Below are 227,159 nucleotides of genomic sequence, written 5' to 3'. Positions count from 1 at the left end.
ACGGTCGCGGCCGGTGGCCACCTCGCGCAGCCGGATGGTCTCGAAGTCCGTCCGCTGGAGCCGTATCGAGGACAGGGAGGCCACGTAGCCGCCGCCCGGCGAGACGATCGGCTCCTCCAGGCTGCCGAAGAAGGCGAAGCGCCGCGTGGCCGGATCGCGCACGTACGACCCCGTCCGCCCCTTGCGATGGTCGTGGTAGGAGGAGACCCACACGGGATCGGCGGGGTTCTCGTGAACGGTGATGCCGGTGTCCGGGAGCTCGAGCTCCGACACCGAGGTGGGCGGCATCGGCCCGGACCTCGGCGCCGGCGGGAGCCCGGCGGACGTGACGGGAGGGGGTGACGGCCGGGTGAGCAGCACCGCGGCCGTGACAGCGACCGCGACCGCAACTGCGACCGCCACCGTGACCACCGCTGTGACGGGCGGCCGTCCCGGACGGAGGGAGGGCGGCGCCGCCGACTGCCGCCCTTCCGCCAGCAGCCGCCGCTCAGGCACGCGGTGCCCGAGCAGCGTGAGCAGCGCCTGCGTGGCCGTCGGCCGCTCGCCGGGGTCCTTGGCCAGGCATCGCACCGCCAGCTCGCGCAGCGCGCCCTCAAGCTCTCCCAGAGCGGGCTCGGCCCGTGTGATGCGGTGGATGAGCGCCGGCAGCGGGCCCGTGCCGAAGGGCGGGCGTCCCGTCGCGGTGGCCACCATGGTCGAGGCCCAGGCGAACATGTCGGCCGGCGCTCCCGCGGCACCCCCGCCGAACTGCTCCGGAGCCATGTACGGAGGCGTGCCCTCGATGACGTCGCCGTCGTGCTCCAGCTCCTCCACGGCGCGGGAGATGCCGAAGTCGATCACCCGAGGGCCGTCCCTGCTGAGCAGCACGTTGCCGGGCTTGAAGTCGCGGTGCACGACGCCGGCCTGGTGGATGGCGGCCAGCGCGGTCAGCGTCCCGATGGCGAGCCTGCGCAGCTCCGCCCCGCGCAACGGGCCGCGTTCCTGGATCACCTGGGCCAGCGAGGGCCCGTCGACGAACTCGCTGACCACGTACGGCAGGCCACCGCTCTCGCCGCCGGCCAGCACCTGAGCCGTGCAGAACGCCTTGACCCGGCGCGCGTACCCCGCCTCCTGCCGGAAACGATCGAGCGCGCCGGGATCGTCGAGCCCCGGCCCGAGCAGCTTGACCGCGACCCGCCTTCCCTCGGGCGACTCGCCGAGGTAGACCACGCCCTGGCCGCCCTCCCCCAGCCGGCCCACGATGCGGTGACCGCCTACTTCGCGGGGGTCGCCCGCGACCAGCGCCTTCATCGACCGGGGAAGCGGGCGAACCGGAGGAGGCCGCTCCCGGGCTCGACGTCGGCCAGCACGCGCTGGGTCGTGCCGAGGAGGTCCACGACCTTGACGGTGGCGGCCCCCTTCTTGCCCGGCTCCTGGATCAGGAGGTGCTTGTCGGTGAACCAGCCGAGCAGGCTCGATTCCTCGGCCTTGACGGGCACCGTCGCCTGGCGCGCGCCCGTCGCGGAGTTCCACACGCAGATCTCCTTCTCGCTGGGGCAGAAGGTGACGAAGCTCTTGCCGGACGGGGAGAACCAGTCGCGGTCGCGGGGCGCGCCCACCCAGTGCAACGTCTTGGTGACCTGGCCTGACATGTCAAAGTATTCGATGCCGTGACGCTTGCCGTCGCCGTATCCCCTGGCGATCGAGCCGTCCGGCGTGAAGGTGAAGCTGAACGCCGCGTCGTCGAAGTACTCGGTCTCGACGTGCACCGCCTTCCTCGTGGCCAGGTCGACGACCACGAAACCCACGACCCTGCGCGGCTCGCCGGCGTCGATGACCGACATGAGCACCCGGGCGCCGTCTCTGGACCACACGGGAGTCATGGTCTGCAGCGGTTTCTTGACTGTGGTGACGACGAACGACTCACCTGTGGACAACCTGGTCAGCTTGACGTGGTCCATCTCGGAGTTCTGGAACTTCAGAAAGGGGTTGAGCGCCACCCAGTCGCCGCCGGGCGCTAGGGCTGGCTCCTCGGCCGTCCCCACCGCCTTGAAGGCGCCCCCACGCTCCCTGACGTAGGCCGTGAACTTCCCCTTGGCCTCCAGGTAGGACGCGGCGCGCACCGGATCGCTGGGATGCTCGTGCAGGGTGGCTCCGATGGTCGGCAGCTCGGTGTCGGTCGCCGCCTTCTTCTCGACCTCCTCCAGCGGGGCGACCGTGGCCGACGCGCTGACCGTGGGCTGCGCGGCGGGCCCGCCGGGTGAGCTGGTGGCGGCCACGCCCCGCACGGGCGTGCCGGTGTCCACCAGGGCGTAGACGCCGATCCCCGAGACCAGCGCCCCGGCGGCGAACGCGGCCACCAGCGCGAGCACGCGCGGGCGCGCCTTGGGTGGCTCCGCGACGCCGGCCGCCTCGACCTGTCCGGTGAGGAACGACGTCTGCCCGACCAGGCGCAGCAGCGCCTCGCTGGCCGTGGGCCGGGCCGCCGGTTCCTTGGCCAGGCACGCGGCGATCAGCCCGTGCAGCTCGCCGAGGTCGGGCAGATCAGGCTCGCCGCCGGTGATGCGGTCGACGGTCGCCGCCATCGAACCGCCCTCGAACGGCGACGCCCCCGTGACGGCGAACACCATGGTCGCCGCCCAGGAGAACACGTCGGCGGGCGGACCGCCCTCGGCACCGCGCAGCCGCTCGGGAGCGGTGTAGGCGGGAACCCCGACCGTGCGGGTGGCGGTCGCCGCCTCCGCCAGGGCGCGCTCGAGGCCCAGATTGATCACCCGTGGCCCGTCGGGGCCGAGCCGCACGTTGGCCGGGCTGATGTCCCCGTGGACGAACCCCTCCTGGTGGATCGCGACCAGCGCGGTGATCGTGCCGGCCGCCAGCCGGTGCAGCGCCACGCCGTCGAGCCCGCCGCCGGCCTCCTGCAGCGCCGGGCCGTCGACGAACTCGCTGACGACGTACGCCCGGTCATCGAGCACTCCCGTCGACAGGACCTGCGCGGTGCTGACCGCGGCGACCCCGCGCAGGGGCTCCATCGCGTGCAGGAAGGGGGTGGGATCCAGCTCCGCCGGCAGCAGCCGGATGAGCACGGCCTCGCCGGTGGGCGCGCGCCCGGCGTAGACGCCGGAGCCCAGCCGTCCGGTCACCCGGTGACCGGCCACCTCGGTGGGGTCGCCGTCGCGTAAACCCGAGATCTCTGGCATGCCGCAGTCAGCCTCCTGACACGTCCGCTCCCCGATCTTCATTATGGTCACCGAGGGCGCGGAACGAACGCTTCCTAGACTGGAAGGATGCCTGAAGGAGATGCCGTCCATCGTACGGCCGGCCGCCTGCGAGGCGCCCTGGACGGGCACGTGCTCACCAGGTCGGACTTCCGCGTGCCCAGGCACGCCACCGCCGACCTGACCGGGCGCGCCGTCGTCACCACGGTGTCGCGGGGCAAGCACCTGCTCACCCGCGTGGAGGGCGACCTGACCGTGCACACCCACCTGAGGATGGACGGGAGCTGGGTGGTGACACCGGCGGGGCGGCGCACCCCGCCCGGCGACCTGGTCAGGCTGGTTCTGGCCAACGAGCGCTGGCAGGCTGTGGGGCTCAGGCTCGGCATGGTGGATCTCGTCAGGACGGATGAGGAGGCACGTCTGGTCGGGCACCTCGGCCCGGACCTGCTGGGGCCCGACTGGGATCCGGATGAGGCCGCACGGAGACTGCGAGCGGAGCCCGGCAGACCCATCGGGGAGGCGCTGCTCGATCAGCGCAACCTGGCCGGGATAGGCACGATCTATCGAGCCGAGACCCTGTTCCTGCGCGGGATCTGGCCGTGGCGAACGGTCGGGGAGGTCGAGGATCTGGAAGGGCTCGTGTCACTGGCGCAGCGGATCATGGCCGCCAACGCGCATCATCGATCTCCTGCGGGCACGGTGACCACAGGCGACCGCCGCCCGGCGAACCGGACATGGGTCTACGGCAGGGCGGGGAGGCCCTGTCGCCGATGCGGCACCCGCATCAGCCGCGGGGAAATGGGGACAGGCCCACAGGAACGGCTGATCCTGTGGTGTGCCGGCTGCCAACCGCGTTAGGCGGCCACCATGTCCTTGACTTCGGGGAACACGGACTCGGGGATCGATCCGGGGACCGACTCCGACAGGGGCAGACGCTCGTGCTCGGGCACGTCGGCAAGCACGGGGGCAGCCTGGAGCTCCGCCAGCGCGAACTGATCGGAAACTTCACGCAACACCTGCGAAAGGGGCACGCCGAGTGCGCCGCAAATGGATGCGAGCAGCTCGGACGAGGCCTCCTTCTGCCCGCGCTCCACCTCGGACAAGTAGCCGAGCGAAACACGTGCGAGGGTGGACACCTCGCGCAGCGTGCGTCCCTGCCGCACCCGCAACCGCCTCAGCACGTCGCCGAGCAGCTGACGCAGCAGAATCATCTGTCGCTCCCTCCCCGGCGCGGATGTCTTCACCACGCCCCGCGCGATCGGTTCGTGCCGAACATTGGTCTTCTTCGCTTCGTACATACTCCTCGCCGTCATCACTGGGCGCGGCCGGCCAGGGACCGCCGCTCGTGGCGCGTCGCTCGACTCATCGGGCCCGCCTGCCGGGCGCTCGGTGCTTGCAGTTGGCTCACGGACCTCACTCACAGCTCCACCGTACCCGTATCCACCGACACAGCGTCAGACCGTGCGTCGGATGTTCGCTCGGGACGTAACACAGTAATCACCCGGAATGTTCCCCTATGTTCGCCTTCAGCACACCTGCCAGGAGATCAACCGCCTCGTCCACCGTCTCTACCCTGATACGTTCGCGCGACCCCCGCAGGGTCAACGTCCGGGCCGAAATCTGCCCGCCGGGCCCGCACACGGCCACGTGGACGGTGCCGACGGGCCGCCCGTCCTGGGGCTCGGGCCCCGCCACCCCGGTCACCGCCACCCCGTACGTGGCCCCGCACACCCTCGCGACCCCCGCCGCCATAGCCGCTGCCACCTCCGGATGCACGGCCCCCTCACGGCGCAGCAGATCGCCGGGCACGCCCAGCAACTCCCGCTTGAGATCGGTGGCGTAGGAGATCACCCCGCCCACGAACGCCTCTGAGGCGCCCGAGACGGCCGTGATGGTGGCCCCGATGAGCCCGCCGGTCAGCGACTCGGCCACGGCGACCGTGGCATTCTGGGCCACCAGCAATCTCAGGACCTCGGCCGCGTCCGCCATCGGTCGATCACTCCCCGCGCGCTCGCTCGGCCACCGTGCGCAGCCGGATCGCCCTGACGACATAGTCGACGCCCGTGCCCACCGTGACGACCACCGCCGCCCCCATCACCACCCATCGGACGGGATCGGGCACGAACGGCAGCAGATAGAGCACGATGGCGGCGATCTGCAGCACGGTCTTGACCTTGCCACCGTAGCTGGCCGGGATGACGGCGTGCCGCAGCAGCACGAACCTGAGCGCCGTGATGCCCAGCTCCCTGCCGAGGATCACGACCGTGACCCACCACGGCAGCTCGCCGAGGATCGACAGGCACACCAGGGCCGCGCCGGTGAGCGCCTTGTCGGCGATCGGGTCGGCGATCTTGCCGAAGTCGGTGATGAGACCGTAGCGCCGGGCCAGCTCGCCGTCGAGATGGTCGGTGATCGAAGCGACCGCGAAGACCGCCAGCGCGGCGATCCGCCAGCCCGTGCCCGGCAGGAACAGGCAGACGACGAAGAAGGGGACGAGCACCAACCGGAGGACCGTGAGGACGTTGGCGATGTTCCACGGGCTTACCACGCGGCGCTCGTCCCTTTTCATGGACTGGCCTTGATGCGCGCGATCAGATCGACCCCCTCGGCGTCGACCACGACCGCGCGCACGATCTCTCCCCGGACCAGGCCGATGCCCTGCACCGTGACCGAGCCGTCGACCTCGGGGCCCTGGTGGGCGGCCCGGCCCTCGTAGCCGCCGTCGCCGAGGTCGTCGTCGATCAGCACGTCGACCTCGGTGCCGATGCGCTCCTCGGCGCGTTGCGCGGTCAGCTCCTCGGCCAGCTCGGTGAGCGCCCGCACGCGCTCGTCGACGACCTCCTGGGGAAGCTTGCCCGGCAGCTCGGCCGCCTCGGTGCCGTCTTCGTCGGAATAGCCGAACACGCCGATCACGTCGAGCCTGGCGGCCTCCAGGAAGGCGACCAGCTCGCCGAACTCCTCCTCGGTCTCGCCGGGGAAGCCCACGATGAAGTTGGAGCGCACACCCGCCTCAGGGGCGCGCTCACGGATGGTCTCCAGCAGCCCGAGGAAGCGCTGGGGATCGCCGAAGCGGCGCATGCGGCGCAGGACGGAGCCGCTGGCGTGCTGGAAGGACAGGTCGAAGTAGGCGGCGACGCCGTCGGTGCCGGTGATCACGTCGATCAGGCCGGGACGGAGCTCCGCCGGCTGGAGATAGCTGACCCGCACCCGCTCGACGCCCTCGACGGCCGCGAGCTCGGGCAGCAGCTTCTCCAGCGCCCGCAGGTCGCCCAGATCCTTGCCGTAGGACGTGGAGTTCTCGCTGACCAGGACGAGCTCGCGCACGCCCCGGTGGGCCAGCCAGTCGGCCTCGGCCAGCAGGTCCTCCGGCTTGCGCGAGACGTAGGAGCCGCGGAAGGCGGGGATGGCGCAGAACGTGCAGTGCCGGTCACAACCGGAGGCCAGCTTGAGCGAGCCGACAGGGCTCTCGTCGAGCCGCTTGCGCAGCACGCGCGGGCCGCTCGCGGGCGCCAGGCCCGCGGGCAGGTCGCCGTGGCCGGGGATGTTGGCCCTGGGCGCGCTGGCACGGTCCACCGGCGAGATGGGTAGCAGGGTGCGGCGGTCGCGTGGTGTGTGCGGCTTGAGCGACCGGCCGGCGACCACGTCGTCGAGGCGGTCGCCGATCTCGGCGTAGTCGTCGAAAGAGATCACCGCGCTGGCCTCGGGCAGCGCGTCGGCCAGCTCGCCTCCGTAGCGCTCGGCCATGCAGCCCGCCGCCACCACCTTCGCACCGGAGTCGGCGGCGGCCAGCAGCGTGTCGATGGAGTCTTTCTTGGCCGACTCGATGAAGCCACAGGTGTTGACGACGACGACGTCGGGGTCGTCGTCGCCCAGCTGCCAACCGGCAGCCTCGAGTCGCGCGGCCAGCTCCTCGGAGTCGACCTCGTTGCGCGCGCAGCCCAGAGTGATCAGCGATGCGGTTCGGCGGGATGACATGGTGAACACTACGGTATCGGGAGTTGGCCACCACCCGATGCACTGGCTCCCCCAGGTGACTCACGCGTGACTATCGCGCCTGGGTTTTCGGCGGGCCGAACGAACGCCGCACCGTCTCCCCCGTGTCGCCGAGCCCTGTCACTTTCTTGCCGTTGACCTGCACCGACACGGCCCCCGCGTCGGCGATCAGCACGTTCACCTTGCCCTCGGACCGCCAGGTCGACGTCTTTCCTGCTTTCAGCGTCCCCGCGAACAGCTTGCGGCCCTCGGCGTCGCGCACGTTCACGTACGACGACCGAATGGCTTTGATCCGGAGCGTCACCATGCCCTTCTTGGCGGCCCTGACGCGCGGCGTCTCGGTGATGGGCGTGTTGGGCGGAACGCTGGGCTTGGCCGACGCCGCGCGCACGTCGGCCGTGCGCACCTGGTCGCTCGCGTCCCCCAGCACCCGCATCAGGCCGAACACCATCACGATCGCCAGCGCCACCCCCAGCGCCGCCGTCCAGTTGGGCCCCCGCCGCTCCGGCAGGTTGATCTTGCGGTCGGCCTGGAACACGGCCGACGCGGCCACCGGCTCGGGCGCGCCGCCGTGCTGCTGGTCGAAGAGGTGGACGGTGGACTCGGGGTCGAGCCCGACCGCCTGGGCCACGGCCCTGATGTGCCCCCTGGCGTAGAAGTCACCGCCGCATTGGCCGTAGTCATCCTGCTCCATGCGATGGATGATCGTCTCGCGAATATTGGTGGCCGCGCTGACCTGCGCGACCGTCAACCCAGCTGACTGCCTTGCGGCCGTCAGCACGGCCCCGATGCTCTGATCCTGCACAGCGAACGCCTCCCCATGGCGCCTGGACTAACCACCACGACGTTGCGTAGTGGTTCATATTCAACCAGTTACCGCTGGGCATGCACGCATTGGGGTCATTCGCCACGCAGGTCGGCCAGCAATCCCGGCAGATCATCCGGTTTCACCAGCACTTCCCGCGCCTTGGATCCTTCGCTCGGGCCGACCACGTTGCGGCTCTCGAGCAGGTCCATCAGCCGCCCGGCCTTGGCGAACCCGACGCGCAGCTTGCGCTGCAACATCGAGGTGGAGCCGAACTGGGTGGTGACGATCAGCTCGGCGGCCTGGATCAGCAGGTCGAGGTCGTCGCCGATGTCCTCGTCGATCTCCCGCTTGACCGGCGCCGCGGCGACGTCCTCGCGGTATTCGGCCTGCATCTGCGCCTTGCAGTACGCGACGACCTCGGCGATCTCCTTCTCCGAGACGAACGCGTTCTGGATGCGGATCGGCTTGCTCGCGCCCATCGGCAGGAACAGCGCGTCACCCTGGCCGACCAGCTTGTCGGCGCCGGGCTGGTCGAGGATGACCCGCGAGTCGGTGAGGCTCGACACCGCGAACGCCAGCCTGGACGGCACGTTCGCCTTGATGAGGCCGGTGACCACGTCGACCGACGGCCGCTGCGTGGCGATCACCAGGTGGATGCCCGCCGCGCGGGCGAGCTGGGTGATGCGCACGATCGAGTCCTCGACGTCGCGCGGGGCCACCATCATCAGGTCGGCCAGCTCGTCCACGATCACCAGCAGGTACGGGTAGGGCTGGTAGACCCGCTCGCTCCCCGGAGGCGGCTGCAACTTGCCCGCCCGCACGGCCTTGTTGAACTCGTCGACGTGCCGGAACCCCGACGCGGCCAGGTCGTCGTAGCGCCGGTCCATCTCGCCGACCACCCATTCGAGGGCTTCGGCGGCCTTCTTCGGGTTGGTGATGATCGGCGTGATGAGGTGGGGGATGCCCTCGTAGACGCTCAGCTCGACCCGCTTGGGGTCGACCAGCACCATGCGCACCTCGTCGGGCGTGGCCCGCATCAGGACGCTGGTGATCAGCCCGTTGACGCAGACCGACTTGCCGGCGCCGGTCGCGCCCGCGATGAGCAGGTGGGGCATCTTGGCGAGGTTGGCGACGATGGTACGGCCCTCGACGTCTTTGCCCAGGCCGACGATCATCGGGTGGTGGTCGGCCTGCGCCACCTGCGAGCGCAGCACGTCGCCCAGCGCCACCAGGTCCTTGTCGGCGTTCGGGATCTCCACCCCGATCGCCGACTTGCCGGGGATAGGGGACAAAATCCTGACATCTGCAGATTTAACGGCGTACGCGATGTTCTTGGTGAGCGCCGTGACCTTCTCCACCTTGACCGCGGGCCCCAGCTCGATCTCGTAGCGGGTCACGGTCGGCCCCCGGGTGAACCCGATGACCTGCGCGTCGATGCCGAACTGCTCCAGCACGCTGGTCAACGCGTTGACCACGGTCGTGTTGGCCTTGGTCTGCGGTTTCGGCGCCGTGCCCGGCTTGAGGTGCTGCAGGTCGGGCAGGCTGTAAGGACCCGCCTGCGGCGACAGCACGAGCTGCTCCACCTTGCGCGGCGCCGGCGTCGGCTCGGGAGGCTCCGGCTTGCGTTCCAGGTCGGGCGCGGGCGCCGGCTCCTCATCCGTCAGGCCCGGCACGATCTCCGGGGAGTGGTCGGTGTGCTTGTCCTTCTCGGCCAGCACGGGCGTGTCGTACGGCTTGACGAGGTCGCCCTCGCCGTCCTCCGCCTTCTTGGGCTTGGACCGCTTCCTGGCGGGCGTCCTGGACGTGGAACCCTTGGGCTCGGCGTCGGCCTGCCGCTCGAACAGCAGGTGTTTGAGCTCGGCCAGCCGCTCGGGAACGCGGTGCACGGGGGTGGCGGTGATCACCAGCACGCCGAACCCCGACAGGATCAGCAGCAGCGGGATCGTGATCCACGGCGGCAGGATGCTCATCGGCGGCGCCGCCACGATGAACCCGACCATGCCCCCGGCCTGCGACACCTTGTCCATGCCCTGGCCCTCGCCCGCCGGATAGGGGGTGCCGTTGGCCACGTGGATGACGCCGAGCACGCCGATCAGGAGGGCGGCCCACCCGATCACCATGCGCCCGGTGTCGGCGTTCTGGTCGGGATGGCGCAGGTAGCGCCAGGCCAGCAGGCCGAGCAGCAGCGGCAGCGCCCAGGCCAGCGAGCCGAACACGCCGCGCGCGGCCGCGTTCACCACGCCGGAGACCGCGCCGTCGGAGTTGCGCCACGTCATGGCCGCGACCACGATGGCGGCCGCGAGCACCGCCAGCCCCACCCCGTCGCGCCGGTGCGCCGGATCGAGCTCGCGGGCGTTCTTGCCCAGCGCGCGGGCGGTGCTGCCGATGCCGTTGGCGACCAGCATCCACAACCCGACGATCAGCTTGCCGATCATCGTGAAGACCCAGCTGATCGGGTCCTGGTGGGTCGCGGAAGGCTTGCGGCCGGTGGCGGATCCCTTAGCCCTGGACCGTCCCGCCGACGAGCCCCCGCGCTTGGCGGAGGTCGAGCGAGACGAGGTCGACCGCTTCGCCGGCCCCTTCGATGCGCTTTTCGGCGTACGGGTGGCCATGATGCCAAAGGTACGTCGGAGACACCGCGGAACGCGCGGAGACGCGCCGGTGTCGTGACATTCCGGCACCTCAAAGCCGGCAGAGTCGTTCCCTCGCATGGGGATCATCGACAACCGGAGGTGGCGACGCCTCCGGTCTGCCACTCTGTGAGTGACCAAGGTGCCACATCGAGTGATGTTCTAGGACGCAGAGTGGACACGACCCGGGTGTCGAGCACGGCCTTCGACGGCACGCCCCATGCTCCGGCCCACGCGCGCAAGTTCGTCCGTCAGGTCCTGGGCGAGTGGCAGCTGAGCCACCTCGCCGAGGACGCCGTGCTGCTGACCAGCGAGCTCGTCACCAACGCCGTCGTGCACGCGGGCACCGGGATCGAGCTGACGTGCCGTCTCGACGCGGACACCGGCCCGGCGAAGCTGGAGATCGAAGTCGACGACCATCTGCCCGAGCGGACGATCGACGAGGCCGGCGTCATGCCCGCAGTGACCCTCACGGACGAGGTGCGGCCGTCCGGCCGTGGCCTCGCGCTCGCGGGCATGCTGGCCGACGCCTGGGGCGTCACGTACACGAGGACCGCCAAGCGCGTCTGGGTGCGCCTCGAGCTCGCGGACGGCGGCGACGGGCAGGAGACCGGGACCGGCCCGCCGGTCCCTGCCCCCGCCGCCGTCGACACCCTGCACGTCGGCGTGGTGGTCACCGACGGCGACGGGCTGGTGCGGTCGTGGAACTCCGAGGCCCGGCAGCTGCTCGGCTGGCGTCCCGAGCAGGCGGTCGGCCGCCCGCTGGCCGATCTGGTGGCCTGGCGCGGCCACGGCCCGTACGCGCTGTCGCTGACCGACACGCTCGGCCTGGGCCGCTGGCGGGGCGAGGCGCGCATGCGGCACGCCGACGGCAGGCTGGTGCCCGTCTACGTCTCCCACCTGCGCACCGACGGGCGTGCGCGGGATCGCCGGTCGATCTGGATGGTGGTGGCGGGCGACCACCGCTACGTCCTGACGCCGCCGCCCGCGCCGCGCAGGGAGGCGGGCCGGCGTATCAAGGACCTCCTCGACCAGGACATGCCGTTCCCGGAGCTGCTCGACACGATCGCCGGGATCGTGCAGATGTCCAGCGGCGGCGACGCCGCGTACGTGTTGCTTCCCACGGAGGGCGGCAGCAGGTTCGGCGTGGCGGCGGGCGCGGGCGCGACGGCGGGGCTGGTGGGGGTGCTGGCCACCGGCGTGTTCGGCGCCGAGCGCAAGACGCCCACGATGATCGAGGACCTGCTGGCCGGTGACGTCGAGCTGGCCGACCAGCTGCGCGCCCGCTCGCTGGCGTGCGCGCCGCTGCTCCTCGCCGGCGAGGTGACCGGCTACCTCGCCGTGACGGCGCAGCAGCCCGGCCACTTCGACCAGGAGCTCACGGTGAGCCTGCAGCACATCGCCGACCAGGTCGCGATGCAGGTGCAGCGCGCGCGGCTGGCCGAGCAGGACCGCGCGCACCGGGGCCGGCTGTCATTCCTGGCCGAGGCGGGCGAGCTGCTGGCGGGCGTGCACGACGAGGAGCTCATCGCGGCGCTGACCGCGCAGCTCGTCGTCCCCAAGATCGCGACCTGGGCGGCCGTCTACCTGACCGACCTCGCGGGCATGACCAGGCTCGCCCACGTCTGGCACAGCGAGGAACACCACAACGCCGACCTGCGCAAGTCGTTGCCCGCCATCCCCCGCACCGCGCTCGACGAGGTGAGCTGGCCCGCCGGTCCTGAGGCGGTGCTGGCGTTCCCGCTGCTCACCCAGGGCAGGTCGCACGGCGCGCTGGTGATCGGCCGCGCGGAGCCGACGCTGCCGCTGGAGGTGGCCGACCTGCTGGCCGACCTGTGCCGCCTGGTGGCCCTCAACCTGCACACCGCGATGCTCTACGCCCGGCAGGCCACCACGTCGCGGGTGCTGCAGCGCAGCCTGCTGCCGATGCGCGTGGCGCCCATGCCCGGCCTGGAGAGCGCCGTCGTCTACGAGCCCGCCGAAGAGGGCGCGGACGTCGGCGGCGACTTCTACGACCTGTTCACGGTGGGCGACCACTGGTGCTTCGCGCTGGGCGACGTGTGCGGCAGCGGCCCGGAGGCGGCCGCGGTGACCGGTCTGGCCCGCCACGCCGTACGCCTGCTGGCCAAGGAGCACTACACGGTGGCCGACATCTTCGACCGGCTCAACCAGGCGCTGCTGGAGGAGGACGACGAGGGCAGGTTCCTCAGCCTGCTGTGCGGCGAGCTGACCCCGCTCCCGCAGGGCGGCGCGTTGTGCACGATCGCCTCGGCGGGGCATCCGCCGCCGCTGGTGCTGCGCGCGGACGGCGCGGTCGAGACGGTGGCGACCCCCCAGCTGCTGCTGGGCATCGAGGCCGGCGCCAGGTTCTACGTCGAGACGTTCGAGCTGGCGCCCGAGGAGGTGCTCCTGTGCGTGACCGACGGCGTGACCGAGCGGCGCGACGGCTCCCGGCTGCTGGACGACGGCAACGGGCTGGGCGCGCTGCTCGCGCAGTGCCGGGGGTTGAGCGCCCACGCGGTGGCCGAACGGGTGCGGCACGTGGTCGAGACGTTCGCCTCCGAGCCGTCGCAGGACGACGTGGCCCTGCTGGTGATCAGGGCCGGTGAGCAGGGCCGCCGCCGCCCCGCGCCCGGTCAGTCGAACCGGTAGGTGGTGGACGACGTGCGGATCTCGTCCGGCCGCAGCACGGTGGAGGGGAAGCGCGGCTGGTTGGGCGAGTCGGGGAAGTGCTGGGTCTCCAGGCACAACCCGGCGAACGGCCCGTACGGCGTCTCCACGCCGTCCAGCATGCTGCCGCTGTAGAACTGCACGCCGGGCTCCGTGGTGGTGACCTCCATGGTGAGCCCGCCGGCGGTCACCCTGATGTCGCCGTCGAGCACGAAGCAGTGGTCGTACGCGCCGTCGTAGCGCTCCCCCACGGCGTGCGGCTCGCTGAAGTCGAACGGCGTGCCCTTGACCGGCGCGAGCTCCCCCGTGGGGATCTTGCCCTCGTCGACCGGCAGGTAGTGCTCCGCCTCCATCTGGATGACGTGGTCGAGCACGTCGCCGCTGCCCTTGAGGTTGAAGTAGGAGTGATTGGTCAGGTTGACCACGGTCGGCGCGTCGGTCTTCATGGAGTAGTCGATCCGGATCGCGTCGTCGGCCAGCGTGTACGTGACCGTGGCGGTCAGCGTGCCCGGGTAGCCCTGGTCACCGTCGGGGCTCGTCAGCGCGAGCATCACCGACGAGTCGGTGCGGCCGGCGACGGTCCACACCCTGCGGTCGAAGCCGTCGGTGCCGCCGTGCAGGCTGTGGGCGCCGTTGTTGATCGGCAGGTGATGGTCGACGCCGTCCAGGGTGAAGCGTCCGTTCGCGATGCGGTTGCCGTAGCGGCCGACGACGGCGCCGAAGTAGCGGCTGCGGGTGAGGTAGTCGTCCAGCGTGTCCAGCCCGAGCACGACGTTCACCCCGGACACCTCCAGGGAACGCAGGATGGCGCCGTAGGTGAGCACCTCGGCGCGCAACCGCCCCGATGACAGCTCCACGCGCTCGACCTGCTCGCCTGACGGCAGCGTTCCGAAAACCATTTTCACTGGGCCCTTCCCGTGGACTCGCGGACGATGAGGGCGGTGTCGAGGGTCACGGTCGCGCCCTCGCCCCCCGATTGGAGCAGCAGATCGACTGCCATCCTCCCGGCCGCCGCCGCCGGCATGGCCACCGTGGTCAGCTTGGGCCTGTTGAGCCGGCCGGGAAGGATGTCGTCGAACCCGATCACACTTACCTGGTCTGGTACCCCTATCTCCATCGCCGACAGTCCCTCGATGAGGCCAAGCGCGACGAGATCGTTGTAGGCCAGCACCGCGGTCGCCCCGCAGGCGGCCACGTCGGCGGCCACGGCCAGGCCGCCGGCCTCCGTCGGCTGGTTGGGGCCGAAGAAGATCAGGTCCAGGCCTGGCGCCTCGGCGGCCACGCCCTGCATCTCGTTGCTGGTCCACGAGCCGATCGGGCCGGACACGAGGGCGATCCTGCGGTGGCCGAGCCCGGTGAGGTGCTCCAGCGCGTGCTTGGCGCCCTGGGCGACGTTCATGAGCACGGCGGTCATGCCCTTGATGCGCCGGTTCACCACCACGAACGGCACGTCCTCGGCCAGGCGCTCGATCATCCGGTTCGACAGCCGGGGGCTGCACAGCAGGACACCGTCCACCTGCTTGGTGAACGTCCTGATCAGTTCCTCCTCGACCCGCGGGTCCTCGTCGGTGTCGGCCACGAACACGTGGTAGTCACGCCCCCTGGCCTGCGCCTGGGCGGCCTTGATGAGCGGGGGGAAGAACGGGTTGGCGATGTCGGCGACAATGAGGCCCATGTTGAACGTGCGGCCGGTGGTCAGCGCCCTTGCCGCGCGGTTGGGCCGGTAGCCGAGGTCGTCGGCGACGGCCAGCACGCGGCTCCGGGTGGCGGGGTTGACCAGGTGGGGTGCGGAGAACGTGCGCGACACGGTGGACACGTGGACGCCGCACGCGCGGGCCACGTCCTTGATCGTCGCCGCCATCGCCGTCCTCCCTTGCAAACGGTTGCCAGACTAAACCTTGACCTTCGCGCCAGTAGCCGTCAAGGTTCTTGCAACCGGTTGCTGAGGCTGAGCGGGATTCACCAGGTGCCGCCGAGTTCGTTGAGCGTGAACACGCCGCCGGCCCGGTCATGCAGCGGCTGCGACAGGTCGGGCTCGCCCTGCTCGGCGACGAGCGCGTCGGCCTGGGCCTCGGAGTCGTCGTGGGAGACGTACCCGATGGCCTTGGCCTCCTCCAGCGACCACCAGCGGCGGGTGTTGTCGGAGACGCCCCAGACCACGTGGTAGCCGGGCGCGGTGAGCCCGGCCTCGACCAGGCGGGTCAGGTCGTCGGGCGAGATCCAGGTGGCCAGCCCGCGCGTGTCGGCCGATGCCTCGTTGCAGGTGCCGAGCCTGATCACGGTCACGTTCATGCCGAACCGGTCGTGGTAGAGGCTTCCCAGCGCCTCCATGACGACCTTGCTCACGCCGTAATAGGTGTCGGGCCGGGGGAAGGCGTAGTCGGGCAGGTCGGCGCCGCCGGCCGGCCTGGTGTGGTATCCCGCCGCGTGGTGGCTGCCCATGAGCACGAGGTGCTCGACGCCCTCGTTGCGCGCCGCCTCCATCAGCACGTGCATGCCCTCGATGTTGGCCCGCACGATGTCGGTCCAGGGCCGCTCCCTGCTCTGGCCCCCCATGTGGAGCACCGCGTCCACACCCTTCACGGCCTCGGCCATGGCGGCCGGGTCGGCGAGATCGGCCGCCACCCACTCCTCTCCCGGCCCCGGCTCGACGGGATGCAGGTCGGAGAGCCGCAGCGTGCGTCCCTCGCGGGCGAGTCGCGGGCGGAGCAGCGTGCCGACTTTTCCCGCGGCTCCTGTCATCAGAATGCGCATGTCCCTTGGTGTACACGATTCTGGCAGAAATTCACATCCTTGAATATTGACCGTGAACGGGATGAGTGATTACGGTCACAGGCACATATCCATGTGCACGACTCATGTCCACGTATGTGAACGGGAGGCGGTCTGATGTCACGACGTCTGCTCGGGACCGCGATCATCGCGTCCCTGGCCGTAACGCTGACAGGCTGCGGCTCCGGGGGATCAAGCTCAGAAGACAACACCTTGGAAATCTGGATCAGGCAAGCGGCTGATTCCGACTCTGCCAAGACCGCACAGAAGCTCGCCGACGCATTTACCAAGGCCAGCGGCACGCCCACGAAAGTCGTCGCGATATTCGACGACTTCGAGACCAAGCTGAACCAGCAGGCGGCGCAGAAGCAGCTTCCCGACATCGTCATCAACGACACCGCCCAGATCGGCACCATGCAGTCGCAGGGCTGGCTCCAGGAGGTCGACAAAGCCTCACTCGCCGGCGGCGACCAGGTGTCGGAGCTGGCGTGGAAGGCCGCCACGGCCAGCGACGGCAAGACCTACGCGGCCCCGTTCTCCGGCCAGGCGTTCGCGCTGTTCATCCGCAAGGACTGGCGCGAGAAGGTCGGCATGGAGCCGCCCGAGACGTGGGAGGACCTCGCCGAGCTCGCCACCGCCTTCACCGAGAAGGACCCCGACGGCAACGGCAAGAAGGACACCAGCGGCTTTGTCATCCCCGCCGGCACCAAGCGCGGCTACGCCTCGTGGTACGCCTCCTCGCTGATCTACGCCAACGGCGGCGACTTCGTCAAGGCCAACGGCCCTGGCACGTTCACCGCCACGATGAACGACCCCAAGACCGTCGAAGCCGTCCAGTACCTGCAGGACCAGTTCTGCACGACCAAGACCGTCAACCCCGGCGCGGTCAGCAACGACACGACCGTCACGCACGAGGTCTTCGAGAAGGGACAGGGCGGCATCTACCTGACCGGCCCTTACGTGCTGGCCAGGTTCGTCGAGAGCATCGGCACCGACAAGATCGAGGTCGTCCCGGTGCCCAAGGGCCCGTCCGGCGGCCCCGGCACGCTCGGCGAGGGCGAGAACGTCTACCTCATGGCCGGTTCCGAGAACCAGGAGGCGCAGAAGAAGTTCGCCGAGTTCGCCATCTCCGCCGAAGGCCAGCGGATCGGCATGAACAAGGACGCCAACGGCGCCATCGTCCGGCTGCCCGTCAACACCCAGGTCGACATGGCCGCCGAGCGGCAGGACCCGCGGTGGAAGGTGTTCCAGGAGTCGTACGAGCACGCCGTCTACGCCCCGCCGGTGACCAACTGGGCCCCGATCCGCCAGGACTCCGCCGACTCCATCAACGCCGTCTGGGCCGACTGCGGCGCCGACGTCAAAGCCAAGATGGAGGAGCTGAACACCAAGCTCACCCAGGAACTGCAGAGCCAGAAAGCGTCATGACCTCCACACTCACGCCGGCGCGGAGCTCGGCGGCGCCACCGCACCGCCGCACCAGGGCGGTGCGGTGGCGGGGGCCGGTGATCGCGTGGTTGTTCCTGGCGCCCGCTCTGGTGCTCTTCCTGTACTTCAAGTTCATCCCGATGTTCGTGGGCCTGTGGAAGAGCCTGTTCAAGGTCCAGACGTTCCTCGGTGACGAATGGGTCGGCCTGCAGAACTACCAGACGATCATCTCCGACGACGAGTTCGCCTCGGCCATCTGGCACAGCATCGTGCTGGCGCTCGGCACCACGGTCGGCTCGATCGTGCTGGGGCTCGGTCTCGCGCTGCTCATCGAAGGGCCGGCGCGATACCTCTGGTTCGTCAGGACGGCCGCGTTCCTGCCGGTCGTCACCACGATGGCGGCCGTGGCCGAGGTCTGGCGGATCATGTTCCACCCGGCCGACAGCGGCATGCTCAACATCATCATCGGCTGGGCGGGGGTCGATCCGCAGCCCTGGCTGGCCAGCGAGGACTCCTCGCTCTGGTCGATCATGATCATGAGCATCTGGCGGGGCACGCCGTACGACATGATGATCTTCCTGGCCGGGCTGGTCGGCGTGGACCGCACGCTCTACGAGGCGGCGGCGGTCGACGGGGCCTCCACCTGGCACCGGCTGCGGCACATCACGCTGCCGGCGCTGCGTCCGGTGTTCTGGATCCTCTTCACGCTGGCGGCCATCCGCGGGCTGCGGGTGTTCGTCGAGGTGTACGTGCTCACCAACGGCGGCCCGAACGGCTCCTCCGAGGTGCTCATGACCCTGATCTACAAGCTCGGCTTCCAGAAGAACGAGTTGGGCGTCGCCTCGGCGGGCGGGATCGTGTTGTTCGTCGCCACGCTGGCGCTCACGGTGGTCGTGCAGATGTTGCGCAGGAGGCAGACGACATGAGGTTCGACAGCGCTCTGGGCCTGGAGTCGCGCAAGGGCCCCCTGGCCATCGCCGGAAAAACTCTGATTTATGGCCTTATGGTGGTGGTTTTCACCGGGCCACTGGTCGCGCTGCTGATGAGCTCCTTCAGCAAGACCCTCGACCCGACGTCCTTCTCCCTGTGGCCCGACGAGTTCACCCTGGAGAACTTCGTCCAGGCCGGGGAGAAGAACGTCTATCTCTACCTGCTCAACTCGTTCGTGGTCGTGGGCTTCGGGCTGTTGTTGCAGATGCTGGTCAGCGTCTTCGCCGCCTACGCCCTGGCGCGCAAGAAGTTTCGCGGCATGACGTTCGTGATGCTGCTCATGCTCGCCACGATGATGCTCCCCGAGGAGATCATCGCGATCCCCCTCTCGCTCGTCCTGGCCGACATGCCACTGCTGAACCTCAACCTCATCGGCACCTACGCGGGCATGATCCTGCCCGTCGGCGCCTGGGGCTTCTCCATTCTCGTGATGACGGAGTTCATGAAGGAGGTGCCGGTCGAGCTGGAGGAGGCCGCGCGCATCGACGGCGCGGGCGAGTTGCGCATCTTCGCCACGATCATCGTGCCGCTGTGCCGCCCCGCCCTGGGCGTGATCGGCGTCTTCGGCTTCACCATGATCTGGGACCAGTATCTGCTGCCGCTGATCGTCGCACCGGCGTCCGACATGTGGACACTGCCCATCGCGCTGCGCTCGCTCCGCTCCGACGAGGAGGTGGGGATCGGCGTGCTGCTCGCCGCCTCCCTGCTGGCGCTGCTCCCGTCGATCATCGCGTTCCTGGCTTTCCAGCGGCAGTTCATGCGTGGCCTGACCAGCGGCGCGGTCAAGGGTTAGGCGTCCACATACATGGACGGTATCCCATATCCTGGATGTTTCAAGCCGCCGAAGGATACGAGATGGGATGAGTATGGAGCCCCAGCTGGTCAAGTCCGCCGAGCGGACGGTACGCATCCTCGAAGCCCTGGCCGACTCGCACCACAGCATGACATTGTCGGAGCTCCAGCAGCGCACCGGATTCCCCCGCAGCAGCCTCCACGCCCTCATGCGGACGCTGGTCGAGCTCAACTGGGTGGAGACCGACTCCGCCAGGTCGGCCTTCGGGATCGGGCCGCACGCGCTCCTGACCGGCACCGCGTACCTCGACAAGGACCCCGCGCTGCCCTACGCGCAGGAGACGCTGGAGGACCTCCGGGACGAGATCGGGCAGACCGTGCACTTCGCCCGGCGGGACGGCGCGCACGTGCTCTACCTGGCGACCAGGGAGTCACGCGACGCCGATCACGTGATCCCCCGCGTGGGGCGGCGGCTGCCCGCGCACGTCACGGCGCTCGGACAGGTGCTGATCGCCCAGCTCACCGACGACGAGGTCATGACACTCCTGCCGAAGCCGCTGGTGGGGCTGACCCACCAGACGATCACCGACATGACCAAACTGACCGGCGAACTCGACCAGGTTCGCACGCGGGGCTGGTCGTACGAACGCGAGCAGGGCACGCCCGGCGTGGCCTGCGTGGCCGTCGCGGTCGACTACCGCATCCCGGCCACCGACGCGATCAGCTGCTCCATGCCCGCCGAACTCGGACCCGCCGACGTCGACCAGATCATCGACGCGGTGATCAAACACACCCGCAAGCTGGCTGCCACCCTTCGCAGGGAGGGCATCCGCTAGAAAGGACCGTTGATGCGGCTAGATGGTGTTCTCTTCTTCCCGGTGACTCCCTTCGGCGCCGACGGCGACCTCGCCGAGCCCGCGCTGGCCCGGCACGTCGCCGCCGGGGTCGCGGCCGGGGCGGGAGGAGTGTTCACCGCGTGCGGCACCGGCGAGTTCAGCGCGCTCGACCTCGACGAGTACACCAGGGTCATGGCCGTTTCCGTCAGGGCCGCCGAGGGGCGCGTGCCCGTCTTCGGCGGCGCCGGCGGCCCCCTGCCCGCCGCCAAGGCCATCGCCAGGGCTGCGGCCGCCCAGGGCGCCGACGGGCTGCTGCTCATGCCTCCCTACCTGGTCACCGGTCCCGCGGGCGGCCTGGTCCGGTACGCCCGCGAGGTCGCCGAGGCCGGCGACCTCCCCGTGATCATCTACCAGCGCGGCACCGCCCGCTTCACCCCCGAGGCCGTCGCCGAACTGGCCCAGGTGCCCCACGTCATCGGTTTCAAGGACGGGCTAGGCGACTTCGACCTGCTCCAGCGGATCATCCTGACCGTGCGGAAATCGACCGACAAGCCCTTCACGTTCTTCAACGGGCTGCCGACCGCCGAGCTGACCGTGCCCGCCTATCGAGGGCTCGGGGTGAACCTGTACTCGAGCGCCGTGTTCGCCTTCGCGCCCGAGATCTCGCTGGCCTTCTACAAGGCGGTGACGGGCGGGGACGAGGTGCTGGTGCAGCGGCTGCTCACCCACTTCTACCTGCCGCTGGTCGAGCTGCGCGACCTCGTGCCCGGCTATGCGGTCTCGCTGGTCAAGGCGGGTGTGCGGATCCGGGGCCTGGAGGCCGGAGGCGTACGGCCGCCGCTGGTGGATCCCTCGCCCGAGCATGTGGCGACGCTGGAGCGCCTCATCACGACCGGCCTGCACATCGCCGGCGCCTGACCACCCGCGTCCCCCTGCCTCTGGGGGCGTCTTCGCGCTCGACACTTGCCCGCTCGACCTCTCACGCCCCGCATGCCCGCCACAACCAGCACACGCCCGCCCGACCCGAAACGCCCCAACCAGCACGCGCCAGCCCGACTCGAACCGCCACAGGCCCGCGCACGCCCGCCCCATCGGAATCCGCGATCCGAATCGCCACGCCCGCGCATACCCGCACCACCGAACCGCCACGCCCGCGTATACCCGCACCACCGAACCGGAGCCGAGCCCGCACCCGATCGGAGCCCGCACCCGATCCCTCGCGCACTCAACCCGAGCCCGCACCCGATCCCTCGCACACTCAACCCGAGCCCGCACCCGATCCCTCGCGCACTCAACCCGAGCCCGCACCCGATCCCTCGGGCACCCGGTCCCTCGCGCACCCCACCTCCAGCCGCCGCCCGCCGTCCACGAGGCCGAAGTGCCGGCCGAGCAGGTAGGGCGCGGCGAGGTCAACGGCCCTCGCACCGACGTCATCGCGTTGCCCTTCGAGGGCTTGCCGAGCCCGAAAGCCGGCCGAGGGCAGGGGCTCCCCGGCGTGAGGCGGTCCCGCGACGACCAGCGGCCGCCCCACGTCCTGGGTCACCTCCGAGGACTCACCCCTGCAACCGACCGTCCACCCGGCGTGAAATGGACAGCGGGTTGGCGTCCTTGAGCTCGTCCGGCAGCAGCGCCTCCGGCCAGTCCTGGTACGCCGTGGGCGCCAGCCACCGATCGATGGCCGTGGCGCCGACGGACGTGAACGCCGACGTCGACGCGGGCCACGGACCACCGTGATGCATCGCCCAGCACACGGCCACCCCGGTCGGCCACCCGTTCCAGATGAGCCGGCCCGCCTTCTTGCCGAGCACCTCGGCGACGTCACCCGCCTCGGCGGGATCGGTGCTGTGAACGGTCGCGGTCAGCGACCCTTCGAGCCGCTCGATCACCGGCGGCAGATCGGAGACGTCCCGGTAGGTCACCACGATCGCCGCCGGCCCGAAGCACTCCTCGGCGATGTGCGGGAGCTTCTGCGCGAACGTGTCGAGATCGGTGGTGAACACCTTGGGCGTGACCGCCCAATGCCCCTCACCGGGCTTGCCCTCGGCCAGCAGCCGCAGCTCGCCCAGCCGCTCGGCCCCGCCGAGATAGCCGTCCCTGATGCGCTCGGCCAGCATGGTCCCGCCGCTGGTCCCCTCAACGGCCTCCACGAGGGCCTGCCGCAGCTCGTCGTCGTCCGGCACGAACATGAGCCCGGGATTCGTACAGAACTGTCCGACGCCCAGCGTCAGCGACCCGGCGAATCCCGTGGCCACCTCCTTGGCGGGCGCCGACGGCAGCACGACCACGGGATTGACGCTTCCCAGCTCGCCGTAGAACGGGATCGGCACCTCCCGCTCGTCGATCAGTTTCTGGATCGCCTTGCCCCCGGCCACCGACCCGGTGAATCCGGCCGCGACCACCTCGGGGTGCTTGACCAGGTCGACGCCCGCCTGCATGCCCTGCACCAGCCCCAGCAGGTCGGGGTTCGGCAGCGCCTCGCGGACGATCTTCGCGACCCTCTCGGAGGTGTTCGGGTGCCCGGGGTGCGCCTTGACGACCACCGGACATCCGGCGGCCAGGGCGGACGCGGTGTCGCCCCCGGCCACCGAGAACGCGAACGGGAAGTTGCTGGCCGAGAAGACGGCGACGACGCCCTGCAGCGCGTGCTTCATCCGGCGTACGTCGGGCCTCGGCGGCGTCAGGGAGCCATCGGCGTGGTCGATGACGGCCTCCAGGTAGCCGCCGTCTCTGATCACCTGGGCGAACAGCCGGAACTGCCCGGCCGCACGTGCCACCTCACCGCGCAGCCGTACCTCTCCGAGTGCGGTCTCCTGGTCGGCGAGTTGCCACAGCTCGTCCACGTGCGCGGTGAGCGCGTCGGAGACGGCCTCGAGCGCGCGCGCCCGCTCCTCCGCGGAGGCGGCCCGCCAGGCGGCGCCGGCGGCGGCCGCGGCGGAGACGGCCACGTCGACCCCGGCGCTGTCGGTCTCGGGCAGTGCGGTACCCACGGTCTCGCCTGTCCTGGGGTCGTGTCCGTAGATCATCGAATGGCCCTTCGGAGTCTTGACACTTCTTCAGCCTGATTCTTACAGTTGCGGCGACTTGTCCACAAATCTGGCTATTGTTCACATATATGGACGGCGGTCGTAATGATCATTAGGCAGATCCGCATAACGCCTGTCGCCTTCCGGGATCCGCCCCTTCTGAACGCCGCTGGAGTCCACGAGCCGTGGGCCCTCCGTACCATTGTCGAGGTCGTCACCGACGAAGGTCTGACCGGGTTGGGAGAGACCTATGGGGACTCCGGCCACCTCGGCAAGGTGCGCGAGTGCGCGCAGGCCCTGGTCGGCCTCGACGTGCACGACACCAACACGATGTACGCCCGGATCAGCGCGATCACCGGCGACGTCGTCAGCGACATGCACGGCCTGACCGGTGTCGCCACGAAGGAGAAGAGCATCGACCGGGTCTTCTCTCCCTTCGAAGTGGCCTGCCTGGACATCCGCGGCAAGGCCGCCGGCGTGCCGGTTGTGGATCTGCTCGGCGGCAGGGTCAGAGACGCCGTCCCCTACAGCGCGTACCTCTTCTACAAGTGGGCGAGCCACCCGGACGAGGAGCCGGACCGCTTCGGGGCGGCCCTGGACGAAGCGGGTGTCGTCGAGCAGGCCAGGCTGCTCATCAAGGAGTACGGCTTCGCGTCCATCAAGCTCAAAGGGGGTGTCTACCCCCCGGACCAGGAGATCGCCGCCATCCGCGCCCTGCATGAGGCGTTCCCCGGGGTGCCGTTGCGCCTGGACCCCAACGCCGCCTGGACGGTGGAGACCTCGATCCGCGTGGGGCGGGAACTCGAAGGCACCCTCCAGTACCTCGAAGACCCCACTCCCGGCATTCCCGGCATGGCCGAGGTGGCCGCCGCCGTCCCCATGCCGCTCGCCACGAACATGTGCGTGGTGACCCCCGAACACCTCCCGCCCGCCATCGCCTCCCACGCGATCGGCGTGCTCCTGCTCGACCACCACTACTGGGGCGGCCTGGTCCGTTCCTCGCACATCGCCTCCCTCTGCGACACGTTCGGACTGGAACTGTCCATGCACTCCAACTCCCACCTCGGGATCAGCCTGGCCGCCATGACCCATCTGGCCGCCGCCACCCCGAACCTCACCTTCGCCTGCGACACCCACACCCCCTGGCAGAACGGCCAGGACGTGGTCGCACCAGGCGCCCTGCGCTTCACCGCCGGAGCCGTCCCCGTGCCCGCGGGCCCGGGCCTGGGCGTCGAGCTGGACCGCGACGCCCTGGCCCTCATGAGCGAGCAGTACGAGAAATGCGGGATCCGCGCCCGCGACGACACGACATACATGCGGCGCTTCGAGCCCGCCTTCAACGCGAGGAGGCCCCGATGGTGAACGTGGCCTACGTCTACCCGTGGGACGTCGTCGGCGACCCCTCCGCCCCCGAACGCCTCGCCGGCCTGGGCGTGGAGGCAGTCGCGCTGGCGGCCAGCTACCACTCCACCAGGGCCGCGACGCCGTACCACCCCGCACACCGCGTCCTGGACGTGCCCCACTCCGCCTTCTATCTCCCGGTACGCCCGTCATCGTGGTCCCGTCTCGTTCCCGCCTCTCCCACCTGGACTCCCGAGGACGCCTACCTCCGGGCGCGGGACGCCCTGAAGGCAGCCGGCCTGCAGGTGCACGCCTGGACCGTGCTGACTCACAACTCCCACCTGGGAACTGCCCATCCGGACCTGACCGTCCGTAACGCCTTCGGCGACCCCTTCCCGTACGCCCTGTGCCCCGCACACGAGGACGTCATCGAATACTGCGAGCGCCTGGTCCAGGAGATCCTCACCGTGGGCGAGCCCGACGGGCTGATCCTGGAAGCCTGCGGCCCGATGGGCTTCGGCCACCAGAGCGTCCACGAGAAGACATCCGGCGCCGACTGGACCCCCGCGGACATCGACCTGCTGTCACTCTGCTTCTGCACCGCCTGCGCCGACCGCTATCCCCCGAACGCCCGGGACCGGGTCCGCGCCGCCATCGACCGCACCCTTCCTGCCGAGACCTCGCACAGGACCATCGACGAGGCCCTGGACCGGCTGGCCGACGAGGTGCGCGCCGTCCGGACCGAGCTGTCCGCCTCCCTGCGCGAACGGCTCATCACCGTCGCGAGGAGCGCCTCCCCCGCTGTCACCATCACCCTGCACGCCAACCCGGACCCCTGGGCCGCCGGCGCCTTCGCCCCCCTTCCCTCAGGCGAGCCGGGAGCGGACGTGCTGGTGGCCAACTGCTGGGGCGACCCTGCCACGGACGCCGCCCGGCTCACCCGCCTCACGGAGCTGTGTGGCCCCGGTCAGCGGGTGGGCGCCTACGTCCTCGCCCTCCCACCCCGCCCAGGCGACGCGGAGGCACTGGCCGACCAGCTCAGCGCGTACGCCAAGGCAGGAGCGTCCGAGTTTCACCTCTACCACGCCGGTCTGGCCTCTCCGCAACGCCTGAAAGCCATGAGAGAAGCCCTGCGTCTCCATCGCTAGTGCGCTCGCTCGCGGGTGGCGTCCCGCAGAGCGAGGTGGTTTCTCACCTGCCCGGCCATGTCCGGCAGGTAGGCGACGCCATGCAACGTTCTCACCTGCCCAGCTATGTCCGGCAGGTAGGTGACGCACCACGTGATCGTCGATCCACCACTCGTCAGGGACATCACCCGGTGTCCCTGACCTGCTGGACGCGGGCTTCCGCGACGCCCACACGGCTTCCGCCACCCTCCACCCACGGCCCTCCGCAACGCGCAGACGTCCCCCGGCCCCGCTGCACAGCCTTTGCGACTCACTGGACATCAAGGCATTTCACGCGCCGCCCGGCCATGCTCGCCCTCCCCGACCACGCCGCCTGCCCCCTGACTCCACAGCGTTCCGGCGGAGGTTCGCGCCTGCGCCACAACGCCCTGCCGGGTCGCCACCAGCGTACGAGCCGGACCAGGGGAGGGTCCGAGCGCCGCCGCCCGGCGGCAGATAGGTTTCCCTCTATGACTGATGTTCGAGTCGTGTTTCGGAAGTACGGCGGAGCATTGCACTGGAACCACCCGGGCCGCGTGCTCGGGGAGGACGAGCACGGGGTCTGGGTGGAGGTGCCCGGCGGCACGGTCGCCCGCAAGGGCGTAGGGCCACCCGTCACGTGGGAGTCCACCGCGATCATGCTGTTTCCCCGAAACGACTGGTGGACGGCGTCGTTCAACAGCCCTCCCCACAGAAGCGAAATCTATGTCGATGTCACCACCATCCCGGAGTGGAGGGACGGTGAGGTGACCATGCTGGATCTTGACCTGGACGTGATCCGTCTGCGTGACGGCCGGCTCATCCTCGATGACGAGGATGAGTTCGCCGAGCACCAGATGCTCCTGAACTATCCACCTGAGTTGATCTCGCAAGCGGAGGCAACCGCGCTCTGGCTCCTCGATGCGGTACGCGAGAGAAAGGGCCCGTTCGGTGGCGCACACATGCAATGGCTGACCATAAGCTGATCTCAGCGAAATAGAAGAAACCGACGTCGGCGCATATCGTCGCTTGACCGTAAATCTCTGAAATTCCCTGCTGCTCACTTCGCGAGCGGGCACGCCCAGTATATAGGGCGCGCCGCCTCTCGACCACTTCCCGGCCGACCTGAGATCAGCTTTCACCGAACGACAGCAAGACCTGGCGACAAGTAAGTTTCGGTCAGAGATTCGTCTCGTGGTCCAATGATACCGCGGACTTCGAGGTCCGGCGGCTGGGGTGAGCGGGTGAGACTGCCATGATCCGCCGCCGGCACATCGTCATGCCCGGGCACGTCAGGATGGGGCAGGTCACGTGGCGGTGCTGCTGCCCGACTCATCAACTTTCTACGCTTTCTATCACCGCTTTGTCCCGGCATCGGGGACAAAGACCTTTTCGGCACCGATCCGCCGCATGCGTTCGGTGCCCCATTCTCCCAACTGGCTCAGAGCCGCATTGAGCGAAACGCCGTGCTCCGTCAGGGAGTACTCGACCTTCGGTGGCACCTCTCGGTGAACCTCACGATGCACGAGCCCGTCTTCTTCCATCTCCCGCAGATGTTGGATCAACATTTTCTCGCTGACGCCCGGCAGGCCACGCCGAAGCTCAGCGAACCTGCGAGTTCCGTAGTGGTGCAACTCCCAGAGGATCAACGACTTCCACTTGCCGGCGACGACGTCCATAGCCGCGTCGATGCCGCAGAAGTAGGGACCACGTCGTGCTGCCCTTGCCACCCGCCCCTCCCATACGTACTTACCCACGAGTGAGTACCTGACTAAATAGTCCGTACTGGTCAAACCTACCGGCAGCCGAGAGGATTCAGCCGAACGACGAACGAACACGAGGGAACCCAGTAATGACAACGAACAGCAGCGTCCAGGTAAGTGTTCTCGGCCTGGGAGCGATGGGCAGCGTCCTCGCGGGCGCCCTGGTGAAGGCTGGATACGCGACAACCGTCTGGAACCGTTCACCGAAGAAGGCGGACGACCTCGTCGCACAGGGCGCGGAGGCCGCCTCGACGGCCGGCGACGCCGTCCGGGCCAGCCGGTTGGTGATCGTATGCCTGCTCGACCACGCGTCGGTCCATGAGGTGCTCGATCCCCTCTCCCATGACTTGGCCGGACGAACGTTGATCAACGTAACCACGACGTCACCGGCTCAGTCGCGGGAACTGGCCGCCTGGGCAGCCCATGCCGGGATCGCGTATCTGGACGGCGGCATCATGGCCGTACCGCACATGATCGGCCAGCCTGGGTCATCCATCCTCTACAGCGGATCGGCCGATGTCTTCCATCAGCACAAGCCGCTGCTCGACCTGTGGGGAAGCAGCACCTATCTCGGTGCGGATGCTGGGCTGGCATCGCTGTACGACCTTGCTCTACTCGCGGGGATGTACGTCATGTTCGCCGGATTCATGCACGGCGCCGCCATGGTCGCGCCGGCCGGCGTGACGGCGGGCGAGTTCGCTGCTCTGGCCACACCTTGGCTGACCGCCATGACCGGCGGCTTCCAGGAATTCGCCGCCGTCATCGACGGCGGGGACTACGCCGTCGAAGGGCAACAGAGCCTCCACTTCTCCAACCTCGATGACCTCCTGGCCGCCAGCTCCGACCAGGGCATCAGCACCGATGTCGTCGCCATGGTCCAGCGGCTCATCCAACGGCAGATCGACGCCGGCCACGGGGAGGAAGGCTTCGCCCGGATCATCGAAAGCATCAAGCAACCGGGCTGATGGCCTGCGCGGACGGACGTGGCGTCATGGTCGTCTGATGGGCCGGATCGTTGAGCTGGCGCTGCCGCAACACCACCACCAGCACCTACGTCACGGCTCCATCACCTGCATCGCTGGGCGTACGAAATGGACGACGTGAATCAGCCCGCCGCGGAAACCAGCCCACTCTCATATGCGGCGATGACGAGCTGCGCCCGGTCACGCGCCTCCAACTTGGCCAGCAGCCGCGTGATGTGGGTCTTCACCGTGGCCAGACTCACCTGAAGATGCTCCGCGATCTCACCGTTGGACAGCCCACGGGCAATCAGCGTCAGCACATCCCTTTCCCGCTCGGTAACCCCGTCCAGCCCTCTCACCCGTGGCGTCACCGGGGTGCGTGTGAACTCTTCGATCAACCTTCGCGTCACCGTCGGCGCCAGAAGTGCCTCCCCGCTCGCGACCACTCTGATGGCGGCGAGCAGATCCGCAGGTGGCGTGTCCTTGAGAAGGAACCCACTCGCTCCAGCCCTAAGCGCGTCGTAAACGTATGCGTCAAGATCGAACATCGTCACCACAAGCACCCGGGAAACATCCTTGATCCTGCGGGTGGCCTCAATGCCGTCCATCTCCGGCATCCGGACGTCCATCAACACGACATCGGGCCGCTGCTCCAAGGCCACGGTGACCGCTTCGGCGCCCGTCGCCGCCTCCCCGACCACACCAAGGTCCGGCTCGGAGTCGACCAGCACCCTGAAACTTCCTCTGAGCAACGCCTGATCGTCGGCCACGACCACCCGGATCACGACGCCTCCTGATAGGGCAGCCGAGCGAACACCCGAAACCCGCTTCCAGGCCTGCTCCCCGCCTCGAACGTGCCGCCGTACATCATGACCCGCTCCCGCATCCCGATCAGGCCGTGCCCGGTGCCGGCGGAAGGCAACGTGCGTCTGCCCGGTCCGTCATCCATCACTTCAATCCGTACGTCCTTGCCGTCGGCCACGACGGAGACCCGGCACCGGGCAGGCGCCGCGTGCTTGGCAACGTTGGTCAGCGCCTCCTGCACGATCCGGTAGACCGACAACCCCACCCCCTCAGGCAGCCGGCCCTGTGGGTCATGAGCATCACCACCAGACACCGGCCCAGCACGACCGTCACCACCGGCGCGAACCTGCAACTCCACGTCAACCCCGGCCAGCCGCGCCTGCGCCGCGAGCTCCTCGAGCCCTTCGATGCCCGGGGCGGGCACGAGGTCAGGCACGTCGGTGGACCTCAGCATGCCGAGCAGGTGCCGCATCTCGACCAGGGCGCTGCGGCTGGCTGTCTCGATCACCCGCAGAGCGTCGTGCGCTTCCTCCGGCCTGGTCGACATCACATGATTGGCCACGCCCGCCTTCACGGCGATCAGCCCCACGCTGTGTGTGACCACGTCATGCAGCTCGCGAGCGATGCGCAGCCGTTCATCGGTCACCGCTTGCGACGCCAGCCGCTCGGCCTCGCGCGCCGCATAATGCCTGCGCTCGTGCACGGCACGGCCGATCGTCCATGAGCCGCCCAGGGCCGCGATCCCCATGAGCGGCTTGTCGAAATGGACCAGCCAGTCGGGAGCACTCTCCTGTGGCGCACCTGCCAGGGTCAACCCGAGCAACGTGACCAGACTTAAGCCGCCGATGGCGGACGAAGGGACCAGAGGGCCGGCCCTGTCGGACAGCGCGACAATATAGAGGGCGTACGCAGGTGCGAGGTAGGCGAACCCGATGGCATCGGTCATGACGGCGAAGACGGCCAGCACCGACGTCAGGCAGAACACAGGCAGCGGCCACAGTCTGCGCACCGACAGCAGCAGCCCGAGGCCGAAGGGCAGAGCGAACCTCAGCCATGGTGGCAGCGCCGTGGCGTTGACCGCCATCGTGAAGGCCACGAACCCGAAGCACAGCCCCACCGCCAGATCGAGCATGATCAGCTGGATGCGGCTCAAGCGCCGGGCGAAGAAGGGGTGCCTGTCGTCCACGCGTTGAACCGTAGCGGCTGAAGCGGCTGGCGCACGTCAGCCCAGGGTTTGACCTTCAGATTCGAACCGTGGTCCGACGCGCCGCCGACCCTCCGCACCGCATCCTTTACGGCGTGATCGAACTCCACCGCCTCACGAAACGGTACGGCGACACATGCGCGGTAGACGACCTGTCCTTCAAGGTCGGCCCCGGCCACGTGACCGGATTTCTGGGCCCTAACGGCGCCGGCAAGTCCACCACCCTGCGCCTGATCCTCGGCATCGACGCGGCCACTTCCGGGCACGCGCTCATCAACGGCCGGCCTTACCCATCGTTCAGCAGGCCGATGCACGAAGTGGGCGCGCTCTTGGATGCGAGCGCCGTCCACGGCGGACGCAGCGCCTACAACCACCTGCTCAGCCTCGCTCGCACCAACGACATCGGCCCAGCCCGGGTGACCGAGGTGCTGGAGCAGGTTGGCCTGGCGGACGTCAGCCGCAAACGGGTAGGCGGCTTCTCGCTCGGCATGAAACAACGGCTCGGCATCGCGGCCGCCCTGCTCGGCGACCCCGACGTGTTGATGTTCGACGAGCCTGTCAACGGACTCGATCCCGATGGCGTGCGATGGATCCGCGGTCTCATGCGCTCGCTGGCCGCTGAGGGCAGGACGATCCTCCTGTCCAGCCATCTCATGAGCGAGATGGCCCTCACCGCCGAGCACATCGTCATCATCGGCCGCGGCAAGCTGGTCGCCGAGGCGACGGTCGCGGATCTTACGGCGGCCTACCCATCGCTCGAAGACGCCTACATGGCGCTGACCGCCTCCAGCGTGCAGTTCGGAGCCGCCCGATGATCAGCCGGCGCAGGCCACCAGCCGAAGCCCTTCGAGCACCGAGCACCCCACGTGTCCGTCACCAGCGTCCCCGTACTCGGACGACTTCGTTCGTGGGCGTTCTCTCGTCGGAGTGGATCAAGCTCCGCTCTGTTCGCTCGACCCACCTCATCCTCGCCCTCGGCGTCAGCGCCGTTCTGCTGGGCTACGCGCTGGCCATGATGGCTGCCGGCATGTACGACGACGCCCCACCCGAACAACGATTGAGCGCTCGCATCGCGGACCTCGAGGAAGTGGTCGTGATCGTGCCCCAGCTCTGCATGGGCATCCTGGGCACGCTGGCCATCACGTCCGAATACGCGACCGGCATGATCAGAACGAGCCTGACCATCGTCCCGCGCCGGTGGCCGATGCTCGCCGCCAAGTCCACGGTCGTGGGGGCACTGGGCCTGATCACCGGTGCGACAGCGGTCTTCGGCACCTATGCCGTCACCCGATGGGTCCTCGGTGACCGGTTCTCGGGCGCATACTCCGGCGCGTTCGCGGACCGGCTTCCGCTCCTGATCGCCATCAGCGTCTCGGTGCCGGTGTTCGCACTACTCGGCCTCGGCCTCGGCGCGCTCCTGCGCTCGAGCGCCGGTGCCATCGCCATCATCGTCGGTCTCGTCTACGTCATCCCCATGATCATCGGCAACATCCCCGAGCCTTGGAGCGAACGCCTCGGATCCGTGATGATCGGAGCGCTTCCCCGCGAGATCACCGGCGACACGATCACAACCTCGGTCTACGGCTCGCTCTTGCCTCCCGCGGTGGCCGCCGCCGTGCTGGTCGCCTACGCAGCCCTCCCCCTGCTGGCCGCAGCCTGGCTGATGCGCAGGAGGAACGCCTGAGATGTGGGCGCCGATACTCACAAAGCATCCTGGCATGTCGACGCCGACCCATACGAAAGCCCTTGACCCGCAGGTCAAAAGACCGCTGCGGGCATGCGATCGTCCGGCGATGCGCAAGACCGGAACGCCTGCCATACCATCAGGCGTTCCGGCTGCCATGCCGTCAGTGAGCTCAGACCTCGAGCACCACGGGGATGATCATCGGACGGCGGCGGTAGGTGTCGCTCACCCAGCGACCCACCGTGCGGCGGACCACCCGGCGAATCTCCTGCATGTCGACCACCCCCTCCGCGGCCTTCTCCTCGAGGGCCCGTTCGATCTGCGGAATGAACTCGTCGAACTGCATAGGGTCGATGCCCGAGCCTCGAGCGTGAATCTCGGGACCCGCGGTGAGCTTGCCGGTGTTGGAGTCGACAACGACAACCACGGAGATGAATCCCTCGTCTCCGAGGATCCTGCGGTCCTTCAGCGAAGTGTCGGTGATCTCACCGACCGACGAACCGTCAACGTAGACATATCCGGCGTGCACCGCACCGGCGATCTTTGCGCGGCCGTCGATCAGGTCGACCACGACGCCGTCTTCGGCGATCACGATGTGATCGTCCGGCACGCCCGTGAGGGCGGCCAGCTTGGCGTGGGCTCGCAAATGCCGCCACTCGCCGTGCACGGGCATGAAGTTCGACGGGCGTGTCAGGTTGAGCACGTAGAGGAGCTCGCCGGCGGCCGCGTGACCGGAGACGTGCACCTTGGCGTTGCCCTTGTGCACGACCCGTGCGCCCCACCGGGTGAGACCGTTGATCACCTTGTTGACCGCGGTCTCGTTACCGGGCACCAGCGACGAAGCCAGGAGCACGGTGTCGCCCTCGGCGATGCGGATCGGATGGTCACGGTTGGCCATCCTCGACAACGCCGCCATCGGCTCGCCCTGGGAGCCGGTGCAGACCAGCACCACATCCTGTGGCGGCCACTCCTCGATGTCGCGCGAGTCGACGATCAGCTCCGGCGGCACCTTGAGATAGCCGAGGTCGCGGGCCACCCCCATGTTGCGCACCATCGATCGTCCGACCAGGGCGACCTTGCGACCGTGCCGCGCGGCGGCGTCCATGACCTGCTGGATGCGGTGGACGTGCGAGGCGAAGCTCGCCACGATGACCCGCTGCTCGGAGGTGCGGATCACCTCGTCGATGACCGGCGCGATCTCCCGCTCGCTGGTGACGAACCCAGGCACCTCGGCATTGGTCGAGTCGGACATCAGCAGGTCGACGCCCTCGGTGCCAAGCCTGGCGAAGCCTCCGAGATCGGTGAGGCGGCCGTCGCTCGGCAGCTGGTCCATCCGGAAGTCGCCGGTGTGCAGCACGATGCCGGCGGGCGTCCTGATAGCCACGGCCAGCGCGTCGGGGATCGAGTGGTTGACCGCGAGAAACTCGCAGTCGAAGGGTCCGAAGACGTGCCGTTCGCCTTCGACGACCTCGCGTTTGGTCGGCTGGATCCGGTGCTCGGTGAGCTTGGCCTCGATCAGGGCAAGCGTGAGCTTGGATCCGATGAGCGGAATATCGCGCCGCTCGCGCAGCAGATAGGGCACAGCTCCGATGTGGTCTTCGTGAGCGTGCGTCAGTACGACGGCTTCGACATCGTCGAGCCGGTCTCTGATGTATTCGAAGTCGGGCAGAATGAGGTCGACACCCGGCTGGTCAGGCTCGGGGAACAACACCCCACAGTCGACGATCAGCAGACGGCCGTCGTATTCGAAGACGGCCATGTTTCTGCCGATCTCGCCCAGCCCGCCGAGCGCGACGATGCGCAAGCCGCCGTGAGGCAGCGCCGGTGGGGGGCCAAGCTCAGGATGCGGATGGCTCATGCCCGGCCCCCACGGTCAGATCGTGTTCTCAAAACTCCCGGTTCCTCCCCGTTCCTATGTGTCTGTCAACTTCACCCCGCCGGCTACCAGGCAAGCACGCAGCTCGGCGATTTGCTTCTCTGTCGCGTCCACGAGCGGCAGCCGTACCGGCCCTACCGGCACGCCCACCATGCTCAGTGCCGCCTTTGCCATGATCGCGCCGCCCGCACGCAGCATGATCCCGTCCACGACGGGAGCCACCTGACTGTGCAGGGCAAGCGCTTGAGCGACCTCGCCGCTCTTGTGCAGGTGGATCATTCGCGCCAACTCGGCGCCGACCACATGCCCGACGACGCTGACGAACCCGGTCGCCCCGAGCGAGAGCCAGGCCAGGTTGAGCAGATCGTCTCCCGAATAGAAGACAAGATCGGTAGCGATCATCACCTGACTGGCAGCGAACAGATCGCCCTTGGCGTCCTTGACGGCCACAATCCGTTCGTGTTGCGCCAACCTGATCAGAGTCTCAGTTTTGATCGGCACTCCGCTACGCCCCGGGATGTCATAGAGCATCACGGGAAGGTCGGTCGCGTCGGCGACAGCGGTGAAGTGCCGATACAAACCCTCTTGCGGAGGCTTGTTGTAGTAAGGCGTCACCACCAGGAGGCCGTGTGCGCCGGCACGCGCCGCCTGCTTGGCGAGCTCGACACTATGGCGGGTGTCGTTGGAGCCCGCTCCCGCCACCACGGCCGCGCGGTCACCGACCGCGTCGAGGACGGCACTGACGATGCGCTGTTTCTCCTCGTCGGAAGTGGTGGGCGACTCACCAGTCGTCCCGTTGACGATCAAGCCGTCATTTCGCTGCTCGTCTACCAGATAGGTAGCAAGACGTCGCACAGCCACATAATCGACCTCACCGTCAGAAGTGAACGGCGTGACCATCGCGGTCAGCATCCGGCCGAAGGGCGCATCGGTGGTTCCAGTTGGCGATGCCATAGTGCGAACGCTACCTGGATTCAGAAATCCATTGGACGTCGCCACCCCGCTTTGCCTGCCTGGAGCCGCCTTTTGCCCCCTTTCGACAGCAGTCGTGGGCCGCTCACCCAACGATAGGTCCTTCGGCTGAGTCCTCCAGCCACACCGCCGTTGCGACCCGCCATTACGCGCGGACATCGTCGCAGGCCCACGGCCTCCGCCCAGGAACACTCTCGCTGCCGCTCACCCCGGCTCCCGGGACCACCGCGGCCCACGACATCCCCTTGGCCGATCGCTCACCCCTCCAACGCCGGACCACGCGATTCCCTGGCCCCGGCCCGCTCCCACGGCTCTCCCCCGAGCATGGCGCTCCCGGTCAGGAACAGGAAGCCTCCGCGGATCCGGACCTCTTCTTTCGCTATCGCCGTCATCCCCGTCAGCGCATGCGCCACCGTCATCCCTGCCGCCCGCACGCGCCGCCTCATGCCCGTCCTCAAGCGCCGCCCGCATGCCTCTCCCCGCAGGCGCCGCCCCAGCGCCGTGCCATCCCCGTCCTGCAAGCGCCACCCTCATGTCCCCCTCCACTAGCGCCACCGCCACCCTCATGACCTCCGCGGGCACCACCCTCCCGGTTTCCGCAACCGCCGCCATCCCCATCCCCGCAAGTGCCGCCCTCATGCCCTCCCCACAGGCGCTACGCCATCCCCGCCAACGCGGCCGCGTTCGTGGCAGTTCTGGCTGGCCAGTGTGTTACTCGATGCCGGGAGTGAGACTGATGCGGCCCGGTGTTGGCCTCCGCCGCTGCTGGGGCATTTGGCCGTACAAGCGGTGTGCCGTACTGTCCGAACTGCGCGGATGTAGGCATGCGCGACGCGCCCGGGCAGTCGAAGCGACGTCCCTGGCCGCAGCGCCGCCCCGCCAGAATGCCGCAGGCGGACGCGACCGGTCCGCTCGATCCACAGAGCCGCTGGAGCGGCAGGTATGGGCATGGAAGAGGTCGCCGATATGTGCTCGGGGGTACACACATCGACGACCTCTATCGGAGAATCGGCGTCCCTTACATCCGCGTTACAGGGTTTCTCCGATAATTTTCCGCCATCGCAAAGTTGGGGCTCCAGCAGTCATCGATGACGGTCGGTTACCTGCCGAATACGGCAACATAGGGCAACGCCTCACACGAACCCCCAGGGATGGACTAGTGGCCACCTCAGATCCGGTCTACCTGCGTGTCGTCGAAGACATCCGGCGACAGATCACCGACGGCGCCCTTCCCCCCGGCGCGCCCATTCCATCGCGGGCGCAGCTGACCCGTAAATATCAGGTCGGCGAGACCGCCGCCCGTCACGCCCTTCGCGTACTAGCGGGTGAAGGCCTCATCATCGGCCGCGTGGGATCGGGCCATTACGTCAGGGAACGCCCCGACCTCACCGCGTTGCATCGATGGCGGTTCTTGGATCACCCTGCCCCGTTCGCGGCAGACCTGCAGTCTCAGGGCAGGCGCGTGACATGGGACTGGCACAGCGAACCAGCCGAAGCGGGCCCTGACATCGCCAGGCGGCTGCGCCTCAGCGAGTCGACCACGCTGAGCAAGACGCGTTACGTCTATCGCGGCGACGGCAAGCCGCTGCAGCTCGCCACCTCGTACGAGCCGATGGAGTTCGCCGCCCATTCGGAGGAGGAACGGCGCGGCCTGGTGGCGAGGATGTACGCCCACGGCATCAAGATCACCGAGGTGGTCGAGAGCGTGCACACCCGCGTTCCCCGCCCCGCGGAGAGCGACGCGCTCGACCTGGCGGCGGGCGTTCACGTGCTGCACATCGAGCGCACTCACTGGGCCGGCGATCGTCCCGTTGAGACCAGCGACATCGTCATCCCGGGCGACCGCTTCCGGATCACGTACAGCATGCCCGTCTAGGCAGGCTCTGGCTCCGGGCGAGCGCCTCCTCGCCCGGAGCCCGCTCTTCCGCCACGACCACACTTCGCAGGACGCGATTCCGCGCATCTCCTGGACGCTCTCCGCGCACGATGCGTGTCGACAGGCGGCACCGGGTCACGCACCGCGGATCCCGGGGCAGGCACGTGCGCGGACAGCGGACAGGCGCCGTGAGCCGGAAGCAGGCGTCACCGGCCCTCGGCACCGTTCTGGGTCACCTTTTACGACCTCGCCCCGCCGAGCCTCCGGCGGGTCCGACGGTGTGCACGCCGTCAGCCCACAAGCGCGACGCCTTCCCCGCCAGGGTGGCAGAACGTGGCAGGACGTTCTGCGGCTGCTCAAGGACCGCCGGAGAAGCCGCCGACGGCGCTGGTCCGGACGAAGCCGGTGGCAATCCCCTCCCCAACGGCTGCGCACCGTGTTATCTCGATATTTCACCTACGGGGCCACGTCTGGGATGCGCGGCAAACACGCAGGTCAGAGATTGTCGGTACGCGTTGATAGAACGGTCGCGGAGGTTGCCGATGCGAGTCAAGGATCTACCGAAAAGCGACCGGCCCCGCGAGCGGCTCATGGCCAGCGGTGCCGCCGCTCTCGCCGACCGGGAGTTGCTGGCCGTGCTGCTCGGCTCGGGGTTTCGCGGGTCGAGCGCTCTCGATCTGGCCAGCGAGGTGATCCAGCGCTGCGGGGATCTGGAGACGCTCAGCCGATCCGGGCCGCACCGGCTGCTCACCGTGCCCGGCATCGGCCCGGCCAAGGCCGCGCGGGTGAGCGCGGCCTTCCATCTCGTACGGCGGGCGGACGCCTGGCCGGAGCGGGAGCGGATCAACAACACGTCCGACCTGGCACACGCGTGCGCCCCTCTGCTGCGAGATCGTACTCAGGAGCGGCTGGTCCTGGTCGTGTGCGACATCCGTGGCCGGGTGCTCAGGCGCGTTGTGCTCTCCGAGGGCGGGGCCGACCATACGACGGTGCCGATCCGGGAGGTGATCACCGAAGTGCTCACCGCGGGCGGCGCGATGTTCGGCCTGGCACACAACCATCCGGGCGGTTCCCTGGAGCCGAGTGTGGCCGACCTGGAAGCCACCACCCAACTCCTCGCGGCCGCCGAGACCGTCGGGGTGCGCCTCCTCGACCACGTGATCATCGTCGATGAGGCCTGGCGACGTATCCCGACATAAACCCAATCCGCCGCCGACTCTCGCCCAGCCAACAGCAAAAACCATGATCTCCTGCATAGCGACGAACTGCAGTTTTCCAAGGGACCACCATGAGAACCTAATGCCGCGGGAGGCCGTTATGGACGTCAGTCGGCCATCACCCGCCATGGCGTGGCTCTGTGCCTCCGGAGGGCACGTCGCCACGTCCGTGGTTTCGCGCCGGTCCCGGGCGAAGTCCGATCGTCTACGTCGTGCGATTGGGCAGGCGCGTCGCCGGGGACCGGCGCGGAACACCTTCCGCACAAGCCCGTTCGATTTGGTGCCTCGCCTTTCAACGCCATGGCTCTGCTCGATCTGGTTGGACGGGCAGCGGTCACGACAGCCGCAAACCGTCAGCCGGTGGGCGGAGGCTGCTGTGGCCTTGCTTTCCCTTCCGTGGGTGGCCGCTGCTCGACGTTGTACCAACGACGGCGGAGAGACGCGACGGCGCCGGTGCTCCACCAGCTTCCGGCACGTCATCCAGCGGATCGTCCGCCGCCGGCCGGGGCCAGCGTCGCTAGATACCCTCGGAAACCACGGTCACATCCCCACCCCGGAACACCTCCACGAGTGTATGACGGCACCAGTCGCTCGCCCTCTCCACACTGTCGTCCCCCCGCGCGATCGCGCTGTCCACGGCGACCTCTCCCAGTACGTAACGCAAATAATCGCCCAATATCATCAGCAGGGCGATCTCAACGTCGGCGTAGTCGAGCAGGCGCAGCCCCTCCGCGAGGAGCGGCAACTGCTGCACGGCCAGCGGCCGCCATCCGGGCGGCATGGAAACCGCTGCTCGAACGACTCGAACCACGCCGCCAGCGCGTCGCCTGTCGGCGAGGACCGGCCTTTCGAGAAGTCGTACACGAGGAATAGCCCGTCCGGAGCCAGGACGCGGACCACCTCGGCAAGGGCGGAGGTGAGGTCGGTGTAGTTCAGCGAACCAGCGGCGGCGACGAGGTCGAACGACGCCGCGGCGAACGGCAGCCGCTCCGCTGTGCCGATGACGAATCGAGCGGAGGGCGCGACGGATCGCCGGTGGACAAGCATCGCCGGGACCGGCTCCAAGCCGACGACACGATGGGCCAAAGGCGCGAGCGCCGCAGTGGACACGCCGCATCCGACATTTAGCGCGCGCCCCACGGGACGCTCAAGGTGCACCGACGCGAGCATCCGCTGATGCACCGGAGGTCGGTCGAAGGCATAGCTCGCCGCCAGCGTAGACGCTGGTCATGGATGCTCCGAGATCGGTCCGGCCACGCAAGCGATAACGCCTGGTGAAGCGCAGGCCGACCACGGGGCGGATGCTGGTCGATGGCCGGCAGACGCCACTTGTCCTGGTCTACCTTCGCAAGGGCGACCCCTCACACGGGGCTGGCTTCGGGGTGTCGACCACGGCGTGGCGGTATGTGCAGGAGACAGTGGCGTCGGCGCGTTCGCCCAAGCTGATGGCGGCGTTACCCCAGCAGCGCTGCGCGGCGGGACTCGACCTGAGCGCCGCCCGTATCCGGGCATCCTGCGCCCTCTGAAGGAAGCGGGGATCAGCACTCTCGCTGACCATGCCTGTCAGGGGACGCCTCCTCCCACTACAAGGGCCACGACGAGCTCGTGTCCGAGAAGCAGGTCGATCGGTCGAACGCCAGACTCCGCGGGCCCGGTGAACGCGCGACCGCCCAGCTCAAGGGGCGAAGGACTTTCCAGAGGCTACGCTGCAGCCCCAGCAGGCCGGTCATTTTTGCGAGGCCACCGTCGTCACCGGTCGGAGGCTGCTCCGTACCGGGTTGCGGTCCTGAGTTGTCGACGCGAACCAGCTTTTTCGGTAGATCGAACAGAGAGTTCCACACATCGTGCACTCGAGAGTTCGGTCTGGTGGTGAACTCCTCGACCTTGACGTTGACTCCCACTCTGGTGATTTTCCGAATGAAGGACAGGCCGCCCGCCATGCACAATTCGTAGACCACCGGCATGCATTCACACGTGCAGTCCCTGACCCGCACCCGCGATCGCGGGACCTCTGGGTCCCATGTGATGGCTCCGCGTACGTCGGCGCCCGGTCGAACGTGCCGGCCATGCAGGTCTCCCTCTTCCCATCGCATGCCGCTCACTATAACGGTCGACGTATCTATTGGTCTAGTTAACGTATCCATAGGCTCGCAAGACGTCTGTTTTGAGCGCGCATGTACGGTTTCGTCTATAATCCGAACGTGCTAGATCGCGAAGGGCCCGTGCCCGTCTACAGGCAGGTCGCCGACCTGGTCCGCGATCAGATCGAACGCGGCGAGCTCCAAGCAGGCGATCCGGTGCCGAGCGAGGCCACGCTCGAAAAGGAATATGACATCGCACGGACGACCGCCCGGCGGGTGGCCCGCGAACTGCGCGAGCAAGGCCTGGCGTACACCGTGCAGGGCGAGGGCACGTTCGTCGGCCAGCCTGGTGCGCCACGATCGCCCAAAACGATACCGCTCTATCAAAAAATCGCCGGAGAAGTCGCGGAAAATATCCGGAATGGCGACATCCCGCCGAACAGGGCCATCCCCGGCGAAAAGGTGATGATGCGACAGTACGGCGTCGCCAAAGTCACCGTACGCCAGGCGGTCGCCTATCTCCGAGAGCAGGGATGGGTCTTCACCGTCCCTTATCGGGGCACATATGTGAACAGCCCAGAGAAATGGCCCGTAAATCGGGATTCTTAGTCCGTGAGCGGCCCCGCCAGACCCCCTCCCGCGGCGGCTACGAACGCCGGCCGAGACGGAACCACACGCAGACGATCGTCGTGGCGTCGTCCACCTCATGACCCACGCCCGCCCAGTAGCGGCGGTGCGTCTGCCGCCAGTCGTCGACCGACTGGTACCCCTCCCCCTCGGCCACCGCGAACTCCCAGGTGACCGAGGCGAACGGCGTCAGCTCCACCCGCGTGATCTCGACCTCCCCGACCCTGCCGCCGGTGTCGTCGACCAGGACCAGGCGCTCTCCGACCCGTTCGACTTCCTCACCCTCGGCTTCGTAGTCGAGGGTGAGCACGCCCGCCGTGGCGATTTTCTTTCCCGACAGGACGAGGTCGGTGAGCAGGGTGCGCACCCTGCCGGGGGTCCCCAGTTCCAGCACCCGGAGCCCGTCCATACGCGGCCACATGGCGCCATGTCAGAAGACCGGGATGATCTCCTCGGGATCGATGAAGTCCACCGGCACCCCTTCCAGGTCAAGCTCGGGAATGGCGGGGAAGGCGATCCCCCAGCGCTCCACGATCGCCCGGACCCTGGCCATGGCCACGCGCCAGTTCTCCGCCTGCTCCTCGTACGACAGGACGCCGAGCCCGGCCTCCCTGGCGTGGTCCATGAGGACGCGGTGGTTGGCCAGGAAGTACGGCGGAAGTTCCCAGAAGCCCTCAGGAGGCTCCCAGAGGATCATGCTGAGGAAGACGAAGCCCGCCCTGAGCTGGCGCGTGATCAGCGACTTGGTGTCCTCGGTGAGCCCGGGCCACTCGTTCTCCAGGATGGTCATGCAAATCTGTAGATGTCGGGATTCGTCCCTGCCGATGCGCTGGAACATCTCGCCGAAGACCGGGTGCTGCGTCCCCGAGGCCATGCCCCTGAAGAGCGTGGAGGCGGCCATCTCGCCCATCATGAAGCTGGTGAACAACACCGGGAGCGAGTATTTGCCCACGGCCGAGTTGTAGCCGTTCCAGTAGCGGCCGCCGTTGTGGTAGAGCCAGCCGATGTTGTTGTGGGCGGCTGATTCGAGGTCGTCGGAGGGCGTCCAGTCGAGCGGTCCGCCCGGCCAGAGCCTTGCGATGGCGCGCTGGCAGCACTCCTCGTGGTTCATCTCGTCACGGGTGATCGAGAAGAAGCACTTCCTGACCGGATCCTCCTCGTGTTTCTCGAACGCCTGGATCGTGGCGCGGGCGAACACCGCCGGCCCCGAGGCGTCGAAGTTCGCCAGGACCGCGAACCAGTACATGATGCCCAGGCGCTGCTCGCGGGTGAAGTCGTCCGGCCGGAGACCGTCCCAGGGCAGGTCGGCCGGGTTCCAGACCATGCGCTTGGACTTCTCGTAGATGGCCGCGAGTTTCTCGGTCTCGACGCGCCATTCCATGGGATAGATGTTGGGCTGCGGGATCTGCGGTGCAGGCCAGAAACCGCCCTCTGGAATCGTGAGGTCCGCCATGTGTGACACCTCCTCCCCCATCCTGCGTGTCGGCGTCACGTCTTTCAAGTACGGGCGCGCTGGGTGACGGCCACGCAGACCAGGACGGCCAGCGCCGCGACGACCGTGACCGGGCCGAACCGTTCGCCCATCAGGAACCACGCCCAGACCAGGGTCAGGAGGGGCTGGGTGAGCTGGGTCTGGCCCGCCCTGGCGATGCCGCCCTTGGCCAGGCCCGCGTACCAGGGGAAGAAGCCCAGGAACATCGAGACCAGAGCCACGTAGGCGAAACCGGCCACCGACTGCGGGGCCGGCGCCATGGGGGTGGTCAGTGCCAGTGCCGCCGTGATGGGGGCCGTCAGGGGCAGGGACAGGACCAGCGCGTGGGAGATGACCTGCCAGCCGGGGGTCCCCCTGGACAGCCGGCCGCCCTCCGTGTAGCCGACCGCCGCCGACAGCAGCGCGCCGACCAGGAGCAGGTCGGGCCAGGTCGGCCTGCCCTGGTGCTGGGTGAGGGTGAAGGCGGTGATGGCGGCGGCGCCGGCCGTACAGGCGGCCCAGAAGAGCGGGCGGGGGCGCTCGCCGGCCGACACGACGGCGCAGGCGGCGGTGGCGGCGGGGAGGAGGCCGGTCACCACCGCGGCGTGAGCCGTGCTCGCGCCCAGGTCCAGGGCCAGGCCGCTGAAGGCGGGGAAGCCGAAGACCACGCCCAGGGAGATCAGGGCGTAGGGGCGCCACTGGTCGCGCGGCGGGAGCAGCGGGCGGCCCGCCGCCTTCAGGCAGACCAGGGCCACCACGCCCGCCACGGCGGCCCTGCCCAGCGCGACCAGCCACGGGTCGAAGCCCCGCAGCGCGAAGACGGTGGCCGGAAAGGAGCCGGAGAACGCCAGGACGCCGAGGAATGCCAGGGCGGTGCCGCGACGTCGCCGGCCGCGGTCGGAGGCGGGGACCGCTACTCCACCGGTGACAGTAGCGCTATTCTCCATTCTCATGGACAACGATAGCAGTATCGCCAAGATCGCCGCGATACTGCGTGGCGAGGCCGCCAGGCTCGGCCCTGGCGCGCGGCTGCCGTCCAGCCGGGAGATCATGCGCAGGCACAACGTCAGCCCCGTCACGGTGTCGCGGGCCATCGGGCAGCTGGCCGCCGAAGGGCGGGTGGTGACGAGACCCGGCAGCGGGGCGTTCGTGGCGCACCCGGCGCCCAGGGGCGAGGACCCGGCGGATTTCTCGTGGCAGACCGTCGCCCTGGGCGACCGGGTGGTCGACGAAGGGCCCGTCGCGGAGCTGCTGGGCGTGGCCGCCGAAGGCGTCGTACCGCTCACCGGCGGCTACCTGCGTCCGGGACTGCGGCCCGACAGGCAGTTGGCGGCCGCCGCGGCGCGGGCCGTGCGGCGGCCCGGCGCCTGGGCCATGCCGCCGCTGCCCGGCCTGCCCGAACTGCGCAGGTGGTTCGCGGCGCAGGCCGGAGGCGACGTGACCGCCGCCGACGCGCTCGTCGTGAGCGGCGGGCAGGCGGCGCTCACGCACGCGTTCCGCGCGCTCGCCGCCCCCGGCACGCCGGTGCTGGTCGAGACGCCCACCTACCCGGGCGCGCTGGTGGCGGCCAGGGCCGCGGGGCTGCGGCCCACGGCGGTGCCCACGGACCGCGACGGCGTACAGCCCGATCTGCTGGCCGAGGCGTTCGCCGTCACCGGCGCGCGGGTCTTCCTCTGCCAGCCCACCCTGCACAACCCGACGGGCGCGACCTTGCCGGCCGGCCGCCGGGCGCAGGTGATGGACGTGGCCAGGGCGGCGGGCGCGTTCGTCATCGAGGACGACTTCGCCCGCTACCTGACCGGCCAGGCGCCCCCGTCGCTGGCGTCCATGGACCGGCACGGCACCGTCGTCCACGTGGGCTCGCTGACGAAGATCCTGTCGCCGAGCATGCGGGTGGCGGCCGTCATCGCCAGAGGGCCTGCCGCGCACCGGTTGCGGGCCAGCCAGCTCGTCGAATCGTTCTTCGTGGCACGGCCGCTGCAGGAGACGGCGCTGGAGTTCGTGGAGTCGCCCGCGTGGCGACGGCATCTGGCCGCCGTGCACGCGGAGATCGGGGTCCGGCGCGACGCGCTGGCCGCCGCGCTCGCCGCGCGGATGCCGCGGGCCGAGCCGCACCTGCTGCCCGCCGGCGGGATGCACCTGTGGGTGCGGCTGCCGGCCGAGGTCGACGAGAACGCGCTGGTGGAGGCCGCCAGGCGGAACGGCGTTCTGGTGAGCCCCGGCCGGATCTACTACCCGTCCGAGCCGCCGGGTCCGCGGATCCGGGTGACCCACATGGCCGCCGCGCACCTGGCGGAGCTGCACGAAGGGGTACGCCGGCTCGCCCAGGCGCTGGACACGGTCACCGGAGAGCGCGCCTGAAAGTGATCCACGCCCGTTAGAGTGACCGGCATGCCGTGCCCTGCGGAGCTCGTACGCGACTTCGTGAACACCTACGACGTCGAGGCGCAGGCGGACGAGCTGTCCTCCCCCGCCGAACTGGCGCTGTGGCTGCGCGAGCGCGGCCTGTCCGGGCCGCGCGACCGGGCCACCGACGACGACCTCCACACCGCGACCGCCCTGCGCGAGAACCTCAGGGCGGCGCTCAGACGCGAGGCCGCCGAGCTGCCCGCGTTGCCGTTCACGATCAGGGCGAGGCAGGGCGAGCGTCCCGAGCCTGCCGCTGCCGGCGGCGGCGTGCGGGGCGGGCTGGCGGCGATCGCCGTGGCGGCCGTGACCGCGTCCTGGGACCGGCTCAAGGTGTGCGCGGAGGACACCTGCCAGTGGGCGTTCATCGACGCGTCGAAGAACCGATCGCGCTCGTGGTGTTCCATGAGGGTATGCGGTAACCGCACCAAGACCCGGGCTTACCGGGCGAGGAAGAAGGGTTCGCGTCATCTCCAAGGGTCAAACACCGATACGGTGTAAGTCGTGCCTTGTGGCATGAACGGCAGTCGAAGGAGCGGGCCGAGATGGCAGACGTAGGCGTCCGGGCGGCCCGGCGCGAGGATGTGCTCCAGGTGGCGAATACGCAGATCCGCGCCTGGCGCTACGGCTATCGGGATTTCCTCCCCGAGGGCCCACTCGAGCAGATGACCGGCGCGGCTGCGGAGAAGATGTGGTTGCGCCAGTGGGACGAGGCGATCGTCGCCCCGCCCACCCCCATGCATCGGGTGCTGGTGGCCGTGGAGACCATCCTCGACACCGAGGGCTTCCCCGCGCTCGGCAAGGGAGGCAGCGCCGCGCTGACCACTCCCCGCGGCGGCGAGCGCGTGGTGGGGCTGGCCTCCCATGCCCCCGCCGAAGACCCCGACCTCGACCCCAGCGTGGTGGCCGAGATGCTGACGCTGCTGGTCGATCCCGATTTCGTCCGGCGGGGCCACGGCAGCCGCCTGCTCAACGCCACCGTCGACCACCTGCGCGAAGACGGCTTCCAGCAGATCGTCACCTGGGCTTTCGCCGACAACTACGCGGTGCTCGGCTTCCTCGAGTCGGCCGGCTGGGGCGAGGACACCGCCGAACGCGTTCTCGACATGGGCCGCCCGATCAGGATGGTCCGGCTCACCACCGACATCAGCTAGAGGGTCGACGACATGGCAACCTCCGGTCAGTGGATCGCGGGCGCCCGCCCGCGCACGCTCCCCAACGCCGTCGTGCCGGTCATGGTGGGCACCGGCGTGGCCATCGGCGAGGGCGGCTTCGTGTGGTGGCGAGCGATCCTGGCGCTGCTCGTGGCGCTCTCGCTGCAGATCGGCGTCAACTACGCCAACGACTACAGCGACGGCGTCCGCGGCACCGACGACCATCGGGTCGGCCCGATGCGGCTGGTGGGCTCGCGGGCGGCCACGCCGCGGCAGGTGCTGACCGCCGCGCTGGGCAGTTTCGCCGTGGCGGCGGTGCTGGGGCTCGTCCTGGTCATCGTCACGCGGGCGTGGTGGATCCTGCTGGTGGGGGCGGCGTGCATCGCGGCCGGCTGGTTCTACACCGGGGGCAAGCGCCCGTACGGCTACCGTGGGCTGGGCGAGGTCGCCGTGTTCGTGTTCTTCGGGGTGGTGCCCGTGGTCGGCACGGCCTTCGTGCAGACCGGGTCGCTCAGCTGGGCGGCGCTCGTCGCGTCGGTCCCCGTGGGGCTGCTGTCGTGCTCGATGCTCGTGGTCAACAACCTGCGCGACGTCGGCACGGACGGCCAGGCGGGCAAGCGCACGCTCGCCGTGCTGCTGGGCGCCGAGCGCACCCGCGCACTCTACGTCGCCTGCCAGGTGGTGCCGTTCCTGGTGGCGCTGGCCATGATCCCGATCACTCCGTGGGCCGCGCTCGCACTGCTCGCCGCGCCGCTGGCGGTCTCGCCGATCAGAGCGGTGCTGGGCAAGGCGGTCGGTCCCGCGCTGATCGCGGTGCTGCAGCAGACGGGGAAACTGCAGATGGCGTACGGGCTGCTCTTCGCGGTGGGGCTGGCGTTCGTCTTCTGAGGTGGCCGGGCATCTTCTAGGGTGGACAGGTGAAGGACTTCATCGCCGGCCTGCCCAAGTGCGAGCTCCACCTGCACATCGAGGGCACCCTCGAGCCCGAGCTCAAGTTCGAGCTGGCCAGGCGCAACGGCCTGCGGCTGCCCTACGCGGGCGTCGAGCAGATGCGGGCCGCCTACACCTTCGACAGCCTGCCGTCCTTCCTGCGGATCTACTACGAGGGCATGCGGGTGCTGCGCACCGAGCCCGACTTCTACGACCTGGCCATGGCCTACCTCCGCAAGGCCGCCGAACAGAACGTCCGCTACGCCGAGATCTTCTTCGACCCGCAGGCCCACACCTCGCGCGGGGTGCCGTTCGACGTGGTGATCCGAGGGCTGCGGCGGGCGCTGATGGACGCGGAGGCGCGGCTCGGGGTGCGGGCGCAGCTCATCATGTGCTTCCTGCGCGACTTCCAGGCCGAATACGCGATGGCCACGCTGCTGGAGTCGTTGCCGTACAAGGAGTGGATCGCCGGCGTCGGGCTCGACTCCGATGAGCGGGGCAACCCGCCGGTCAAGTTCGCGGCGGTCTATGAGCGGGCCCGGCAGGAGGGTTATCTCCTGACGATGCACTGCGACGTCGACCAGGACGACGCGGTCGAGCACATCCGCCAGGCGGTCGAGGACATCGGCGTCAACCGGATCGACCACGGCGTCAACATCCTGGAGGACCAGCGGCTGGTGGAGGTGGTCCTGGAGCGCGGCATGGGGCTGACCTGCTGCCCGATCTCCAACGGCTACGTCACCGACTCGATGAAGGCCGAGGGCATCCGCACGCTGATGGATCTGGGCGTGCGGGTGACGATCAACTCCGACGACCCTGCCTATTTCGGGGCCTACGTGGGGGAGAACCTGGAGGCCCTGCAGGGCGCGCTCCAGCTCACCAGGGACGAGCTGGCCCGGCTCGAACGCGACGCTTTCGAGATCGCCTGGCTGCCGCGGCACGTCAAGGACGCCTATCTCGCCGAGGTGGACGCCTACCTCGCGCGGGGTTGACGTGTCCAGCGTTATCACAGTTAGATAACCACGGGCATTCGGCGAAATAAAAGAGGCATGCTCTTGCTGGAGGGACGATGCCCGATTTCGCGATGCTCTCGGACGCGCCGGTGGATTGGCGAGGAGATCTGCTCCAGTTTCGGCGCTACGTTAATCCGCTCGTTTCGGTCATCACCCATCCCCGCACGCAGACGCCTCTGACCATCGGCGTTTTCGGCGCGTGGGGAAGCGGGAAGTCCACCCTGCTCCACATGGTCGACGAGCGGCTGCTCGATCAGCACGGCGACGCTTTCGTCCGGGTGCATTTCAACCCGTGGGTGCACCGCCGAGAGCCCGAGATGTTACTTCCGCTGCTGAACGCCCTGCACGACACGCTCAACGCCGACCCCGGCCGCCGTTTCGCCGGCGCCGTACGGCGGCTCGGCGCGATCATGCTGAACCTCGCCGCCGACGAGGTGTTGAAGAGAGTCAACCTGGGCTCCGTGAGCGTGGAGAAGATCGGCAGGCTGGCCCAGCAGTACGCCGAGCTCCGCGGCCAGGTCGACAGCCAGACCGGCCGGCTGCGCGGGCTGCTGCAGCAGGAGGCCGACCGCCTGGCCGCCACGGGCAGGAAGATCATCTTTTTCGTGGACGACCTCGACAGGTGCGAGCCCGACCAGATCATCGACGTGCTCGAATCGATCAAGTTGTTCCTCGACCTCAGGAACGTCTTCGTGGTGATCGCGCTCGCCAAGGACGTGGTCGACCGCGGGGTGTCGGTGAAATATCAGCCGTTCGGCTTCTCCGACCACGCCACCATCGCCGACGACTACCTCGACAAGATGATCCAGCTCCCGCTGCACCTCTACCCGCTCGGCCCGGCGGAGGTGGGGGCCTTCATCCGCGATTCGCTCCCCGGCGAGATGGCCGCCAGGCATGTGGAGACACTGGAACGGATCGTCGCCCCGAACCCGCGCAAGATCAAGCGGGTGCTCAACCTGCTGCGCGTGACCGAGGCCGTCATCGACAACACCCCCGGCCTCGCCGGCCTGCACACCGACCTGGTGGTGCGGCTGGTGGTGCTGCGGGTGCAGAGCCCGGAGCTGTTCGCGGACGTGGTGCGACAGCCGGCCCTGCTGGTCGCGCTCGAACTCGCCTACCAGGACAAACTGGTCACCGACGTGCTCCAGGGCTTCCAGGCGCGCTTCGGCGCCCAGGCCGACGAGCTGCAGCGCCTCACCCAGGCCCACCACGACACGAACGCCCTCCTGGCGCCGTTGTTCGCCGGCTCCGCGTTCGAGGCGTCCTCCGGCGATCTGCCCGCCTACCTGACCATGATCGGCGGATGAGATGCCCCCCGCCACCGCCCGTTACGAGCTCTACGGCCTGCGGTCCGGCAACCCGTACACCTGCCGGCCGCTGAACGCCGTCGCCGACGACGCCGACCGCGCACGCCTGCTGGAGCTGGCCGGCTTCGTGCGGCTCGCGGCGATCAAGGAGGCCGTCGAGACGGCCGTCAGCGGGAATCGCCCGGTGTTCTTCCTCATCAACGGCGTGAGCAAGAGCGGCAGGACGTCCCTGGCCAACCACGTGATGAGCCTCTACAGGGACGCCGCCGGGCTCGGCGAGAGCTTCGCCACCCACTGCGCGGAGCCCGAGGAGATGACCCAGGACCCCTATCCGGTGATGTGCTCGACGCTGCTCTCCCTGCGCAACAAGATGAACGAGCAGGCGATCGCCATCCCCGAGGTGCTGCGCGAGCGCTTCACCGAGCTGGGCAGGCGGGCGCACACCGACCAGATGAACGCGTACGACCTGCAGGAGATCGCCGGGCTCACGGGCTCGACCTACGCCGCGGCCAAGGGAGGCTTCGGCATCAGGTACGAGAGCGTCCCGACGAAGAAGCTGATCACCCTGGCCACCCAGGTGTTCGCGAACACCCGTACCGTCGTCGTGTTCACGGTCGACGACTACGACCACGCCAACACCTTCCGGCTGACCAGGGCGGAACGCGAGCGGCTGGCGCCCCGCGTGCGCGTCGTGGACCTGGCCGCCCTGACCGGGGAGCAGGTGGCCCACCTGGCGCGCGACCGCTGGACGGGCCGGCCGCCCTCCCCCTTCCACGAGGAAGGCGTGAAGAGCGCCTTCAGCGGGCGCCCGTACACCGTCGGCCGGGCCATGCAACATCTGGAGCTGCTGCTGGAGTTCCGGCTGCGCGAGTACGACAAGGACGACCCCTGGCCCACGGACGACCTGCACATGCCCGAGAGCTGGCTGGTGAACCGCATGTACCAGCGCGAGAGATGGAACGGGCTTGGAGGCATCGATGGCTGACTACCCCGCGCGCAACCCCTTCCCCGCCCGTGGCACGTCCAGCGCCGAGGAGACGTCCCTGCCGGGCTTCCTGAGCGACTGGGCGCGCACCACGCCCACCGCGCTCCTGCCGGGCGTGCGCGACGTCGTGCGCCAGGCCCGGGCCTACCTGGCGGCGTTCGACGGCGACGGCGGCCTGTCCTGCCTGTACGGCGCCCACGGGATCGGCAAGACGCACGCCGCGCGGTCCATGATGGCGGTCGTCAACGAGGAGTCTCCCGACGCCGTTCAGCTCTACCTGAGATTCCAGGACGACGACTTCGTCGCCGCGTACCGGCGCATGGTCTCCCAGCTTCCGCTGAGCCTGCTGGCGGAGCTGAGCCTGAGCTACCTCGACACGCTCGCGGACGACCTGTCCGGGCGCGCGGTGGGGCCGGCCGCCGGGGAGCCGCGGCAGCCCGGCCCGTTCGGTCCAGATCCGGTGGAGTCCGGTGAGGTGCTGGAGGAGCAGGCCAAGGAGATCGCCGCGGTGGCCGGCGACTGGCCGCAGTTCCAGCGGGCGCTGTCGTACCTGACGCGGCCCGGGTTCGCCGAGGACGCCTATGACTGGTTGTGCGGGCGGCCGATCAGCCCGGAGTCCTCCAGGGCGCTCGGGGTCAGCGCCCAGATCGACGATCCCCTCACCTGCCGTTACGGCCTGCAACTGCTGACCAGGCTGGTGACCAGGGGCGGGCGGCCGTTCGTGATGGTGCTCGACCAGTGCGAGAAGTTCCTGCTCGACGACGGCGACCCGGTGCCGGGGAACATCGGGATCCTGCACGGTCTGGTCGAGGCCGTCCCCCGGGCCCGCGGGATGCTCGTCCTCGTGGCGAGCGGGGCGGGCTGGGAGTGCCTGCCGCAGGATCTCCGCCAGCGGCTGGGCGCCGGCGCCTGCCACATGCTGCCGCTCACTCCCGGCGAGGCGACGCTGGTGCTGGCCACGTACATCAACGCCGCCCGGCAGTCGGACGGTGACGACATCTGGCCGTTCACCGAGGCGGGCGTGCTGGAGTTGCTGCGGCACAGCGGCGGCAACCTCCGCCTGCTGCTCCAGCTGGCCTGGGCCGGCTTCGACGCCGCGGCTCCCGGGGGGCTCATCGACGCCGGGCTGGTCGCGGCCGCCGCCGCCCGGCACGGGCGCGCGCCCGGTTTCGCCGCCCTGGTGATGCTTGTCGAGGGGGAGCTGCGCGCCTGCGGGATCGCCGCCGAGCGGGTCGAGGAGAACGGCACCGTGACGTCGTTCGAGCTGCCCGGCGGGTCCGCGCCGAGAGCAGTGATCAGGTTGTCCGAGGCCGTGTTCTTCGACGACGAGGCGGCCATCGCCGACGAGCTGCTCACCAGGCGCTCCGGCGCTCCGGCGGCGTTCACCGCGCTCCTGGTCTCGGGGTACGTCAGCCCCACCGTGCTCACCGTGCTGCGCGAGGCGATGCACGTGGTCCTGGTCGCCGACGGCTCCCCCGGCTTCGTGCGTGCGCTCGACGAGCTCGTCAAGCGGCTCGCCGCCATCCCGGCCGGCTCCGGCGAGCCGCTCCCGCGGGACGAGGCTCTGCGGGAGTTGCGGACGCGGATGGACGAGCTGGTCGCGGCGCGCCAGGGCGAGGTGCTGGCACTGCAGCGCAGGCTCGACGAGGTGGCCGAGCGGCTGGAGCGCGAGCGGCAGCGGCGCCCCGACTGGCCGGCCCGCCGGGCGGAGCTGGTGGAACGCATCACCGAGGCCAGGGACGCGCGGGCCGCGGCCGACTGGCTGGAGTTCAGCAGGGCCGCCACGGCCGCCGTGCGCGGGCGGACGAGACTGCTCTCCCTGCTGGCCCTGGCCGTCGTCGCGGCGGCCGCCCTGTTCGCCGCGGCGCCCGCGGCCGGCGTGCTCCCCTTGCGGTGGGCGCTGATCGCCGGCGGCGTCGCCGCGCTCGTCGCCGCGGCCCTGCTCTGGAGGTCGCCGGCGGCGTCGAACGTCCGTCACGCGGTGGCGGGCGCGGAGTCCAGGCGCGACCTCGACCGCCTGGCCCGCGAGGCGGGCACGCGCGCCGCAGACCCGGTCGGACGTTACGCCCACGCGCTCCGCGAGGACCCCGACGACGGTTATCAGCGGCTGGTGGAGGCCATGCTGGCCGAACCGCTCGCGATCGTCAGGCAGGCCATCGGGCGCCGGCTGGCCGTTTCTGAGCGCTCGCCCACCCAGTGCGTGCCGGACGTGCTGCGTGGGCTGCGCGAAGGGTGTCCGGAGATGCTGCTCCTGCTGGCACGCAGGCAGCGGCACGCCGAGTCGGAGCTGTTGCCGCGCGTTCTCCGCGATCTGCCTCCCGAACTGCGCGTCCTCGTGGCTCTGGCCAATGCGGGCACGCCGACGCCCGCCGACAGCACGATGCCCTGGCAGCCGGCCGAGCTCGCGCTCGAGGCGCTCGGCGTACGCGGGCTGCTGCACCCGCTCGCCCTGGCCTTCCGCGACGGCGACGCGCGGACCATGCCGATCGAGATCCCGCCGAGCGCCCTCAGGGCCACCGCCCACCTGCTGTCGCCGCTGGAGCCCGGCGGACTCGGCACGTACGACTGGCTGCCGCTCATCGCGGAAATCGATGAGCTCTTCCTGTTTTTTGAGGAGTTGCTCTATTACCAAGAAGAAAAGCGCTTAAATCGCCATAAATCTTGACGCGCCGTCCGAGTCATGAGACATAAGGACCGGGGTCCAACGCAGCACTCCGCCATGAGCCACGGCCAGTTGGGGCGCGAGAGCGAAGAGGTATCCGTTGTCAGGAAACCCTGCATCGAGACCGCTGCTCACCCTGGGGTTCCCGCAATTCCTCGACGTCGAGGCACTGCTGGCGACCGGGTGGAAACCGCTCGCCTTTCAGCAGTTCATCGTGAAAATCCACAGCCGCTGCGACCTGTCCTGCCGCCACTGCTACGTGTACGAGATGGCCGACCAGAGCTGGCGCGACCAGCCGCGCAGGATGTCCGACGCCATCGCCGACCGTACGGTCGAACGGATCGCCGAGCACGCCACCCGCCACGACCTGCCGGAGATCGACGTCATCCTGCACGGCGGCGAACCGCTGCTCGCCGGCCCCGCGCTCATCACCCGGCTGGTCGAGGGCGTGCGCGGCGCGGTCGACACGGGCACCAGGGTCAACGTCAGCGTCCAGACCAACGGGGTGCGGCTCGACGAGCCGTACCTGCGGCTGTTCGAGTCGCTGGAGGTGCGTGTCGGGGTGAGCCTGGACGGCGACGCCGAGGGACAGGACCGCCACCGCCGCTTCGCCGACGGCCGCGGCAGCCATGCCCAGGTCAGCGAGTCGTTGTGGCGGCTGACCGCCGGACCCTACCACCATCTGTTCAGCGGCATCCTGTGCACGATCGACGTGCGCAACGATCCGTTGCGCACGTACGAGGCGCTGCTGGAGTACGACCCGCCGGCCATCGACTTCCTGCTGCCGCACGGCAACTGGGCCGCGCCGCCGCCCTTCCGCGAGCCCGGCTCGCCGGCCACGCCGTACGCCGACTGGCTGATCCCCGTCTTCGACCGCTGGTACGAGAGCCCGGTCCTGCACACCGAGGTCCGGCTCTTCCGGGAGATCATGCGCCTGGTCATGGGCGGCTCCTCCCGGGCGGAACGGGTCGGGCTGTCGCCCGTCCGCATGGTCGTGATCGAGACCAACGGCGGCATCGAGCAGTCCGACATCCTGAAGAGCGCCTATCACGGCGCGACCGAGACCCGGCTCCACGTGCTCAGCGACTCTCTCGACAGGGCGTTACGGCACCCCGCGATCGTCGCCAGGCAGATCGGCGAGCAGGCGCTCTCCGCCACGTGCCACCGCTGTGATCTCATGTCCGTCTGCGGGGGCGGCCACTACGCCCACCGCTACCACCCGGTCACCGGCTTCGCCGAGCCGTCCGTCTACTGTCCCGACCTGTACCGGCTGATCGCGCACATCGCGACGCGCTGCGAGCGTGATGTGGCCCGGCTCCGGGGAGCCGGATGAGCGCCGTCCACCACGTGTCCGGCGCAGCGTTCGCCGCGCTGGCCGCGGGTGAGGGAGGCGCGCGGGCCGTGGGCGAGCTGTGCGCCGCCCAGGCGAGCAAACACCGGCTCCTCGTACGCCTGCTCGTGGCAGAGGCACGCCAGGCGGGACACCCGCACGCGGCCCTCGTGTCGCGCGCCTACGAGACCCTGTCCGAGGTGGAGACCGCCTTCCCTGAGGAGGTGGGCCGCTGCCTGCGCCACCCGGCGGTGGGCGCCTGGGCGCTGCGCACCTGCCGGGAGTCGCCCGCCGGCGGCGGCGACCCTGGGCGGCTCGCGGCGGTCGCGCTGGCCGCGGCGATCCGCACCCGCAGCGCCTGCCGCCTGGAGGTGCCGGTGCGCGGCGGCGAGCTCATGCTGCCCTCGCTCGGGCTGCTGGCCCTGCCCGGCGACCTGCCTGAGGTGGTCCAGGCGACCGTCGAACCCGCGCAGGACGGGGCGGAGCTGCACGTCGGCGGTCACGCGTACCGGGTGAGCCTGTCGGACGACGGGCCAGGCTGGCAGCTCCTGCATCACCTCCGCGTCTCACCGGACGTGCGCATGACCATCGACGACCTCGACCCCTACCGCTGGCCGGACGACGACGTCGGCGACCGCCTGACCGGCGAGCGGCGGCAACGATGGGCGGCCGCCCTGCGCGAGGCCTGGCAGGTGCTGCTGACCCGCCACCCGGAGGTGGCCGGGGAGCTCGCGACGGCGGTCTCGGTGCTCACGCCCGTCGTCACCACGTCGCTCGAACAGCACAGCGCCTCCGCGCGGGACACGTTCGGCACGATCGCGCTGTCCGACCCGATCGACGGGATGGGCATGGCCCTCACCCTGACGCACGAGCTCCAGCACGCCAAGCTGAACGCCCTGAGCGAGGTGGTGGAGCTGGTCGCCCCCGACGACGGCCGCCGCTTCTACGCGCCGTGGCGTCCCGACCCGCGCCCGGCCTTCGGACTGCTGCACGGCGCGTACGCGCACGCGGGCGTCGCGAGATTCTGGCGGCGGCACACCGGCGACCCGGAGCACGCCCAGCGGGCGCAGGTGGAGTTCGCCCGCTGGCGCGAGGCCGCGTACCAGGTCACCGGCACCCTGCTCGGCAGCGGCGCGCTGACGGAGGCCGGCACCCACCTGGTCGCCACGCTGCGCGACACGCTCGCCCGCTGGCTGGCCGAGCCGGTCACGCCAGCCGCGGCCGTCCAGGCCCGGCTGCGGTCCGACGAGCACAGAGCGGCCTGGGCCGACACCCCCACGTGACCCGGGCCGGCATCAGATGGGCGGCGGGTCGAAGTCGCAGTTGAGCCGCTCGCCTGCGAGAACGGCGAGAGTCTCCGGGTGGTCACGCCCCATGACCGCGCCCAGCCGCTGCATGGTCTCCGTCAGCAGCCGCTCCGACTCTCCCTTCATCCCCGTCGCCTGCAGGTCCTGGGCCAGGTTAGCGGCGCAGACCAGGCTGAGGTAGTGGTCCGGGTTGAAGCGGGCCTGGATCAGCCGGTGGTTCTCCTCGCCCAGCAGGCGGGCCTGCTCGTGCAGCCCCAGCGCGGCCAGATCGTTCTGCAGGTTGATGGCGCACGTCACGGAATAGTCGTGATCCCGGCCGATCCGCTCAGAGAGAGCGGCCAAGGCCCGTTCGTCGAGCTCCCGCGCCGCGGCGGCCTCCCCGTCCAGGCGCATGAGCAGCGCCAGATTGACCTGGGCCGCATGGGTGAACGGGTGATCGTCCCCGAACACCCCCGGGTAGTACGGAAGCGCGCGCTGCGCCATCTCCCTCGCCTCTCCGCGCTCACCGGCCGCCCGCAGCGCGTTGGACAGGGCGATGGCCGCCGCCATCGTGTCGGCGTTGCCGTCTCCGTACAGCCGGACCAGGCGCGTGTGGGTGTCGCGCATCAGTTCCAGGGCCTCGGTCAGCCGCCCGCTCCTGCGCAGCGAGATGGCGAAGTCCTTCGCCGCCCGCAGGGTGATGGGATGGTCGTCTCCCAGATGCGACACCCCGTACGTGTACGCTTCCTCGGCCATGTCGGTCGCGATCTGGAATTTGCCGCTGAGCCGCACGGCCCGGCTCAGATTGGTCCACGTCAGGAGCAGAACGCGCCGGCCGACACCCTCCGTGACGCTTCTGTGGAGGTAGACCTCCTGGAAGATCTGCTGCGCCTCGGTGTAGTCGCTGGTGAGGGCGAAGTCGAGAGCGAGGTTGTTGCGAGCTCGGAGGGTGTTGTTGTCGGTCTCGCCGTGCACCCCCCGGTAGCCCTCGTAGACCTCCCCGTCGAGCTCCCTGGCGCGAAGGAAGTTGCCGCGGCCACGCAGCGCCCCGGCGTAGCTGTTCATGCCCCACAACGTTTCCGGGTGCTCGGGACCGAGAGCGTCGATCATCTGGTCGACGGTCTCCTCCATGAGCCGGTCAGCGCTGCCGTACATGGTCAGGGCCAGCTGAACGAGACCGAGGTGAATGCGGGCCACCAGCACGTCGGAGTGCCGTTCGCCGCTCGCCTCCGCCCATCGCTTGATGTACTGGTTCAGCAGCGCCTGCGCCTGCCGGTAACTGCCGCGCACGTACAGGTAACGTACGAGGTTCAGGGCGAACCTGCGCGAGACCGGCGCCCTGCAGTCGATCAGGCCCGACGGCTCCAGATGGGCGGCGAGCTCGTCGAACTGGGCCCACTTGGCCGTGTCGTCGGGGTCGCTGGGCGCGCTGCCCGCCAGGAGAAGGTGCACTTCGTGGCGGAGCTCCGTGCGGTCCTTCTCACTGGTCTCGTCGCGTAGCAGCGCCTGGTTGAGCCGGTGCACCTGCAGCGTGCGCGCGGACGGCTCGACCTTGACCAGCGCCAGGCGTTCCAGGTTGCTCAGGGCGTTGGTCAGTTCGATCGGGTCGGACAGGATGGGCATGAGACGAGGGCCGACCGCTCGGTTGCCGCGGCGGAAGACGTCCCTCGGGATGGGCTCGGGGCCGAAGAACGCGCAACAGCGCAGCACCTCGACCGCGGCGGGCACTCGATCTTCCAGCTGGGCGACGGAAAGTTGCCACGCGGCGGTCATGGACTGCGGATAGGTCGGAGCCTTCTCCAGGCTGAGCAGCCGGCCGGTCTGCTCGTCCAGCAGCGAGACGTATTCCTCGACCGACATCAAGGTCCTGGCCAGCAGGGCGCTGGCCTGCTCCAGCGCGAGCGGCAGGTCCCCGAGCTTGTCGGCCAGGAGGTCCGCCTCCGGCTGAGCGATGGCATCGCCGAGACGCCTCGCGAGGAAGGCGATGCTCTCCTCGCGCCTGAAGACGTCGACCTCGATGGTGGGCTCATGGTCACTCCACCGTGAGTTCCGCGACGTGATGAGGACGTGCCCGGGGCCCCGGGGAATGAAGTCCTTGATGTATTCCGGCTCTTCGGCGTTGTCGAAGATCAGGAGCCAACGCCTGTAAGGTACCCCGCTCTCCAGCGTGCGTAGCACAGACTGCGTGGCCTGCTCCACCCCGGTGCTGGTCGCCGACGGCAATCCCAGGGCCTGGGCCATTCCCGCCAGCACCGACGGAACGAGCAACGGCTGGTCGGCGGAGACCCACCAGACCAGGTCGTAGTGGTCGCGATATTGCCACGCGTACTCGATCGCCAGCTGGGTCTTGCCGACGCCTCCGAGACCCTGCAGTGCCTGGGGCTGGGCCACGACCGCGGTCACGGTGTTGATGCTCTTCCTGAGGGCCGTCAGCAGGTCCGCGCGGCCGGTGAAGTTGGGATTGCGCTTCGGGACTCTTTCCCAGATCTTCTGTGCAGGCGCCATGGGCTGCGAATGCTCTGCCATGTCGATCCTCCGCTTCACGCCCGAAGAGCCGGTAACCGTAGGCTCATCCTAGAGGTTGATAAGTGGAGTCGCTTATCACAGAATCATAATAAGGAACTTGTCTGAACGTGCTGCGAGACCGGCCGGGCGGGCGCCTGATAAGTGCTCGCAAGTTGTTTGATATTCGGGTGGCCAAAATGGACGGAGTGCGTATGCGTGACGGACAGTACACATCCCGCAGCCTGATCGACGTGTCCGACATCCCGCTGAGCAGCCTGGGCGAGATGGAGAGCGCCGCACTCCGGGCAGCGGTGATCTCCTGCCTGAACGACGACAAGGAGCAACTGGCGAGGTTCGACAGTTCCATCTGAAACATTTCTTCGCTCCTGCCGCAGCCGAACACGAGGGCCCGCGCTTCTCGCGACGGAGGACGGGTGAATCATTGCGGACAGGTGCGCGCGGCCACCACGTGCGCGAAGATGTATTCCGTCTTTCGCCACGGAGGAATGTGCGGTGAAACGCGGCTGCGGATGGGATCGACATGGTTATTGCCGGCACAGACTCACAGCTGACGCCCTACCAGGGCTTACGTGCCTTCCGCGCCGAGGATCATCACCGGTTCTTCGGGCGTGACGCGGAATCCCATCAGATGTGCGACCTCTGGCGGACCCAGCGGCTGAGCGTCCTCTACGGCTCGTCGGGGATCGGGAAGACCTCGCTGATCCTGGCGGGAGTGATGCCTCTCCTCAGCCCGAACAGGATCGACGTCCTCCCCCTCGGGCGGGTGTCCTACGGATCCTCTTTTCCGCGGGCCGCGTTGCCTGCCCATAATCCGTACGTCCTCGCCCTGTTGTTGTCCTGGTCCCCGCTGGCTCCCCCCACCCGGCTCGCCGGCATGACGATCTCGGCGTTCCTGCGCAACCGGCCCGTCAAGCGGGACGCGTACGGAGATCCGACGCTCACCCTGATGGCCATCGACCAGCTCGAAGAGCTCTTCTCCGGCGGCCGGCGACATCAGCGCTACCGTGACTGGTTCTTCGGCCAGCTCGCGGAGGCGCTGCGCCAGGATCCGCGCCTCCGCCTGCTGCTGTCGATCCGCGCGGATCGGCTGGCGGACCTGCGGAAGTACGAGCCGGAGCTGACCCGGGCCGCCCCGGCCGCGGACGGCTCCGCCCCGGAACGTCTCGCTCTCGAGGCGTTGAGCTTCGGCTCCGCGCTGGAGGCGGCGCGCCGGCCGGTCCAGGGCACGGGACGCGCGTTCTCGGAAGGCGCGGCCGAACGGCTGGTACGCGACCTCGTCACGGTCAGGACCCGCTCCAGCAGCCGCCCGCAGCCAGAGGGTGCCGACCCGGCCCAGCTCCAGGTGGTCTGCGAGGCGCTGTGGAACACGCTGCCCGCGCAGACCACCGAGATCTCGAAGAGCGACGTGTTCGGACACGTCGAGAGGACCCTGTCGCGGCACTACGCGGGAGAGCTCCGGAAGATCGCCTCCGAGCGGTTCAGCGGCGATGACCCTCGGCTGAGGACATGGTTGCGGCTGACCTTCCTCGATCCGGCGGGAGGCGGCAGAACGGTCAGGCAGAGCTCGATCAGGACAGCGGGGATCGGCAGGACCGTGATCGCTCTGCTGGTGAAGCGGCGCATCCTCCAGGCGGACCAGGACATGGGCGAACGGCTGTACCGGCTCGCGTACGACCGCATGCTCCAGCCCGTCGAGCAGGACGACCTGACACCGCACCTTCACGTGGCGCAGCCGGGACCCGCGGAGCTCCTCTGCGAGGCGGAGAGCGCGGTGCGCGAGGGCGATCTCCTGCTGGCGGCCGGACTCTGCGAGGAGGCGCTGGCCGGGTCCGTCGACGGCGACCTCCGGCTGCGGGCCAGGGCCGAGTCGCTGCTCGGCAACATCGCGCACGAGCGGGGGGATCTCGATGGCGCGATCCTCCACTACGGCAATGCCGCCAAGAGCCTCGAGACCGCCGGAGCGGTGACCGCTGTCGGGCCGTTTCTCACCGCCATCGGGCGGCTCCGGCTGGCTCAGGGGTCACCCGAGATCGCTGTGCGCGAGTTGCACGCGGCGGTGGTCCGGGTGCCCGGGGATCTCACGATCCAGACGGAGCTGGCGTGGGCGCTGTGGCATGGCGGCCATCCGGGCGCGGCCGTGAGCGTGCTCGACAGCGTTCTCGACAGGGAGGGCAACAACACCGACGCGCTGCTCAGCCGCGGGCAGATCCTGGCCGGCATGGGACGTCCTCATGCCGCGCTGCAGGACCTCGAACGGGCGAGGCCGCTGCGATGGCCGTTCGCCAAGGTCGCGCACGCGCTCGCGCTCGCCCAGACCGACAGCATCAAAGAGGCCCAGCAGGAGATGGTCGAAGCTCTGGCGGAAGGGGACATGGAGCACGGGCCGCTGCTGTTGTACGCGGCGAGAGTCGAACAACTCGCGGGCGAGAGCTCCTCGGCGGTCGACCTGGCTCAACGGGCGATCTCCGCGAAGGCCCCCGCTCTTCCCCACCACATGGCCAAGGACGCCAGGCGGCTGGTCGATGCCGCTTTCTGATCCGAGCCGTCAGACGTGCTGCTGCGCGGGAGGCGGTATGAGGCTTCTCCGGAAACCCCTCATGGCCGTGCCGGCCACGGCCACACATGTCATCGCGACGAGCAGGACGATCGAGCCGCCCGACACATCGCACCATGTCACCAGGAGGCCTCCCAGAGGCGCGGAAAGACAGACGGCGCCGTGGGACGACAGCCGAGCGGCCCCGACCACGCGGGCCAGCATGTCAGGGGCGACGCATTCCACCTCCATGGTCTTGATGGACACGTTGCTCAATGCGCCGACGAAGCCGGTGATGAACAGGGCCATGGCGAAGAAGGCCGGCCGGGCATGGAGCAGAAACGCTCCTACGGCGGCGGTGGACAGTGCCATGACCCAGACCCACATGTGAATGAGGAGCATGAACCGTCTCGGCTTGATGTAGGCGGCCGAAAGCCCTCCGAGGGTTCCCCCCACCCCGGCCAGCCCGAGCACGATCCCGACCGTCAGCGGCGTCAGGTCGCCCGAGCCGGCGACGAAGAGCATGATCAGGGCGTTGACCATCAGGTTGGTGATGGTGATCAACACGACCGACGCACGGAGGAACGGCTGGCTCGCCAGGATGCGAAACCCCTCCAGCAGGCTGCGGCGCAGCGGTAGGGGCGCGGGGCCGTTGCGGGGTTGGGTGCGCAGCCCGAGCGACAAAACATAGGTAAGAGTGAAAAGTACAGCATTCACTACGAAAGGGACAAAAAACCCCAATCCGAACAACAAGCCCCCGAGCGGCCTGCCCGCGAGTGACGCCAGATGGTTGGTGCTCTCGGTCTTGGCCACCGCACCACGCAGTTTGTCCGGTCGTACGAGCGACGGCATCAGCGAGGTGCCCGCCAGCGAATGGAGGACCCACATCCCGCCTTCCAGCAGCGCGGCCAGCACGATGTGCCCCAGGGACGGGCCGCCGACGGAGAGTGCCACGCCTACGCTGACCACGGTGAGCGCTCGCACGGATTCCGCGAAAAGGAGAACTCTACGGGGTGGTATTCGGTCGACCAGAACCCCGCCCGGAACGTAGAGAATCAAGATCGGTATCGTCAGGACGAACCCCGTCAGCCCGGCTGCGGCCGGCGAGTCCGTCATCGCCAGGGCCAGGAGCGGGTAGACCACACCGAGCATGCGCGTGCCGATCGCGGAGATGACCGAAGCCGCCCAGACGAGCGCGAAGTCCGTCGCCCTCGTCCGGCGCGGAAAGTCGCGCCTCACGGTGAACTTCTCTTCCACGCCCCGCCCCAGCCGTTTCCCTCAGGCGCATGTGTCTTCTGCCATCAATACAGGGAGGCCTTGGCGACAAGCCGCTTCCGACAAATGGACGGGAAGATTTTGGAGAAGATTGGCACCTGCAAACCGCAGGAGTATAGCCGACATGATCTTCACTGCCGACACAACGATCTCCATTTCAGCCAGTCCGAAATACGGGCCCTTTCAGATGACTTGTCCCATTTGTCGCATGAAGTATCACGGATCATCACTGTTGGATAATGTGACCCATGGTGGAGTCACGTGGTGATCAGCGCCTTATGGTGACCAATGACCGGTTGATCGCCGACCTCGCGGCGCTCGGAGTGGAGTACGGGCAGGTCCTGCTCGTACACTCGTCTCTGCGGTCCATCGGCCATGTCGAGGGCGGGGCGGGCGCGGTCGTCTCCGCGCTGCGCGGCGCGCTCGGGCCGGGCGGGACCCTGGTGGTGCCCACCGGCACGTCCGCCAACTCCGACACCTCTGCCTACCATCGCGCCACGATCGCCGGGATGTCACCCGACGAGGTCGCCGCGTACCGCGCGCGCATGCCGCCCTACGACCCGGCGACGACCCCCACCGACGCCATGGGCCGCATCCCCGAGCACGTCCGGACGCTGCGGGAGGCACTGCGCAGCGCCCACCCCCAGACCTCCTTCGCCGCCGTCGGCCCGCAGGCCGGCGAGATCATCGACGGGCACGCCCGCGACTGCCTCCTGGGCGAGCGCTCCCCGCTGGCCAGGCTGTACGACACCGGCGCGACGGTGCTGCTGCTCGGCGTCGGCTACGACAGATGCACGGCCTTCCACCTGGCCGAATACCGCTACACCCGGCGCCCGCCGCGCCGCACCTACCGGGCCGTGGTGGACGACGGCGATGGCCGGACGTGGTACGCGTTCGAGGACGTGGCGCTGGACGACAGCGACTTCGCCGTCGTCGGCGCCGCCTTCGAGCGGACGGGCGTCGTACGCATCGGCCGGGTCGGGCAGGCGCCTGCCCGGCTCTTCTCCCTGCCCGACGCCGTCGGCTACGCCGCCCGCTGGTTCGCCGCCCATCGCCTGCCTTAGAGTGGCCGGCGGCGCATCACCACCCGGGGGGCGATCTCGAGGCCGAGCTCCCGTTCGTGCGCCACCAGCGCGCGCAACTCGGGCCCCCACTCCGGCTCGGGCAGCGCCGTGAACCCGTGCCGGGTGTACCACGGCGCGTTCCACGGCACGTCGCGGTAGGTCGTCAGCGTCACCTCCGGCGCGCCGGAGGCCCGCGCGTGGTCGATCACCGCGGCCATCAGCCGCCCGCCGATGCCCCTGCGCATGCTGCGCGGGTGGACGGCCAGCTGGTCGAGATGCACGTTGCCGTCGACCCGGCCCAGCAGGGCGAACCCCTCGGGCGGCTCGCCCTCCACCAGGACCCTCCCGGGGTCGTCGACCTCTTCGATCACGGTCGTGCCGGGTGGGAAGACGATCCCCACCTCGGCGAAGATCCCGTCGGCCGCCAGCTCGACGTCGGCCAGCCCCGCCAGCTCCCCCGCATCCGCCCATCGCACCATCAGAACCTCCTGAGGGGACCGTCGCCCTCCGGCGATGGGGAATCGGCGGCGGGAGGACCGCCACGGACCGCGTGCAGGGGCAGAACCTCGGACATCGCCGCCACCTCCGGGCAGTCTTGAGCCTGTGTCTTCGGGCATCGGTCAGGGCTTGGCCGTCGCCTCCCGCGCAAGCGGGGCACGAAGCCGCTCCCTTCAGTGCGCGGAGGAGTCACGACGACACGATCTCATGTCTCGGGCGGACCTCGCCCCGGGTATTAATCTTGGTGATCGTAGGCCCGGCTGTGCGGAGCCGGGGCCCTCTCCTCACGACGTGCCCACGACCGCCCGGTGGTGGGCACGTCGTGTGCGCGGCCAAGAGCGGGGTCAGAGGTCGAGCAGCGGCTCGAGTCCCACGGTGAGGCCGGGCAGCTCGCGGACCCTGCGCACCCCGAGCAGCACACCAGGCGTGAACGCCGACCTGCTCATCGTGTCGTGCCGGATGGTCAGGATCTCGCCGTCGCCGCCGAGCAGCACCTCCTGGTGCGCGATCAGCCCCGACAGGCGCACGGCGTGCACGTGGACGCCCTCCACGTCGGCCCCTCGGGCGCCGTCGAGCGCGGTGGTCGTGGCGTCGGGCATCCGGGCCGACCCCGCCTCGGCGCGCGCCTCAGCGACCATCTCAGCCGTACGCCGGGCGGTGCCGGACGGCGCGTCGGCCTTGTTGGGATGGTGCAGTTCGACGATCTCGACGGACTCGAAATAGCGGGCCGCCCGCTGGGCGAAGTGCATCATGAGCACGGCAGCGATGCCGAAGTTGGGGGCGATCAGGCAGTTGGTGCCCGGCGATGCCGCCAGCCATCCGCGTACGGTCTCCAGCCGCCCCTCGTCGAACCCGGTCGTGCCCACCACCGGGTGGACGCCGTGGCCGATGGCCCACTCGAGGTTGCCCATGACCACGTCGGGATGGGTGAAGTCGACGACCACCTCGGCGCCCGCGAGCCCTTCGACGGCGTCGTCCTTGTCGAGCGCGGCCACCAGCTCCATGTCGGTGGCGGCCTCGACCGCTGTGCACACCTCAACGCCCACGCGACCGCGGGCGCCGAGCACTCCTACCTTGATCACACCGACAACCCTACCGTCCTGCCCAGGCGCGTTCCCGGCGTCCCGGCCCGCGCCGCCCGACCGGGTCACGCGCGCAGGCCCCGGCCGGAGGACCGGGGCCTGCGCGGAGCGACGGCAGGTCAGCTGATGGCGTCGGTGAAATCCTTGTCGCCGTACGGGCCGATCACGGCGAGCGTGAGCGGCCGGTTGAGCACGTCGGCGGCCACCTCGGCGATCTCGTCGGGCGTGACGCCCTCGATGCGCGCCAGCACCTCGTCCACGGACATCAGCTCGTCGTAGACCAGCTCGTTCTTGCCGATGCGCGACATGCGCGAGCCGGTGTCCTCAAGCCCGAGCACGAGACCGCCGCGCATCTGGCCCTTGCCGCGCATGATCTCGTCGGCGGTCAAGCCCTCGGCCACCACCCTGGACACCTCGTCGCGGCAGATCTTGAGCACGTCGTCGATCTTCGAGGGCAGGCAGCCCACGTAGATGCCGAACTGGCCGGTGTCGGCGTAGGCCGAGGTGTAGCTGTAGGCGGAGTAGGCCAGGCCGCGCTTCTCCCTGATCTCCTGGAAGAGCCGGGACGACATGCCGCCGCCCAGGGCGGCGTTGAGCACGCCGAGCGCGAACCTTCGGTCGTCGGTGCGGGCCATGCCGGTCGTGCCGAGCACCAGGTTGGCCTGCTCGGTCGGCCGGTCGAGCACCGTGACGCCCGAGCGGGTCTCGGCCCCGGGTCCGCTGGTGCGCGGCGGGGCGAACTCGGCCGGGCCGTCGAGCATGCCCGCCCGCTCGTAGGCCCTGGTGACCAGCTCGACGACCTCTTCGTGGCGTACGTTGCCCGCGACGGACACGACCGTGCGGCGGGGCCGGTAGTAGAGGCGGTAGTACTCGGCGATCCGGTCGCGTCCCAGGGTGTTGATCGACTCGACCGTGCCCAGGATGGGCCGCCCGATCGCCGAATCACCGTAGAGTGCGGCGGCGAACTGCTCGTGCACCACGTCGGACGGGTCGTCGTCGTGCATGGCGATCTCTTCGAGGATCACCCCGCGCTCCGACTCGACGTCCTGCTCGGCCACCAGCGAACTGGTCACCACGTCGGCGAGCACGTCGACCGCGATCGGCAGATCCTCGTCGAGGACGCGCGCGTAGTAGCAGGTGTACTCCTTGGCGGTGAAGGCGTTGATCTCACCGCCGATGCCCTCGATGGAGGCGGAGATCTCCATGGCGTCACGCGTGGGAGTGCCCTTGAACAGCAGGTGTTCGAGGAAATGGGTGGCGCCCATGTGTTCGAGTGCCTCGTCACGCGAGCCGATGCCGACCCACATGCCGACCGCGACGCTGCGCACGGTCGGCATGGTCTCGGTCACCACGCGCAGCCCACCCGGCAGGACGGTGCGCCTCACCACCCCGGCACCGTCTGTGCCGGGGTGCAACGTGGTCGTGCTCACGGAGACTCCTTCGTGAGCACGACGCCGTTGACGATGGTTGCCTGGCTGAGCTCGCTCACGAGTTGCGGTCGTCCCCCTCGGTACGGCTGCTGCGCACGCGGGTGCGGGTGCGGCGGGGCCGCTCGGACCGCTCGTCGGCGGCCGGCGCGGGCTGCTCAGGAGCGGCGTCGCCGCCCTCGGCGGACCCGGAGTCGGCCTTCGCCTCCTTCTCGGCGGCCTCCCGCTCGATGACCTCGACCGGCACCAGGGAGAGCTTGCCCCGGCCGTCGATCTCGGCGATCTCCACCTGGATCTTCTCGCCGACGCTCATCACGTCTTCGACGTTCTCGATGCGCTTGCCGCCGTGCAGCTTGCGGATCTGGGAGACGTGCAGCAGGCCGTCCTTGCCGGGCATCAGCGAGATGAACGCGCCGAAGGCCGCGATCTTGACGACCGTGCCCAGGTAACGCTCGCCCACCTCCGGCATGTGCGGGTTGGCGATGGCGTTGATCGCCGAACGGGCCGCCTCGGCGGACGGGCCGTCGGTGGCGCCGATGTAGATGGTGCCGTCGTCCTCGATGGTGATCTCGGCGCCCGTGTCGTCCTGGATCTGGTTGATCATCTTGCCCTTCGGGCCGATGACCTCGCCGATCTTGTCGACCGGGACCTTGATGGTGATGATGCGCGGCGCGGTCGGGTTCATCTCCGCCGGGGAGTCGATCGCCTCCTGCATCACGTCGAGGATCGCCAGGCGGGCGCCCTTGGCCTGCTTGAGCGCGCCGGCCAGCACCGAGGCGGGGATGCCGTCGAGCTTGGTGTCGAGCTGGAGCGCGGTGATGACGTCCTTGGTGCCGGCGACCTTGAAGTCCATGTCGCCCATGGCGTCTTCCGCGCCGAGGATGTCGGTCAGCGTGACGTAGGCGTCACCCTCGCCGATCAGGCCCATCGCGATGCCCGCGACCATCTCCTTGAGCGGCACGCCGGCGTCGAGCAGCGCCATCGTGGAGGCGCAGACCGAGCCCATCGAGGTGGAGCCGTTGGAGCCGAGCGCCTCGGAGACCTGGCGGATGGCGTACGGGAACTCCTCGCGCGTGGGCAGCACGGGGATCAGCGCCCGCTCGGCGAGCGCGCCGTGGCCGATCTCGCGGCGCTTGGGCGAGCCCACGCGGCCGGTCTCGCCGGTGGAGTAGGGGGGGAAGTTGTAGTTGTGCATGTAGCGCTTGGTCCGCTCGGGGTTGAGCGTGTCGATGACCTGCTCCATGCGCAGCATGTTGAGCGTGGTGATGCCCAGGATCTGCGTCTCGCCGCGCTCGAACAGCGCCGAGCCGTGCACCCGGGGCACCACGTGCACCTCGGCCGACAGGGCGCGGATGTCCTTGGTGCCGCGGCCGTCGATGCGGACGCCCTCCTTGATGACCCGCTCGCGCATGAGCTTCTTCATCACCGAGCGGAACGCGGCGGAGATCTCCTTCTCGCGCCCCTCGAACTCGGGCAGGAGCTTCTCGGCGGCCAGCGCCTTGACCTTGTCGAGCTCGTTCTCGCGCTCCTGCTTGCCGGCGATGGTCAGCGCGGCGGCCAGCTCGGTCTTCACCGCGGCCTCGACCGCGTCGTAGACGTCGTCCTGGTAGTCGAGGAAGACCGGGTATTCGGCCGTCTCCTTGGCCGCGACCCGCGCGATGCGCGACTGCGCCTCGCAGAGCACCTTGATGAACGGCTTGGCGGCGTCGAGGCCCTGGGCGACGGTCTCCTCGGTCGGCGCCACGGCACCCTCGGCGACCAGCTTGAGCGTGTCCTTCGTGGACTCGGCCTCGACCATCATGATCGCGACATCGCCGTCGGCGAGCACGCGGCCCGCCACGACCATGTCGAACGTGGCCCGCTCCAGCTCGTGGTGGGTCGGGAACGCCACCCACTGGCCGTCGATCAGCGCGACGCGCACGCCGCCGATCGGGCCGGAGAACGGCAGGCCGGCGAGCTGGGTGGACAGCGACGCGGCGTTGATCGCCACCACGTCGTAGAGGTGGTCGGGGTTGAGCGCCATCACGGTGGCGACGACCTGGATCTCGTTGCGCAGCCCTTTGACGAAGGACGGGCGCAGCGGCCGGTCGATCAGGCGGCAGGTGAGGATGGCGTCCTCGGAAGGACGGCCCTCACGGCGGAAGAACGAGCCGGGGATGCGGCCCGCGGCGTACATGCGCTCTTCGACGTCGACCGTGAGCGGGAAGAAGTCGAAGTTCTCCTTGGGCGACTTGGACGCGGTGGTGGCCGAGAGCACCATCGTGTCGTTGTCGAGGTAGGCGACGGCGGAACCCGCCGCCTGGCGTGCGATGCGACCGGTCTCGAACCGGATCGTGCGCGTGCCGAACGAACCGTTGTCTATGACGGCTTCAGCTGTGTGGACACCCTCCACGGGGGACCTCCTTGTGGTCGGTCTCCCGCGCCCTTTTCTCACCGGCACCCTCGTTAGGTGCAGCGCCGGTCTTCGATCGAAGCGCCCGGTCTTTCCTACCGGAAGCCACTACCGAGGACCGGCCCGCAGGCGTCGCGGGTCGCATGGTGCTGAGCGGACGCGGGGGCTGTGTGTCTCGGATCTTCAGTTGTACGCCGGGCGCGGGAGGCGTGTGACGCCAGGCGCCCGGACATATGGCTGCGGCCATATGCGAAGGGAGCGGCGCGGACGCCGCTCCCTTTCATGCTATCGGCGCAGGCCGAGCCGCTCGATGAGCGAACGGTAGCGCTGGATGTCGACCTTCTGCAGGTATTTCAGCAGGCGGCGGCGGCGGCCGACGAGCAGCAGCAGGCCACGACGGCTGTGGTGGTCGTGCTTGTGCGTCTTCAGGTGCTCGGTGAGCTCGCTGATGCGCTTGCTCAGCAGGGCGATCTGAACCTCGGGCGACCCGGTGTCGCCCTCGACCGTCGCATATTCACTGATGATGGACTTCTTGGCAGCGGTGTCGAGGGACACGGCTCTCCTTTGAGCTACGGGCACGCACGATTGATGTGAGTGTGCGAACGACCGTGCGTGCCTACAGTCGCCGCGTGAAGGCCTTCATGGGCAGCGCGCAGCACCGCCGCTACAGAGCCGACATGCAAGGTTACCACCTTGTGCAGGGTCGTCGGGACACGCGGCGCGGGACATGCGGAGGCCGGGTCAGAGGTCAGCCGGTGATCCTCCGGGTGGCCTCGACGTCGGCGTGGATCTGGGCGATCAGCGTCTCGATCGACTCGAAGCGGGTGTTGCCACGCAACCGCGCCGCGAACTCGACCGCGACGTGCGCGCCGTACAGCTCCAGGTCGTCGCGGTCGAGCGCGTACGCCTCGACGGTGCGCGGCACGCCCTCGAACGTCGGATTGGTGCCGACCGAGATCGCCGCCGGCCACCGCTCGCCCTCGTAGAGGGCGGGCAGGTTGGCGACGGGCACGCACTCCAGCCAGCCGGCGTAGACCCCGTCGGCCGGGATCGCGGTGTGCGGAGGCGTCTCCACGTTGGCGGTCGGGAAACCGAGTTGCCGCCCCCGCTGGTAGCCCCGCACGACCACGCCCTCCACGCGGTGCGGCCGCCCGAGCCGCTCTCTCGCGCCCTCGACGTCGCCGGTCACGAGCAGTTCGCGGATGGCGGTCGAGGAGACGCCGTCGAGCAGGGGCACGGCCTCCACCTCGAAATCGTATTTATCGCCCATCGTCCGCAATGTCTGAACGTCTCCGCTGGCTTCGTGCCCGAACACGAAGTCCTCCCCCACGACCACGACCGCGGCCCGCAGCCGCTCGGCCGCCACGCTCTGGACGAAGTCGTCGGGGCTGGTCCGCTGCAGCTCGAGGGTGAACTCCACCACGTCGACCTCGTCGATCCCCAGCCCGGCCAGCAGCTCACCCCTGCGCCGCAGGCTGGTGAGCCGGGGCGGGTGCGACCCCGGTCGCACGACCTCCTCGGGATGCGGCTCGAAGGTGACGGCGACGCTCCGCAGCCCTCGCTCGCGGGCGATGGCCACCGCGCGCTCGATCACCCGCCGGTGCCCGCGGTGCACCCCGTCGAACACGCCGATGGTGACGACAAGCCTTCCCGAACCCTGCACGCCAGGCCCCATTCGCTCGTCACGGATCAACCGCACCCAAGCCTGCCATGCGCGTCGCGGTCCTCCGCAACCCAGGGGGTTGGTAACCGCGCCGATCCGTCCCGGCGTCCTTCCTCCGCCAGCGGATAGGATCGGGCCTCGTGCCTCGTTACGCGCTCCTGATCCTGCCTGCCTTCAACCGGGTCTACGCCGAGAGCTCTGTCCGGCTGACCCGCAACGAGCTGGCCGTCTTCGGCGCGCGCGGCCTCGGCGGCCAGGTGTCGGCCGGCGACGAGACCGTCATCGGCGGTGTCCCCTACGTGACGTTCGAGACGGCGGAGCCGCTGGCGGAGCCGCACCTCTCGCTGCTGTCGAACCTCTCCTCCTGCTACGCCCTGTTCGGCGTGGAGGGAGAGTTGCTCAGGCCGCTGACCGCGCGCCCGCTCGATCGGCTCAGCAGCGACCTGATCACCATCCAGAAATACGCCGGCAAGACCAACGAACACTTCACCAAGCTGCTGCTCAACGTCACCGCACTGGCCACCAGCAAGGGGCTGGGCGAGCGGCTGGCGGTGTTCGACCCGATGTGCGGCCGCGGCACGACCCTCAACCAGGCCCTCATGTACGGCTGCGACGCCTACGGCCTCGACGTCGACGGCAAGGACTTCGAGGCCTACGCCGGTTTCATCAAGACCTGGCTGCGCAACAAGCGGCTCAAGCACACCGCGGAGACCGTGCCGGTGCGCCGCGAGCGGGCGCTGGCCGGGCGGCGGCTCAACATCACGTTCGGCCTGTCGAAAGAGGCGTTCAAGGCCGGCGACGTACAGCGCCTGACCGTGGTCAACGCCGACACCCTCAAGAGCCGCGAGTTCTTCAAGCCGCGCTCGTTCGACGTCGTGGCGACCGACGCCCCCTACGGCGTCCAGCACGGCAGCAAGGGCGGCGGCGGGTTGTCGCGCAGCCCCATGGAGCTGCTGAGCAGGGCCGTGCCCGGCTGGGCCGAGCTGCTGCGCCCCGGCGGCGCGATGGGCATCGCCTGGAACACCTACGGTGGCAAGCGCGCCGAGCTGGCCAAGGTCCTCGCCGGCGCCGGCCTGGACGTGATGGACTATCCCGACTTCGAGCACTGGGTCGACCAGGCGATCGTGCGTGACATCATCGTCGCCCGCAAACCCGGCTGACCCCGCTCGCCCCGTGAAGACGGCGAGCCGGCTGACCGGGCTCACCCCGCGAAGACGGCGATTCGGCTGACCGCGCTCATCCCGCGAAGACGGCGATCGGCTTGGCGAGCGCGCCCCGCTCCTCCACGAGCGCGAGCAGCGCGCCGTCCGGCCCGAACACGCCGATAGGGCCCGCGCCGAGCCCCGCGGCGGGCAGCCGGCCGCCGTGCCCGATCACGCGTGCCTCCTCCGCGGTGACGTCCCTGCGCGGGAAGGCTGCCGCGACCGCCGCGCCGATCGGCAGGATCTCGCACTCCTCGGCGAGCTGCTCGACCGTCCTGGCCAGCGACAGGTCGTAGGGGCCCACCCGGGTGCGCCGCAACCGCGTCAGGTGGCCTCCGACGCCGAGCTCCGCCCCGAGGTCGCGGGCCAGCGCGCGGATGTAGGTGCCGCTGGAGCAGGTGACGACCGCGTCGACGTCCACGACCTCCTCGCCTGCTCTGATGTCCAGCACCTCGAACGCGCTCACCGTCACCGGCCTGGCCTGCAGCTCGACCGCCTCGCCCGCGCGCGCCTTCTTGTAGGCCCGCTGCCCGTCCACCTTGATCGCACTGACCTGCGGCGGGATCTGCATGATCGCGCCCGTCAGCGCCGCGACGCCCTTGTGGATCTCGGCCGCGGTGACGCCGGAGGCCGGGACCGCGGCGGTGACCTCGCCCTCGGCGTCGTCGGTGTTGGTGCTCACGCCGAGCCTGATCGTGGCTTCGTAGACCTTCTCCGTCAGCGCCAGATGGCCGAGCAGCCTGGTCGCCTTCTCCACGCCGACCACCAGCACGCCCGTCGCCATCGGGTCGAGCGTGCCCGCGTGCCCCACGCGGCGGGTGCCCGCGACGCGCCGCATCTTTGCCACCACGTCGTGGGAGGTCCAGCCGCCCGCCTTGTCGACGATGATCAGACCGCTCTGGGCCATCAGGCCTTCCTCAGCTCTCGCCGGAACTTCACCATCGTGTCCTCAACGCTGTCCTGGGAGGTGTAGCCGGCCGCGTTGTGGTGACCGCCGCCGCCCAGCGCCGCGCACACGGCGGCCACGTCGACATTGCCCTTGGAGCGGGTGGACACCTGCCAGTAGCCCTGGTCGTCCTCCTTGAGCACCACCGAGACCTCGGCCTCGTCGGTGCGCCGCAGGATGTCGATGACGCCTTCGAGCTCGGAGTAGGGCAGCCCGTACGCGGCCCGGTCGACCTGCGACACGTACGTCCATACGAGCCCGTCCTCCAGCGTCACCCGCTCCAGCGCCCCCGCCAGCACCTTGAGATAGCCGAAGGGGGAACGGTCCCACAGCTCACGGGCGATCTCGTCGGTGCGCAGCCCGGTGGCGACCAGCCTGGCCGCCATGTGGTGCACGGCGGGCGTGGTCGTGGAGTAGCGGAACGATCCGGTGTCGGTCACGAGACCCGCGTACAGGCAGGTGGCGATGTCACGGTCGAGCTGCCCGCCGAGCCGGTAGATCAGCTCCTCGGCCAGCATGGCCGTGGCCGCGGCCGCGGAGTCGATGAGGCTGAGCGTGCCGAACTCGCCCTCGTTGGAGGGGTGGTGGTCGACCACGATGACCTCACGGGCCCTGGCGGTGCTGGCGCCCAGGAGCCCCAGCCGCTGGAACGTCGACGAGTCGAACGTGATCATCAGATCGGGGGATTCGGGGAACTCCTCCGGCGGCACCAGCATCTCCTGCCCCGGCAGGAACCGCAGCAGCCGCGGCACCACGAAATGGTGGTCGCCGAACGACGTCACCACCCGCTTGCCCATCGAACGCAGCGTGAACGCCACGGCCAGCATCGAGCCGAGCGCGTCGCCGTCGGGGGTCACGTGGCAGGCCATCGCCACCTCGTCGGCCTCCCGGATCAGGTGCAGCGCCCGGCTCCACGCGGCCTCGGGGACCGCGCACTCGTCCGGCGGCCGCCCGTTGACCCGGGGCGGCTCCGCCCTGTCGCGTACGTCGGGCGTCACGCCAGGTCGTCCCTGCCAGCAGCACCCCCGTCTTGGCCCTCTTCAGGCTTGCGGTAGGGGTCGGCCTCGCCCGCGTAGGTGGCGCTCTGGGCCTGCCGCGCCACCTCGGCGTCGCGCGCCCTGGCGGCGTTGATGAGATCGTCGAGCTGGCGCGCGCTGTCGGGCAGCGGGTCGTGCTTGAACGTCAGCGTGGGGGTGAAGCGGACGCCGGTCTGGCGTCCCACCTCGGAGCGGATGATGCCCTTGGCGCTCTCGAGGGCCGCGGCGCTGTCGGCCCGCTCGGCCTCCGAGCCGAACACCGTGTAGAACACCGTCGCCTCACGCAGGTCAGCGGTGATGCGCGTGTCGGTCACGGTGACGAAGCCCAGGCGCGGATCCTTGATCCGGCGCTCCAGCATCTCGGCGACGATCTGCTGGATGCGGTCGGCGAGCTTGCGCGCTCGTGCGGCATCCACCATGGTTCGCTCCCCCTCACGCACGACCTGGCCGTGCAGTCGTTCAATCTTCGTCGGTGTAGAGCCGGTGCCGGGCCGACAGCAGCTCGATCTCAGGGCGGAAGGCCACCAACCGCTCGCAGGCGTCCAGCACCTCGTTGCAGTTTCCCGCTGAGGCGGAGACCACCGCGATGCCGATTTCCGCCCTGCGGTGCAGGTCGAGATGGCCTGTCTCAGCCACCGCCACGCCGGGATAACGGCGCTGGACCTCGGCGATCAACGGGCGTACGGCGGAACGCTTCTGCTTCAGCGAGCGCACGTCGCCGAGCAGGATGTCCAGGGTCAAGGCACCCACATACATCGTTGGCAACCACCGCTTGTCCTGGTGGGGTGAACGCACGACCGGCCTGCTGCGGTGGGGACCAGGCCAGGGCGTGCGAGAAGCGCCCGGCGGATGTCCCGCCGGGCGCCCGGCCGTGCGTCACGCGCGCGGCTTCTCCCGCATCTCGAACGTCTCGATCACGTCGTCGACCCGCAGATCGTTGTAGCCGATCCCGATGCCGCACTCGAAGCCCTCACGGACCTCGGTCGCGTCATCCTTGAAGCGACGCAGGGACGAGACGGTCAGGTTGTCGGCGATGACGACGCCATCGCGGATCACCCTGGCCTTGCTGTTGCGGACGATCACGCCGGAGCGGACCAGCGAACCGGCGATGTTGCCGATCTTCGGCACCTTGAAGATCTCGCGGACCTCGGCGGTGCCCAGCTGGGCCTCTTCGAACTCGGGCTTGAGCATGCCCTTGAGCGCCGCTTCGATCTCCTCGATCGCCTGGTAGATGACCGAGTAGTAGCGGATGTCGACGCCCTCGCGCTCGGCCAGGTCGCGCGCCCGGGGCTCGGGGCGGACGTTGAAGCCGATGATGACCGCGTTGTCGTCGGCGACGGCCAGGTTGACGTCGTACTCGGTGATCGCGCCGACCGCGCGGTGCAGGACACGGAGCCTGACCTCGTCGCCGACGTCGATCTTGAGCAGGGCGTCTTCCAGGGCCTCCACCGAACCGGACACGTCGCCCTTGATGATGAGCTTGAGCTCGTCGACGCTGCCCTTCTCGAGGTCCTTGAAGATGTCCTCGAGGCTGCGGCGACGGCTCGACTTCGCCATGTCGGCGCTGCGCTTGCGCGCCGCGCGCTGCTGGGCGATCTGCCGCGCCATCCGGTCGTCGGTGACGACGATGAAGTTGTCACCGGCGCTCGGCACCGCCGTCAGACCCATCACCAGGACCGGACGGGACGGCGTGGCCTCCTCGACCGGCTCACCGGTGTCGTCGAGCAGGGCGCGGACGCGGCCGAAGGCCTCGCCGCACACGATCGAGTCGCCCACCCGCAGCGTGCCGCGCTGGACCAGGACGGTCGCGACGGGGCCACGGCCACGGTCGAGGTGCGCCTCGATCGCGATGCCCTGAGCGTCCATCGACGGGTTGGCCCGCAGGTCGAGCTCGGCGTCCGCGGTCAGCAGGATGGCCTCGAGGAGCTGCTCGATGCCCGTGCCGTTCTTCGCCGAAATGTCGACGAAGAGCGTCGAGCCTCCGTATTCCTCCGCCACCAGGCCGTATTCGGTGAGCTGGGCGCGCACCTTGTTGGGGTCGGCGCCCTCCTTGTCGACCTTGTTGACCGCGACCACGACCGGCACCTCGGCCGCTTGGGCGTGGTTGAGCGCCTCGATCGTCTGCGGCTTCACGCCGTCGTCGGCCGCGACCACCAGCACCGCGATGTCGGTGGACTTGGCGCCTCGGGCACGCATGGCGGTGAACGCCTCGTGACCCGGGGTGTCGATGAAGGTGATCTTGCGGTCTTCACCCTCGTGCTCGGCGGAGACCTGGTAAGCGCCGATGTGCTGGGTGATGCCACCCGCCTCGCGCGCCACCACGTTGGTCTTGCGGATGGCGTCGAGCAGCTTCGTCTTACCGTGGTCGACGTGACCCATGACGGTCACGACCGGCGGGCGCGCGGCCAGGTCGGCCTCATCGCCCTCGTCCTCGCCGAACTCGATGTCGAAGGCCTCGAGAAGCTCGCGGTCCTCCTCCTCCGGGCTGACGACCTGGATGTTGTAGTCGAGCTCGGCGCCGAGCAGCTGCAGCGTCTCCTCGTTGACCGACTGCGTCGCCGTCACCATCTCGCCGAGGTGCAGCATGATCTGCACGAGCGCGGCGGGGTTGGCGCCGATGCGGTCGGCGAAGTCGGACAGCGACGCGCCCCGCGGCAGGCGGATCGTCGCGCCGTTGCCGCGAGCGACCTGCACGCCGCCGATCGCGGGCGCCGACATGTTGTCGAACTCCTGGCGCCTCTGCCGCTTGGACTTGCGGCCACGCGCAGGACGGCCGCCGGGACGCCCGAAGGCTCCCGCGGTGCCGCCGCCACGACCGCGACCGCCGCCACCAGGCCGGCCGCCGAAGCCGCCGGGACCGCCGGTGCCGGTGCGCGGACCGGCACCGCCGCCACCGGGACGGCCGGCGTAGCCGCCGCCACCGCCGCCGGGACGACCGCCGCCGCCACCGCCGGGACGGCCACCGCCGCCCGGACGGCCGCCACCGCCGCCGCCACCGCCGGGACGGCCACCGCCGCCACCACCGGGGCCGGCAGGACGGCCCTGCGGCATCATCATCGGGTTGGGGCGCGGACCCCCAGGACGGGGACCGCCCGCACCGGGACCGGGACGCGGTCCGCCCGCGGGCGGACCGGGACGCGGGCCAGCGGCGCCGGGCCTGCCCTCGCCACCGCCACGGCCCTGCGGCGGACGCGGGATCGCGCCGTCGCGCGGCGGGCCGTCACGGCGCTCGCGCTGGCCGGGGCCGCCGCCGTCGCGGTTGCCTCCCGGACGCGGCGGACGGGACTGGCCCATGCCGCTGGCGTTGGAAGAGAACGGGTTGTTGCCGGGACGCGGACCACGCGGACCGGGCTTGGGACCCGGACCGGGACGCGGGCCGCCGCCGGACTGACCGCCTGGACGCGGCGCCTGCGGGGAGCCGCCACCTCCGGGCCCGGGACGGGGCGCGGGACCGGGCTTGGGACCCGGGCGGGCCGCCGGACCCGGCCGCGGGCCGGGACGGGCGGGCGCGCCGCTCTCGAAACGTGCCTGCGGTGCGCTGGACTCGCCGCGCGCCGCCTCGGGCTGCTGCGGCTGGTGCGGCATGGGCACCGGCGGACGCGGCTGTGCGCCGCCCGCGGGGCCCGGACGCGGACCGGGCTTGGGACCCGGACGCGGTGAGGGGGACGGCGCCTGCGCGCCGTTACCGGCCTGGCCTTCGGCCGGCCGGGGGGCAGCCCTCGGGGGCTGCGGTTTGCTGGACGGCTGACCGCCGCCTCTGGAGGGCCCACCCTTGGATGCGCCCAGAGCTTCGGTGAGCCTGCGGACCACCGGCGCTTCGATGGTCGAGGACGCCGAACGGACGAACTCTCCCATCTCTTGGAGCTTGGCCATGACGACCTTGCTCTCTACGCCGAACTCCTTAGCGAGCTCGTATACCCGGACCTTCGCCACTGCACTCCCTTACTCGGCCCGGGAGGCTGGCTGTGCCGTCCGGACCGTCGCTACCTTGACGTCTTCATCGCCGCGTGCTCATCAGGCGCTCATAGCAATCTGACTCCGCCCATCAACTCGGCGTCCTCCATGACATTTCGTGGTTCTCCTTCCAGGTGCGCCCGCACGCGCGAGACGTCAAGCGGTCCCGGCACGCGGAACGCGCGCGGAAACGCTCGGCGACGCTCGGCAAGCTCCAGACAGCTCACGGACGGATGCAGCGATGCACCACGCCCGGGGAGCCGTCCTCGCAGGTCGGGAACCACGTGGTCCTCGACCCGCACCAGGCGGAGCAGCTCGGACTTAGCCGTGCGAACCCTGCAGCCCACACAGGTGCGCTGTGGGGCGGCCAGGCCACCATATTCCAGCTTACCGTGTCGACGCATCTACGGAACCGGCGGCATCCTCGGCTTGGGTGTCGGGACGGATGTCGATCCGCCATCCTGTCAGTCGCGCGGCAAGCCGGGCATTCTGCCCCTCTTTGCCGATGGCCAGCGAGAGCTGGTAGTCGGGAACGGTCACACGCGCCACACGCCCGTCGAGATCGAGAACTTCAACGTGGGAAACGCGTGCGGGAGACAGGGCATTCCCCACGAATTCGCCCGGATCCTCCGACCAGTCAATGATGTCGATCTTCTCGCCGTGAAGCTCAGTCATCACGTTACGGACCCGTGACCCCATCGGGCCGATGCACGCGCCCTTGGCGTTGACGCCGGGCTTGCGGGACCTGACCGCGATCTTCGTACGGTGGCCTGCCTCGCGCGCCACCGCGGCGATCTCCACGGTGCCGTCGGCGATCTCCGGCACCTCGAGCGCGAACAGCTTCTTCACCAGCCCGGGATGCGTGCGCGACAGGGTGACCGACGGGCCCTTGTGGCCCTTCTTCACCTGCACCACGTAGGCGCGGATGCGCTCGCCGTGCACGTATTCCTCGCCGGGGACCTGCTCGGCGTGGGGCAGCACGGCCTCGATCTTGCCGAGGTCGACCAGCACCACGCGCGGATCCTTGCCCTGCTGGATGACGCCGGAGACCAGCTCGCCCTCGCGGCTGGCGAACTCGCCGAAGTTGATCTCGTCTTCGGCGTCGCGCAGCTGCTGCAGGATGACCTGCTTGGCGGTGGTGGCGGCGATCCTGCTGAAATTGCTGGGCGTGTCGTCATATTCCCTGACGATCTCGCCTTCATCGTCGATCTCGCCGGCCCAGATCGTGACGTGACCGCTCTGCCTGTCGAGCTCGGCACGCGCCTTGGAGGCGGCGCCGTCGGTGCGGAAGTAGGCGATCAGCAGCGCGTCCTCGATCGCCTTGACGACCAGGTCGAAGGAGATGTCCTTCTCCCGTTCGAGGCTGCGCAGGACGCTCATGTCGATGTCCACGACGGCTCCCCCTTAGCCTTCGTCGCCGTCGACGTCGTCGATCCGGCGGAACTCCACTTGTACCCGTCCCCGGGCCAGGTCTTCGTAATCAAGCCGGCGCGCGGCGCCCGCGACGTCGAGGTCGACGCCGCCGGCGTCTGCCGCCAGGATGCGGCCCTCCACCACGGAGCCGTCTCTCATCTCGGCCTTCACCAGCCGCTTGGCGGCGCGCCGCCAGTGACGCGGCTCGGTGAGCGGGCGGTCGACGCCGGGCGAGGAGACCTCGAGCGTGTAGGCGGCCTGGCCCATGGCGTCGATGTCGTCCAGGGCCGCGGAGACCGCCTGGCTCACGTCGGCGACGTCGTCGAGGCTCACCCCGCCGTCGCGGTCGACGATCACGCGCAGCAGCCGTCTCTTGCCGGCCTGCGTGATCGTGACGTCCTCCAGATCGAGGCCCTCCGCGCTGACCACGGGCTCAAGGAGCTTCATCAGGTGGTCGCGGGATGATGCGCTGCCCATATCGACCTCCCCTATTGTCATGTCTCAGCCGGGCGGACCTCGCCCCTGGCTCTCCGCCGCCTGGCCGCTCGGCCAGCGGCGACAGTTGACACCCTATCCGTACGGAGGCACGAAAAGAGCGCCACTCGTCGTGCTCGAATGGCGGAGCGTCGCCTGACAACGATCCCGGGTGCCAGCCCGTACGATGCTACCGACGAGAAAGCCGCCAGGCGGGCTGCCGCCACGGCATCAGCGCGGCACGGCGGTTGAGCGGCGGGCCGATGAGCAGGTTTCTCGTCCGTCCGCTCCGTGAACAGTGGGAGGTCAAAGTCGTGCGCCCGCGTCAGCTCTCCCGGCGTGCCCTGCTGGCGGGCGGAGCGGCCGCTCTCACCGCGTGCAGCGCCTCCGGCCCTTCGCAACCGTCCGCGCCGCCGTCCGACTCGCCGGAGACGGTGCTGGTGAAAGGGCTGATCGCGGAGAAGGAGGGCACGATCGCGCTCTATTCGTCGCTGATCGCCGACGGCGCGCGGAAGCTCGTGCCGTTCCGCGACCGGCATCAGGCGCACGTCGACACGCTGCGCAAGCACGTGCCTCCAGGCTCCGCGGCCCCGAGCGGGTCACCGGCCCAGTCGCCGGCCCAGTCGCCGGGCCAGTCACCGGCCCAGTCACCGGGCGGGTCGCCGTCCGCACGTGCCAGGCCGGAGAAACCCACGCTGTCCCGGCTGCGCTCGCTGGAGCGGAAGGCGGCGGCGCGGCGCGCCCGCCAGCTCGCCGGCCTGTCACCGGGGATGGCCCAGCTGATCGCCAGCATCGGCGCCTGCGAGGCGGCCCACGCCGCCGCCCTGCCGAGGTCGTTGTGAACGCGGGCGACATCGAGAAGCTGCGCAGGGCGCTGACGGCCGAGCACGCCGCGCTGTTCGCGTACGGGCTGCTCGGCGCGCGCACGTCGGGGTCGTTGCGCGACAGGATGACCGCCGCCTTCAAGGCCCACCGGGCGAGCCGCGACCAGTTGCGCGGCTACATCATCTCCCGGGGCGGCAAGCCCGCCGAGCCCGACGCCTCCTACGCGCTGCCGTTCGTCCCGTCCGACGCCGCGCAGGCCGCCAAGCTGGCGGTGCACCTGGAGAGCGGCGTCACGGCCGCCTACCTCGAACTGGCCGCGGCGCAGGACGACGCGCTGCGCCGCTACGCCGCGCTGGCCATGCAGGAGGCCGTGACCCGCTCCTACGCCTTCCGCCCCGCCCAGCCCTCGGCGTTCCCCGGCATGCCGGCGCCGCCGCCGGCGACGCCGTCGCCCTCGTCCTCACCGGTACAGGACGGAGAGTAGGTCGGGTCCGAGTCGCTCGACGGCGGCCGCGTCGAGCTGGTAGTAGACGACCGAGCCGCGCCGGTGGGTGTGGACGAGCTCGGCCTCCCTGAGCCTGCGCAGGTGCCTGGAGACCTGCGGCGCGGTCATGCCGAGCTGGGTGGCCAGCTCGGCGGTGGCGACCGGGTTGCGCAGGATCGCGTAGCAGAGCCGCAGCCTCGTCGGGTCCTGCAGGGCGGCGAGCCGGCGCCTGGCCGTCTCCAGGGTCGGAGCGGGAGAGGTGCCGGCGCTGTACTGGATGACCACGGGATGGCCGGGAAAGTGCTTGATCACGAGGTGCGGCCGCCCGTGGACGGTCGGCACGATCAGGCAGGGACGCCCGGCGTCCACCCGGGCGGTGGCGCTGTAGAGCTTGCCGAACACGATCCGCAACGACCCCGACGCGGTCCTGGTCGCGGTGGCGGTCGGGAGGTCGGCCAGGGCCAGCGGCCCGCGCGTGCGCAGATCACGCGTGCGCAGCGCGCCGTCGTGGTCGATCGCCTGGCGCAGCGACGGCCATTCGGCGTCGAACACCGCGGCGGCGAAGCGGGTGAGGAAGGCGAGCAGCTCTTCACGGAACCCTTCGGGGTCGGCGCGCAGCCTGGCGCCGATCTCCACGCGGCTGGTGGAGATCAGCCGCATCCGGTTCAGTTCCTCGTCGCCGAGCAGCGGCACCAGCTCGGTGTCGTTCTTGCCGATCAGGGCCTGCACGGTCATCGCGGTGAAGTCGCCGATGGGCAGGTCGGCCACCTCCCGCAGCTCGCCGTCCAGGGTGCGCTTGGGCGTGGCGGACAGCGGCAGCAGGTAGCGGGCGCGGAAGGCCCCCCACAGCGGCGCCCAGGCGGCCGCCGCCGCAAGCAGCCCGTCGGGCAGGTCGCGGTGCGCCCTGGCGACCCAGGCGGCGCTGGCGGGATGGTGCCCTGGCTCGTCGAACGCGTGCAGGCAGGCGCACAGCTCGGCCAGTGGCGAGCGCCGCACCACGATGGATTCGGTGGCGGATGAGTCGAGGAACAGCGTGACGGCCACCCTGCACATTACCGCGTACGCGTCAATCTCCTTGCGGGTGACCCGGCGTTTACCCAGGCTGTCGCCTCATGACTGAGGCATTGCATGTGGTCAAGCATCCGACCGCCTTCTACTCGGCGGGCGCCACGACCGTGTTCGCGTCGAAGTTCGACCAGCGGTTCTCGTACTGCCTGTACGTGCCGTCCGCGCACGACCCGGACGGCGCTCCCCTGCCGATGGTGGTCCTGCAGCACGGGACCGGCCGGCGCGGCCCGCAGTATCGCGACAACTTCGCCGGGTGGGCCGAGGAGCACGGCTGCCTGGTGCTCGCCCCGCTCTTCCCCGCCGGCATCGAGGACCCGCACGACCTGCATGCCTTCAAGTTCATCCGGTACGGGGACATCCGCTTCGACCGCGTCCTGCTGGCCATGGTGGACGAGGTCGCCGAGCGCTTCAACGTGGCGGCGGAACGGTTCCTGCTGCATGGATTCTCCGGTGGCGGCCAGTTCGTGCACCGGTTCGGCTACCTGCATCCCGACCGGCTGTCCGGATTGTCCATTGGTGCGCCGGGGCGGATAACGTACATCGACCACACCAGCCCCTGGTGGATCGGGCTGAAGGGGTTCGAGGAGGAGTTCGGCTGCCCGCCCAGGGTGGACGAACTGCGCGACGTGCCGGTGCAGATGGTCGTGGGCAGCGCCGACGTGGAGACCTGGGAGATCAACAACCAGGGCGACAGCAACTGGATGGACGGCGCCGACGCCCACGGCGTCACCCGCGTCGACCGGCTCACGGCCCTGCGCGACAACTTCGAGGCCCACGGCATCAGCGTGCGGTTCGACGTCGTGCCTGGCGTCGGCCACCAGCCGATGCGCGTGCTCGAACCGGTCAAGGACTTCTTCGCCTCGATCCTCACCCCCCGGGAGTCATCATGAAGATCAAGCTGCTGGCCGCCGTCGCGGCGGCCGTGACCCTCAGCGGCTGCGCCGTGGGCGGCGAGAGCGCCGACGCCGGGGCCGCCTATCCGAGCAAGGCCCTGTCGATCATGGCGCCGGGCAGCCCTGGCGGCGGCTGGGACACGCGGGCACGCGGCATCGCCGGCGCGCTCGGCGAGTGCGAGGTGGCCGACGTGGACGCCACGGTGACGAACGTGCCCGGCGCGGGCGGCACCATCGGGCTGGCGCAGTTCGCCAAGCACAAGGGCGACCCGTACCAGCTCATGGTCATGGACAGCGTGACCATGCTGGGCGGCATCGTGAGCAACAAGTCACCGGTGGACCTGTCCGAGCTCACCCCCGTGGCCGGGCTGAGCCGGGGCCCGAGCGCCATCGTGGTGCCGGCGAAGTCGCCGTATAAGGATCTGGAGGCGCTGCTCGACGCGATGGAGGCCAGGCCCCGCAGCGTCAAGTGGACCGGCGGCTCGCTCGGCGGGCCCGGCCAGATGACGGTGGCGGGGCTGGCCAAGCAGCGTGGCGTCGCCGCCAAGGAGATCAACTTCGTGCCCACCGCGGGTGGCGGCGAGTCCATGAACCTGCTGCTCAGCGGGGCGGCGACGGCCGGCATCGACACGGTCGCGGAGCTGGGCGCGCAGATCGAGGCGGGCGAGCTGCGGGCGCTGTCCGTCGATGCCGAGCAGCGGGTCCCCGGCCTCGACGCGCCCACGATGAAGGAGCTCGGCCTAGGCGACGAGGCGGTCTCCACGCTGGCCGGCGTGCTCGCGCCCGCCGGGCTGACCGAGGAGCAGCAGCAGGAGGTGATCGGCCTGCTCGACGAGGTGCGCAAGACCTCGTGCTGGAAGAAGGTGCTGGAGCGCAACAACTGGACCGAGGACTGGAAGCCGGGCGACGAGTTCGGCAAGGTGCTGGCCGAGCAGCGCACGCAGGTCACCTCCATCCTGGGCGAGCTGGGGCTCGGCACGTGACGCAGCGGATCGTCTCCGCCGGCTTCCTGCTCGCGGCCGTGGTCGTGCTGGTCCAGGCCTTCGCGATCCCGCAGGGCGAGGGTTACCAGGCCGTGGGGCCGCGGGCGTTCCCGCTGCTGGTCGGCGGCGGGCTGGCGGTGGTGTCCTTGATCGGGGTCGTCCAGGCGTTCAGGGCCGGCCCGCAGGACGCCGAGGAGGAGACGCACTGGCCGTCGGTGCTCCTGCTGGTGGCGGCGCTGGCGGGCTACGCCCTGGCCCTGGTCCCCGCCGGCTACTGGCAGGCCACGACCGTGTTCTTCGCGGTCGTGGCCAGGGTTCTGGGCAGCAGGAGGCCGCTGCGCGACGTGCTCGTGGGGCTGGTGCTGGCGCTGGCCACGTACTTCCTGTTCGACCGGCTGCTCGGCATCACGCTGCCGCCCGGCTTGGTCAGATTGGCGATCTGAGATGGACGTGCTCGGCAACCTGCTCGACGGGTTCGCTCACGCGCTGAGCCTGCAGAACCTGCTGCTCGCCGTCCTCGGCGTCACCGTCGGCACGCTGGTGGGCGTGCTGCCGGGGCTCGGGCCCGCCACGACCATCGCGCTGCTGCTGCCGCTGACGTTCGTGTTCGACCCGGTCGGGGCGTTCGTGATGTTCGCCGGCATCTACTACGGCGGCATGTACGGCGGCTCGACCACCGCCATCCTCCTCAACATCCCCGGCGAGACGGCCTCCATCCCCACGACGCTGGAGGGCTATCCCATGGCCAGGCGCGGCCGGGCGGGGGCGGCGCTGGCGACGGCGGCCATCGGGTCGTTCGTGGCCGGCACGATCTCCACGGTCGTCATCACCTTCCTGGCTCCCGGCATGTCGAACATCGCCAAGCTCATCCAGCCGGCCGAGTACCTCTCCATTAGAGCCTCCTGAGGGGACCGTCGCCTTCAGGCGATGGGGGAATCGGGAGCGGGTGGGCCACCAAGGCCCGGGCGTTCTGTGGCAGAACCTCGGACACCGTCGCCTCCTGCGGATAGGATGGTGCTTGTGCTTTCGGGCATCGGTCAGGGCTTGGCCGTCGTCTCTCGCGTAAGCGGGGCGAGAAGCCGCTTCCTTCAGGGAGCGGAGGAGTCACCATGGTGCTCGCCTTCGTGACGGTCACCTCGCTGATGGGGACTCGACGGCCCCGAGGCCGCCAACAACGCGGCGTTCTCCGGGGTGCTGGTGCCGCTGCTCACGCTGGGCATCCCGACCTCGGCCACGGCGAGCGTGCTGTTGATCGCGTTCCAGATCTACGACGTGCAGCCGGGGCCGCGGCTCTTCGACCAGCAGCCGGTGCTGGTGTGGACGCTGATCGCGAGCCTCTATCTCGGCAACGTGATGCTGCTCGTGCTCAACCTGCCGCTGATCCGGGTGTGGGTGAAGCTGCTCAGCGTGCCCGCCGCGCTGCTGACGGCGGCCATCCTCACCTTCGCCACGCTGGGGGTCTACTCGATCTCGCAGAGCGTGTTCGAGGTGCTGGTGGCGTACGGGTTCGGGTTGCTGGGGTGGGTGCTGCACCGGGCGCGGTATCCGGTGGCGCCGCTCATCCTGGGGGCGGTGCTGGGGCCGTTGATGGAGGTGCAGTTCAGGAGGGCGCTGGCGTTCAGCGAGGGCGACCCTTCGGTGTTCGTCACGCGGCCGGTGTCGCTGGCGATCCTGCTCGTGGCGGCGGCGTGCCTGATCGGGCCCGCGATCGTACGGCGGCGCGCCAGGGCCTCCGTGCCGTCCGCCTGACGGCGCCATGACGTCGTGCCGCCAGCAGGTCGCGGCGCCCGCCCTCGAGCGGATGGGCGCCGCGGCGGAACCTCAGGAGGAGGCGGCGGCGACGACGCGGTCGGCGGCCTCGGCGAGCGGGATCTCCGACTTCTCGCCGGAGACGCGGTCGCGCAGCTCGACCACGCCCTGCGCCAGGCCGCGCCCGACCACCACGATCGTCGGCAGCCCCAGCAGCTCGGCGTCCTTGAACTTCACTCCCGGCGAGACCTGCGCCCGGTCGTCGACCAGCACCCGCAGGCCGCGCGACTCCAGCTCGGCGGCCAGTGCGAGCGCGGCCTCGACCTGGTTCTCCTTGCCGGTGCCGACGATGTGCACGTCGGCGGGCGCGACCTCGCGCGGCCACACCAGCCCGAGCGAGTCGTGCAGTTGCTCCGCGATGACCGCCACGGCACGCGAGACGCCGACGCCGTAAGAGCCCATCGTGACGCGGACGGGCTTGCCGTCGGGGCCGAGCGCGTCGAGCCCGGCCACGTCGGCGTATTTGCGGCCGAGCTGGAAGATGTGGCCGATCTCGATGCCGTGGTCGATGGACAGCTCGGAGCCGCAGCGGGGGCAGTCGTCGCCGGCGCGCACCTCGGCGGCCTCGATCGTGCCGTCGGGGACGAAGTCGCGCCCCGCGACCACGTCGGCGGCGTGCTTGCCGGGCTCGTTGGCGCCCGTCACCCAGGACGTGCCGGCGGCGACACGCGGGTCGACGAGGTAGCGGATGCCGAGCTCGCGCAGGACCTGCGGGCCGATGTAGCCGCGTACGAGGCCCGGGTGCCTGGCGAAGTCGGCGGCCTCGAAGATGGCGGGCTCGCCGGGCGCCAGGGCGGCCTCCAGGCGCTTGAAGTCGACCTCGCGGTCGCCGGGCACGCCGATGACCAGCGTCTCGGCCTTGTCGGAGCCGGGCGTGGTCACCTTGACGACGACGTTCTTGAGGGTGTCGGCGGCGGTGACGGACAGGCCGTGGTGCTCGTTGACGTAGGAGACCAGCGTCTCGATGGTCGGGGTGTCGGGGGTGTCCATGACCCGGAGCGCGGCGGCGTCGTCGAAGGAGCGGGCGGCGGGCGCGGGCGTGACGACGGCCTCGGCGTTGGCCGCGTAGCCGCAGGCGCGGCAGGCCACGAACGTGTCCTCGCCGGTGGGCGTGGGCGCCAGGAACTCCTCCGAGGCCGAGCCGCCCATCGCGCCCGACTGCGCGAAGACGATCTTGTAGGTGATGCCGAGGCGGTCGAACGTGCGGATGTAGGTCTCGCGGTGCTGCTCGTAGGAGCGCTTGAGACCGTCGTCGTCGAGGTCGAAGGAGTAGGAGTCCTTCATGAGGAACTCGCGGCCGCGCAGGATGCCCGCCCTGGGCCGCGCCTCGTCGCGGTATTTGGTCTGGATCTGGTAGAGGATGACCGGGTAGTCCTTGTAGGAGGAGTATTCGCCCTTGACCATGTCGGTGAAGAGCTCCTCGTGCGTGGGGCCGAGCAGGTAGTCGGCGCCCTTGCGGTCCTGCAGGCGGAAGAGCGTGTCACCGTATTCGGTCCAGCGGCCGGTCGCCTCGTAGTAGTCGCGGGGCAGCAGGGCGGGGAAGAGCACCTCCTGGCCGCCCATCCGGTTCATCTCCTCGCGGACGATCCTGGTGATGTTGTCGAGCACCAGCTTGCCGAGGGGGAGCCAGGAGTAGATGCCGGGCGCCACGCGGCGGACGTAGCCGGCGCGGACGAGGAGCTTGTGGCTCGGCACTTCCGCGTCTGCCGGGTCGTCCCGCAGGGTGCGAAGAAACAACGACGACATGCGCAGCAACACGGCCACTCCTTGCTCGAACCCGGCTCTGAAGGACTACAGGCTATCGACTTCCGGCGGCGCGCCGCGCTAGTTGTCCCCGCGGTCAGACCGGCAGCGGGAGCAGGCCCGCCAGCGAACCGGTCAGGCCGGCCGCGAGCAGGGTCGACAACACCGCCGACATCGCCAGCGCGCGCACCCGTCCCCACGCGTTCCTGCGCAACCCGAGCACCAGCGCCACGGACAGCAGCCCGATCACCGCCGCGGGATACGGCCAGAACGAGCCGTCGCTCTCCACGAGCCCGGGGACCGCCCTGCCGGCCACGTCCGCGATGAGGGCCGCGCCGACCGCGGCCGCCGCGACGTCGCCCCACACGTCGTCCCTGCGGGTGACGTGGGCGGCCAGGCCCAGGCAGACGAGCAGGACGAGCGTCCAGTTGGCCCCCGCGGCCTCGCCGGCGGCGCCCAGGACGTCGTCGCCGAGCAGGGCGCTCGTGCCCATGGCCGAGACCAGCGTGGACAGGCCCGCCAGGAACGTCGTCACCAGCGCCCACCCGAATCCCGAGGCGGTGGCGCCCACCGCCAGGGTGAGGGCGAAGTAGACGTACGGGTCGTAGATCTGGCCCAGCCATCCGGGGGCCTCGCCGGTCACGAGCATGCCCATGGGGCCGACGGCCAGGCCACCGAGGAAGGCCGCCAGCAGGTGGTGTTCGATGTTGCGCTGACGCCGGTCGTATTCGGCGTAGTCGCCGTAGTCGAGTGTGGTTGTGTCCATCTCCATCCCTGGTCATCCCTTTCCCGGCAGATTGCAGGGATGACCAGTGCCAGACTATGAAATCGTACAAAAAGGGCAAAATTGGGTCATTGGTGTACCATCAAGCAATCGCTTGGTTAGGATGCGTCCGTGAGCCTTCCCGATGAGCTGCGTGACGCCGTCCGCGCCTATCTCGCCGGCCGGCCCGGCGCGTCCTGGCAGGAGGCCGCGCGCGACCTCGGCCTCGCCGGGCTGCTCGTTCCCCAGGAGCACGGCGGCGCGGGCTGCGGCCCGGCCGAGATGGCGGCCGTGGCCGGGGAGCTGGGCCGGGTCCTTTCCCCCCACCCGTTCCTGCAGTCGGCGGTGATGGCCGTCGCGGCGGTCGAGGCCTGCGGGGCCGGGGAACTGCTGAGCGCGCTCGCCGACGGCTCGGCGACCGCGACCGTGGTGCTGCCGGGCGACGGCGACCTGCGACTGGAGGGCGACCTGCTCACGGGCGACGTCCCGTACGCGCCGGCGGGCGAGGTGGTGCTCGTCTATGCCGGCGGGCTGCTGGTGGAGGCCGCGCCGACGCGGCGCGAGCCGTACGCGACGATGGACGAGAGCCGCCCGTTGCAGCGGCTCGCCTTCCACCAGGCCCCGGCACGCCGGCTGGGCGACGGCGGGTCGTGGACCCGCGTGCGCGACCTCGGCATCGCGGCCCTGGCCGCCGAGCAGGCGGGCGGGGCGCGGCGCTGCCTGGAGATGGCCGTCGAGCACGCCAGGGCGCGGCGGCAGTTCGGGCGGCCGATCGGGTCCTTCCAGGCGATCAAGCACAAGCTGGCCGATCTGCTCCTGCTGGTGGAGTCGGCTTGCTCGGCGGCGGAGGCCGCGGCCCGCGACGAGGTGTCCGCGGCCATCGCGGGCTCGTACTGCACGGAGGCCTATCTGGCGGCGGCCGGCGAGAACATCCAGGTCCACGGGGGGATCGGGATCACCTGGGAGCACCCGGCGCACCGCTATCTCAAGCGCGCCACCTCGGACGCGCAGCTCTTCGGGCCTCCGCAGGCCCACCGCGCCCGCCTGGCGGCTCGCGTCTTCGCGGGCGCCTAGCCTCCGAGCAGTTCCTCCCACGGATGACGGGTGTTGGTGCGGCGGGTGGTGTCGAGGGCCTCGGACAGCCGCCAGAAACCGGACCGCGCCCGCAGGGTGGCCCGGCCCATCGGGTCGATCGCGCGCAACTCGAACCGCACGCCCATCACGTCGAGCATGGCCGAGCCCGCGCCGCCCGGGCCCGCCTCGGTGACGAGAGAGCCGCCGGAGGCGCGGACATGACCTGAGAGGAGCTCGGCCACCTCCGAGGCGTACGGGCCGTCGCGCCACTCGATGTGCCAGCTGTGGTCGGCTCCGCGCCACCAGGTCAGGTCGCGGCACGACTCGATGAAGTCGACCTCGGTCGCGAGCGCGGCCATCACCCGGCCGAACGCCTCGTAGCCGCGGGCGCTCGTGAGCGAGAGGTCGTCGTCGCCTGCGTCGGGGCCGCTGCCGGGACCGGGGCCGGGGAGCGCGCCGTCCTTGGGCCGCCGCGGCGCGCGCTTTCGCTTCACGGGCATCACTCTGATCGTCACCGCGCCCTTCCCGCAAGTCTTTGCCGCTGATACGCTCTACCAAGCGAGCGCTTGGTCACCAACCTTGCCGGAGGCGCGATGACGTCCCTACGGATCAGCCTGGGATACGAACTGGAGGTCCGCGGTCGCACCCGCGACGTCGAACAACAGGCGTTCAGGAACGTGATCCAGCAGGTCGTGCTGGGCGATCGGCTGGGGTACGACACCGCGTGGTTCGTGGAGCACCACTTCACCAGGGGCTTCTCCCACTCCTCCGCCCCCGACCTGGTCCTCGCCGCCGTCTCCCAGCGCACCGAACGCATCCGACTGGGGCTCGGCGTGGTGCTCCTGCCGTTCCAGTCCCCGATCCGCACGGCCGAGCGCGTCGCCACGCTGGACGTGCTCAGCGGCGGGCGGGTGGAGTTCGGCACGGGACGGGGCGCCTCGCCGCTGGAGTACCAGGCGTTCCAGCGGCCGTTCGAGCAGTCGCGGCGGATCTGGGAGGACTCGCTGGAGGCGACGCTGGCGATCTGGCAGGCCGACGGCGCGCCGGTCAGCAGGTCGAACGACTTCTTCGAGATCCCCGACGTGGCCGTCTACCCCCGGCCGGCTCAGCAGCCGCATCCACCGGTGTGGGTGGCCTCCACGTCGCTGGAGGGTTATCTGGCGGCGGCGCGGAACGGGTACAACCTGCTCGGCATGACCATGCTCAAGGGCATCGACGACGTGGCCGCCGACATCACGAGATATCGCAGTTGCCTGGCCGAGAGCGGCTTCGACCCGGCGAGCCGGCGCGTCGCCCTGATGATCCCCTGGTACGTCGCCCCCACCCGCGAAGAGGCGACCGCCACGGCCGCCGACGCCGTGCTGTGGTACATCCGCCGCCAGGTCAACCTCGTCACCCCGCCCGGCTACTACGACGCCCGCCACGCCACGCACCGCGTGCTGGGCCAGCTGGCGGCCGGGCTGCCCCCGGAGGAGGCGATGGCCACCCTGCGCGAGAACCTGATGGTGGTGGTGGACGACGTGGCGGGCTCGCGCAAGGCCCTGGCCAGGATCGCCGGGGCGGGCGCCACCGACCTCATCATCCAGGCGCAGGTCGGCGGCCTGGCGCACGACCGGGTGTGCGACGCGATGACGCTGTTCATGACCGAGGTGGCGCGGTGACCCGTCCCTGGCTGACCCGTGACGACCTCGGGGCCGCCGGGCACTCCGCCACCGGCCTGCTCCTCGTCTCCCCCGACGCGTCGAGCGTCCTGCCGATGGGGCCGGACGACCGCGCGGCGGCGTCCGCGCTGACCGGCGCGGCGCTGCGCGCGGCGGGGGTGGGCGAGCGCGACCGCGTCGTGGTGGCCCTGGCGGAGCCGGCGGGCGCGCTGTGGAGCGCCGCGGCGGCCGACGTGGCCGCGGCCGCCGCCTGCACCGGGCCGCGCGGCCGGATGCGGCTGCACCACACGCTGTCCGCGCTGAGGGCCACCACGCTGGTCATCACCCCCACGGGGGCGATGGACCTCCTGGCCCGCCTGCACCTGGAGTTCCTGCTGGACCCGCTGGACCTGGGCCTCAGGACCATCGTGCTCACCGGCGAGATCGCCTCGAAGCGCACGATCGGCCATCTGGCGGGCGAGTTCGGGGCACGCGTCACGGAGGTGCTGGCGAGCCCGTTCGGCGGCACGGCCCTGGCCTGGCGCGCGGCCGAGGACGACCCGCTCACGCCGCTCGCCGGCGGCCTGATCGCCCCGGCTCCCCTGACCAAGGACGACCGGTCCGCGCCGCCCGGCCCGCTGGCCGAGCTCGTCCTCACCCCTCGCGGCCACGCGACGTTCGGCGACGCCGTGCTGAGGACCGGGCTGGTGGTCAGGACCGGTCCTCAGCACGGTCCCGGCGTCCCCGCCCCCGCCCATACGGCCGGCGAGCACGTCCTCGTGAGGGGCGTGTGGCTGGCCCTGCCCCGCGTCGAGAAGGCGCTGGTGACGATCGACGGCGTGGCGGGCTGGGAGCTGGCGATCAGCCGCCCGGGGACGCTGGACGCGGCGGCGCTGACGGTGACGTTCACCCGCGAGAGCCTGGTGGGCAACCCCATGTGGCGCTCGCGGATCGAGCAGGCACTCCGGGCGCTGACCCCCGTCTCGATCGCCGTGGAGATCGCCGGGAACGTCTCGGAGGCGCCCTTCCCCGCGACGGTGACCGACCTGCGCGGCCACCACCTCGGCAGGGACCGGGCGCTCATCACCTGAGAGGCGACGGGAGGCGCGAGCCGATGGCACCGATGCCGGACTGGGGGACGCTCCCCCGCATGCTGCGCGACCAGGCCGGGCGCCACCCCGGCGTCACCGTGGTCGCCGGGGGCGGCGCCGGCGTGACGTTGTCCGGGTTGCGGGCCGCGGCGGCCGGGATCGCCCGCGGCCTGATCGCCCTGGGAGTCGGCCCGGGGGACCGGGTGGCGATGTGGGGGGTGAACTCGGCGTCCTGGGTGGCGCACGCCTTCGGGATCTGGGACGCGGGCGCGGTCGTCGTGCCCCTCTCGTCCCGGTACAAGGGCATCGAGGCGGCCCAGCTCATCGAGAAGACGGGCGCGAAGGTCCTGATCACGGGCACGGGCCCGGCGGACGCCCCGCTCGCCGGCCTCCTGCCGCCGCTTCCCGGCCCGCGGGTCGTCAGCGCCGAGGCGGGCGGATTACGGGCGCTGGGCGCGGAGGTCTCCGCCGGGGAGGCCGAGGACCGGGCGCTCGCCGTCCGCCCCGACGACCTGTGCGAGATCATGTCGACCTCGGGCACCACCGGCGCGCCCAAGGGCGTCATGCTCGACCACGCCCAGATCCTGCGCGGCTACTGGGACTGGTCCGAGATCGTCACCCTGGACGAGCACGACCGCTACCCGGTGATCGCCCCGTTCAGCCACGGGTTCGGGCTGAACGCCGGGCTCGTCGCGTGCGTGCTGCGCCGGTCCACGATGGTGCCGGTCCCGCTCTTCACCCCCGACGCCCTGATGTCGCTGATCTCGTCCGAGCGGGCGAGCGTGCTCGCCGGCCCGCCCACGCTGTTCCACCGGCTGCTCGACGAGCTGGACCGGGGTTCGTGGGACGTGTCGTCGCTGCGGGTGGCCATCTGCGGGGCCGCCGCCGTGCCGTCCGCCCTGATCACCAGGATGGTCGAGCGGGTCGGGCTCGAGCGGATGATCAACGCGTACGGGCTGATGGAGGGCACGGTCGTCTCCATGACCAGGGCCGGCGACCCCATCGACGTGATCGCGAACACCACGGGCAGGCCCGTGCCCGGCATCGAGGTCAAGATCGTCGACGATGACGGCGAGGAGGTCGCTCCCGGCGAGCGCGGCGAGATCCTGCAGCGCGGCTACGGCGTGATGCGCGGCTACTGGAACGAGCCCGCCAGGACGGCCGAGGCCGTCGACGCCGGCGGCTGGCTGCGCACCGGCGACGTCGGCGTGCTCGACGAGGCCGGCAACCTGGCCATCGTGGACCGCAAGAAGGAGCTCTACATCGTCAACGGGTTCAACGTCTCCCCTGCCGAGGTCGAGTCGCTGCTGCTGCGCGAGGGCTCGCTGGCGCAGGCCGCGGTCATCGGCGTGCCCGACCCGGTGGCGGGCGAGGCCGGCCTGGCGTACGTGGTCGCGCGGCCGGGCGTGACGCCCGACCCCGAGGCCCTGCTCGCCTGGGCGAGGGACAACATGTCCGGCCACAAGGTGCCCAGACGCGTCATCGTGGTCGACGCCCTGCCCGCCAACGCCAACGGCAAGATCGACAAACAGGCCCTGCGCGACCGGCTGCCGTGAGCCTCAGGGGTCCCCTGGAGGGGACGGGCGGGTTACGGTGGGCTCGGCGCCTGAAAAGAACGGCCTGAGAAACGGCCTGAATATGCGGTCCGGACGAGCGGTCACGCCGGCACTGCCCGGTTGTGCGCCGTTCACCGGCCGCGTTCATCCGGGTCGGCGATCGGGGATACATCGATCACACCGGCCGGTTGTACTTAAGGGGACACATGTCTCGTGCGACCGGGTCTTAGGAGGCAGCGTGACGTTGCACGTGGCGGTCATCGGGTCGGGTCCCGCCGGGATCTACACGGCGGAGGCCCTGGTCAAGCAGTCGTCAGAGCCTGTCCATGTCGACGTGCTCGAACGCCTGCCGACCCCGTACGGGCTGGTCAGGTACGGCGTCGCGCCCGACCACACGTCGATCAAGTCGATCGCCAACTACCTGCGCAGGGTGCTGGAACTCCCGGAGGTGCGCTTCCTCGGCGGCGTCACGCTGGGCGAGCACCTTTCCGTCGAGGACCTGCTCGGCGTCTACGACGCGGTGGTCTACTGCACGGGCGCGATGGTCGACAGGAAGCTCGGCATCCCCGGTGAGGACCTGCCGGGCAGCGTGGCGGCGACCGACTTCGTCAACTGGTACTGCGGCCATCCCGACGTCGACTCCGGCAGGTTCACGCTCGACACCTCCGAGGTCGCGGTGATCGGCGTCGGCAACGTGGCCGTCGACGTCGTCAGGGTGCTGGCCAAGACGTCCGACGAGCTGCGCTCGACCGACGTACCCCATGACGTGCTCGAACGCCTCCAGCACAGCCAGGTCAAGGCCATCCACATGATCGGCCGCCGTGGCCCCGAGCACGCCAAGTTCACCCTGAAGGAGCTGCGCGAGCTCGGCGAGCTGGCCAACGCCGACGTCTGCGTCCGCCCGGAGGAGGCGGTCGTGCTGGGCGGCGACTTCCCGCGCCAGGTCCAGGGCAACATCAAGGTCCTGCAGTCGTGGGCCGGGCGCGAGCCGGTGGGCCGGCCGCGCCGCCTCGACGTGCGCTTCTGGCTGCGGCCCGTGGAGATCCTCGGCACCGAGCGGGTCGAGGGCATCACGCTCGAACGCACCCGGCTGTCGGACGAGGGCCGCGTGGTCGGCACGGGCGAGTTCGAGACGCTGCCCGTCGGCATGGTGCTGCGTTCCGTGGGCTACCAGAGCGTGCCGCTGCCCGGGGTGCCGTTCTCCGAGGCGACCATGACCGTGCCGCACGAGGCCGGCCGGGTGCGCGAGCGCGAATACGTGGCCGGCTGGCTCAAACGCGGGCCCACCGGGGTGATCGGCACCAACAAGTCCGACGCCGCGGAGACCGTGCGCACGCTCCTCGCCGACCTCGCGGGACACGAGCGGGCTCACCGCGGCTCCGTCGACGCGCTGCTGGCCGAGCGCGGGGTGCGGCCGGTGACGTACGAGGAGTGGCTGGCGATCGAGCGGGCCGAGGCCGAGCTGGCCAGGTCGCTCGGCAGGGGCGAGCGCGTCAAGCTCGTGGGCTTGGAGGCCATGCTCCGTGCGTGCCGGCCTTAGGGGTTTCGCGCAGGCGTACACGGTCCAGCTGGCCCGCTATCCCGCCGGCGAGCTGGAGTGGCAGCCCGTCCACACCGTCTACGTCCCCGCCGACCGGTTCACGGCCGGCACGGTCTCGGCGTGGGGCGACCAGGCGGCGTCCCTGGTCGAGGCCCATCTGGCCGGCCCGGGCGAGCTGGCCGAGGTGTTCGGCGTGCCCGGCGGGCTGGCGCCGGCCGTGCACGAGCGGCTGGTGCGCAAGCTGGCGTCCGCGCCCGTCGAGGACGTGCGCGTCGACTTCGAGGACGGCTACGGCGTACGCCCTGACGGGGTCGAGGACGGGCACGTGGAGCAGGCGGCCGAGGCGGTGGCCGCGCTGCACGCCGCCGGGGCGCTGCCGCGGCGGTGGGGGCTGCGGGTGAAGTCGTTCGCCGACGGCGACCCCGAGCGGTCGGCGCGCACGCTCGACGGGTTCGTCACGGGGGTGGTCGCGCGGGCCGGGGAACTGCCCGGCGGGTTCGTGGTGACCTTCCCCAAGGTGCTGATGGAGGCCTACCTCGGGCAGTTCGCCGGGGTGCTGGCGCGGCTGGAGAGCGGGCTCGGGACGCGGCTGCGGTTCGAGATACAGGTGGAGGCGCCGCAGACGCTGCACTTCCTGCGCGGTGACCTGCCCGAGTCGCTGGACGGCCGGCTGGCGGCGGCGCATTTCGGGGTCTTCGACTACACGGCGGCCATCGGGTTGCCGCCGCACGAGCAGCGGCTCGACCATCCGGCCTGCGACCACGCCAGGCACGTGATGCAGACGGCGTTCGCCGGCACGGGGGTGGAGTTGTCCGACGGCTCGCTGGCCGCCTCGCCGGCCTCCGGCGGGAAGGAGGACGTGCACGCGCTGTGGCGCCGGCACGCCGAGCTCGTCAGGCACTCGTTGCGGCACGGCTTCTACCAGGGCTGGGACATGCACCCGTCACACCTGGTGAGCAGGTTCGCCGCCGTCTACGCCTTCCACCTGGCCCGCTACGACTCCTACCGGGAGCGGGTCAGCGCGTGGGAGGAGCAGCGGCAGGCGGGCGGAGGCGTCATGGACGAGCCCGCCACGATCCGCACGCTCGCGGCCGCCCTCCGCCGCGCCGACCTGACCCTTCCGTGAAGGCCGCGGCTCAGTCGCGTTCGACCAGGGCGCGCCACTGGCGTACCAGGCGCCACTCGACCGGGTCCGACCAGCTCGCCCGCACCGCCGATCCGACGTGGAAGGCGCGGATGCCGTAGTCGAGCAGGGAGGGCACGTACGCCGGCCGCAGGCCGCCACCGGCCAGGATGATCGAGCCGTCGCCCGCCCCGGCGCGTGCCTTCAGCACGGGCAGCCCGCTCCCCACGCCCGTGGGAGAGCCCGAGGTGAGCACGGTGGCCAGGTTGGGGAGTAACCGCACGGCCCGCCACGACGCCTGCACGTCGGCGGCGTGGTCGACGGCTCGGTGGAACGTCCAGGGCAGCGGGGAGACGGCGTGGATGAGCGCCTCGGTGGCCGCCAGGTCGACCGCGCCGGCCCCGTCCAGGAAACCGAACACGAACCCCGCCGCCCCCGCCTGCGCCAGTGCTTTGGCGTCGCGGGCCAGCCGGTCGAGCGCGTCGGCGTCGGCGGCGAAGCCGGCGTCGCGCCGGAGCATCACCATCTGGGGGAGGGGGCATTCCGCGGCGATCGCGGCCACGGTCTCCGGGGAGGGGGTCAGCCCGTCGGCCGCCATGTCGGCGACGACCTCAAGCCGGTCGGCTCCGCCCTGTTCGGCGGCCACGGCGTCGCGCACGTTGAGCGCGATCACCTCGAGCAGGGATCCGGTCATGCAGGAGAGGCTATATGGTGCTCTGCACCCTTCTGCCGCCATAGCCCAAAAGGCGGCAGGATGACACCCTCACAGTGCCTCTCCGCCCGCCTGAGAGCCCTCCTGCGGGGCCGCGCACCGGCGGGCTGCGGGTGGGGTCGCGGGCGGGCGGCGTCCGCCGGTCCACGGGGCGTACACGCGGGCCCGGCCCCCGCGCGGGGGCCGGGCCAGGAGTGTCAGGCGCTGATCAGCTCCGCCATCGTCAGGTCACGGAAGGCCGTGGCCGGAAGGTCCAGCGAGGGGCGCTGGAAAAGGGCCCCGGAGGACCGGTGCGGCAGGTCCACCGTACGGACGTGCCGAAACCCCCGGGTGCGGTAGTAGCGCTGCAGGCGCGGATTGCCCTTGGCGCAGTCGAGCCGCAGCCAGGGCAGCCCCGCGGAGCAGGCCGCGGCTCCGGCCCAGTCGAGCAGGGCGTCACCGAGACCGCTGCCCGACCACGGCCGGGCGACGGCGAGCTTGTGGATGTAGAGTGCCGCGCCCGGATCGTCGGCGGGTGTCCAGAATTCCGGGTCGGCGTGGTCGTCGAGGGCTATGGTGGCAACCGGTGGTGCCGCTTCGTCGGGGTCGAGATATCTGAGCTCGTCGTCGAGCAGGAAGAGCACCCGCTCCTCGATGAGCGGTTCGATCCGCTCGGGACCGAAACCCCCGCGGGGCCACTGCCTGAGACCCTGCGTATGGAGCCACTCGGCGGTGTCCGCCAGGAGAGTGAGTACGCCGGGAAGGTCCGCGGGTTCCGCGCGCCGGAGCGCGAGCGGATGAAGCAGCGTGTTCGTGTGCATAATACAACTCCCGTTGCGTCGGGTGCCCGCGCTGGCACAAAGCGTGATGACGCGATGGTGCGCGGTGGCCGAAAAGGGCCTTAACCCGATATATATGGATAAATGGCGATTTGGGGGAGTATGCACGACTCCCCGAGGCCAGCGAGGCGGCTAATTCTCGCTGCGCCCGGCCGGCGGGATCACCCCTTCGAACGAGCTCTTCAGCGGCGATCGAGCTCGTATCTGATCAGATGTTTGTCGGCGGGCAGCACCGACACCGCGACACGCACGGGCATGTCGGCCCCGTCGAAACCAACGCGGACATAGACCATGACTGGCGTGCCGAGTTCGAGCTGGAGGCGCTCGGCTTCCTCCTGGTTGGGCATGCGGGCCCAGATGTCGTCGACGACGCGTATCTGCGCATGCCCCAGCTCTTCCAGCACCCGGTTCGCCCCTCGCGCGATGTCTCCGGGCCTGGCGATCTCGGAGTCGGCGACGAGATCACGTGGAAAGTAGGAATCGTTGGTGTTGTACGGCTGGCCGTCCACGAACCGCAGACGGCGTCTCACCACCGCCAATTCCCCGTCGGCCAACTCCAGCCTGCTGGCGATCTCCTCGACTGGAGACACCGTCAGGACCTCGATGTACTGGCTCGGGGCACGGCCCTCCTGCGCCACGGCGTAGGCGAAGGCTTCCCGAAGTTCCCCACTGGGTTGCGGCTCCAGCTCCCGCTGCGGATAGATCAGCAGCGGTCTGCGGTCCCGGACCACCGTCCCGCGCCGCGGCGTGCGCGTGACCAGCCCTTCGTTGACGAGTTCGCCGAGGGCCAGCCTGACGGTGTTCCTGCTCACCCCATGGTCTTCCATGAGCTGCGCCTCGGTCGGCAGCTGCGCCCCGGGGCCGAGGACACCCGAGTAGATGGCTCGTCTCAACTCCGAAGCCACCTGCTGATACAGCACCGACCTTGCCACTTTCACCCCTTTTGTTCCAACAATTTAGACGATCTGGTTCTAGCAGGCCACAACCCCTTGACCAAACCCCCTCGCCCGGCCCATCATCCATTCGTTGGTACAAATCCATCTATAGGCCGGTGAGGAGGTGAAGGCCAGTGTTGCCGGACCGCACGGATATGCCATACCCGCGCTGGCATGCCTCTCGCGACACAACACGTTTACTGCGTTACGTGTTGTGTCGCCAGGGGTCCACCCACACCTACCAGAGCAATGGCACCTCCGTGCAATCGACGTTGACTGAGCTGACCGTGTGGTGCGAAGACGGAACCTTTGTCTGGAATGAGGAGGGTGGCGCCCCCGTCACGCACCCCGACGATGACCCGATTGACCCAGCTCAAGACATCGCCGCATGTCGCCGGCAGCGCAAACCTTCTCCCTCCCCACCGACTCCGTGTGTGAACTAACGGCCTAGGACTCCATCCCTCGCCGGAGTCCTGGCGCCGTCGCACACGGGGCAGGAAGCGCGTCCTGGCGGGTCCCCCACGCCCGCCAGGACGCGTTTTCCTCCGAGGACCGACCAGTTGCCCGGGAATTCGACCGGCTGCAGCCTCTTCTCCCGTTGCGAGGCTCGCTCCGGTCAGGCGGCGCCCGGGCCAGGCTGGGCGGACACGGCCAGGCGCGGGCAGGCGCGAAGGCAGGCTCACCGGCGGGCAGGATCACGACCCACGACCTCACGGTCGCGCCCGTCACCACGCCAGAACCTCTCACGCCAGCCACCACCGAGCCGTCCGCGTCGACGCCTACCGCATCATCATCAACCCTCGGGGCCGGACCCGTGAGCCGCTTGGGAAAGGCGGGGCTGGTGGGGTTTTCCGGTACCAATCGAATGTGCGACGCAAGATCGACCAGCGCGAGACCTTGCGCCGCGACCGACGATCGTCTAGGGCTCTGGCCGCCAGTCGACCAGGGTCAGGTCCGCGTCGACCCGGGTGTAGGAAGCCGTGACCCGCTCGCCATGCTCCGGCGGCCGCCGGCCGCGCCAGTTCCCGTACACGAAGCAGCCGGGGACCGCCACCAGCCTGACCATCACCACCACGTACGGCTCCCGCAGGCCGGGCACGAAGGGCTGGTGGTTGACGATCCAGCTCTCCACCGTTCCCTCCGGCGCCACCTCCCGCCAGTGCGCGCCCTCCGTACGGCATCGCGCGCAGAACGCCCTGGCCGGGAAGCGGGCCGTGCCGCAGGTGTCGCACACCTGCACCGCGAACTCCCGCCTGCCGACCCGCTCCCACCACTCCCGGGAATCCCGGTCGGGCTCCGGCCGGTACCCCGCCATCACGCCCTCCGCAGGATCAGGGCCGAGGTGGCCGGAAGGACGTAGCCGGGCTGGGCCGTGGACAGCGCCACCTCCGCGCCCGGCACCTGGCGCTCGCCGGCGTCGCCCCTCAGCTGGGAGACCGCCTCGGCGATGTGGTTCATGCCGTGCACGTAGCCCTCGGACAGGAAACCGCCGTGTGTGTTGACCGGAAGCGGGCCGCCGGCCGCGGTGGCGCCCGAGGCGACGTACGGCCCGCCCTCGCCCTTGCCGCAGAAGCCGTAGTCCTCCAGCTGGACGATCACCGAGTACGTGAAGCAGTCGTACAGCTCGGCCACGTCGATGTCGCCGGGCCCGAGACGGGCCTGCGCGTACAGGCGTGGGGCGAGGGCGGCGGCCGCGGTCACCGTGGGGTCGGCGCCGGGGCCCGAAAGGTGGGTGGTGCCGCCGCCCCAGGCCGTAGCGGAGATCAGCACGGGAGGGCGGCGCAGGGCTCGGGCGCGTTCGGCGGTGGTGACGACGACGGCGCAGGCGCCGTCCGTCTCCAGGCAGCAGTCCAGGAGGCGGAACGGCTCGGCGATCCACCGGCTCGCCAGGTAGTCGTCCAGGGTGATGGGGGTGCGCATCAGGGCGCGGGGGTTCCGGGCGGCGTTCGCGCGCTGGATGACGGCCAGCTGCCCGAAGTGCTCGGCTTTTGTCCCATATTTCAACATGTGGGCGCGGGCGTACATGGCGTACTGCTGCGGTGGCGCGACATAGCCGTACGGGGCCTGGTACTGCACCTCCGGGCTCACCGGCACGCCCCGGCCCGTGCCGCCCATACGGAACTCCGAACGGGCGTTGACGGCCCGGTAGCAGACGACCGTCTCGGCCATGCCCGTCGCGACCGCCAGCGCCGCCTGGCCGACGACCGCGTGCGAGACGCTGCCCCCGCCGAACTGGTCCAGGTGCCAGGCCAGGTCCGCCAGTCCGAGGGCGGGGCCGACCAGGGTCGGCGGGGCCGAGTCTCCCACACGGTGCGTGGCCAGGCCGTCCACCTGGTCCACGGGCAGCCCGGCGTCCTCCAGGGCGGCCAGCACGGCACGGCAGGCCAGCGTCAGGGTGCTGACGCCCGAGTTCTTGGTGAAGGGGGTGTAGCCGACCCCGGCGATCGCGGTCAGATCAGAGAAAGCAAGCAAGCGCTTGGGCACATCCGTCACGTTAGACAGGACGTTTCACCCATGTCAACGCACCTCCCGTGGCCCGGCTTGACACTGTTCCCGGGTTCACCCTACCGTCCAAGCAAGCGCTTGGTAATATTAGGCGCACCCGGTGGACGAGGAGGCGGATCATGAGCACACACGCTGCCCGGCTCATCGCGCCGGACGGCTGTCGCGGCCTTCCGACGCCCCATCAGCGCAGAGTCCGCAACGGAGCCGCCATGCCGCCCGGCCCCTCACAAGGCCACCTCGACACCCTCCGCTTCCGCCAGGTGCTCGGCAGGTTCGCGACCGGCGTGGTGGCCATCACGGCGGTCGAGCCGGTCAGCGAGGAGCCCTGTGGCCTGGCGGCCAACTCCTTCACCTCGGTCTCGCTCGATCCGCCCCTCGTGGCGTTCTGCGTCGCGCACACCAGCACGAGCTGGCCCAGGGTGCGCGGCGCCAAGGTCGTCACGGTGAACGTGCTGGCCGAGCACCAGCAGTCCGTGTGCGCCCAGCTGGCGGCCAAGGGCGGCGACAAGTTCGCCGGCCTGACGTGGACCGGCTCCCCCGGCGGCAACCCCGTGCTCGACGGCGCGCTGGCCTGGATCGACTGCGCCGTCGAGACCGAGCACCTGGCGGGCGACCACATGATCGTGGTGGCCCGGGTGCTCCAGCTCGACACCCACGCGGACGGCGGCCCGCTGGTGTTCTTCCGCGGCGGCTACGGCGGCTTCGTTGCGCCTGCCTGACCCGCGGACGCCGGGCGGCTTTCGCGAGCAGGCGCGGGCCTGGCTGGAGGAGGCGCTGAGCGGCGAGTTCGCCCATGTGCGCGGGCTGGGCGGCCCGGGACGCGAGCACGAGAGGCACGAGGAGCGGCTGGCGTGGGAGCGCCACCTCGGCAGGGCCGGCTGGACCTGCCTCGGCTGGCCCCGTCGGTACGGCGGCCGCGCCGCCTCCCTGGAGGACCAGGTGGCCTTCCACGAGGAGTACGCCAGGGCGCGGGCCCCCGCCAGGGTCGGCCACATCGGCGAGGGGCTGATCGGCCCGACCATCCTCGAGTTCGGCACCGGCGAGCAGAAGGAGCGCTTCCTCCCGCCGATCCAGCGCGGTGAGGAGTTGTGGTGCCAGGGCTACTCCGAGCCGGAGGCCGGATCCGACCTGGCCAACGTCCAGACCAGGGCCCGCTTGGAAGGCGGCACGTGGGTGGTCACCGGCCAGAAGGTGTGGACCTCGCTGGCCCACGTGGCCGACTGGTGCTTCGCCCTGTGCCGTACGGAGGAGGGCTCGCGGCGGCATAACGGACTGTCGTACCTGCTCGTCCCCATGGACCAGCCCGGGGTCGTCGTCCGGCCGATCGTCCAGCTGACCGGGACGTCCGAGTTCAACGAGGTGTTCTTCGACGGGGCACGGACGGCGGCGGGCAACGTCCTCGGCGCGCCCGGCGACGGCTGGCGGGTGGCGATGGCCACCCTCGGCTACGAGCGGGGCGCGTCCACGCTCGGGCAGCAGATCGGCTTCCGGCGCGAGCTGGCCGAGGTGATCGCGACGGCCGGGCGGACGGGCGCGGCGGACGATCCCGTGCTGCGCGACCGGCTCGTCAGATCGTGGCTGGAGCTGGAGATCATGCGCCTCAACGCGCTCAGGATGCTCCGCCCCGGCTCCGGCGCCGAGGTGTCGATCGCCAAGCTCTACTGGTCGGAGTGGCACCGCAGGCTGGGCGAGCTGGCGCAGGCCGTACAGGGCAGGGCCGGCCTGGTGGCCGACGGCGGGCTCAACGAGCTGCAGCGCCTCTACCTGTTCAGCCGCGCGGACACGATCTATGCCGGATCCAGCGAGATCCAGCGGAACATCATCGCCGAGCGCACGCTCGGACTCCCCCGCTGATCGGCCCGCTGATCGGCCCGCTGATCGGCCCGCTGATCGGCCCGCTGATCGGCCCGCTGATCGGCCCGCTGATTGGCCCGCTGATTGGACTGCTCATGCCCCAGCCCTACCCCAAGGCGCACGGACTGCTCGACGGCAAGGTGACGCTGGTCACGGCGGCCGCGGGAGCCGGCATCGGATACGCGACGGCCAGGCGCTGCGCCGAGGAGGGCGCGACGGTCGTCGTCTCCGACCGGCACGAGCGCCGCCTGGCCGCCGCCGCCGACGCGCTGACCGACCTCGTCGGCGTCACGCCGCTGGCCGTTCCGTGCGACGTGACCTCCGAGGCGCAGGTGCTGGCGCTGTTCGACGCGGCCGTCGAGGCGCACGGCAGGCTGGACGTGGTCGTGAACAACGCCGGGCTCGGCGGCACGGCCCCGCTCGCGGAGATGACCGACGAGCAGTGGCACACGGTCGTCGACGTCACCCTGACCGGCACCATGCGCTGCACGAGGGCCGCGCTCAGGCAGATGACCGCGCAGGGCTCGGGCGTCATCGTCAACAACGCCTCGGTGCTCGGCTGGCGGGCCCAGCCGGGCCAGGCGCACTACGCGGCGGCCAAGGCCGGCGTGATGGCCCTGACCCGGTGCGTCGCCCTGGAGGCGGCCGAGCACGGGGTACGGGTGAACGCCGTGGCGCCGTCGCTGGCGGTCCACCCGCATCTGGCGAAGGTGACCGGGGAGGAGTTGCTGGCGGAGCTGGCGGCCAAGGAGGCGTTCGGCCGGTCGGCGGAGCCGTGGGAGGTGGCCAACGTGATCGTCTTCCTGGCCAGCGACTACTCGTCGTACATGACGGGCGAGGTGGTCTCGGTCTCCGCACAACACCCGTGACTCTCGTGCGAGGGACGCGACCCTGATGGTCAGGGAAAGATCAGGGTAGGCGGGAGGGGCGTCGCGACCTACTGTCCCCACTATGGGCACACGCTCTTCGTTCCTGCTCGATGTCCTCATGACGGAGTTCGGCGAGTCGATCACGACAGATCCTGCGGCGTTCAGGCGGAAATTTCGGAAGATGGCGGCTTCGCCGTTCGCCTTCTACCGGGGCAGTGCCTGCCTGTTCTACGCCGACATGACCGGCGAGTACGCGGACGGCTCCTTCCTCGACGGGCCGACCAGCAGGGTGTGGATCCACGGCGACCTGCACGCGGAGAACTTCGGCACGTACATGAACGCCTCCGGGGTGCTCGTCTTCAACGTCAACGACTTCGACGAGGCGTACGTGGGCCCCTACGTCTGGGACCTCAAGCGGTTCGCCGCCAGCGTGGCCCTGCTCGGGTACGCCAAGGCGCTGTCCGACGACTCGATCAGCATGCTCGTGACCGACTTCGCCGGGGCGTACCTGGTCGAGCTGACCGCCATCGCGGCGGACGGCGACGACGCGATCGGCTCGCTCACTCTGGACACCACCACCGGCGTGCTGCACCGCGTGCTGCAGACGGCCCGGCTGCGCACGCGGGTGGCGCTGCTGGACGCCGAGACCGTGATCGACGGCTATGACCGGCGCTTCGTGCTCGTGGACGGGCGGGAGCCGGTGGACGCGGCGACCCGGCAGGCCGTGCTGGGCGCGTTCGTCGACTACCTGACCACGCTGCCGGTGCGGGTGGACCCGGTCGAACAGGTGATCAAGGACGTGGCGCTGCGCAAGGGCGTGGGCATCGGGTCGGCGGGGCTGCCGTCGTACAACCTGCTGCTCGAAGGGCGGTCGCAGGCGCTGGAGAACGACGTGATCCTCTACATGAAGCAGGCGGCGGCGCCCGCCGTGGCGCGGCACGTCGCCGACGAGAAGGTGTCGGCGTACTTCAAGCACCAGGGGCACCGTACGGCCGAGTCCCAGCGGGCGTTGCAGGACTACGCCGATCCCTGGCTCGGGTACACCACGCTCAACGGGGTGGGGCAGCTCGTGGCGGAGGTGTCCCCGTACTCGGCGGACCTGGACTGGGACGACGTGAACGAACCGGCCGAGCTGCGCTCGATCGTCCAGGACCTGGGACGGGCGGTGGCGCGCATGCACTCGGTGGCCGACGACGAGTCCAGCCACGACCTCGTCGACTTCTCGACGGAGGAGGCGATCGTGGACGTGATCGGCAGCGACAGGTCCGGATTTATCGGCATGCTGGTGGATTTCGCCCATCGGTACGGGGCCCAGGCCCGCGAGGACCACCAGAAGTTCGTCGACCTGTTCCGCAACGGCCGGCTCCCCGGCGTCTGAAACCGGCAGCTAGCAACCGACCGTTCGGTATGGCATGCTTCCGGAACATGACTCTGTTCTCGGTGGAAGGCAAGACAGTCGTCGTCACGGGCGGATCGCGCGGCATCGGGCGCATGATCGCCGCCGGGTTCGTGGAGGCGGGGGCGTCCGTCTACATATCCGCCCGGAAGACGGCCGAGGTCGAGAAGACGGCGGCCGAGCTGGGCTGCGTCGCGGTGCCGGCCGACCTGTCCACGCCCGAAGGGCTGGAGTCACTGGTGTCGGCGGTGGACGGGCCGCTGCACGTGCTGGTCAACAACGCGGGCGCCACCTGGGGGGCGCCGCTGGAGGAATATCCGGAGCACGCCTTCGACAAGCTCTGGAACATCAACGTCAAGGGGGTCTTCTACCTGACCCAGCGGTTCCTGCCGAGGCTCAGGGAGGCGGCGAGCGCGGACGACCCGGCGCGCGTGATCAACGTGGGCTCGATCGACGGGATCAGGGTGCCGGCGCTGCCGAGCTATGCCTATTCCTCGACGAAGTCGGCCGTACACATGCTCACCCGACACCTGGCCAGGCACCTGGCCGTGGAGCACATCACGGTCAACGCCATCGCACCCGGGCCGTTCGACTCCAAGATGATGGCCTTCGCCCTGAACGACCCCGAGACCCGCGAGAGCATCGCCTCCAGCGTGCCCCTGGGCCGCATCGGGCGCCCCGAGGACATGGCGGGCGCGGCCATCTATCTGTCGTCGCGGGCGGGCGCGTATCTGACGGGAACGGTCATCCCGGTGGACGGCGGGATCTCCTGCTGAAAGAGCCGGGCCAGGCCGGCCCCGTCACTGGGAAGGGTGCGGGGACGGCGGCGAGCACCTTCCCGGCGGGTCCGGCCTGGCCCGGGGCTCGTGGCGCGCGCGTTCTGGCGGATCGCGGCGCCGTGGCTCTGGACTAGTCGAGCACGTCGTCGATGGCCACGTCGCCACCGTGGGTCGCGGTCACGGCGACGCCGTTGACGTTGTTGACCCCGGTCGCGCCGCGACCGCTCACGTTGCTGTTGACGACGTTGCCGAAGTTGTTGCCCGACTGGATGGCGTTGCGGTTGCGGCTTGCGTTGCCGGCGTTGGTGTCGGCGAACGCGGGGGCCGACATGAGGGCCATCCCGGTCGCGGCGGCGACGACGATGCCGGACACGCAGAGCTTCTTCATGTGAGGTCCTTTCACTGTTCGGGTCACTGTTCGGGTTGGTCGGACGTCAGCCGGTCAGTCGAAGATGTAGATCACCGTGATGCCGCCGTTGGTGGCGGTCGGGGCTATGCCGTTGACGTTGTTGACGTTCGTCGAGTGGTCCTGGCCGCGGTTGGTGGCGAAGACGTCGGCGAAGTTGTTGCCGGACTGGGTCGAGTCGCTGTTACGGCTCCAGTTGGCCGCCCAGGAGCGCCCATCCCAGGGCCCGGCCACGTCATCGGCGTGAGCGGGGACGGCGAACAGCAGCCCGCCGGCGACCGCCGACACCGCGGCCGCGGCGCACACCCTTTTGATCACTTCTGCTCCTTCACCGGTATGGAAGTCGCCGGAGGCAGCGGACGCCGTGGGCCCGAAGGCGCACCACCAGCCCCATTGACCTTTGTTGACCTCAGCGGATCAAGGCCAGTGCGAGCATATAACCGTACGTTGCCGATGAGTAGCTCTGAGTGATCAGAACTTTGTTCGGCCATGACGCGGCCACGAGGCGCCGGTGACCCGCGGGGGTCCGGCCCGCTTCGACACCGCCTCACGACCCGTACGCGCTGCGCTGACGCTTCCAACCCGGCGCCCCTCACGGGAGCCGAACCGCCCGAGATCGGGCAGTCACACGACGAGGCACCGCCTGGCCCTGCGCCACGCGCTCGCCCAGCTCACGCCGAAGCAGCGGGCGGTCATCGTGCTGCGCTTCTTCGAGGACCGCACCGAACGCGAGACGGCACAGCTCATGGGCGTCTCCATCGGCACCGTGAAGAGCCAGACCCACTACGCGCTGTCGAAGCTGCGCGCGCTGACCCCCGAGGAGGCGTACCGATGAGCCCTGGCTCCCGCCGGTGAGCTCAGCGGGATCTCGCGGTCAGGTGGCGCCAGGCCGGGGTCTCGCCGCCGCCGTCCACCCGCACCTCGGCGCCGGTCACGTAGCCGGGCGCCGCCAGCCACAGGCACACCTGGGCCACGTCGCCGGGCGCCGCCATCCGGCCCGCCGGGATGGTCGCCCCGATCCGTCCGGCGCCCGTCTCATCGGGCCCCGGCGCGCCGGCGATCAGCGGAACCGTGCCCGCCGGCCCGCCCTCCCGCACCGGGACATGGCCGTCGGTCGCCGGGCCGCCCTGGCGGGGGTCGTAGTGAGGGGTGGCGCCGGTCGTGGCGGCCAGGCCGACGACGATCGTGTTGACCCGTACGCGTGGCGCCCACTCGGCGGCCAGGCAGCGGGCCAGGGCCAGGTGGTGCAGGCCCGCCTTGGCGGCGCCGTACGCGGCGGTGCCGGGCGAGGGGCGGCTGCCGCTGACGCTGCCGATCATCACGATCGCGCCGCACGAGGCGGCGAGCAGCGGGTACGCGCGCTGCGACACGAGCAGCGGGGCCGTCAGGTTGAGCTCGATGACGCGGGCGTGCAGGCGCGGCGAGGTGCCGTCCACCGGCGCGTTCGGCGACCCGCCCGCGTTGTTGACCACCACGTCGAGCCGGTCGAAGCCGGAGACGAGCCGGTCGACGTCCTCGGGGTCGCGCACGTCGGCCTGGACGAACCGGATCTCACGGGGGTGGGTGGGCGTTTCGGCGGGTGGGGTGCGGGCGCAGATGGTGACGGTGGCGCCCGCGTCGTGGAAGGCCCTGGCGATGGCGGCGCCGATGCCCCTGGTGCCGCCCGTCACCAGGACGGTCCTGCCCGTGTGGTCGTAAGTCACGGTCACGGGTGCTACCGTACCAAGCAAGCGTTAGGTGAAAACAGGGAGTCGGGTTGGGGATCACGCTGCGGACCGGGCCGGTCGCCGAGGTCGTCGTGGACGTGCCGCCGGTGAACGCGCTGGCCGTACGGGCCTGGGAGGAACTGGCCGAGGCCGTACGGACGGCCGGCTGCGATCCGGGCACCAGGGTGGTCGTGCTGCGTGCGGAGGGGCGCGGGTTCAACGCCGGAGTCGACATCAAGGAGCTGCGGGACGCCGACGGGCACGCGCGGCTGGTCGCGGTCAACCGGGCGTGTCATGCGGCGTTCGCGGCGGTCTACGCGTGCGCGGTGCCGGTGGTCGCAGCCGTCCACGGGCACTGCCTGGGCGGCGGCGTCGGGCTGGCGGGCAACGCCGACGTGGTGGTGGCGAGCGACGACGCCTACTTCGGCCTGCCCGAGGTCGACCGGGGCGCGCTGGGCGCGGCCACGCACCTCGCCAGGCTCGTGCCGCCGCACCTGATGCGGGCCATGGTCTACACGTGCAGGAACGTCACGGCGGCCGAGCTGCACGCGTTCGGCTCGGTGCTGGAGGTGGTGCCGCGCGACCGGCTGCGCGACGCGGCGGCCCAGGTGGCGGAACAGATCGCCGTGAAGGACCCGTACGTCATCCGCTGCGCCAAGGAGTCGCTCAACGGCATCGACCCGGTGGACGTCAACCGCAGCTACCGCTTCGAGCAGGGCTTCACCTTCGAGCTGAACCTGATGGGCGCGGGCGAGCGGCACAGGGAGCGGTTCGCATGACGAAGGTGATGACGGCCGAGGAGGTCGCCGCTTCGGTGGAGAGCGGCATGACGGTCGGGATCGGCGGCTGGGGTTCGCGCCGCAAGCCGATGGCCCTCGTACGCGCGATCCTCCGCTCCCCCGTCCGCGACCTCACGCTCATCTCGTACGGCGGCCCCGACGTCGGCATGCTCTGCGCGGCGGGGAAGGCGCGCAGGGTCGTGGCCCCGTTCGTCACGCTCGACTCCATCCCGCTGGAGCCGCACTTCCGCCGGGCCAGGCAGACGGGGACGATCGCGTTCACCGAGTACGACGAGGGCATGTTCATGTTCGGGCTGCTGGCGGCGGCGCACCGGCTGCCGTTCCTGCCGACGCGGGCAGGGCTGGGGTCGGACGTGATGCGGGTCAACCTGGAGTTGCGGACGGTCCGGTCACCGTACGCGGACGGGGAGGAACTGGTCGCGGTCCCGGCGCTGACGATGGACGTGGCGCTGGTGCACGTGAACCGGGCGGACGCGCGGGGCAACGCGCAGTACCTGGGTCCGGATCCGTACCTCGACGACCTCTACGCCAAGGCTGCCGCGCGCTGTTACGTCTCGTGCGAGCGGGTGGTGGACGACCTCCTCAAGGAGGGTCCGCTGCAGTCGTTGCTGATCAGCCGGTCGATGGTGACGGGCGTCGTGGTGGCGCCCGGCGGGGCCGGGTTCACCTCGTGCGAGCCCGACTACGGGCGTGACGAGGCGCTCCAGCGGCGCTACGCGGAAACGCCCTGGGAGGAATGGGATGAGCGACCCCATGAGCGGCCCCATGAACGGTAGGGCTGACGTGTGCGTGGTCGCGTGCGCGGAGGCGTTCAGGGGCGACGGGGAGATCCTGGCGGCCGGGATCGGCGGGCCGGTCACGGTGCTGGCGGCGCGGCTGGCGCGGCTGACGTTCGAGCCGGGCCTGCTCACGCACGACGGCACCTGCCTGCTCACCGGCGACGTGCCCGCGCTGGGCGAGGCGCCGGAGGTGGTGGAGGGGTGGCTGCCGTTCCGCGAGCATCTGTGGCTGGTGCTGAACGGCCGCCGCCACGTCATGCTCGGGGCGAGCCAGATCGACCGGTACGGCAACACGAACATCTCCTGCATCGGCGACTGGGCCCGGCCCAAGGCGCAGTTGCTGGGCGTGCGGGGCGCGCCGGGCAATACGCGGTGCGACCCGACGAGCTACTGGATCCCCCGGCACTCCCCCCGCGTGTTCGTGCCCGAGGTGGACATGGTCAGCGGGCTCGGCACGGACCGAGGGGCGTTCGGGCTGCGGCGGGTGGTGACGAACCTGGCCGTCCTGGACTTCGGCGCCCCTGACGGCTCGATGCGGCTGGTGTCCGTGCATCCGGGGGTGAGCGTGGACGAGGTGGTGGCGGCGACCGGGTTCGCACTCGACCTTCCCCGGGACGTGCCGCGAACGCGGGAACCGTCCGAGGAGGAGCTGCTCGTCCTGGACCGGCTCGACCCCGCGCGCTCGCGCGACCGGGAGGTCGCCGCGTGAGGACCGCCCTGACCTCGCTGACCGGCTGCCGGCATCCGATCGTGCAGGCCGGCATGGGGTACGTCGCCGGCGCCCGGCTGGCGGCGGCCACCTCCCGGGCGGGCGGGCTGGGCGTGATCGGGGCGGCGACCATGTCCGTGCCCGAGATGACCGCCGCGATCAGGCGGGTGAAGGAGCGCACGGACGCGCCGTTCGGGGTCAACATCCGCTCCGACGCGGGCGACGCCGCCGAGCGGGTCGGGGTGATGGTCCGCGAGGGCGTGCGGGTGGCGTCGTTCGCCATGGCGCCCAGGCGGGAGCTGATCGCCCGGCTCAAGGACGCGGGCGTGGTGACGATCCCGTCGGTCGGGGCGCTCCGGCACGCGGAGAAGGTGGCCGGGTGGGGCGCCGACGCGGTGATCGTGCAGGGAGGCGAGGGCGGCGGCCACACGGGGCCGCTCGCCACGACGCTGCTGCTGCCCCAGGTCGTGGACGCCGTGGACATCCCGGTGATCGCCGCCGGCGGCTTCTTCGACGGGCGCGGGCTGGTGGCGGCGCTGGCGTACGGCGCCTGCGGGATCGCCATGGGCACCCGGTTCCTGCTGACCAGCGACTCCCCCGTGCCGGACGAGGTCAAGAAGCTCTACCTGGCGGCGCGGGAGACCGTGGTGACCACCAGGGTGGACGGGGTTCCGCACCGGGTGTTGCGGACGCCGTTCGTGACCTCGCTGGAACGGTCGCGGCTGGTGCGGGCGGTGGTGAACGGAGCCAGGTTCCGGCGGTTGTCGGGGCTGTCGTGGGCCGGGCTGATACGCGAAGGGCGGCGGATGCGGCGGGGCAGGGAGCTGACCTGGGCCCAGGTGCTGCAGGCGGCCAACACGCCGGTGCTGCTGCGGGCGGCCATGGTGGACGGGCGGGCGGATCTCGGGGTGATGGCGTCCGGGCAGGTGGTGGGCGTCATCGGGGACCTGCCGTCATGCCGGGAACTGATCGAGCGCGTCATGGCCGAGGCCGAGGCCACTCTGGCCCGCCTGCCGGAGCGCTGAGCCCGTCGGCCGAGACCGCGCCATGGCCGGCCCGGCGACGCGCTGAGCCCGCCCGGGCGGATATCCGGTGCGGCCCTCCGTCCCGGCGAGGTCAGAGGACCGTGATGCCGCGGGCGGCGAGGATGGCGTTGGCCTGCGCCTGGTTGATGACGGCGCCCGCGAACGCCCGGAGCTTGGCGTCGTCGGGCTGACCCAGGTCGGCGCCCCGCAGGTCGGCCTTCGTGAACGTGGTGTCCAGCAGGCGCGTGCCGATGAGGCGGCAGTCGCTGAGCGTGGCCTCGGTGAAGTCGCAGCCCGACAGGTCGGCGTCGTCGAAGCGGACCCCCTCGATGTGCTCGCCGCGCAGCGAGCAGCCCCCGAGGTTGGCCAGCGTCAGGTTGGAGCGGGTGACCGTGAAGCCGGTGCCGCGCGAGGCGGTCAGCGCGGCGCCGATCATGCGGCAGCCGGTGAACGACACGTCGGTGAGCAGCGCGCCGCCGAACTGGGCCGAGGACAGGTCGACGTCGGTGAACGCCACGTCGATGAGGTCGGCGTCGTTGAAGCGGGTGCGCATCCCGCCCCCGCCGGTGAAGACCGCCCCGTCGAGGTCGGCCTTGCGGAAGTCGGTCTGATCCAGCACGCACGACTCGAAGCGGGCCCCGGCCAGGGAGGCGCCCCACAGGTCGGTCTCCGTGAGGTCGCATCCGCGGAAGACGTGGCTCTCTTCGGGATCGAGCCGTTCGGACAGCGCCTTGCGGGAGAGGTCCTCGCCGTCGAAGTTCACGGTCTCAGAGACTACCGGCCAGGATCTCCGCGGCGGCCTGGCCGCAGACCCGGGCGGAGCCGTACGTGGCGATGTGCACGGCTCCGAGGTCCGAGCGGGCGGGCAGGCCCATCTCGACCACCACGGCGTCCTTGCGGGCGCTCAGCAGGTGCCTCAGCGCCTCCTCCTGCCACGGGTGGCGGTGCGCGTCCCGGGCCACCACGACCAGCGGGCGGCCGGCCGCCGCGGCGAGCAGCCGCTCCAGTGCGGGACCGGCCGCCTCTCCCGCGGTCATGCGCGTGACCGCGGTGCCGGGCAGCAGCCCGGCCAGCGGCTCGCCCACGCCCCAGGGGGTGTGCCGGTCGATGGCCAGGTTCATCTCCGGCGCCAGCTCCACCACGTGCGGGGCCGCGGCCAGCGGCAGCTCCGGCTCGGTGGAGCGCCGCACGACCCTGACGGCCCGCCGGGCCGCCACCAGCCCGGCGCCGCCGTCGTTCGCGGCGTGGGCGTGCGCGCCGGATCCCGCGCCGCCCTCGCCCCCGGCCCCCGCCGGGCTGCCCGAGGACGCGGTCCATGCCGCCAGCTCGCGGACCCTGCGAGCGGCGTCGGCCAGCCGGTCCTCGGGCAGCAGTCCCTGGGTCACCGCGGCGGCGATCGCGTCGCGGATCCCCGTGGCGGTGGCCTCGTCGGCGTGCTCGCCGCCGACGCAGATCGCGTCGGCCCCGGCGGCGATGGCCCGGACCGACGCGCCGCCGATCCCGTACGCCGCCGTCACCGCGGCCATCTCGATGGCGTCCGTGATGATCATCCCTTGGAATCCCAGCTCCTCGCGCAGCAGCCCGGTGAGCACCTTGGGGCTGAGCGTGGCGGGCAGTTCGCCGTCGTACGAGGGCACGAGGAGGTGGCCCGTCATGACCGCCCTGACGCCCTCCCTGACGGCGTCGGCGAACGGCAGCAGCGCGTCCTCGACGCCGTCCGCGGCCATCTCGGGCACGCCGTGGTGGGAGTCGACCGTGGTGTCCCCGTGGCCGGGGAAGTGTTTGACGCAGGCGGCCACCCCGGCGGACTGCAGGCCACGGACGAACGCCCTGGCATGCCGGGAGACCAGCGCGGGGTCGGCGCCGAAGGAGCGCAGGCCGATGACCGGGTTGTCCGGGTTGGAGTTCACGTCGGCGGAGGGGGCGAAGTCGATCGAGATGCCCGCGCGGGCCAGGTCGGCGCCGACGTCCGCGGCCAGGGTCTCGGTCATGGCCACGTCGTCGACCACGCCGAGCGCGTACGCTCCGGGGCGGCTGCTGCCGGTGGCCGCCTCCAGCCGGGTGACCTCGCCTGACTCCTCGTCGACGCCGACGAGCACCGAGGGGTTCTCCGCGCGCAGGGCGGCGGTCAGCCGGGCCACCTGGGCAGGATCGGCGATGTTGCGCGAGAACAGCGCAACCCCGGCCAGCCCTTCGCCGAGCCGGCGGCGGAGCCAGTCGGGTGGCTCGTGTCCGGTGAAACCGGGGAACAGGACGGCGTCGGCAAGGCGCAGCAGGTCACCGCTCATGGGCATGACCCGCAATCTAATAGGAAAGTTTCCTATTTGCTAGTGGCATTTTCTGACGTCAGGCCGCCCCCGCGCCGGCGAGCCGTTCGATGACGGTGACATTCGCCTGACCTCCACCCTCGCACATGACCTGCAGGCCGTACGTGCCGCCCGTGCGCTCCAGCTCGTGCAGCAGCCGCACCGCCAGGACCGCGCCGGTCGCCCCGAGCGGATGGCCGAGCGCGATCGCGCCGCCGTTCGGGTTGACCCTGGCGGGGTCGGCGCCGGTTCCCTTCATCCAGGCCAGCACGACGGAGGCGAACGCCTCGTTCACCTCGATCGCCGCGAAGTCGCCGATGGACATGCCGGCCACGCGGAGGGCGTGGGCGGTGGCGGGAATGGGAGCGGAGAGCATCATGATCGGGTCGGCGCCGCGGGCCGACAGGTGGCGTACGCGGGCGCGCGGGGTCAGGCCGTGCTCGCGTACGGCTCTGGGCGAGGCGACGAGCAGGGCGGCGGCGCCGTCGGAGATCTGGGAGGCCAGGGCCGCCGTGAGCCTGCCGCCCTCGGTCAGGGGCTTGAGCCCGGCCATCTTCTCGGGCGAGGTGTCCGCGCGCGGGCCCTCGTCCGCCGTGACGCCCTCGAAGGCGGCGATCTCGCGCCGGAAGCGACCGGCCTCGATGGCGTGCAGGGCCCGCCGGTGCGACGTGTACGCGTACCGCTCCATCTCCTCGCGGGTGATCTCCCAGCGGGCGGCGATCTGCTCGGCTCCGGCGAACTGCGAGACCTCCCGCGTGCCGTACCGCTCGGCCCAGCCCTTGGAGCCCGCGAAGGGGGTCTCGTGCCCGAGCGGTCGGCCCGCGAGCATCGCGGCCGAGATGGGGACCATGCTCATGTTCTGCACGCCGGCGGCCACCACCAGGTCGTTCGTGCCGGAGAGCACGGCCTGTGCGGCGAAGTGCAGCGCCTGCTGGGAGGAGCCGCACTGGCGGTCGATCGTGACGCCCGGCACCTCCTCGGGCAGGCCGGCGGCCAGCCAGCAGGTGCGGGCGACGTCGCCGGCCTGGGGGCCGATGGTGTCGACGCAGCCGAAGATCACGTCGTCGACCGCCGAGGGGTCGGCGCCGGTGCGGCGCATCAGCTCCTTGAGCACGTGGGCGCCGAGGTCGGCGGGGTGCGCTCCGGCCAGTCCGCCGTTCCTGCGCCCGACGGGGGTGCGGACGGCTCCGACGATGTAGGCCTCGCTCATCATCGCATTGTAGCAAGCGCTTGGTCGCACGCGGAATGCCGCATGAACTGGGCACGTTGGGTGAACAAGCGATTGTCTGAGGCTCCATAATGGGAACGTGACCACGCGAAAGAACTCCGGCACCGCGACCACCCCGGCCAAGCGCCAGCGCACGACCTCGTCAGGGTCGGCGTCAGAGCGGCGCGACCACCTCGTCAAGCTCGCCGCGGAGCTCTTCGCGCGCAAGGGCTTCCAGGCCACGACCGTCCGCGAGATCGCCGACGAGGCCGGCATCCTCTCCGGAAGTCTCTACCACCACTTCGACTCCAAGGAGACGATCGTCGACGAGGTGCTCTCCACCTTCCTCGACGACCTCATCGCCCGCTACCGCGCCGCCCTCGAGTCCGGAGGCGACGCGCGCACTGTGCTGTCGGAGATGGTCCGCATCGGCTTCGGCACGCTCGAGCCCCACCGCGCCGCGATCACCGTCATGCAGAACGACTGGAACTATCTGCGCCAGTTCCCCCGGTTCAACTACCTCGTCAAGGCCGAGGACGAGGTCGAGCAGATGTGGGTGGCGCAGATCAAGGCCGGCCAGGCGGCCGGTCTGTTCCGGCCCGACGTCGACCCCAAGCTGACCTACCGTATGATCCGCGACACCATCTGGGTCGCGGTCCGCTGGTTCCGGCCGGGCGGCAGGCTCAACACCAGCGGCCTGGCCGAGCACTACATCACCGTGCTGTTCGACGGGATCGCCACGGGCGAGCGCACCACCCACGGGAAATGAGCCTCGGCAAGGCGGTGCGGCTGGCACTGCAGGAGGTCGCCGAGCCGGCCAAGGCCGAGGCGATGCGCGCGTACATGAAGTCCGCGCTGCCGTTCCTCGGCGTCCAGGCCGTGGCCAGGCGGGCGGCGCTGCGGCGGGTGTTCGCCGGGCACCGGCTGGAGACCGCGCCCGAGTGGCGGCGGGCGGTGCTGGCGTTGTGGCGGGAGGCCGAATACCGCGAGGAGCGCTACGCCGCCGTCGAGCTGTCCGGCCACCACTACTACCGCGAGTTCCAGACCCTCTACACCGTGCCGATGTACGAAGAGATGATCGTCACCGGCGCCTGGTGGGATCTGGTCGACGAGCTGGCCACCCACCGCGTCGGCGGGCTGCTGGCCGCGTTCCCCGACACCATGCGGCCGCTCATGCTGGAGTGGGCGCACGACGCCGACCTGTGGAAGCGCCGCACCGCGATCCTCTGCCAGAACCGCTTCAAGGCGCGCACCGACACGGCCCTGCTCTACGCGTGCATCGAGCCCAGCCTGTCCGACAACGACTTCTTCGCGCGCAAGGCCATCGGATGGGCGTTACGCGAATACGCCAAGACCAGCCCCGCCGAGGTCGTACGCTACGTCAACGCCAAGGGCATCTCGGGTCTGAGCCGCCGCGAGGCGCTGAAGAACCTGCCCGCTAGCCCATGAGCGCCTGGGTGCCGAGGACGGCCAGCAGCGCGAGGCGTTCGGCGTCGTCGGTGCCTGGCTCCGCGGTGTAGACCATGAGGCGCAGGTCGCTGCCCGCCACGCTGAGCACGTCGCAGTCGAGCGTCAAGGCGCCCACCTGCGGATGATCGATCGTCTTGCGCGCCGCCTCGTGCCGGCCGACGATGCCGGAGTCCCACAGCTCGGCGAACCGGTCGCTGCTCGCGCGCAACCGCGCGACGAGGCGGCGCACCTGCTGGTCGGCGGGATAGCGCCCGGCGGTGGCGCGCAGGTCGGCGACCAGCGCGGCCTCGAACGCGCGCCGCGCCTCGGGCGTGTGGCGCACCCGGCCGCCGGGCCCGGCGAAGTTGCGCCACACGCCGTTGCGTTCGTCGCCCCGCCATCCGGACGGATCACCCATCAGCGCCGCGTAGATCGGGTTGGCCAGGAGCAGCGTCCAGGCCGCGTCGTAGACCCCGACGGGCGTGCCGGCCAGCCTGTCGAGCAGCCGCTGCACGCTCGGGGTGATGAACCCGGGCACCATCTCCGGCCCCGGCGGCTCGAGCCCGGCCATCCGGAACAGGTAGGCGCGCTCGTCGGCCGACAATCGCAGCGCCCGCGCCAGCGCCTCGACGACCTGCGCCGATGGGTTGGCGGCCCGGCCCTGTTCGAGGCGGGTGATGTAGTCGGCGGAGATCCCGGCCAGCAGGGCGAGCTCCTCCCGGCGCAGCCCGGCCGCGCGCCGCTGCCCGGAGGCCGGCAGCCCGACGGTCGCGGGCGAGACCCGGTCGCGCCAGCGCCGCACCGCCTGCCCGAACTCCGTCGCCGTCATGCCACCAGTCTGCCCCCAACACCGGGGTGCCCGCCTGGTACTGGCGGTCCCAGGAAGACCGGACGGCTGGCCGCCCGCGCCGCCCCGCCAGAGGCTTGAGGGCATGACGACAACACTGATCACCGGAGCGAACAAGGGGCTGGGCTTCGAGACCGCCCGCCGCCTCATCGAAGCAGGTCACACCGTGTACGTGGGCAGCAGGGACGCCGAACGCGGGCGCCGCGCGGCCGAGCGGCTGGGCGCCCGGTACGTCCAGCTCGACGCCACCGATGACGACTCGGTCGCGGCCGCGGCCAAGACCGTCGAGGCCGGCGGGGGGCTCGACGTATTGGTGAACAACGCAGGCATCGAGGAGCGCACCCGTGACGGCGGCGTCATCGGCCCCGCGGACGTGACCGCCGACATCATGCGCACGACGTTCGAGACCAACGTCGTCGGCCTCGTGCGCGTCACCCGTGCCTTCCTGCCGCTGCTGCGGCGCTCGGCGGCCCCGGTCATCGTCAACGTCAGCAGCGGCCTGGCGTCGCTGACCAGGGTCACCACTCCGGACACGCCGACGCACGCCTACCCGGGGGTCGCCTACCCCGCCTCGAAGTCCGCGGTCAACATGATCACCGTGCAGTACGCGAAGGCGTTCCCCGGCATGCGGATCAACGCGGTGGAGCCCGGCTACACCGCGACGGACCTCAACAGGCACATGGGCACGCAGACCGTGGAGGAGGGGGCCGAGATCATCGTACGGATGGCGCAGGTGGGCCCCGGCGGCCCGACCGGGGGCTACTTCGACGTCTCGGGCACGCTCCCGTGGTAGCTCACCTGGTCCACAGGGCGTCCTGAACGGCCTGCACCAGGGCCATCAGCTCCGGCGTGACATGGTCCTTCGACCAGGCCAGGGCGTAGGTGATGCGCAGGTCGCCCGCGTCGAGCGGCACGAAGCGCACGTCGTCCCGCTTGATGGTCCTGGCCAGGAGCTGCGGGATCGGCAGCAGCCCGGCGCCCGCCGCCACCAGGTCGAGCGCGGAGGCGAAGTCGTCGTCGGCCACCATGCGCGCGCGGCCGGGCAACCCTGACCACGGCCGGCTGAACGGCGTGAGCAGCACCTGGCCGCCCAGCTCCGCCGGGGCGACCCTGGCCGAGGGCGCCAGCCGGTGGCTCACGGGGACGGCCAGGTGGTCGACGGTGACGTGGAACCGGGCGGCCGTGACGAACCGCGCGGGAGCGGGGGTGGCGAGGATCGCCGCGGAGATCTCGCCGCTCGCCAGCGCCTGCGCCGCCGCGCCCCGCCCGGCGGGCCGGAGCTCCACGCCGAGTGACGGGGTGCGGCTCGCGAGCCGCCTGGCGATCCGCGCGGCAAGAGTGCCGACGAGCGGTGGATAAGCGAGGTGAATGGTCGGCCGGGCAAGCCGCGCGGCCTCATCGGTGAACGCCCGGGCCGACTCGATCACCTGCCGCGCGTGCGCGAGCAGCGCCTTGCCCTCCGCCGTGAGCCGCACCTCGCGGGCCGTGCGCTGGAAGAGCTGGATGCCGGTGGCGCGTTCGAGTCGGGTGATGGCCTGGCTCATGGCGGGCTGCGACATCCCCAGGTCGGCGGCGGCCCTGGAGAAGCTGAGCCGTTCCGCCACCCTGGTGAAGCAGTGGATCTCCCTGAGCATAAGCAGCACCAATACATAGTGCATGACTCACGGGGTACTCGGCAGGATCGCAGCGATCTGATCCACGTCCTAGGGAGCCTGCGAGATGTCCCCATTTCCCACGTCCACGGTGCTCGGCTACCCGCGGATCGGCCCGCGCAGAGAGCTGAAGCGGGCGCTGGAGTCCTACTGGGACGGGCGCGCCACCCGCGACGAGCTGGACCGGGCGGGCGCGCGGATCCGCGAGCGGACCTGGCGCAGGCTGGCCGAGCTGGGGCTGGAGGGGCTGCCGAGCAACACCTTCTCGATGTACGACCAGATGCTGGACACGGCCGTGCTGCTGGGCGCGGTGCCGGCGCGCTACCGCGACGCGGACGACCCCTATTTCGCGATGGCCAGAGGCACCGACGAGGTCGCGCCGCTGCGGATGACGAAGTGGTTCGACACGAACTACCACTACATCGTGCCGGAGATCGGCCCCGACACGGTGTTCAAGCTCGACGCGGCCAAGCCGCTGTCCGAGGTGCGGGAGGCGCGGGCGCTCGGGTACGAGACGCGGCCCGTGGTGGTGGGGCCGGTGACGTTCCTGCTGCTGGCCTCGGCCCTCGATCGGCTCGACGAGGTGCTCGGCTGCTACGAGGAGCTGCTGGCCGCGCTCGCCGCGGAGGGCGTCGCATGGGTGCAGCTCGACGAGCCGGCGCTGGTGGCCGACCGGACGCCGGAGGAGCTGGCCGCCGTACGGACCGCGTACGAGCGGCTGGGGGCCGCCGCCGCGCGGCCGGGGTTGTTCGTGGCCACGTACTTCGGCCCGGCGGGAGAGGCGCTGCCGGTGCTGGCCGGCACGCCGGTGGAGGCCATCGGCGTCGACCTGGTCAGGGGCGGCGTGCCGGAGATCGACCTGCCGGGCAAGACCGTGGTCGCGGGCGTCGTGTCCGGGCGCGACGTGTGGCGCACCTCGCCCGAGCGGGCGCTGGCGGCGCTGGCCGCCGTGCGCGCCGGGCGGGTGACGGTGAGCACCTCGTGCTCGCTGCTGCACGTGCCGTACGACGTGGCGGCCGAGCCCGGGCTGGATCCGGCGTTGAAGGAGCGGCTGGCGTTCGCCGAGCAGAAGGTCGCTGAGGTGGTGGCGCTCTCCCGCTCGCCCTTCCACGGCGCCGCCCCCGCCGGGCCTTCCGTGGCGCTGCCCGCGCCCGTGGCGGCGGAGGGGCGCGGCCCGTACGCGGAGCGCGCGGCGGCCCAGGCCGAGCACCTGCGGCTGCCCCCGCTGCCGACCACCACGATCGGGTCGTTCCCGCAGACCGGCGAGCTCCGCGCGGCCAGGGCGGAGGTCGCGGCGGGCACGCTGCCGCAGGAGGACTACGAGCGGCGGGTCGAGGCCGAGATCGAGCGGGTCATCCGGCTGCAGGAGCGGCTCGGCCTCGACGTCCTCGTGCACGGCGAGCCCGAGCGCAACGACATGGTGCAGTATTTCGCCGAGCACCTCGACGGCTTCGCCGTCACCGCCAACGGCTGGGTCCAGTCGTACGGGTCGCGCTGCACCAGGCCGCCCATCCTGCACGGCGACGTCAGCCGTCCTTCGCCGATCACCGTCCGGTGGGCCGCTTACGCGCAGTCGCTCACGGACAAGCCGGTGAAGGGCATGCTCACCGGGCCCGTCACCATCGTGGCCTGGTCGTTCGTCCGCGACGACCTGCCGCTGCGCGACGTGGTGTTCCAGGTTGCCGACGCGGTGCGCGAGGAGGTGAGCGACCTGGAGGCGGCCGGGGTGAAGATCATCCAGGTGGACGAGCCGGCGCTGCGCGAGCTGCTGCCGCTGCGGCGGGCCGCGCAGGCCGACTACCTGGAGTGGGCGGTGGCGGCGTACCGGAGGGCCACGTCGGGGGCGAGCGACCGCACGCAGATCCACACGCACCTGTGCTATTCGGACGCCGATCAGATCCTGGCCGCCATCGACGGCCTGGACGCAGACGTGACCACCATCGAGTCGGCCCGGTCGGGAGGCAGGCTCCTGGGGGCGGTGGAGGCGTTCGGGCGCGGGCTCGGGCCGGGCGTCTACGACATCCACTCGCCGCGCGTGCCGGGCGCGGCGGAGGTCGAGGAGCTGCTGCGCAGGACGCTGGCGGTGCTGCCCGCCGAGCGGGTGTGGGTCAACCCGGACTGCGGGCTGAAGACGCGGACGTACGAGCAGGTGGAGGCGTCGCTGGCGAACGTGGTCGCGGCCGCCCGCGAACTGCGCGCCGAGTTGTGAGGCTCAGGCGTCGACGTCAGGGCCGGGCAGCCCGTCAGAGCGAGCCCGCTCCCCGGATGAACGTTTCAGCGGGTTCGGGCAGGCAGGCGGGCCTGACGGTACCTGCTCGCTTGACTTAGGCTCCGTCACTCGCTGATCTGATCCCAGGAAAGCGCTTTCCTTCAGGATGGGAGCAGACAGTGAGATCCTTACCTCAGGCCACCGGACGAGGCTGGCGGCGCCTGCTCGCCGTCCTGACGGCGGCGTTCCTCGCCCTGGCCGGCGCCGTCATCGCTCAGCCGCCGCCCGCCGTCGCGGCGAGCGTCGACACCAGCGCCTGGTACGTGCTGGTCAACCGGCACAGCGGCAAGGCCCTCGACCTGTACGACTTCGCGACCAACGACGGCGCGCCCATCGTGCAGTGGGCCCGCAACGACGGCAACCAGCAGCAGTGGCAGTTCGTCAGCTCCGGCGACGGCTACTACCGGCTCAAGTCGCGCCACAGCGGCAAGGTGCTGGACGTCTACGAGTGGTCGACCGAGGGCGGCGCGCAGATCGTCCAGTGGGCCGACCTGAACGCCGCCAACCAGCAGTTCCGCCTGGCCGACTCCGACGGCGGCCACGTCCGGCTGATCAACCGCAACAGCGGCAAGGCGCTGGAGGTGTGGGAGTGGGGCACCGGTGACGGCGCCAGGATCTCCCAGTGGGACGACCTCGGCGGCGCCAACCAGCAGTGGCAGCTCGTCAAGATGGGCGGCGGCGGGTCCGGCGACTGCGGCAGCGGGTCGTTCGACGCCGAGGCCGTGCTCAGCAACGGCACCTGGACGGCCAGGAACGGCGGCACCACGCTCTACACCGGCGCCAGCATGATCGAGGCCATGCGCCGCGCCGTCGGCAGCCTCACCTCAGGGCGCACCTCCAAGCAGAAGGTGATCGTCCGCGGCTCCGGCTCCATGAACGCCAACCAGTCGCTCGACCTGCCCAGCTACACCGTCCTGGAGGTGTGCGGCACGATCAACGTGTCCGGCACGATCAGCGCCAACAACGCGGCCGTACGCGCCCAGAACGTCACCGACGTCGAGGTCACCCACCTCAACGTGACCGGCAACCCCTACTTCGGGGTGTTCGTCCGCAACGGCACCAACATCACGCTCGGCCGGCTCGACCTGCGGCTCGGGTCGGCCGGGCTCGGCGTCCGCATCGACAACCACGCCAACAGGAACGTCCGCACCCGCAACGTGCGCATCGACAGCGTGTACGCCTCCGGCGGCAGCAGCCACGGCGTCGAGACGTACGGCGTGGACGGCATCACCATCGGCACCGTCACGGCCAGGAACACCGGCGAGTCCGGCCTGCTGTTCAACGACACGATCAACGCCACGGTCGGCACCGTCGACGCCCAGGGCGCCGGCACCGGCACCGGATACGCGGCCTTCCGCATGGCCAACCGCAACGGCCGCATCGGCAGCGGCTACCCGACCAACGTCCGGGTCGGCACCGTCATCGCCAGGGGCGGCGGACGCGGCGTCTTCTGCGTCTCGGAGAGCGGCGGCGCCGTCATCGACCGCGTGGACATCTCCGGCACCGGCAGCAACTCGATCCTGATCGAGAACTGCTACAACGTCACCATCGCCGCCCAGAGCGGCACCGTGAACGGCTCCGACATCCGCATCGCCGCCCGCAGCGAGTTCCCCGTGACGTCGGACATCACGCTGCAGAACCTGACGCTGACCAACTCCGCCATCAACGAGAACCCGTGCGGGAACAACATCGTCATCCGCAACATCGAGCTGGTGAACTCCCGGATCAACCGCTGCTGACGCGCTCGGGCGGGGCCGCGTACGGACGCGGCCCCGCCCGAGCGCGTCACTGCCGGCGTCACTTGAGCGCCCCCGCGGTCAGGCCGGACTGGATCTGCCGCTGGAAGACCGTGTAGACGACCAGCATGGGCAGGATGGCCAGGGTGAGCGCGGCGAACAGGGCCGCCCAGTCCGCGTCGTATCCGGCGGCGGTGGAGATGTCCGCGATGCCCTGGGTGAGCACCCACTTCTCGCGGTCCTGGAGCAGGATCAGCGGGATCTGGTACTGGTTCCACTGGCCCAGGATGTTGAAGATCGTGATGCTGATGATGCCGGGTTTGGCCATCGGCAACATGATCTGGAAGAAGATCCTGGTGTGCGACGCGCCGTCCACCATCGCGGCCTCCGCGACCGCCGTCGGCAGCGTGCGGAAGAAGGCGGACAGGAAGAAGACGGTGAACGGCATGGAGTAGGCGATGTAGACCAGCACCGCGCCCGCGTACGTGTTCAGGCCGATGAACGGCCCGACCACCGGCACGTTGCCCATGTTCTGCACCACGAAGAACAGCGGGGTCAGCGCCAGGAAGAACGGGAAGGCCAGGCCCGAGACGAACAACATGTAGATCGCCCGGTTGCCGCGGAAGGGATAGCGCGCCAGCACGTACGCCGCCATCGAGCCGACCAGCATCGTGCCGAACGTGCTGAACGACACGACGACGAGGCTGTTGAGCATGTACTGGCCGATGCGCGCCTGCTCCCAGGCCCTGGCGAAGTTGTCCCACTGCAGCGTGGCCGGCAGCGACCAGGCGTCACCGAAGATCTCGTCCTCGCTCTTGACCGAGGCCAGGAAGGTCCAGATGATCGGCACCGTCACGAGGAGGGTCCAGATGCCCAGCGCCGCGTGCGTCAACACGCCCATCGGCCCGAGCCGCCGTCTCCGCTCCACGCGGAGGGCGCTCCTCGAATGCGTCCCTGTGGTCGCCGGAGTCGTCGTTGCCATCTCTCAGTACTCGATTCGTTCGCGCCGCGACAGGCGCAGTGACAGGACCGCGAAACCGACGGTGAAGAAGAACATCACCACGCCGAGGGCGGAGGCGTAGCCGAAGCGGAAGTATTCGAAGGCGTTGCGGTAGATCTCGGCCGCCATGACCGTGGTCGACCAGTCGGGCCCGCCCTGCTGGTCGGTCATCACCCAGACGATCGCGAAGACGTCCATGGCCAGGATCCCCAGATAGACCCAGGCCACCTGGACGGTGTCCCACAACAGCGGGAGCGTGACGCGGAAGAACAGGGTGATCCGGTTGGCGCCGTCGATCTGGGCGGCCTCGAACATGTCCTTGGGGATGCTCGCCAGCCCGGCAGAGAACAGCACGACGTAGAAGCCGACCGCCTGCCACACCAGGACGCCGAGCACCGACCAGAACGCGACGTCAGGGTCGGACAGGAACCCGACCGGGCCGAACTCGAACGCCGTCAGCGGCCATCTGCCGTCGGGCCCGAACACCTGCCCGAGCCCCATCAGCGGCCCGTTCAGCATGCCGCTGCCGTCGGGCCTGAACACCTGCTGGAAGAGCACCGCCACGAGGGTGACGGCCAGGACCTGCGGGAAGAAGAAGACCACCCGGTAGAAGCCCGACCCGCGAATGCCCGACACGCCCTGCTTCCCGCCCACGTTGAGCAGGAAGGCGAAGAACAGCGCGATGACGATCGTGATCACCGGCAGCAACACCAGCAGGGCGACATTGTGGGTGACCGCCTTCCAGAAGACGTTGTCACCCAGCAGCCGCTCGAAGTTGTCGAGCCCGATGAAGTTCGGCGCGGCCGTCACGCCGCGCCAGTCGGTCATCGCGATGTAGAACGCCTGGACGTAGGGCGAGATCACGTAGACCAGGTAGAGAATCACCGGGGCTGCCAGGAACGAGGTGATGAACAGCCCGCGGCGATACCTGTTGAACAGCACCATCAGCGCTTGTACTTCTTGATGGAGGAGTCGTTCTTGATCTCGTCGGCCTTCTTCTGGACGCGCTCGAGGTAGGCCTTCGGGGTCAGGCCGCCGGTCATGAGCTCGCCGGTGGCGGCCTTGGCCTCGTCGTTGAGCGGGCCGTACCACGTCGGCCAGCGGTAGTAGACGGTGTTCTCGCCCGCGTCGGCGACCGCCTTGGAGGCGCTGGTGACGCCCGGCGAGATGTCGCGGCCCTCGCTCGCGCCCTTGACCGTCGTGACCGTGGTGACCAGCTCGCTGAAGTCGCCGGCGGCCTTCTTCGACAACATGGCCCGCAGGTATTCCATGCCGGCCTGCGGGTGGGCGCTCTTGGCCGAGACGATGAAGTTCTCGCCGGGCCGGGTGTCCAGGGTGCCGTACGGCATCGCGTCGGAGCTCGTGACGTCGGGGATGGGGAACATCGCGTACGCGAAGTCCTCAGGTGTGGTGGTCTTCTGCTCGTTCTCCAGCCACGAACCGCAGGGCAGCATGGCCACCTGGTACTTGTTCTGGGCGGTCTGCGTCTGCACGTGGTCGAGGCCCGCCGTGCCCTGCATGAGGTATTTGGCACCCACCTCGGCCCACTTCTCGGCGGCGGTCACCATGGGCTCGGCGGTCCAGGCGCCGTCCTCCAGGTTGTCGATGTTGACCAGCACGTCGTTGCCGCCGATCTTCGCGGCCATGGTGAGCAGCGGCTCGTACAGGTACTGCGGGTGCTTGCCGGCGTAGGTGAAGGGCGCCATCTTGCCCGACTTCTTGATGGTCTCGCACAGATCGAGGAAGGCGTCCCAGGTCTTCGGGACCTCCCAGCCGTTGTCCTCGAAGACCTTCTGCGAATACCAGATGCCGTGGATGTAGTTGACGTAACCGAGCACGCTGAACTTGCCGTCGTAGGTGCCGATGTCGATCACCGACTGGTCCAGCAGGTCGCGCACCTTGACGTTGGGGTCGTCCCACGAGGGCGCGTCGAGCAGCGGCGTCAGGTCCTGGAGCTGGCCGTCCTGGGCCAGGGCGCCGAAGTCCATGGCGTTGGCGCCGGAGTTGTCGATCACCTCGGGAGGGTTCCCACCGGCGAAGCGCGGCTGGAGGACCTTGGTGATCTCCTTGGTGGAGTTGTGCTTGATCTCCACCTTCGCGTACTTGCTCTTGAACAGCGGCTGGTGGATGTCCGTGGCGTAGGCCTGGCCGAAGCCGCCGTCGAAGATCCACACCTCGAGGGGCTTGTCGCCCACGCCGAACGGGTTGGCCGCGCTCGTGGCGGCCGGCGCCGCCGACGAGGGCGCGGGCTGGGCCGCGGGGGTCGCGCACGCGGCGAGCGCGCCCGCCACGGGCACGAGAGCGGCACCGCGAAGAAGCTCACGCCTGGTGATATGGGGGGTGTTGGGCATGGTTACTGCTCCTGACTTGTCATGCTCCGCGCCGGATTCGCCCTGCGTAGCGGCTCTCCAGCGCCTTGTTGTGCTCGTCCCCGCCCGCCACGTTGGCCGACAGGTAGATGGGAGGCGTCTCGCCCATCGCCACGAGCTCGTCCACCGCCTCGGTGACCACCATCTGCGCGAGCAGCGCGGAGGTGATCGTGGACACCGCGCCGTAGCTGCCGCCTCCGGCCAGCTCGAGGAGGGCGTCGCCGTAGGGGGCGCCGTTGTCCAGCACGACGTCGGCCAGGTCGAGCAACTTGCTGCCCGACGGGTGGCGCGAGGTCATCTGGGTGCTGTGCTTGACCGAGGTCAACGCGATCAGGGGATGGCCCTGGTCCTTGACGATCCTCGCCAGCTCGACGACCGTGCCGTTCACGCCCGAGCTGGAGATCAGCACGAACACGTCCTGCGGCGCGACCGGCGCCAGGTCGTAGATCTGCCGCGCGACCGCCGGGTCACGCTCGAGCTCCGGGGTCAGCACGCCGGGCGGCTGCCCGCCGTACAGGACGAGGTCTCTCGGCGTGAGGCGGTTGCTCGGGACGAGACCGCCGGCCCGTCCGGCGATCTCCATGGCGATGGCCTCGGAATGCCCCGAGCCGAAGGCGTTGACCACGCCGTCCGCCCTGAGCGAGGTCACGAGCAGTTCCGCCGCCTTGCGCACCTGCTCGGTCTGGCTCTTCGCGACCTGGCGCGCCAGATCGAGGACCCTGTCTGCGTACGTCATCTAGCCTCTCTCCACCCGATGGCTCTCCACGGCGCTGATCGTTCGCTCGAACGCCTCGTTGGTCCGTTCGTACGTGCTCTGGGCGATCGCCACGTAGACGGCGTCCAGCACGAACAGCTGCGAGTGCACGGCGGCCAGCCCGCCGAGCCGGAACGTCGTCTCCCTGCTGGCGGTGGTCAGCACGAGCTCGGCCAGCTCGGCCAGCGGGGAACGGGCGAAAGAGGTGACGGCGACCGTGAGCGCGCCGTGGCTGCCGGCCTCGGCCAGCGCCTCCATGACCTCGCGGGTGCGGCCCCTGTGGCTGATGCCGACGGCCACGTCGCCGTCCTTGAGCAGCGCCGCCTCCGACAGCGCCACGTGGGCGTCTCCCGCGCTCCAGCAGGGGACGCCGATGCGGCGCAGCCGGCCTTCGAACATGGTGGCGACGTTACCGCTGGTGGAGACGCCGACCAGGAGGACGCGCGGGGCGGCCACGATGGCGGCGGCCACCTGGGCGACCACGTCGAGGTCGAGTTGGGCGGCGGTGTCCTGGATCAGCCGGACGTCGGCGGCGGCCATCACCTCGATGGCCGCGTCGAGCGGGTCGTCGGGGCCGATCTCGTGGCCGACGCCCGCTCCCCAGCCCGCCTGCGCCGCCCGCCCGGTCTCGGTGGCGAGGGCGACGCGCAGCTCGGCGTAGCCGGAGAAGCCGAACGCCCGGCAGAACCTGGTCACGGTGGCGGGCGAGCTGCCGGCGCGCTCGGCCAGCGCGATGATGGTCGAGCGCGCGGCCTCGGCCGGGTCGCCGAGAATCACCTCGCCCACCCTGCGCAGCGCCTCCGGCAAACCGGGTAGCTCTGTTTCGACGCGCCCTAGCGCTCCTGAAGTCACGAATATTCCTTCCGAATACTCGGTCTTCTGGCGAAAATTATTCTTGCTTCCTGCCCACGTCAAGCCCCAGACTCAGTCCGTGATGGAATCGCTAGTCGTCGGTGTCGATGCCGGAGCCACCTCCACGCGAGTCGCCGTTCACCGGCTCGACGGCACGCGGGTGGGCTATGCCCGGGCGGGCGCGGGCAATCCGACCGCCCACGGGCTGGCCAAGGCGGTTTCGGCGATCGAGACCGCGCTCGGGCAGGCGCTCGGGTCCCTCGACGGATCGCGGGTGGTCGCCTCGCTGGCCGGGGTCGCGGGGCACGTCGAGGAGATGGTGCCCGCCCTGGCCAAGGTGTGGGCCGGGCACGGCATCACCGCGGAGCCGCGCTACATGGGTGACGTGACGATCGCCTACGCCGCGGGGTCGCCCGAGCCGGACGGTTCGCTGCTGCTGTCGGGCACGGGCGCGGTCGCGGCCAGGATCGCCGGGTTCGAGCTCGGCGCGGTCGCCGACGGGCTGGGATGGTTGCTGGGCGACGCGGGCTCGGGCTTCTGGATCGGCCGCGAGGCCGCCAAGGCGGTGGTCGACGCCTTCGACCGCGGCCTGCCGGTCGCGGCCCTGGATCGCACGTCGCCGGTCGCGGACCGCGATCCCGCTCCCCGCTCGGGAGCTGATCGCGATTCCGCTCCTGGCACGAAGGCGGACCGCGATCCCGCTCCTGGCGCGGGCGGCGCTGCGGCCGGGAGCGGTCTGCTCGTCGCTCTCGTCGGCGAGCACTTTCTCGGCGAGGAGCGGCCCGCCGCGCCGCGCGCCGTCGCCGACCGCATCGTACGCCTGGCCCAGGCCGACCACATGCGCCTGGCGACGTTGTCGGCGCTGGTCAGCCGGGCCGCGTCGGAAGGCGACCCGCTGGCCGCCGGGATCGTGCGCGAGGCGGCCGGCCACCTGGTCGCCACGCTCAGGAGGGTGCACACGTCGGGGCCCGTGGTGCTCGCCGGCAGCGTGCTGACCAGCCCGGGGCCGGTGCGCCAGGCCGTGACGGAGTTGCTCGCGGGCGAGCAGGTCACGACGGCGGGTGACGCGGCGAGCGCGGCGGCCTGGCTGGCGGCCCGCGACTTCCTCCCGGAGCCCGACGCCAAGGCCCTGCATCCCACCTTCACCACCGTCTGACAGGCCACCCAAGCGTGCCGCATTGGCCTATGTTGCCTACGTGGTGCACTACGAAGGGGACACCCACGTCCACGTCCAGATCGCCGACATCCTCCGCCGTCGGGTCTCGAAGCTCGACTCCGGACACCCGGTGCCGAGCGAGGCCGACATTCAGTACGAGTTCGGGGTCGCCAGAACCACGGCCAGGCGGGCGGTCCACGTACTGCGCGAGGAAGGGCTCATCTACACCGTGCAAGGCGAGGGCACCTTCGTCGGGCCTGCCGGCGTGCCTCGTGCGAAGCCGACGAGGGCCAAGTATGCGATCATCGCCGATGACCTGGCTGCCCGCATCAGACGCGGCGAACTCCGCCCCAACAGGGCGGATCCCCAGCGAGCAGGTGCTGATGCGTCAGTACGGCGTCGCCAAGGTCACGGCGCGGCTGGCCGTCTCACGGCTGCGGGAACAGCGGTGGGTCGTCACGGTGCCGCACCGGGGCACCTACGTGTGCGATCCGACGCGATGGCCCGTCAGCCCTTGACCGCGCCCGCCGTCATGCCGGTGCCGACGCGGCGCTGCAGGAAGAGGAAGAGCAGCAGCGCGGGCAGCGCGAACAGGCTGGCGGCGGCCATGGTAGCGCCCCAGTCGGTGCCGAACACGTCGCGGAACGACGACAACCACACCGGCAGCGTGCGCTTGTCCTGGTCCTTGATGATCAGCACGTTCACGAACGCGAACTCGTTCCAGGCCGTGATGAACCCGAACAGCGAGGTCGCCATCAGCCCCGGCGCCAGCAGCGGGAAGACCACCCGCCGGAAGGCCACCAGCCGGCCGCAGCCGTCCACCTGCGCGGCCTCCTCCAGCTCCGGCGGGATGGCGGCGAGAAACCCGCGCAGCGTCACGATCGTGAACGGCAGCGTGATCATGAAGTAGACGCCGGTCAGCATGGCCAGCGAGTCGAGCAGTTCGGTGTCCCTGGCGATGATGAAGACCGGCACCAGCAGCGCCTCCCACGGCGCCATCTGCGCCGCGAACACCGCCACCACGAACGCGCCCCGCCCCCGCCAGCGCATCCTCGTCATCGCGAACGCCGCCAGCAGCGCCACCACCAGCGCGATCAGCACCGCCGCGACCGTCACCAGCAGGCTGTTGCGCCAGTAGGTCCAGAACCCCGGCGCGCTGACGGCGGTGACGAAGTGGTCGAGCGTCGGATCGACGGGCCAGAACGTCGGCGTGGCCGCCTGGATGTCCCGCGTCGGCTTGAACGCGGTCAGGAACATCCAGTAGACCGGGAAGACCGTCGTCACGAGCACGGCGACCGCCGTCGCGTTGAGCGCGAGCCGTTTCACGAGCGCACCATCCTTCGCAGGTTGCTGACCAGGGCGACGGCGAGGATCACGACCGTGAGCATGGCGACCGCCGAGCCCAGGTCGTAACGGTGCAGCACGCGGGCGATCTTGAACGCGTAGACCGGCAGGGTGGTGGTGGCGCCGTCGGGGCCGCCCTGGCTGAGCACCCAGATCTGCGGGAAACACTTGGCCACCCAGATCACCTCGAGCGAGGTGATCAGGGCGAACAGCTGCCTGAGCATCGGCACGGTGATCTTCCAGAACACCTGCCGGCCGTTGCCGCCGTCGATGCGCGCCGACTCGTACAGCTCGGCGGGGATCGTGGTGAGGCCCGCGTAGAGGGTGAGCGCGGCGAACGGGACCGACTGCCACACGACCAGGAGCACGAGCACGGCGAACGTGGCCGTGCCGTCGGCGAACCAGGTGTAGCCCTGGAAGGAGTCGAGGCCGAGGGTGACCAGCAGCCAGTTGACCACGCCCAGCTCCGACTGGAACAACCACTGGAAGATCGTGGTCGCCGCGATGATCGGGGTGGCCCAGGCCAGGGCGAGGGCGCTCATCAGGGCCAGGCGCAGGCCGCGGCGCAGGCGTACGAGCATGAGGGCGACGCCGGTGGACAGGACCACGATGAGCACCACGTTGATCGCGGTCCACGCGACGGTGCGCCACACCACCTGCCAGAACTCCTCGCCGCCCAGCAGTTCGGCGTAGTTCTCCAGGCCGGCGAGGGTGGCGCCGCCCCTGATCAGTTCGCCCATGCGGAAGTGCTGGAACGAGATCACCGCCGCCTTGAGCATGGGATAGAGCAGGAGGAAGGCCCCGCCTGCCACCGTGGGGGCGATGAGCAGGAAGGGCCAGAACGAGCGGTGTCCAGCCCGCATCAGGATCCGCTGTTCAGCGTCGTGGTGATCGACTCGGAGACCTTCTTCGCCTCCGCCGCCGGGTCGGCGCCGGTGAGCACGGCGGTCATGTACTGCTTGATCACCGAGGTGGCCTCGACGGCGGCCCAGTTGGGGGTGTTCGGGGTGGCCCGCCCGTTGGCCGCGCCGACCGCCATCGCGGCGGTGCCCTCGTCGCCCGACAGCACGCCGGCCAGCGAGGTGCGGTTGGGGACGAAGCTCATCGTCGTGGCCAGCTCTTTCTGGAACTTCTCCCCGGCCAGGGCCTTGACCAGCTCGTACGCCTCGTCCTGGTGTTGCGAGGCCACCGGGATGATCAGGTCGGAGCCGCCCGTGAAGACCGTGCCGGGTTTGTCGGCGGTCTTGCCCGGGATGGGGAAGAAGCCCATCTTGTCCTTCAGCGTGCCGTCCACCTCCAGCACGCGGGCGGCGACGCCGGGGACGGCGATGATCTGCGCGGCCTTGCCCTGCGCGAACACCTCGTGCTGCGGCGGGTTGGCCTCGTCGGCGTCCTTGGGTCCCTTGCCGAGGGCCTGGAGCCGCTGGTAGAAGTCCATGCCGGCCCGGGCCTGCGGGGTGTCGAGGGCGCCCTTCCACCGGCCGCCCTCCTGGACGGCCAGGTCGCCGCCCTCGTCCCAGATGAATCCGGCAAGCGCGTACCAGGTCTGGCCGGTCAGATAGATGCCCTGGTTGCCGCCTTTATTAAGCTTTGTCGTGATATCCAGCCACTCGTCGCGGGTTTTCGGGGGCTCCTTGATGCCAGCCTCGGCGAACAGGTCCTTGTTGTAGACGACCACGCGGTTGGCGGCGTACCAGGGGATCCCGTACTGCTTGCCGTCGATGTTGCCCGGCTGGGCCAGCCCCGGCAGCCAGTCCTCGCCCTTGAGGTCGGCGATCTTCGCGGTGAGGTCCGTGACGCCGCCGCTGGCCGAGTACTGAGCGACCTGGGTGTTGCCCACCTCGATCACGTCGGGCGCGTCGGTGCTGGCCAGGGCCGCGGTGACGCGCTCGCCGATGCCGTCCCAGGCCTGGATCTGGATGTCGAGGTCGACACCCTTGTGCGCGGCCTCGTGCTCGGTCTCGAACTTCTTCAACAGCTCCTGCGTGACGCTGCCGTCCATGATCCAGACGGTCAGCTTGGCGGGGGCGCCGCTCGCCGCCGCCCCGGTCTCCGGCTCCGCGCCGGTGCCGCACGCGCCGAGCGCGAGCACGGCCGCCAGGGCAAGGATGCGGTACTTCATAGTGATCCTTCTGATGCTGGGGGGTGGGCCCGCGCCCGCCCGGGCGGGCGCGGGGCACGATCACACGTTGGGGACGGTGTCCTTGAACGCGGTGCCGGACGAGCGCAGCGAGCCGACCCGGCTCTGCACCTCGGCGGGCGAGAGAACCTCGTTCTTGCTGTGGAAGACGTAGTCGACCTGCTGACGGTACGTACGCGTGCCCGTCGCTCCCTGGAGGTCGATGAACCACTGGTTGAACATGATCCACATCGGGGTCTCGGGGTAGTAGATGTCACCGTGGTCGGCGAAGAGGCGGCCGTCCACGTAATACTTCATCCGGCCGCCGGAGACCTGGATGACGAGGTCGTGCCAGCCGGCGAAGCTCGCGCGCTCCTCCGTGTGGGTGTTCACCGCCTGCCACGGCTCGCCCTGGTAGGTCTCCCAGCTCGTGGCGTAGAGGATGTTGGCCGGCTCGCCCCAGCCGCCGTTCGGCAGGTACTCGAAGTCGAGCTCGCCGTAGTCGGGGTCGAGGTTGAAGCGCAGCGGGGTGATGGTGAAGAACGTCTGCACCACGTGCTCGCCGTCGGGGCCGCTGGTCGGCGCGTCGCTGAAGCGCACGCGGGCGGCGTACGTGCCCTCGTGGAACTTGCGGTTGGCGGTGGACAGCTCGGTCTGCACGGTGCCCGAGGGGGTGCCGTTCGTCGAGGAGTCGAGCGTCAGCAGGCCGCCGGGGAACGAGACCGCGCCGGGCGACCAGGTGGCGCCGGGCACGCCGGGGCCTCCCGAGCTGCCACGGACCGTCCAGCCGCGCTGGGCGAGCCGGGGGTCGTTCGAGCCCGTGTAGGTGAAGTCGTCGAACAGCTCGCCGCCCGGCCCCGGGGACACGGTGGGCGTGACGGTGGGGTCGGGGTCGCTGCCGTTGGGCTTGCCCCAAGAGAGCGTGCCGTTGACGTAGACGGTGACCTTGTCCCAGTTCGAGTAGGCGGTCTGGGGGCCGTAGGAGTAGTCGTCGCTCTGCGTGAACGTCTGCCAGTCGGAGCGGTAGAAGCGCAGCTGCATGTCGCCGGTGGTCCGGCCTGGAGCCAGGCTGCCCGAGGTGAAGCCCACTTCCAGGTACTGGTCGCCGCCCGCCTGGCGGACGAACTGGCCGGTCACCGTCGAACATCCCACGACCGCCCACGAGCAGGCGAAGCGGTAGGTCTCGCCGCCGGTGAGGTAGTAGCGGATCTTGACCTGGTTGAGCGGGATGGTGGTGGTGCCGTCGTTGAAGAGCTGGAGCCAGGGCTCGGCCTGGGCCGTGGTGGCGCCGGGCGCGCTGGTCCGGTATTGGAGGCGGACGGCCTGGTCGGCGTTGGCGGGCGCGACCAGGGAGACGGCGACGAGGAGAGCGGGGATGGCTAAGGAGAGCAGGACTTTACCGAAATTTCGGGACATGACTGGGGTTCTCCTTGAGTGGGCGGTCCCCCGACTGTCGTGCGGTACCGAAGAACAGCGGTGCTGCGGCGCGGTCAGGCGCCGGTACGAGGGCGGCGCCGGTCGGGCGCCGCCGTGGGTGCGGCCGGGTCAGGCGGTACGGCGGATGCGGCCCGCGTACAGCGCCTCCAGGCGGAGGTTGTGCGCGTCGCCCTCGGGGACGTTGGCCGAGAGGTAGACCGGTGGCACTTCACCGGCTTCGAGCAGGTTGCTGACGGTCTGGGCCACGACGAGCTGGGCCAGCAGTGCCGAGGTGATCGTGGAGACCGCGCCGATGGATGCGGGCGCTGTGGAGCCTCCGCCGGACGGGGGCAGGGGAAGGACCGCGTCGCCGTACGGGGCGTGGTTGTCGAGGACGACGTCGGCCAGGTCGGCGAGCCGGCGGCCCGAGGGATGGCGGGACGCGACGGCTTCGCTGTGGGCGCGCGAGGTGATCGCGATCAGGTCGTGACCGCGCTCCTTGACGAGCGTGGCCAGCTCGACGACCACGCCGTTGACGCCCGAGTTGGAGATGATGACGAACAGGTCGTGCTCCTGGACGGGAGCCAGGTCGAGGATGGTGCGGGCGATGGCGGGGTCGCGTTCGAGGTCGTAGCGGTCGAGATCGGCTCTGGGGGCGTCGCCGTACAGGACGATGTCACGCAGCGCGAGCCGGTTGGTGGGCACGAGGCCGCCCGCGCGGCCGGCGATCTCCATGGCGACCGCCTCCGAGTGACCCGACCCGAACGCCTGGATCACGCCTCCCGCGGTCAGCGCCTTGGTGAAGAGGCCGGCCGCCCGCGAGATCTCCGGATCCTTCGGGACCACCTGGACGAGATGCGCGATGTGCTCGGCGAAAGCCTGGGGGGCGACTCGCTGGTTGACCGTCATATGTCCCCTTCTGGTGAGCCTGGTCCTGTCAGGCCCTGTTCTGGTAGTCGGTGTCCGGCCACGGCCCGCACGGTGACGTCGAACGCCTGCTTCGTACGTTCGTACGTGCGCTGGGCGACCGACACGTAGACGACATCAAGGACGAGCAGCTGCGAGTGGATCGCGGCGAACCCCTCGGACCTGTAGCTCGTCGCGCGGCTCGCCGTCGTCAGCACCAGCTCGGCCACCTCGGCCAGCGGCGACCTCGGCTGCGAGGTGACGGCCACCGTGATCGCGCCATGGCTGCCCGACTCCGCGAGCACCTCGATGACCTCGCGCGTCCGGCCGCTGTGGGAGATGCCGATCGCCACGTCGCCCTGGCCGAGCAGCGCCGCGTCCGTCAGCGCGGTGTGGGCGTCGGACCTGCTCCAGGTCGGCACCCGCATGCGCTGCAGCCGGTATTCCATCTCGCTGGCGACGGCCGCGCTGCTCGACACCCCGAACAGCAGCACCCGCCCGGCCCTGGCCACGGCCTGCGCGACCTTCTCCACCACGGCCAGGTCGAGCTGGTCGCCGGTCTCCTGGATCAGGCGGATGTCGTTGCCCGACACGACGCTCAGCACACGGTCGAGACTGTCGTCGGGCAGGATCTCGCGGCCGATGTCGGTCTGCCACGTCTGCTGCGCCACCCGGCCGGTCTCGGTGGCGACGGCCACCCGCAGCTCGGCGTAGCCGGTGAAGCCGAGGGCACGGCAGAATCGGGTGATCGTGGCCGTGGACGTGGCGCTCCGCTCGGCCAGGTCGACGATGGTCAGCCGGGCCGCCTCCGCCGGGGCGGCGAGAATCGCATCGGCCACCTTGCGCAGCGCCTCGGGCATGTCGTGCTGCTCGGCCCTGATGCGGCTCAGTAGTTCCACGCGGTGATAATTATGCTCAGCATCTGGTGCCGTCAAGGTGTTTCGGCAATAATTTTTGACATGCACCTGGTTCTGGGCGTCGACGCCGGCGGCACCTCGTCACGGGCCGCGCTGTTCACGCTGGACGGCACGCTGGTGCGGCGCGGGCAGGCGGGCGGCGCCAATCCGGGGGCGCGCGGCATGGGCACCGCCGCCGCCAACCTGACCGCCGCCGTGCGCGCAACCCTGGCGGACCCCGGACCGGCCCACCGCACGTGCCCGCTCACGGGCGCGGGCACGGGCGAGGGCACGGTCGTGGGCGTGGTCGTGGGCTTGGCCGGCAACCCCGCGCTGTGCGCGACGCTGACCGAGCGCGTCCTCGGCGCCCTTCTGCCCGGGGCGGACTTCACCGGCGACCGGGGCGTACCCGGAGCCACGCCGGTACGCGTGACGGGAGACATCGTGACCGCCTTCGCCGCCGGCACCCCCTCACCGTCGGGCACCGTGCTCATCTCGGGCACGGGGGCGATCGCGGCCAGGATCACCGACCACGCCCCCGCCGGCACCGCCGACGGGTACGGCTGGCTGCTCGGGGACGAGGGCTCGGCCTTCTGGATCGGCCTCGCCGCCGCCCGCGCCACCATCCGCGCCCTCACCGTCCCACGCCCCTCGCCCACGAGGGGTCGGGCCGGGCAGGGGTTGCTGGCGGACCTGGTTCTGGGGCGGCTGCTGCCCGACGGCCCAGGTGGCGATCCGGGGGCGCGGCTGGCGGCGGCGGTCCATGCTCGGCCGCCCCTCGCGCTGGCCGAGTTGGCGCCGCTGGTGAGCGAGGCGGCCATGGGCGGTGATCCGGTGGCGGTGTCCATCGTGGCCGAGGCCGCGTCCAGGCTGGCGAGCACCGCCTCCGGGGTGCACGAACCCGGTCTGCCCCTCGTGCTGGCCGGTGGCGTGCTCACGGCGGAAGGCCCCGTACGCGACGCCGTACGAGGCCTTCTGGAGGGTGCGGTCACGGCGGGAGATCCGGCGGGGGCGGCGGCCTGGCTGGCCGCGCGGCCCCTGCTGGGACCGCAGGAGGCCGAGGCGCGCCATTCCCGTTTCACGCGTCCCGCTTAGGCGCGCCCTGTTTCACGACCCGGTCAGGCGGCGCGGCACCCGGTTCGCGGGTCGGGTCAGGCGGGCTCGGCGGGGTTGCGAGGCAGGCGTTCCCGGGTGACGAGCAGGCGCAGCACGCCGGCCCGCTCCGACTCCGCCTTCCAGACGATCCAGCCGTCGCCGACCTCGGCCTGCCGGCTTACGGGGTCGATCCGGTAACCGACGTTGCCGGGGCCAGGGGTGATGACCTGGAAGACCGTCTTCAGGCCGCGGTCGCGGGCTTCGGCGCGCACCTCCCCGACGGTCTTCTCCGCGGGGTCGTAGCCTTCGAGCATCTCGCCCGCGGCCGTGGCCGGTCCCCAGTTCTGGTACTTGTCCCCCGGCTGCGCCGGCCGGCCGAGCTTGACGACGGCGTCACCGGTGAAGTCGCTCCCCACGGTGACGGTCATCGAGCAGCCGTCCCGGCCGAGCGTGCAGCCCGCGGGCGCGCTGCCAGAACCGATGGGGAACCGGTCGGGGTGGCCGACGGCGGGGCTGCCGTCGCTGCGCACGCCGGTGACCTTGCCCACCTGGGACGGCGACGAGGGCACGAGCTGCAGCCGCACGTTCAGGCCCACCGCCGCGAACCCCTTGGTGTACTCAGCGTACTCGGCGAGCGGGTCCTTGATGGTGGCGACGTACTGCTCGCCGCGCAGCGGCCTGGCGGCGGGTACGGGTTCGGAACAGGCCCCTGGTGGCGTGAGCGTCCGCCGCGTCGCTCGCGACGGTGGAGAGAGCTTCGCCGGTGATCGAGGCGAGGAGCGCCCGGGCCCGCGCGCCGGATGACTGTCCTGCCAGGTCCTCGTCGCTGACCCTGGCGAGCTGCTGCAGATCGTTCATCGAGGTTTCCTTTCGCTGAAGTCCGTACGGGCGGAAGTCACAACGACTCCATGACGACGCGCCCCACGGAGACGCCGGCACCTGCCAGCGCCTTGGACAGGCGCCTGCGCGCCCGGTAGAGCCGGATGCGCGCGGCGTTGCGCGAGCAGCCGAATACCTTGGCGATCTCCCCGTGGTCCAGGCCCTCCCAGGCGACGAGCGAGATCAGCTCGCGGTCGTCGTCGGGCAGTTCGCGCAAGGCCCGCGCGATCGTGCCGAGCTCGACGCCGCTCTCGGGCGAGTGGCCGTAGAGGTCGGCGATCTCGGTGTCGAGCTCCGCGTTCCTGTGCCGGTGCCTGGTCTGGCCGCGGCGGTGGTCGGCCAGCACGTTCCTGGCCACTCCGTACAGCCAGAGCGGGGCCTGCCCGCCGGGCGGCAGGGCGTCGATCCGGCGCCATGCGATGGCGAAGGTCTCGGCGACCACGTCCGCCGCGATTTCAGCTGATTTTTCACCTCACGAGCAGAGCGGCGCTCCCGTAGCTCCCGCCGAACCCCGTCACGAGCGCCACGGATCGTCCGGCCCGCAATTCCCTGACGGCCTGGGCGGCGTTGTTCAGCCCGTGCACGTATCCCTCGGAGAGCAGGCCGCCGTGCGGGTTGACCCAGGCGTGCCGCCGCTCCATCAGGTACGTCCCGAGTTCCTCGCGCGCGGCGAAGCCGAAGTCCTCCAGCTGCCTGGGCACGAGCCACGAGTAGGCGTCGTACAGCAGCGCCACGTCCACGTCCGCGGGCCGCATCCCGGAGGCGTCCCACACCATCGGGGCCACGTACGCGGAGAAGATCGTGCCGGCGTCGGGCGCGCGGTCCATCGACGAGCAGCCCGGCCCTCCCCCTCGCACCGCGGCGTGCACGCGCGGCCCGTCGAGCACGGCGCTTACCAGCAGCGCGCACGCCCCGTCGGTCTCCTGGCAGCAGTCGACCGTGCGCAGCGGGGTGCAGACGTACGGTCTGGCCAGGTAGGCGTCGAGGGTGAGCGGGTCGCGGCGCAGGGCGCGGGGGTTGGCCGCGGCGTTCTGCCTGGACTGGGCGACGACGGCGTGCAGGTGCTCGGCGGCGAGGCCGGTGTCGTGCAGGTAGCGGGTGGCGGCCATGGCGAACAGCGGGATCGGGCCCGCCAGGCCGTACGTGGAGATGCCAGTGGAGATGCCGGTGGGGGCGGTGTTCATGCGCGTGCCGGAACGCCCGTTGAGCGCCCGGTAGATCAGGATGTTGCGGGCGAGGCGGGCCTGGATCAGCATCGCCGCGTCACCCAGGATGGACGCCGCCTGCGTGCCCCCGCCGGCGATGTCGTTGTGCCAGCCGAGCCGCTCGATCCCGAGCGCCCTGGCCACCCGCACGGCCGGCGCCGAGTCGTTCATGTGGTAGCTGAGCACCGCGTCCACCTCGCGCGACGCGATCCCCGCGTCCGCGCAGGCCGCCCGGCACGCCTCGGCCGCGAGATCCTCCTCGGTGCGCCCGGACTCCCTGGTCAGGGCCGTCATGCCGATCCCGGCCACGGCCGCCCGCCCCGCGAACGGCTGCATGTTCCCTCCTCCGGCGTCTCCGGTAGGGCCCGCCATCCGCTCCGGCGAGGCCGGCGGAGCCATACCGTCAGCGCCTCGCCGATCACGCTAACCGGCCGCACCCGCTGAGACAAGCGCTTGCTCAACAGGCCGCATCCCGGGTTTACGGACACCCGTAACGACCGCCTCCTCCGTCCGAAGCCCGTGCCCCCGGACCGGTACGAACCCTGGGATCAGCCGCCTGAGCAGCGGATCACCGCGCATCACCGGAAGATCGGCGGCGGCGGATAACTGTGTATCTTCACGGAAGCTATCGCCGCTTGTAATACCGAGGTTCGATCAACCGATAGCCCATCATCATCACGCCCGAGGTGAGCGATGGATCTACGCTACGTCCGCTACGCCCTGGCGATCGCGCGCGCGGGCTCCCTGCGCCGGGCCGCCACCGCACTGCACATCTCCCAGCCCACGCTGTCCGAGCAGCTCAGGGCGCTGGAGAAGGAGATCGGCGTCGAGCTGTTCAGCCGCTCGCCGAGCGGGGTGCGGCTCACCGAGGCGGGCGAGGCGTTCCTGGCCCAGGCCACCGTCGCGGTCGACGCCTTCGAGCGGGCCGTGACCGCCGCCAGGAGCGAGGGCCACGTCGCGCGCCTGGGCGTGGCCGACGGGCTGACCGACGTGGTGGCCCGCCTGCTGTCCCAGCTGCAGAACGGCAACCTGCGCGTCGCCCCCATGGGGACGGCCGAGCAGATCGTCTCCATCGCCGACGGCGCGCTGCAGGCGGGGCTCGGCTACGCGCCCGGCTCCATGCCGAGAGGCGTGGCCCGGATGCTCGTCCACCGTTTCCCGGTGCGCGCGCTGCTGCCGCGCGCCCATCCCCTGGCCACCGCCGGGGCGCTGTCGCTGGCGGACCTGGCGTCGGAGCCCCTGCTCATGCCGGAGTCCGACGCGGTGGCGGGCGCCCGCCGTTTCCTCGAAGGGTTCGTACGCCACCGCCTGCACCCCCGCCTCGGCCCGTCGGCGGCCACGCACGACCTGGTCATCGACATGGTGGAGTCGGGCGCGGGCTACGCCCTCTGCGTCCACGAAGGCACGAAAATCCCTGACACGCTGGCATTCATCCCTATCAAGGAGGACGTCCCACCCCTGGAAGTCGTCTTCCTCTGGAACCGGCAGGCCGACGTGCAGGAACTGGTCAGCGCGGCCCGCCATCTGGCCCGATCTGGATAGCGGTATTATCTACCGATGCGCATCTCCGAACTGAGCGCCAGTTCCGGCGTGGCCATCCCCACGATCAAGTACTACCTGCGTGAGGGCATGCTCCACCAGGGCCTGCAGACAGCCGCGACGCGGGCCGAATATGACGAGTCGCACCTGCGCCGGCTCCGCCTGATCCGCGCCCTGCTCGACGTGGGCAGGCTCTCCGTGTCCTCCATCAAGAAGGTCGTCGCCGCCGTCGACGACGCGTCGCTGCCCTTTCACGAGATGCTGGGCACCGCCCACTACGCCCTGAGCCCCGGCGCCCAGCCGGAGCCCGGGGAGGACTGGCAGCAGGCCCGCGACGAGGTCGACCACCTCGTCGAGGAGCTCGGCTGGGACGTCACGTCCCACGCCCCCGCCCGCGACGAGCTGGCCCAGACCCTGGTCAGGATGCGCCAGCTCGGCGTGGCCGTGGACCTGGCGCCCTACGTCGAGGCCGCCAGGAAGCTCGTGTCGGAGGTGGAGATGGACAAGATCCCGTTCGACGGCCCGCGCGACGCCGCCGTGGAGGCCCTGGTGCTCGGCACGGTCCTCTACGGCCGGGCGTTCGACGCCCTGCGCAGGATGGCTCAGGAGTCGGAGTCGGCCGCCCGCCTCGGCTCGTAGGCCCGCGCCGGCGACGCGACGGTCCTGAGCGCCGCGAGATACGCGGCGATCGCCGGCCGGGCCTCCGCCCCCCGCCGGACCGCCGCGTAGATGTGCCGCCGGATGTCGTGCCCGGTCGGGGCCACGGTGACGACCCCCGCGGGGATGGGCAGCCGTGCGGCGCGGGGGATGAAGGCGACGCCCATCCCCGCTTCGACCAGGGCCAGGATCGCCGTCCAGTCGCCGGCGCGATGCCGCACCCGCGGGCGGAAGCCGGCGGAGGCGCAGGCGAGGTGCAGCAGGCGGTCGCAGGCGTCGCCTTCGAGGGTGCTGACCCACTCCTCACCTTGGAGCAGCGACAGGGCGGTGGCCGGCGCGCGCGCCGACGGGTGCGCGATCGGCAGGGCGAGGTCGAAGTCGTCGGTGCCCAGCTCGACCCTGGTGTATCTCGCGTCGTCGCCGGAGGGCGCCCCCTCGGCCTCCACCGCGACGACCACGTCGAGATCTCCGCCGGCGAGCTGGTCGAGGCAGCCGGGCACCGCGACCTCGCGGATGTCGACCCGCAGCCGGGGACGGCTGTCGCGGATCAGGAGCGCCGCCGGAATGAGCAGGGACGAGATCGTCGAGGGGAAGGAGCCCACCGTGATCCGCCCCAGCTCGCCGTCCACGGTGGACTGGATCTCTCCCATCGCCCGCTCGAGAAGCGCGAGCATGGCATAGGCGTGGTCGACGAGCACGCGGCCGGCGTCGGTGAGGCGCAGCTTGCGGCCGTCGGCCTCGGCGAGCGGCACCCCCGCCTCGCGGGTCAGCGTCGCCAGTTGTTGCGAGGCGGCCGACGGAGAGATGTGCAGCGTGGCGGCCGCGGCGTGGAGCGTGCCCTGCTCGTGCAGCGCCACGAGCACCTTCAGGCGAGCCGGATCAACCATGCACATCAACTTACCATTACCGGCCGTAATCATTTGATTGTCTTCACGGTTCGCGGACGGCACGATGGGATCCGGGCACAGACACCGAGAAGAGGAAGAGGTGCACGGCTCATGAAGGCCCTCGCCCTGAGCGCGAGCCCCCGCAAGGACGGCAACTCCCGCCTGCTGGCGGAGACCGTTCTCGAGGGTGCGGCGAGCCGCGGGCACGAGGTCGAGCTCGCCGACCTGACCGACGCGGTCGCGGCGCCGCTGCGCGACTGCCGCACGTGCCGGCAGGCTGACGGAGCATGCTCGATCGGGGACGGCTACGAAACACTGCTGCGGCGGCAGGTCCTTCCGGCCGACGCGCTCGTCCTCGCCACCCCGCTCTACTGGTACGGCGTCGCGGGACAGTTGAAGATCTTCATCGATCGCCTCTTCTGCTACATCAAGGCCGGCTACCCCGACAGCGCTGAAGTCACGCGGCGCCTGGTCGGCAAGCGGATGGCCGTCGTGGTGAGCTCCGAGGAGACCTACCCGGGCTCGATGGTCGGCGTCACCGCGCAGATGCAGGAGCTCGCCCGCTATCTCCACCACGACCTGGTCGGCGTCGTGCGCGGCGTCGCCAACTCGCGCGGGGAGGTGGCGCGCGACCCTGCCGATCCGCTGGCCCAGGCGTACGGTCTCGGGACGCGCCTGTTCGAAGGACACGTGAGCGACCACCGCATCGACACCGTGCGCAACGGTGTGGTGTGGCCCTGACCGCACGGGAGTCACGATGCTCATCCGGACGCTCGACGACGTGCTGGGAACCGCGCGGGACGTCGACTGGACCAACGGCACGAGCCGCCGCCTCCTCGTCGCGGCCGACGGACGCGGCTACACGCTCACCGACACCCGCGTGCGTCCGGGCACGACCACCCTCCTCCGCTACGACCGGCATCTCGAAGCCTGCTACTGCGTCGAGGGCGAGGGCCGGGTCGAGACGGCCGGCGGGCTGTTCACCATCGCCCCGGGCACGCTCTACGCACCGGACCCTGGCGAGGAACACCGCCTGACCTCGGCCGGCGGGATGCGGCTCATCTGCGTGTTCACCCCTCCGCTCGAGGGGGACGAGAACCACGATCTCGCGCCGGGACGCCCATCCGGATTCTGACGAACCCCATGCCGGCTAGACCATGCCGTTGGCCCGCAGTGTGCGCACGGCGCCGACCGTGACGTCCCCGCGCCAGTCGAGCGCCCCGGCGGGCGAGATGCGGGCGAAGTCGACGACCCACCCGCCGTCGTCCTGCTGCTCCCCCGCCAGCCGCACGAGATCGGCGGCGATCACCTCGGGCTCGAACAGACCGCGGGCCGGCCTCCCTGGGAGGGGCGCGAAGTCGAGCGGCCGCAGCGCCTCGTCCTCGGTGCCGCCCTCGACCGGCACCCGCCCGTCCGCGGGGATGTGGCCGCCCAGCCGCTTGAGCAGCCCGGCCGCCTCCGGCCGGCTGTCGTGGACGGCGTCGAGGAAGCGCACGGAGAACAGCAGCACGTACGCGTGCGGCATGCCCTCCAGCCGCTGGATCGCGTCGAGGCAGTAGCGGGTGGCCCGCTCCAGCCACGGATGCGCGGCGACGGCCGGGTCGTACGCGGCGACCTGGTGAGCCGCGGCCGCGGTCACGGAGGTGATCTGCAGGGACGAGACGGCCGGGTCGCCGCTCAGCCACCAGGGCGCGCTGGCCTCGGAGACCGTGAGCGGCAACGAGAACGGCAGCCCGCCGTCGGGCAGCGTCACCGAGTCCAGCCAGTCGCACAACGCCGCGGCGTGCGGCGAGGTGCGGGGCGTGACGTGCGGGGCGACGTCCCCGAACACCGCGAAGGCGTGCAGCGCCGCTCCCGGCTGGCTCTCGGGGGTGCGCAGGTCGGGCTCCAGGCCCCAGCCGTAGCCGCCGTCGGGATTGCGGTAGGCGTCGAGGGCGGCCAGCACGGAGGCGGCGTCGCCCTCGCCCGTCAGCAGGTCGTAGCGGCGGCGGTCAAGGACACGCGCGTGCCCGGCCAGGAAGCCGGGGATCGCGGAGAGATTCACGTTCATACGGTCATCGTGCCCGGATCGCCGCCCCTGGTCTTGTAGCTTCCGGACATGTCACTCGCGGATCGTGACGGGCCGTTTGAGCAGCCACAACGCCGCCCGCTGGAGCAGCGTGCGGTGGATCTCGTTGTCGTAGGACCTGGTGTCGTGACCCAGCGCGTCGTAGAGCACCCGGCCACGCCGGACCGGCCGCGCCCAGACGAGCGGCTGGCCGTTCGACGAGGCCAGCGGCCTGACGTCGGGCAGCACGTCGAGGTCGCTGTAGACCTCGTCGACCACGTCGAAGTCGCGCAGGCCCTCGACCACGGGATGCCCGCCGTGCACCCGCACCCCCGTCCACCCCAGCGGCGGATGGTGGGACTTGGGCCAGCTCCAGCAGCCGCCCAGGACCCGCGGCCAGCCCTGCCAGTCGTCGAAGCAGATCGACGCGGTGTGCATGCACAGCAGCCCGCCGCCCCGGTCGAGGTGGTCGAGCAGGGTGGTGCGGGCCTCGGCCGGTAAGGAGAAGGCCCGGGCGGCCCGCTGGCCGGCGAAACGGTCGTGACCCATCTGCCAGCGCAGCGCGTTGACGGTGATGAGCTGGACCTCCGACGGCTCGCTCAGCGCTCCCGCGATGTCCTCGGTGATCTCCGACTCGACCCCGACCTCGGAGAGCACTCCGGCGAGTGCCTCCGACGTGGCGGCGAAGTCGTGGAACAGGCCCCCTGAGAGGATCAGATTTCTCGCCACCCGTCCAGCCCATCATGCTTGCCGCGGCATTACCACCCGTGAACCGTCACGTCCCCGCACCGGCCACCCCCCGGCGCACCTCCCGCCGGGGTGACGGGGCATGATGCCAGCGTGGACTTCGAGGAGCACCGGCCCATGCTGCTCGGGCTGGCCTACCGCCTGCTCGGCAGCATGTGGGACGCCGAGGACGTCGTGCAGGAGGCGTGGCTGCGCTGGCAGGGCACCGGCCACGACGCGATCAGGGAGCCGCGGGCGTTCCTGGTGACCGTGGTCTCGCGGCTGGCCCTCGACCAGCTCCGCTCCGCGCGGGTCAAGCGGGAGGCCTACACCGGGCCGTGGCTGCCCGAGCCGGTGCTGACGTCGGAGGCCGGCCCGCTGGACACCGCCGAGCTGCGCGACACCGTCTCTTTCGCCACCCTGCACATGATGGAGCGGCTCTCGCCGCCGGAGCGGGCGGTGTTCGTGTTGCGGGAGGCGTTCGAGCTGCCGTACGCCGAGATCGCCGAGATCGTCGAATCCTCCGTGGCCAACGCCAGGCAGCTGCACCACCGGGCGTCCACGCGGCTCGCCGAGGGGCGTGACAGGTTCCAGCCGTCGACGGCGGACCACACCGAGTTGCTGGTGAAGTTCATGGAGGCGGCGAAGGGCGGCGACATGGACGCGCTCACCGAGCTGTTGCACGAGGACGTGGTCTCGTGGAACGACGGCGGCGGCAAGGTCAAGGCGGCGCTGCGGCCGGTCGCCGGCCGGCGCAAGGTGCTGGCCTTCCTGTCCGCGCTGGTGCACCGCTACGCGTTCACGGACGTGCGGCTGCTGGACGTCAACGGCAGCCCGGCGTTCTGGACGCGCTCGGAGGAAGGCGACCAGATCGTGCTGGTGAACGTCCACGACGGCCGCATCACGGACATCTACGCCATCCTCAACCCGGACAAGCTTGTACGCGTGCACAAGATGTGACGCCCGGCCTTGCCGGTCCGGGCGCTCCCACGACCTATAGTCACGCCTGTGACTCCTCCGCTTCCTGAAGGGAGCGGCTTCTCGCCCCGCTTGCGCCGGAGACGACGGCCAAGCCCTGACCGATGCCCGAAAGCACAAGCTCGATCCTATCCGGAGGTGGCGACAATGTCCGAGGATCTGCCACTGCACGCTCAGGCCCTGGCGGCCCTCCCGCTCCCGATTCCCCGATCGCCCGAAGGCGACGGTCCCCTTAGGAGGCTCTGATGGATCTCGGCATCTCGGGCAAGGTCGCCCTCGTCACCGGAGGCAGCGCGGGCATCGGGCTCGCCGCGGCCAAGAGCCTCGCGCGCGAGGGCTGCGACGTCTGCGTCAGCGCCCGCAGCCCGGAACGGCTCGCGGACGCGGTGGTGGAGCTGCAGGAATACGGCAAGGTCGTGCACGCCGTGCTGGCCGACGTGGAGGACCCGGCGACCGCCAGGCGGGTGGTCGAGGAGACCCGCGACGTGCTCGGCCCGATCGACATCCTCGTGGCCAACGCGGGCGGTCCGCCGGCCGGCCGGTTCGACGAGGTGGGGCTGGAGGAGTGGGACGTCGCGATCCAGCGCAACCTGCTCGGCACCGTACGCCTGATCCACGCCGTCCTGCCGGAGATGCGCGCCCGCGGCTGGGGCCGGATCGTCACGGTCACCAGCAGGTCGGCCCGGGAGGCGATCGACGGCCTGGCGCTGTCCAACGCCACCCGCTCGGCCGTGGCCGGCGTGGTGCGCACGCTCGCCCGCGAGGTCGGCCGTGACGGCGTGCTGGTCAACAACGTGATGCCGGGCCCGATCGAGACCGAGCGGCTGCGGGAGCTGGCGGGCGGCGAGGAGGCGCTGCGGCAGCGGGGCGAGTCCGTGCCCGTCGGCCGCATCGGGCGCGCCGAGGAGGTCGGCGACGTGGTGGCGTTCCTGGCCGGCGAGCGGGCGTCGTTCGTGAACGGGGTCTCGCTGCTGGTCGACGGCGGGGAGAGCCACGTCATCGCCTGACTGCCGTGGCTGTGGAAGGCCTGCTCGAAGGCCTTACGCGGACCTGGTGGAGCGGGTGCTCAGGCAGCGCTCAGCACATGACATCCTTCCCTTAAGGGACGGAGTGCGATAAGGCAGGGGCGTAACGGCATGGAGAAGCCGGTCATCGTGACGGTGGACGACGACCCGGGCGTCTCGCGGGCAGTCGCCCGTGACCTGAGACGCCGCTATGGCCAGGACTACCGGGTCGTCCGCGCGGAAGCGGCCAGGGACGGCATCGAGGCGGTCAGGGAGATGCGGCTGCGCGGCGTCGAGGTGGCGGCCATCCTGGCCGACTACCGCATGCCGCAGATGAACGGCGTGCAGTTCCTCGAGGCCGCGATGGACCTGTACCCGTACGCGCGCCGGGTGTTGCTGACGGCCTACGCCGACACCGACGCCGCGATCCAGGCGATCAACGTGGTCGACCTCGACCACTACCTGCTCAAGCCGTGGGATCCGCCGGAGGAGAAGTTCTACCCGGTGATCGACGGGCAGCTCGACGCCTGGCTGCGCACCGACAGGGTCGAGCGGTCGGAGCTGCGCGTGGTGGGCGACCGGTGGTCCGCGCCGTCCTACAAGGTGCGCGACTTCCTGGCCCGCAACCACGTGCCGTACCAGTGGATGCTGGCCGAGGACCCGGAGGGCGCGCAGCTGGTGAGCGCGGCCGGCGAGGGCTGCCACCTGCCGCTGGTGGTGACCGCCGACGGCACCACGCTGGAGTCGCCCGACCAGTCCGAGCTGGCCACGGCGGTGGGGCTGTCCACCACTCCGGCCACCGACTTCTACGACCTGATCGTGGTGGGCGGCGGGCCGGCCGGGCTCGGCGCGGCCGTCTACGGCGCGTCGGAGGGGCTCAACACGGTGATGGTCGAGGCGTACTCGTCGGGCGGCCAGGCCGGCCAGAGCTCCCGCATCGAGAACTACCTGGGGTTCCCCGACGGCGTCTCCGGCCAGCAGCTGGCCGACCGGGCGCGCAGGCAGGCGCTCAAGTTCGGGGCGGAGCTGCTGACCGCGCGGAAGGTGACCATGCTGGAGCCGCGCGGGCAGGCGCGGGTGATCGGGTTCAGGGACGGCGGGGAGATCGCGGCCCACGCGGTGATCCTGGCGACCGGCGTCACCTACCGCCGGCTGGAGGCCCCGGGACTCGACGAGTTCGTGAGCCGGGGCGTGTTCTACGGCGCGGCCCTGACCGAGGCCCCGTCGTGCAAGGACACCGAGGTCTACATCGTGGGCGCGGCCAACTCGGCCGGGCAGGCGGCCGTCTACCTGTCGGGATTCGCGAGCAAGGTCCACTTGTTGGTGAGGAGTGATGGTTTGGAGAAGTCCATGTCTCACTACCTCATCGAGCAGATCGCCGCGCTGCCCAACGTCGAGGTGCACCTCCAGACGGAGGTCGTCGGCGGCGGCGGCAGCGACCACCTGGAGCGGCTGAGGTTGTCGTCCAAGGGCGAGGAGCGCGACGTCGACGCCCAGTGGTTGTTCGTGTTCATCGGTGCCGAGCCGTACACGTCCTGGCTCGGGGAGACGATCGAGCGGGACGCGCGGGGATTCGTGCTGACCGGGCCCGACCTGGTGCAGGGGGGACGGCGGCCGCGCAACTGGCCGCTGCGGCGCGAGCCGTACTACCTGGAGACGAACGTGCCAGGGGTGCTGGCCGCGGGCGACGTACGCGCCGAGTCGATCAAGAGAGTGGCCTCCGCCGTCGGGGAGGGCGCGATGGCCGTCGCGCTCGTGCACCGCTACCTGGAGAAGCAATGAGCCGGCAGACGAGCATCGACATCGACGAGATGCGCAAACTCTTCCTGTTCGAGCGGCTGACCGACGAGCAGCTCACCAAGCTCGCCGGCAGCGGCGCGGTACAGACGTACGCGCAGGACGAGGACATCGTGCGGCAGGGCGAGCCGGCGGAGTGCTTCGCGGTGCTGATCGAGGGCGAGGTGCAGATGATCAGCGAGACGGTCAGCGCCGGCACCGTCGCCATGCCCCGCACCTCGCAGCCCGGCGTCTACGGCGGCGCCACCTCGGCCTACCTCGGCGAGCGGGCGCCGCAGACCTACCAGCACACGCTGCGGGCCACGGCCCCGTCGCGGATCTTCATGCTGCCGGCCAAGAAGTTCGCCTACATCGTGGCCGAGTGGTTCCCCATGGCGATGCACCTGCTCGACGGCCTGCTGTCGGGCGGCAGGATGCAGCGGGAGATCATCGACCGGCGGCAGCGGCTCACCGCGCTCGGCACGATCACGGCCGGGCTCACCCATGAGCTGAACAACCCGGCCGCGGCCGCCGTACGCGCGGTCAGCGAGCTGCGCACGCTGCTGCGGACCTCGCGGTTGCAGCTCGCCCAGCTCGCCCAGGACGGCATCGCGCCCGACAAGCTCCGCACGCTGGTCGAGGTCCAGGAGCACTGCACCGAAGCCCTGGGCAGGCAGCAGCGCTCGCCGATGGAGATCTCCGACGCCGAGGACGCGCTCGGCGAGGAGCTGGACGAGGCGGGCGTCGAGGACGCGTGGGACCTGGCGCCGGCGCTGGTCAACGCCGGGTTCTCCGGCGACGACCTGAGGAAGATCCGCGGCAAGGTGGGCGAGGAGCACACCCCGGCCGCGCTGCGCTGGCTGGCCGACGCGATCGAGATCTCGCAGATGCTGAGCGAGGTGACCGAGGCGACCGAGCGCATCACCTCGCTGATCCGCTCGGCCAAGCAGTACTCCCAGATGGACCGGGCCCCGTTCCAGATGGTCGACGTGCACGACCTGCTCGACAGCACGGTCGCGATCTTCCGCGGCAAGATCGCGCCGGGCGTCACGGTGGTCACCGACTACGACCGCACGCTGCCGCTGATCCCCTGCTACGCGGGCGAGCTCAACCAGGTGTGGACCAACCTGATGCACAACGCGCTCGACGCCATGGGCGAGTCGGGCACGCTGACCATCCGCACCGCGCACGACGAGGACGAGGCGATCGTCGAGATCGGCGACACCGGTCCGGGCGTTCCCGAGGCGATCAGGGACCGCATCTTCGAGCCGTTCTTCACCACGAAGACCGTGGGCGAGGGCACCGGGCTGGGTCTCGACATCTCCTACCGGATCGTGGCCGGGCGGCACGGCGGGGAGATCAAGGTGCGCTCGAAGCCGGGTGACACCTGGTTCGAGGTACGGCTGCCGTTGCGCGAGCCCGCGGCGGTCCCCGAGCCATCCGCAAACGCCTGAGGATGCGGCGCACGCGGTAAACCACCGGCAATCTCGACTTGTCATGATGAGTCGTGACCCCGTGTAATGGTTGACCGTAATGCGGCAGCCCTCGGAAGGACCTTTGTTTTGATCATCGACTGGACCCGGCAGGCCCTCCCGGCCATGCTCGACGACCTGAAGGCCGTGGTCGAGCTGGAGACCCACAGCTACGACAAGGCCATGCTGGTCAAGGGTCTGCGCGAGATCAGGGCCAGAGCCGTCGGGCGGCTCGGGACGCCCGACGACGAGATCCTGCACGAGGGCGGGCAGCACGGCGACATCCTGGAGCTCACCTACCAGGGCACCGCCCCGGGCACGGTGCTCATGCTCTGCCACTACGACACCGTCTGGCCGACGGGGACGCTGCGGTCGTGGCCTTTCGCGGTGGTGGACGACAAGGCCACGGGGCCCGGCGTGTTCGACATGAAGACGGGGCTCGTGCAGTCGATCTGGACGCTGCGCGGCCTGCGGGAGCTGGGCCTGCCGCACCCGAGCGTGCGCTACCTGTTCAACGGGGACGAGGAGATCGGCAGCCCGGCCTCGCGCGAGCACATCGAGGCGGCCGGCATCGACGCGCTGGCCACGCTGGTCTTCGAGGCGTCCATGGACGGCGCGCTCAAGACCGCGCGCAAGGGCGTGGGGCTGTTCAACGTGAGCGCCACCGGGGTCGAGGCGCACGCGGGGCTCGACCCGTACGCGGGGGCGAGCGCGATCCACGCGCTGGCCGAGGTCGTCACCACGCTGGCCGCGGCGGGTTCGCCCGAGCGCGGCACCACGGTCAACGTCGGCCTGATCGGCGGCGGCACCGGCCGCAACGTCGCGGCGGGGCGGGCGACCTGCGGCGTGGACGTACGCGTGAGCGATCCCGCGGAGATGGACCGGATCGACGAGGTGTTCCTCCGGCTGAGGGCATCGGACCCGAGGGTGTCGATCTCGTCGACCGGCGAGTGGAACCGGCCGCCCATGACGCCCAACCCGGCCTCCCAGCAGCTGTTCAAGGAGGCGCGGGAGGTGGCGGCCGGCTTCGGATGGCTGCTGGACGAGGCGGCGGTCGGCGGCGCCAGCGACGGCAACTTCGTCTCGGCGCTCGGGCGCCCGGTGCTGGACGGCATGGGGGCGATCGGCGACGGGGCGCACGCGCGGCACGAGCACGTGCTGGTGGAGCACATCCCCGACCGGACGGCGCTGGCGATCGGCCTGGTCAGCGCCCTGGCGTGACCGTGCTGAAAACGTTGTCACGGGCGGGCCTGGCGCTGTCCGCGTCCGGCCCGCTGTGAGGAGACCCGGCGCCCGCTGACCGGAGCCCAAGGGGCCCGGCCTGGACTGGGGCGGGCTCTCGCGTATACGCTCCCAAGCGAGCGCTTGGTTTTCGCTGAGGGGCCGCCGCATGAAGTTCTCGACCTTCCACCTCTTCTACCGCTTCGACGGCCAGAGCTTCAAGGACGTCTACGACTACCACCTGGAGCTCATCGAGCTGGCCGAGGAGCTGGGGTTCGACGGGGTGCGGCTGGCCGAGCACCACTTCCGCGACTACGGCGTCGTCCCGAACCTGTTCGCCATGCTCGCCCACGCCGCCGCCCGCACCACCCGCCTCAGGCTGGGCACCGGCGTCGCGGTGCTGCCCCTGCACGACCCGATCCACGTGGCCGAGGAGGCCGCGCAGGTGGACGTGCTCTCCGGAGGACGGCTGGACCTGGGCATCGGGCGCGGATACCAGAGCGCCGAGTTCGAAGGGTTCGGGATCGACCTGGCCGAGGCCCGCGACCGCTTCAACGAGGCGCTCGAAGTGATCGTCGGCCTCTGGACGCGGGAGGCGTACCGGCACGAGGGGAAGTTCTACCGGACCGGCGCCGAGGTCTCGCTCGTGCCCAGGCCGCTGCAGACGCCCCACCCGCCGCTGCACGTCGCGGCCGTCTCCCCTGAGACCGTCACCATGTACGCGGAGCGCGGGCTGCCCATCCTGGCCGACCCCGCGGCGACGTTCCGCAAGGTCTGCGCGGCGGCAGGCACCTGGCGGGAGACGGCCGCGCGGGCCGGCCATCCGGACGGGGCCGAGCTGGTGGTGGCGCGCAGCGTGTACGTCGCCCCGACCCTGGAACAGGCCCGCGCGGACCAGGAGCGCTTCGAGGCGTCGTTCGACCGGTCGCGCATCTTCAACGAGCGCAGCGCCCCCGTCGACCCGAGGACCGGCCGCGCCGCGCAGGGCTTCGAGTACTACCAGGACCGCTACCTCAAGGGCGGCTCCGTGTCGGCCGGCTTCCGGTGGGAGCAGCTGGAGGTCATCGGGGATCCGGCACGGGTGATCGAGCAGATCGCGCTGCTCAGGGACGCCGGCTTCACGAACCTGCTGTGCGACTTCGGCAGCACCCGGCCGATGCCCCTGGAGGAGATGAAGCGGGTCATGCGCTTCTTCGCCGCCGAAGTGATGCCCGCCTTCCGGAGGTCCTCATGATCCACAGCCTGTCCCTGTCGGACGTCCTCGCCGACCACGCCCGCAGCCGCCCGGGGATCACCGCGGTGGTGGACGGCGCGACGCGGCTGACGTACCCGGAGCTCGACGCCCGCGTGACCCGCCTGGCCGGCGCCCTGGCCGGGCTGGGGGTGGGCGACGGCGACCGGGTGCTCTGGCTGGGCCGCAACTCCTGCGCGGTGCTGGAACTGCTGCTGGCCTGCTCGCGCCTGGGCGCGGTGTGCTGCCCCGCCAACTGGCGGCAGTCGGAGGACGAGCTGCGGTTCGTCCTGGCCGACCTGACCCCGTCGGTCGTCGTCTGGGAGCCGTCGGACACGACGGCCGCGCTGCGCGGCTCAGGCCCGGGGACGTGGGTGCGGGCGGGCGACGAGTACGAGCGGCTGATCGCGGACGCCGGCCCCCGAGAGTTCCCCCAGGTGGCCGACACCGAGCCGGTGCTGGCCCTCTACACCGCCGCGTTCGGCGGCCGGCCGTGCGCCGCCCTGCTCGGCAGCGCCGCGCTCGTCGCCCACGCGACCTCGCTGCTCGTCGTCCGGCAGATGGAGCCGGGCTTCACCTTCCTCAGCAGCGGCCCGCTCTACCACGTGGGCACGATGATGTTCTGCCTGGCGACGTTCCAGATCGGCGGCACGAACGTCTTCACCCCCGCGTTCGACGCCGAGGAGGTGTGCCGGCTGGTCGACGCCGAGCGGGTGACGCAGGCGTTCCTGTTCGGGCCGATGATCGACGCCGTCACGAAGGCGAACGCGGACGGCGCGTACGACCTGTCGTCCCTGCGCTTCGTCGCCCACTCGGCCGAGTGGGACGACATGATCACCGTGGACGGCTCGCCCTGGTGCCGGTCGAAGATGGGCGGGTACGGGCAGACGGAGGTGGGCGGGATGCTCACGTTCCTGGGGCTGGCCGAGGGCGGCGCGGGGTTCGCGGGGCGGCCGAACCCGCTGGTCCAGGTACGGTTGCTGGCGCCGGACGGGGTCGAGGTGCCGGTGGGCGAGGTGGGGGAGATCTGCGCGCGGGGCAAGACCCTCTTTTCCGGATATTTCGCCCGCCCCGACTTAAATGCAGTTAAGTCGGCGTACGGCTGGCACCACACCGGCGACCTGGGCCGCCGCGAACTCGACGGCACCATCACCTTCATCGGGCCCAAGCTGCGCATGATCAAGTCAGGGGCCGAGAACGTCTACCCCGCCGAGGTGGAACGGGCGCTCGCGGCACATCCAGCGGTGGCCGGCGCCGCCGTCATCGGGGTGCCCGACCCCGTCTGGCACCAGGCGGTCAAGGCCGTCGTCGCGCTCCACCCCGGCGGGACGGCGACGGCCGCGGAGCTGATCGAGCACGTCAAGGCGTCGCTGGCGTCGTACAAGAAGCCGCGGGAGGTCGTCTTCGTGGACGAGATCCCGACGCGCGGCCCCGGCCCCGACTACGACGCCCTGGACGCCGCGCACGGCGGCGGAGGTTACCCGGGCGACTGATCATGCAAGTGTACTAGCAATTGATAGTCTACTCTCATATTTATGCGACTTCCCATCGAACGTCACCCCGGACACCCCTTCGACCCGCCCGCCGGTCTGTTCGGCCTGCCGGCGATGAGCCGCCTGGAGTTCGCCGACGGCCACCTGGGCTGGCTGGCCACCACCGACGCCGCGGCCCGCACGGTGCTCGGCGACCCCAGGTTCAGCGCCCGCCAGGAGATCAAGCACGTCGCCACGCACTCCTCACGTCCCGGCGGACCCGGCCAGGCGGCACCGCCGGGCTTCTTCGGCGCCATGGACCCCCCTGAGCACACCCGCTACCGCCGGCTGCTCACCGGCCGGTTCACCGTGCGCGGGATGCGGCTGCTGGAGCCGCGCATCGAGCAGATCGCCGCCGAGCGGCTCGACGCCATGGCCGCCGCCGGGCCGCCCGCCGACCTCGTGACGGCGTACGCGCTGCCGATCCCGTCCATGGTCATCTGCGAGCTGCTCGGGGTCCCGTACGCCGACCACGAGTTCTTCCAGGAACGCAGCTCCCAGCTCGTCATCCCCGGCGGCGACCCCGCGGCGGTCGGCGACCTGACCGCCTACCTGCACGAGCAGGTGCGGTGCAGGCGCAAGGCGCCCGGCGACGACCTGATCAGCGGTCTCACCGCCGACCTGACGGACGAGGAGCTGACCAACGTCGCCCTGCTCCTGCTCGTCGCCGGCCACGAGACCACCGCCAACATGCTGGCCCTCGGCGTGTTCGCGCTCCTGGAGCGGGGCACGCCCCCGGAGTCCGTCTCGGACGACGCCGTCGAGGAACTGCTGCGCTGGTTGTCGATCCTGCACCAGGGCGGGCCGGCCCGTACCGCGCTGGAGGACGTCGAGGTCGCGGGCGAGCTGGTCAGGAAGGGCGAGACCGTCGTCCTCTCCCTGCCCGTCGTCAACCGCGACCCGTCCGTCCACGACGACCCCGAGACGCTCCGGCTCGACCGCGGCGGCGCGCGCCGGCACCTGGCGTTCGGCCACGGCGTGCACCAGTGCCTCGGGCAGCAGCTCGCCAGGATCGAGCTGCGCATCGGCTACCGCGCCCTGTTCGAGCGTTTCCCGGGGCTGCGGCTGGCCGTCCCCGCGGCCGCGGTGCCGCTGAAGCCCGACGCCACCGTGTACGGCGTCACGAGCCTGCCCGTCACCTGGCCACAGGGGTCTGACGAAGGCGTGATCGAGCCCGGAGGCGAGCATGCTCCGGCCGGTCCCGCATGACCGCCGAGTTCCGCGCCCTGATGGGGGTGACGCCCGCGGCGTTCCTCGCGGGCCGCCTCCCGGCCCTCCAGCCGTGTCAGAGAACGGCCAGCGGGGTCAGCGGGCTGCCCGTGCCGCCCTCGATCCTGAGCGGCGCCGCCACGAACACGAACTCCGCGCGCCCGGCCGCGTCCAGCTCCTCGCCCAGCTCCTCCAGCCAGAGCATCTCGATCAGGTGGATGCCGTGCCGGTGGAGGAGGATGAGGTGCAGGTCGTCGGCGAGGCTCTCGCCGGCGCGCCCGCGCGCGTCGAGCCCGCCGATCGCGGCGTTGTCCGCGGCGACCGCCGCGACGTCGTGCGCGGCCAGCCACCGGCCCGCCGCCGCCGACAGTCCCGGCTGGCCCGACCAGTAGTGCTCGCGCGAGCGCTCCCACACCCGGGGCCAGCCCGTACGGATGACCGCGACGTCCCCGGGCCGCGGGGTGGCGATGTCCGCCAGCAGGCCGGCCGAGATCCGGTGATCGGCCGGCAGGTGGTCCAGGCCGAGGCGGCGGGGCACGTCGAACAGCACGCCCCTGGCGACCACCCCGCCCACCCGCTCGATGCCGCACCGGGTCGCGCCGTAGGAGCGCACCCTGGCCGCGGGGTGTCCGTTGTAGAGCTCGTCGCCCGACCACATGTGGCACAGCGCGTCCATGTGGGTGGTGGTGCCGTGGTGGGTCACGAGCAGCGCGTCGTCGGCCACCCGCAGGCCCTCGCCGATCGGCCGCGCCCCCGCCGCGTAGTCGCCGCCGTCCACGGACATGAAGTGCTGCGGCAGCGGGCGGCCGGGCAGGTGCGGGACGGTCGTGGGCGCGGGCGAGGAGGTGGCGCCCCTGATCGGCATGGCCAGGCTCAGCACCTCGCCCGTGGTGGCGCTGCGCAGCGCGTCGAGCACCACGGCGGGGGTGAGGAGGTTGAGAGTGCCACGCTGATCATCTGGGCCGAATCGTCCCCAGTTGTTAGGCTCGTCTACCACTGAGCTCCCTTTCTCCGCGGAGGTCTGATGCACTGCGATCCCCGGTTCTCCGGCGTACGCGAGGTCTTCGAACGGCACTTCTCCGACGGCGAGGAGCTGGGCGGCGCCCTGGCCGTCTACCTGGACGGCGAGCTGGTCGTCGACCTGTGGGGCGGGGTCGCCGACCGGCACACCGGGCGGCCCTGGCAGCAGGACACGCCCGCGTTCGTCTACTCCTGCACGAAGGCGGTCACCGCCGCCGTGCTGCTGCAGCTGGCGGAGCGGGGCCAGGTGGACCTCACCGCGCCGGTCGCCGACGTGTGGCCCGAGTTCGCCGCCGAGGGCAAGGCGGCCATCACCGTCGAGCAGGTGCTGACCCACCAGAGCGGGCTGCCGGTGATCGAGGAGCCGGTGCCGGTGGAGGAGTTCGGGGACCACGCGGCGATCGCGGCCAGGCTCGCCGCCCAGGCGCCCCTCTGGGAGCCGGGGAAGGCGCACGGTTACCACGCGCTGACCTACGGGTTCCTGCTGGGTGAGGTGATCAGGCGGGTGACGGGCAAGAGCGTCGGGGAGCTGGCCGCCGCCGAGATCGCCCGCCCGCTGGGGCTGGAGCTCTGGGTGGGGGCGCCGGACACCGTGATCGCGCGTACGGCCAGGCTCCAGGCCGGCGAACGCGCCCGGCCTCCTGCCCCCACCGAGGCCGAGGCCGCGCCTGAGGTCGGGCGGGCGCGGGACGTGCTGGCCGAGGTGGCCAGGGCGGCCCAGGACCCGCAGAGCCTGATGAACCGGGCCCTCGGCAACCCCGGCATGCACCTGCTCAAGGGCGGCGCGAACCATCCGGTCATCCTGCGCGCCGGATGGCCGGCGGCCGGGGCCGTCGCCACCGCGCGAGGGCTGGCCGGGTTCTACCGGGCGCTGATCGCCGGCGAGCTCCTGTCTTCCGGCGCGCTGCGCGAGGCCGTACGCCCGCGCGTGAGCGGCCCCGACCGGGTGCTGCTGCTTGACACCTCGTTCGGGCTCGGCTTCATGCGGCCGTCGCTGACGTTCTTCGTGCCGTCGGAAACCGCCTTCGGCCACACCGGCATGGGCGGCTTCATCGGTCTGGGCGACCCCGAGCGCGGTCTGGCCGTCGGCTACGTCATGAACAGGATGGCCGCCGCGCTCTCCGGCAACCTGCGCGGCATCCGCCTGGTGGAGGCCGTCTACCGGGCCCTGTGACCGCATCGGGGCTCAGTGCATGGTCACGCCGCCGCTCACCGACAGGATCTGCCCGGTGATGTAGGCGGCGCGGTCGGTGCACAGGTAGGCGACCAGGCCCGCCACGTCGGCGGGCGTGCCGAGGCGGCGCAGCGGGATGCCGCGCGCGATCTTGCCGACGAGCCCTGGCTCGGCCTCCGACACCCTGCGCAGCATGGGTGTGTCGGTGGGTCCGGGGCAGACGACGTTGGAGGTGACCCGGGCTCCGGCGGCCTCGCGGGCGAGCGTCTTGGCCAGCCCGAACAGCCCGGCCTTCGTGGCCGCGTACGCGCCTTCGCCTCCCGAGCCGGCCCTGGCGCCGTCGGAGGAGACGAACACCAGCCGCCCCCGGCCTCGCTCCAGCATGCCGGGCAGCAGGAGCTTGGTGAGCAACATCGGCCCGCGCAGGTTGACCTGCCACATGAGGTCCCAGCTCGCCGGGTCGCTCTCGATGAACGGCCGCACGACCGACACCCCGGCGTTGTGCACCAGGATGTCCACCGGCCCCACGGCGCCGGCGAACGCCTCGACGGACGGGGGCGCGGCCAGGTCGACGGCCAGCGCCCGCGCGCCGGGCAGGCCCGCGGCGACCTTCCCGGCGTTCGGCAGGTCCACGTCGGCGATGACCACGCGGGCGCCGAGCGCGGTCAGGTCGGCGGCGATGGCCGCGCCGATCGCGCCCGCTCCCCCGGTCACGACCGCCACGCGCCCGTCCAGGCGCAGCCCGTCCATCACGCAGGTGTCCGTCTCGTCCATGAGCGGGCCAGGTCCGCGGCGGCGGTGCGGGTGGCGAGCAGGCCGATCGTGTGCTTCAGCACGGCCCGCGCGTAGTCGTCGGGGATGCCCGCCACCGCGTCCTTCACCACCGTCACCCGGTAGCCCAGGTTGACCGCCTCCAGGGCCAGCCCGGGGATGCCCAGGTTGAGCGAGACCCCGGCCGCGACGACGGCGGTGACGCCCATCGAGCGCAGCGTCATGTCGAGCGAGGTGCCGGTGAACGGGGAGAAGCCGTGGTAGCGCCGGCTCTCCAGGTCGCCGCCGTCCCGCAGCTCGGGGATGACCTCGGTGGCGGGCGTGCCGTCCAGCATGTGGCCGGGATCATTGAGCAGCGAGATGATGAACGGGCAGTTGCCCGTGTGGGAGCCGGCCCGGTCGGGGCGGAAGGCGGCCGTGCAGTGGATGACGGGGATCGCGGCGGCCCTGGCCGCGTGGAGGACGCGGGCGGCGTTGGCCACGACGTCGTGCCGGACGCACGCATCCACCAGTTCTGGAAATTTCGTGAGATCGCCGACGACGCCCCGCTGCATCTCCATCACCAGCACGGCTACCCGCTCCACCGGCGACCTCCGCATGCACTTTAGCCGAGCGCTTGCTTGGTAATGTCGATCAGCATAACACCTGCCATCAGGGGCCATCCCCCGATGGACGCTGGGCGAAATTTCTGGACTCGTGACAACCGGAACCCCGGGTGAGACCGTCCAATCGAAGACGGCTGCCTGATGGGGGTTAGGACTTGGTCCCTGGTTACCGTGAAGTACGCCAGCTCGGCGCCGGCCGCACCGGCCGCGTGTTCCTCGCCACCTACCAGCAGACCGGCGCCTACGTCGCGATCAAATACCTGAACGCCACGCTGCGCCGGGACGCCGAGTTCATGGACCGCTACCGGACGGACACCCACGAACTCGTCGAGATCGACGACCCGAACGTGGTCAAGCTCTACGAGTACGTCGAGACGCAGAGCAGGGCCGCCATCGTCATGGAGCTGGTGGACGGCGTCACGCTGCGCGCCCTGCTGGCCGAGCACCACAGGATCAGCGCCGAGGCGGCCCTGGCCGTGGTGAAGAGCACGCTGCTGGCCCTGGCCGCCGCCCACGAGCGGGGCGTGCCGCACCGCGACGTCAAGCCGGACAACATCCTCGTCCAGGCCGACGGCACCACCAAACTGGCGGACTTCGGCGTCGTGGTGCACGCCGAGGAGCCGGGCGTGCCCGCCGGCAGTCCCGAGTACATGGCGCCCGAACTGTGGACCCAGGGCAGGACGGGCCCGCCCGCGGACGTGTACGCGGCCGCGTGCGTCCTGTTCGAGGCGGCCAGGGGGCGGCCCCCCTACCGGGCGTACAAGGAGGGCGGGGACGGCGGGCTCGACGTGCCCGCGCTGCGCGACAAGCACCTGGTGGAGCCGGTGCCCGTGGAGGTCGCCCCCGACACGCTGCGCGACCTGCTCAGGCGAGGGCTCGCCAAGGACCCCGCGCTCCGGTACGCCTCCGCCCGGCAGTTCGCGGCGGAACTGGAGGAGGACGCCGTCGCCGCGTACGGCCCCGACTGGGAGAAGCGCGGGCGCCGCCACCTCGCTGAACTGGCCACGCTGCTCGCCCTCCGCTTCCCGCTGGCCAGGACCGACCCCGCCGCGACGGCCGCCTCCCGCATCCGCGACCGCATGCCGAGGGTGCCCCGGCTGCCTCCGCACCTGTGGGTGGCCGGCGCGACGGTGGTCGCCGTGTCGATCTCGCTCATGATGTCGGGCGGACGGCTGCCCTCCGGACCGGGGGCGATCCTCATGCCGCCGCCCGAGACGCAGAGCGCGCCGGAACCGACCCAGGCCGACGCCGGCACACCCGGCCCGACCAGGACGGCCGCCACACCCCGGCGCACGGCCGCCGAGCCGGCGCGCACGCCTCCCGCGCGCAGCGCCTCACGGTCCCTCCCCGCCGTCCGGCGGCCCTCCGCCCCGGCCCTCACCGTCCAGGCGGTCGGCATCGTGCGGTGGAGCGGCACGGCCGGCGCTATCAGGGTGGCGGCGAACGGCACCGGGCCCGTGCGGCTGCGGATCTCGTACACGCGGAGGGACGGGGACTCCGGCGCGGCCAGGACGGTCCGCCAGGAGCTGCGCACCCTGCGCGGCCGGACCGCCTACGCCAGCGCCGTCACGCACGATCCCGGGGGCGTGGCGTGCGGGCGCCGGGCGTACGTCGGGATCCTCGTCATGACGGAACCGGCGGCGGACAACGGGCCGCAGGTGAGCGAGGTGCTCGTGGACGGCCCCTCCTGCGCCGCCCCGACGCCGACCTCGTCCGGGCCCACCGTCCCGACGCCCACCGATGAGCCGACCGCCTCGGCCCGCACCACCCCCGCCCCCTCCCCGGCCCGCACCACCTCGTCCCCGCCCGCCCGCATCGCGTCGCCGACCTCCACCACCGACGGATCCTCGCGCCTCGCGCCACCACATCCGGTCACGAGCCTCACTCCCGCCCCCGACCACGACGCCGCCACTTCCGCCATGGAGCCCGGCGTGACGCCACCTCCCGCCGCCGGCCCCGACGCGGCATCGTCCACCTCGCCGCCGCTCGCCCAGGAAGATTCCGCGCTGTCGCCGGAGGACCTCACCGCACGCCGCCGTGGCGATCCCGTACGCTTCAGCGACGACCGTCACGGGCCCGGCGGGCGAGGTCTTGTGGGGGTACCAAGCGTGCGCTAGCTTGGCTAGCGATGAGCGGTGACACCTGTGCCCACCGGGCCGCCCACGGCGAACTGGTCATCCAGCGCTGCACCGGCTGCGACCACCGCGGCCACCTCCCGGAACCGGCCTGCCCCAGATGCGGCGGCCGGGCCTTCCGCGCCGAGCCGGTCTCCGGCGAGGGCGTGGTGCACACGTTCACGATCGTGCACCGCTCCTTCGCCCCCGGCTACCAGGGGCGCGAGCCCTACGCCGCGGCCTGGGTGGACCTGCGGGAAGGCCCCAGGGCGTTCGGGCACGTGGTGGGGTGCGCACCGGAAGAGGTACGCGTCGGCATGCCGGTACGCGTGACGTTCATAGACGATCTCCCCCATTGGAGGCCCGCGTGAAGCTGGGCAACGTGCTGATTCCCGTCGCCGACCTGGACGAGGCGATCGCCTTCTACGGGCTGCCGGTGAAGTTCCGCGACGGCGACAGGTTCGCGGCGCTCGACGGGGGCGGGGTCACCGTGGCGCTGGCCGGGCCCGCCGAGCACGTCACCGCCTCGGCCGCGCCGTCGTACAAGGTGGACGACGTGGCGCGGGTCGTGCGGGAGATGGAGGGACGCGGCGCCGAGGTGGTGCGGGCGCCGGAGGACGGGCCGCACGAGAGGCGGGCCGTGCTGCGCGATCCCTCAGGCAACGTCTTCGTGCTCTATTCGCCCCTCTGATGTGGAGGCACCCTCGATGGCACGATCACCCTACGGCAACTACGGCCACGCGGTCCTGACCGCGGGAGCGCTGCGCACGCCCGACACGGTGGCGCTGACGTACTGCGGCGAGCGGAGCTTCACCTACGACGAGCTCAACAGGAGCGTCAACCGCCGCGCGAACGCCCTGATCGCCGCCGGGATCACGCCGGGGCGGCGGGTGGCGGTGCTGCTCAACGAGACGTTGCGGGTGGCCGAGGTCTACCTCGCGCAGGCCAAGATCGGGGCGGTGACGGCGGCGCTGAACCCGTACTGGCCGGTGGAGACGGTGCGGGACGTGGTGGCCGCCTCGGGCTGCACGGCGCTGGTGCACGACGCGACGGTCGAGGGAGCGGTCGAGCAGATCAGGGGCGAGCTGCCGGCGGTGACCGCGTGGATCGACGTACGCGAGCCGGCGGAGGGTTCGGACGCCGAGCCGCCGCTCGGCGGGTTCCACGACGATCCGCTGGCGCTCTACTACACCTCGGGGACGACAGGGCTGCCCAAGGCCGTCGTGCACACGCACGCGTCGTCGCTGGCCACGGCGCGGATCTGGCTGGACGTGCCGCGCGGGCCCGACGCGGTGTTCGGCACGGGCGCGATCATCTGGGGCATCGGCTTCCCCGCCATCGCCGGGCCCGCCCTGTACGCCGGGATGCGGCTGGTGCTGGAGCAGGACTGGGGCCCGGCGAACTTCCTGCGCGCCGTCCCCCGCGAACGGGTCACGCACGTGTCGCAGATCCCCTCGTTCTACGCGGCCCTGCTGGGCTCGCCCGACCACGAGGGCGTGGACCTGTCATCCATCCGGGTGATCATGCTGGGCGGGGAGCCGCTGACCGCGACCATGCTCGACCGGATCAGGGCCAGGCTGCCGCAGGCGGCGGTGTTCTCGTACTACGGCCAGACCGAGGCGCCGTACACGTGCATGGGGCGGGTGGACGACGGCTCGATCCCGCTCGGATCGTCAGGGCGCGCCCGCACGGGCAACGCGGTGCGGATCACGAACCAGCGCGGCCACCGCGTGACCGGCGAGGTCGGCGAGATCAACCTGGCCGGGCCGCACCGGATGGCCGGTTACGACGGCCTGCCGGACCGCACGGCGGAGGTGCTGCGCGGCGAGTGGTACGTCGGGGGCGACCTCGGGACGCTCTCGGCCGACGGCGTGCTGCGCGTGCTCGGCCGGCGGGAGGACGCGATCATCAAGGGTGGCGTCTGGACGCAGCCGGCCGTGATCGAGGAGGCCGTTTCCGCCCTCGACGGCGTGGCCGAGGCGGGCGCGGTGGGCGTGCCGGAGGGCGCGGCGGACCAGCGGGTCCTGCTGGCCGTCGTGCCGCGCGCCGGGCACTCGCTGGACCCCTCCAAGATCGCGCTGTCGCTGGCCGGCACGCTCCCCGCCCACCAGCGCCCCGACCACATCGTGGTGGCCACCGCGCTCCCGCACGCGCAGGACGCCTCCGGCGGCCCCGGCAAGCTGCTGCGCGGGAAGATCCGCGAGCTGTACGGGTGAGCGCGTACGAGCACGAGGTCAAGGCGCTGCTGCGCGAGGCGGGAGTGCCGGTCCCGCGCGGGGTGGTGGTGCGTGACGGCGACTTCGGCCCGGCCGGCGAGCTGGCCGAACCGCTGGTGCTGAAGGCGTTCGGGCCGGGGCTGGTGCACAAGTCCGAGGCCGGGGCCGTGGCGCTGGGCCTGCGGCACGGCGAGCTCGCGGCGTCGGCCGCCGCGATGGCCTCCCGGCTGGACGTCGCCGGGTTCCTCGTGGAGGAGCGGGCGCGGGCCGGGGTCGAGCTCATCGTGGGTCTGGTGCGCGACCCGGGGTTCGGGCCGGTGGTGCTGGCGGGTCTCGGCGGAGTGTGGGCGGAGGCGCTGGGTGACACGGCGCTGCGGCTCTGCCCGATCACGGAGGAGGACGCCCGGAGCATGCTGGCCTCGCTGCGCGGGGCCGCGCTCCTGCGCGGGTGGCGCGGCGGCCCGCCGGTGGACGTGGACGCGCTGGTCAAGCTGCTCGCGACGGTCGCCGGGCCCGGCGGGCTGTGGGAGCGGCTGGAGCTGGGCGAGTTCGAGCTGAACCCGGTCATCGCGGGACCGTCGGGCGTGGTGGCCGTCGACGCCCGCCACCTGCCCGCCGCGGCTCCCGCGCGGGCGGCGGCGGGACCGCCCGCGGACTTCCTGCCGCTCTTCGAGCCCCGGGCGGTGGCGGTCGCCGGCGCGTCCGCGACCCGGCCGAACTTCGGCAACATGTTCCTCGGCTTCTACCGCGAGGCGGGTGTCCCGCTGGTGGCGGTGCACCCCGAGGCGGACGAGGTGTCGGGCGTGCCGGCCGTACGCTCCCCCGCGCTGGCGGAGGTGGACTACGCGCTGGTCGCCGTGCCGGCCGGGCGGTGCGCCGACGTGGTGCGGCAGGCGGCGGGGATCCCGTTCGTGCAGGTGATGAGCGGCGGGTTCGGGGAGGCCGGGCAGCACGGGCTGGAGCGGGAGCTGGTCGCGGCGGCCCGGGCGGCGGGCACGCGGCTGCTGGGGCCCAACTGCATGGGCGTCTACTGCCCGCGGGGCCGGCAGACCTTCGTCGGCGGCGGGCTCGGGCCCGCGGGATCCGTGGCCCTGATCTCGCAGAGCGGCGGCCTGGCGGGCGAGGTGATCAAGGTCGGGGAACGGCGCGGGCTGGCGTTCAGCCGGGTCGCCACGGTCGGCAACGCGGCCGACGTGACCCCGGCCGAGCTGCTGCGCTGGCTCTCCGGCGACGAGGAGACGCGCGCGGTCGGGCTGTACCTGGAGGATCCGCGCGGCGGGCGGGAGCTGTACGAGGCGCTGCGCGCGACGCGCCTGCCCGTGGTGCTGCTCGTCGGCGGGCGCAGCGGGCAGGGTCGGCGCGCGGCGGCCTCCCATACGGGCGGCATGGTGAGCGACCGGCGGATCTGGGAGGCGGTGGCCGAGCAGGCGGGCGTGGCGCTGGTGTCCGGCCAGGACGACCTGATCGGGGTCCTGGCGTATTTCCAGGCGCACGGCTCGCGGGTCACCTCCGGGGACGGCGTGCTGGTGGTGGGGCCGAGCGGGGGCGCGAGCGTGCTGGCCGCCGACGCGTTCGACGGCGCGGGCGTGCGGCTCGACCCGCTGCCTGACGACGCGCTCGACGCGCTGCGCGGGCTCGGGGTGGCCGCGGCGGGCAATCCGCTCGAGGTGCCCGTCGGGCCGCTCGGGCGTGCCGGGCTCGTGCCCGAGGTGATCACCACGATCCTGTCGCGGCGGCCGTACCGGGACGTCGTGGCGCACGTCAACGTGCAGGCCTTCTTCACGTACGGCGACGCGGCGGAACCCCTCTACGCCTACGCCGGGGCGGTCGCGGGAGCCCAGGACTCGCTGCCGGGCACCCGGATCACCCTCGTCACCAGGAACGGCGACTGCGCCCCCGAGGGCGTCGAGGACGAAGTGCGACGGATCGCGGCGGCTGCGGGTGTCCCCGTCTACCGCTCCATGGAGGCGGCCGCGGCGGCCGTCGCCGGAGGAGGACGTCATGAGGTTGCTTGACGGCAGGGTCGCGCTGATCACGGGCGGGGCCCGCGGCATGGGGGCGGCGCACGTGCGGCTCTTCCTGGAGGAGGGCGCGCGGGTGGTGTTCGGCGACGTGCTGGACGACGAGGGCAAGGCGCTGGCGGAGGAGACGGGCGCGGTCTATGTCCGGCACGACGTGACGAGCGCGCGGGAGTGGGAGCGCGCGGTGTCGATGACCACCGATCTGTACGGCAAGCTCGACGTTCTGGTCAACAACGCAGGGATCCTGAAATATCGGCGCATCCACGAGATGTCACCCGAGGACTTCGACCAGGTGATCGGCGTCAACCTCAAGGGGTCCTGGCTCGGGATCAAGTCGGTGATCGACCCCATGAAGGCGGCCGGGCGCGGCGCCATCGTGAACATCTCCTCGATCGAGGGCTTCATCGGCGCCGAGGGGCTGTCGGCGTACTCGGCCTCGAAGTTCGGGCTGCGCGGGATCACCAAGTCGGCGGCGCGGGAGCTGGCCAGATTCAAGATCCGGGTCAACTCGGTGCATCCTGGCGCGATCAACACCGCGATGGCCATGGACCCCGACATGGCGAACGAGGTGGACGCGGACACCTTCGTGAAGTCCATGGTCATCAAGCGGTTCGCCAAGCCGGTCGAGGTGTCGCACGTGGTGGCGTTCCTGGCCTCCGACCGGTCGAGCTACTGCACCGGCAGCGAGTTCACGGTGGACGGAGGGCTGCTGACCGGGGCGGGATACTAAGATCTCACCCCAAGGTAGATCTTTTGGGTTTAAACCACCTGGATCGGACATTTCTGGCAGCATCCTGACCTGCGGTTCTTTCCCAAGAAGAGTCGACTCTCTCTTGGGGCGTGCTTGACCTGGGGTTACCAAACGGTAACCTCGCTCATCGCAGAAGATGACAAGCCGCCGGTTTCATCACACCAGTCACAGGGCGTCCCTTACCCAGATTTGTGTGGACAAACCGGTCTTGCCCGGAAGGTTTCCCCACGCCTCCATGACGCCAGAGATGCAGAAGTTCATCGAGCTGCTCGAGCGCCAGCTCGGCTACTCGGAGAAGGCCGGCGCGTACACCAAGTTCGGCTCCTGGTACGGCAAGAACGTCGAGTTCGACGCCGACTACACCTCCGCCCCATGGTGCGACATGATGCTGTCCTGGGCGGCGCACAAGCTCGGCTACGAGGAGTGGATCGGCCAGTTCGCCTGGACGGTCGCCCACGCCAAGTGGTTCAAGGAGCAGGGCGCGTGGGGGAAGAAGCCCAAGCCCGGCGCGATCGTCTTCTACGACTGGAGCGGATCCAACAAGATCAGCAGGATCGACCACGTCGGCGTCGTGACGCGGGTCGAGGGCGACACGATCCACACGATCGAGGGCAACATCGACGGCGGCGTCGCCAAGCGCAAGGAACGCGACACGAGCAAGGTCGTCGGCTACGGCTACCCGGAGGAGATCAAGGCCCGCCTGGACGAGGAGGCCGCCCAGCAGGCCAAGGAGGCCAGGAAGAAGGCCGAGGAGCGGGCGGAGGAGCCGTCGAGGCCCGGCAACGACGTCGGCCTGCTCGAGCTTCCCGCGGACGAGGCGCTGTCCGGCATGATCCCCCGCGCCAAACGCGACGAGCCCGCCCGCGCCCCTCACTCCGGCGGCCGCGACGCCGACGCACCCGCCTCCGCTCCGTCGAAGAAGGCCGAGCAGGAGGCCACGGTCCACGCCTCCGCGAGCGCCACCGGCAAGGAGCCCGCCAAGAAGGCCAAGCACGCCAAGCCGTCCACCGCCGACACCACGGCCGCGACCGCCGACCCGGTCCCCACCCACATCGACGCCGCGGCCACCGCCCCGATGCCCGCCGTATCGACGCCGACGCTGGTCGGCTCGGCGCTGGTGGCCGCGCTGGCGCTGCTCGCCGTCGCCAAGACCCGCCGGATGCGGGCCGCCGCGTCCGCCGCGTCCGCCGCGTCTTCCGGGGCCGGCACGGGCGCCCGCCCGGCCCGCTCGAACGCCGGCCGCCGCCGCCGCAACGCCGCCCCCGCGCCCCGGCGCCGGCTCGCCACCCGGCCCTTCGACCTCGCCACCGACGCCCCCGAACTCCGCACCACGGACACCGCCGTCCTCCGCTCCCCGCGCCACGCCGCGGCGCTCCGCTCCGCCCGGGACACCTCCGACGCCACCGTGCTCCGCTCCCCCCGGCAGTCCGGCGACACCACCGTGCTCCGATCGCCGGACGCCGCCGAACTCCACCCCTCTCACCGCCGCGCGAGTGCAGGGGACCGCCGCGCGGCGGGCACCGGTCCCTTCGCGCCCGCCTTCGACGACACGGCTCCCGCCGAGACAGGGCCGCTGGAGATCGTCCTCGACACCGGCCCGCTCGATCGCGTCGTGGACACAGGACCGTTCGAACGCATCGTCATCCCCGGCGCGTCGAGCAGCTTCGACGCCTTCGCCCCCACCCGCGCCACCGGCTCGGACGCCTTCGGCCCGCTAATCACCGTCGACCACCCCTCCGGAGCATCCGGCCCGCTCGCCAGCCCCACCGCCGACGGCTGGTTCCCCGGTAGCCGGCCGGACGCTCCTTCCCGAAGCGGCAGGCCGGGCCGCACCTCCGGCGACAGACCGGACCGTGCCTCCGGCGGCGTGCCTGGCCGTGCCTCCGGCGGGGTGCCTGGCCGTGCCTCCGGCGGCCCCTATCGCGGACGGCGGCGGCGGCACGAACGGCTGGCCGAAGAGCCCGCGTTCGCGTCCGACCTGCCGTCGCGCGGCCGCCGCCACCGCCGCGCCCAGCCGGGCTCGCCTGACGCCCGAGGGCCTCGCCCCGGCAACGCGCCGCAACCCGCCGGAGCACCGTACGCCGGCCGCCAGGAGCCAGCACAGCCCGCGGGACGCGCGCAGTCCAGGCGGTCCGGCGAGGGGCGCGGTGCCGAGGGGTTCGTCCAGGACCTCCCGCTGCAGGGCCGCAGGCACCGCAGGACGACCCGCCCCGACGGCGGCCGCCAGCTCGCCGGCGCGGCCACCACCCGGCCAGGAAAGGGACGCCACCGCGCCTGACCGGCATCCCGGCTCGTCCCGAGGGACGCCACCGCGCCTGACCGGCATCCCGGCCGTGCCGGCCGCGACGCCACCGCGCCCGACCGGCGACCCGCCGGCCTCGCCCCACCACGCCCGGCCGGCCCAGAACCCTTGGGCGCGATGCCGAGGGCGTTCGGAGGGGCGCTCTAGCCGAGCCCGTGCTCGGCGGCGAAGGCGGCCAGCCGGGAGACGGCGTCCCGTCCGCGCGTCCACGGCCGTACGATGAGCCGTTCCACGCCCAGCGCCTCCCACGCGGCCACCTCGTCGGGGGAGGCCGGCGCGTGGGCGTGCACCGTCACGGGAACCCCAGGCCCGAGCCGGTCGAGCTGCGGCCTGATCGACTCGATCGTGTGCGGCATGCTGATCCACCCGTCGCAGAGCCGGGCCGCCCTGCGCAGCGCGGCGGGCGACTCCCCGCCCGCCAGCAGGGGCAGCCGCCGCTGCACCGGCTTGGGCTCGAACGCGACCTCGGGGAACGAGTAGAACCTCCCGGAATGGGCCACCACCGGCTCGCTCCAGAGCCGCCTGACCACCTCGATCGCCTCGTCCAGCCGCGCCCCGCGCGTGCCGAACGGGATGCCCGCCGCCTCCCACTCCCCCCGGTACCAGCCCGCGCCGACCCCGCAGATGGCCCGTCCCGACGAGACGACGTCCAGCGTGGCGAACGCGCGGGCCGACACGAAGGGGTGGCGCAGAGCGAGGAGCTGCACCGCTGTGCCGAGCCTGACGCGGGTGGTGAAGGCGGCGAGCCAGCACAGGTACGCCGGCGCGTCGAACAGCGGCGTGCCGGGCTTGATCCCCGGGCCGGTGGCGCCCGGGTACGCGGCGAGCGACAGGTCGGTGGTGAACACCAGGTGCTCGGGCAGCCACACCGACTCGAACCCCAGCTCGTCCGCGGCCACCGCCACGTCCTTCCACGCGGCGGGATGCAGCAGCCCGAGCGGCACGCCGAACTTCACGGATACCGTCCAGGGCCGCCGTTGGCGATGGCGGCGCGCAGGCGTTCGCGGTGAGCGGCCGCGGTGCCGTACGCGGACGAGAGCGACCAGGCCCGCGCGAGCCAGAACCGCAGATCCAGCTCCTCGGTGTACCCGATCGCGCCGTGCACCTGCAGCGCCACCCGCGCCGCGAGGCCGGCGGCCTCCCCCGCGGCGGCCTTGGCGGCGCTGACGTCCCGTCCGGCGCTGGGCAGCGGCCGGCTCCGGGGCCCGCCCACCGACAGGGCCGCCCGGTGTACGAGGGGCGCGGCGAACTCGACGGCCACGGCGACGTCCGCGAGCTGGTGCTTGACCGCCTGGAACGACCCGACGGCCGCCCCGAACTGCGTCCTGGCCCGCGCGTACGCGACGGTGACCGCGAGCAGCTCCCTGGCGACCCCGATGAGCTGCGCCGCCGTGGCGGCGGTGGCCGCGAGCACCGCCGGCCCGGCGGCCGCGCCCAGGTCCTCGGACGCGTCGAAGCCCACCTCGAACAGCGGCCGGCACGGATCGACGCCGTGGCGGGGGGCGAGGCGTACGGACTCCTTGCGGACCAGGTGCCAGCCGCCCGCCCGCGCCACCACCAGAAGGTCGGCCAGGTCGGCGTCCGGCGCGTACGCCTGCCCCGGCGGCAGCACGCTCACGCACACCGCGCCGGAGGCCAGCCCGGGAAGGCTCGCCGGCAGGTACGCCGCCGCCACGGCGGTCTCGACGACCGGCCCCGGCAGGCATGCCCGCCCGGTCTCCTCCAGCGCCGGCAGGAGGTCGGCCGGTGACAACCCCAGGCCGCCGGACCCGGGGGGCAGCAGCGATCCGAACAAGCCCAGGCCGGCGAGCTGCTTCCAGGCGGGCCGCCGCTCGGTGCGCAGTGCGGCAGGTGGGCAGTGGGCCCGCAGTACGTCGCGCACGGTCGCGCCCAGGGCGAGCTGGTCGGGGGTGAAGCCGAAGTTCACGGCCGCCGCACCCCCGCCCTGGGCAGCCCGAGGACGCGTTCGGCGATGATGGTGCGCTGGATCTCGTTCGTGCCCGCGTAGATCGGGCCCGCCAGCGCGAAGAGGAAGCCGTCCAGCCAGGCCGTGTCTCCCGCCCGGTCTCCGAGCAGTTCCATGGCGAGGGCGTGCATGCGCAGGTCAAGCTCGGACCAGAACACCTTGCCCATGCTGGCCTCGGGCCCGAGCTCCTCGCCGGTCATGAGCCGGAGCGCGGTGGCGTACGTGTGCAGCCGGTACGCCTCCGCGTCGGCCCAGCAGCGGGCGGCCCGGTCGGCGAGGGCCGGGCCGGCGTCGCGGGCGAGCTCGACGAGCCGGTCGGCGGTGGCGAGGAAGCGTCCCGGGCTGCGCAGGGTCAGGCCGCGTTCTGACGAGGTGGTGGCCATCGCGATCCGCCATCCGTCGCCCGGCTCGCCGACCACCATCGGCTCCGGCACGAACACCCCGTCGAAGCGCAGCTCCGCGAACCCGGGCAGCCCGTCGAGCTGCGCGATCGGCCGGACGGCGACGTCGTCCATGGGGAACATGACGTACGTGAGGCCGTGGTGGCGCGTGCCGGAGGTGCGGAAGAGGCCGAACCCGTGGGTGGCGAAGGCGGCGCGCGAGCTCCACGTCTTGTGGCCGTACAGCCGCCAGCCGCCGGGCGCGGGCTCGGCCCTGGAGGTCAGCGCGGCCAGGTCGCTGCCCGCCTCCGGCTCCGACCAGGCCTGCGCCCACACGTCGTCGCCCCTGGCCATCCGCGGCAGCCAGCGGTCGCGTTGTTCCGGGGTGCCGAACCTCATGAGCGACGGCGCCAGCAGGAAGATGCCGTTCTGCGTCACCCGGGCGGGGGCGCCGGCGGCCCAGTACTCCTCCTCGAAGATCAGCCACTCGATGAGGGAGGCGCCGCGCCCGCCGTGGTGCTCGGGCCAGGAGACGACGGACAGCCGCGCGCCGGCCAGCAGCGCCTCCCAGGCGCGGTGCGCCGCGAAGCCCTCCGCGGTGTCCATGGGCGGGAGCGGTCGCGGCACGTGCGCGCGCAGCCAGTCACGAACCTCGGCTCGGAAGTCCCGCTCGGCCGGGGAGAAGTCGAGATCCACGCGACCAACCTAGCGCACGCTTGGTCTGCGCGCCATGGGATCCGGCACCGGAGCGGCCGCACCGGCACGCGCGAACGTCTCCGCCACGACCCCCCGTGCTCGGATCCGAGCACGGGGATATCCGCGAACGCCCCGGGCATGCTGTCCGGCATGTGCCATTCCACCGACAGCAGACCGCCCGCCCCGCCCGTCCAGGGGGAGGTGGCCGCACACGAGCTGATCGCGCTGACCGCCGCCGACGGCAACCGTTTCCTCGCCTACCGGGCCGAGCCCGCCGAGCCCAACGGCCGCAGCGTGGTGATCCTGCCCGACGTACGCGGCCTGCACCCCTTCTACCGCGACCTCGCCGTGCGCTTCGCCGAGGCGGGATTCCCCACGATCGCGATCGACTACTTCGGCCGTACGGCGGGCCGCGGCGATCGCGGCGACGACTTCGACTTCATGCCGCACGTCAACCAGCTCACCCCCGAGGGGATCAGAGCCGACGCGAGGGCGGCGGCCGAGGCGCTGTCGGGCGGAGGGCCGGTGTTCACGGTGGGCTTCTGCATGGGCGGCTCCCAGTCGTGGCGGCTGGCCGCCGAGGGCAACGGCCTGTCCGGCGGCATCGGCTTCTACGGCGCGCTGCGCTTCATCGAGCCGCCGCGGTCAGGCCCGGGAGCGCCGCTCCTCCTGCTCAGAGGCGGGGCCGACGCGGTTTCGACGCCGGAGGAGTTCGAGGCGTACGAAGCCGCTCTCGACCAGGTGGGCACGGAGCACGAGACGCACGTCTACGACGGCGCGCCGCACTCGTTCTTCGACCGCGCCTACGGCGAGTGGGCCGAGGCGTGCCAGGACGCCTGGAGGCGCATCCTGTCCTTCACCGAACGCCACGCTCAGCCCAGATAGGCGGCCCTGACGACCGGGTCCTGCCTGATCTCGGCGGGCGTGCCGTTGTGGCGAGCGTGAACTCGCCTGGGAGGATGTCAACGGGTCCCCGAGCAACCGCTTGCTCACCATCTTGGCGCCGGGTTACCGTTTGGCGCATGCTGATGCGCGCGGCCGTCCTGACCAGGTTCCACGCCCCCATGGAGATCCGCGAGGTCGAGATCGCCGACCCCGGCCCCGGCGAGGCACGCGTGCGCGTCATGGCGTCCGGCGTGTGCGGCTCCGACCTCAAGGCCATCGACGGCAAGAGCCCCGTGGCGAGCCGGCCACCGTTCATCCTCGGACACGAAAGCGCCGGAGTGGTGGAGAGCGTCGGCACGGGCGTGACCACCGTCAAGCCCGGCGACCACGTCATCATCGCCATGAACGGCCCCTGCGGCCGGTGCCGCCCGTGCGGCGCGGGCCGGTTCCACCTGTGCTCCGGCCCGGCCAGGCTCCCCACTGTCATGGGCGGCCCGCCGCGCGTCACCCTCGACGGGCAGGAGACCCGCCGCTTCATCGGCATCGGCTCGTTCGCCGAGTACACCGTCGTCTCCGAGGCGATGTGCGTACGGATCACCGCCGACGCGTCCTTCGCCGCCATGTGCCTGCTGGCCTGCGGAGTCGTCACCGGCGTCGGCGCCGTCACGAACGTCGCCAAGGTGCCCCCCGGCGCCACCGTCCTCGTCGTGGGCTGCGGCGGCGTCGGACTCAACGTCATCCAGGGGGCGGTGCTCGCGGGCGCCACCACGATCGTCGCCGCCGACACGGCCGAACCGAAACTCAAGCTGGCCGAACGCTTCGGCGCCACCCACACCCTCCTCGCCGCGGACCTGCCCCGGCAAGTGGGCGAACTCGTGAAGGGTGGCGTCGACTACGCCTTCGACGCCACCGGCGCGCCCGGGGTGCTCTCCCGTGCTTTCGCCGCCACCCGTGCCGGCGGGACGGCGGTCATGGTCGGCAGCCCGCCCCAGGGCCACCACGCCGAGGTGGACACCGGCCTGCTGTTCGCCTCCCGCCGCCTCATGGGCACCCAGGGCGGAGACTCCGCACCGCACCGCGACCTGCCCATGCTGGCGGCGCAGTACCTCCGGGGCCGCCTCGACCTCGACGGCCTCATCACGGAACGCCTGCCCCTCGACCAGATCAACGAAGCCGTGAACCACGTCCGCCAGGGCACCGTCGCCCGCACGGTCATCACCTTCTGACGGCCGCCCGGCCGCGGTGCCCCGCGGGTCGTCTCAGTCCTCGTCGGAGAAGGCGCGGTAGTCGCGCAGCTCACGGCGCGCCTGGTGCCGGCTGCGACGGCGCTCCTCGCGACGGAAGTAGTACCACTCCCGGTTCCCACCCTTGGTTTCGCGGACGAGCACGTGGTAGCCGGGGGCGCCCCAGTAACAGCCGCCCCGGCGCCAGTTCGCGCTGTCGGCGGTGATCTCGTCCGGCAGCGTGCACGGCCCGAAACGATGATCATGCACGGGCACGCCGGTCATCGGCGGCGCGTCGGCCATCCGCACCCACCAGGGCCGGGTCTTGTCGGTCTTGCTCATACGGTCACCTTTCGGCTCCGTGACGCCCCGGGTTGGGGCCGTCGCTAGACCGGGTGCACCGTGATCACCTCCGACTTCGCATACAACAAAAGGGACCGAAGCGACAACGCCGCCCAGAGACCCTGATCCACACTACCCACGGACCGCGGCGGGTGGCGGGTTTCGGTCAGGCCATTCGGGGTGAGTCCGGCGCGACAACGCTTGCCCCGCACGTTTACTCGGATGCCCACGAGAAGGCACCCAACCCTTCGTCCCAGCTGGGCACATTGCAATTGATCACGCTGATACGCGAGGCTGCAGCAGCGCGAGTGTCCGCTTCCCGCGCTGCTCCGGCGCCTGCCTGGCCTGCGCTTGGCGGTGGCACCCGAGGAGGTGCCGATGCGTTCGGACATGAGCATCCATAGACTTCTCGTGAAGATCAGAGGAGGCGGAATGTCCTATCCCGAGCCCCGATACTTCGGCGAGGCCGGCGAGCACAGCGGCACTTTCCAGCTGGCCGGCCGGGAGCCCGACCTGTCCATGGGGGTGGGGGGCACGCAGGTGCACTACCTCGCGACGGGCGGCTCCACGAACGGAGCGTACGGCCTCTACCGGTGGGAGATGGGCCCGCGCCCGAGCGGCCCCGATCCGCACTTCCACCGGACCATGACCGAGTCGTTCTACGTGTTGTCGGGCACGATCCGCCTCTACAACGGCGAGGAGTGGGCCGACGGCAAGCCGGGTGACTTCCTGTTCCTGCCCGAGGGCGGTGTGCACGCTTTCAAGAACGAGTCGGGCGAACCGGCCTCGATGTTGATCCTGTTCACGCCGGGCGCCCCCCGCGAGGCGTACTTCGAGGAGCTCGCCGACATCGCCACCACCGGCCGGCAGCTGAGCCCGGAGGAGTGGACGGAGCTGTACCTGCGCCACGACCAGTACATGGTCTGACTTCGACGCCCCGGTCGAGGTGCGGCAAAACCGCTGGAACGATGGGTGACCGATCTCTTACCGTGTGTTACTGACACCACGGGGAGGAGAGACGGTGCACATGAAGAACGTCACCATGGCCGGGGCGCTCACCGGGCTGGTCATGACCGGGATGCAGGCCCAGTCCGCCGTGGCGGGAGACGTCCACGACTTCGGCGCCCTGGGCGTGGTCATCTGGAGCGAACCCAGGGCCGGTTCCGGCCGTGCCGGGATCGGCTACGCCGGCCAGGGGTTCGAGTCGGACCGGTCGGCCGAGTACGGCCTCTACCGCTGCGACTTCTTCGAGAGCACCCTGTGGCACCACGGCCGCAACATGGCGACCGGCGTCGTCGGCTGGGTTCCCGCCTGCAACCTGACCGACTCCGACTGACCAGGAGTCCTCACACGCCGGCCTTGACGGGCTCGCGGCGCGGCGCGGCCGGGGCCTCGTCCTCCTCGTGGCCCTCGACCGACAGATTGGGCAGGATGCGGTCGAGCCAGCGCGGGCACCACCAGTTGAGCCGCCCCAGCAGCACCATGGTGGCGGGCACGAGGAAGCCCCTGATGATCGTGGCGTCCACCGCGATGGCCACCGCCAGCCCGACTCCGAACGTCTTGACCATCGGATCCGGGTACGCGATGAACGCCACGAACACCGCCACCATGATGAGGGCGGCCGACGTGATGACGCGGCCCGTCGACCCGAGTCCCTGCGCCACCGACCGCGCGTTGCCCCGGTGCCGGTGGTACGCCTGCCGCACCGCCGTCAGCAGGAACACCTCGTAGTCCATCGACAGCCCGAACAGCACCGCGAACAGCATCAGCGGCACGTAGCTCTCGATCGGCACCGAGAAGAAGATGGTCTGCACGTACGACGAACTGGCCGGCGGGTCCATGCCCACCAGCCCGCTGCCCACCCCGATGGAGAACACCAGCGCCAGCGCCCCGAACGCGGCCCCGAGCGAGACGAGGTTCATCACCGCGGCCTTGATCGCGACGATGGGCGCGCGGAAGGCGAGCAGCAGGAGCAGCGCGCTCAGCAGCACGACCACGCCGATGACCAGCGGGGTGCGCTCGGCCATGCGGTCTCCCGCGTCGGTGAGCCCCGCGACCTTCCCGCCGACATGCACCTGCACGCCCGGCAGCGCGAGTTCCCTGATGTCCCTGACCACGTCGGCGGCCCGGGGGTCGCTCGGGGCGTAGTCGGTGACGACCTGGAGCAGGACCGACCGGCCCGAGGTGTTGACCTTGGGCTCGGCCACGTGTGCGGTGCCTTCGACGTCGTCGATCGCGCGGGTGAGGTGGTCGACGATCGGGTCGCCCGGGTCGGCGACCTTCGAGGGCAGCGTGGCGACCACGATCAGCGGCCCGTTGGCGCCGGGCCCGAAGCCGGTGGCCGTCAGCTCGTACGCCCGCCGCGACTCGGAGCCCTGGGTGCCGTATCCCTCGTCGAGGGGCCCGAGCTTCAGTGCCAGCGCGGGCGCGGCCAGCGCTCCCAGCACGAGGGCGCTGGCGAACAACACCCGCCACGGGCGGCGGGCGACCCACGAGCCGAGCCGTGCCCATCCGGCGCCGGACCCGCCGGCGCCCTTCAGGAACGGCACCTTGAGCGCGTTGACGCGGTGGCCGAGCAGCCCGAGCAGTGCGGGGACGAGCGTGACGGAGGTCAGCACGGCGGCGACGACGGAGATGCCGGTGACCCAGCCGAGCGTGGCCAGCAGCGGGAAGCCGGCCAGCATCAGCGCGCTCAACGCGATGATCACGGTGCCGCCGGCGAAGACGACGGCTCCTCCCGAGCTCGACACGGTGCGGCGTACGGACTCCACGACCGGCACCCCGTCGGCCAGCAGCCGGCGGTGGCGGGACAGCAGGAACAGCGCGTAGTCGATGCCCACGCCGAGCCCGATCATCGTGGCCATGATGCCGGCCTGCTTGGGCATGTCGACCACCCACCCGAGCAGGCCGATCACGCCGAGCCCCGAGGCCACGCTGACCAGCGCGGCGAAGATCGGGATGAGCGCGGCCACCAGCGTCCCGAACGCGAACACCAGCACGAGCAGCGCGCAGAGCACGCCGATGATCTCGCTGGGCCCGGTCTTGATCTCCTTGTCGGCGGGCGTGGAGCTGTCCGCGGGCACCACCTCGAGCCCGGCGGCCCGCGCCGGGTCCGCGGCCCTGGACAGGCTCTGGGTGAGTGCGGCGATCTTGTCGCTGTCGTGGCCCTCCATGCGGATGCCGATGAGCCCGATCTGCAGGTTGGAGGCGATGCCGCCCACGCGGTACGGCGAGTCCACCCGCACGACGTGCGGCATGGTCCGCAGCCGGTCGACGGCCCGCTCCACGGCGCGCTTGGGCGCGTCCTCGGTGAGGGGGCCGTCGGCGGAGTAGACGACGAGCTGCACCGTGCCGCCCGCGGCGTAGCCCGGCCCGAAGCCGGTCTTCATCAGGTCGTGCGCGCGTTGCGCGTCGGTCCCGGGGATGCTCGCGTCGTTGCTGGTGGGGGCGGCGAACACGAGGCTGCCGCCCATCAGCGCGGCCGCCGCGACCACCCAGAGAACCAGCACGATCCGCCCGTGGCGCGCGCACCAGCCGCCCAGCCGTCCCAGCAACCGCGTCATCGCAAAGCCCCCACTCGACGGCCGTCCTGTACGGTCGTACAGGACATACGATAAAACGGGAAATATTGGGAAGGCTGTCTCCTCGAGAGAATTGAGACGATGACCACAGCCGACGACACCCGCACCCGGATCCTGGCCGCCGCCCGCGAGCTGTTCGCCGAGCGCGGCTACGCGGCCACGTCGCTGGCCGACATCGCCGCCGCCGTCGGGCTGACCAAGACCGCCGTCGCCTACCACTTCCATCCCAAGGACCGCCTGGCGGCCGAACTGCTCTCGCCGGCGGCCGGCGACATGCTGGCGCTGCTCGACGCCGGCCACGGGAGCCGGGACGAGTTCGTGGAGGCCCTGGTCGGGTTCGCGGTGCGCTACCGCTCGGTGATCCGCCTGTTCATGGAGGACCTGGCCGGCGACGACTCCGTCTCCCCCGTCTCGCCCGGCTCGGAGCGCGCGGTGATCAGGACGTACAGGGACGAGATCTTCACCAAGCTCGTGGGCGAGGACCCCGGCCCGGAGACCCGGCTGAAGGGCTGGGCCCTGCTCGGCGCGTTGCAGTGGGGCACGGTCAAGACCATGGACCTGCCGGAGGAGCAGGTCAGAGCGGCCATGCTGGAGTCGGCCAGGGCGATCTGGCAAGACCCACCAGGCGGCTAGAGGCCGAGGATCTCGCGCTCGACGTGGGAGAGCGCGAGACGTACCGCGCCCAGCGCCACCCCTTCGTCCCCGAAGGTGGACGCCACCACCTCGGGCACGCTCACGCACAGCTCGGCCAGGTGCCGCCTGACCGGTTCGAGCAGCACGTCGCCGGCCCGGACGTAGCCGCCGCCCAGCACCAGCAGGTCGGGGTCGATGGCCAGCGCGAGCGCCGAGGCGCCGACGGCGAGGGTCTCGGCGTAACCGTCGACCCGCCGCCGGGCGTCGCGGTCGCCGCGCAGCGCCGCCTCGAACACCTCGGCCGCCGAGGCATCCTTGACCAGGTCGCGGGCGGCGTCCTCCCAGCCGACCTGGCGCAGCGTGCCGATCTCGCCCGCGGCCCCGCCGCGCCCAGGATGCAGCCGTCCGCCGATCAGGATGCCCGCGCCCACCCTTCGGCCCATCATGACGTACACGACGTCGGATGCGTGCTGGGCACTGCCGCGCCAGTGCTCGGCGAGCGCGGCGAGGTTGGCGTCGTTGGCCGCCAGCGCGGTGCAGCCGAACCAGTCTCCGGCCAGGCCCGCCAGGTCCACGCCCGTCCAGCCGGGCAGCGTGATCGACAACGACACGCGCCCGGTGCGGTCGACGATGCCCGAGGTGCCGGCCGCCACGGCCCACACGCGGGTGCGCGCCACGCCCGCGCCGTCCACGCAGGCCAGGCAGGTGCGGCGGGCGGCGGCCAGGCGTTCGTGGGCGGCGGCCTCGATGTCGACCTCGGCCCGCTCCCAGGCGATCACCTCGCCGCCGAGGTCGGCCAGCGCGGCCACGATGGTGTCGCCGCCGACCTCCACGCCCACCACGTAGCCGGCGTCCGCGCGGAACCCGAACCGCCGCGCGGGCCGCCCCATCGCGCCCTCGTCGGGCGGCACCTCCTTGACGTACCCGCGCTCGCCCAGCTCGTCGAGGACCGCCTCGACCGTCTGCCTGGACAGCCCGGTGATGCGGCCGAGCTGTGTCAGCGTGGCCACGCCCTCGCGGCGCAGGGCCCTGAGCGTGGCCTGGGTGTTCACCTTGCGCAGCAGCGACGCGTCACCCGGCCGGAGCTCGGTCACTTATGAGACCTTTCTCCATAACTTCCCTATTGACGTCTACCAGCCCGGATCTTAGCATCGGCCGACATACGTGAATTGGTTACATAAGTGAGGAGCGCTATGATCACGCTCGCCATCGTCGGCGCGGGCTCGCGGGGCGCCTCCTACGCCGACCACGCCGTCGAGACCGGCCGGGCGCGCGTGGTCGCGGTGGCCGACCCGCTCGCCCGCCGCCGCGGCAGGTTCCCCGACGCGACCCCGTACGCCGGCTGGCGCGAGCTGGCCGCGCTGCCCCGCCAGGCGGACGCGGTCGTCATCGCCACCCAGGACCGCGAGCACGTCGAGCCGGCCGTGCGCTTCGCCGAGCTGGGCTACGACATCCTGCTGGAGAAGCCCATGGCGGCCTCGGAGGACGACTGCCACGCGATCGTGAACGCCGCCGAGCGCTCCGGCGCGATGTTCGCCGTCTGCCACGTGCTGCGCTACACGCCGTACACCAGGGTGCTGAAACAGCTGCTCGACGCGGGACGGATCGGCGAGATCGTCAACATCCAGCACCTGGAGCCGGTCGGCTGGTGGCACCAGGCGCACTCGTACGTGCGGGGCAACTGGCGGCGGGCCGACGAGTCCACGTTCATGCTGCTCGCCAAGTCGTGCCACGACCTCGACTGGCTGGTGCACCTGACGGGCCGGCAGGTCACCCGCGTGTCGTCGTTCGGCGGCCTCCAGCACTTCCGCCCCGAGAACCGGCCGGAGGGCGCCGCCGACCGCTGCCTCGACTGCCGGGTCGAGCCCGACTGCCCCTACTCCGCCCGGCGCATCTACCTGCCGCTGGCGGGCGGGGACGAGTGGCCGCTGTCCGTGCTCACCGACGACGTCTCCGAGCAGGGGGTGCTGGAGGCGCTCAGGACCGGCCCGTACGGCAGGTGCGTGTACGCCTGCGACAACGACGTGGTCGACCACCAGGTCGTGAACCTGGAGTTCGAGGGAGGCGCGACCGCGTCGTTCACGATGACGGCGTTCACCCCGGCGCTCCACCGGCAGACGCGCGTCTTCGGCACCCGCGGCTCCATCGAGGGCGACGGCGACCGCCTGACCGTGACCGACTTCGTCACCGGCCGCTCCGAGACCGTCGACACCCGCCCCACCGGCGACGCGACGGCGAGGGGCGGCCACGGCGGCGGCGACCAGGCGCTGGTCGAGGCGTTCCTGACCGCGGTGGCCACGAGAGAGCGCGCCCCGATCCTCTCCTCGCCCCGCGAGAGCCTGCACAGCCACCTCATCGCCTGGGAGGCCGAGCGGTCGCGGCTGCGCGGCGAGACCGTAACCCTGGAAGGAACCCCCCGATGAAGGCAATCCACATCGCCGCCGCGCTGGCGCTCGGCGCGGGACTGGCCGGCTGCGGCTCGACGACCCCCGCGAGCGCGCCGGACGCGCAGGAGAACGGCGGGCGCGGGCCGATCACGTTCCTCGGCGGCAAGTTCGAGGCCGAGTCGGTGCAGAAGATCGTCGACGCCTGGAACGCCGCGCACCCCGACGAGAAGGCGACCGTCGTGCTGCTCCCGGAGAGCGCCGACGAGCAGCGCCGCAAGCTCATCCAGAGCGCGCAGACCAAGTCGGACACCGGCGACGTCATCCTCATCGACGCGGTGTGGACCAGCGAGTTCGCCGCGAACCGGTGGGTGGACGAGCTGAAGCTGGACACGACCGGCCTCCTCCCCACCACCATCGAAACAGGGAAGTATCGAGACAAGCTCTATGCGATGCCGCTGTTCACCGGCACCGGCCTGCTCTACTACCGCACCGACCTGGTCAAGGAGCCGCCCAAGACCTGGGACGAGATGAAGAAGATCTGCGCGGACGTCCTGCCCGGGCAGAAGGGCATGAGCTGCTACGCCGGCCAGTTCGACAAGTACGAGGGCCTGACCGTGAACTTCGCCGAGGCCGTCGCCTCCGCCGGCGGCCGGCTGCTCGACGCCTCCGGCAAGCCCCAGGTCACCAGCGAGGCGGCGAAGCAGGCAGCACGGTTCCTCGCCGACGGATTCGACAGCGGCATGATCCCCAAAGAGGCGATCACGTACAAGGAGGAGGAGGGACGGGTCGCCTTCCAGGAGGGCAAGCTGCTCTTCTACCGCAACTGGGCCTACGGCTACGAGGCCGCGCAGAAGACCGACGGCTCCAGCGAGGTCGTGGACAAGTTCGACGTGGCGCCCATCCCCGGGCTGACCGGCCCGGGCGCGGGCACGCTGGGCGGCAACAACCTGGCCGTCTCCGCCTTCTCCAAGCACAAGCAGAGCGCCAGGGACTTCGTCGCGTTCATGACCAGCGCCGCGCAGATCAAGGCGTTCGCGCGGACCAGCTCGATGCCGGTGGCGCGGACCGCGATCTACGAGGATCCCGAGCTGGTCAAGAAGTACCCGTACCTGCCGGCGCTCAAGGAGGGCATCCTCGCCGCCGTGCCGCGCCCCGCGGCCGTCAAGTACGGCGACGTGACCGCCGCCGTCCAGGAGTCCGCGTACGCCATCGTCACCGGCGCCAAGCCCGTCGACCAGGCACTGACCGAGCTGCAGTCGGCCCTCGGCCCGCTGCTCACGTGAGGGTGCGCCCGGCCGTCCCGCGCGGCCAGTCGTGGACGGCCGCGGCCATGCTGTCGCCCACCATGATCGTGCTGGCGCTCGTGGTCCTCTATCCGCTGCTCGCCGCCATGCGCGAGTCGTTCTACGAGAGCGGGCAGCGGCTCGACGCGGACGGGTTCGTGGTGGAGGGCGAGTGGTTCGCCGGGCTCGCCAACTACGCGGGCGTGGTGGGGCAGCGGTTCGTGAACGCCGCGTTCAACACCACCCTGTTCACCGTGGTGACGGTGGCGCTGGAGGTCGTGCTCGGGGTGGCCATGGCGCTGGTCATGCGGCGGGCCTTCAGGGGGCAGGCGTTCCTGCGGGCCAGCATCCTCATCCCGTGGGCGGTCCCGACTGCGGTCGCGGGCCTGATGTGGAAGTGGATCTTCCAGGCGGACGGGGTGGCCAACGCCCTGCTCGGCACCGACATCCTCTGGACCGCGGACGGCCCCTGGGCCAAGCTCGCCGTGATCGTCGCCGACACCTGGAAGACCGCCCCCTTCGTCGGCCTGCTCGTGCTGGCCGGGCTGCAGATCATCCCGTCCAGCGTGTACGAGGCCGCCAAGGTCGACGGCGCCACCCCCTGGCAGACGTTCTGGCGGATCACGTTGCCCCTGGTCAGACCCGCCCTGCTGGTGGCCGTGCTGTTCCGGCTGATGGACGCGCTGCGCATCTTCGACCTGCCGTACGTGCTGGTCGGACCGCGCAAGCAGTCGGTGGAGACGTTGTCGGGGCTCATCTGGGACGAGGCGACACGGGTGCACTACGGGCCCGCGTCGGCGTACGGGACGGCGTTGTTCGCCTACATCGCGGTGATCGCGTTCGTGTTCGTCAGGCTGCTCGGAGCCGACCTGCTGAGCGACGTGCGCTCGCGCGGGAAGGAGGCCCGCCATGTGGCGTAGGGCCGCGATGACCGGCATCGCGCTGTACTGCCTGGTGCCGTTCTACTGGATGGTGGTGTCGAGTTTCCGCCGCACCGCCGACATCCACGACAAGTCGCCGCTGCCCGCCCCGTGGTCGCTGGAGAGCTACGACGCGGTCTTCGCCGAGGGCATGGGCTTCGGCCGGTCGCTGGTCAACAGCCTCGTCGTCGCGGGCACCACCACGGCGGTCACCCTCCTGGTCGGCACCATGGCCGCGTACGCGCTGGCCCGGCTGGCCTTCCGCGGCAAGAACGTCATCCTGGCCCTCGTGATCGCCGTGTCCATGTTCCCCGGCGCGCTGCTGATCGTGCCGCTGCTCAAGTTGTTCACGACGATCGGCTGGATCAACACCTACCAGGCGATGATCGTCCCGTCGATGTCCTTCGCCCTGCCGCTGACCATCTGGAACCTGACGACGTTCTTCCGGCAGCTGCCGTACGAGCTGGAGCAGGCCGCCATGATCGACGGCTGCACCGCCTTCGCCGCCTTCCGCCGCGTCATGCTCCCCCTGGCGGCGCCGGGGGTCTTCACCACGGCGATCCTGGCCTTCATCGCGACCTGGAACGAGTTCATCATCGCCGTCACCATGGTCAACGACCAGTCCCGCCAGACGGCCACGGTCCGGATCGCCCAGTTCACGGGCGCGGCCAAGTTCGACACCCCGTTCGGCACGCAGATGGCGGCGGGCGTGCTCGTGACGATCCCGCTGGTGCTGCTGGTGCTGTTCTTCCAGCGCCGCATCGTCGCGGGGCTGACGGCGGGGGCGCTCAAGTGAGCATGCCACCGCCCGGGAAGGGGACGGTGCCGATGATGTCGCGGCAGTCGACCAGCCCCAGCTGGCGGGAGTCCTGGGAGCGTGGGTTGTCCCCGGCCACCGCGACATGCCCGGCCGGCACGTGCGGCACATCCGGCATCGAGGGGGCAAGCCAGTCGGGCAGCGGGTCGCCGGCGATGGCGGCGACCCGCTTGATCCGGTGCGGCAGGCGCTCGTCCGCGACCCGGAAGACGATGATGTCGTTGCGCCGGGGGTCGCGGCGTAGCCGGCGTGCGAGCAGGTGCTGGCCGTCGTGCAGGGTCGGCGCCATGCTGGTGCCGCGCACGGTCACTCTGATCCAGCCGATCATGGCACCCTCGCGTCCTGGTAGCCGCCGGCCTGGAGGCGGAACAGCCGGGCGTACTCGCCGTCCGCGTCCATCAGCTGGTCGTGGCTGCCCTGCTCGGCGACCCGGCCGTCGACGAGGGTGACGATCAGGTCGGCGCCGCGTAGCGCTGACATGCGGTGGGAGATCAGCAGCCTGGTACGGCCCCGCGCGTGCCGGCGCACGGTGGTGTGCACACGGTGCTCGCCCTCGGCGTCCAGTCCCGAGGTGGGCTCGTCCAGCACGATCAGCTCGGCGTCGGTGCGCATCAGGCAGCGGGCCAGGGCCATCCGCTGCCACTGCCCGCCGGACAGCGTCACGCCGGCCCGCTCGCCGTCGTCGTCGGTGTGCGTCCGGGAAAGGACGGTGTCGTAGCCGCTGGGCAGGGCCGCCACGGTGTCGTCGGCGCCTGCCGCCCGCGCGGCCGCGGCGATCCGTGGCCGGTCGCCGAGGTGCTGGACCTGCCCGATGCCGATGTTCTCTGCCGCGGTCAGGTCGTAGGTCATGAAATCCTGGAACACCACGCCGATCCGCGCGCGCAGTGCCGCGACGTCCAGCTCGCGGATGTCCACACCACCCCAGGTGATCGTGCCGCGCTGCGGGTCGTAGAACCGGCACAGCAGTTTCACCAGCGTGCTCTTGCCCGCCCCGTTGACGCCGACGAGTCCCACGGCGGCGCCGGCGGGAACGGTCAGGGTCACCCCGCGCAGCACCCACGGGCCTTCCTCGCCGTACCGGAACCAGACGTCGCGCACCTCGATGGTCGCCGACGGAGGTGGCGTGCCCGTGCCGTCCGGCAGGTCGTCACCGGTGTCGAGGACGTCGAGGTAGTGCACGAACAGCCGCGCCGCGCGGACGGCCTCGCCGAGTTGGAGCACCACGCCGGACAGCCCGGCCTGCACGCCGGCCACCGCACCGAGGAACAGCACCAGGTCGCCGACCGGCGAGCCACCGGTGGCGACGTTCGTGGCGACCACGACCGTGCCCATCCCTGTGACGGCGGCGCCGAGCAGCGCGAGCCCGCTCTGCGCCAGTGCGCCGCGGCGTGCCACGGACAGCCGTGCGTGCGTGACCGCCGCCAGCGAGTCGATCATCCTGGTGTGCAGCAGCGTGCCGATGCCGAACAACCTGATCTCCTTGGCGGCACGCACATCGGTGAGCAGCGCCCGGTAGAACAGGCGGCGCCGGTCCGTGGCCACCCACGCCTCCTCGACGGCCGCCTCGCGCCGCGCGGTCGCCAGCCTGGCGAGCACGGCGGTCAGCACGGACGCGAGCAGCAGCAGGGTCATCGGTGGCCACACAGCCAGCAGCACACCCGCGAAGCTGGTGAGCAGCACCACCGAGCGGACCAGCTCTTGCGCGAACTGCGAGACCGTGCCGGGCGCTTCCTGCGCGGCCTGCTCGGCGAGCCGCAACCGGTCGTGGAACGCGGGATCCTCGAGATGTCGCAGCCCTGGCAGGGCGGCGACCCGCTGGAACAGCCGGCTCTCCACGGTCAGCGTGACCCGGTGCTGGACCACCTCGCCGAGATACCCGGCGAGATACAGAAGAGCGATGGCCAGCCCTCCCGCGAGCGCCGAAGCGATGGCGAGGAACACCACCCGGCCCGCGTTCGCTGTGCCCGTGGTGAGCTCGTTGACCAGCAGCATCGTCAGCCATGCCCCGCTCGCGGGCGCGGCACCCGCGAGCACGGTCAGTCCCAGTGCGGTGGCGGCGGTCACCGGCGCGGACCGGAACGGCAACGCGAGCGCCACCACGCCGGCACGGGCGGCGGACCGGGTCATGCCACCTTCGCCGGAGCGCCGGTGGCCTGCGCGAAGTCGTCGAGCCGGGTGCCGGACGCGGTCACCACGCCGCTGTGCGTGTGCAGCAACGTCGGGAACGCGACGATCTCGAACGCGCTCAGCACGGGGTCGTCGACCCCGATGAGCGCGACCCGGCCCAGCGCACCGAGCTTGGCGGCCAACCGCTCCGTGGCCTCAGGAGCATCCGGATCACCCTGCACCATGGACACGAACCGCGCCTCCGGCGGAGCGGCGACCAGCGCGTCCGACAACATCCGGCACGGCCCGCAACCGACCTGGAAGAACCCGACCTGGACCGGGCCGTCCAGATCGGCCTCGGAGATCGGGACGCCGTCCACGCCGGTCACCGAGAACGGGCCGACGACCGTGCCGGGCCCCGGCACGCTCGTGTGGCGAGCGGGCGCGCCGCCGTGCTCCTGCAGTTCGCGGACCCTGGCCACCAGCCCGAAGGTGAACAGCAGGTGCACCGCGACCACGGCAGCGAGCAGCACGACAGCGGTGGCGAGCACGGTCAACGGTTCCTCCCTGCGGGAACGAGGAGGAACGCGACATCCTCCCAGCGGATCGTGAGCAGACCGGCGAACGCGCCGGCGACCACGGCGACCAGCGCGCCCGGAGCGGACGCGGGCACGCCGCCGGCGAACGCGCCTGCCACGGCGACGGCCACCAGCAGACCGTTACGGACCAGATGCCGCGGCCCGAGCAGGCCGCCACCCGCGCCGAAACACTGACAACGCACCGGCTGCCCGGCCAGGACCGCACGCGCGATCCCAGCGCAGAACATCACGAGAAGCACGGCCGCCATGGCGTAGCCGGCCGGCCGCATGCCGGGGACAGCCAGCAACACCACGGTGCCGGCCTCCCCCATCACCACCACGCCGGCGACCGGACCGGCGGGCAGCCACCGCGGCCCGACCGCCGCGACCAGGTCACGGAACCCGGCCAGCCCTCGCCTGGAACGCACCTTCCCCACGACCGCCGCAGAGAAGACAACGGCGAGTAACGCGCGGGCGAACAGGTCAAGCACCTCAGCCCCTCCGGGTGGACACGGCGGCGGGGCACGCGGCAGCGTCCCCCGCCGGGGTGATTACGCGTTCACTTGCAGGTGGACGACTTGCTGGTGCAGCTGCCCATGCAGTTGAAGCGGTAGCCCTTCTTGCAGCACTGGCCGTGTTCCGCCACACACGCGCCGGCTTCCACGCTCGGCAAGACCGCTCCGACGAGCCGCTCACCCGCCCGCCGCATGAGTCCCTTCATGACAACTCCTTCCGTGACCAACGACGCGGACGCCGACCAGAAGAAGTACGTGCCATGCCTCCCCTGGCGGTGCCGACAAGGCTGCCCCGGATCGCGTGCGATGTCCTTAGCAGGAAGTCCACATTTGTTCGCACCGGATCTACTGAAGTCGCGGAACCTGGCGATGAACCGCCTGCCCCCGCTCCGGCGGCCGGGCGCCCTCCTGCCGCTGCCTGCGGCGCCTGCTCAGGAACCAGCCCAGTCCCAGAACGGCGAGTGCGAGCGGCGTCCTGGTCAGCCACTTCGCGGCGAAGAACATGAACAACTTTTTCATGAGCTGCACCTGCCCCGGGAACGGCGCGGCACGCACAGGTCCGTGCGACGCGCCCGGGCGGTCACTCGCCGGGGACCTGGCCGCTCGGGGTCGGCGAAGGCTGCTCGTCGCCGGGGTCGGGAGGACCTGACTGGCCGGCCACGCCGACGATGATCACGACCGTGGCTCCCGGCTTGGCGCAGGTGCCCGCCTGGACGCTCTGGCGCAGGATCGTGCCCGCCCGCGACTCGTCCTCCACCACCTGCCCGCGCTGGCGCACCCTGAAGCCGGCGGCCTCCAGGGCCGCCCGCCCGTCCGCCCTGGTCCGGCCGACGACGGGCGGCGCAGCCGTGCCGTGGCGGGACAGGGTGAGGTTCACCGAGGTGCCACCGGAGACGCGGCTGCCCGCTTCGGGGTCGCTGCCGAGCACCCGGCCGCCGGGCTGGGCGGAGCAGGTGTGGCTGATCGTGCCGACCTCGAGGCCCGCGCCGGTCAGGGCGTTCTCGGCGGCCCGGCGCGGCTCGCCCGTGACCGCGGGCACCGCCACCCCCTTCGACACCTGGAGCGCGACCTTGCTGCCCTTGGCCGCCTCCGCGCCGGAGGCGGGCTCGCTGCCGAGCACCTGGCCGATCTTCTCCGGCGAGTCGGCCTCGGTGACCGTGCCCAGTGCCAGCCCGGCCTTCTTGAGTGCCTTGGTCGCCGCGCCCTTGCTCATCCCGACCAGGGAAGGCACCGGCACGGTGACCGGGCGGGTCACCGGGGGTGGCTTCGCGGTGGGCTCGCGCTGCTCCTGCGTCTCCTTCCTGGTCCTGATCGGGGTGGACTCGCCGATCGGCGACTGCGTGATCACGGGCGGGTACGTGTCCGGCAGCCGCGGTCCCGCCTGCGCACCCCGCTGGTCGTCGAACGTGGGGATGAGCACCGTGAGCAGCACGGCTGCGGTCACCGTGAGCGCCGCGCAGACGGCGACGGCGGCCCTCGGCCAGCCCCGTCTCGGGGGCTGGGTCAGCTGCGTGCCAGGACCGGGCCCCGACGTCTCGGGCGGGCGCCCCACCCGCCCCCACCCGGTGGCCCCGGACCCGCCACCCGCCCCTGCGAGGAGATCCACCGAGGCGGGAGCTCCGGACACGCCCTGCTCCCTGCCGGGCTCTCCACGAGCGGACCCGGATCCCGCGGGCTCCCGCGACTCGGGCAGCACGTAACCGCCGGACGCCCCCGTCTCCTCAGGCTCGGCCATCGGGGGTCGCGGCTCGGAGATCAGCGGCGGCACGGCCCGCAGGATGGGGCCGGGTGGCGAGCTCAGCACGCCGTCCGGCACGTCGCCCGCGTCACCCAGCAGCGCGAGCAGCAGGTCCCTGCTGCTCGGCCGGTTGCGGGCGTCCTTGTCCAGGCACGACTCCACCAGCGTGCGCAAGTGGCCGTCCAGCAGCCCGAGTTCGGGCGCCGCGGTCAGGATGCGGTGCAGCACCGGCGCGACGGAGTCCTGCCCGAACGGCGCGCTCGCGTTGGCCGCGAAGCACATCGTCGCGCCCCACGAGAACACGTCCGCCGCCCCGGTGACCGCCGACGCGGTGATCTGCTCGGGCGCCATGTACGCGGGTGTCCCCACGCCCCTGCCGCTCACCGTGGCCGCCGCGTCCAGCGCCTTGGCCAGGCCGAAGTCGATCACGCGCGGCCCGTCGGGGCCGAGCAGCACGTTCTGGGGCTTGAAGTCGCGGTGCACGATCCCGGCCCGGTGGATCGCCGCGAGCGCGGTCGCGGTGCCGACCGCGAGCCGCTCCAGTGCGCCGCCCCGCCGCGGCCCCGTGAGCGCGACCTCCCGCTGCAGCGAAGGCCCCTCGACATATTCGCTCACGATGTACGGCCGGCCCTCGTCGAACCCGGCGTCGACCACCTGCGCCGTGCAGAACCGCGCCACGTGCTTGGCCAGCTCGACTTCCCGCAGGAACGCCCCCCGCTCGTCGCCGACCGGCCCATGCAGCAGCTTGACCGCGTATCTTTCCCCGCCCCTCGTGCCGAGGAACACCGCACCCTGACCACCCTCGCCCAGGCGCCCGGAGAGCGTGTACTCCCCGAGCCGCTGCGGGTCCCCCGTCCTGAGCGGCTGTGCCGTTGGCACGGGCACCCTCCCCTCGCCGCCTGCTTCCTACTGAAGGCAACGGGCCGCCCGCAGTCAACCGTGCGCAGGCCAATCGCTGCCTGACCGTGATACAGCAGGTCAGGAGGTGCGGGCGACCTTGCCCGAATACGTAACCTCGTCCTCACCGTGGCGGGTGACCTTGATGGCCATCTGGTTAGTGTCGGCGGTCGGGAGCATCCGCAGTGTCCCCGAATAACACTCCTCGCCCTGAACCTGATCGAGGGTGAACACCAGCTGGGTGCCGGTCTGCCCGATCCGTCCGGAACAGTGCAGATCCGCTCCCCATCGCATGGCACCGCCGCCGGAGTGCATGTGCAGTTCGATGGGGAAGACGCGCTCGGCGGTGAAGTGCTCGGCCGAGCCGGTCCACGTGCCTTCGAGGCCGGGACCCTGGGCGCCGCGCAGCCAGAACACGAACCCGGCCACCCCCATGGCGAGCCCGGTCACCGCCACGACGGCCTGCCAGAGCCGCACCCGACTCCGCGCGGGCCGCGTCCCTGGGAGCGGCCCGTCACCGTCCGCGCCCTCGCCGGCCGTGCTTCCGCCGCTCTCCCGGCCCGCGCCTCCGGACGTGCTTCCGGTCCTTCCCGGCCCGGCCGCCCCGGAGGTGGGGGCCGTCTCGCGGACGCGTACGACGGGAAAGCTCGTCGTCGGGTCAGGGTCGGTGATCACGATCTCGTCCCGCTCGGCGACGGCGACGGCGGCCATGGCGCCGGACGTCAGCACGTCCTGCTCGCCGACCGCCTGCTGCCCCAGGAGCCGCAGCAGCACCTCCTCGGCGCTCGGCCGGTCCCCGGGCTCGGGGGCCAGGCACGCCTGCACGATCTCGCGCAGCGGCCCGCGCAGCGGTCCGAGGTCCGGCTTGCCGTACAGGATCCTGGCCAGCACCTCCCGGTGCGTCTCCGCCGTGAACGCGTGCCGGCCGCTGGCGGTGTACGCGACGGTCAGCCCCCACGCCCACAGGTCGGCGGGCGGCCCCGCGGGCTCTCCGTGGATGCGCTCGGGCGCCATGTAGGCCGGGGTGCCCACCGGGATGTGGCCGGTGGTCGCCTCGGTGTTCACGAGCCTGGACACGCCGAAGTCGATCACGCGCGGCCCGTCGAGCCCGAGCAGCACGTTGCCAGGCTTGAAGTCGCGGTGCACGACTCCGGCGCGGTGGATGGCGCCGAGGGCGGTGGCGGTGCCGATGGCCAGGCGGTCGAGCGAGCCGCCCTGGCGGGGCCCCTCCGCGACGATGTGCTCGCGCAGCGAGGGGCCTTCGACGTACTCGCTGACCAGGTAGGGCCGGTCGCCTTGGAGGTCGGCCTCGATCAGCTGGGCCGTGCAGAAGGCCGCCACCCGGCGCACGGCCTCGACCTCGCCGAGGAACCTGCGCCGCACGTCGGGGGCGCTCGACAGGCTGGCACGCAGGAGCTTGATCGCGACTTTGGCGCCTTGCGGGGATTCGCCGAGGTACACGACGCCCTGGCCGCCCTGGCCGAGCCTGCGTGCCAGCCGGTACGGCCCAAGTCGCCGCGGATCATCGGCACGAAGCTCGGACATATACCGCCATTATGCCCGTCATCAGTGAAGGGCCGCGTACTGATCAAGAAAGCGCAGCACCTCGTCCGCGGACCCGCTCGGCAGCGCGGCCACGGCTTCCTCGATGCCGAGACCGGCGAAGTAGTCGAGCTTCTCCTTCGTCGGCCGTGTCCCGAACGGTATCACTTCGGTCATCGGCCGCCCGGCCTTTTCGCACGCTTCGCGCAGCGCGGGCAGCGCCGCCTTGATCCCGTGGCCGCCGATCGGCATCCAGCCGTCGGCGTACTCGGCGACGTGCGCGAACACCTTCGGCCCGGCGGCGCCGCCCACGTACACGGGCGGGATCCGCACCGGCTTGGGCCAGGACCAGGACGGCTCGAACCCGTCGAACGCGGCCACCTCGTCGCGCCACAGGGCCCGCATCGCCAGCACGTTGCGCCTGGCGACCTCGCGGCGGCGGCCGTACGGGACTCCGTGGTTCTCGATCTCCTCGACGTTCCAGCCGAACCCGACGCCGACCACCACGCGCCCGCCGGAGAGGTGGTCGAGGGTGGCGACGGCCTTGGCGGTCACGATGGGGTCGCGCTGGGCGGCGAGCAGGATGCCGGTGCCCAGGCGCAGCCGCTCGGTCGCGGCGGCGGCGAAGGAGAGGGCGACGAGGGGGTCGAGGGTGCGCTTGTACTCCTCGGGCAGTTCCCGCTGCCCGCCCGCGGGAGGGGTGCGGCGCGAGACGGGGATGTGGGTGTGCTCGGGCAGGTAGAGCGAGGAGAAGCCGCGTTCCTCCGCCGCTCTGGCCAGGTCGGGGACCGGCATGGCCAGGTCCGTCGCGAACATCGTGACCCCGAGCCTCATGGGGACCTCCCGTCGTGACCAAGCGATTGCTCGGTTAAGATTTCCAGAGTACCTTGCAGAAGACCATCCGCGGAGAGAGGCCCAACGGTGAAGTTCTCTATCTTCCTGAATCCGCAGATTCCCGGCTCTGGTTACGCGGCCGAGGACAACGCCAAGGCCAGGCGGCCCATCGGGCGTGACACGGAGTCGTACCAGAGGTTGCTGCACGAGGTGCGGGAGATAGCCGTCCACGCCGACCAGGTCGGGTTCGACGCGCTGATGATGACCGAGCACCATTTCCACTCGGAGGGCATGGAGTTCTCGGTCAACCCGCTCATGTTCCTCACCGACCTGGCCGCCAGGACCGAGCGCATCCTGCTGGCGCCGCTCGGCCTGGTCCTGCCCGCCTGGGACCCGATCAGAGCCGCCGAGGACGTGGCGCTGCTCGACCAGTTCTGCAAGGGACGGCTGCGCCTCGGCGTCGCCCGCGGCTACCAGAACCGCTGGATGAACGTGCTGGGCCAGCGCTGGCACGCCGCCGCCGCCCGCTCGGACGGCTCGGCCTCCGACACCCGCAACTTCGATGTCTTCGGCGAGGTGCTGAAGATCATGAAGCTGGCGTGGACGCGGGAAACGCTGCGCTACAAGTCCGACGTGCTGGACTACCAGGTGCCGTTCCCGTACGAGGGCATCGAGGGCTGGCCGGCGCAGGAGTGGACCAGGACGTTCGGCGCGCCCGGAGAGCTCGCCGACGACGGCACGGTGCGGGCCGTCTCCGTCTGCCCCAGGCCGTACCAGAACCCGCACCCCGAGCTGTGGCAGCCGTTCACGATCTCCGACCGGTCGGTCATCAGGGCCGCCCAGGAGGACATCATGCCGTGGATGTTCACCCCCAACCCCGACGACCACGCCCAGAAGGCCAGGCTCTACCAGGAGGAGTCCGCCAAGCAGGGCCGCCACTACAAGCTGGGCGAGCACACCGGCATCCTCAAGATCGTCGGCATCGCCGACACCACCGAGGAGGCCATCAACACCTTCGGCCGCAGCATCCCCAAGGACTTCGCCGCCTTCTTCGGCCCGTTCGGCTACCTCGAGGTGCTGCGGAAGAAGGAGGACGAGAAACACCGGCCCATCTCCCCCGAGAAGGGCGACGCCAGGCGCATGAACGACGTGGAGATGGCGCTCTTCGGCACCCCCGACGACGTCAAGCGCGGCATCCAGCGCATGCTCGACCGGATGCCCGACCTGGAGTGGTTCGGCCTCTACATGCAGGGCCAGCAGGGCGTGCTGCCGCTCGACACGGTCAAGCGCAACCTGGAGATGTTCGCCACCAAGGTCGCCCCGGAGTTCCGATGAAGATGTGGCTGGGGGCCTCGTTCTCCGACACGGACCAGTTCGTGGAGCTCGCGCGGGCCGCCGAACGGTGCGGCTTCGACACGCTGACGCTCTCCGACCATCTCTTCTACGCCGACTTCGAGACGCCGTACCCGTACTCGAAGTCGGGGCGGCCGCGCTGGAACGCGCGGACGCACTGGCCGGACGTGTGGGTGACGATCGGTGCCATGGCGGCGGTGACCACGTCGCTGCGGTTCGCCCCCAACGTCTACATCGCCCCGGTCCGCGACCTGTTCACCGTGGCCAAGCAGGTGTCCACGGCGGCGGTGTTGTCGCGGGAGCGGGTGACGTTCGGGGTGGGGGTGGGCTGGTGCAAGGAGGAGTTCGTCGCGACCGGCCAGGACTTCCACACGCGGGGGCGGCGGCTGGACGAGATGCTGCCCGTGCTGCGCTCGTTGTGGGCGGGCGAGACCGTCACCCTGGACGGCCTGCCCGCCCTGTCGATCTGCCCGGTCCCCGCCGGGCGCATCCCCGTCCACGTGGGCGGTGACAGCGAGGCCGCCCTGCGCCGGGCGGCGCGGCTGGGCGACGGCTGGATCGGCAACCGCATCTACACCGAGGAGCAGCTCGACCCCGTGCTCGACACGCTCCGCCGGCAGCTCGACGCCAACGGCAGGAGCGGGCAGCCGTTCGACGTCATCGCGCCGCTCGCGGTGCTGCCGGACGCGGGCACGTACCGGCGCTTCGCCGCCAAGGGCGTGACGGGAACGCTGGCCGCGCCCTGGTGGCTGGCCACTCCGGAAGAGAAGGCCCGGTACGGCGAGGACACCCTGGAGCTCAAGATCGCCACCATGGAGCGCTTCGCCGAGGAGGTCATCGCCAAGCTCTGACCCGCCCGGCCCGAAGCGGCTGGAGAGGGCGATAGCCTCGTCTCGTGCTGGAAAGGATCGCGGCCACGCGCTACGTGACCCCGCTGCGCGAGGGCGGGTCGCTGCCGGGCGTCGTCGAGGCCGACGACCTGGGCACCTACGTCGTGAAGTTCCGCGAGGCGGGCCAGGGCCGGCGGGTGCTCGTCGCCGAGATCATCGCGGCCGAGCTGGGCCGCCGGCTGGGCCTGCGGACACCCGAGCTCAAGCTCATCGACCTCGACCCCCAGCTCGGCGTCAGAGAGCCGGACGAGGAGGTGCAGGACCTCCTCAAGGCCAGCACCGGCCTCAACCTGGCGGTCGACTTCCTGCCGGGCGCGCTCGGGTTCGACCCGCTGGCCTGGTCGGCCGATCCGGTGTTCGCGTCGAGGGTGGTGTGGTTCGACGGCCTCATCCACAACATCGACCGGAGCTGGCGCAACCCCAACCTGCTGGTCTGGCACGGCGACACCTGGCTGATCGACCACGGCGCGGCGCTCTGGTTCCACCACAACTGGAAGACGGCCGACCCGCGGCGGCCGTTCGACGCCGGCGACCACGTGCTCGCGCCGTTCGCCCGCGACGTCGCGGCGGCGGGCGCCGAGCTGGCCGCGAAGATCACTCCCGAGCTGCTGGAGGCCGTGACGGCGCTGGTGCCCGGCGAATTTCTCGACGGCGAGCCCGGGTTCGGCTCGGCCGGCGCCGTCCGCGAGGCCTATGCCGATCACCTGCTCCTGCGGGCGCGCGAGCCGCACGACTGGCTGGTGCGCTCCGAGCAGAGGGCGCCCAGGCAGGGGCCGGGGTCCGTCGGCGAGTTCTGGCGGGGAGGCGGCCGGTGACCAGGGACGTCTACGAATACGCGGTGATCCGCGTCGTGCCCAGGGTCGAGCGGGGCGAGCTGATCAACGCGGGCGTGCTGCTCTACTGCCAGCCGCGCGCCTACCTGTGCGCGCGGGTCGAGCTCGACGCCGTCCGGCTGAGGGCCGTCGATCCCGGCGCCGACCTCGACGGCGTACGCCGGGCGCTGAGCGCGTACGAGCTGGCCTGCGGCGAGGAGGCCGGTCCGCTGGAGGGCGAGTCGCTCGGCGGCAGGTTCCGCTGGCTGACGGCCCCGCGCAGCACGATCGTGCAGGCCGGGCCGGTGCACGCGGGGCTCACGAGCGACCCTGACACCGAGCTGGCCAGGCTCTTCGACAAGCTCGTACGCCTCTGACGGGGGCGGGCTCCCGCGTGCTAGAACAGCACCGACATGAAGGTGTCGACCTCGTGGAAGCCGACCTTGCGATAGACCGCGCGCGCCGACCGGTTGTAGTCGTTGACGTAGAGCGTGACCACGGGGGCGAAGCAGCTCAGGGCGGCCTCCACCGTCGCGGCCATGCCCGCCACGGCGTGGCCCCTCCCCCGCAGCTCGGGGGCGACCCAGACCCCCTGGATCTGGCAGGCGTGCGGCGTGACCGCGCCGATCTCCGCCTTGAACACCACCCGCCCGTCCTCGATGCGGGCGTAGGAGCGGCCGATCCTGATGAGCTCGGCGACCCTGGTGCGATAGAGAGCGCCGCCGTCGCCGATGTTCGGCGACACCCCGACCTCTTCGGTGAACATGGCCACGCACGCGGGCAGCAGGATGTCGAACTCTTCCGGCCGCACCCTGCGGACGAGCGGGTCGGCGGGCACCGGCGCCCTGTGCGAGGTGGCCATGACCGGCTGCGCCCAGCGGATCGCGCGGGCCCGGCCCCAGTGCGGCTCCAGCCGCTCCCACAACAAGGAGACAGCGTCGGCGGGACCCACGATGGACGAACACCGGCGCCCCTGCTTGCGGGCGCGGTCGGCGAACGCGTGCACGGCCTCAGGACCGGCGTTGACCGGCACCATGTTGGCCCCGGCGTAACAGAGTGACACGAGGCCACCGCGCGGCCCGAATCCCCACATCTGCCCGCCCAGCCTCGCCGGATTGAGTCCGACGGCCCGCACCCGGGAGGAGACGAAGACGTTGGCGACCGGGTCGGAGTCAAGCATGGCGAGGACTTCGTCCCGGTCGCTGTCATCGAGCACGCGCGACGCCGATGTTCGCAGCATCACACGGTCAGACTACGCGAAGGGTTACCGATTAGCTCATCTGGCGATGCCCGCGGTAACCGATTCTTGACGTCATCCTCCGCCGAGCAGCCCCAGCAGCCCGAGAGCGCTCAGCAGATCGTGCCGCTCCGGCGGGTTCGCGGCCATGCGGGCGGACGCGTTCGGCTCGGGCAGCGCGCGGCACCCGGCGTCCCGCGCCGGCAGCGAGCCGTCTCTCAGGTACGCGGCCAGGTGCCCGTCCACGCACTGGTTGCCCCCCAGGGACACGCCGTGGTTGCCCCCCTGCTCGACCACCAGGCGGGAGCGCGGGAAGAGGCGGTGCACCGTCAGCGCCCCCCGGTAGGGTGTCGCGGCGTCGTCACGGGACTGCAGGATGAGGATCGGCGGCAACTTCGGCGACCCGTGCACCTTGACCGGCTCACCCCCGCGCACGTGCCAGAACGCGCATGGGGCGTTGTACCACGCGTTCGGCCAGGTCAGGAACGGCGCGCTGCGGTGCGACCTGGTCATGTCGGCCCGCCACCTGTCCCAGTCGCGCGGCCAGCGGGCGTCGCGGCACTGGACGCCCAGGTAGACGGCGTAGCTGTTCTCGTCCGCCGCGTCGACCTTGCCGTGCTTGTCGTAGAGGTCGACCAGGCCCTTCACCTCGCCCTTCCGGACGTAGGCGGACCAGGCCGCGGCGAACGCGGGCCAGAGCTTGTCGCTGTAGCCGGTGATGGTGAACGTGTCGTCGAGCTCGCTCGGCCCCACGACACCGCCTGCCGGGCGATCCCGCAGCCTGTTACGCATCGCGTAGTAGGCGAACGACGTCTGCTTCGTGGTGGCGCCGAGCGTGTAGACGGAGTTGTGCTCGGCGACCCAGCCGAGGAAGAGGCGGTGGCGGCGTTCGAAGGCGCCGTTCTGCCTGAGGTTGGCCTCGTACCACACCGCGTTGGGGTCGACGACGCTGTCCAGGACCAGCCGCTTGACCCGCTGCGGGAAGAGCGTGGCGTAGACGGCGCCGAGGTAGGTGCCGTACGAGTAGCCGAAGTAGCTGATCTTCCGCTCGCCGAGGGCGGCGCGGATGGCGTCCATGTCCCTGGCGGAGTTCTCGGTGGTGAGGTGCGGCAGCAACCAGGCCCAGCGGTTGCCGCACGCGTTCGCGTACGAGGCCGCCCGGCTGAGCAGCACCCGCTCCTCGGCCCGCCCGCGCGGCACGGCGTCCGGCCGCGGCGCCTTGTAGTAGGCGTCGGGGTCGACGCAGTGCATCGCCGGCTCGCTCGCGCCGACGCCACGGGGGTCGAAGCCCACGATGTCGTAGCGGTCGCGCAGGTCGCCTGGCAGGTTCCTGGCGACGTACGAGGTGAGGTTGCGGCCGGACGCGCCAGGACCGCCCGGGTTCACCAGGAGCGTGCCCAGGTGGTCGGCGTCCCGCGACGTCTTGGCCTTGATCCGGTTGATCGCCACCTTGATCGAATGTCCGAGCGGCTCGCGGTAGTCGAGCGGCACGCGCACGGTGGCGCACTCCAGGCCGGCCGGCGCCGGCTTCCCCGACACCTGGGGACACGGCCCCCAGTCCGGCGCGGCCGGCGCGATCGGCGCGGCCGGCGCGCCTCTCGCTCCGCTGGCCACCGCCACCCCGTCCGCGCTGACGATTCCGGCGACGAGCACCGCCGTTCCGGCGACAATCCCGACTACCCGTTTCACCCGGTCCCCTCCCATGTCATAGGCCTTGCGATGCTCCCGTACGTGACCGGGCCATGACGCTGGGTATGGGCAAATGCTTGCCATCATGTAATGGATCGGTTGCAAAGAGTGAAGGGCGGCATGCGGCCCGCGGACGCCGGAGACCCCGGGCCGATGGCGGGCCCGGGGTCTCCGTGTGCGTCTAAGGGCAGGTCAGCCGACCGTGACCTGAGGGCCGGCGTCGTCGTCGAGATCGATCTCGACGCCCATCTCCTCGGCCAGCCGCATGGCCTCCTCGATCAGGGTCTCGACGATCTGCGACTCGGGCACGGTCTTGATGACCTCACCCTTGACGAAGATCTGGCCCTTGCCGTTGCCTGAGGCCACCCCGAGGTCGGCCTCGCGGGCCTCTCCCGGCCCGTTGACGACGCAGCCCATGACGGCCACCCGCAGCGGGACCTTCATGCCCTCCAGCCCGGCCTGCACCTGGTCGGCCAGCGTGTAGACGTCGACTTGGGCCCGCCCGCACGACGGGCAGGACACGATCTCGAGGCCGCGCTCGCGCAGCCCGAGCGACTCCAGGATCTGGGCGCCCACCTTGACCTCTTCGACCGGCGGCGCGGACAGGGACACCCGGATCGTGTCGCCGATGCCCTCGGCCAGCAGCGCGCCGAAGGCGACCGCGGACTTGATCGTGCCCTGGAAGGCCGGCCCCGCCTCCGTGACGCCCAGGTGCAGCGGGTAGTCGCACTGGGCGGCCAGCAGGCGGTACGCGTTGATCATCACGACCGGGTCGTTGTGCTTGACCGAGATCTTGATGTCTCTGAACCCGTGCTCCTCGAACAGCGAGCACTCCCACAGGGCCGACTCCACCAGCGCCTCGGGCGTGGCCTTGCCGTATTTCTGCAGCAGCCGCGGGTCGAGGGAACCGGCGTTGACGCCGATCCTGATCGGCACGCCGTGCTCGGCCGCGGCCTTGGCGATCTCCCCGACCTTGTCGTCGAACTTCTTGATGTTGCCCGGGTTGACGCGCACGGCCGCGCAGCCCGCCTCGATGGCCGCGAACACGTATTTCGGCTGGAAGTGGATGTCGGCGATGACGGGGATCTGCGACTTCCTGGCGATGACGGGCAGCGCGTCGGCGTCGTCCTGGGACGGCACCGCGACACGCACGATCTGGCAGCCGGAGGCCGTCAGCTCGGCGATCTGCTGCAGCGTGGCGTTGACGTCGGCGGTCACCGTGGTCGTCATCGACTGCACCGAGACGGGGGCGTCGCCGCCCACCGGCACGCTGCCGACCATGAGCTGGCGGGAGTGGCGGCGTTCGGCGAGCGGCTTGGGACGCACCGCCGGAATGCCGAGAGCTACAGATGACATTTCAACCCTTACTGTGACGACGCTTTCAGTCTAGGTAGTCAGCGGGACTGCCCCGCTGTGAGTTCGGCCGCACGGGCCCGGGCCCAGGCGTCGGCCGCCAGCACCTCGTCGACGGAGCCGGCCGGGGTGACGTCGTGCTCCTCGACGACCCGGGCGACGGTGTCGACGATCGCCGGGAACGGCAGGTCGCCGCGCATGAACGCGTCGAGGCAGGCTTCGTTGGCGGCGTTGTAGACGGCCGGCGCGGTGCCGCCCGCGCCGCCGACGTGCCTGGCGAGCGCGACGGAGGGGAACGCCTCGTCGTCAAGCGGCTCGAACGTCCACGTGTGCGCTCTGGTCCAGTCGATGGGCCGGGCCGCGCCGGGGATGCGGTGCGGGTGGCCGAGCGCCAGCGCGATGGGCAGCCGCATATCGGGCGGGCTGGCCTGGGCGATGGTGGAGCCGTCGACGTATTCGACCATGGAGTGGATGATCGACTGCGGGTGCACCACGACCTCGATGCGGTCGAAGCCGAGGTCGAACAGCAGGTGCGCCTCGATGACCTCCAGCCCCTTGTTGACCAGGGTGGCGGAGTTGATCGTGATGACCGGCCCCATCGACCAGGTCGGGTGGGCCAGCGCCATCTCGGGGGTTACGTCGGCCATCTCGGCGCGCTTCATCCCGCGGAACGGCCCGCCGCTGGCGGTGACCACGAGCTGCTTGACCTGCGCGGGGTCGTAGCCCTCCGGGCCCGAGGCCCACAGGCACTGCTGCAGCGCCGAGTGCTCGGAGTCGACCGGCAGGATCTGCCCCGGCTTGGCCAGCCGCTTGACCAGGGGCCCGCCGATGATGAGGGACTCCTTGTTGGCCAGCGCGAGCGTCCTGCCCGACTCGAGTGCGACCAGCGTGGAGGTCAGGCCGAGCGCGCCGGTGATGCCGTTGAGCACGGTGTCGCACGGCCACGCCGCCACCTCGGCGACGCCTTCAGGGCCTGCGAGCACCGTGGGCCGCGCGCCGTGCGCGGCCAGCGCCTCCTTCAGCGCCGGCACGGCCGAGGCGTCCGCCACCGCCACGACCTCGACGCCGAACTCGGCCGCCTGCCTGGCCAGCAGGTCGACTTTGCCACCCCCCGCCGCCAGCCCTGAAACCGTGAAGCCGCCGGGGTCGGCGGCGATGACGTCGAGTGCCTGGGTGCCGACCGAGCCGGTGGAGCCGAGCACGACGACGGAGCGGAGGGTCTGTTCATGCACCCGTCCATTGTCCCCGCTGCGCGGCGTACTCGGGCACGAGACCCCGATCAGCCGCAAAGTGCCTTACTTATGTGACGCGAGATAACACAGTTGATTCGTGCCGGAATATCGCCATATCGGATCGCGCAAATCTTGAGAAAACGGGATATCGATGCCACTACCTTCCGAAGCTCACGTTCGGTTTCGGGAGGTACGTAATGCACCGCAAAGTTGCTCTGATTTCCGCCCTGGCCCTCGCCGCGGGAAGCGCCGCCCTGCTCCCGGCGAGCGGGGCGCAGGCCCACGTACGGGTGCGGCCGGAGCCCGCGCCCGCGCAGAAGGCGGCGGCGGATTCGGCGTCCGAGCGGCGCCAGGTCCTGACGTACTGGACGGAGCGGCGCATGGAGGCCGCCAAGCCGCTGAACGCGCCCGGACCCAAGGCCGGGGCGAAGAAGACCATGGCGGAGCCCGGCGAAGGCACCCCGTGGACCGCCCCGCCCAGCGGCGCGCGGAAGAACGGCGCCGCGTTGCAGGCGGCCAGGTCGTCGGGCACGCCCTGGACGCGCGGCGGCGCCGTCGTGAAGACCACGGGCCGGGTCTTCTTCACCACGCAGGGGCGCAACGCCTCATGCTCGGGCTCGGCCGTGACCAGCGCGAACAAGAGCGTGGTGCTGACCGCCGGCCACTGCGTGAAGATGAACGGCGCCTTCCACACCAACTGGGTCTTCGTGCCCGGCTACGACAACGGCAAGCGCCCCTTCGGCACCTGGGCCGCCACCCGGCTGCTGACCACACCCCAGTGGAACGCCCGCGAGGACATCAACTTCGACATCGCCGCCGCGGTGGTCGCGCCGCTGGAGGGCAAGACGCTGGTGGACGTCGTGGGCGGCCAGGGCGTGGCCTTCAACCAGCCCAGACGGCAGCAGATGTACGCCTTCGGCTACCCGGCGGCGGCGCCGTACGACGGTTCGAAGCTCATCCACTGCAGCGGCCGGACCTTCGACGACTTCTCGATGTCGAAGGACCACGGCCTGACCTGCAACATGACCGGCGGTTCGAGCGGCGGTCCGTGGATGTTGACCTTCAACGAGTCGACCGGCCTCGGAACGCAGAATTCGGTCAACAGCTTCAAATACAACTTCGCCCCGAACTGGATGTTCGGCCCATATTTCGGAAATGAGGCTCAGGCCGTCTACCAGGCGGCACAAAACACCAACGCCCTCTGAGCAACTCACCGAAAGTAGTCACAAGAACACATCTCGTGGTGCAGACTCGGGGGGCATGACCCTGAGCACCCCCATGCTCGCGGGGGCCCCGCTCCTCGCAGGGCTGATCGGCTCCGCGCTCGTCGGCGCGGCCCCGGCACCGCAGCAGGCCGCACCCCCCGTCACCGCCCCCGTCACCGGGTCCATCACTGGGTCCATCACTGGGTCCCTCGCTGGGTCCATCGCTGGGTCCATCGCTGGACCGGCCTCCGAGGCGCGGCCGAGCGGGATCGTCGAGCACGTGGCCGCGCGCACGCGCGCCGACCAGCAGCGCGTGCTCGACTACTGGACGCCGCAGCGCATGGCCAGGGCCCTGCCGATCGGGCTGCTCGGCCTCGTCACGCGCGACAAGGGCCTGCTGAGCGGCCCGACCGGCGGGCGGGCGCTGCCCGCCCTCACCGGCCAGGCCGCCGGTCAGGCCGTTCCCGGCCGCACGGCCGGCACCGTCGTGCGTCGCCACCACGCGGCCGCCGCACCGAGCGCCAGCACCGTCGGCACCCGCTGGGCTTCCGGCGGCCTCGTCGCCAGGACGACGGGCCGCGTGTTCCTGACCGTGGCCGGCGCGGACTTCGTCTGCTCGGCCAGCACGGTCAAAAGCGGCAACAAGGACCTCGTGGTCACCGCCGGCCACTGCGTCAAGGACGGCGCCGGCGAGTGGGCGGCGAACTGGACGTTCGTGCCGGGCTACGGGTCCGGCGGGCGGGCGCCGTTCGGGCAGTACGCCGCCCGCCGCATGTTCGTCGCCGGCCCGTGGGCGCGCAGCGGCGACGACAACTACGACGTCGGCATGGTCGCCCTGGCCACGTCACGCGGCAGGCACGTGGCCGACGTGGTCGGCACCCAGGAGATCGCCTTCAACGCGCCGCGCGGCGGCCAGGCGTTCGGCTTCGGCTATCCCGCCGACCCGCCGTACAACGGCGGCCACCTGGTCTACTGCGCGGGACGGCTGCGGGACGACCCGCACAAGCAGACCCGCGACCAGGGCCTCGGCTGCGCCATGACCGCCGGCTCCAGCGGCGGCCCCTGGATGACCTCGTTCAACGCCGCCACCGGCAGGGGCACGATCACCTCGCTGAGCAGCTTCAAGTACAGCGACGACCAGCGCACGATGTACGGCCCCTACCTCGGCGACGCCGCCAAGGCCCTCTACGCCATGGCGGGACGCGCCTGACCGGCGTGCCGGCTCATTTCAGCTCGGACTCCAGCAGCCCCATCATGAGGAAGTCGTGCCGCTTCCCCCTGGTGCGGAACGACTCGCGCCGCCGCCCCTCCTCGACGAACCCCACCCTGGTGTACGCCCGCACCGCCGCCGTGTTGTCGGCCACCACCCAGAGCATCACCCGGTGCAGACCCATCTCCTCGAAGGCGTACCTGCAGATCAGGCGCAGCGCGTCCGTCGCGTAGCCGCCCCCCTGGTGATCACGGTCACCGATGGCGATGCTCTGCAGGGTGGCCTCGCCCTGGACGAAGTCGGTGTCACCGAGCGCGACATAACCGATCAGCCGCCCGCCGTCGAGCGTCTCGATGCCGAGCACCATCTGCTCGAAGGTGTTGCGCGGCCGGTTGGCGCCCTTCTCCATGTTCTGGGCGAGGGAGATGGGCGGCGAGGCGTCCATCCACCGTCCCACCTCCGGATCGTGATACCACCGCCACAGGGCTTCGCTGTCAGCGGGTTCGAGGGCGCGCAGGCGCACGCGGTCTCCGGTCAGCATGAGATCTCCCGATTAGTTGACCGGCCACGTCTACCAGGGTGCGGACAGGCGGAGCAACGCCTTTTCCCGGGCCCTCAGAGTGGCAGCCCGGTCAGCACCATGACCTTCTCGTACGTGTAGTCCGTCATCGCCGAGCGCAACCCCTCACGCCCGATGCCCGAGTCCTTGACCCCGCCGTACGGCATCTGGTCGGCCCGGTACGACGGCACGTCGCCGATGATCACGCCGCCCACCTTCAGCTCCCGGTTGGCCAGGAAGGCGGCGTCCAGCGACCGCGTGAACACCCCGGCCTGCAGGCCGTACGCGGAGTCGTTGACCATCGCGTAGGCCTCGCCGGCGGAGGCGGCGGACTGGAGGATCATGACGGGCCCGAAGACCTCCTCGCGGGCCACCTTGGCGTCGTGGGGCACGCCGGCCAATACCGTCGGGGCGTACGACGTCCCTTCGCGGACGCCGCCCGCGAGCACCTCGGCGCCGGCCGCTACGGCCTCGTCGACCCACTGCTCCACGCGCTCGGCGGCGGCCTCGGAGACGAGCGGGCCCACCTGGGTCTTCTCGTCCGCGGGGTCGCCGGTGACGAGCCCCTTGACCGCCGGGACCAGGCGCTCCACGAACGCGTCGTACACCGGCTGCTCCACGATCACCCGCTGCACGGCGATGCAGCTCTGACCGCCCTGGTAGTTGGAGTAGAGGGCGATGCGCCGCGCCGCCCAGTCGAGGTCGGCGTCGGCCAGCACGACGGCCGCCGCGTTGCCGCCCAGTTCCAGCGTGACGTGCTTGCGCGGCACCTGGTCGGCGATGGCGTACCCGACGGGCGCCGAGCCGGTGAACGACACCACGGGCAGCCGCGCGTCCTGCACCAGGCCGGCGGCGCGCTCGTTCGGGACCGGCAGCACCGAGAACATGCCCGCTGGCAGGTCGGTCTCGGCCAGGATCTCGCCCAGCAACAGCGACGACAGCGGCGTGGCGGGCGCGGGCTTGACGATGACGGGGGCGCCGACGGCGATGGCCGGGGCGACCTTGTGCGCGACGAGGTTCAGCGGGAAGTTGAACGGGGTGATCGCCAGCACGGGCCCGTACGGGACCCGCGACACGTACGCCAGGCGCCCGGCCGCGGCCGGCTCGGTGTCGAGCCGTTGCGCCTCGCCGGACCAGCGGCGGGTCTCCTCGGCGGCGAAGCGGAACGTGGCGACGGCCCTCGTGACCTCGCCACGCGCCCAGAAGATCGGCTTGCCGTTCTCGGCGGTGATCAGGCGGGCGATCTCGTCGGCCCGCTCCTCGATGCGCCGCGAGACGTGGGCCAGCGCCTCGGCCCGCACGTGCACGGGCAGCGCGGCGGCCTGGTCCGCGACCGCGTGCGCCGCGGCGATGGCCTCCTCGACCTGCGCGTCCGTGGGCACGGAATGCCTGCCGACCTCGCGGCCGTCGTGGGGGTTGGTGACAGTGAGCTCGGAGTCCCCGGTCGCTGGGCGGCCGGCCAGCCAGAAGGTACGCACGTCCATAGTTCAGACGTTATGCGAAGCGGACGTTCGGGGATTACACCACGGTGCACAAGACTCTCGCGGGACCCCACCGTTAAGTACAAGCTCTGTTGTATACCCATGATGTAACGGAACTAGACCCAATTCGGGATGTTTACCATGCGGAGTGGTTTGAGCAATCGTCGCTCTGGCTAAGTCATCGGATGCGGGTCTACAGCGTGGTGGGCCCCCGATCAGAAAGGCGTGGGCCCCGTGACCGAACACCGTGAGGTCACAAGGACACATAGCTCCTTGGCCGCTGAGGAGGTCTCATGACCTCGGCGCCGCTGGGGCTCCAGGGTGCTTACCTCAAGGGCGAGCGCGCCAGCCACGACGAACTCCGCTCCCACCTCCTCGACATGGCCGTCAACCTGCTCGAGACCGATGGCCCCGACAGCCTCACCATGCGCAGGATCGCCGCGGAGGCAGGGTGCACGACGACCGTCATCTACACGATGTTCGGCAACCGGGAGGGCCTGGCGGAGGCGCTCTATCTGGAGGGGTTCGAGCGCTTCCGCCGCTACCTGGAGTCGGTGCCGCAGCGACGCAGCCCGTTCGAGCACCTGACCGCTCTCGGGCCCGCCTACCGTCAGGCGTGCCTGTCCGAGCCCGGCTACTACAGCCTGATGTTCGAGCGGGCGATCCCCGGCTTCGAACCCAGCGAGCGCGCGAGGACCCTCGCCCGCGCCGCACTCAACATCCTCGACCGCGTGATCGCCGACTGCATCTCCGCCGGCTACCTCGTCCCGACCCAGCCCCGCAAGATCGCGGACGCGCTGTGGGCGGCGGCCCAGGGGGCGATCAGCCTGGAGCGCGCCGGACATCTGCGCGACGGGCGCACGTTCGAGGCGGTCACCATGGCCACCATCTGCTGTTACCAGGTCGACAAGCAGGCCTGACCGGCTCCCCGGCCCCGCCGCCGGCACCCAACGGCGGGCTGGGCTCCGGCGCCGGCTCAACGGCGGGCCGCTTCGAGCGCGAACCACAGCTCGGCGCGGACGCCCGGATCGTCGAGGTCGCGGCCGAGCAGTTCGGCCACGCGTTTCATGCGGTAGCGCAGCGTGTGCCGGTGCACGCCGAGCCGCTGCGCCGCCGCGTCCCAGTGGCCGTTGTTCTCCAGGTACGCGCGCAGGGACTCGACGAGGCCGGCCCGGGAGCCGTAGCCGGCGAGCGGAGCCAGCAGCGCGGCGGAGAACGCCTGGGCGTCCGCCTGGTCGAGCAGCCCGAGCAGGCCCTGCCCGGCCAGCTCCGCGAACCGCACCACCCGCCCCCTCCCTCTCCCCGGTCCCCGGCCCTCTTCGCCGGCCTCCGAACCACCCCCGCCGCCGGTCCTACCGGCGCTGACGGGCCCTGAGCCTGCCTCGGCCGCCTCGAGAGCCCGTCTCGCCTGGCCGAGCGCGCTTCGCAGGGCCGCCGGGTCATCACCGCAAGGCAGGCTGACCCCCACGGGCACGTCGGCCTCCATGGCCACCCTCTCCGCCGTGCGCACCGCGACGTCCCCCGCCGAACCGCCCGGACCCTCCGCCGAACCTCCCGCCCGGCCGTCCACACCGCCGTCTGCACCGCCGGCCACACCGCTGTCCGCACCTCCGGCCACACCACCGGCCGCGACCAGCGCGATGGCCATCTGCCCCTTCGCCCGGGTGCGTGCCGACCGGGCCTGGGAGCGGCTCCCGCCTGGCCGTCGCACCCCCTCCCCCGTGTCCGTGCCGTCGTGCAGGACCGCGAAGGCGTGCGTCTCCAGCACGTCCAGAGCCTCGGGACCCGTCGCGAGCACCACCAGCGGCTCCTCGGGCAACCGACGGCCGAGCGGCTCCACCACCACACGCGCCTGTTCCTTGGCGCCCTCCAGCAGCAACCGCAGCACCGCGGCGTGCACCCGGCGCTCGGCCTCCAGCTGGGACCTGCCCTGCTCCATGGCCAGCGTGAGCAGGGAGCCCGCCGCGTTGATCACCGTGTGGGTGATGGGCGAGTACGCCCCCTCCGCCCCCACGGCGAGGAACCCGCGCGGCCGCACCCCGCCGCCCACCGGCTGCACCACGATGTGTTCGCCCGGCCCCGACAGAGCCAGGCTGGCGGGAAACCCGGCGGGCGGCTGGAGGGTGGCGGACGGCTCCTGGTGGCGGGTGCCGCGGAGGCGGCCGAGCTCGGCGCTCACCGCGCCCGTCCTGGCACCGCGCGTGGCGTGCCGTACCTCGCCCGACTCGTCCAGCAGCGCGGCCCAGCCGCCGACCTCCCTGGCGAGCCGGTCGATGACCGCGTGCATGCCCTCCGGTTGCAGCGCGGCCCGCGTGAGCCGTCCCTGGGCGTCGAAGGCGCGGGTGATCTCCTCGTACTGCTCGGCGGCCAGCAGCTCGCTGACGGCCTTGCCGACGGCGATGAACGGGGTCTCGCGCGGCACCTCCAGCAGGGGCAGCCCGTGCTCCTCCGCGGCGGCGATCAGGGCGGCGGGCACCTCCTCGTGCGAGACCCCGACGCCGAAACCGAGGCCGGCCACGCCTCGAGCGACCAGTCGGGCGACATATCCGGATAGGTCGCCCGCCATCCGCATCCCCGTCGTGAGCAGCAGTTCCCCACCCTCCAGGTACGGAGTCGGGTCCGCAAGCTCGCTGACCGCCACCCACCGCACCGGCACGTCCAGCGCACCCGCGCCGGACCGCCCGGAGGACGGCCGGCCGGAGGGTGCGCGGCCGGAGGGCGGGCGGGTGGCGCCGGCGAGGGGCCGGAGGTGCATGCGGCGCACCACGGTCCGCAGTGAAGGCGGCATGTGGCTTTTGTCCATTCTGGCGAATACGACCGCCTTCAGTTTGACATATCGACATATCGGCGCAGGTGAGAGGCCGCCGTAGCGTCGGGGCATGAGCATTCCCCAGGAGCGACGCGTCGTGACCGCGATCCCAGGCCCCAAGTCGCAGGAGTTGCTGGCCCGCAAGCAGGCCGCGGTCCCGCCCGGCATCGGCACGACGCTGCCGGTCTTCGTCACCCGGGCGGGCGGCGGCGTGCTCCAGGACGCCGACGGGAACTCGCTGATCGACTTCGGCTCCGGCATCGCCGTGACCAGCGTGGGCAACGCCGCGCCCAAGGTCGTCGAACGCGTCCAGCGGCAGGTCGCCGACTTCACCCACACCTGTTTCATGGTCACCCCGTACGAGTCGTACGTGCGGGTGTGCGAGAAGCTCAACGAGCTGACCCCCGGCGACCACGACAAGCGCACCGTGCTGGTGAGCTCCGGCGCAGAGGCCGTCGAGAACGCCGTCAAGATCGCCCGGCACGCCACCGGCAGACCGGCCGTCGTGGTGTTCGACCACAGCTACCACGGCCGCACGCTGCTCACGATGACGCTGACGGCCAAGAACATGCCGTACAAGGAGGGGTTCGGCCCGTTCGCGCCCGAGGTCTACCGGGTGCCGCTGGCGTACCCGTTCCGCTGGCCGTCCGGGCCGGACAACTGCGCCGAGGAGGCCGCCGAGCAGGCCATCGACATGATCACCAAGCAGGTCGGCCCGGGCAACGTGGCCGCCGTGGTGATCGAGCCGATCGCGGGCGAGGGCGGCTTCATCGTTCCCGCCAGGGGTTTCCTGCCGCGCATCGCGGAGTTCTGCAAGGCCAACGGCATCCTGTTCGTGGCCGACGAGGTGCAGACCGGGTTCGCGCGCACCGGCACGCTGTTCGCGTGCGAGGACGAGGGCATCGTGCCCGACATCATCACCACCGCCAAGGGCATCGCGGGCGGCCTGCCGCTGGCGGGCGTGACCGGGCGCGCGGAGATCATGGACAAGGTGCACGCCGGCGGTCTCGGCGGCACGTACGGCGGCAACCCGCTCGCCTGCGAGGCCGCCTTGGGCGTCCTGGAGACCATCGAGGAGGAGGATCTGGTCGCCAGGGCCCGCCGCATCGGCGACATCATGCTGCCCCGGCTCAGGGCGCTCCAGGAGCGCTTCGACGTGATCGGCGACGTGCGCGGACGAGGCGCGATGATCGCCATCGAGCTGGTCGAGCCCGGCACCAAGGAGCCGAACCCGGCCGCCGTCCAGGAGATCGTCCGGCGCTGCCACGCCGAGGGCCTGCTGGTGCTCACGGCGGGCACGTACGGCAACGTGCTGCGCTTCCTGCCGCCGCTGGTCATTCCCGAGCACCTGCTCGAGGAGGGGCTCGGCATCCTTGAGAAGGCGATCGCCGAACTTTAGAACAAATCCATCCGAATCGGGCATCCGGCTTGCTCCTGGATGCCCGATTTGTTGGTGTAACGGCCGTCAACCGGGTAGAGAAATCACTCTGACTTGACGCTCCGCTAGACGATCACAGCCGCGGTCAGGGTTATAACGGTTCCGGTATACGGATGGGCGATGGCTGCGGGAAGCGTAATGAACTGGGGTTCCACCAAAACGGCGGCACGAAGCATGGTGACGTTCGACCCTGAGGGACTGACCTGGGCTCAGCGTGACGGTGACGCCTGCGTCGTCTGCCACAAACGCTGGCCTCGGCCGCGCATGAGGGTCGGCCGGCTGCCCGACGACGCTCCCGTCCTGGCCTGCGGCGACTGCGCCGAAGCGCTCCTGCCCGCTCCCGCGGCCACCGTCGTGGCCTTCCCGTCCCGCTGAACAGTCGCCGGGCAGCGAGACGCCCCGGGACAGAGGGGGAAGGCCCAGGGCGTCTCTGCAGGTCACGCCCAGCGGGGGGAGGGGGCGCGCCCGCGGCACGGCAGGTCAGGTCCGGCGCCTGCGCTCCTCACTCGGCCAGCTCGCGCCACCGTTCGGTCCAGGCGTCATAGTCCGTACATTCCCCGCAAGCCGGCGGCCGTACCGCGAAGGCGATGTGGTCGAGCTTCTTGTCCTCGCCGGCGCCGTAGGCCTCGCACATCTGCCTGGCCCGCCCCTTGCACGCCTTGTCGTTGGCCGGCGCCAGCCCCACCCACGCGGCGGCGTCGCGCTGCGCGTCGGGCGCGGTCACCCAGTTGAGCCACCGATAAGCGCAGGTGGTGTCGGGCACGTTCACGCCGAGCATCCAGGAATCGACCCATCCGGTGGTCTCGCGGGTGTGCACGGCCTTGATCGGCTTTCCCGCCTTCTGCAGCAACATCCGGTAGTAGGGGGTGGCCTGGGCGTAGTCGAGGGACCCGGTGGCGAACCCCTTGACCAGGTCGATCGGGTTACGCCAGTAGACCCGGTCCTTGTTGCGTTCCAGCATCGTCATCGTCGCGTCGAGCTGCTTCTCGGTCAGCTCGTACGGCTCATCCGCCGTGTCACCGGCCATGGCCGCGTCGGCGATCGTCAGCGGGGTGTCCCTGAGCGCGACCCGCTCGGAGGCGAACACCTGCCCGAGGTCGCCGCCCTCGACCCGGCCCGAGTCGTAGATGAACTCGTGGTATCCCCACAGGTAGGGCACGCCGTAGACCTTGCCCGACACGGTGGACATGTCGCGGAAGCGCTCGTCGATGTCGTCGTACCCGGCGACCTTGGCCGGATCGACGGCCTGCACCTGCTTCTTCGCGATCAGGTCGGCCGCCAGCACCGGCCCGGCGGAGATCACGTCGTAGGGCCGCCGGGTGACCTTCTCGGCCATCTCCTCGGAGGTCTGCACGGTGTCGAGCTTGGCGATCCGGCAGCCGGTCTCCTTCTCGAACGCGCCCGTCCAGTTGACCTTGGGGCTGGTGCCGCCGTACTCGGCGTAGCCCCGGTAGGTGAGGATCTGCAGCGTGCCGTCGCTCTGCGTCGCCGTCGGGCTGGCAGTGGGGCTGGCGGTCGGGCTCGGCGAGGAGCTCGGCGCCGGTGTGGGCCTCGCCGCTCCCATGCCGACGACCAGCGCCGATGCGGCGATCGCCAAGGCATAAGTGCGACGACGATCCACGATGTCCCCCCTTGTCCGTCTGCTGGGAGCTTACCGGGGAGCGGGACGGGAGGGACGCGCATCCCTCCCGTCCGGAATCGCGGGTTACCCGTTCGTGGGGAAGCCCAGGTTCACGCCGCCGTGCGACGGGTCGAGCCAGCGGGACGTGACGACCTTGCCGCGGGTGTAGAAGTGCACGCCCTCGGTGCCGTGCACGTGCGTGTCGCCGAACAGCGAGGACTTCCAGCCGCCGAAGCTGTAGAAGGCCATCGGCACCGGGATGGGCACGTTGATCCCGACCATGCCGACCTCGACCTCGTTCTGGAAACGCCGGGCGGCGCCGCCGTCGTTGGTGAAGATCGCGGTGCCGTTGCCGTACTCGCCGCCGTTGATCAGCTCCAGGCCCTCCTCGTACGAGCCGACGCGCACGATCGACAACACCGGGCCGAAGATCTCGTCGTGGTGCGTACGCGAGCCAGGAGGCACGTGGTCGAGCACCGTCGGGCCGAGCCAGAAGCCGGGCGTCTCAGCGGCCTTGCCGCCGCCGAGCACCGCCGTCTCGCGGCCGTCGACGACCAGCTTGGCGCCCTCCTCGACCCCCAGGTCGAGGTAGGAGGCGACCTTGTCGCGGTGCGCCTCGGTGACCAGCGGCCCCATCTGCGACCTCGGGTCGTCGCCTGGGCCGATCACCAGCCGGCCGACCCGTTCGACGATCTTCTCCACCAGCTCGTCGCCGACCGGGTCGACCGCCAGCACGACCGAGATCGCCATGCAGCGTTCCCCCGCCGAGCCGAACCCGGCCGACACCGCCGAGTCGGCCACCAGGTCGAGGTCGGCGTCGGGGAGCACGAGCATGTGGTTCTTGGCGCCGCCGAGCGCCTGCACCCGCTTGCCGTGCGCGGTGCCCGTCTCGTAGACGTGGCGCGCGATCGGGGTGGAGCCGACGAAGGAGACGCCGCGCACGCCGGGGTGCTCCAGCAGGCGGTCCACGGCGACCTTGTCGCCCTGCACGACGTTGAACGCGCCGTCGGGCAGCCCCGCCTCCTGCCAGAGCCGGGCCATCAGCAGCGACGCCGAGGGGTCCTTCTCCGACGGCTTGAGCACGAACGTGTTCCCGCACGCGATCGCGATCGGGTACATCCACATCGGCACCATGGCGGGGAAGTTGAACGGCGTGATCCCGGCCACCACGCCCAGCGGCTGGCGGATCGAGTAGGAGTCGACCCGGGTCGAGACGCCCTCGGAGAAGCCGCCCTTGAGCAGGTGCGGGATGCCGCAGGCGAACTCCACGACCTCCAGGCCCCTCGCCACCTCGCCGAGCGCGTCGGAGTGCACCTTGCCGTGCTCGGACGAGATCAGCGCCGCCAGCTCGTCGCGGTGGGCGTACATGAGCTCGCGGAAGCGGAACAACACCTGCGACCGCTTCATCAGGGACGCGTCCCGCCAGGCGGGGAACGCGGCCGCGGCGGCCGCCACGGCCGCGTCCACGTCGGCCGCCGACGCCAGCGCCACGTGCCCGCTGACCTCGCCGGTGGCGGGGTCGAAGAGCTCGGCGGTACGGTCGTCGCCGTCCGCGAGCGCCCCGTTGATCCAGTGCTTGACCGACTTCACTGAGCTGCTGCCTCCGCGTTGATGGTTTCCAGTGCGGTGACGATGATGCCGAGCCCTTCGACCGCCTCGTCCACCGTGAGGGTGAGGGGCGGCGCCATGCGGATGGCGTTGCCGTACAAACCGCCCTTGCCCGCCAGCAGGCCCGCCTTCTTGGTCTCCTCCATGAAGCGCGACGCCTGCGCGGGGCTTTCGAGCTCGACGGCGAACATCAGGCCCTTGCCCCGCACCTCCTTGACCACGGGCAGCCGCTCGGCCGCCTCCTTGAGGCCCTTGATGATGATGGCGCCGGTACGCGCCGCGTTGGCCTGCAGGTCGTGATCGAGCACGAAGTCGAGAGTGGCGTTGGCGGCGGCCATGGAGATCGGGTTGCCGCCGAACGTCGACAGGCCGACCGCGTGCGGAGCGTCCATCAGGTCGCCGCGCGCCACGACGCCGCCGACGGCGAAGCCGTTGCCCAGCCCCTTGGCGAACGTGAGCATGTCGGGGGTGACGCCGTGGTTCTGGATGCCGAAGAACGCGCTGCCGGTGCGGCCCCACCCGGTCTGCACCTCGTCCGAGACGAACAGGATGCCCTGCTCGTCGAGCACCTCCTTGTACGCGGCGAACAGCCCGTCCGGGGCCATCGTGAACCCGCCCACGCCCTGGATCGGCTCGGCGATCAGCGCGGCCACGTCGTTGGAGACGGAGGTGGCCAGCACGTGGCGCAGGTCGTCGACGCACGCCTTGACGTAGTCGGCGTCCGACAGGCCCGCGAACTGGGTGAGGTGCCGGTCGGTGCCGTGCAGGAAGTGCACGTTGAGCGGGGAGAGCGAGTTGTTCTTCCACGCCCGGTTGGCGGTGACGCTGATCGCGCCGAAGCTGCGCCCGTGGTAGCTCTGGCGCATCGCGAGCACCTGGTCGCTCTTGCGCGCGTACGTGGCCAGCAGGAGGGCGGTCTCGTTGGCCTCGGTGCCGGAGTTGGTGAAGAAGACCTTGGCGTCGGGGATGCCGGAGAGCCGCGCGATCTTCTCGGCCAGCTCGACCTGGCCGCGCAGCAGGTAGGCGGTGCTGGTGTGCACCACGCCCGTGGCGAGCTGGCGTTCGACGGCTTCGCGCACTTCGGGCACGTCGTACCCGATCATGTTGGTCAGGATGCCGGCGAAGAAGTCGAGATAGCTCTTGCCGTCGCCGTCGATGACGCGGTTGCCCTTGCCGCTGACGATCTCGATGGGCTCGGTGTAGTTGAGCGCCAGCCAGGCAGGCATCACTGCCCGATGGCGCGCGAGAAGCTCCGACATGCTCCCGAGTATTCCTTTTTCGCCCTCATCCTCCTATCTCCAGAGTGTCGGCGTAGGAGTGAATCGAGTTACACAGTGTAACCGCGAGCAGGCGATGGAGGCAGGAGCGGGCCGGCCCCTGCCTCCGCGCGCGTCAGCGGCCCAGCAGGAGCGGCAGGCTGCCCCAGCCGTGCGCGATGAAGGACGGGACGTGGGGCACCTCGCTCTCGTGCACGGCCAGGCGGAGGTCCGGGAACCGGGCGAACAGCGCGGGCAGGGCGGCGAGCGCCTCCTGGCGGGCGAGCGGCGCCCCGATGCAGCGGTGCACGCCGATGCCGAACGCCAGGTGCTCACCGTGGTCCTTGGTCGGGTCGAACCGGTCGGCGTCCTGGCCGTGCTGGTCGGGGTCGTGCCCGGCCGCCATGTAGCTGGTGATGATCGCGTCGCCCGCCTCGATCCGTACCCCGCCGATCTCGATCGGCTCGATGGCGAACCGCAGCGGCAGGTTGGCGATCGACGGCGACCAGCGCAGCGTCTCCTCGATCACCGCCTCCCAGGAGATCTCTCCCGACAGGACCCGTCTGAGGTGGTCCGGATGGGTGAGCAGGGCGTGCACCGCGTTGCCGATCAGGTTGACGGTGGTCTCGTGCCCGGCCGCGATGAGGAGCAGCAGGGTGTCGCGCAACTCGTCGTCGCTGAGCGAGTCGCCGCTGTCACGAACGTTGATCAGCTCGGTGGTCAGGTCGTCGCCCGGGTGCTCCCGCTTGTAGGCGACCAGGCCGGGGAGCACGGTGCCGATCTGGACGGCCGTGGCCTCCGCCTGCTCCGGCGTGAGGGTGGTGTCCATGATGGCTTCCATGATCTGGGCCATTTCCGCCCGCATGTGCGCGGGGACGCCGAACAGCTCACAGATCACCCGCATCGGCAGCGGGTGGGCGTAGGCGCTGCGGAGGTCGACGGGGCGGCCCGGCGGCTGCGCGGCCATGGCGTCCAGCAGCTCCGCGACGAGGCCATCGACGATCGGCTGCATGGCCTTGGTACGGCGCGCGGTGAAGCTCGGGGCGATCAGCTTGCGCAGCCGCCGGTGCTCCTCGCCATAGGCGCTGAGCATGTTCGACACGCCGATCCAGGTCATGATCCACCTCCAGCCGGGCTCTTCCATCGCCTGGGGCAGCAACCGCCAGTGCCGCTTGTCCTTGCTCACCAGCGGATCGAGGATCAGCTGCTTGAGCAGGTCGTGCCGGGTGACCGCCCAGGCAGGGATGCCTCCGGTGAGCTCTACGAGGACCAGGGGGCCGAGGTCACGTAGTCGACGGACCTCGCCGGAGAGGTCGGTGCCGAAGGGGTCGAGGACGACAGGGGCTGCATTGCCCACGGAGAATCTCCTGGTTGGTCGGGGCGGATCGGGGTGAAGCTCACCGGCAGGTGCGCCAGCGCGCGATGGAACGGGCCGGGGCGCCACGGCAGCTCCTCGCGGGGCACGGTCAGTTCGAGGTCGCACAGGTGAGAGGTCAGGCGTTCGATCGCGGTCATGGCGATGAGCACGGCCGGGTCGCTGGCCGGGCAGCGGTGCGCCCCGGCGCCGAAGCCCAGGTACGCGCCGCCGTCGGAGCGCAGCTCCTCGGGAACGTTGGCGGGCTCGGTGTTGGCCGCGGCGTAGGAGACGAGGACCAGTTCGGCCGGCTGGATCCAGGTGCCGTGGAAGTGCACGGGCTGGCGCACGAAGTACGGGCCGTAGTTCGACATCGCGGGCTCGGCGCGCAGGGCCTCCATGAGGGCGTCGTACGTGCTGAGCGCGCCGTTGGTGAGCGAGCTGAAGTAGCGGTCGTCGCTGACCATCCGGGAGATCGTGTTGGAGATCAGATTGGCCGTGGGCTCGTAGGCGGCGGCCATCACCAGCACGAGGGTCTCCCCCAGCTCCTCGGGCTGCAGCGCGGCCGGATGGTCGATGAGCCAGGAGGTCAGGTCCTCGCCCCGCTTGGTGTGCTTGGTATGGATCAGCTCGCCGATGTAGCGGCCGAACGCGTCGCTGCCCCGCGCGCCCGTCTCGCCGTCGGCCTCCATCATGTCCGACAGGGCCTGGGTCAGACCGGCGCTGTCGGCGTCCGGCCGCCCGAAGAGCCGGTTGAAGATGCGGACCGGGATGAGCCGGGCGAAGTCGGCGACCAGGTCGGCCTCGCCCTTCGCGGCGAACTGGCTGATGAGCGAGTCCGACACCTCGCTCACCATCTGGCGCAGCTTGTGCGGCTGGATCTGCTCGAAGCAGTCGGAGATGACCTTCCGGTAGCGGGCGTGCTCGGCGCCGTCGGAGAACAGCGCGTTCGGCCGGCGGCCGAGCATGGCGATCGCCCCCGCGGCCTCCGGGGTGTCGGGGAGCCGTTCCTGCCAGGCACTGGAGTTCTTGCTCCAGACGCCGCCGACGTTGGTGAGCACGTCCAGGGCGGCCCGGTAACCGATCACCAGGTGGGCCTCGATGCTCGGGGCTATCTCCACGGGCGCGACCGCGCCGTGCCGCACGCGCAGCTGGGCGTAGATCGCCTGCGGGTCTCTGGCGTACTCGGGCCCGTACAGGCGCCCGGCGTCGGGCATGTAGCGCAGGGTCATGACAACACCAGCTCTCTGACGTGCTCCACCAGTGCGATCAGCGAGGCGCGGGCGGAGGCGGGGTCGCGGGCGTCGCACACCATCAGCGGCGTGCGCGGGTCCAGGTCGAGCGCCTTGCGCACGGACTCCAACGGGTAGTCCGGCGAGTCGGGGAAATGGTTGACGGCCACCGCGTAACGGATGCCCGCGCTCTCCACCAGGTCGAGGACGGCGAAGCTCTCGTCGATCCGGCGGGTGTCCGCCAGCACCAGGACCCCGAGCGCGCCGCGTACGAGCTCGTCCCACAGGACCTGGAAGCGGGTCTGTCCCGGCGCCCCGAACAGGTAGAGCACGGCCCCGGGCAGGGTGAGGCGCCCGAAGTCGATCGCGGTGGTCGTGGTGGTCTTCTCGTTCACGCCGGTGAGGTCGTCGACCAGCGTGCCCGCCTGGGTGAGCACCTCCTCCGTGTTGAGGGGTTTGATCTCCGAGAGCGCGCTGACGATGGTCGTCTTGCCCACGCCGAACGGCCCTGCGATGACCAGCTTGACCGGGATGTGCTCGGCACTGACACGGCTGTCAGAGAGCGCGGAGGCCACTGAGTACCAACTCCAAGATCTCGATGTCGGGCAGGCTGGTGGCCACCGGCGGATTGCGGGCCAGCAGCGTTCCGCTGCCGACCAGTCCGGCGACCAGCAACCGCACCACGCAGTACGGGAGGCCGAGGTGCGCGGCGCACTCGTACACCGACAGCGGCCCGTCCTGCAACAGGGCCAGCAGATGCGACCCGGGTGGGTCCAGCCCGTTGGTGGCGGCGTCGGGTGCGATGTAGACCAGGGTCGTGCGCTCGACATCGATGTGTTCGGGCACGGTCAGCCTCGCGGCGGCCATGTAGTCCGGGACGACCCGCCGCCTTTGCCGTCCGGAGGTCACGTCCGGACGCCCGGCACCCTGGCCGCGCTGGCTTCGTCGAGGGCCTTGATCAGCTTCTGCACCTGCAGTTGCACCTCGTAGGCCAGCGCGCCGATGTTGACGGCTCCGGTGGCGGCGACCACGATGGCGGCGCGGTCGCCGGCCGGGGCGATGTAGTAGTAGCCGCTGCCGGCGGAGATGACGATGTCCTCCACCCCCTCGTCGGTGCCGCCGCTGAGGCCCTCGCACAGGGCGCGGGCGGCCCCCAGGACGGAGCTCGTCATGGCGGCGGCGCGCTCGCCGCTCTCGGTCGTCACATCGGCCGAGCCGCCGAGGATCAGCCCGTCACGGCTCAGCACCACACCTCGCGTGACTCCGGGCAGTGCCAGGAGAGGTGACAGGACCCAGGACACGTCGAGGGACAACGCGCGACCCTTGGTCGGAACACGGCTTGAAGCGCTGTGAGCGTCCATGGAACGGTCAATTCCCTTCGGTGGCGTCGTGCGGCTCGGTCGGATACGCCTCACGGCGGCCCGCTTCGGCTCCGATCTGGAAGTCTCCCCACCGCTTCTGGGCTTCCTCCGGGGTGGTGAGCGTGCGGCTTTCATGGCCCTGGGAGCCGCCTCCACCGCGCCCGGAGCCGGACGTGGCGTGCGGCGGCTGGCGGCGGCGCTGCGGGAGCGGCGCCAGGTCCTCCGCCGACCGTTGTTGCGGCGCGGTCACGAAGTCGGTTCCCGCGGGGGAGCCGACCGGTTCCAGCCGCGACGCCGCCGGCAGCGGCTCATGCTGGCCGGCCGGGACCGACGCGCGGACCGGCTCGGGCGCCAGCACCGACGGCCGGGTGTTCTCCGGCATCTCCACCAGCAGGGCGGCGGGGACGGTCAGCACGGCCTGTACGCCGCCGAAGGCGCTCTTCTTGACCGTGACCTGCAGGCCGTAGTGCGCGGCCTGGCGGCCGATGGCGGCCCAGCCGGTTCGGGGAGGGTTGCCGAGGTCGACCAGGCGGATCGGCTGGGTGCCGCTCAGCAGGCGGGTGGCGCGGGCGTACTGCTCCTCGTTGAGGCCGACACCGGCGTCGTCGATGACGATGGCGGCGCCGCTGTTGGTCTCGTGCACGGCGATGGTCACCTTGAGCGTGCCGTAGGAGTGGTGGACCGCGTTGGCCAGCAGCTCGGCGGTGATGAACAGGATCGACTCCGCGGCGCGGGCGGCGACCCCGATCCGGCGGCGCAGGTGGTTGGCCGGGCCTTCGATGCGCTGCTCGAAGTTCTCCACCCGGGAGATGGCGCCCACCACCAGGTCCACCAGATACGTGTCGTCACGCGACAGGCCGGGCGTGGCGCCGCACGCGATGCCGGTCACCTGCACGCGACGGATGATCAGTTCGTTGAACATGTCCAGTCCCAGCACCTCGCGCAGGAGTGCGGTGTGCTCGTCGCCGCTGTAGCGCTGTTGCACGCCGGCGAGCAGGTCCTGGCCGCGCAGCGCCTGGGTCTGCACGCGGGACATCGCGCCTCTGATGACCGCCTGGGCCGCTTCGTCGATGCGCTCGCCTTCCTCTCTGAGGCCGCGGGCGAACGCGTCGAGCAGGGCGCTGTGCTGCCTGTCGACGTCGGTGCCGGCGAGTGCCGGCTCCTGCACGCCGGGCACGACCACGTGGGGGGTACGCAGGTGGGACAGCAGGGCGGGAATCCGCCTCGTGATCAGGTGCTCGGTCTCGGCGCGCACGAGTTCGTGCTGCGCGCGCGCCTCGCGCAGCTGCTCCGCGCTCTCCTGGATCTGGCGCTCCGCCCGGGCCAGCCGCTGCTGGCCGGCGCTGGTCTCGTGCGTCCGGTGCCGGTGTTCCTGCCGGGCCTGACCGAGCTGCCCGCGGGCCTGGGCGAGATCGCGGCGTACGCGCAGGTGGAGGAGCACGACACCCACGAGGGCGATGAGGAGGCCAAGGGCGATGAGCGTTATCGGGACGCTGAAGGAGTCTGGCGGCATGACAAGTCCTGAGGTCGAGGAGAGCCGGCGGAAAATGTCAACCGCCGAAGAATCTGCTAGCGGCGCGTGGCGGAATCAGCACGACGTCCGGCATGGACCATGTCGGTGTGGACCCCGCCTCTCCGCGACGTCGGCACGACTGCGTGCCTGGTGCGGCTCTGCCTGGGGTAGGGCGAGGCCAAGCGACATGGCACCCTCGGTCTCAGTCGAACGACGGTCAACGGGTAAACCAGTATTCCCGTTTAGTCATGATAGTCAACCGCATGTAAAGGCATCATTGCGTTGAGTTCGTACATATTGTCCGATTTTCTCCTTTGGCGGGGCCGAAGAAATTCCTGCCGCGGCGCCACCGAAGGCCAGGCCCGCTGACATCCAGCGGGCCTGTCTCTTCTGTCCGAAAATCGCCGGGGAGTCGCGTTTCCGCTAGACCCCTTCGGCGGCGGGCTCGCGTGCCTCGACGGCGTCGGAGGCCGGGCCGGCGGCGGGCCGCAACACCGTGAACGCGAGCAGCGCGGCGGCCACGGTGAACCCGGCCCCCACCCACGACCCGACGTGCATCGCGGTGGTGAACGCCTCCCTGGCGGGCTCCACCATGCCGAGCCTGAACGCCTCGCCGACCGACTCCCGAGCCGCCGCGGGCACGCCGTCGGGCATGGACGAGGTGAACACCCCGGCCAGCACGCTGCCCAGGACGGCGATGCTCAGGGCGAGGCCCACCTGCTGGACGGTGTCGTTGAGCGCCGATCCGACACCGGCGTGCTCCAGCGGGATCGCCCCCATCAGCGACGCGTACGCCGACGGCCCGGCCAGCCCTCCACCAGCGCCCATCAGCACGAGGGCGCACATCAGCGGCAGGTAGCCGGTGGTACTCGCCATCACCACGAAGCCGGCGGCCATGACGAGCAGACCGCCCGAGACCAGCATCCGGTTGCTCACCTTCTTCCCGAGCCCCGCGCCGATCCCGTTGAACAGCACCGCGGCGGCGGCCTGCGGCAGCATGGCGAGCCCGGCCCGCAGTTCGCCGTAGCCCAGCACGAACTGCAGGTACTGCGTCAGCATCAGCATGACCGCGCCGGCGCCGAACGACATGAGCAGGATCGAGAAGGAGGCGCCGCCGAAGTTGCGGTTCCTGAACAGCGCCAGCGGCAACATCGGGTGCTCGGAGCGGCGCTCCCAGAACACGAAGGCGGCCAGGGCGATCACGGCGAGGGCGATGACCAGCGGGTTCCACTCGCGTTCGATGATGACGTAGACGCCCGCGGTCAGGCCGGCGATCGACAGCACCACGCCGACCGGATCGATCTTCCGCCCGCCGCTGCGGGTCTCCGGCATCAGGACGTAGGCGGCGATGATGGCCACCGCCGCGATCGGGATGTTCAGCAGGAAGACCGAGCCCCACCAGTAGTGCTCCAGCATGAAGCCGCCCAGCGTCGGCCCCGCGATCACGCCGAGCATGGCGACGCTGCCCCAGATGGCCATGGCCTTGCGCCGCTCGTCCTCGGCGAAGACGGTCATGAGGATGGACAGCGTCGAGGGCATCAGGATCGATCCGCCGACGCCCATCAGGGCCCGCGCGCCGATCACCTGCCACGGCTCGCTGGCCAGCACCGCGAGCAGCGACGCCCCGCCGAAGAAGGCCAGGCCGATGACCAGGAACCTTCTGCGCCCGTACCGGTCGGACAGGCTGCCCGCGGTCAGCAGCAGGCCAGCGAAGACGAGCACGTAGGCGTCCAGGATCCACTGGATGTCGGAGTACGTGGCGCCGAGTTCCTCGATCAGCGACGGGATCGCCAGGTTGAGCACGGTGCCGTCCACGGTCAGCACCAGCAGCGAGAGGCACAGGACGACGAGAGTCCACCACCGACGGGGGTCTCGTACAGCGTTCGAGTTCACTCGCACACCGTACGACAAACCTCGTACGGTGTGCGAGTGCTTTTATCATGGGCGCATGACCGGCAAGCAGTTCACCTCCGTATGGCTCCGCGAGCCGCGCAAGGCGACCACTCCCGGTCGCAGCCGCGAGGAGATCGTCAGAGCCGCCGTGGAGATGCTCGACCAGGAGGGGCTCAGCGGGCTGAGCATGCGCAAGCTCGGCGCCAAGCTCAGCGCCGGCGCCACCAGCCTCTACTGGTACGTCGCCACCAAGGACGAGCTGCTGGAGCTGGCCTACGACGAGGTGTGGGGTGAGATGACCGTCCCCGATCCCGGCCGGGTGGGCTGGCGCGACTCCGCCTCGGCCCTGGCCCACGGCATGCGCCAGGTGGTCCTGCGCCACCCGTGGTCGGCCGACCTCATCGGCCGCCTGCCCGCGCTCGGCCCGCACGCGATGGAGGTCGCCGACCGCATGCGCAAGATGTTCAAGGCGGCCGGGTTCACCGGGCCGGCCATCGACTTCGCCAACGCCACGCTGACCGCCTACGTGTTCGGCATGACGATCCCCGAGACCGCCTGGAACGCCACGATGGGCGCCCAGTACGACCCCGACGAGATGCGCGCCGCGGTCGCCAGGGCCGCCGCAGGTCACCCCGACATGCTGGAGCGCATCAACATGGACGACTACGACGACCCGATGGCGATGCGGGAGATGAGTTTCGACTTCGGGCTCGTGTCGATGCTCGACGGCCTTGAGCGGCGGCTGGCGACGTAGCAGGATCCGAGACATGAGCGATTTCCGCGCCGCCCGTGACTTCCTTCTCGGCTCCGACCCCGACACCGCGCGCCGCGACTTCCGCTGGCCGGAGCCGTCGGAGTTCAACTGGGCGCTCGACTGGTTCGACGGGGTGCTGGCCGCGGAGACACCCGGCGCCGTCGCGCTGAGGATCGTCGGCGCGAGCAGCGCCTCCTACACCTTCGCGGAGTTGTCGGCCCGCTCCAACCAGGTCGCCAACTGGCTGCACCAGCAGGGCGTGCGGCGCGGCGACCGGATCCTGCTCATGCTGGGCAACCAGGCCGAGCTGTGGGAGTCGCTGCTGGCGGCCACGAAGCTGGGCGCGGTCATCATTCCCGCCACCACGCTGCTGACCGCGAAGGACATCACGGAGCGCATCGAGCGCGGCGGCGTCGCCCACGTGATCGCCAACGCGGCCGACGCGGGCAAGTTCACGGGCGGCGAATACACGAAGATCGCCGTCGGTGACGCCTACACCTGGCTGGCCTACCACGAGTCGTACGAAGCGCCCGAGCACTTCGTCCCCGACGGGCCCACCCGGGCACAGGACACGCTCCTGCTCTACTTCACCTCCGGCACGACCTCGCAACCGAAGCTGGTCGAGCACACGCACGCCTCCTATCCCGCCGGGCACCTGTCGACCATGTTCTGGATCGGCCTGCGGCCGGGCGACGTGCACCTCAACGTGTCGTCCCCGGGCTGGGCCAAGCACGCGTGGAGCAACGTGTTCGCCCCCTGGAACGCCGGCGCCACCGTGCTGATCCACGACTACCAGCGCTTCTCCGCCCGCGCCCTGCTGGAGGTGCTGCGGGACGAGCAGGTCACCACGTTCTGCGCGCCCCCGACCGTGTGGCGGATGCTCATCCAGGAGGACCTCGCGGCCTGGCGGCTGCCGCTGCGCACGGCCGTGGCCGCCGGCGAGCCGCTCAACCCGGAGATCATCGACCAGGTGGCCAAGGCGTGGGGCATCACCATCAGGGACGGCTACGGGCAGACCGAGACCACCGCGCAGATCGGCAACGCGCCGGACGACCCGGTCAGGCCTGGCTCGATGGGGCGGCCGCTGCCGGGCTACGAGGTGGTGCTCATCGACCCGGTCTCGGGCGAGCAGGGAGACGACGGTGAGATCTGCCTGCCGCTGGACGATCGCCGCCCCCTAGGCCTCATGTCCGGATATGTCGGTGGATCCAGTGAAGCCATGCGCGACGGCTTTTACCACACCGGCGACGTCGCCACCCGCGACCAGGACGGCTACATCACCTACGTCGGCCGCACCGACGATGTCTTCAAGGCCTCCGACTACCGCATCTCGCCGTTCGAGCTGGAGAGCGTCCTGCTGGAGCACGCCGCCGTGGCGGAGGCCGCCGTGGTCCCCGCCCCCGACCCGGTGCGGCTGGCCGTGCCGAAGGCCTACGTGACGCTCGCGCCCGGTTTCGAACCGGACGAGACGACCGCACGGGCGATCTTCGAGCACTGCCGCCGGGAGCTGGCGCCGTTCAAGCGGGTGCGGCGGCTGGAGTTCGACGAGCTGCCGAAGACCATCTCCGGCAAGATCCGGCGGGTTGAGCTGCGGGTACGCCAGCCTCGCCACGAGTTCCGCGAGGAGGACCTGACGCCATGACAAGAACTCACAGTGTAAATCCCCCTTTACCCGTTCTTACAGGCTGATCAGCTAGGCTCTGCCCCGTGTTGCCCACCATCGCCGACGTCCTCGCCCTGGAGACCGTGCGCCGGGGCAACCCGCGCGTGGTCGCGGGCGCCGACCGGCTCGACACCAAGGTGCGGTGGGTGCACGTCGGTGAGATCGCCGACATCGCTCATCTCCTGCGCGGCGGGGAGCTCGTCCTCACCACGGGCGTCGCGCTCCCCGACGACCCGGAGAAGCTCGCCGACTACATCGGCGAGCTCTCCTCTGTGGGCGCCTCGGGCCTGATCGTGGAGCTGGGCCGCAAGTTCGTCCGCGAGTTGCCCCGCGCCGTGGTCAAAACCGCCGAGGAGCACGGCCTGCCGGTCGTCGTGCTGACCCGCGAGACGCCGTTCGTCCAGATCACCGAGTCCGTGCACGCCCGGATCATCGACATCCAGCTGGAGGAGCTGCGAGCCTCCGAGCAGCTGCACGAGGTCTTCACCGAGCTGTCGGTCGAAGGCGCCTCGCCCGCCGAGGTGCTGGCCCAGGTGGCCAGGCTGTCCGGCCGGCCCGTGCTGCTGGAGAACCTCGCCCACCAGGTGCTGGCCTGCGAGTCCGCCGGCCGCGACACGGGCGCCCTGCTGGCGGGGTGGGAGAGCCGGTCCAGGGCGGTGGCCCCGGCCGAACGCACCGCGTACGACGCCGCCTCGGGATGGCTGGTCACCACGGTCGGCGCGCGCGGGCAGGACTGGGGGCGGCTGATCCTCATCTGCGACTCCTCGCCGAGCCCGCGCGACATGGTGCTGGCCGAGCGCGCCGCCACCACGCTCGCCCTGGGCCGCCTGCTGGAGCGCCACCAGGAGTCGCTCGAACGCCAGGCGCATGGCACGATCATCACCGGCATCCTCACCCACGCCTACGCCGATCCCGAGGAGGCCGCCGCCCGCGCCCGCGCGGTCGGCGTGCCGCTCACCGGGCGCAAGCTGGTCAGCGTGGTCATCAGGCCGACCGACCCGGTGGACCAGGCGCTGGACGGCCAGGCGCTGCTCGGCGAGCTGGCCGAGGCGACCGCCGCCGCCTGCCGCGACGCGCGCCTGCCCGCCCTCGTGGGAGCGCTCGACCAGGAGCGCGTCGGGGTTCTGATGCCGCTGCCGCCGCGCGCCGAGGCCGAGGCGGCGCTGACCGCGCTGGCCGACCGGCTGCGCGGGCTGTGGCGGCCCGGCTCGGCGTTCGTGCTGGCGGCGGGCTCGCTGGTGGAGTCCATCAGGGACGTACGCCGCAGCTTTCTCGAAGCCGAGCAGGTGGCCGACGTGGCGGTCCGCCAGCCGGACGGCCGAGCCTTCTACCGGCTGCCCGATCTGCGCCTGCGCGGCCTGCTCCACCTGCTGCGCGACGACGCGAGGCTGCAGACCTTCGCAGAGCGGGAGCTGGGCCCGCTGCTGGCCCACGACGCTCAGCGGGGCGGCGATCTCACCCGCATCCTGCGCATCTATCTCGACGCGGGCAGGAACAAGGCGGTCGCCGCACAGAAGGCCCATCTGTCCAGGCCCGCCTTCTACGACCGCCTGCGCCGCCTCGAACGCATCCTGGACACCGATCTGGACGACGTCGAGTCCTGCCTTTCCCTCCATGTGGCCCTGCTGGCCCTGGAGTCCTTCCGCCGGGAGAGCCGGTGAGCCTCCCGATGCGCTGGAATGGGCGATATGTCTGATGTGCTGATGCCCGATCTGGCCGATCTCGGCCGCATGCTCGCCACCGCGGGAGCCTTCTCGGTGCCCGTCCACGACGTGCGCCTGACCCCGGACGAGCTCGATCCCGGCCGGATCGTGGCGGGCGCACCCGCCGCCTCCTCACTGGAGCTCGGCGGGGGCCACGGCATCTGGGAGATCACACCCGGCGTGGTGACGGACGTGGAGACCGACAAGATCTTCGTCGTGCTGTCGGGCCGCGCCACGATCGCCGTCGAGGGCGGCACCGCTCCACGCCGCTAGAACCCCATCGCGGCCCGCACCTCGTCGAGGGTGACGACCGCCCGTTCGCGCGCCCGCTCGTCACCGTCGGCCAGGATCTGCCGCACGTCCTGCTCCGAGTGCTCCTTCCTGCGCTTCCTGATCGGGCGCAGGAACTCGTTGACCGCCTCCGTCACCAGGCGTTTGAGCGCGGCGGCGCCACCGTACCCGATCTCCTCCGCGACGTCCTGCGGTGACCGGCCCAGGCAGAGAGCCGCCAGTGTGAGCAGATTGGCCACCTCGGGGCGGTGCGTCTCGTCGAACGTGATCAGCCTGTCGGAGTCGGTGCGGGCCTTGCGGATGAGAGCGGCCGTCTCGTCCTCGGTGGCCGACAGGGTGATCGCGTTGCCCCGGCTCTTGCTCATCTTGCCGCCGTCGAGGCCTCTCAGCAGCGGATGCTCCCCCATCATGGCCTCGGGCAGGGGGAACACCTCGCCGTACCGCTCGTTGAAGCGGCGCGCCACCAGCCGCGTCATCTCCACGTGCGGAAGCTGGTCCTTGCCGACGGGCACCAACGTGCCCTTGCAGAACAGGATGTCGGCCGCCTGGTGCACCGGATAGGTGAACATCAGGCCGCTGACCGCCCGCTGGGAGCTGTGCGCGATCTCGTCCTTCACCGTGGGGTTGCGCTGCAGCTCCGCCACCGAAACCAGGCTGAGGAACGGCAGCAGCAACTGGTTCAGCTCGGGGACCGCGCTGTGCCGGAAGATCGTGACCTTGGCCGGGTCGAGCCCGACCGCCAGGTAGTCGAGCAGCAGCTCGGTGATGTTCCGCTGGATCCGGCCGGGCAGGTCGCGGTCGGTGATCACCTGATAGTCGGCGATCAGGACGTACATGGGATGAACGTCCTGCAGCCGGACGCGATTGGCCAGCGAACCGAAATAGTGGCCCAGGTGCAGCGGCCCCGTCGGACGGTCACCCGTGAGCACGACGTCTTTCATGGTGTCTCTCCTTTGGGATTTATGCCGTCCCGGAGAGAACCCGCACGTTAACCGGGCCGTCTCGAGACGGCCCGGACATGGGGAATCAGTGGCCGTCTACGGGCCACCACCACATGCCGCTCTGTGTCATATCCGAATTGTATCCACTGATGGTGTCGATCTCGTAACCTCTCCACTTCTTTCGCGTGTTCGCCTCCCTTAGAGACCTTGATCTCGTCAGGATGGTGCGGTCCTTTTACCGCCCTCTGGAGAATTCATGTCTCGACGCACCCTTGCCGGCGGCCTGGCCATAGCCGCGGCACTCACCCTCACCACGCTGCCGGTCGTGTCCGTCGCGGCCGAGCAGGCGTCGGTCAGGTTTCCGTCGGCCAAGTTCCCGCTGGGCACCCGGCCCGCGGCGACCAAGAAGATGACGACCGTGGCACAGGGCATCGACCTGTACGACGTGCGGGCGGGCACGTCGACCGACGGTTACACCGTGACCGTGCTGATGCCGTCAGGCCGCGACTACGGGACCCTCCCGACCGCCGAGGCCAAGGCGGCCGAGGTGGAGGCCGCCGGAGAAACCCCCAGCCTGCAGAAGGTGATCAGGCCCGGCGTCGCCGACGCCCCCTCGCAGACCGTGTACATGGTGCGGGTCGGCCTCTGGTCCTTCAAGGACAAGAAGAAGGCCGAGAAGACCGCCAAGCGACTCAAGAAGGCCGACCTGAAGGTCAAGGTCGACTACCTCGGCGACGACGGCCTCAAGACCACGGGCCCCTGGAACGTCAAAGTCGTCATGATCGACAGGAAGACCTTCCGCGGCTCGTACGTGGCCTCGCTCGGCAAGAGCGTGGCCAAGCGCGAAACCGTCTCGTCGATGGCCAAGGCAGCCAAGGCGCTGGTCGGCGTCAACGGCGGCTTCTTCAACATCCACACCGCCAAGGCGCTGCGCGGCGAGCCCGTCGGCGCGTCCGTGGTGAACGGCAAGCTCCTGAGCGAGGCCGTCCCCGGCCGCTCGGCCGTGGTGCTCAGAGGCAGGTCCGCCAGGATCACCGAGCTGAGGACGACCGTGACCGCGATCTCGCAGGACGGCGAGCAGAGCGAGGTCAACGGCGTCAACCGGGCCGCCGCCACCGACGAGCTGATCCTCTACACGGAGGAGTACGGCGCCAAGACCCCCACCGGCGGCACCGACGCCGTGATCGACGCCGACGGCGTGGTCGTCGGCCTGCGTGCCTCCGGCAAAAAGATCACCAAGGGCATGCGGGTGCTGCACGGCAACGGCGTGGGCGCCGACTGGCTCGACGAGCATGCCTGGCGGGGCTGGAAGGTGAAGATCGACACCAAGGTCGTCGACCTGCGCACCGACAAGGCACTCAAGCTGACCCCCGAGCTGAACGTCATCGCGGGCGGCGTCGGGCTGGTGCGCAACGGCGAGGTCAGGATCACCGCCAAGCGTGACGGCCATGACTCGATGAACATGATCCTCCGCCGCCACCCGCGCACGCTCCTCGGCACCACCAGGAACGGCAGCCTCATCCTGGCCGCCATCGACGGCCGGCAGCCCGGAGTGACCGTCGGCGCGAACTTCGTGGAGGCAGCCCAGTTCATGCGCTGGCTCGGCGCCAAGCAGGCCATCAACCTGGACGGGGGCGGATCGACGGCGATGGTGGTCGACAACAAGGTCGTCAACCGGCCCTCTGACGGCTCTGAACGCGGCATCGGCGACGCTCTCCTGGTCCTGCCCAAGTAACGCCCGGAACCAGCCGTAAGGGACCCGCGCCACCACGCCCGGGTCCCTTATCCGTCGCGGATGCCGCAGATGCCACTCAAGGCGTCGCCCCACCGGACTACCAGTTGAGCGTTTGAGCGTTCAAAAAGCGCCTTCGGCGCGGCCTGGCCGCGGAGGTGGCCCAACACAAAAAGAGGGGGTCCCGACGCGCTCAGCGTCGGAACCCCCTCCACAAAGATTGTCCGGCGGTGACCTACTCTCCCACACCCTCCCGAGTGCAGTACCATCGGCGCAGAGAAGCTTAACTTCCGGGTTCGGAATGTAACCGGGTGTTTCCTTCCCGCCATA

General features: G+C 70.9%; 213 protein-coding genes, 1 rRNA gene and 3 pseudogenes (1 of these 217 running past the window's edge). 107 read left to right on the top strand and 110 right to left on the bottom strand.

Features of this window, described 5'->3' with window-relative positions; translation table 11 throughout:
* Both ABGB14_RS01085 and ABGB14_RS01080 read right to left on the bottom strand, forming a co-directional pair.
* Positions 1-1,290, bottom strand: partial view of a protein kinase gene (locus ABGB14_RS01085; protein ID WP_347641597.1) — the 5' portion only. The gene continues 606 nt to the left of window position 1, outside the view; only the first 1,290 of its 1,896 coding nucleotides appear in the window; the start codon lies at positions 1,288-1,290; its stop codon lies beyond the left edge, outside the window.
* The gene (locus ABGB14_RS01080) at positions 1,287-3,179 is read right to left on the bottom strand and encodes a serine/threonine-protein kinase (protein ID WP_347641596.1); all 1,893 of its coding nucleotides are present in this window, start codon (positions 3,177-3,179) and stop codon (positions 1,287-1,289) included. Before ABGB14_RS01080 ends, ABGB14_RS01085 begins: the two co-directional genes overlap by 4 nt.
* Before the next feature lie 87 nt (positions 3,180-3,266).
* Here ABGB14_RS01080 and ABGB14_RS01075 point away from each other — a divergent pair, with 87 nt between their 5' ends.
* Entirely contained in the window at positions 3,267-4,055 is a 789-nt protein-coding gene (locus ABGB14_RS01075) for a DNA-formamidopyrimidine glycosylase family protein (RefSeq protein WP_347641595.1), read from the top strand.
* Here ABGB14_RS01075 and ABGB14_RS01070 read toward each other — a convergent pair.
* From ABGB14_RS01070 to ABGB14_RS01045, 6 genes are all read right to left on the bottom strand, one after another.
* Entirely contained in the window at positions 4,052-4,408 is a 357-nt protein-coding gene (locus ABGB14_RS01070) for a helix-turn-helix transcriptional regulator (RefSeq protein WP_132333609.1), read from the bottom strand. The two genes, ABGB14_RS01075 and ABGB14_RS01070, sit on opposite strands and share 4 nt — an antisense overlap.
* A 286-nt stretch (positions 4,409-4,694) precedes the next feature.
* The gene (locus tag ABGB14_RS01065) at positions 4,695-5,186 is read right to left on the bottom strand and encodes a CinA family protein (protein WP_347641594.1); all 492 of its coding nucleotides are present in this window, start codon (positions 5,184-5,186) and stop codon (positions 4,695-4,697) included.
* Positions 5,187-5,193: 7 nt separating this feature from the next.
* Positions 5,194-5,766 (bottom strand): CDP-diacylglycerol--glycerol-3-phosphate 3-phosphatidyltransferase, encoded by a 573-nt coding sequence (gene pgsA / locus ABGB14_RS01060; RefSeq protein ID WP_347641593.1) that lies wholly within the window; start codon positions 5,764-5,766, stop codon positions 5,194-5,196.
* The gene (rimO, locus tag ABGB14_RS01055) at positions 5,763-7,172 is read right to left on the bottom strand and encodes a 30S ribosomal protein S12 methylthiotransferase RimO (protein ID WP_347641592.1); all 1,410 of its coding nucleotides are present in this window, start codon (positions 7,170-7,172) and stop codon (positions 5,763-5,765) included. Before rimO ends, pgsA begins: the two co-directional genes overlap by 4 nt.
* 70 nt (positions 7,173-7,242) lie before the next feature.
* A complete protein-coding gene (locus ABGB14_RS01050; RefSeq protein ID WP_347641591.1) occupies positions 7,243-7,971 on the bottom strand; it encodes a RodZ domain-containing protein in 729 nt (242 codons plus the stop codon).
* A 119-nt stretch (positions 7,972-8,090) separates the two neighbouring features.
* On the bottom strand, positions 8,091-10,433 hold the full coding sequence (locus ABGB14_RS01045) for a DNA translocase FtsK (RefSeq protein ID WP_347641590.1): 2,343 nt from the start codon (positions 10,431-10,433) through the stop codon (positions 8,091-8,093).
* On the opposite strand from ABGB14_RS01045, the gene ABGB14_RS01040 reads away from it, so the two are divergent.
* The gene (locus tag ABGB14_RS01040) at positions 10,423-10,668 is read left to right on the top strand and encodes a hypothetical protein (RefSeq protein ID WP_347641589.1); all 246 of its coding nucleotides are present in this window, start codon (positions 10,423-10,425) and stop codon (positions 10,666-10,668) included. The genes ABGB14_RS01045 and ABGB14_RS01040 overlap by 11 nt on opposite strands.
* A 134-nt stretch (positions 10,669-10,802) precedes the next feature.
* Positions 10,803-13,280 (top strand): SpoIIE family protein phosphatase, encoded by a 2,478-nt coding sequence (locus ABGB14_RS01035; protein WP_347641588.1) that lies wholly within the window; start codon positions 10,803-10,805, stop codon positions 13,278-13,280.
* Here the strand turns inward: ABGB14_RS01035 and ABGB14_RS01030 are convergent.
* The 3 genes from ABGB14_RS01030 to ABGB14_RS01020 all read right to left on the bottom strand — a co-directional run bounded on the left by ABGB14_RS01030 (position 13,265) and on the right by ABGB14_RS01020 (position 16,052).
* Complete coding sequence (locus ABGB14_RS01030) at positions 13,265-14,197, bottom strand: aldose epimerase family protein (RefSeq protein WP_347641587.1); 933 nt, start codon at positions 14,195-14,197, stop codon at positions 13,265-13,267. The genes ABGB14_RS01035 and ABGB14_RS01030 overlap by 16 nt on opposite strands.
* A gap of 2 nt (positions 14,198-14,199) precedes the next feature.
* Positions 14,200-15,159 (bottom strand): LacI family DNA-binding transcriptional regulator, encoded by a 960-nt coding sequence (locus ABGB14_RS01025; protein ID WP_347641586.1) that lies wholly within the window; start codon positions 15,157-15,159, stop codon positions 14,200-14,202.
* Between the two features lie 98 nt (positions 15,160-15,257).
* Entirely contained in the window at positions 15,258-16,052 is a 795-nt protein-coding gene (locus ABGB14_RS01020; RefSeq protein ID WP_347641585.1) for an NAD(P)-dependent oxidoreductase, read from the bottom strand.
* Positions 16,053-16,283: 231 nt separating this feature from the next.
* Here ABGB14_RS01020 and ABGB14_RS01015 point away from each other — a divergent pair, with 231 nt between their 5' ends.
* From ABGB14_RS01015 to ABGB14_RS00995, 5 genes are all read left to right on the top strand, one after another.
* Positions 16,284-17,498, top strand: a complete 1,215-nt coding sequence (locus tag ABGB14_RS01015; protein ID WP_347641584.1) for a sugar ABC transporter substrate-binding protein — start codon at positions 16,284-16,286, stop codon at positions 17,496-17,498.
* Positions 17,495-18,424 carry a sugar ABC transporter permease gene (locus ABGB14_RS01010; RefSeq protein ID WP_347641583.1) on the top strand — a complete coding sequence of 310 codons (930 nt, stop codon included), beginning with the start codon at positions 17,495-17,497 and terminating at the stop codon, positions 18,422-18,424. The genes ABGB14_RS01015 and ABGB14_RS01010 overlap by 4 nt, the downstream gene beginning before the upstream one ends.
* On the top strand, positions 18,421-19,281 hold the full coding sequence (locus tag ABGB14_RS01005; protein ID WP_132596086.1) for a carbohydrate ABC transporter permease: 861 nt from the start codon (positions 18,421-18,423) through the stop codon (positions 19,279-19,281). Before ABGB14_RS01010 ends, ABGB14_RS01005 begins: the two co-directional genes overlap by 4 nt.
* A gap of 67 nt (positions 19,282-19,348) precedes the next feature.
* Entirely contained in the window at positions 19,349-20,116 is a 768-nt protein-coding gene (locus ABGB14_RS01000) for an IclR family transcriptional regulator (protein ID WP_347641582.1), read from the top strand.
* A gap of 12 nt (positions 20,117-20,128) precedes the next feature.
* A complete protein-coding gene (locus tag ABGB14_RS00995) occupies positions 20,129-21,034 on the top strand; it encodes a 5-dehydro-4-deoxyglucarate dehydratase (protein WP_347641581.1) in 906 nt (301 codons plus the stop codon).
* 373 nt (positions 21,035-21,407) lie between these two features.
* Here the strand turns inward: ABGB14_RS00995 and ABGB14_RS00990 are convergent, their stop codons facing one another.
* Positions 21,408-21,659 (bottom strand): hypothetical protein, encoded by a 252-nt coding sequence (locus ABGB14_RS00990; RefSeq protein ID WP_347641580.1) that lies wholly within the window; start codon positions 21,657-21,659, stop codon positions 21,408-21,410.
* 10 nt (positions 21,660-21,669) lie between these two features.
* Entirely contained in the window at positions 21,670-23,139 is a 1,470-nt protein-coding gene (locus tag ABGB14_RS00985; RefSeq protein ID WP_347641579.1) for an aldehyde dehydrogenase (NADP(+)), read from the bottom strand.
* A 105-nt stretch (positions 23,140-23,244) separates the two neighbouring features.
* On the opposite strand from ABGB14_RS00985, the gene ABGB14_RS00980 reads away from it, so the two are divergent.
* The 3 genes from ABGB14_RS00980 to ABGB14_RS00970 all read left to right on the top strand — a co-directional run bounded on the left by ABGB14_RS00980 (position 23,245) and on the right by ABGB14_RS00970 (position 26,611).
* Complete coding sequence (locus tag ABGB14_RS00980) at positions 23,245-24,501, top strand: glucarate dehydratase family protein (protein ID WP_347641578.1); 1,257 nt, start codon at positions 23,245-23,247, stop codon at positions 24,499-24,501.
* Entirely contained in the window at positions 24,495-25,628 is a 1,134-nt protein-coding gene (locus tag ABGB14_RS00975) for a hypothetical protein (RefSeq protein ID WP_347641577.1), read from the top strand. Before ABGB14_RS00980 ends, ABGB14_RS00975 begins: the two co-directional genes overlap by 7 nt.
* 488 nt (positions 25,629-26,116) lie before the next feature.
* Positions 26,117-26,611 (top strand): DUF402 domain-containing protein, encoded by a 495-nt coding sequence (locus tag ABGB14_RS00970; protein ID WP_347641576.1) that lies wholly within the window; start codon positions 26,117-26,119, stop codon positions 26,609-26,611.
* Positions 26,612-26,980: 369 nt separating this feature from the next.
* Here ABGB14_RS00970 and ABGB14_RS00965 read toward each other — a convergent pair whose 3' ends face one another.
* Complete coding sequence (locus ABGB14_RS00965; RefSeq protein ID WP_347641575.1) at positions 26,981-27,304, bottom strand: winged helix-turn-helix transcriptional regulator; 324 nt, start codon at positions 27,302-27,304, stop codon at positions 26,981-26,983.
* Between the two features lie 173 nt (positions 27,305-27,477).
* Between ABGB14_RS00965 and ABGB14_RS00960 the strand changes: the two genes are divergently transcribed.
* Positions 27,478-28,353 (top strand): NAD(P)-binding domain-containing protein, encoded by an 876-nt coding sequence (locus ABGB14_RS00960; RefSeq protein ID WP_347641574.1) that lies wholly within the window; start codon positions 27,478-27,480, stop codon positions 28,351-28,353.
* A 140-nt stretch (positions 28,354-28,493) separates the two neighbouring features.
* On the opposite strand, the gene ABGB14_RS00955 is transcribed toward ABGB14_RS00960, so the two are convergent.
* Together ABGB14_RS00955 and ABGB14_RS00950 are read right to left on the bottom strand one after the other, a co-directional pair.
* On the bottom strand, positions 28,494-29,135 hold the full coding sequence (locus tag ABGB14_RS00955; protein ID WP_347641573.1) for a response regulator transcription factor: 642 nt from the start codon (positions 29,133-29,135) through the stop codon (positions 28,494-28,496).
* Complete coding sequence (locus ABGB14_RS00950) at positions 29,132-30,307, bottom strand: sensor histidine kinase (protein WP_347641572.1); 1,176 nt, start codon at positions 30,305-30,307, stop codon at positions 29,132-29,134. Before ABGB14_RS00950 ends, ABGB14_RS00955 begins: the two co-directional genes overlap by 4 nt.
* A gap of 146 nt (positions 30,308-30,453) precedes the next feature.
* Here ABGB14_RS00950 and ABGB14_RS00945 point away from each other — a divergent pair, with 146 nt between their 5' ends.
* Complete coding sequence (locus ABGB14_RS00945) at positions 30,454-31,173, top strand: ATP-binding cassette domain-containing protein (protein WP_347641571.1); 720 nt, start codon at positions 30,454-30,456, stop codon at positions 31,171-31,173.
* A 92-nt stretch (positions 31,174-31,265) separates the two neighbouring features.
* Positions 31,266-32,042 carry an ABC transporter permease gene (locus tag ABGB14_RS00940; RefSeq protein ID WP_347641570.1) on the top strand — a complete coding sequence of 259 codons (777 nt, stop codon included), beginning with the start codon at positions 31,266-31,268 and terminating at the stop codon, positions 32,040-32,042.
* Positions 32,043-32,214: 172 nt separating this feature from the next.
* Here the strand turns inward: ABGB14_RS00940 and ABGB14_RS00935 are convergent, their stop codons facing one another.
* Together ABGB14_RS00935 and dapA are read right to left on the bottom strand one after the other, a co-directional pair.
* Positions 32,215-33,900, bottom strand: coding sequence for a ribonuclease J (locus tag ABGB14_RS00935; protein WP_347641569.1), 1,686 nt, complete (start codon positions 33,898-33,900; stop codon positions 32,215-32,217).
* Positions 33,901-33,954: 54 nt separating this feature from the next.
* Entirely contained in the window at positions 33,955-34,872 is a 918-nt protein-coding gene (dapA, locus tag ABGB14_RS00930; RefSeq protein ID WP_347641568.1) for a 4-hydroxy-tetrahydrodipicolinate synthase, read from the bottom strand.
* Positions 34,873-35,359: 487 nt separating this feature from the next.
* On the opposite strand from dapA, the gene ABGB14_RS00925 reads away from it, so the two are divergent.
* The gene (locus ABGB14_RS00925; protein WP_347641567.1) at positions 35,360-36,766 is read left to right on the top strand and encodes a GntR family transcriptional regulator; all 1,407 of its coding nucleotides are present in this window, start codon (positions 35,360-35,362) and stop codon (positions 36,764-36,766) included.
* 542 nt (positions 36,767-37,308) lie between these two features.
* On the top strand, positions 37,309-37,965 hold the full coding sequence (gene radC / locus ABGB14_RS00920) for a DNA repair protein RadC (protein ID WP_347641566.1): 657 nt from the start codon (positions 37,309-37,311) through the stop codon (positions 37,963-37,965).
* 535 nt (positions 37,966-38,500) lie between these two features.
* Here the strand turns inward: radC and ABGB14_RS00915 are convergent.
* Complete coding sequence (locus tag ABGB14_RS00915) at positions 38,501-38,764, bottom strand: hypothetical protein (protein WP_347641565.1); 264 nt, start codon at positions 38,762-38,764, stop codon at positions 38,501-38,503.
* 532 nt (positions 38,765-39,296) lie between these two features.
* Between ABGB14_RS00915 and ABGB14_RS00910 the strand changes: the two are divergent.
* Positions 39,297-39,452 (top strand): annotated as a pseudogene (locus ABGB14_RS00910) (IS5/IS1182 family transposase); the annotation flags it as partial.
* Between the two features lie 705 nt (positions 39,453-40,157).
* The gene (locus ABGB14_RS00905) at positions 40,158-40,673 is read left to right on the top strand and encodes a GntR family transcriptional regulator (RefSeq protein WP_347641564.1); all 516 of its coding nucleotides are present in this window, start codon (positions 40,158-40,160) and stop codon (positions 40,671-40,673) included.
* A gap of 37 nt (positions 40,674-40,710) precedes the next feature.
* On the opposite strand, the gene ABGB14_RS00900 is transcribed toward ABGB14_RS00905, so the two are convergent.
* From ABGB14_RS00900 to ABGB14_RS00890, 3 genes are read right to left on the bottom strand one after another with little or no spacing between them, the layout of a single operon-like run.
* Positions 40,711-41,112, bottom strand: a complete 402-nt coding sequence (locus tag ABGB14_RS00900; RefSeq protein WP_347641563.1) for an ASCH domain-containing protein — start codon at positions 41,110-41,112, stop codon at positions 40,711-40,713.
* A 9-nt stretch (positions 41,113-41,121) separates the two neighbouring features.
* Positions 41,122-42,144, bottom strand: coding sequence for a hypothetical protein (locus ABGB14_RS00895; protein ID WP_347641562.1), 1,023 nt, complete (start codon positions 42,142-42,144; stop codon positions 41,122-41,124).
* A 44-nt stretch (positions 42,145-42,188) separates the two neighbouring features.
* Entirely contained in the window at positions 42,189-43,115 is a 927-nt protein-coding gene (locus tag ABGB14_RS00890) for a DMT family transporter (RefSeq protein ID WP_347641561.1), read from the bottom strand.
* On the opposite strand from ABGB14_RS00890, the gene ABGB14_RS00885 reads away from it, so the two are divergent.
* The 10 genes from ABGB14_RS00885 (at position 43,114) to ABGB14_RS00840 (ending at position 55,232) form a co-directional block, all read left to right on the top strand.
* On the top strand, positions 43,114-44,523 hold the full coding sequence (locus tag ABGB14_RS00885; RefSeq protein WP_347641560.1) for a PLP-dependent aminotransferase family protein: 1,410 nt from the start codon (positions 43,114-43,116) through the stop codon (positions 44,521-44,523). The genes ABGB14_RS00890 and ABGB14_RS00885 overlap by 2 nt on opposite strands.
* Before the next feature lie 30 nt (positions 44,524-44,553).
* Positions 44,554-45,069 carry a CGNR zinc finger domain-containing protein gene (locus tag ABGB14_RS00880; protein ID WP_347641559.1) on the top strand — a complete coding sequence of 172 codons (516 nt, stop codon included), beginning with the start codon at positions 44,554-44,556 and terminating at the stop codon, positions 45,067-45,069.
* Positions 45,070-45,113: 44 nt separating this feature from the next.
* Complete coding sequence (locus ABGB14_RS00875) at positions 45,114-45,722, top strand: GNAT family N-acetyltransferase (RefSeq protein ID WP_347641558.1); 609 nt, start codon at positions 45,114-45,116, stop codon at positions 45,720-45,722.
* Between the two features lie 12 nt (positions 45,723-45,734).
* Entirely contained in the window at positions 45,735-46,610 is an 876-nt protein-coding gene (locus ABGB14_RS00870) for a 1,4-dihydroxy-2-naphthoate polyprenyltransferase (protein WP_347641557.1), read from the top strand.
* Positions 46,611-46,639: 29 nt separating this feature from the next.
* Positions 46,640-47,644 carry an adenosine deaminase gene (locus ABGB14_RS00865; protein WP_347641556.1) on the top strand — a complete coding sequence of 335 codons (1,005 nt, stop codon included), beginning with the start codon at positions 46,640-46,642 and terminating at the stop codon, positions 47,642-47,644.
* Between the two features lie 77 nt (positions 47,645-47,721).
* Positions 47,722-48,972: a P-loop NTPase fold protein gene (locus ABGB14_RS00860; RefSeq protein WP_347641555.1), complete on the top strand. Its 1,251-nt coding sequence runs from the start codon at positions 47,722-47,724 to the stop codon at positions 48,970-48,972.
* Position 48,973: 1 nt separating this feature from the next.
* Positions 48,974-49,957: a hypothetical protein gene (locus ABGB14_RS00855; RefSeq protein WP_347641554.1), complete on the top strand. Its 984-nt coding sequence runs from the start codon at positions 48,974-48,976 to the stop codon at positions 49,955-49,957.
* The gene (locus ABGB14_RS00850) at positions 49,950-52,622 is read left to right on the top strand and encodes a hypothetical protein (RefSeq protein ID WP_347641553.1); all 2,673 of its coding nucleotides are present in this window, start codon (positions 49,950-49,952) and stop codon (positions 52,620-52,622) included. Before ABGB14_RS00855 ends, ABGB14_RS00850 begins: the two co-directional genes overlap by 8 nt.
* A 97-nt stretch (positions 52,623-52,719) precedes the next feature.
* The gene (locus ABGB14_RS00845; RefSeq protein WP_347641552.1) at positions 52,720-53,952 is read left to right on the top strand and encodes an FxsB family cyclophane-forming radical SAM/SPASM peptide maturase; all 1,233 of its coding nucleotides are present in this window, start codon (positions 52,720-52,722) and stop codon (positions 53,950-53,952) included.
* A complete protein-coding gene (locus ABGB14_RS00840) occupies positions 53,949-55,232 on the top strand; it encodes an HEXXH motif domain-containing protein (protein WP_347641551.1) in 1,284 nt (427 codons plus the stop codon). Before ABGB14_RS00845 ends, ABGB14_RS00840 begins: the two co-directional genes overlap by 4 nt.
* Positions 55,233-55,244: 12 nt before the next feature.
* Here ABGB14_RS00840 and fxsT read toward each other — a convergent pair whose 3' ends face one another.
* Positions 55,245-57,761, bottom strand: a complete 2,517-nt coding sequence (gene fxsT / locus ABGB14_RS00835) for an FxSxx-COOH system tetratricopeptide repeat protein (RefSeq protein WP_347641550.1) — start codon at positions 57,759-57,761, stop codon at positions 55,245-55,247.
* A gap of 191 nt (positions 57,762-57,952) precedes the next feature.
* Here fxsT and ABGB14_RS00830 point away from each other — a divergent pair, with 191 nt between their 5' ends.
* Both ABGB14_RS00830 and ABGB14_RS00825 read left to right on the top strand, forming a co-directional pair.
* Positions 57,953-58,111, top strand: a complete 159-nt coding sequence (locus ABGB14_RS00830; protein WP_347620308.1) for a hypothetical protein — start codon at positions 57,953-57,955, stop codon at positions 58,109-58,111.
* 170 nt (positions 58,112-58,281) lie between these two features.
* Positions 58,282-60,297: a hypothetical protein gene (locus ABGB14_RS00825; RefSeq protein WP_347641549.1), complete on the top strand. Its 2,016-nt coding sequence runs from the start codon at positions 58,282-58,284 to the stop codon at positions 60,295-60,297.
* Between the two features lie 9 nt (positions 60,298-60,306).
* On the opposite strand, the gene ABGB14_RS00820 is transcribed toward ABGB14_RS00825, so the two are convergent.
* Positions 60,307-61,551, bottom strand: coding sequence for an MFS transporter (locus ABGB14_RS00820; protein WP_347641548.1), 1,245 nt, complete (start codon positions 61,549-61,551; stop codon positions 60,307-60,309).
* Positions 61,552-61,847: 296 nt separating this feature from the next.
* On the opposite strand from ABGB14_RS00820, the gene ABGB14_RS00815 reads away from it, so the two are divergent.
* Positions 61,848-62,633: an AAC(3) family N-acetyltransferase gene (locus ABGB14_RS00815; RefSeq protein WP_347641547.1), complete on the top strand. Its 786-nt coding sequence runs from the start codon at positions 61,848-61,850 to the stop codon at positions 62,631-62,633.
* Here the strand turns inward: ABGB14_RS00815 and ABGB14_RS00810 are convergent.
* From ABGB14_RS00810 to ABGB14_RS00785, 6 genes are all read right to left on the bottom strand, one after another.
* Positions 62,630-63,112 carry a GNAT family N-acetyltransferase gene (locus ABGB14_RS00810; RefSeq protein ID WP_347641546.1) on the bottom strand — a complete coding sequence of 161 codons (483 nt, stop codon included), beginning with the start codon at positions 63,110-63,112 and terminating at the stop codon, positions 62,630-62,632. The genes ABGB14_RS00815 and ABGB14_RS00810 overlap by 4 nt on opposite strands.
* A gap of 363 nt (positions 63,113-63,475) precedes the next feature.
* Positions 63,476-64,213, bottom strand: coding sequence for a 4-hydroxy-tetrahydrodipicolinate reductase (gene dapB / locus ABGB14_RS00805; protein ID WP_347641545.1), 738 nt, complete (start codon positions 64,211-64,213; stop codon positions 63,476-63,478).
* Positions 64,214-64,332: 119 nt separating this feature from the next.
* Positions 64,333-65,643: a pitrilysin family protein gene (locus ABGB14_RS00800; protein WP_347641544.1), complete on the bottom strand. Its 1,311-nt coding sequence runs from the start codon at positions 65,641-65,643 to the stop codon at positions 64,333-64,335.
* A 55-nt stretch (positions 65,644-65,698) separates the two neighbouring features.
* Positions 65,699-68,032, bottom strand: a complete 2,334-nt coding sequence (locus ABGB14_RS00795) for a polyribonucleotide nucleotidyltransferase (protein WP_347641543.1) — start codon at positions 68,030-68,032, stop codon at positions 65,699-65,701.
* A 285-nt stretch (positions 68,033-68,317) separates the two neighbouring features.
* Positions 68,318-68,587 (bottom strand): 30S ribosomal protein S15, encoded by a 270-nt coding sequence (rpsO, locus tag ABGB14_RS00790; RefSeq protein ID WP_111180641.1) that lies wholly within the window; start codon positions 68,585-68,587, stop codon positions 68,318-68,320.
* 193 nt (positions 68,588-68,780) lie between these two features.
* Positions 68,781-69,707 (bottom strand): bifunctional riboflavin kinase/FAD synthetase, encoded by a 927-nt coding sequence (locus ABGB14_RS00785; RefSeq protein WP_347643103.1) that lies wholly within the window; start codon positions 69,705-69,707, stop codon positions 68,781-68,783.
* 128 nt (positions 69,708-69,835) lie between these two features.
* Between ABGB14_RS00785 and ABGB14_RS00780 the strand changes: the two genes are divergently transcribed.
* Positions 69,836-70,855 carry an SAM-dependent methyltransferase gene (locus tag ABGB14_RS00780; protein WP_347641542.1) on the top strand — a complete coding sequence of 340 codons (1,020 nt, stop codon included), beginning with the start codon at positions 69,836-69,838 and terminating at the stop codon, positions 70,853-70,855.
* A gap of 76 nt (positions 70,856-70,931) precedes the next feature.
* Here the strand turns inward: ABGB14_RS00780 and truB are convergent, their stop codons facing one another.
* The 8 genes from truB to rimP all read right to left on the bottom strand — a co-directional run bounded on the left by truB (position 70,932) and on the right by rimP (position 78,724).
* Complete coding sequence (gene truB, locus ABGB14_RS00775) at positions 70,932-71,804, bottom strand: tRNA pseudouridine(55) synthase TruB (RefSeq protein ID WP_347641541.1); 873 nt, start codon at positions 71,802-71,804, stop codon at positions 70,932-70,934.
* Complete coding sequence (locus ABGB14_RS00770) at positions 71,804-72,841, bottom strand: bifunctional oligoribonuclease/PAP phosphatase NrnA (RefSeq protein WP_347641540.1); 1,038 nt, start codon at positions 72,839-72,841, stop codon at positions 71,804-71,806. The genes truB and ABGB14_RS00770 overlap by 1 nt, the downstream gene beginning before the upstream one ends.
* The gene (gene rbfA / locus ABGB14_RS00765; protein ID WP_347641539.1) at positions 72,838-73,299 is read right to left on the bottom strand and encodes a 30S ribosome-binding factor RbfA; all 462 of its coding nucleotides are present in this window, start codon (positions 73,297-73,299) and stop codon (positions 72,838-72,840) included. The genes ABGB14_RS00770 and rbfA overlap by 4 nt, the downstream gene beginning before the upstream one ends.
* 40 nt (positions 73,300-73,339) lie before the next feature.
* Positions 73,340-73,636, bottom strand: coding sequence for a DUF503 domain-containing protein (locus ABGB14_RS00760; protein ID WP_347620320.1), 297 nt, complete (start codon positions 73,634-73,636; stop codon positions 73,340-73,342).
* Between the two features lie 120 nt (positions 73,637-73,756).
* A complete protein-coding gene (infB, locus tag ABGB14_RS00755) occupies positions 73,757-76,813 on the bottom strand; it encodes a translation initiation factor IF-2 (RefSeq protein ID WP_347641538.1) in 3,057 nt (1,018 codons plus the stop codon).
* A gap of 89 nt (positions 76,814-76,902) precedes the next feature.
* The gene (locus ABGB14_RS00750; protein ID WP_347641537.1) at positions 76,903-77,238 is read right to left on the bottom strand and encodes a YlxR family protein; all 336 of its coding nucleotides are present in this window, start codon (positions 77,236-77,238) and stop codon (positions 76,903-76,905) included.
* Positions 77,222-78,214 carry a transcription termination factor NusA gene (nusA, locus tag ABGB14_RS00745; protein WP_347643102.1) on the bottom strand — a complete coding sequence of 331 codons (993 nt, stop codon included), beginning with the start codon at positions 78,212-78,214 and terminating at the stop codon, positions 77,222-77,224. Before nusA ends, ABGB14_RS00750 begins: the two co-directional genes overlap by 17 nt.
* Before the next feature lie 24 nt (positions 78,215-78,238).
* On the bottom strand, positions 78,239-78,724 hold the full coding sequence (gene rimP / locus ABGB14_RS00740; protein WP_347641536.1) for a ribosome maturation factor RimP: 486 nt from the start codon (positions 78,722-78,724) through the stop codon (positions 78,239-78,241).
* Positions 78,725-79,035: 311 nt separating this feature from the next.
* Between rimP and ABGB14_RS00735 the strand changes: the two genes are divergently transcribed.
* Together ABGB14_RS00735 and ABGB14_RS00730 are read left to right on the top strand one after the other, a co-directional pair.
* Positions 79,036-79,563 carry a hypothetical protein gene (locus ABGB14_RS00735; RefSeq protein WP_347641535.1) on the top strand — a complete coding sequence of 176 codons (528 nt, stop codon included), beginning with the start codon at positions 79,036-79,038 and terminating at the stop codon, positions 79,561-79,563.
* Positions 79,560-80,030, top strand: a complete 471-nt coding sequence (locus ABGB14_RS00730; RefSeq protein ID WP_347641534.1) for a ferritin-like domain-containing protein — start codon at positions 79,560-79,562, stop codon at positions 80,028-80,030. Before ABGB14_RS00735 ends, ABGB14_RS00730 begins: the two co-directional genes overlap by 4 nt.
* On the opposite strand, the gene ABGB14_RS00725 is transcribed toward ABGB14_RS00730, so the two are convergent.
* A complete protein-coding gene (locus ABGB14_RS00725; RefSeq protein WP_347641533.1) occupies positions 80,007-81,074 on the bottom strand; it encodes a DUF5937 family protein in 1,068 nt (355 codons plus the stop codon). The two genes, ABGB14_RS00730 and ABGB14_RS00725, sit on opposite strands and share 24 nt — an antisense overlap.
* A gap of 68 nt (positions 81,075-81,142) precedes the next feature.
* Between ABGB14_RS00725 and ABGB14_RS00720 the strand changes: the two genes are divergently transcribed.
* The 5 genes and pseudogenes from ABGB14_RS00720 to ABGB14_RS00700 all read left to right on the top strand — a co-directional run.
* On the top strand, positions 81,143-81,988 hold the full coding sequence (locus tag ABGB14_RS00720; RefSeq protein WP_347641532.1) for a PHB depolymerase family esterase: 846 nt from the start codon (positions 81,143-81,145) through the stop codon (positions 81,986-81,988).
* Positions 81,985-82,974: a tripartite tricarboxylate transporter substrate binding protein gene (locus ABGB14_RS00715; protein WP_347641531.1), complete on the top strand. Its 990-nt coding sequence runs from the start codon at positions 81,985-81,987 to the stop codon at positions 82,972-82,974. The genes ABGB14_RS00720 and ABGB14_RS00715 overlap by 4 nt, the downstream gene beginning before the upstream one ends.
* Positions 82,971-83,417, top strand: coding sequence for a tripartite tricarboxylate transporter TctB family protein (locus ABGB14_RS00710; RefSeq protein ID WP_347641530.1), 447 nt, complete (start codon positions 82,971-82,973; stop codon positions 83,415-83,417). Before ABGB14_RS00715 ends, ABGB14_RS00710 begins: the two co-directional genes overlap by 4 nt.
* 1 nt (position 83,418) lies before the next feature.
* Positions 83,419-83,880, top strand: a complete 462-nt coding sequence (locus ABGB14_RS00705; protein ID WP_347641529.1) for a tripartite tricarboxylate transporter permease — start codon at positions 83,419-83,421, stop codon at positions 83,878-83,880.
* 258 nt (positions 83,881-84,138) lie between these two features.
* Positions 84,139-84,723: pseudogene (locus ABGB14_RS00700) on the top strand (tripartite tricarboxylate transporter permease); the annotation flags it as partial.
* Between the two features lie 72 nt (positions 84,724-84,795).
* Here ABGB14_RS00700 and ABGB14_RS00695 read toward each other — a convergent pair.
* Positions 84,796-86,541, bottom strand: a complete 1,746-nt coding sequence (locus ABGB14_RS00695; RefSeq protein ID WP_347641528.1) for a proline--tRNA ligase — start codon at positions 86,539-86,541, stop codon at positions 84,796-84,798.
* 82 nt (positions 86,542-86,623) lie between these two features.
* On the bottom strand, positions 86,624-87,292 hold the full coding sequence (locus tag ABGB14_RS00690; protein WP_347641527.1) for a hypothetical protein: 669 nt from the start codon (positions 87,290-87,292) through the stop codon (positions 86,624-86,626).
* 129 nt (positions 87,293-87,421) lie between these two features.
* On the opposite strand from ABGB14_RS00690, the gene ABGB14_RS00685 reads away from it, so the two are divergent.
* On the top strand, positions 87,422-88,363 hold the full coding sequence (locus ABGB14_RS00685; protein ID WP_347641526.1) for an acyl-CoA dehydrogenase family protein: 942 nt from the start codon (positions 87,422-87,424) through the stop codon (positions 88,361-88,363).
* On the opposite strand, the gene ABGB14_RS00680 is transcribed toward ABGB14_RS00685, so the two are convergent.
* Positions 88,360-88,863 (bottom strand): hypothetical protein, encoded by a 504-nt coding sequence (locus ABGB14_RS00680; RefSeq protein ID WP_347641525.1) that lies wholly within the window; start codon positions 88,861-88,863, stop codon positions 88,360-88,362. The two genes, ABGB14_RS00685 and ABGB14_RS00680, sit on opposite strands and share 4 nt — an antisense overlap.
* A gap of 93 nt (positions 88,864-88,956) precedes the next feature.
* Between ABGB14_RS00680 and ABGB14_RS00675 the strand changes: the two genes are divergently transcribed.
* The 5 genes from ABGB14_RS00675 (at position 88,957) to ABGB14_RS00655 (ending at position 95,316) form a co-directional block, all read left to right on the top strand.
* Complete coding sequence (locus tag ABGB14_RS00675; protein WP_347641524.1) at positions 88,957-90,024, top strand: LLM class flavin-dependent oxidoreductase; 1,068 nt, start codon at positions 88,957-88,959, stop codon at positions 90,022-90,024.
* On the top strand, positions 90,021-91,094 hold the full coding sequence (locus ABGB14_RS00670; RefSeq protein WP_347641523.1) for a hypothetical protein: 1,074 nt from the start codon (positions 90,021-90,023) through the stop codon (positions 91,092-91,094). The genes ABGB14_RS00675 and ABGB14_RS00670 overlap by 4 nt, the downstream gene beginning before the upstream one ends.
* 23 nt (positions 91,095-91,117) lie before the next feature.
* Positions 91,118-92,650, top strand: a complete 1,533-nt coding sequence (locus tag ABGB14_RS00665) for an AMP-binding protein (protein ID WP_347641522.1) — start codon at positions 91,118-91,120, stop codon at positions 92,648-92,650.
* Positions 92,651-92,888: 238 nt separating this feature from the next.
* Positions 92,889-94,190: an FAD-dependent oxidoreductase gene (locus ABGB14_RS00660; RefSeq protein WP_347641521.1), complete on the top strand. Its 1,302-nt coding sequence runs from the start codon at positions 92,889-92,891 to the stop codon at positions 94,188-94,190.
* On the top strand, positions 94,174-95,316 hold the full coding sequence (locus tag ABGB14_RS00655; RefSeq protein WP_347641520.1) for an aldolase: 1,143 nt from the start codon (positions 94,174-94,176) through the stop codon (positions 95,314-95,316). Before ABGB14_RS00660 ends, ABGB14_RS00655 begins: the two co-directional genes overlap by 17 nt.
* 10 nt (positions 95,317-95,326) lie before the next feature.
* On the opposite strand, the gene ABGB14_RS00650 is transcribed toward ABGB14_RS00655, so the two are convergent.
* The 5 genes from ABGB14_RS00650 to ABGB14_RS00630 form a co-directional block, all read right to left on the bottom strand.
* A complete protein-coding gene (locus ABGB14_RS00650; RefSeq protein ID WP_347641519.1) occupies positions 95,327-96,007 on the bottom strand; it encodes a copper homeostasis protein CutC in 681 nt (226 codons plus the stop codon).
* 215 nt (positions 96,008-96,222) lie between these two features.
* Positions 96,223-96,825, bottom strand: coding sequence for a GNAT family N-acetyltransferase (locus ABGB14_RS00645; protein WP_347641518.1), 603 nt, complete (start codon positions 96,823-96,825; stop codon positions 96,223-96,225).
* Between the two features lie 200 nt (positions 96,826-97,025).
* A complete protein-coding gene (locus tag ABGB14_RS00640) occupies positions 97,026-97,748 on the bottom strand; it encodes a GntR family transcriptional regulator (protein ID WP_347643101.1) in 723 nt (240 codons plus the stop codon).
* A 949-nt stretch (positions 97,749-98,697) separates the two neighbouring features.
* Positions 98,698-99,093, bottom strand: coding sequence for an OB-fold domain-containing protein (locus tag ABGB14_RS00635; RefSeq protein ID WP_347641517.1), 396 nt, complete (start codon positions 99,091-99,093; stop codon positions 98,698-98,700).
* Complete coding sequence (locus tag ABGB14_RS00630) at positions 99,093-100,262, bottom strand: acetyl-CoA acetyltransferase (RefSeq protein WP_347641516.1); 1,170 nt, start codon at positions 100,260-100,262, stop codon at positions 99,093-99,095. The genes ABGB14_RS00635 and ABGB14_RS00630 overlap by 1 nt, the downstream gene beginning before the upstream one ends.
* A 140-nt stretch (positions 100,263-100,402) precedes the next feature.
* Between ABGB14_RS00630 and ABGB14_RS00625 the strand changes: the two genes are divergently transcribed.
* From ABGB14_RS00625 to ABGB14_RS00605, 5 genes are all read left to right on the top strand, one after another.
* Positions 100,403-101,002 (top strand): flavin reductase family protein, encoded by a 600-nt coding sequence (locus tag ABGB14_RS00625; protein WP_347641515.1) that lies wholly within the window; start codon positions 100,403-100,405, stop codon positions 101,000-101,002.
* A complete protein-coding gene (locus tag ABGB14_RS00620) occupies positions 100,989-102,137 on the top strand; it encodes an acyl-CoA dehydrogenase family protein (protein WP_347641514.1) in 1,149 nt (382 codons plus the stop codon). The genes ABGB14_RS00625 and ABGB14_RS00620 overlap by 14 nt, the downstream gene beginning before the upstream one ends.
* A 95-nt stretch (positions 102,138-102,232) precedes the next feature.
* A complete protein-coding gene (locus ABGB14_RS00615) occupies positions 102,233-103,006 on the top strand; it encodes an SDR family oxidoreductase (protein WP_347641513.1) in 774 nt (257 codons plus the stop codon).
* Between the two features lie 82 nt (positions 103,007-103,088).
* On the top strand, positions 103,089-104,384 hold the full coding sequence (locus ABGB14_RS00610) for a DUF2252 domain-containing protein (protein WP_347641512.1): 1,296 nt from the start codon (positions 103,089-103,091) through the stop codon (positions 104,382-104,384).
* Between the two features lie 62 nt (positions 104,385-104,446).
* Entirely contained in the window at positions 104,447-105,178 is a 732-nt protein-coding gene (locus tag ABGB14_RS00605) for an SDR family oxidoreductase (RefSeq protein WP_347641511.1), read from the top strand.
* 133 nt (positions 105,179-105,311) lie between these two features.
* On the opposite strand, the gene ABGB14_RS00600 is transcribed toward ABGB14_RS00605, so the two are convergent.
* The gene (locus tag ABGB14_RS00600) at positions 105,312-105,569 is read right to left on the bottom strand and encodes a hypothetical protein (protein WP_132507351.1); all 258 of its coding nucleotides are present in this window, start codon (positions 105,567-105,569) and stop codon (positions 105,312-105,314) included.
* Between the two features lie 54 nt (positions 105,570-105,623).
* Positions 105,624-105,905 (bottom strand): hypothetical protein, encoded by a 282-nt coding sequence (locus ABGB14_RS00595; RefSeq protein ID WP_347641510.1) that lies wholly within the window; start codon positions 105,903-105,905, stop codon positions 105,624-105,626.
* Between the two features lie 193 nt (positions 105,906-106,098).
* Between ABGB14_RS00595 and ABGB14_RS00590 the strand changes: the two genes are divergently transcribed.
* On the top strand, positions 106,099-106,422 hold the full coding sequence (locus ABGB14_RS00590) for a sigma-70 family RNA polymerase sigma factor (protein ID WP_347641509.1): 324 nt from the start codon (positions 106,099-106,101) through the stop codon (positions 106,420-106,422).
* Positions 106,423-106,444: 22 nt separating this feature from the next.
* Here the strand turns inward: ABGB14_RS00590 and ABGB14_RS00585 are convergent, their stop codons facing one another.
* Positions 106,445-107,296 (bottom strand): SDR family oxidoreductase, encoded by an 852-nt coding sequence (locus ABGB14_RS00585; RefSeq protein WP_347641508.1) that lies wholly within the window; start codon positions 107,294-107,296, stop codon positions 106,445-106,447.
* A gap of 47 nt (positions 107,297-107,343) precedes the next feature.
* Between ABGB14_RS00585 and ABGB14_RS00580 the strand changes: the two genes are divergently transcribed.
* The 4 genes from ABGB14_RS00580 to ABGB14_RS00565 are packed head-to-tail and all read left to right on the top strand — an operon-like array spanning position 107,344 to position 110,606.
* Entirely contained in the window at positions 107,344-108,072 is a 729-nt protein-coding gene (locus ABGB14_RS00580) for an enoyl-CoA hydratase family protein (protein ID WP_347641507.1), read from the top strand.
* Entirely contained in the window at positions 108,069-108,869 is an 801-nt protein-coding gene (locus ABGB14_RS00575) for a CoA-transferase (protein ID WP_347641506.1), read from the top strand. The genes ABGB14_RS00580 and ABGB14_RS00575 overlap by 4 nt, the downstream gene beginning before the upstream one ends.
* Entirely contained in the window at positions 108,859-109,581 is a 723-nt protein-coding gene (locus ABGB14_RS00570) for a CoA-transferase (protein ID WP_347641505.1), read from the top strand. Before ABGB14_RS00575 ends, ABGB14_RS00570 begins: the two co-directional genes overlap by 11 nt.
* Positions 109,578-110,606 carry a nitronate monooxygenase gene (locus ABGB14_RS00565; protein ID WP_347641504.1) on the top strand — a complete coding sequence of 343 codons (1,029 nt, stop codon included), beginning with the start codon at positions 109,578-109,580 and terminating at the stop codon, positions 110,604-110,606. The genes ABGB14_RS00570 and ABGB14_RS00565 overlap by 4 nt, the downstream gene beginning before the upstream one ends.
* A 91-nt stretch (positions 110,607-110,697) precedes the next feature.
* Here the strand turns inward: ABGB14_RS00565 and ABGB14_RS00560 are convergent, their stop codons facing one another.
* From ABGB14_RS00560 to ABGB14_RS00550, 3 genes are read right to left on the bottom strand one after another with little or no spacing between them, the layout of a single operon-like run.
* The gene (locus ABGB14_RS00560) at positions 110,698-111,369 is read right to left on the bottom strand and encodes a pentapeptide repeat-containing protein (protein ID WP_347641503.1); all 672 of its coding nucleotides are present in this window, start codon (positions 111,367-111,369) and stop codon (positions 110,698-110,700) included.
* Positions 111,370-111,373: 4 nt separating this feature from the next.
* Positions 111,374-112,900: a glycoside hydrolase family 3 N-terminal domain-containing protein gene (locus ABGB14_RS00555; protein WP_347641502.1), complete on the bottom strand. Its 1,527-nt coding sequence runs from the start codon at positions 112,898-112,900 to the stop codon at positions 111,374-111,376.
* Positions 112,901-112,952: 52 nt separating this feature from the next.
* Positions 112,953-114,122 carry an acetyl-CoA C-acetyltransferase gene (locus ABGB14_RS00550; RefSeq protein WP_347641501.1) on the bottom strand — a complete coding sequence of 390 codons (1,170 nt, stop codon included), beginning with the start codon at positions 114,120-114,122 and terminating at the stop codon, positions 112,953-112,955.
* A 97-nt stretch (positions 114,123-114,219) separates the two neighbouring features.
* Here ABGB14_RS00550 and ABGB14_RS00545 point away from each other — a divergent pair, with 97 nt between their 5' ends.
* Complete coding sequence (locus ABGB14_RS00545) at positions 114,220-114,888, top strand: TetR/AcrR family transcriptional regulator (protein ID WP_347641500.1); 669 nt, start codon at positions 114,220-114,222, stop codon at positions 114,886-114,888.
* Positions 114,885-115,568, top strand: coding sequence for a DNA alkylation repair protein (locus tag ABGB14_RS00540; RefSeq protein WP_347641499.1), 684 nt, complete (start codon positions 114,885-114,887; stop codon positions 115,566-115,568). The genes ABGB14_RS00545 and ABGB14_RS00540 overlap by 4 nt, the downstream gene beginning before the upstream one ends.
* Here ABGB14_RS00540 and ABGB14_RS00535 read toward each other — a convergent pair.
* Positions 115,558-116,397, bottom strand: coding sequence for a helix-turn-helix transcriptional regulator (locus ABGB14_RS00535; protein WP_347641498.1), 840 nt, complete (start codon positions 116,395-116,397; stop codon positions 115,558-115,560). The genes ABGB14_RS00540 and ABGB14_RS00535 overlap by 11 nt on opposite strands.
* Before the next feature lie 103 nt (positions 116,398-116,500).
* On the opposite strand from ABGB14_RS00535, the gene ABGB14_RS00530 reads away from it, so the two are divergent.
* Positions 116,501-117,208: an SDR family NAD(P)-dependent oxidoreductase gene (locus tag ABGB14_RS00530; protein WP_347641497.1), complete on the top strand. Its 708-nt coding sequence runs from the start codon at positions 116,501-116,503 to the stop codon at positions 117,206-117,208.
* A gap of 1 nt (position 117,209) precedes the next feature.
* On the opposite strand, the gene ABGB14_RS00525 is transcribed toward ABGB14_RS00530, so the two are convergent.
* Positions 117,210-118,073 (bottom strand): LysR family transcriptional regulator, encoded by an 864-nt coding sequence (locus ABGB14_RS00525; protein WP_347641496.1) that lies wholly within the window; start codon positions 118,071-118,073, stop codon positions 117,210-117,212.
* 61 nt (positions 118,074-118,134) lie between these two features.
* Between ABGB14_RS00525 and metE the strand changes: the two genes are divergently transcribed.
* Together metE and ABGB14_RS00515 are read left to right on the top strand one after the other, a co-directional pair.
* Positions 118,135-120,276 (top strand): 5-methyltetrahydropteroyltriglutamate--homocysteine S-methyltransferase, encoded by a 2,142-nt coding sequence (gene metE / locus ABGB14_RS00520; protein WP_347641495.1) that lies wholly within the window; start codon positions 118,135-118,137, stop codon positions 120,274-120,276.
* Between the two features lie 233 nt (positions 120,277-120,509).
* Positions 120,510-122,075 (top strand): RICIN domain-containing protein, encoded by a 1,566-nt coding sequence (locus tag ABGB14_RS00515; RefSeq protein WP_347643100.1) that lies wholly within the window; start codon positions 120,510-120,512, stop codon positions 122,073-122,075.
* A 58-nt stretch (positions 122,076-122,133) separates the two neighbouring features.
* Here ABGB14_RS00515 and ABGB14_RS00510 read toward each other — a convergent pair whose 3' ends face one another.
* The 5 genes from ABGB14_RS00510 to ABGB14_RS00490 are packed head-to-tail and all read right to left on the bottom strand — an operon-like array spanning position 122,134 to position 127,047.
* Positions 122,134-123,000, bottom strand: a complete 867-nt coding sequence (locus tag ABGB14_RS00510; protein ID WP_347641494.1) for a carbohydrate ABC transporter permease — start codon at positions 122,998-123,000, stop codon at positions 122,134-122,136.
* A gap of 57 nt (positions 123,001-123,057) precedes the next feature.
* Positions 123,058-124,017 (bottom strand): sugar ABC transporter permease, encoded by a 960-nt coding sequence (locus ABGB14_RS00505; protein ID WP_347641493.1) that lies wholly within the window; start codon positions 124,015-124,017, stop codon positions 123,058-123,060.
* Positions 124,017-125,423: an N-acetylglucosamine/diacetylchitobiose ABC transporter substrate-binding protein gene (gene ngcE / locus ABGB14_RS00500; protein ID WP_347641492.1), complete on the bottom strand. Its 1,407-nt coding sequence runs from the start codon at positions 125,421-125,423 to the stop codon at positions 124,017-124,019. Before ngcE ends, ABGB14_RS00505 begins: the two co-directional genes overlap by 1 nt.
* Before the next feature lie 19 nt (positions 125,424-125,442).
* Positions 125,443-126,177 carry an SIS domain-containing protein gene (locus ABGB14_RS00495; RefSeq protein WP_347641491.1) on the bottom strand — a complete coding sequence of 245 codons (735 nt, stop codon included), beginning with the start codon at positions 126,175-126,177 and terminating at the stop codon, positions 125,443-125,445.
* Positions 126,178-127,047, bottom strand: coding sequence for a MurR/RpiR family transcriptional regulator (locus ABGB14_RS00490; RefSeq protein ID WP_347641490.1), 870 nt, complete (start codon positions 127,045-127,047; stop codon positions 126,178-126,180).
* 82 nt (positions 127,048-127,129) lie between these two features.
* Here ABGB14_RS00490 and ABGB14_RS00485 point away from each other — a divergent pair, with 82 nt between their 5' ends.
* The 3 genes and pseudogenes from ABGB14_RS00485 (at position 127,130) to ABGB14_RS00475 (ending at position 128,721) form a co-directional block, all read left to right on the top strand.
* Positions 127,130-128,203, top strand: a complete 1,074-nt coding sequence (locus tag ABGB14_RS00485; RefSeq protein ID WP_347643099.1) for a BadF/BadG/BcrA/BcrD ATPase family protein — start codon at positions 127,130-127,132, stop codon at positions 128,201-128,203.
* Positions 128,109-128,396, top strand: a pseudogene (locus ABGB14_RS00480) (hypothetical protein); the annotation flags it as partial. The gene ABGB14_RS00485 and the pseudogene ABGB14_RS00480, both read left to right, overlap by 95 nt.
* 118 nt (positions 128,397-128,514) lie before the next feature.
* On the top strand, positions 128,515-128,721 hold the full coding sequence (locus ABGB14_RS00475; RefSeq protein WP_347641489.1) for a GntR family transcriptional regulator: 207 nt from the start codon (positions 128,515-128,517) through the stop codon (positions 128,719-128,721).
* On the opposite strand, the gene ABGB14_RS00470 is transcribed toward ABGB14_RS00475, so the two are convergent.
* The 6 genes from ABGB14_RS00470 to ABGB14_RS00445 all read right to left on the bottom strand — a co-directional run bounded on the left by ABGB14_RS00470 (position 128,711) and on the right by ABGB14_RS00445 (position 134,887).
* The gene (locus ABGB14_RS00470) at positions 128,711-129,529 is read right to left on the bottom strand and encodes a carbohydrate ABC transporter permease (RefSeq protein WP_347641488.1); all 819 of its coding nucleotides are present in this window, start codon (positions 129,527-129,529) and stop codon (positions 128,711-128,713) included. The two genes, ABGB14_RS00475 and ABGB14_RS00470, sit on opposite strands and share 11 nt — an antisense overlap.
* Complete coding sequence (locus ABGB14_RS00465; protein WP_347641487.1) at positions 129,526-130,410, bottom strand: sugar ABC transporter permease; 885 nt, start codon at positions 130,408-130,410, stop codon at positions 129,526-129,528. The genes ABGB14_RS00470 and ABGB14_RS00465 overlap by 4 nt, the downstream gene beginning before the upstream one ends.
* Positions 130,410-131,669, bottom strand: coding sequence for an extracellular solute-binding protein (locus ABGB14_RS00460; RefSeq protein WP_347641486.1), 1,260 nt, complete (start codon positions 131,667-131,669; stop codon positions 130,410-130,412). The genes ABGB14_RS00465 and ABGB14_RS00460 overlap by 1 nt, the downstream gene beginning before the upstream one ends.
* A gap of 60 nt (positions 131,670-131,729) precedes the next feature.
* Complete coding sequence (locus ABGB14_RS00455; protein WP_347641485.1) at positions 131,730-133,082, bottom strand: cellulose binding domain-containing protein; 1,353 nt, start codon at positions 133,080-133,082, stop codon at positions 131,730-131,732.
* A 129-nt stretch (positions 133,083-133,211) separates the two neighbouring features.
* A complete protein-coding gene (locus tag ABGB14_RS00450; RefSeq protein WP_347641484.1) occupies positions 133,212-133,991 on the bottom strand; it encodes an SIS domain-containing protein in 780 nt (259 codons plus the stop codon).
* The gene (locus ABGB14_RS00445) at positions 133,988-134,887 is read right to left on the bottom strand and encodes a MurR/RpiR family transcriptional regulator (protein ID WP_347641483.1); all 900 of its coding nucleotides are present in this window, start codon (positions 134,885-134,887) and stop codon (positions 133,988-133,990) included. The genes ABGB14_RS00450 and ABGB14_RS00445 overlap by 4 nt, the downstream gene beginning before the upstream one ends.
* Positions 134,888-134,947: 60 nt before the next feature.
* Between ABGB14_RS00445 and ABGB14_RS00440 the strand changes: the two genes are divergently transcribed.
* A complete protein-coding gene (locus ABGB14_RS00440; RefSeq protein ID WP_347641482.1) occupies positions 134,948-135,979 on the top strand; it encodes a BadF/BadG/BcrA/BcrD ATPase family protein in 1,032 nt (343 codons plus the stop codon).
* A gap of 56 nt (positions 135,980-136,035) precedes the next feature.
* Here ABGB14_RS00440 and ABGB14_RS00435 read toward each other — a convergent pair whose 3' ends face one another.
* From ABGB14_RS00435 to ABGB14_RS00420, 4 genes are read right to left on the bottom strand one after another with little or no spacing between them, the layout of a single operon-like run.
* On the bottom strand, positions 136,036-136,575 hold the full coding sequence (locus tag ABGB14_RS00435) for a hypothetical protein (RefSeq protein ID WP_347641481.1): 540 nt from the start codon (positions 136,573-136,575) through the stop codon (positions 136,036-136,038).
* 22 nt (positions 136,576-136,597) lie between these two features.
* Positions 136,598-136,837: a hypothetical protein gene (locus ABGB14_RS00430; protein WP_347641480.1), complete on the bottom strand. Its 240-nt coding sequence runs from the start codon at positions 136,835-136,837 to the stop codon at positions 136,598-136,600.
* Positions 136,838-136,874: 37 nt separating this feature from the next.
* Complete coding sequence (locus tag ABGB14_RS00425) at positions 136,875-137,312, bottom strand: sigma-70 family RNA polymerase sigma factor (RefSeq protein WP_347643098.1); 438 nt, start codon at positions 137,310-137,312, stop codon at positions 136,875-136,877.
* Between the two features lie 13 nt (positions 137,313-137,325).
* The gene (locus ABGB14_RS00420) at positions 137,326-138,399 is read right to left on the bottom strand and encodes an acetyl-CoA acetyltransferase (RefSeq protein ID WP_347641479.1); all 1,074 of its coding nucleotides are present in this window, start codon (positions 138,397-138,399) and stop codon (positions 137,326-137,328) included.
* Between the two features lie 357 nt (positions 138,400-138,756).
* On the opposite strand from ABGB14_RS00420, the gene ABGB14_RS00415 reads away from it, so the two are divergent.
* Both ABGB14_RS00415 and ABGB14_RS00410 read left to right on the top strand, forming a co-directional pair.
* Positions 138,757-139,605, top strand: a complete 849-nt coding sequence (locus ABGB14_RS00415; protein ID WP_347641478.1) for a LysR family transcriptional regulator — start codon at positions 138,757-138,759, stop codon at positions 139,603-139,605.
* A gap of 15 nt (positions 139,606-139,620) precedes the next feature.
* Entirely contained in the window at positions 139,621-140,241 is a 621-nt protein-coding gene (locus tag ABGB14_RS00410; protein WP_347641477.1) for a MerR family transcriptional regulator, read from the top strand.
* Here the strand turns inward: ABGB14_RS00410 and ABGB14_RS00405 are convergent.
* On the bottom strand, positions 140,205-141,146 hold the full coding sequence (locus ABGB14_RS00405) for a LysR family transcriptional regulator (RefSeq protein ID WP_347641476.1): 942 nt from the start codon (positions 141,144-141,146) through the stop codon (positions 140,205-140,207). The genes ABGB14_RS00410 and ABGB14_RS00405 overlap by 37 nt on opposite strands.
* 111 nt (positions 141,147-141,257) lie before the next feature.
* Here ABGB14_RS00405 and ABGB14_RS00400 point away from each other — a divergent pair, with 111 nt between their 5' ends.
* Together ABGB14_RS00400 and ABGB14_RS00395 are read left to right on the top strand one after the other, a co-directional pair.
* Positions 141,258-141,887, top strand: coding sequence for a flavodoxin family protein (locus ABGB14_RS00400; RefSeq protein WP_347641475.1), 630 nt, complete (start codon positions 141,258-141,260; stop codon positions 141,885-141,887).
* A 16-nt stretch (positions 141,888-141,903) separates the two neighbouring features.
* Positions 141,904-142,281 carry an ectoine synthase gene (locus ABGB14_RS00395; RefSeq protein WP_347641474.1) on the top strand — a complete coding sequence of 126 codons (378 nt, stop codon included), beginning with the start codon at positions 141,904-141,906 and terminating at the stop codon, positions 142,279-142,281.
* A gap of 15 nt (positions 142,282-142,296) precedes the next feature.
* Here ABGB14_RS00395 and ABGB14_RS00390 read toward each other — a convergent pair whose 3' ends face one another.
* Together ABGB14_RS00390 and ABGB14_RS00385 are read right to left on the bottom strand one after the other, a co-directional pair.
* A complete protein-coding gene (locus tag ABGB14_RS00390; RefSeq protein ID WP_347641473.1) occupies positions 142,297-143,196 on the bottom strand; it encodes a hypothetical protein in 900 nt (299 codons plus the stop codon).
* Positions 143,197-143,247: 51 nt separating this feature from the next.
* Positions 143,248-143,922 (bottom strand): ThuA domain-containing protein, encoded by a 675-nt coding sequence (locus tag ABGB14_RS00385; RefSeq protein ID WP_347641472.1) that lies wholly within the window; start codon positions 143,920-143,922, stop codon positions 143,248-143,250.
* A 111-nt stretch (positions 143,923-144,033) separates the two neighbouring features.
* On the opposite strand from ABGB14_RS00385, the gene ABGB14_RS00380 reads away from it, so the two are divergent.
* The 8 genes from ABGB14_RS00380 (at position 144,034) to ABGB14_RS00345 (ending at position 154,342) form a co-directional block, all read left to right on the top strand.
* Complete coding sequence (locus tag ABGB14_RS00380) at positions 144,034-144,879, top strand: RNA polymerase sigma-70 factor (protein WP_347641471.1); 846 nt, start codon at positions 144,034-144,036, stop codon at positions 144,877-144,879.
* 263 nt (positions 144,880-145,142) lie between these two features.
* Entirely contained in the window at positions 145,143-145,904 is a 762-nt protein-coding gene (locus ABGB14_RS00375; RefSeq protein ID WP_347641470.1) for an SDR family oxidoreductase, read from the top strand.
* Positions 145,905-146,033: 129 nt separating this feature from the next.
* Entirely contained in the window at positions 146,034-147,683 is a 1,650-nt protein-coding gene (locus ABGB14_RS00370) for an FAD-dependent oxidoreductase (RefSeq protein ID WP_347641469.1), read from the top strand.
* The gene (locus tag ABGB14_RS00365) at positions 147,680-149,131 is read left to right on the top strand and encodes an ATP-binding protein (RefSeq protein ID WP_347641468.1); all 1,452 of its coding nucleotides are present in this window, start codon (positions 147,680-147,682) and stop codon (positions 149,129-149,131) included. The genes ABGB14_RS00370 and ABGB14_RS00365 overlap by 4 nt, the downstream gene beginning before the upstream one ends.
* Positions 149,132-149,239: 108 nt before the next feature.
* Positions 149,240-150,370, top strand: a complete 1,131-nt coding sequence (locus ABGB14_RS00360; protein ID WP_347641467.1) for a M20 family metallopeptidase — start codon at positions 149,240-149,242, stop codon at positions 150,368-150,370.
* Between the two features lie 169 nt (positions 150,371-150,539).
* Positions 150,540-151,604, top strand: coding sequence for an LLM class flavin-dependent oxidoreductase (locus ABGB14_RS00355; RefSeq protein ID WP_347641466.1), 1,065 nt, complete (start codon positions 150,540-150,542; stop codon positions 151,602-151,604).
* On the top strand, positions 151,601-153,094 hold the full coding sequence (locus tag ABGB14_RS00350; protein WP_347641465.1) for an AMP-binding protein: 1,494 nt from the start codon (positions 151,601-151,603) through the stop codon (positions 153,092-153,094). The genes ABGB14_RS00355 and ABGB14_RS00350 overlap by 4 nt, the downstream gene beginning before the upstream one ends.
* A gap of 42 nt (positions 153,095-153,136) precedes the next feature.
* Positions 153,137-154,342, top strand: coding sequence for a cytochrome P450 (locus ABGB14_RS00345; RefSeq protein WP_347641464.1), 1,206 nt, complete (start codon positions 153,137-153,139; stop codon positions 154,340-154,342).
* Between the two features lie 76 nt (positions 154,343-154,418).
* Here the strand turns inward: ABGB14_RS00345 and ABGB14_RS00340 are convergent, their stop codons facing one another.
* Entirely contained in the window at positions 154,419-155,339 is a 921-nt protein-coding gene (locus tag ABGB14_RS00340; RefSeq protein WP_347641463.1) for a cyclase family protein, read from the bottom strand.
* Positions 155,340-155,366: 27 nt separating this feature from the next.
* On the opposite strand from ABGB14_RS00340, the gene ABGB14_RS00335 reads away from it, so the two are divergent.
* The gene (locus ABGB14_RS00335) at positions 155,367-156,536 is read left to right on the top strand and encodes a serine hydrolase domain-containing protein (RefSeq protein ID WP_347641462.1); all 1,170 of its coding nucleotides are present in this window, start codon (positions 155,367-155,369) and stop codon (positions 156,534-156,536) included.
* 12 nt (positions 156,537-156,548) lie between these two features.
* Here the strand turns inward: ABGB14_RS00335 and ABGB14_RS00330 are convergent, their stop codons facing one another.
* Both ABGB14_RS00330 and ABGB14_RS00325 read right to left on the bottom strand, forming a co-directional pair.
* Positions 156,549-157,286, bottom strand: coding sequence for an SDR family NAD(P)-dependent oxidoreductase (locus ABGB14_RS00330; protein WP_347643097.1), 738 nt, complete (start codon positions 157,284-157,286; stop codon positions 156,549-156,551).
* Complete coding sequence (locus ABGB14_RS00325; protein WP_347641461.1) at positions 157,286-157,906, bottom strand: isochorismatase family cysteine hydrolase; 621 nt, start codon at positions 157,904-157,906, stop codon at positions 157,286-157,288. Before ABGB14_RS00325 ends, ABGB14_RS00330 begins: the two co-directional genes overlap by 1 nt.
* A gap of 161 nt (positions 157,907-158,067) precedes the next feature.
* Here ABGB14_RS00325 and ABGB14_RS00320 point away from each other — a divergent pair, with 161 nt between their 5' ends.
* From ABGB14_RS00320 to ABGB14_RS00290, 7 genes are all read left to right on the top strand, one after another.
* Complete coding sequence (locus ABGB14_RS00320; protein ID WP_347641460.1) at positions 158,068-160,029, top strand: protein kinase; 1,962 nt, start codon at positions 158,068-158,070, stop codon at positions 160,027-160,029.
* 11 nt (positions 160,030-160,040) lie between these two features.
* A complete protein-coding gene (locus tag ABGB14_RS00315; protein ID WP_347641459.1) occupies positions 160,041-160,397 on the top strand; it encodes an OB-fold domain-containing protein in 357 nt (118 codons plus the stop codon).
* Entirely contained in the window at positions 160,394-160,717 is a 324-nt protein-coding gene (locus ABGB14_RS00310) for a VOC family protein (protein WP_347641458.1), read from the top strand. The genes ABGB14_RS00315 and ABGB14_RS00310 overlap by 4 nt, the downstream gene beginning before the upstream one ends.
* Before the next feature lie 16 nt (positions 160,718-160,733).
* Positions 160,734-162,242 (top strand): class I adenylate-forming enzyme family protein, encoded by a 1,509-nt coding sequence (locus ABGB14_RS00305; RefSeq protein WP_347641457.1) that lies wholly within the window; start codon positions 160,734-160,736, stop codon positions 162,240-162,242.
* Positions 162,239-164,257 carry an acetate--CoA ligase family protein gene (locus ABGB14_RS00300; protein WP_347641456.1) on the top strand — a complete coding sequence of 673 codons (2,019 nt, stop codon included), beginning with the start codon at positions 162,239-162,241 and terminating at the stop codon, positions 164,255-164,257. Before ABGB14_RS00305 ends, ABGB14_RS00300 begins: the two co-directional genes overlap by 4 nt.
* Positions 164,244-164,993 carry a glucose 1-dehydrogenase gene (locus tag ABGB14_RS00295; RefSeq protein WP_347641455.1) on the top strand — a complete coding sequence of 250 codons (750 nt, stop codon included), beginning with the start codon at positions 164,244-164,246 and terminating at the stop codon, positions 164,991-164,993. The genes ABGB14_RS00300 and ABGB14_RS00295 overlap by 14 nt, the downstream gene beginning before the upstream one ends.
* Positions 164,994-165,249: 256 nt before the next feature.
* Positions 165,250-167,292 carry a CHAP domain-containing protein gene (locus ABGB14_RS00290; RefSeq protein ID WP_347641454.1) on the top strand — a complete coding sequence of 681 codons (2,043 nt, stop codon included), beginning with the start codon at positions 165,250-165,252 and terminating at the stop codon, positions 167,290-167,292.
* Positions 167,293-167,459: 167 nt separating this feature from the next.
* Here ABGB14_RS00290 and ABGB14_RS00285 read toward each other — a convergent pair whose 3' ends face one another.
* Genes ABGB14_RS00285 through ABGB14_RS00275 form a run of 3 tightly spaced genes read right to left on the bottom strand, consistent with a single transcriptional unit; the run spans position 167,460 to position 170,358 of the window.
* Entirely contained in the window at positions 167,460-168,272 is an 813-nt protein-coding gene (locus ABGB14_RS00285) for a TIGR03619 family F420-dependent LLM class oxidoreductase (protein ID WP_347641453.1), read from the bottom strand.
* Complete coding sequence (locus ABGB14_RS00280; protein ID WP_347641452.1) at positions 168,269-169,243, bottom strand: acyl-CoA dehydrogenase family protein; 975 nt, start codon at positions 169,241-169,243, stop codon at positions 168,269-168,271. The genes ABGB14_RS00285 and ABGB14_RS00280 overlap by 4 nt, the downstream gene beginning before the upstream one ends.
* A complete protein-coding gene (locus ABGB14_RS00275) occupies positions 169,240-170,358 on the bottom strand; it encodes an acyl-CoA dehydrogenase family protein (RefSeq protein ID WP_347641451.1) in 1,119 nt (372 codons plus the stop codon). The genes ABGB14_RS00280 and ABGB14_RS00275 overlap by 4 nt, the downstream gene beginning before the upstream one ends.
* 150 nt (positions 170,359-170,508) lie before the next feature.
* Between ABGB14_RS00275 and ABGB14_RS00270 the strand changes: the two genes are divergently transcribed.
* Positions 170,509-171,243 carry a dienelactone hydrolase family protein gene (locus tag ABGB14_RS00270; RefSeq protein WP_347641450.1) on the top strand — a complete coding sequence of 245 codons (735 nt, stop codon included), beginning with the start codon at positions 170,509-170,511 and terminating at the stop codon, positions 171,241-171,243.
* 137 nt (positions 171,244-171,380) lie between these two features.
* The gene (locus ABGB14_RS00265) at positions 171,381-172,469 is read left to right on the top strand and encodes an alcohol dehydrogenase catalytic domain-containing protein (protein ID WP_347641449.1); all 1,089 of its coding nucleotides are present in this window, start codon (positions 171,381-171,383) and stop codon (positions 172,467-172,469) included.
* Positions 172,470-172,502: 33 nt separating this feature from the next.
* Here the strand turns inward: ABGB14_RS00265 and ABGB14_RS00260 are convergent, their stop codons facing one another.
* Entirely contained in the window at positions 172,503-172,808 is a 306-nt protein-coding gene (locus ABGB14_RS00260) for a hypothetical protein (RefSeq protein WP_347641448.1), read from the bottom strand.
* Positions 172,809-173,240: 432 nt separating this feature from the next.
* On the opposite strand from ABGB14_RS00260, the gene ABGB14_RS00255 reads away from it, so the two are divergent.
* Complete coding sequence (locus ABGB14_RS00255; protein WP_347641447.1) at positions 173,241-173,735, top strand: cupin domain-containing protein; 495 nt, start codon at positions 173,241-173,243, stop codon at positions 173,733-173,735.
* A gap of 100 nt (positions 173,736-173,835) precedes the next feature.
* Complete coding sequence (locus tag ABGB14_RS00250; RefSeq protein ID WP_347641446.1) at positions 173,836-174,144, top strand: hypothetical protein; 309 nt, start codon at positions 173,836-173,838, stop codon at positions 174,142-174,144.
* A 10-nt stretch (positions 174,145-174,154) separates the two neighbouring features.
* Here the strand turns inward: ABGB14_RS00250 and ABGB14_RS00245 are convergent, their stop codons facing one another.
* Positions 174,155-176,371, bottom strand: coding sequence for an MMPL family transporter (locus tag ABGB14_RS00245; RefSeq protein WP_347641445.1), 2,217 nt, complete (start codon positions 176,369-176,371; stop codon positions 174,155-174,157).
* Between the two features lie 99 nt (positions 176,372-176,470).
* On the opposite strand from ABGB14_RS00245, the gene ABGB14_RS00240 reads away from it, so the two are divergent.
* Positions 176,471-177,022, top strand: a complete 552-nt coding sequence (locus ABGB14_RS00240; protein ID WP_347641444.1) for a helix-turn-helix domain-containing protein — start codon at positions 176,471-176,473, stop codon at positions 177,020-177,022.
* Here the strand turns inward: ABGB14_RS00240 and ABGB14_RS00235 are convergent.
* Entirely contained in the window at positions 177,019-178,116 is a 1,098-nt protein-coding gene (locus ABGB14_RS00235) for an ROK family transcriptional regulator (RefSeq protein ID WP_347641443.1), read from the bottom strand. The two genes, ABGB14_RS00240 and ABGB14_RS00235, sit on opposite strands and share 4 nt — an antisense overlap.
* A 99-nt stretch (positions 178,117-178,215) precedes the next feature.
* Between ABGB14_RS00235 and ABGB14_RS00230 the strand changes: the two genes are divergently transcribed.
* The 4 genes from ABGB14_RS00230 to ABGB14_RS00215 are packed head-to-tail and all read left to right on the top strand — an operon-like array spanning position 178,216 to position 182,408.
* Complete coding sequence (locus tag ABGB14_RS00230; RefSeq protein WP_347641442.1) at positions 178,216-179,445, top strand: Gfo/Idh/MocA family oxidoreductase; 1,230 nt, start codon at positions 178,216-178,218, stop codon at positions 179,443-179,445.
* A complete protein-coding gene (locus tag ABGB14_RS00225) occupies positions 179,442-180,692 on the top strand; it encodes an ABC transporter substrate-binding protein (RefSeq protein ID WP_347641441.1) in 1,251 nt (416 codons plus the stop codon). The genes ABGB14_RS00230 and ABGB14_RS00225 overlap by 4 nt, the downstream gene beginning before the upstream one ends.
* The gene (locus ABGB14_RS00220; RefSeq protein WP_347641440.1) at positions 180,689-181,612 is read left to right on the top strand and encodes a sugar ABC transporter permease; all 924 of its coding nucleotides are present in this window, start codon (positions 180,689-180,691) and stop codon (positions 181,610-181,612) included. The genes ABGB14_RS00225 and ABGB14_RS00220 overlap by 4 nt, the downstream gene beginning before the upstream one ends.
* The gene (locus ABGB14_RS00215) at positions 181,602-182,408 is read left to right on the top strand and encodes a carbohydrate ABC transporter permease (RefSeq protein ID WP_347641439.1); all 807 of its coding nucleotides are present in this window, start codon (positions 181,602-181,604) and stop codon (positions 182,406-182,408) included. The genes ABGB14_RS00220 and ABGB14_RS00215 overlap by 11 nt, the downstream gene beginning before the upstream one ends.
* On the opposite strand, the gene lepB is transcribed toward ABGB14_RS00215, so the two are convergent.
* From lepB to ABGB14_RS00170, 9 genes are all read right to left on the bottom strand, one after another.
* Complete coding sequence (lepB, locus tag ABGB14_RS00210; RefSeq protein ID WP_347641438.1) at positions 182,401-182,757, bottom strand: signal peptidase I; 357 nt, start codon at positions 182,755-182,757, stop codon at positions 182,401-182,403. The two genes, ABGB14_RS00215 and lepB, sit on opposite strands and share 8 nt — an antisense overlap.
* The gene (locus ABGB14_RS00205) at positions 182,754-184,556 is read right to left on the bottom strand and encodes an ABC transporter ATP-binding protein (RefSeq protein ID WP_347641437.1); all 1,803 of its coding nucleotides are present in this window, start codon (positions 184,554-184,556) and stop codon (positions 182,754-182,756) included. The genes lepB and ABGB14_RS00205 overlap by 4 nt, the downstream gene beginning before the upstream one ends.
* Positions 184,553-185,092, bottom strand: coding sequence for a hypothetical protein (locus ABGB14_RS00200; RefSeq protein ID WP_347641436.1), 540 nt, complete (start codon positions 185,090-185,092; stop codon positions 184,553-184,555). Before ABGB14_RS00200 ends, ABGB14_RS00205 begins: the two co-directional genes overlap by 4 nt.
* Positions 185,089-185,604, bottom strand: coding sequence for a MauE/DoxX family redox-associated membrane protein (locus ABGB14_RS00195; protein WP_347641435.1), 516 nt, complete (start codon positions 185,602-185,604; stop codon positions 185,089-185,091). Before ABGB14_RS00195 ends, ABGB14_RS00200 begins: the two co-directional genes overlap by 4 nt.
* 68 nt (positions 185,605-185,672) lie before the next feature.
* On the bottom strand, positions 185,673-185,834 hold the full coding sequence (locus tag ABGB14_RS00190; protein ID WP_347641434.1) for a hypothetical protein: 162 nt from the start codon (positions 185,832-185,834) through the stop codon (positions 185,673-185,675).
* Positions 185,835-185,973: 139 nt separating this feature from the next.
* Positions 185,974-186,147, bottom strand: a complete 174-nt coding sequence (locus ABGB14_RS00185) for a DUF6203 family protein (protein WP_347641433.1) — start codon at positions 186,145-186,147, stop codon at positions 185,974-185,976.
* Between the two features lie 61 nt (positions 186,148-186,208).
* Positions 186,209-188,245 carry a PASTA domain-containing protein gene (locus ABGB14_RS00180; RefSeq protein WP_347641432.1) on the bottom strand — a complete coding sequence of 679 codons (2,037 nt, stop codon included), beginning with the start codon at positions 188,243-188,245 and terminating at the stop codon, positions 186,209-186,211.
* A gap of 99 nt (positions 188,246-188,344) precedes the next feature.
* A complete protein-coding gene (locus ABGB14_RS00175) occupies positions 188,345-189,808 on the bottom strand; it encodes a serine/threonine-protein kinase (protein WP_347641431.1) in 1,464 nt (487 codons plus the stop codon).
* 21 nt (positions 189,809-189,829) lie between these two features.
* Positions 189,830-190,639 (bottom strand): TIGR03619 family F420-dependent LLM class oxidoreductase, encoded by an 810-nt coding sequence (locus ABGB14_RS00170; RefSeq protein ID WP_347641430.1) that lies wholly within the window; start codon positions 190,637-190,639, stop codon positions 189,830-189,832.
* An 87-nt stretch (positions 190,640-190,726) separates the two neighbouring features.
* Here ABGB14_RS00170 and ABGB14_RS00165 point away from each other — a divergent pair, with 87 nt between their 5' ends.
* Genes ABGB14_RS00165 through ABGB14_RS00150 form a run of 4 tightly spaced genes read left to right on the top strand, consistent with a single transcriptional unit; the run spans position 190,727 to position 194,071 of the window.
* A complete protein-coding gene (locus ABGB14_RS00165) occupies positions 190,727-191,974 on the top strand; it encodes an LLM class flavin-dependent oxidoreductase (RefSeq protein WP_347641429.1) in 1,248 nt (415 codons plus the stop codon).
* On the top strand, positions 191,971-192,843 hold the full coding sequence (locus ABGB14_RS00160) for a TIGR03619 family F420-dependent LLM class oxidoreductase (RefSeq protein WP_347641428.1): 873 nt from the start codon (positions 191,971-191,973) through the stop codon (positions 192,841-192,843). Before ABGB14_RS00165 ends, ABGB14_RS00160 begins: the two co-directional genes overlap by 4 nt.
* A 44-nt stretch (positions 192,844-192,887) precedes the next feature.
* On the top strand, positions 192,888-193,697 hold the full coding sequence (locus tag ABGB14_RS00155) for a HipA family kinase (RefSeq protein ID WP_347641427.1): 810 nt from the start codon (positions 192,888-192,890) through the stop codon (positions 193,695-193,697).
* Positions 193,694-194,071, top strand: a complete 378-nt coding sequence (locus ABGB14_RS00150) for a DUF3037 domain-containing protein (protein WP_347641426.1) — start codon at positions 193,694-193,696, stop codon at positions 194,069-194,071. The genes ABGB14_RS00155 and ABGB14_RS00150 overlap by 4 nt, the downstream gene beginning before the upstream one ends.
* A 20-nt stretch (positions 194,072-194,091) precedes the next feature.
* On the opposite strand, the gene ABGB14_RS00145 is transcribed toward ABGB14_RS00150, so the two are convergent.
* From ABGB14_RS00145 to dxr, 4 genes are all read right to left on the bottom strand, one after another.
* Complete coding sequence (locus tag ABGB14_RS00145) at positions 194,092-194,934, bottom strand: GNAT family N-acetyltransferase (RefSeq protein ID WP_347643096.1); 843 nt, start codon at positions 194,932-194,934, stop codon at positions 194,092-194,094.
* Between the two features lie 72 nt (positions 194,935-195,006).
* Positions 195,007-196,620, bottom strand: coding sequence for an alpha/beta hydrolase (locus ABGB14_RS00140; protein ID WP_347641425.1), 1,614 nt, complete (start codon positions 196,618-196,620; stop codon positions 195,007-195,009).
* Between the two features lie 192 nt (positions 196,621-196,812).
* Entirely contained in the window at positions 196,813-197,976 is a 1,164-nt protein-coding gene (ispG, locus tag ABGB14_RS00135; protein WP_347641424.1) for a flavodoxin-dependent (E)-4-hydroxy-3-methylbut-2-enyl-diphosphate synthase, read from the bottom strand.
* Between the two features lie 38 nt (positions 197,977-198,014).
* Complete coding sequence (gene dxr / locus ABGB14_RS00130; RefSeq protein WP_347641423.1) at positions 198,015-199,205, bottom strand: 1-deoxy-D-xylulose-5-phosphate reductoisomerase; 1,191 nt, start codon at positions 199,203-199,205, stop codon at positions 198,015-198,017.
* Between the two features lie 197 nt (positions 199,206-199,402).
* On the opposite strand from dxr, the gene ABGB14_RS00125 reads away from it, so the two are divergent.
* Positions 199,403-200,410 (top strand): peptidase, encoded by a 1,008-nt coding sequence (locus tag ABGB14_RS00125; protein ID WP_347641422.1) that lies wholly within the window; start codon positions 199,403-199,405, stop codon positions 200,408-200,410.
* Between the two features lie 55 nt (positions 200,411-200,465).
* Positions 200,466-201,620, top strand: coding sequence for a trypsin-like serine protease (locus ABGB14_RS00120; protein WP_347641421.1), 1,155 nt, complete (start codon positions 200,466-200,468; stop codon positions 201,618-201,620).
* A 13-nt stretch (positions 201,621-201,633) separates the two neighbouring features.
* On the opposite strand, the gene ABGB14_RS00115 is transcribed toward ABGB14_RS00120, so the two are convergent.
* A complete protein-coding gene (locus ABGB14_RS00115; protein ID WP_347641420.1) occupies positions 201,634-202,161 on the bottom strand; it encodes a GNAT family protein in 528 nt (175 codons plus the stop codon).
* Between the two features lie 74 nt (positions 202,162-202,235).
* Complete coding sequence (locus ABGB14_RS00110; protein WP_347641419.1) at positions 202,236-203,663, bottom strand: aldehyde dehydrogenase family protein; 1,428 nt, start codon at positions 203,661-203,663, stop codon at positions 202,236-202,238.
* A 290-nt stretch (positions 203,664-203,953) separates the two neighbouring features.
* On the opposite strand from ABGB14_RS00110, the gene ABGB14_RS00105 reads away from it, so the two are divergent.
* Positions 203,954-204,580 (top strand): TetR/AcrR family transcriptional regulator, encoded by a 627-nt coding sequence (locus ABGB14_RS00105; RefSeq protein WP_347641418.1) that lies wholly within the window; start codon positions 203,954-203,956, stop codon positions 204,578-204,580.
* Positions 204,581-204,636: 56 nt separating this feature from the next.
* Here the strand turns inward: ABGB14_RS00105 and ABGB14_RS00100 are convergent, their stop codons facing one another.
* Positions 204,637-206,415: a PucR family transcriptional regulator gene (locus ABGB14_RS00100; protein ID WP_347641417.1), complete on the bottom strand. Its 1,779-nt coding sequence runs from the start codon at positions 206,413-206,415 to the stop codon at positions 204,637-204,639.
* Positions 206,416-206,539: 124 nt separating this feature from the next.
* Here ABGB14_RS00100 and gabT point away from each other — a divergent pair, with 124 nt between their 5' ends.
* Both gabT and ABGB14_RS00090 read left to right on the top strand, forming a co-directional pair.
* A complete protein-coding gene (gabT, locus tag ABGB14_RS00095) occupies positions 206,540-207,868 on the top strand; it encodes a 4-aminobutyrate--2-oxoglutarate transaminase (RefSeq protein ID WP_347641416.1) in 1,329 nt (442 codons plus the stop codon).
* Between the two features lie 177 nt (positions 207,869-208,045).
* Entirely contained in the window at positions 208,046-208,282 is a 237-nt protein-coding gene (locus ABGB14_RS00090) for a hypothetical protein (protein ID WP_347641415.1), read from the top strand.
* Between the two features lie 127 nt (positions 208,283-208,409).
* Here the strand turns inward: ABGB14_RS00090 and ABGB14_RS00085 are convergent, their stop codons facing one another.
* The 10 genes from ABGB14_RS00085 to ABGB14_RS00040 form a co-directional block, all read right to left on the bottom strand.
* Positions 208,410-209,504 (bottom strand): extracellular solute-binding protein, encoded by a 1,095-nt coding sequence (locus ABGB14_RS00085; RefSeq protein WP_347641414.1) that lies wholly within the window; start codon positions 209,502-209,504, stop codon positions 208,410-208,412.
* A 108-nt stretch (positions 209,505-209,612) separates the two neighbouring features.
* Positions 209,613-211,118, bottom strand: a complete 1,506-nt coding sequence (locus ABGB14_RS00080) for a CoA-acylating methylmalonate-semialdehyde dehydrogenase (protein WP_347641413.1) — start codon at positions 211,116-211,118, stop codon at positions 209,613-209,615.
* Entirely contained in the window at positions 211,115-212,395 is a 1,281-nt protein-coding gene (locus tag ABGB14_RS00075) for an aspartate aminotransferase family protein (RefSeq protein WP_347641412.1), read from the bottom strand. The genes ABGB14_RS00080 and ABGB14_RS00075 overlap by 4 nt, the downstream gene beginning before the upstream one ends.
* A gap of 133 nt (positions 212,396-212,528) precedes the next feature.
* Positions 212,529-213,749: a cytochrome P450 gene (locus ABGB14_RS00070; RefSeq protein WP_347641411.1), complete on the bottom strand. Its 1,221-nt coding sequence runs from the start codon at positions 213,747-213,749 to the stop codon at positions 212,529-212,531.
* Positions 213,653-214,978, bottom strand: coding sequence for a cytochrome P450 (locus ABGB14_RS00065; protein ID WP_347641410.1), 1,326 nt, complete (start codon positions 214,976-214,978; stop codon positions 213,653-213,655). Before ABGB14_RS00065 ends, ABGB14_RS00070 begins: the two co-directional genes overlap by 97 nt.
* Complete coding sequence (locus tag ABGB14_RS00060) at positions 214,975-215,553, bottom strand: ATP/GTP-binding protein (protein WP_347641409.1); 579 nt, start codon at positions 215,551-215,553, stop codon at positions 214,975-214,977. The genes ABGB14_RS00065 and ABGB14_RS00060 overlap by 4 nt, the downstream gene beginning before the upstream one ends.
* Complete coding sequence (locus ABGB14_RS00055; RefSeq protein ID WP_347641408.1) at positions 215,534-215,887, bottom strand: DUF742 domain-containing protein; 354 nt, start codon at positions 215,885-215,887, stop codon at positions 215,534-215,536. The genes ABGB14_RS00060 and ABGB14_RS00055 overlap by 20 nt, the downstream gene beginning before the upstream one ends.
* Positions 215,884-216,291 (bottom strand): roadblock/LC7 domain-containing protein, encoded by a 408-nt coding sequence (locus tag ABGB14_RS00050; protein WP_347641407.1) that lies wholly within the window; start codon positions 216,289-216,291, stop codon positions 215,884-215,886. The genes ABGB14_RS00055 and ABGB14_RS00050 overlap by 4 nt, the downstream gene beginning before the upstream one ends.
* Positions 216,292-216,346: 55 nt before the next feature.
* Positions 216,347-217,852, bottom strand: coding sequence for a hypothetical protein (locus ABGB14_RS00045; protein ID WP_347641406.1), 1,506 nt, complete (start codon positions 217,850-217,852; stop codon positions 216,347-216,349).
* A 423-nt stretch (positions 217,853-218,275) separates the two neighbouring features.
* Complete coding sequence (locus ABGB14_RS00040) at positions 218,276-219,745, bottom strand: MFS transporter (protein WP_347641405.1); 1,470 nt, start codon at positions 219,743-219,745, stop codon at positions 218,276-218,278.
* 55 nt (positions 219,746-219,800) lie between these two features.
* Here ABGB14_RS00040 and ABGB14_RS00035 point away from each other — a divergent pair, with 55 nt between their 5' ends.
* From ABGB14_RS00035 to ABGB14_RS00020, 4 genes are all read left to right on the top strand, one after another.
* Positions 219,801-220,499 carry a TetR/AcrR family transcriptional regulator gene (locus ABGB14_RS00035; protein ID WP_347641404.1) on the top strand — a complete coding sequence of 233 codons (699 nt, stop codon included), beginning with the start codon at positions 219,801-219,803 and terminating at the stop codon, positions 220,497-220,499.
* Positions 220,500-220,512: 13 nt separating this feature from the next.
* Complete coding sequence (locus ABGB14_RS00030) at positions 220,513-222,141, top strand: AMP-binding protein (RefSeq protein WP_347641403.1); 1,629 nt, start codon at positions 220,513-220,515, stop codon at positions 222,139-222,141.
* A 65-nt stretch (positions 222,142-222,206) separates the two neighbouring features.
* Positions 222,207-223,823, top strand: a complete 1,617-nt coding sequence (locus ABGB14_RS00025) for a PucR family transcriptional regulator (RefSeq protein WP_347641402.1) — start codon at positions 222,207-222,209, stop codon at positions 223,821-223,823.
* A gap of 27 nt (positions 223,824-223,850) precedes the next feature.
* Positions 223,851-224,138, top strand: a complete 288-nt coding sequence (locus ABGB14_RS00020; protein WP_347641401.1) for a hypothetical protein — start codon at positions 223,851-223,853, stop codon at positions 224,136-224,138.
* On the opposite strand, the gene trpS is transcribed toward ABGB14_RS00020, so the two are convergent.
* On the bottom strand, positions 224,135-225,097 hold the full coding sequence (trpS, locus tag ABGB14_RS00015; protein ID WP_347641400.1) for a tryptophan--tRNA ligase: 963 nt from the start codon (positions 225,095-225,097) through the stop codon (positions 224,135-224,137). The two genes, ABGB14_RS00020 and trpS, sit on opposite strands and share 4 nt — an antisense overlap.
* Positions 225,098-225,353: 256 nt before the next feature.
* Between trpS and ABGB14_RS00010 the strand changes: the two genes are divergently transcribed.
* Positions 225,354-226,832, top strand: coding sequence for a phosphodiester glycosidase family protein (locus ABGB14_RS00010; protein ID WP_347641399.1), 1,479 nt, complete (start codon positions 225,354-225,356; stop codon positions 226,830-226,832).
* Positions 226,833-227,051: 219 nt separating this feature from the next.
* Here the strand turns inward: ABGB14_RS00010 and rrf are convergent.
* Positions 227,052-227,159, bottom strand: a 5S ribosomal RNA gene (gene rrf, locus ABGB14_RS00005); the annotation flags it as partial.

Origin of the sequence: Nonomuraea sp. B10E15, assembly GCF_039871615.1 — a bacterium.
Lineage (GTDB): Bacteria > Actinomycetota > Actinomycetes > Streptosporangiales > Streptosporangiaceae > Nonomuraea.
This window is presented reverse-complemented; position numbering and strand designations above follow the sequence as displayed.

Bases quoted from the DNA above. Each gene is read 5' to 3' on its own strand.
- ABGB14_RS00750 (WP_347641537.1), bottom strand. From the start codon at position 77,238: ATGCGTCGACACGGTAAGCTGGAATATGGTGGCCTGGCCGCCCCACAG.
- ABGB14_RS00810 (WP_347641546.1), bottom strand. From the start codon at position 63,112: ATGGTGCGATGGGCGGATGCGGGGGAGCTGGCGGGGCTGGCCGACGTC.
- ABGB14_RS00045 (WP_347641406.1), bottom strand. From the start codon at position 217,852: ATGCCGCCAGACTCCTTCAGCGTCCCGATAACGCTCATCGCCCTTGGC.
- ABGB14_RS00760 (WP_347620320.1), bottom strand. From the start codon at position 73,636: ATGTATGTGGGTGCCTTGACCCTGGACATCCTGCTCGGCGACGTGCGC.
- ABGB14_RS00105 (WP_347641418.1), top strand. From the start codon at position 203,954: ATGACCTCGGCGCCGCTGGGGCTCCAGGGTGCTTACCTCAAGGGCGAG.
- ABGB14_RS00110 (WP_347641419.1), bottom strand. From the start codon at position 203,663: ATGGACGTGCGTACCTTCTGGCTGGCCGGCCGCCCAGCGACCGGGGAC.
- ABGB14_RS00965 (WP_347641575.1), bottom strand. From the start codon at position 27,304: ATGGACGTCGTCGCCGGCAAGTGGAAGTCGTTGATCCTCTGGGAGTTG.
- ABGB14_RS00145 (WP_347643096.1), bottom strand. From the start codon at position 194,934: ATGCTGCGAACATCGGCGTCGCGCGTGCTCGATGACAGCGACCGGGAC.
- ispG (WP_347641424.1), bottom strand. From the start codon at position 197,976: ATGTCATCTGTAGCTCTCGGCATTCCGGCGGTGCGTCCCAAGCCGCTC.
- ABGB14_RS00535 (WP_347641498.1), bottom strand. From the start codon at position 116,397: ATGACGGCGACGGAGTTCGGGCAGGCGGTGCGGCGCTGGCGCGACCGG.
- ABGB14_RS00250 (WP_347641446.1), top strand. From the start codon at position 173,836: ATGAAGAACGTCACCATGGCCGGGGCGCTCACCGGGCTGGTCATGACC.
- lepB (WP_347641438.1), bottom strand. From the start codon at position 182,757: ATGATCGGCTGGATCAGAGTGACCGTGCGCGGCACCAGCATGGCGCCG.
- ABGB14_RS00875 (WP_347641558.1), top strand. From the start codon at position 45,114: ATGGCAGACGTAGGCGTCCGGGCGGCCCGGCGCGAGGATGTGCTCCAG.
- ABGB14_RS00525 (WP_347641496.1), bottom strand. From the start codon at position 118,073: ATGCACTATGTATTGGTGCTGCTTATGCTCAGGGAGATCCACTGCTTC.
- rimO (WP_347641592.1), bottom strand. From the start codon at position 7,172: ATGTCATCCCGCCGAACCGCATCGCTGATCACTCTGGGCTGCGCGCGC.
- ABGB14_RS00855 (WP_347641554.1), top strand. From the start codon at position 48,974: ATGCCCCCCGCCACCGCCCGTTACGAGCTCTACGGCCTGCGGTCCGGC.
- ABGB14_RS00430 (WP_347641480.1), bottom strand. From the start codon at position 136,837: ATGAACGATCTGCAGCAGCTCGCCAGGGTCAGCGACGAGGACCTGGCA.
- ABGB14_RS00815 (WP_347641547.1), top strand. From the start codon at position 61,848: ATGGTGACCAATGACCGGTTGATCGCCGACCTCGCGGCGCTCGGAGTG.
- ABGB14_RS01075 (WP_347641595.1), top strand. From the start codon at position 3,267: ATGCCTGAAGGAGATGCCGTCCATCGTACGGCCGGCCGCCTGCGAGGC.
- ABGB14_RS00900 (WP_347641563.1), bottom strand. From the start codon at position 41,112: ATGTGGCCGCGTATGGACGGGCTCCGGGTGCTGGAACTGGGGACCCCC.
- pgsA (WP_347641593.1), bottom strand. From the start codon at position 5,766: ATGAAAAGGGACGAGCGCCGCGTGGTAAGCCCGTGGAACATCGCCAAC.
- ABGB14_RS00230 (WP_347641442.1), top strand. From the start codon at position 178,216: ATGATCACGCTCGCCATCGTCGGCGCGGGCTCGCGGGGCGCCTCCTAC.
- ABGB14_RS01030 (WP_347641587.1), bottom strand. From the start codon at position 14,197: ATGGTTTTCGGAACGCTGCCGTCAGGCGAGCAGGTCGAGCGCGTGGAG.
- ABGB14_RS01000 (WP_347641582.1), top strand. From the start codon at position 19,349: ATGAGTATGGAGCCCCAGCTGGTCAAGTCCGCCGAGCGGACGGTACGC.
- ABGB14_RS00290 (WP_347641454.1), top strand. From the start codon at position 165,250: ATGACGCCAGAGATGCAGAAGTTCATCGAGCTGCTCGAGCGCCAGCTC.
- ABGB14_RS00345 (WP_347641464.1), top strand. From the start codon at position 153,137: ATGCGACTTCCCATCGAACGTCACCCCGGACACCCCTTCGACCCGCCC.
- ABGB14_RS00090 (WP_347641415.1), top strand. From the start codon at position 208,046: ATGAACTGGGGTTCCACCAAAACGGCGGCACGAAGCATGGTGACGTTC.
- ABGB14_RS00420 (WP_347641479.1), bottom strand. From the start codon at position 138,399: ATGCAGCCGTTCGCGGGGCGGGCGGCCGTGGCCGGGATCGGCATGACG.
- ABGB14_RS01080 (WP_347641596.1), bottom strand. From the start codon at position 3,179: ATGCCAGAGATCTCGGGTTTACGCGACGGCGACCCCACCGAGGTGGCC.
- ABGB14_RS00030 (WP_347641403.1), top strand. From the start codon at position 220,513: ATGAGCGATTTCCGCGCCGCCCGTGACTTCCTTCTCGGCTCCGACCCC.
- ABGB14_RS00895 (WP_347641562.1), bottom strand. From the start codon at position 42,144: ATGGCGGACCTCACGATTCCAGAGGGCGGTTTCTGGCCTGCACCGCAG.
- fxsT (WP_347641550.1), bottom strand. From the start codon at position 57,761: ATGGCAGAGCATTCGCAGCCCATGGCGCCTGCACAGAAGATCTGGGAA.
- ABGB14_RS00175 (WP_347641431.1), bottom strand. From the start codon at position 189,808: ATGTCCGAGCTTCGTGCCGATGATCCGCGGCGACTTGGGCCGTACCGG.
- ABGB14_RS00120 (WP_347641421.1), top strand. From the start codon at position 200,466: ATGACCCTGAGCACCCCCATGCTCGCGGGGGCCCCGCTCCTCGCAGGG.
- ABGB14_RS01045 (WP_347641590.1), bottom strand. From the start codon at position 10,433: ATGATCGGCAAGCTGATCGTCGGGTTGTGGATGCTGGTCGCCAACGGC.
- ABGB14_RS00975 (WP_347641577.1), top strand. From the start codon at position 24,495: ATGGTGAACGTGGCCTACGTCTACCCGTGGGACGTCGTCGGCGACCCC.
- dapA (WP_347641568.1), bottom strand. From the start codon at position 34,872: ATGGCATCGCCAACTGGAACCACCGATGCGCCCTTCGGCCGGATGCTG.
- ABGB14_RS00245 (WP_347641445.1), bottom strand. From the start codon at position 176,371: ATGACGCGGTTGCTGGGACGGCTGGGCGGCTGGTGCGCGCGCCACGGG.
- ABGB14_RS00610 (WP_347641512.1), top strand. From the start codon at position 103,089: ATGGGCACACGCTCTTCGTTCCTGCTCGATGTCCTCATGACGGAGTTC.
- ABGB14_RS00365 (WP_347641468.1), top strand. From the start codon at position 147,680: ATGAGCCGGCAGACGAGCATCGACATCGACGAGATGCGCAAACTCTTC.
- radC (WP_347641566.1), top strand. From the start codon at position 37,309: ATGCGAGTCAAGGATCTACCGAAAAGCGACCGGCCCCGCGAGCGGCTC.
- ABGB14_RS00705 (WP_347641529.1), top strand. From the start codon at position 83,419: ATGGACGTGCTCGGCAACCTGCTCGACGGGTTCGCTCACGCGCTGAGC.
- ABGB14_RS00505 (WP_347641493.1), bottom strand. From the start codon at position 124,017: ATGGTGCTGTTCAACAGGTATCGCCGCGGGCTGTTCATCACCTCGTTC.
- ABGB14_RS00495 (WP_347641491.1), bottom strand. From the start codon at position 126,177: ATGACGTACGCAGACAGGGTCCTCGATCTGGCGCGCCAGGTCGCGAAG.
- ABGB14_RS00550 (WP_347641501.1), bottom strand. From the start codon at position 114,122: ATGAGCGAGGCCTACATCGTCGGAGCCGTCCGCACCCCCGTCGGGCGC.
- ABGB14_RS00925 (WP_347641567.1), top strand. From the start codon at position 35,360: ATGCCTCTCCCCGCAGGCGCCGCCCCAGCGCCGTGCCATCCCCGTCCT.
- ABGB14_RS00530 (WP_347641497.1), top strand. From the start codon at position 116,501: ATGACGACAACACTGATCACCGGAGCGAACAAGGGGCTGGGCTTCGAG.
- ABGB14_RS00390 (WP_347641473.1), bottom strand. From the start codon at position 143,196: ATGAACGTGAATCTCTCCGCGATCCCCGGCTTCCTGGCCGGGCACGCG.
- ABGB14_RS00455 (WP_347641485.1), bottom strand. From the start codon at position 133,082: ATGTCCCGAAATTTCGGTAAAGTCCTGCTCTCCTTAGCCATCCCCGCT.
- ABGB14_RS00305 (WP_347641457.1), top strand. From the start codon at position 160,734: ATGGCACGATCACCCTACGGCAACTACGGCCACGCGGTCCTGACCGCG.
- ABGB14_RS00295 (WP_347641455.1), top strand. From the start codon at position 164,244: ATGAGGTTGCTTGACGGCAGGGTCGCGCTGATCACGGGCGGGGCCCGC.
- ABGB14_RS00205 (WP_347641437.1), bottom strand. From the start codon at position 184,556: ATGACCCGGTCCGCCGCCCGTGCCGGCGTGGTGGCGCTCGCGTTGCCG.
- ABGB14_RS00010 (WP_347641399.1), top strand. From the start codon at position 225,354: ATGTCTCGACGCACCCTTGCCGGCGGCCTGGCCATAGCCGCGGCACTC.
- ABGB14_RS00840 (WP_347641551.1), top strand. From the start codon at position 53,949: ATGAGCGCCGTCCACCACGTGTCCGGCGCAGCGTTCGCCGCGCTGGCC.
- ABGB14_RS00065 (WP_347641410.1), bottom strand. From the start codon at position 214,978: ATGACCCTGCGCTACATGCCCGACGCCGGGCGCCTGTACGGGCCCGAG.
- rimP (WP_347641536.1), bottom strand. From the start codon at position 78,724: ATGGGCAGCGCATCATCCCGCGACCACCTGATGAAGCTCCTTGAGCCC.
- ABGB14_RS00465 (WP_347641487.1), bottom strand. From the start codon at position 130,410: ATGCGGGCTGGACACCGCTCGTTCTGGCCCTTCCTGCTCATCGCCCCC.
- ABGB14_RS00785 (WP_347643103.1), bottom strand. From the start codon at position 69,707: ATGGGGCCTGGCGTGCAGGGTTCGGGAAGGCTTGTCGTCACCATCGGC.
- ABGB14_RS00935 (WP_347641569.1), bottom strand. From the start codon at position 33,900: ATGAGCCATCCGCATCCTGAGCTTGGCCCCCCACCGGCGCTGCCTCAC.
- ABGB14_RS00635 (WP_347641517.1), bottom strand. From the start codon at position 99,093: ATGGCGGGGTACCGGCCGGAGCCCGACCGGGATTCCCGGGAGTGGTGG.
- ABGB14_RS00440 (WP_347641482.1), top strand. From the start codon at position 134,948: ATGCACCTGGTTCTGGGCGTCGACGCCGGCGGCACCTCGTCACGGGCC.
- ABGB14_RS00115 (WP_347641420.1), bottom strand. From the start codon at position 202,161: ATGCTGACCGGAGACCGCGTGCGCCTGCGCGCCCTCGAACCCGCTGAC.
- ABGB14_RS00720 (WP_347641532.1), top strand. From the start codon at position 81,143: ATGACTGAGGCATTGCATGTGGTCAAGCATCCGACCGCCTTCTACTCG.
- ABGB14_RS00330 (WP_347643097.1), bottom strand. From the start codon at position 157,286: ATGGACGGGCTGCGCCTGGACGGGCGCGTGGCGGTCGTGACCGGGGGA.
- ABGB14_RS00555 (WP_347641502.1), bottom strand. From the start codon at position 112,900: ATGCCCATGAGCGGTGACCTGCTGCGCCTTGCCGACGCCGTCCTGTTC.
- ABGB14_RS00375 (WP_347641470.1), top strand. From the start codon at position 145,143: ATGGATCTCGGCATCTCGGGCAAGGTCGCCCTCGTCACCGGAGGCAGC.
- ABGB14_RS00980 (WP_347641578.1), top strand. From the start codon at position 23,245: ATGATCATTAGGCAGATCCGCATAACGCCTGTCGCCTTCCGGGATCCG.
- ABGB14_RS00675 (WP_347641524.1), top strand. From the start codon at position 88,957: ATGACGTCCCTACGGATCAGCCTGGGATACGAACTGGAGGTCCGCGGT.
- ABGB14_RS00260 (WP_347641448.1), bottom strand. From the start codon at position 172,808: ATGAGCAAGACCGACAAGACCCGGCCCTGGTGGGTGCGGATGGCCGAC.
- nusA (WP_347643102.1), bottom strand. From the start codon at position 78,214: ATGAGCGTCCTGCGCAGCCTCGAACGGGAGAAGGACATCTCCTTCGAC.
- ABGB14_RS00830 (WP_347620308.1), top strand. From the start codon at position 57,953: ATGCGTGACGGACAGTACACATCCCGCAGCCTGATCGACGTGTCCGAC.
- ABGB14_RS00215 (WP_347641439.1), top strand. From the start codon at position 181,602: ATGTGGCGTAGGGCCGCGATGACCGGCATCGCGCTGTACTGCCTGGTG.
- ABGB14_RS00170 (WP_347641430.1), bottom strand. From the start codon at position 190,639: ATGAGGCTCGGGGTCACGATGTTCGCGACGGACCTGGCCATGCCGGTC.
- ngcE (WP_347641492.1), bottom strand. From the start codon at position 125,423: ATGCCCAACACCCCCCATATCACCAGGCGTGAGCTTCTTCGCGGTGCC.
- trpS (WP_347641400.1), bottom strand. From the start codon at position 225,097: ATGAAAGACGTCGTGCTCACGGGTGACCGTCCGACGGGGCCGCTGCAC.
- ABGB14_RS01010 (WP_347641583.1), top strand. From the start codon at position 17,495: ATGACCTCCACACTCACGCCGGCGCGGAGCTCGGCGGCGCCACCGCAC.
- ABGB14_RS00355 (WP_347641466.1), top strand. From the start codon at position 150,540: ATGAAGTTCTCGACCTTCCACCTCTTCTACCGCTTCGACGGCCAGAGC.
- ABGB14_RS00405 (WP_347641476.1), bottom strand. From the start codon at position 141,146: ATGGTTGATCCGGCTCGCCTGAAGGTGCTCGTGGCGCTGCACGAGCAG.
- ABGB14_RS00540 (WP_347641499.1), top strand. From the start codon at position 114,885: ATGAGCCTCGGCAAGGCGGTGCGGCTGGCACTGCAGGAGGTCGCCGAG.
- ABGB14_RS00880 (WP_347641559.1), top strand. From the start codon at position 44,554: ATGCCGTGCCCTGCGGAGCTCGTACGCGACTTCGTGAACACCTACGAC.
- ABGB14_RS00185 (WP_347641433.1), bottom strand. From the start codon at position 186,147: ATGAAAAAGTTGTTCATGTTCTTCGCCGCGAAGTGGCTGACCAGGACG.
- ABGB14_RS00600 (WP_132507351.1), bottom strand. From the start codon at position 105,569: ATGAAGAAGCTCTGCGTGTCCGGCATCGTCGTCGCCGCCGCGACCGGG.
- ABGB14_RS00995 (WP_347641581.1), top strand. From the start codon at position 20,129: ATGCGGCTAGATGGTGTTCTCTTCTTCCCGGTGACTCCCTTCGGCGCC.
- ABGB14_RS00970 (WP_347641576.1), top strand. From the start codon at position 26,117: ATGACTGATGTTCGAGTCGTGTTTCGGAAGTACGGCGGAGCATTGCAC.
- ABGB14_RS00160 (WP_347641428.1), top strand. From the start codon at position 191,971: ATGAAGATGTGGCTGGGGGCCTCGTTCTCCGACACGGACCAGTTCGTG.
- gabT (WP_347641416.1), top strand. From the start codon at position 206,540: ATGAGCATTCCCCAGGAGCGACGCGTCGTGACCGCGATCCCAGGCCCC.
- ABGB14_RS01005 (WP_132596086.1), top strand. From the start codon at position 18,421: ATGAGGTTCGACAGCGCTCTGGGCCTGGAGTCGCGCAAGGGCCCCCTG.
- ABGB14_RS00885 (WP_347641560.1), top strand. From the start codon at position 43,114: ATGGACAACGATAGCAGTATCGCCAAGATCGCCGCGATACTGCGTGGC.
- ABGB14_RS00715 (WP_347641531.1), top strand. From the start codon at position 81,985: ATGAAGATCAAGCTGCTGGCCGCCGTCGCGGCGGCCGTGACCCTCAGC.
- ABGB14_RS00255 (WP_347641447.1), top strand. From the start codon at position 173,241: ATGTCCTATCCCGAGCCCCGATACTTCGGCGAGGCCGGCGAGCACAGC.
- metE (WP_347641495.1), top strand. From the start codon at position 118,135: ATGTCCCCATTTCCCACGTCCACGGTGCTCGGCTACCCGCGGATCGGC.
- ABGB14_RS01025 (WP_347641586.1), bottom strand. From the start codon at position 15,159: ATGGCGGCGACGATCAAGGACGTGGCCCGCGCGTGCGGCGTCCACGTG.
- ABGB14_RS00335 (WP_347641462.1), top strand. From the start codon at position 155,367: ATGCACTGCGATCCCCGGTTCTCCGGCGTACGCGAGGTCTTCGAACGG.
- ABGB14_RS00905 (WP_347641564.1), top strand. From the start codon at position 40,158: ATGTACGGTTTCGTCTATAATCCGAACGTGCTAGATCGCGAAGGGCCC.
- ABGB14_RS00265 (WP_347641449.1), top strand. From the start codon at position 171,381: ATGCTGATGCGCGCGGCCGTCCTGACCAGGTTCCACGCCCCCATGGAG.
- ABGB14_RS00825 (WP_347641549.1), top strand. From the start codon at position 58,282: ATGGTTATTGCCGGCACAGACTCACAGCTGACGCCCTACCAGGGCTTA.
- ABGB14_RS00665 (WP_347641522.1), top strand. From the start codon at position 91,118: ATGGCACCGATGCCGGACTGGGGGACGCTCCCCCGCATGCTGCGCGAC.
- ABGB14_RS00915 (WP_347641565.1), bottom strand. From the start codon at position 38,764: ATGCCGCCCGGATGGCGGCCGCTGGCCGTGCAGCAGTTGCCGCTCCTC.
- ABGB14_RS00395 (WP_347641474.1), top strand. From the start codon at position 141,904: ATGCTCATCCGGACGCTCGACGACGTGCTGGGAACCGCGCGGGACGTC.
- ABGB14_RS00075 (WP_347641412.1), bottom strand. From the start codon at position 212,395: ATGTCGGAGCTTCTCGCGCGCCATCGGGCAGTGATGCCTGCCTGGCTG.
- truB (WP_347641541.1), bottom strand. From the start codon at position 71,804: ATGGCCCAGAGCGGTCTGATCATCGTCGACAAGGCGGGCGGCTGGACC.
- ABGB14_RS00870 (WP_347641557.1), top strand. From the start codon at position 45,735: ATGGCAACCTCCGGTCAGTGGATCGCGGGCGCCCGCCCGCGCACGCTC.
- ABGB14_RS00690 (WP_347641527.1), bottom strand. From the start codon at position 87,292: ATGGACACAACCACACTCGACTACGGCGACTACGCCGAATACGACCGG.
- ABGB14_RS01070 (WP_132333609.1), bottom strand. From the start codon at position 4,408: ATGATTCTGCTGCGTCAGCTGCTCGGCGACGTGCTGAGGCGGTTGCGG.
- ABGB14_RS00460 (WP_347641486.1), bottom strand. From the start codon at position 131,669: ATGAAGTACCGCATCCTTGCCCTGGCGGCCGTGCTCGCGCTCGGCGCG.
- ABGB14_RS01065 (WP_347641594.1), bottom strand. From the start codon at position 5,186: ATGGCGGACGCGGCCGAGGTCCTGAGATTGCTGGTGGCCCAGAATGCC.
- ABGB14_RS00410 (WP_347641477.1), top strand. From the start codon at position 139,621: ATGCGCATCTCCGAACTGAGCGCCAGTTCCGGCGTGGCCATCCCCACG.
- ABGB14_RS00190 (WP_347641434.1), bottom strand. From the start codon at position 185,834: ATGAAGGGACTCATGCGGCGGGCGGGTGAGCGGCTCGTCGGAGCGGTC.
- ABGB14_RS01020 (WP_347641585.1), bottom strand. From the start codon at position 16,052: ATGCGCATTCTGATGACAGGAGCCGCGGGAAAAGTCGGCACGCTGCTC.
- ABGB14_RS00370 (WP_347641469.1), top strand. From the start codon at position 146,034: ATGGAGAAGCCGGTCATCGTGACGGTGGACGACGACCCGGGCGTCTCG.
- ABGB14_RS00270 (WP_347641450.1), top strand. From the start codon at position 170,509: ATGTGCCATTCCACCGACAGCAGACCGCCCGCCCCGCCCGTCCAGGGG.
- ABGB14_RS00325 (WP_347641461.1), bottom strand. From the start codon at position 157,906: ATGCGGAGGTCGCCGGTGGAGCGGGTAGCCGTGCTGGTGATGGAGATG.
- ABGB14_RS00890 (WP_347641561.1), bottom strand. From the start codon at position 43,115: ATGAGAATGGAGAATAGCGCTACTGTCACCGGTGGAGTAGCGGTCCCC.
- ABGB14_RS00650 (WP_347641519.1), bottom strand. From the start codon at position 96,007: ATGACCGGATCCCTGCTCGAGGTGATCGCGCTCAACGTGCGCGACGCC.
- ABGB14_RS00645 (WP_347641518.1), bottom strand. From the start codon at position 96,825: ATGCACACGAACACGCTGCTTCATCCGCTCGCGCTCCGGCGCGCGGAA.
- ABGB14_RS00615 (WP_347641513.1), top strand. From the start codon at position 102,233: ATGCCCCAGCCCTACCCCAAGGCGCACGGACTGCTCGACGGCAAGGTG.
- ABGB14_RS00960 (WP_347641574.1), top strand. From the start codon at position 27,478: ATGACAACGAACAGCAGCGTCCAGGTAAGTGTTCTCGGCCTGGGAGCG.
- rbfA (WP_347641539.1), bottom strand. From the start codon at position 73,299: ATGGTGGATGCCGCACGAGCGCGCAAGCTCGCCGACCGCATCCAGCAG.
- ABGB14_RS00240 (WP_347641444.1), top strand. From the start codon at position 176,471: ATGACCACAGCCGACGACACCCGCACCCGGATCCTGGCCGCCGCCCGC.
- ABGB14_RS00400 (WP_347641475.1), top strand. From the start codon at position 141,258: ATGAAGGCCCTCGCCCTGAGCGCGAGCCCCCGCAAGGACGGCAACTCC.
- ABGB14_RS00850 (WP_347641553.1), top strand. From the start codon at position 49,950: ATGGCTGACTACCCCGCGCGCAACCCCTTCCCCGCCCGTGGCACGTCC.
- ABGB14_RS00485 (WP_347643099.1), top strand. From the start codon at position 127,130: ATGGAATCGCTAGTCGTCGGTGTCGATGCCGGAGCCACCTCCACGCGA.
- ABGB14_RS00680 (WP_347641525.1), bottom strand. From the start codon at position 88,863: ATGCCCGTGAAGCGAAAGCGCGCGCCGCGGCGGCCCAAGGACGGCGCG.
- ABGB14_RS00985 (WP_347641579.1), bottom strand. From the start codon at position 23,139: ATGATCTACGGACACGACCCCAGGACAGGCGAGACCGTGGGTACCGCA.
- ABGB14_RS00125 (WP_347641422.1), top strand. From the start codon at position 199,403: ATGCACCGCAAAGTTGCTCTGATTTCCGCCCTGGCCCTCGCCGCGGGA.
- ABGB14_RS00100 (WP_347641417.1), bottom strand. From the start codon at position 206,415: ATGCACCTCCGGCCCCTCGCCGGCGCCACCCGCCCGCCCTCCGGCCGC.
- ABGB14_RS00020 (WP_347641401.1), top strand. From the start codon at position 223,851: ATGTCTGATGTGCTGATGCCCGATCTGGCCGATCTCGGCCGCATGCTC.
- ABGB14_RS00860 (WP_347641555.1), top strand. From the start codon at position 47,722: ATGCCCGATTTCGCGATGCTCTCGGACGCGCCGGTGGATTGGCGAGGA.
- ABGB14_RS00475 (WP_347641489.1), top strand. From the start codon at position 128,515: ATGACCTGGCTGCCCGCATCAGACGCGGCGAACTCCGCCCCAACAGGG.
- ABGB14_RS00625 (WP_347641515.1), top strand. From the start codon at position 100,403: ATGAGCACACACGCTGCCCGGCTCATCGCGCCGGACGGCTGTCGCGGC.
- ABGB14_RS00570 (WP_347641505.1), top strand. From the start codon at position 108,859: ATGAACGGTAGGGCTGACGTGTGCGTGGTCGCGTGCGCGGAGGCGTTC.
- ABGB14_RS00450 (WP_347641484.1), bottom strand. From the start codon at position 133,991: ATGACGGTCAACCAGCGAGTCGCCCCCCAGGCTTTCGCCGAGCACATC.
- ABGB14_RS00225 (WP_347641441.1), top strand. From the start codon at position 179,442: ATGAAGGCAATCCACATCGCCGCCGCGCTGGCGCTCGGCGCGGGACTG.
- ABGB14_RS00350 (WP_347641465.1), top strand. From the start codon at position 151,601: ATGATCCACAGCCTGTCCCTGTCGGACGTCCTCGCCGACCACGCCCGC.
- ABGB14_RS00315 (WP_347641459.1), top strand. From the start codon at position 160,041: ATGAGCGGTGACACCTGTGCCCACCGGGCCGCCCACGGCGAACTGGTC.
- ABGB14_RS00035 (WP_347641404.1), top strand. From the start codon at position 219,801: ATGACCGGCAAGCAGTTCACCTCCGTATGGCTCCGCGAGCCGCGCAAG.
- ABGB14_RS00415 (WP_347641478.1), top strand. From the start codon at position 138,757: ATGGATCTACGCTACGTCCGCTACGCCCTGGCGATCGCGCGCGCGGGC.
- ABGB14_RS00575 (WP_347641506.1), top strand. From the start codon at position 108,069: ATGACGAAGGTGATGACGGCCGAGGAGGTCGCCGCTTCGGTGGAGAGC.